Here is a 191,788-nt window from a genome sequence, read left to right as displayed (position 1 = left end):
CCCCCAGCACCGCCGAGGGCGGCCCGGGTTGGCGGGGCGCCTGCTTGGGCGGTTGGCCCGTGCGGGTGGGTCAGCGGCGGGGGAGGTCGGTGGCGCGGACGTGGGTGCGGAGCCAGTCGACCAGCGGGGCGAAGTCGCGCCAGGAACGCCGGACGCGCTCCAGCACCTCGGGCGTGTGGACCCACGGCTCGGGGTCGTGGCGGCGGCCGGCGTACAGGGACTTGTGACGCAGCAGGTCGATGCGGGGATGGTCGGCCGGGTAGTCGCGGGGCCGGGTCTTGAGCCGGTCGCCGGCGACCTCGTAGCCACCGGCCCGGAGGGTCTCCACGACGGTCTCGAGCGGCTTGCCCGACAGCGGCTCGGCGACGGCGGCGCGGTAGCGGGCGAGCTGGTCGGCGGCCTGGGAGTAGATGCCACCGGCGACGAAGAGCCCGGCGGCGCTGATCTCGACGTAGAGCCCGATGGCGGGCATCAGGTCGACGAAGGCGCCCTGATGCGTCTTGTAGGGCGTCTTGTCCTTGGCGAACCGGACATCACGGTAGGGCCGGAACAGGTGCGCCTCGCCGAACTCGGGCCCCAGCTCCTCCACCAGGGCCAGCATCGGCGCCCGCACGGCCTCGTCGTAGAGCGCCTTGTGCCTGGTGAAGTATGTCTTCGAATTGTCCGCCTCAAGCCCCTCGTAGAAGACGAACGCCTCGTCGGGGAAACCCGTGAAACCCATGTAGCCCAGCCTGCCATGCCGCACCGACATGTTCACCGCCGCCGTAGCTGCTCGTACCTTCTGCCGGGCCGTAGCCGGTCGCCGTACAGCTCGGTCACCGTCACGAACGAGTAGCCGCGGTGGCCGAGCGTGTCCAGCAGCCTGGGCACCGCCTTGACCGTCGTCGGGTGGATGTCGTGCATCAGCACGATGGACCCGGGCCGCACCTGGGCGCCGCGTTTGGCGACGAGGGCGGGCACCCGGTCACGCCAGTCGAAGGTGTCGACGTTCCACAGGATCTGCGCCAGCCCGCGCCGCCGGGTCTGCTCGGCCACGGCGCGGTCGGTGGCGCCGTACGGCGGCCGCATCACCCGCATCCGCACTCCGGTGAGCCGTCGCACCAGGTCGCCGGTGTGCCCGATCTCGTAGGCGAGCCGCTGCCCGGACAGCCCGGTGAGCATCGGGTGGCTCCAGGAGTGGTTGCCGAGTTCGTGCCCCTCCGCCACGATCCGGCGTACGGTCGCGGCCCCGTGCGCGGCGGCGACCATCTGCCCCACGACGAAGAACGTGGCCTTGGCGCCCTTCTCCCGCAGCATGTCGAGCAGCTTGCCGGTGTGGTCGCCGGGCCCGTCGTCGAAGGTGAGGGCCACGCACTTGGCCTGCCCGCAGTCGGGCTCCCGGGGCCAGGCGGGCTGCATCGCCTCCAGCCGCTTGACCAGTGCTTCGGGGGCCACCACCGGCGACGGCGGCGCGGGGACGATCTGCCCGGCAGGGGGGACGGCATCGCATCCCGCGCCCGCCGGAAGAGCCAACAAGGCCAGCAAAACCACGCAAGCCCGCATACGTCCCCCCGAAACCCCCGGAACGGAGGGTTACGGATATTCCTGGGCCGGATCCCCCCGCAAGTCCTTGGCCAGGTCGTCCCACCAGGATGGGATATCAGCCTGAAGTTCCTGGTAGCGACGCGCCACCCTTATGGCACATCCAGCCGGATCGGTGCCCAGATGGCGACGTTTCACCGCTCCTTCCTGCCAGCGGTAAAACCCATCTCTATAGCGCACGACCAATCCGATCCACACAGAGATGGTCGAGTCATCCCCGACGTCGTAGGCGTTGGCCACGCCCAGGCCCTGCAGCTCCGCCTGAAGCTTCTCGGTCGCCGCACGGGACTCACTCACGCGCCACCCCCTGCCGACGATCCGCCGCACACCATGAGGTGTACCCAGCAACACGCTTCAGCCGTCATCAAGGACATGGAGCAATCTTGACTGCTCACCTCCCCGCAGGGAGGCGATTCCGGCTACGCCGCCGATCGGCGGAGCCGGCGGTCACTGGTCGCCCATCTCCCGGGGTTCGGCCACGACCATGACGAACCTGAGCTCCCGATCACCCTGGTTGGCGTAGCGATGGGCGCGGTCGGCGGTGAAGAGCACCGCGCCGTCGGCTCCGATCACGTGGCTGCGGCCGTGGACGGTCAGCGTCAGCTCGCCGTCGAGCACGGTCAGCATCTCGCGGGTGCCCGCCGGGTGCGCGTCGCCGTCGTGGTGCTCGCCGGGCGCCAGCCGCCAGTCCCACAGCTCCAGGATCATCGGCGAGTCGGCGCCCACGAGCAGCTTGGCCCGCACGTCGCCCTGATGGAAGGTGACCACGTCGGCCGGGTCGACGACCCGGACCACCGGCACGTCGCTCACCTCGACCAGCCTGGCCACGGTCACGCCCAGCGCCGAGGCGATCCGGGTCAGCGTGGACACGCTCGGGTTGGTCCGGCCCTGCTCGACCTGGACGAGCATGCCCCGGCTGACGCCGGACCTGGCGGCGAGCGCGTCGAGCGTGAGCCCCCGGTGGGTGCGCTGGGCGCGCACGTTGGTGGCGATCGCCTGGTTGATCATCGCGGGATCCTGCACGAGTGCAGTGTAGTGGAAAGGATTTGCACTCTGGTGCACCCTATGTGTTGTACTGGGCGTCCACTCCATTGAACTATCCGGGAGGCATGACGTGACCGCGGTGATCCTGGCGACCGCCTGCGCGATGGTGTACGGCACGGCCGACTTCTTCGGCGGGCTCGCCACGCGGCGCTCGCGCGTGCTGTCCGTCGTCGCACTCTCCCAGCTCGCGGGCCTGGCGCTCATCCTCGCGCTGCTGCCGGTCCTGCCCGGCCTGCTCAGCGGCGGCGCGCTGGCCTGGGGACTGGCCGCGGGACTGTCGGGGGCGGCGGGCCTGGTCCTGTTCTACCGCGCGCTGGCCACCGGCGTGATGTCCGTGGTGGCGCCCACGACCGCGGTCACCTCCGCGGCCCTGCCCGTGGCGTTCGGGTTCGCCCGAGGTGAGCGTCCGGAGGTCCTGGCGCTGGTGGGGGTGGTGCTGGGGCTCGGCTCGGTGCTGCTCGTCAGCCAGGACCGGACGGCGGGCAGGCCCGCCTCGACCGCTTCGGTGCCTACCGCGCTGGCGGCCGGCGCCGGGTTCGGCGGGTTCTTCATCCTGCTGGCCATGGCCCCGGACGAGGCCGGGCTCTGGCCGCTGGTGGGCGCCCGGGCGTCGTCGATCTCGCTGGTGGTCCTGCTCGCCCTGGCGATGAGGCGGACGCTGCGGCCCTCCGCCGGTTCGCTGCCCGTCATCGCCGCCGCCGGGGTGCTCGACATGGCGGCCAACGTGCTCTACCTGCTGGCCAAGCAGCACGGCCTGCTCAGCCTGGTGGCGGTGCTCGTCTCGCTCTACCCGGCGAGCACGCTCCTGCTGGCCAGACAGGTGCTCGGGGAGCGATTGCACGCGGTCCAGGTGGCCGGCGTCGCATGCGCGCTGGGTGCGGTCGCGCTCATAGCCGTTGCGTAGGAGCCAAGCGCTTGTTACGTTTCGGCCGTGCCTCCCGACCGGGCCCCCTCCTCCGGTGAGCCGTCGCAGCACGTGGCAGTGCCGTACGGCTCCGATGAGGGTTTCCTCGATCTGGCCGTGCCGCGCATCCGGCGGGCACTGGCCGACGGCAGGCGGGTGCTGGTCGTCACCCGGCCCGCGCGGCTGTCCCTGCTGGCCGAGGCGCTGGACGGCGAGCTGCGCGACGTCGACTGCCGCGACTCCGGCTCCTGGTACGACCATCCGCAGCGCACGCTGGCCACCTGCTACGACTACGCGCACGGCAGGCGCACGCTGCTGGTGGGCGAACCGGTCTGGACGGGACTCGGCGAGATCGAGACCCGCGAGTGGATCCGCTACGAGTCGGTGTTCAACACCGCGCTGTCGGGCGTCACGACCGACGCGCTGTGCTTCTACGACGTGCGTACGGTGCCGGCGAACGTGATGCGTTACGCGGCGATGACCCACCCTCTGGTCTTCGGCCCGAACGGCGAGCGGCCCAGCCCGCACTTCGTCAGCCCGGACGAGCTGGTGCTGAACGGCGACCGCGGCCCGCTCCCGGAGCCCACCGGCCGGGTGCGCACGGTGCGCTTCACCGCCGACCGGCTCACCGAGCTCAGGCGCACGGTGGCCGGCTACGCCGAAGCCGCCGGCATGGACCGCGACCTGACCGCCTCACTGGTGCTGAGCGTGTCGGAGATCGCCGCGAACAGCATCGAGCACGGCCCCGGCCACGGCCTGGTCAGGATGTGGACGAGCGGCGAGGGCGTCGTCTGCGAGATCAGCGACCCCGGCGGGCCCCTGGAGGACCCGTTGCCCGGCTACATACCACCAGAGCCCGAATCCCTGCGGGGATACGGGCTCTGGATCAGTCGTCAGCTCTGCGACCTCGTCGAACTCCGGGCCGACGACGGCATGCTCCGGGTCCGCCTGCACATGCGCCTGCGGGCCTGACCGTCAGGCCGCGCGCTGGGCCGGCAGCCGGACGGCGCCTTCCTCGCGCACGTAGTCCTCGAGCATCCCCCGGAGCTGGCGGCGGCCCCGGTGCAGCCTGGACATGACGGTGCCGATGGGCGTGCCCATCCGGTCGGCGATCTCCTTGTACGGGAATCCCTCGACGTCGGCCAGGTAGACGGCCATCCGGAAGTCCTCCGGCAGCGAACGCAGCGCGTTCATCACGACGTTGTCGGGCAGCCGGTCGAGCGCCTCGTTCTCGGCCGAGCGCAGCCCGGTCGAGGTGTGCGACTCGGCGGCGTGCAGCTGCCAGTCCTCGATGTCCTCGGCGGCCGACAGCTTGGGAGAGCGCTGCTTCTTGCGGTAGTCGTTGATGAAGTTGTTGGTCAGGATCCGGTGCAGCCAGGCCTTGAGGTTGGTGCCTTCGCGGAACTGGTGGTAGGAGGTGTAGGCCTTGGCCACGGTCTCCTGCACGAGGTCCTCGGCGTCGGCGGTGTTGCGGGTCAGGCGCATGGCGGAGGCGAACAGCTGCGACGTCACGGGCACGACGTCGCGCTCGAACCAGTCCTGACGCTGCTCATCGGTCATGGTGATCAATTCATTCCCCCTTGCGCTATCCCCCGTCGGCATCAGCCGTCTGACAGCGATTCCATGCTCGCAGGCCCCCCGTAAGGGCCGCGTTAGGGCTTCCGCACTGGTCAGCGGGGTGAACAGTCCATCTGCTCGCGGCGTGCGTCATCACGTCCACGGCCGGACAGATTTCATAATCATAACACTATCCCCTCAATTTTCAGCAAAGTGTGGTCAGCCTCACATGGGATAGCGTATGGACCATGGAATTTCTGGACCGGCATGACTCGGGGACGCGGTCGTGGGTGGCGGAGGCCATCCGCAGGGTGGAGGCCGACGCCAACCGTAGTTGCGATACTCACCTGCACGTCTTTCCGCTGCCCTCGCACTGGGGGGTAAACCTCTACCTGAAAGACGAGTCGGTGCACCCCACCGGTTCACTGAAGCACCGCCTGGCTCGCTCGCTCTTCCTCTACGGCCTGGCGAACGGCTGGATCGGCCCCCGCACCACGGTCGTCGAGGCGTCCAGCGGCTCCACGGCGGTGAGCGAGGCGTACTTCGCGAGGCTGCTCGGCCTGCCGTTCATCGCGGTCATGCCGGCGTCCACGTCGCCGGAGAAGATCCACCTGATCGAGTTCTACGGCGGCAAGTGCCACCTCGTCACCGACCCTGGAACGATCTACGACGAGTCCCACCGGCTGGCGGCCGAGACCGGCGGCCACTTCATGGACCAGTTCACCTACGCCGAACGGGCCACCGACTGGCGCGGCAACAACAACATCGCCGAATCGATCTACAACCAGATGGCCATGGAGCCGCACCCGGAGCCGGCCTGGATCGTGGTGGGCGCGGGCACCGGCGGCACCTCCTCGACCATCGGCCGCTACATCCGCTACCGATGTCACGCCACCCGCCTGGCGGTCGTCGACCCCGAGGGCTCGGCGTTCTACCCGAGCTGGGTGTCGGGCGACGACTCGGTCACCGCGCCGGGCTCGCGCATCGAGGGCATCGGACGCCCGCGCGTCGAGCCGTCGTTCCAGCCGACGGTGATCGACCGGATGGTCGCCGTGCCCGACGCCCGCTCGATCGCCGCCATGCACTGGGTGCGCGAGGTCACCGGCCGCGACGTCGGCGGCTCCACCGGCACCAACGTGGCGGCCTGCGTGGAGCTCATCAGGGAGATGCGCGAGGCCGGCGAGCGGGGCAGCGTCGTCACCCTCATCTGCGACAGCGGCGACCGCTACCGGGGCACCTACGGCGACCCGGGGTGGCTGGCCGGCCAGGGCCTGGACATCGAGCCCCACCTGGCCGACCTGCGGGCATTCCTGCCGATCTGATCAAGCGTGCCGTTCAGGCCGTTCAGGCCGCTCAGGCCTTGGCCGGATCCACGCCGAAGAACCCGGCCACGTCGTTGAGCATCGAGTGGGCGCCCTGGATGCCCACGGCGCTCATCCACGTCAGGTCGCTGACCTCGTGCTTCTCGCCCTTGAGCTTGCCCCACAGCGGGTTGCCGGTGAACTTGGCCTTGGGGCCGTCGGCCGACGGGTCCGGGTAGGTGGCGACGAAGATGCGGTCGGCGTCCACGTCCGCGATCCGCTCCTCGCTGATCTCCACCATGATCGTCTCCGTGGTGCTGGGCTGACCCTCCGGGCGGGGGAAGCCGATGTCCTTCAGGACCAGGCCGGAGTAGGAGTTCTCCACGTAGAGCCGGGCGGTGGGCTCACCGGCGAACCGCACGACCGAGACCGTCGGCAGCTCGCCCTCCTTCTTCTTGATCGAGGCGCCGATCGTGCCGGCGCGGTCCTCGTACTCCTTGATCCTGGCGTCGGCGAGGTCCTCCTTGCCGAGCGCCTGGCCCATGAGGCGGAGGTTGTCCTTCCAGATGGCGCCGGTCGTCTCGCTGAAGACGGTGGGGGCGATCTTGGACAGCTTGTCGTACAGGGCCTCGTGGCGGACCTTGGCCGAGACGATCAGGTCGGGCTTGAGCGCCATGACCTTCTCCAGGCTCGGCTGCTCCAGCGTGCCGACCGAGGTGGCCTCCTTGCCGTACTGCACGAGGACCGGGCCCAGGTAGTCGGGCAGCTTGTCGTCGATGGCCCGGTAGGTGGTGTAGCCGACCACGGGCGTCTCCAGCGTGAGCACCGCGTCGACGAAGCTCTGGTCGAGCGCGACGACCCGCTTGGGCTGGGCAGGGATGACGGTCTCGCCCATCGCGTGCTTGATGGTGCGGAACGGCGCGGCGGCCTTCTCCGCGGTGGTCCCGGGCCCGCTCTGCGTGGTGGCCGCAGGCTCGCTCGAACCGCAGGCGGCCAGCCCGGCCACCAGTACGGCGCCCACCAACACGCGCAACGATCTCATCGGAACCCTTTCGACGATCAAGTAAGGCCACCCTTAATTAGGTTAGCCCTGCCTAAGCTGGCATACTTCTGCAGGTTCGGGCAAATTCGGAGGAGGACGGTTGAGTGCGACCGCCGTGGCGCCGCGCCTGCACGGCATCCGTCACCGGCGTCTCGTCGTCCTCGGCACCCTGCTGGCCGCCCTGGTCGCGGGCGTGGTGCTGAGCATCACGATCGGCTCCAAGGCCGTGCCGCCGCTCGACGCCTGGCACGCGCTCACCGCCCCGACCGGCACCGAGAGCGACATCATCATCCGCTCCCTGCGCATCCCCAGGACCGCGCTCGGCGTGCTGTCCGGGCTGGCGCTCGGCGTCGCCGGCGCGCTCATGCAGGGCCACACCCGCAACCCGCTGGCCGACCCCGGCCTGCTCGGCGTCACCCAGGGCGCGGCGTTCGCGATGGTCGCCTCGATCATGTGGCTGGGCGCCTCCAGCCTGCTCGCCTTCATCTGGTTCGGCCTGGCCGGTGCGCTCGTCGCCAGCGTCGGCGTGTTCGCGCTCGGCATGGTCGGCGGCCGGGGCGGCCCGACCCCCGTGACGCTCGCCCTGGCGGGCACCGCCGTCAGCGCCTTCCTGTACGCCCTCACCTCGGCCCTGGTGCTGCTGGACGAGCAGGCGATGGACGTCTTCCGGTTCTGGCAGGCGGGCTCGATCGCCGCGCGCGGCCCCGACGTGGTGTGGCAGGTGCTGCCGTTCATCGCGGCCGGGCTGGTGCTGGCCATGGTCAACGCGCCCGGCCTGAACGCGCTGTCGCTCGGCGAGGACGTCGCCCGCAGCCTCGGCCAGAACATCGCCCTGACCCGCACGGTCGGCGTCGCCGCCGTCACGCTGCTGTCCGGCGCCTCCGTGGCGGCCTGCGGGGCGCTCGCCTTCGTCGGCCTCATCGTGCCGCACCTGGCCAGACCGCTGTCGGGCACCGACCACCGCTGGCTGCTGCCGTACTCGGGGCTGATCGGGGCGGCGCTGGTGCTGATCGCCGACGTGATCGGCCGGGTCGTCGCGCCGCCCGGCGAACTGGAGGTCGGCGTGGTGCTCGCGCTGATCGGCGCCCCCTTCTTCGTCGCGCTGGTCCGGCGCAGGAAGCCGGTGCGCCTGTGACGACCGTCCCCCTGCGTCTCGGCCGCCTGTCGTGGCAGGTCAGGCTGCGCGGCGTGGCCGTGACGGTCACGGGCTCGGCGCTGCTCGTCCTGCTCATGGCCCTCAGCATGCGCATCGGCGACATCGAGATGACCGTCGCCCAGGTGCTCGCCGCCACCTTCGACCCGGCAGACGCCGGCCACTTCGTCATCATGGAACTGCGCCTGCCCCGCGCGCTGACGGGGGCGCTGGTCGGCGCCGCGCTCGCGCTGTCCGGCGCGATCATCCAGTCGATCGCGCGCAACCCGCTGGCCAGCCCGGAGATCCTCGGCGTCACCAACGGCGCGTCCGTACTGGTCGTGGCCGGGGTGGTGGCCAGCGGCAGCGCCTATGGCGGCACCAGCGGCCTGCTCGCCACCCTCGGCGTCCCCGCGCTCGCCCTGCTCGGCGGCCTGATCGGCGCCGTGATCGTGTACGGGCTCGCCTGGCGGCGCGGGCTGGACGGCTACCGCCTGGTCCTGGTCGGCATCGGCGTCACCGCCGTGTTCACCAACGTGAAGTTCTGGCTGCTCACCGTCGGCGACGTCAACGACACCAGCCGCGCCATGGTGTGGATCAGCGGCTCCCTCCACGGCCGGGGCTGGGAGCACGTCCAGCCCGTGGCCATCGCCCTGGCCCTGCTCGTGCCGCTGGCGCTGACCGGCACCCGGTCGCTGAACGCGCTGCGGTTCGGCGACGACACGGTGACCGCGCTCGGCGTACGCACGAACCGGGCCCGCGCCGCCATGATCCTGGCCGCCGTGCTGCTCGCCGCCGTGGCCACCGCCTCGGCCGGGCCCATCGCGTTCGTGGCGCTGGCCGCCCCGCAGATCGCACTGCGCCTGACCAGGTCGGCCCAGCCGCCGCTGTTGTCGTCGGCGGCCGTGGGCGCGGTGCTCATCACCGCCGCCGACCTGCTCGCCCGTACGCTGTTCGCGCCGGTCGAACTGCCCGTCGGCGTCGTCACCGCCGTCCTCGGCGCCCCGTATCTGATCCACCTCATCTGGAGGTCCAGGAAATGAGGCTCCAGGCCGCCGCCGTCAAGCTCGGCTACGGTGACCGCACCATCGTCGACGGCCTCGACCTCGGCGTCGAGCCGGGCACCGTGACCACGATCATCGGGCCCAACGGGTGCGGCAAGTCCACGCTGCTGCGCGCCCTCGGCCGGCTGCTCAAACCGCAGGGCGGCGAGGTGCTGCTGGACGGCAAGCGCATCGACCGCATCCCCACCCGCGAGGTGGCCAAGGTCCTCGGCGTGCTCCCCCAGGCCCCGACCGCGCCCGAAGGGCTGACCGTCGCCGACCTGGTCGCCCGGGGCAGGCACCCGCACCAGACCTGGTACCGCCAGTGGTCGTCGGACGACGAGTCGGCCGTGGCCGAGGCGCTGGCCATGACCGGCCTGGCCGACCTGGCCGAACGGCCGCTGGACGAGCTGTCGGGCGGGCAGCGGCAGCGGGCGTGGATCTCCATGGCGCTGGCCCAGGGCACCGACCTGCTGCTGCTCGACGAGCCGACGACCTTCCTGGACCTGGCCCACCAGGTGGAGGTGCTGGAGCTGGTCCGGCAACTGCATCACGCGGCCGGGCGGACGATCGTCATGGTCCTGCACGACCTCAACCTGGCCGCCCGCTACGCCGACCGGCTGGTGGCGATGCGCGACGGCCGGGTGATCTCCGCCGGCGCCCCGCACGAGGTGCTCACGGAGGAGCTGCTGCGCGAGGTGTTCGAGCTGGACGCCAAGGTCATCCCGGACCCGGTGGCGGGCACCCCGCTCGTCGTCCCCATCGGCACCCACCGCCGGTCCTGAACCGCGCCCAGCGCCGCTCCTGTGAACATCACCCTTCGGCCAGCGCCCGCGCGATGTCCTCGTCGTCCGGGGCCAGTTCCATGGCCCTGAGCAGGTCCTGTCTGGCCTGCCCGGCCTGGCCCGCCGCCCGGCGCGCCACCGCCCTGTTGAACAGCAGCTCGGCCGTCTCACCGAGCTTCAGCGCCCGGGTCAGGTCGGCGATCGCCCGATGGTGGTCGCCGCGCTCGAAGGCCACCTCGCCGCGCCCCGCCCAGGCGGCCGCCAGTTCGGGATCCGCCTCCAGCGCCGCGTCGTAGGCCGCCAGCGCCTCGGCCGGCCTGCCCTGCGCCGCCTCCACCTGACCCAGCACGGCCAGCAGGTGCGCGTTGCGCGGGTCCGCCGCCAGCCCGCGTTCCGCGTCCGCCCGCGCGGCCTCGTACTCCCCCAGCCCCGCCAGGATCCCGGACCGGTTCACGTACGCCGCCCCGAACCCCGGATCGAGCTCCACCGCCCGGTCCAGGTCGGCACGCGCCCCGTCGAGGTCGCCGGCGGCGAAGCGGATCTCCGCCCGGTTGTAGTACGGCTCGGGGAACGGCGGCCCGAGCCGCATCGCGCTCTCGTAGTCGGCGAGCGCCTCGGCCGTCCGGCCCAGCTTGTGCAGCAGGTTGCCGCGATCCAGGTAGTAGTCCGGGTAGCCGGGATCCATCGCGATCGCCGTGCCGTAGCCGATCAGCGCCTCGTCCGTGCGGCCCGCCTGCGCCATGAGCTGCGCCCGGTTGGCGTGCAGCACCAGCCGGTGGATCGGGTGGGCCGGCGCGAGCTCCCGCTCCCCGAGCGCCACGGCCTCCTCCACCAGCGCCAGCGCCGCCTCGAAGCGGCCCAGCCGCACCTCTACCAGCGCCTTGCCGTTCAGGTCGAAGCCCAGGTGGAAGGCGCGCTCGCGGGGATCGGTGAGGCTGCCCGCCAGCGCGACCGCCCGGTCGATCCACTCCATCGCCTCGCCCGGGTCACGCTTGGCCGGGTCATGGTGCCTGACCAGCAGCATCGCGGTGGCGTACGCGGCGGTGGCGAGGTTCTTCGGGTCGTCGCCCACCCGGCGCGCGAGGTCGAGCAGGTCACGCGCCTCGTCCTCGCGTTCGAGCGCGGCCAGCGCGGTGGTGGTCCGGTGCAGCAGCGTCCACCACTGCGCGCCGCCCTGCGGCAGCGTGGGCAGCAGCGCCGCCCCGGCCTCGGCCATCGCGTGGTGGAAGCCCTCGTTCCGGTAGCGGTCGAGCTCGGGGCCCGGCGTGTAGTGCGGGCCCGGATGCGGCGGTCCCGACTCCTCGCGGACCACGGTGAGCGCCGGCACCCGCCGCTCCAGCACCGTCAGCAACTCGATATCGGTCGGGTCCGCTTCGGCGGTGTTGACCACCCGCAGCTCCAGCGCCCCCGCCGTGTCCAGATGATCGCGTACGAAGTCCGCCAGGCCGTTCGCCAGCCGGAGCGTACGCAGGAGCGCGGGGATGAGGATCCGCTCCTGCTGCGGCAGCCGATCGGCCAGCGTCGAGCGCCTGACCGGCACGTTCAGGGCGGGAGCCACCGCCCTGAGCTCTATGTCGTGCGCGGCGACCAATTCCGGCGCCGCGCCGGGAACCAGCGCCGCGGCCAGCCCGGCCGCCATCGTGTAGGGGCCTTGCAGGCCGCGGTGCGCGTCAAGCGTGATCTTATGCAATTTCCCGTTCCGCCAAGAGAACGGGCCGGCGCATCCACCGCATGCGCCGGCCCTCTGCCATGGAGGAGGTTAGGCCGCGTGCTTCGGAGTCGCCGCTCCGGTCAGCTTGACGGTGCCCGGCTTGTGAACCACAACCTTCTTCATGTGCACTCATTCCAGGTCAAACGAAAAGGACCGCTCAATATCAACACGAAAGCGGTCAAACAACAAGGGATGGCCTGGTAAGCCATATTTCCTAGGGGTGGGGAACTGCTGCTGATTGAGTTCCCAAGAAGCGTCAGCAGTGAAGGGGCCTAAGCGCCACAATCAAGTCGCCCATATCCAGCGCCTGGCAGCCGAGGCGCGCACCCTGACGCACCGCCTGCCCCTCCCCCTCGGCGGTTAGGGCTACCGCTGTGCGGGTGAGTGGTTTCACAAATCCCGCCGCTTGGCGGCGCTGACGAGCCGGCTGGAGCGGGCCTGGCGGTCGTGGCCGTCGACCCGGTCTACGCCTCTCCATGGAGGGCGCAGTACTGGCGACAGCCCCTGACCACGCCCTCCCGCACGCTCCCCGGCATGATGCGGCCAGCATCGCGATCGGGCGACGCGCCCTCGGACACCCCGCCCGGCGACGGACGACACACCTCGTGCACACCGGAGCGATGAGCACGAGCGTCGGACCGACCAGCGCACCCGATGCCGTTCGGATGCGCGCAGTGGCAGGCCCCGGGCCCTTCCTACCTCCCTGACCGGGAACGGCTCAAGGATCAATCGCCCAGGATGGCGTCCACGAATACCTCGGGGTCGAACGGGGCCAGGTCGTCCGGCCCCTCGCCCAGCCCCACCAGCTTGACCGGGACGCCCAGCTCACGCTGGACGGAGATGACGATGCCGCCCTTGGCCGTGCCGTCGAGCTTGGTCAGCGCGATGCCGGTGATGTTGACCACCTCGGCGAACACCTGCGCCTGGCGCATGCCGTTCTGGCCGGTGGTGGCGTCGAGGACGAGCAGCACCTCGTCGACCGTGGCCTTCTTCTCGATGACCCGCTTGACCTTGCCCAGCTCGTCCATCAGGCCGGTCTTGGTGTGCAGGCGGCCGGCCGTGTCGACGATGACCACGTCGGCCTGCTCCTCGATGCCCCGGGCGGTGGCGTCGAAGGCCACCGAGGCGGGGTCGCCGCCCTCGGGGCCGCGCACCACGTCGGCGCCCACCCGGTCGCCCCACGTCTGGAGCTGGTCGGCGGCGGCCGCGCGGAAGGTGTCGGCCGCGCCCAGCACGACGGACTTGCCGTCGCCGACGAGCGAGCGGGCGAGCTTGCCCGTGGTGGTGGTCTTGCCGGTGCCGTTGACGCCCACGACCAGCACCACGGCCGGTCGCTCGCCGTGCTTGGCCACGTGGAGGGTGCGGTCGAGGTCGGGGTTGACCTGGATGAGGAGCTGCTCGCGCAGCAGCGCGCGCACCTCCTGCGGCGTGCGGCTGCCGAGCACCTTGACCTTGGTGCGCAGCTCCTCGACCATGACCTGGGTCGGCGCGACGCCGACGTCGGCCGTGATCAGGCTCTCCTCGATCTCGTCCCAGACCTCGTCGTCGAGCCGGTCGCGTGACAGCAGCTCCAGCAGGCCGCGGCCGAGCGCGCTCTGCGACTTGGCCAGCCGCGAGCGCAGCCGCACCATGCGGCCCTCGGACGGCGGCGGCACCTCGACGGGCGGCGCCACGACGGCGGGCTCGGCGGGCTTGGCCGGTGGCGGCAGCGTGGTGGTGGCGCCTTCGGCCTCGCCGGTGCCGGCGGGCCGCTCCTCCTTCTCCTCGGGAAGCGGCGGCGCCTCCGGAGGCTGGACGGGCGGGGCCGCCTTGCCGCCCGGCCGGAAGAGCAGGAAGAGGCCGCCTGCCGCCACGAGGGCGACAAGCACCACGATCACGATGACGCCGAGGTAACCATCCACAAGATGTCAGTTTTCCAGATCGTCCGGCATGCTCATGCCCAAGGCCACGCCAATCACGCCGTTTCGCGTTCGCGAAGCCGCTGGCTGACGACCTGCGTGACGCCGTCGCCGCGCATCGACACGCCGTAGAGGGCGTCGGCGATCTCCATGGTGCGCTTGTTGTGCGTGATGACGATCAGCTGCGAGCTCTGCCGCAGCTCCTCGAACAGCGTCAGCAGCCGCTGCGTGTTGGTGTCGTCGAGCGCGGCCTCGACCTCGTCCATGACGTAGAACGGCGACGGCCGCGCCTTGAAGATGGAGATCAGGAACGCCACCGCCGTCAGCGACCGCTCGCCGCCCGACAGCAGCGACAGCCGCTTGACCTTCTTGCCCGGCGGGCGCGCCTCCACCTCGATGCCGGTGGTCAGCATGTCGTCGGGGTCGGTCAGCACGAGCCGTCCGTCGCCGCCGGGGAACACCCGGCCGAAGATCTGCTCGAACTCGCGCGCCACGTCCTCGTACGCCGACGAGAACATCAGCTGCACCCGGTCGTCGACCTCCTTGACCACGGTGAGCAGGTCGCGCCGGGTCTTCTTCAGGTCTTCGAGCTGCGACGTCAGGAACGCGTGCCGCTCCTCCAGCGCCGCGAACTCCTCCAGCGCCAGCGGGTTGACCTTGCCGAGCTGGGTCATCTGCCGCTCGGCCGCGCGGGCCCGCTTCTCCTGCTCCTCGCGCACGTACGGGGTCGGCGGGTCGCCCGGCACCGGGGCCTCCGGGCCGTATTCGGCGATCAGCGTCTCGGCCTCGACGCCGAACTCGTCCATGGCCCGCTGCTCCAGTTGCTCCAGCCGGAGCCGCTGCTCGGTGCGGGCCACCTCGCTGCCGTGCACGCGGTTGACCAGTTTGTCCAGCTCCTGGCTGAGCTCGCGGACGTGCAGGCGCACCTGCTTGAGCTCGGCGTCGACGGCGACCCTGGCCAGGTCGGCCTCGTCGCGTTCTCTGGCGGCGAGCTGGACGGACGCGGCCAGGGTCGTCAGGACGCGTTTGGCGCCCTCGGCGACCGCCTGGGCCAGGGCTGCCTGTTCGCGGCGCCGGGCCCGCTGAGCGGCGGCCTGGGCACGTTCCTGGCGCTCGCGGGCGGCGGCGCGGATCAGGCCGTCGGCGCGGCCCTCGACGCCCTTGACCCGCTCTTCGGCGGTGCGCACCCGCAGCCGGGTCTCGACCTCGCGCTGCCGGGCGCTCTCGCAGACGGCGGCCAGCTCGTCGCGTGCCTCGGTGGTGGGCTCGGTCTCCAGCTCCTGGGAGTATTCGGCCTCGGCCAGCCGGACGTCCAGCTCGGCCAGCTCCTCCAGGCCGTCGCTGCGGGCTTCCCGGGCGGCGGTGACGCTCTCGCCGAGCCGCGCCGCCTCGGCATGCGCCGCCTCGGCGGCTGCCTCCAGCTGCGCCAGCCGCTTGGCGGCGGCGGCGTCGCGCTGGTCGGCCTCCCGCTGGCGGGACCTGACCTGGTCGAGTGTGCCCTGGGCGGCGCTGACGCCGGCCTGCGCGGAGCTGACGGCGCTCTGCGTCTCGGCGACGTGCGCCTGCGCGGCCTCGAAGGCGGCTTGGGCCTCCTGTTCGGCGGCGATCGCCTCGTCCAGCCCGGCGGCGGTCTCTTCCGCCCTGGTCCCGGCGTCGTCGAGGTCGGCGATCGCGTCGTCGAGCGCGGCGCGCACCTGCAGCACGGACGTGCCGCCTTCGGAGCCGCCGCTGGCGACGTGCGCGCCGATCAGGTCGCCTCCTACGGTGACGGCGCGCAGCCCGGGATTCTCCACGACCATCCGGCGCGCCGTTTCGAGGTCGTCGACCACGACGACCCCGCCCAGCACCTGGTCGAGCGACGCGCGCAGCCGCTCCGGGACGCTGACCAGGGCCGTGGCCCACCGCCCGCCACCGGGCGCGCCGCCCGGCGACGAGACCTCCGGCCGCCCCTGAAGGCCGTCCGGGGAGCCTGCCACCAGGAGGGTCGCCTGGCCCGCTTCCTTGACGCGCAGCAGCTCCAGCGCCTCGACGGCGGTGCCGACGGACGTGACGGCGACGGCCTCGGCGATCGGGCCGAGCACGGCCGCGACGGCCACCTCGGCGCCCGGCGTCACCTGCATGGACGCCGCGAGCGGACCCAGCACCCCGGCGAGGTCGGCCTCCAGCAGCGCCGCGCCGCCGTCGCCCTTGGCCAGGCCGAGCTCCAGCGCGTCGCGCCGGGCCTGGAGTGCGGCGACGGCCCGCTGCGCGTCCTGGTCGGCGGCCCTGGCCGTGCCGACCCCGGACTTGGCCGCCTGGAGGCCCGCGCGGGGCGCGTCGAGCGCCGCCTTGGCCTCCTCGACGGCCGCGCGCGCCGCGTCGGCGGCCAGCTTGGCCTCCTCGACCAGTGCCTGCGCGGTCGCCAGTTCCTCGGCCAGCGCGCGGGCGAGCGCGGGCTCGTCGAGCCGCTGCGCCTCCAGGTCCTCGCGGGCCCGCCGCTCGCGCTCGACGGCGTCGGCGACCGCCCGCTCCAGGCGGCCGATCTCCTCCTCGGCGGCACGGGACCGGCTTCGTACGGAATCGACCTGGCCGCGGAGTTTCGCCAGCCCTTCGCGGCGGTCGGCGGCGGCCCGGGCGGCCATCGCCAGCCGGCGCTCCTCGGCCGCCAGCTCGGCCTCGGCGGCGGAGCGGCGCTCGACGGCGTCCTCCAGCAGCTCCCGGGCCTGCTCCAGCTCGGCCTGAAGGATCAGTTCCTGCTCGCGCGCCTCGGCGGCCTCGCGCTCCAGCTCCTCGGGGTCGCGCCCGCGTCGTTCGATGGAGGCGGCGTCGACGGCGTGCCGGTGACGCTCGGCGGCCAGCTGGGCCAGGCCGGTGATGCGCTCACGCAGTGACGACAGCCGGAAGTAGGTCTCCTGGGCGGCGGTCAGCCGGGGCTGGGCCTCGGCCTCGGCGGCCTCCAGCAGCGCCTCGCGTTGCTGTCCTTCGGCGAGCCCGGCCTCCACCTCGGCCCGCCTGGCCAGGACCGCCGCCTCGTCGGCGGCCTCGCGCTTGAGCGTGGCGCGCAGGATGCCGACGTCGTCGGCCAGCAGCCGCAGCCGGGCGTCACGCAGGTCGGCCTGGATGACGGCGGCCTTGCGGGCGATCTCCGCCTGGCGGCCGAGCGGCTTGAGCTGGCGGCGCAGCTCGGTGGCGAGGTCCTGGACGCGGGTCAGGTTGGCCTGCATCGCGTCGAGCTTGCGCAGCGCCTTCTCCTTGCGCTTGCGGTGCTTGAGGACCCCCGCGGCCTCCTCGATGAAGGCGCGCCGGTCTTCGGGCCCCGCGTGCAGGACGGCGTCGAGCTGGCCCTGGCCGACGATGACGTGCATCTCCCTGCCGATGCCGGAGTCGGACAGCAGCTCCTGGATGTCGAGCAGCCGGCAGGTGTCGCCGTTGATGGCGTATTCGCTCTGGCCGGACCGGAACATCAGCCGGCTGATCGTGACCTCGGTGTAGTCGATGGGCAGCGCGCCGTCGCTGTTGTCGATGGTCAGCGTCACCTCGGCGCGGCCGAGCGGCGGCCGGGAGGAGGTGCCGGCGAAGATGACGTCCTCCATCTTGCCGCCGCGCAGCGACTTGGCGCTGTGCTCGCCCATGACCCAGGCCAGGGCGTCGACGACGTTGGACTTGCCCGAGCCGTTGGGCCCGACGACGCAGGTGATGCCCGGCTCGAAGCGCAGGGCGGTCGCCGAGGCGAAGGACTTGAAACCGCGCAGGGTGAGGGTCTTCAGGTACAAAGCGCGGACCCCTCTCCTGGACGGAACTCCGGGAAAGCCTACTGGCCCTGGCTGCCCCTCGCTGGCGGGCGCATACCGGAGGTGAGAAGGGTCTTACGCAAATAACAAGGGACGCCTCAAAGAGACGTCCCTGGATCTTGCGCTCCGATCACTCTCAGGTGAGTGCCGGCTCGCGCTCCTGCATGCGGCTGATTGCCTCATCGCGGGTTTGCGCCGCAAGAGCGTCATTCTGGGCCTGGAGTCGGATGAGTTCTGCCTCCAGGTCACGGATCCGCTGCTGCAAGCGCCGCATCTCCGAGACCATTCGAGGGTCAGGACCGCCGACGTGGCCGAGTAGAGCCTTCGCCATGGTAAAGGGTCCTCCACGCTGAGTGACCAGACTGGTTCGCGCACTTCTGTTCCGCGGGAGGGGTGCGCGTGGTACCTAACAAGAGTCGCACCGGCCGTGTGGGCGGTCAAGTCGAACGCACCGCTCTGCCCTACCGACAGGCACTCCCGACATATAACTATACCCTATTTGAGCCGTTTGACGAAACGGGCTACCGCTCCACAAATCCGCCCAAGCTACCTCGGATTTCGCTCCACCGTTCCACTACTCCATCCACCCTGCCCGGCGTGTCGCAACCTCTGAGCAGGTCGAGCAGCTTGACGCACGACTCGCGCGCCCCCTCGGCGACGACCTCGACCCGGCCGTCGTCGGTGTTCCTGGCCCAGCCGACCAGGCCAAGCTCCAGCGCTCTGGCCCTGGTCCACCAGCGGAACCCCACTCCCTGCACCCTGCCCCGCACCCAGGCGGTCAGTCGTGCGTTCTCCATGATTCCTCCGGACGATCTCACGCGGCCCTGAGCCCGACCTTCCGCGCGTGCCCGGCCGCCGCCTCGGCGAACGCCCGGATCGCCGCGCTCTCCGCCGCTTTGACCCAGGCCAGGCCGAGGACCGACGGGGGCAGCCCGGTGACGGGGACGAAGCGCACGTCGGGGCGGCTGTGGTGGGCCGCCGTCGGGGTGCAGAACAGCATGCCGCCCCGGCCGAGCGCCACCTGGGTCAGGCCCTCCTGGTTCGTGGCCACCGTACCCGCCAGGGGAATCGGCTGTCCGGAAGGGGTCACGGAGGGTGCGACCCGTTCCCGCCACAGGCGCGGCGCCGGGCCGTCCAGCCCGATCAGGGGCACGCCGGCCAGTTCCTCGGCGCCGATGCCCGCCCGCCCGGCCAGCGGATGACGGACGGAGACGCCGAGCTGGTAGGGGACGCAGTTCAGGCCCTCGCCCGTCGCCAGGTCGGGCTCGTCCACCGGCAGCAGCGTGAACGCGACGTCCACCTGGCCGGCCCGCAACCTGCCGAACGGGTCGGACAGCGGGATCTCCACCAGCTCCACCTCCGAGCCGGGATGGCGGCTCTCGAAGGCCAGGACGCTGCCCGTGACCACCTCGGTCGGCGTGGCCAGGAACCCGACCCTGAGCACGCCCGTCACCTCGCGGGCGGCGGCCTTCGCGCGGTGCACCGCTTCCGCCAGCCCGGCGTAGGCCGGCCGCAGGTCGGCCAGGAACCGCTCGCCGAGGGGCGTGAGCCGCACCCGCCTGCTGGTGCGTTCGAAGAGCCGGCCGCCGATCCGGGTCTCCAGGGCGCGCATGAGCTGGCTCACCCGCCCGGGCGACAGGTAGAGGCGCTCGGCCGTGCGCGCGAAGTGCAGCTCCTCGCTCAGCACGACGAAGCACTCCAGCTCCCTGAACTCCATCTCCGCCTCCACATCGCTTAGCCTGCCTAAACCAAGGCTTCGCCGTTCGTCATTGTTCCCGGGCACGGCCGCCGCGAGGCTGAGCGGCATGACGATGACTGACGCACCCGCCGACGCCCCGGCGCGCTGGCTCGCCGTGACCGCGGTCGCGGTGGGCACCTTCACCCTGGTGACCAGCGAGATGCTGCCCGTCGGCCTGCTGACCTCGATCGCCGCCACGCTCGGCGTGTCGGACGGCACGGCGGGGCTGATGATGTCGGCTCCCGGACTGGTGGCCGCCGTCTCGGCGCCCCTGCTGGCGTTCACCACGCGGCGGCTGGACCGGCGGCTCATGCTGCTGGGGCTGATGGCGTTGCTGGCGGCGGCCAACCTGATGGGCGCCCTGGCCCCGAACTATCCGGTCATGCTGGCGGCCCGGGTGCTGACCGGGGTGAGCATCGGCGGGTTCTGGGCCATCGCGGCGGGGCTGGGCCCGCGCCTGGTGCCTGACCGGTCCGTCGGGCGGGCCACGTCGATCATCCTGTCCGGGGTGGCGGTGGCGTCGGTGCTGGGGGTGCCCGCGGCGACGTTCGCCTCGTCGTTCGCGGGATGGCGCACGGCGTTCGCCGCCATGGGCGTCGGCGCGCCCGCCCTGGTGGCCCTGCTGGCCGCCACGCTGCCGCCGCTGCCGGGGACCGAGCAGCCCCGGGGTGCGCGGTCGGGGACGTTCTCCGGCCCGCTCAAACTCGTCCTCGTGCTGACCGTTCTGATCATCTCCGGCCACTTCGCGGCCTACACGTACGTGCGGCCGTTCATGGAGCAGGTCTCGCACGCCGGTCCCGTGCTGGTCGGCACCGCGCTCCTGCTGTACGGCGCGGCGGGCGTGGCGGGCAACTTCGCCGCCGGCGCGCGCGCCGCCAGGAACCCCGCGGCGGTCCTGATCACGCTGGTCGCGCTCATGGCCGCCGGCATGGCGGCGCTGCCGCTGATCGGCCAGCCCCTGGCCGTGCTCGTGATCTGGGGGCTGGGCTACGGCGGCGTCGGCGTGACCCTGCAGCTGTGGATCATGCGGGCGGGCGGCGGCGAGCTGGGCACGGCGCTGTTCGTCGGCGCCTTCAACGTCTCCATCGCGCTCGGCGCCTTCGCCGGCGGCCGGGTGGCCGACGGCGTCTCGGTGACCGCCGTGATGTGGCTGGGCACGGCGCTCACCGTGCTGGCCGGGGCCCTCATCGCCGTCCGCGGCTCACGGGCGCAGCGGGCGGCCGTGACGCCCGCCGGTGAACACGCCTGACTCGACCACCACCCGGCCCTCCAGCAGGACGTGGACGATGCCGGTCGGCTGCGCGGACGGCGCGGCGTAGGTGCCCGCGTGCCCGACGGTAGCCGGGTCGAGGACGCAGACGTCCGCGTACGCGCCCGCCACCAGGCTCCCCCGCCCGCGCAGCCCGAACTGGGCGGCGTTGGCCGAGGTCATCTTGCGTACGGCCTCCGCCCAGCCCACCACCCCGCGTTCCCGTACATAGACACCGAGGAAGCGCGGGAAGCACCCCCACGTGCGGGGATGCTCCAGGCCGGTCGGGGTGCCGTTGTCCGACCCGATGCCGATCAGCGGGTCGGCCATGATCTCGGCCACGTCGGCCTCGGCCATCAGCTCCACGACCATCTCCGCGGCCGGGTCGCAGGACACCAGGTCGCACAGCGTCTCCCAGGCGTCGCGGGTCCCGGCCACGTCCGCCAGGGTGCGGCCGGCGTACCCGGGATCGGTGTGGGAGGTGATCAGGACGCCCGCCGGGACGGCGTCCCGCCACAGCCCGGAGCCGGCGCCACCCGCCTCGGCGCGGGCGCGCAGCCGGGTCCGCTCGGCGGGTGACGCGAGCGTGTCGCCCACGCCCCCGCCCGCGAGCGCGGACGGCGGCAGCAGCGCCGCCAGGACGGTGGACCCGGCCGTGTAGGGGTACTGGTCGCCCCGGACGTCCACGCCGGAGGCGCGGGCCTCGCGGAGCTTGCCGAGCAGCATCCCGGCCTGCCCGTGGTTGGCGCGGCCGGCGATCTTGCAGTGCGACACCTGCAGGCGCACCCGCGCCCGCCTGGCGATCTCGACGGCCTCGTCCAGCGCCTGCGCCAGCGCCGAGCCCTCGTCGCGCAGATGCGTGGTGTACGGGACGCCGTAGCGGTGCGCGACCCTGGCCAGGGTCACCAGCTCGCCGGTGTCGCCGTAGCTGCCCGGCGGGTAGATGAGGCCGCTCGACAGCCCGCAGGCGCCCGCCTCGAACGCCTCGGCGGCCAGCTCGCACATCCGCTCCAGGTCGCCGGGCCGCAGCTCCGGCTCGAAGCCCGCCACGGCGCCGCGCAGCGTCGAGTGGCCGACCAGGGTGGCCACGTGGTTCGTCGGCCCGGCGTCGGCCACGGCCTTCAGGTACGCGGCGAACGTCCAGTCGGGCACCCCGGCCCCGGTCAGTTCCTCCAGCCGAGAGGCGTCGGGCGCGTAGGAGAAGCCGCAGTTGCCGTTGATCTCCGTCGTCACGCCCTGGAGCAGCTTGAACGGCTGCGGCTCCGGCATGAGCGGCACCAGGTCGGAGTGCGCGTGGGGGTCCACGAATCCCGGCATGACCGCCAGCCCGGTCACGTCCAGCACCCGGCGGGCGGCGCCGAGGTCACGCCCGACGGCCACCACCCGGCCGGCCTCGACGGCCACGTCCGCCGTTACGGCCGGAGATCCCAGCCCGTCGTACACCGAACCACCACGCAGCACCAGATCCACCATGCAACCCAGCCAACACCGGAAAACCGGGATTTGCTTGGTGTCAGCCACCTAATCCGGGGCCCGCCGTTGGTTCGACGCGACGACACGCCGCGTGCTCAGCGCGGCCGCCGCTGGCACTTCGGGCAGTAGTAGGACGACCGGTTCATGAACGGCTCACGCCTGATCGGGGTGCCGCAGCGCGAGCAGGGCAGCTCCCGCCTGCCGTACACCTCCAGCGAACGGTCGAAGTAGCCGCTCTCGCCGTTGACGTTCACGTACAGGCTGTCGAAGGACGTGCCGCCCTGCTGGAGCGCGGCGCCCATGACCTCACGCACGGCGGCGACCAGCTCGGCGATCTTGGGCCGGGTGAGCGTCTGCGTGGGACGCGCCCAGTGCAGCCTGGCCAGCCAGAGCGCCTCGTCGGCGTAGATGTTGCCGACGCCGCTGATCAGCGACTGGTCGAGCAGCGCCCGCTTGATCTCGGTCTTCTTGGCGCGCAGCGCGGTGGCGAAGCGGACCTCGTCGAAGGAGCCCTCGAACGGGTCGGGCGCGATGTGCGCGATCGGCTCGGGCACGCCGCCGGCCAGCCTGGTCAGCATCACGTGCCCGAACGTACGCTGGTCGACGAAGCGCAGGTCGGGGCCGCCGTCGGCGAACCGGAGGCGCACCCGCAGATGCTTCTCCGGCGGCGCGGCGGGATCGACCACCAGCAACTGGCCGCTCATCCCCAGATGCGCCAGCAGCGCCTCCTCGGGGCCGGACAGCGGCAGCCACAGGTATTTGCCGCGCCGCTCGGCCGACTTCACCAGCCGGCCGCGCAGCCGCGCGGCGAACTCGTGGGCGCCCGGCAGATGACGCCTGATGGCACGCGGGTGCAGCACCTCCGCGGAGGCGATCTCGCGGCCGGTCACCCACTCCGCCAGACCGCGGCGGACGACCTCGACCTCCGGCAGCTCAGGCAACCTAGCCCGCCGGCTGGCTCTCGCGCTGCTCGCGGCGGGCCCTGATGCGGGTCCAGGCCGCCTCGGCCGCCTGCTGCTCGGCCTCCTTCTTGCTGCGGCCGCTGCCCGAGCCGTAGGGCTCGCCGCCCACCCGCACCACGGCGGTGAACGACTTGGCGTGGTCGGGGCCGCTCTCCTCGACGTGGTACTCGGGCACGCCGAGCGCCTCGGAGGCGGTGAGTTCCTGCAGCGAGGTCTTCCAGTCGAGGCCCGCGCCCAGCGACGCCGAGCGCACGATCAGCGGGTCGAACAGCACGTGCACGACCCGGAACGCCTCGTCGAGACCCTTGTCGACGTAGACGGCGCCGATCAGCGCCTCCAGCGTGTCGGCCAGGATCGAGGACTTGTCACGGCCGCCCGTGCCCTCCTCGCCCCGGCCCAGCCGCAGGAACCGGCCCAGGCCGAGCCCGCGCGCCACGTCGGCCAGCGCCCGCATGTTGACCACGGCCGCCCGCAGCTTGGCCAGCTGGCCCTCGGGCAGATCGGGATGATTGCGGTAGAGCGTGTCGGTGACCACCAGGCCCAGCACCGAGTCGCCGAGGAACTCCAGGCGCTCGTTGGTGGGCAGGCCACCGTTCTCGTACGCGTAGGAGCGGTGCGTCAGCGCCCGCTCCAGGATGTCAAGGTCGAGGCCGACCGCCAGGACCCGCTCCAGCTCGTCTCTGGCGACCTCCACGGCCACCGGCTTAGGACCTGCGCCCACGTGCTTTCCTCCTCGGAACATCTTCACTGGCGCGACGGCTGCGGAAGATGCCCGAAAACGTGGTGGGCGTCGGGGGAGAACAGGCCCCGGCGTCCACCACGACCGCGGGCGAAACCGTAACCGCACGCATCTGAGACGGTAACGCCGACCGGGGCACAATGGCACCCGGTCGGCATCACGTCAACTCAGCGAGATCAGGCAGACGGCTCGATGACCTGACGACGGTTGTAGGTGCCGCAGGTGGGGCACGCGATGTGCGGCTGCTTGGGCGAACGGCACTGCGGGCAGCTCACCAGGGCGACAGCAGTCGTCTTCCACTGGGAGCGACGGGCGCGGGTGTTGCTCCGCGACATCTTTCGCTTCGGGACGGCCACGTCACTTCTCCTGATCGTTATCGTTCTCGGTAACCAGACCTTGCAACGACGCCCAGCGGACGTCGATCTTCTCGTGCCGGTGATCGTCGCCGGCCTCGGCCAGCTTGATCCCGCACTCCGTGCAGAGTCCCGGGCAGTCTTCACGGCAGACGGGGCTCAGCGGCAGTGCGAGCACCACCGCGTCACGGAACGTCGGCTCGAGGTCGAGCAGCTCTCCGTCGAGCAGTGAGTCGTCCTCCGAGGCGTCCTCGTCGGAGTAGAAGAACAGCTCCTGCAGGTCGACCTCGATCTCCGAGGTCAACGGGTCAAGGCACCGCGCGCACTCCCCGCCGAGCGGGGCCTGCGCCGTGCCCGAGACGAGCACGCCTTCCATCACTGCTTCGAGCCGGAGATCCAGCTCGACTTCGGCGTCCTTGGGAACGCCGATCATGTCGACGCCGAGATCCGCCGGAGCCGGGAGGGACAGGGTGATCTCACGCATCGTGCCCGGCCGCTTTCCCAGGTCGTGAGTGGATATCACCCAAGGGGAGCGGGGGTTGAGGTGCTGAGTCATCCTGCTCTCGCTAGGCATGGCGATAACGCCGTCGTACAAGGCCGAAATGAAAGGATACCAGGTCGCCGTCAGCCTCTGAGCCGCTCGATGAGCAGCTTGTGCACCAGATCCGGCACCAGGCCCGACACGTCTCCACCATAGCGGGCGATCTCCTTCACCCGGCTCGACGACAGGAACGAGTATTCCGGGTTCGTCGGCATGAACAACGTCTCCACGCCCGAGAGCCGGTAGTTGAGCTGGGCCATCTGCAACTCGTAGTCGAAGTCGCTGACCACCCTGATCCCCTTGACGATCGCGGGGATGTCGTTCTGCTTGCAGAAGTCGACGAGCAGGCCGTGGAACTTCCTGACCTTGACGTTGGAGTATTCCTTGGTCACCGTCTGCAGGATGTCGATCCGCTCGTCGACCGTGAACAGGCTGCTCTTCTCGACATTGATCAGTACGGCCACCGTCACCTCGTCGTACAGCCGGGCGGCCCGGCCGATGATGTCGAGATGACCGTTGGTGATGGGGTCGAACGACCCCGGGCAGACAACGCGGCGCAACACGCCTCCCAGGTCTACGGGTGGTCTACGGTTTCCCCGGCGGCGCGACCGTACCAAACGGACGCTTCGCCGTATCGACGGACCCTCTCCTCAACGTACCCGTCAGGCCACACCAGGCCCTTCCCCCTGCTTTCCCTCTCGAAAGCCACCAAAGCCCCCGGGACCAGCCACCCGTTGTCCCGCAATGCCGCCAGCACCCGGCCCACCTCGTCATCGGACACCGCGTAGGGCGGATCGGCGAACACGATGTCGAACGGCTCCTCCCCCGGCCTGCCCAGCATCCGCTCCACCCGGTCCGCCACCACCCTGGCCCCGCCGAACCCCAGCGCCGCGACGTTCGCCCTGATGGCACGCACCGCCCTCGGATCCGACTCGACCAGCACCGCCTCCGCCGCCCCGCGCGACAGCGCCTCCAGCCCCACCGCCCCGGACCCCGCGTACAGATCCATCACCCGGGCCCCGGCGAGCCCATGGAGGGAGTCGAGCGTCAAGAAGATCCCTTCCCTGGCCCTGTCGCTGGTCGGCCTCGTCCCGCGCCCCGGCGGCGTCTCCAACCGGCGCCCACCCGCGCTCCCCGCGATGATCCGAGTCATGCGGCCCATTGTTCCGCATGTTCGCGCAGGTCAAGAGTGGACAAGTGTCGGCCTCGACTGCGCAAGGGTGATTCACATTGCCCGGCCCAGTGAGCAAGATGAGTTCTGCGGCCTTCGAGGTGACCCAGATGAAGGCCGACCGGCGTGATCGTGAGCCCTTCCGCACGCCGGTTCCCTCGGCACCTGACCCGAGGGTGGGCCCAGCCGGGGACGGCATTCGGGGGGAGGCCGTCCCCGCGGCTGGGCCTTTTACATTCTTCTCCGGCGCTCACCTCTTCCGCCCCTCCCCGGCGCCCCCGGCCCTTGGGACGGTGGGGAGGCGGCCCCGGCGGTGGGACGGGGGGTCAGGTTTTTTCCAGGTATTCCGCTCGTTCGTCCGCCAGGAGCCGCTCGATCTCCGAGCGGAGGCCGGCGTGGGACGACAGGTCGGGGTCGGCGGCCAGCAGGGCGGCGGCCTCGTCGCGGGCCGTGGCGATGACCTCCTCGTCCCGCAGGAGCTGCAGCATCTTGAGCGACGACCGCTTGCCGGACTGGGCCGCTCCCAGCACGTCGCCCTCGCGCCGCTGCTCCAGGTCCACCCGTGACAGCTCGAACCCGTCGAGCGTGGCCGCCACCGCGTCGAGACGGGCCCGGGCCGGCGTGTTCTCCGGGAAGTCGGACACCAGCAGGCACAGCCCCGGCAGCCCTCCTCGGCCGACCCGCCCGCGCAGCTGGTGGAGCTGGGAGACCCCGAACCGGTCGGCGTCCATGATGATCATCACCGACGAGTTGGGCACGTCCACGCCCACCTCGATCACCGTGGTCGCCACCAGGATGTCGATCTCGCCCCGGCCGAACGAGCGCATGATCGCGTCTTTCTCCTCCGGCGGCAGCTTGCCGTGCAGCACAGCCACCCGCAGGTCGTGGAAGGGCCCCTCGGACAGCATCTCGGCCACCTCCAGGACGGCCAGCGGCGGCCGGCGCTCCTCGTCGGCGGAGGCCGCCAGGTCTCCCTCGTCTCCCTCCAGGTCGCCGATGCGGGGGCAGACGATGTACGCCTGACGGCCCAGCCCCACCTCCTCGCGCACCCGTGCCCAGGTGCGCTCCAGGTAGTGCGGCTTCTCGGCGGCCGGGACGACGTGCGTGGTGATGGGCGCCCGCCCGGAGGGGAGCTGCGAGAGCGTGGACACCTCCAGGTCGCCGAAGACCGTCATGGCGACGGTGCGCGGGATCGGCGTCGCCGTCATCACCAGGACGTGCGGCCGGGCGTCACCGGCCTTCTCGCGCAGCGCGTCACGCTGCTCGACGCCGAAGCGGTGCTGCTCGTCGACCACCACCAGGCCGAGATCGGCGAACTGGACGTGCTCCTGCAGCAGCGCGTGCGTGCCCACGACGATCCCGGCGGTGCCCGAGGCGGCGTCGAGCAGCGCCGACCGCCGGGCCGCGGCCCCCATCGAGCCGGTGAGCAGCGTGACGGCGGTGCCCCCGAACATGCCGCCCTGCGCCAGGTCGCCCAGCATGCCGCTGATCGAGCGATGGTGCTGCTGGGCGAGCACCTCGGTCGGGGCGAGCAGCACGGCCTGGCCGCCCGCGTCGACCACCTGCAGCATGGCCCGCAGCGCGACGACGGTCTTGCCCGCGCCCACCTCGCCCTGCAGCAGCCGGTGCATCGGGTGCTCCAGCGCCAGGTCGGCGGCGATCTCCTCGCCGACGGCCGCCTGGCCCTCGGTGAGCGAGAACGGCAGCCGCGCGTCGAAGTCGGACAGCATCCCGCCGTCGCGGCGGGGACGCGGCCTGGCCGGCCACGCGGTCGCCGCCTGCCTGCGCTGCAGCAGCACGGCCTGCAGCAGGAACGCCTCGTCGAACTTCAGCCGCTTGCGCGCCCGCTGCACGTCACCGAAGTCTTTGGGCCGGTGCACGGCCGACAGCGCGTCGTCGAGGCCCGGCAGGGCGTGCCGGGCGCGCAGGTCCGCGGGCAGCGGGTCGTCGAGCGGGCCCAGCGTGTCGAGCACCATGCCGATCGCCCGCCTGATCGCCCACGGCGTGAGGTCCTTGCCCGCCGGATAGATGGGCACCGGCGCCGCCGCGAACTCCTCGGCGCTCGCCTCGCCCTCCTCGAACAGCTCGAACTCGGGGTGCGCGAGCTGCCAGCGCGGCTTGCCGCGCGAGCCGAACAGCCCCACCTTGCCGGCGAACATGCCGCGCCGCCCCGGCTTGAGCCGCGACTCGGCCACGTGGGAGCCCTTGCCGAAGAACGACAGGTAGATCCTGCTGCCGCTGCCGTCGACGACCTCGACCTCCAGCCAGGTGCCGCCGCGGTTGCGCATGGGTTTGCGCATCAGCCGCGTGACCTCGCCCACCACGGTGACGTGCTCGTCGACCTCCAGCGCGTCGAGCGAGGTCAGCTCGCCGCGCTCGGCATAGCGCCGGGGGTAGTGGCGTAGCAGGTCGCCGACCGTCTCCAGGCCGAGCACGGTGTGCAGCAGCTTGGCGGTCTTCGGGTCGAGCGCCTTCGTCAGAGGCTCGTCGAAACGGCTCACGCCACCTAGTTCTACCGCTTGTGGCCGACAGGAATCACTCGACGCCGATGAGCAGTGGATAACCGCCCTGCTCCCCCTGGTAGACGACGAGGTCCACGTCGGGCCTGACGCGGCCGAGGTGCCCGGCCACGTGCTCGGCGAGCCGTACCGGGGCGTGGGCGCCCGTGACCAGGGTCACCAGCTCGCCGCCGCCCGCCACCATCCGGTCCACGACCAGCGTGGCCACGCTGTCGAGCGTGTCGCCGATCACCGCCACGTCGCCGTCGATCAGCCCGAGCACGTCGCCGGGGCGGCACAGGCCGGCGCTGGTGACCGCCTCCTGGTCGGCCAGTACGAGGTGGCCGTGGCGGGTGTGGCCGGCCGCGTCGGTCATCGCCACCACGTCGTCGTCGAAGCGCCGCAGCGGGTCGTGCACGGCCAGCGCGGCCAGGCCCTGCACCGTCGCCCTCGTCGGCAGCACGCTCACCATGACGCCGTCCTCGCGGGCGATCTCCCCGGCGGCGGCGGCCACGGCGCCCGCGGCCTCGTCGTTGGGCAGCACGACGACCTCGTCACCGGCCCGCCGGATGGCGGCGAGCATGGCGGGCAGGGCCGGCCGGCCGCCTGGCTCGCGCCGGACGACGACCGCGCCGCACTCCTCGAACAGGGCGGCGATCCCGTCACCCGCGGCGACGGCCACCACTCCCCTGCCCGGACCGGCGCGGTGCGTGCGCTCGGCCAGGTAGGTGATCCTGATGCGGTGCGGCCGGCCGGCCCGCATCCCCGCCTCGACCGCCGGGCCCGCCTCGCCGACGTGCACGTGCACGTTCCACAGCCCGTCGCCGCCCACCACGACGAGCGAGTCGCCCATGGCGTCGAGCTCGCCGCGCAGCCGCGCGACCGCCTCCTCCTCCGCGTCGAGCAGGTACATCACCTCGTAGCCCGCGCCCACCTCGGTCATCGGCGACACCCGCGCGGTCGGCCCGGGCACCTCGTAGCGCTCGCGGTGGACACCGGTGATGACCGCCGCGAGCGATTCGAGCACGATCGCCAGCCCGGCCCCGCCCGCGTCCACGACGCCGCTGCGGGCCAGCACGTCGAGCTGGTCGGGGGTACGGCGCAGCGCCGCGCGGGCGGCCTCGGCGGCCAGGCGCGCCACCTCGCCCGGCCCGCTCTCCACGTCTTGTACGGCCTGCGCGGCGGCGCCCAGCACGCTCAGCACCGTGCCGTCGACGGGCCTGGCGACGCTCTGCCTGGCGAGCGCGGCCGCCCTGGCGAGCCCGGCCCGCAGGTCGGAGCCGTCCTTCAGCACCTCGGCCAGCCCGCGCAGGGCCTGGCTGACGATGACCCCGGAATTGCCGCGCGCCCCGACCAGCGCCCCGTAGGAGAGCGTCTGCCACACGACCTCGCCGCCGACGTCGTCGGGCAGCGACTCGACGGCCTCGGCCGCCGACAGCATGGTCAGATGCAGGTTGGTGCCGGTGTCGCCGTCGGCGACCGGGAACACGTTGAGCGCGTCGATGTCGCCCCTGGCCCTGCCGAGCGCGTCGGCGGCCAGGCGGGCCCAGCGCCGCACCGCGGGCGGGTCGAGAACCTCCATGTGCGCGCTCCGACCTCCCCGCGTGCGCTACCGTTAATCGAGGAGAATATCGCCGCGTCTGGCGCAGTCCAGTGGTGATCGAGTTCGCCCCGGTGGTGCGGATCGGATATTCTCGTCTGGCTGGCCGGTTGTCCCGGCATGCCCTCCGCCCGACGAAACATCAGCGGACCGGGCTACATCGACTGTTTTAAGGAGCGATACCGTGGCTTCCGTCTGCGATGTCTGCCGCAAGGGGCCGACCTTCGGCAACAACGTGTCCCACTCCCACCGCCGCACCCGCCGTCGTTGGAACCCCAACATCCAGACGGTTCGCGCGGTCATCGGCGGCACGCCGAAGAAGCTGAACGTGTGCACCTCGTGCATCAAGGCGGGCAAGGTCACCCGCTGACCCACGCTTTCCCGGAGGCCCGCCGCTCATCCCGAGCGGCGGGCCTCCGGCGTGCCCGGGCCCGTCAGCGCTGCCGCCAGCCGTGGTCCACGGGGCCGATGCCCGCGCCGAGGGGGAAGCCGTGGGCGATCGCGCCCGTCACGTACGCCTTGGCCTTGGCGACCGCGCCCGGCACGTCCTCGCCCAGGGCCAGGTGTGAGGCGATGGCGGAGGCGAGGGTGCAGCCGGTGCCGTGGGTGTGGCGGTTGTCGAGGCGTTCGGCGGTGAAGCGGTGCTCGGTGGTGCCGTCGGTGAGGAGGTCGACGGGCTCGCCCGGCAGGTGGCCGCCCTTCACCAGCGCCCAGGTGGGGCCGAGCCGCAGGATGGCGTCGGCGGCCCGCCGCAGGTCGTTCTCGTCCTCGACCTTGACGTCGGTGAGCTGCTCCACCTCCCACAGGTTGGGCGTGACGACGGTGGCCACAGGCAGCAGGCGCGTCCTGAGCGTCTCGACGGCCTCGGGGGCGAGCAGCGAGTCGCCGTGCTTGGACACCCCCACCGGATCCACCACCAGCGGCGCGGCGTAGCCGTCCAGCGCCTCGGCCACCAGCTCGACCAGCGCGGGCGACGCCAGCATGCCGGTCTTGACGGCCTGGGCGCCGATGTCGCCGAGCACCGAGTCGAGCTGGGCGCGCACCGCCTCCGGCGGCAGTTCCCAGTAGCCCTGGACGCCTACGGAGTTCTGGGCGGTGACCGCGGCGATCACACTCATGCCGTGCACGCCCAGAGCCAGCATGGTCTTCAGATCGGCCTGGATGCCCGCGCCGCCGCCGGAGTCGGATCCGGCGACGGTCAGCACGCGTGGGGGAGTCGAAACCGTCATATCCCCCATCCAACCACTTAGCTGACGGAGCACTCCCCGCCGACCATGCCGCAGCTGCGCGGCTGACCGGCCCTGCCGAGGGCCTTGATGGTGATCTCGCTGGAGCCGCCGGTCGCGATCGTCGTGGACAGGTCCACGATCAGCAGGTTCCCGTCCTGGGTCCAGCCGGCGCCGTCGACGTCCGTGACGCGGCCGCGTACGGGCAGCGACAGCGTGAGGGCCTTCAGTGGCCCGGCGGAGGAGTTGCGGACGTTCAGCGCGGCGGTGTAGCCGGTCAGGCCCTGCTTGACCACGTCGAAGTCGACCTGCACCGAGCTGCCGCCCGCGGCCATCTGGGTGGTGGCCGTGGCGGTCGCCTGGGGCGCGGTGTCCTGCGTGGGCCGGCCCTGGGCGTCGCCCAGCGTCGAGATCGCCTCGCTGGGCGTCTCCGTCGGGGCTTCCTCGATGATGTCCTCGACCGGCTCCTCGACCGGCTCCTGGGCCTGCTTGGACTTGGTCTTGGTGGGCTTGGGGCTCGGGGTGGGGGTGCGGCGCGGCTGGACCGGGGTGTCGGTGACCCTCGGCTCGGGGGTGTCGGCCGGCTCGCTCTCCTTCTCCGTCGGCTCCTCCTCCAGCGGATCCTCGGCCGGGTCCGCCACCGGCTCGGAGCCCTCGGGCTCGGACACCGCGGGGGCGGGCTGGTTGCTCGCCTGGACGGCGGCGCAGTTGCCGCCGGGGCAGTCCGACGAGCCGCCGGAGCTCATCATCTTGACGCCCGCGACGGTGCCGCCGAGCACGATGGCCACCGCGGCCACGGAGAGCAGGGCCAGCTTGCCCCTGCCGCCGGACGGGGCGTCGTAGGGGTCCTTGGGCGGTTTGCGGCGGCCGCGCCGTGAGCTCGGCTCCGGTTCCGCGGGCTGCTCGCCGTCCGACGACCAGCCCGAGCCCAGGAAGCCCGATTCCGCCTCGGCCCACGCCGGGGTCGGCGCTGCCATCGTCGGCTCGCCGTACACCTTGACGTCGCCCGGCTCGGGCGGGCCGCCGGCGGGCGGGTCGAACCTGGCCGTACGGTCGCCGGGGAAGGGGTCGTACGCGCCGGTCCGCTCCGCCGGGCCCTCGTCGAACGCCTCGTCGCCGGCGAACGCGCCGGGACGCGCGTACGGGTTGGGATGATCGGCGCCCGCCCGGTCGAACGAGCCCGTCCGCGGGCCCTGGTCGAACGGATCCGCCTGGCGTCCCTGATCGAACGTGCCCGGCGGGGGGCCCTGATCGAACGTGCCCGGCGGGGGCCCCTGGTCGAACGTGCCCGGCGGGGGGCCGTAGACGGCCGTGCGGTCGCGGGGGGCCGGGTCGAAGACGCTGGGCGGCCTGGGCGGGTCCTGCGGCGGCCGGACGGCGTCGGGCGCGTCGGGGACGCCGGGGACGTCGTCCCAGGAGGCGGGGCGCACGAAGGCGCCCGTGGTCTCGAAGGGCTGCTCAGGCGACGGGAACGGGCGGCCGGGCTCGGGACGGGGCGGCGTCGCGAAGGCGCCGGTGACCTCGAACGGGTCGGACTGCGGCACGGCGGTGGACGGGTTCTCGTCCCGCTGGGGCATGGGAGCCCACTGGCCCGTCACCTCGACCTGGTCAGGCAGCGACGGCCAGCCCGGCTCGGACGGCTGCTCCTTGCCCCAGAAGGACTCGGGCTGCTCGTCTTGCGAACCCCAAAAGGCGCTGGTTTCCCCCTGTTCATCCCCATCTTCGGATCCACCTGTGCCGTGGCGGCCCATGACAGCCCTCTCTGCCGGTTACAGTTGGCCGCCAATCTTCATAACACCTTTACTACGCCTTTGTCCCAGCATTCCCCGCAGTCACGGCCTAAATTCGGAAAATACTACGCAAATCGGGCTATGCGGTCACCTAAAGTGATCCCATCCGCCGGGCCCCGTCTCACGCCCGGTGACCCCGACGCCCTCCCCCGCGACCACGTGCCCCACGACCTGCCAGGACGCCGGAAGCCGTACCTCCGGAGGGAAGGTCGCGGCCAGCGCGTGATCCTCGCCGCCGGTGAGCACCCAGTCGAGCGGGTCGGCGCCCAGCTCCTTGGCCGCCGCCGCCACCGGCTCCGCCAGCGGGAGCGCCCGCGGGTCCAGCTCGACGCGTACGCCGCTGGCCACGGCGATGTGCCCGAGGTCCTGCAGCAGCCCGTCGCTGACGTCCAGCATGGCGCTCGCGCCCAGGCGCGCCGCCTCCGGCCCGCATTCGTACGGAGGGCACGGCCGCCGGTGCCGCGCCACCGCCTCCCCCCAGACCCGCTCCCCCTCGGCGTGATCCTGACCGTTGACCCTGCCCGCCTCCAGCAGGGACAGCCCGGCCGCCGAGTAGCCGAGCCGCCCGGCCACCGCCACCACATGACCGGGCCGGGCGGCGGCGCGGGTCACCGGCGGCCGGCCCTGGAGGTCGCCCAGCGCCGTGACCCCGATGACCACCAGGTCGCACCGGGTGACGTCACCCCCCGCGACACCGGCCCCCACCAGGGCGCACTCGTCGCGGAAGCCGTCGGTGAGCGCGTCGAGCCAGTCGACCGGCAGCGAGGACGGGATGCCGAGCCCGACGACGATCGACGTCGGCACGGCGCCCATGGCGGCCACGTCGGCGAGATTCTGGGCCGCGGCCTTGCGGCCCACGTCGTAGCCGCTGGACCAATGGCGGCGGAAGTGCCTACCCTCGATCAGTAGATCCGTAGAGACCACGACGCGCCCGTCCGGCGCGCCGACCATCGCGGCGTCGTCGCCCGGCCCAAGCAAAACCGCGGCGCCCTGTGGCAGGCGCCCGGTGATACGGGCCACAACTCCGAACTCGCCGAGTTCACCGACTGTGATGACGCACCTCCTGACGCTCACAGGGTACGGTGGCCCTTCGGCGTGATCCAATCGCCTGGGAGGACGTAATGGTGCAGGCCTACATCCTTATTCAGACCGAGGTCGGCAAGGCGGCGGCGGTGGCCCACGAGATCTCCGGCATCGCCGGGGTGACTCAGGCGGAAGACGTGACCGGCCCCTATGACGTGATCGTGCGCGCCGAGGCCCGCAACGTCGACGAGCTGGGCAAGCTCGTCGTGGCCCAGATCCAGGCCGTGGAGGGCATCACGCGTACCCTTACGTGTCCGATTGTCCATATCTAAGGTAGATCTTTCCATGCGTACGGCCGCCGTCCTGTTTGTCCTGTTCGCACTGGCCGGCTGCGGTGGCGCCGTCCAGGTGGAGCCGCCGGTGCCCGAGGGCGAGGCGGTGGCGGCCTGCGACCGGCTGGCCGGGATGCTGCCCGACAAGATCGGGCCCGACGGCCGCACCGAGTCCACGCCCGCCTCCCCGTACGTCGCCGTGTGGGGGCCGGGCACGGTCGCGCTGCGCTGCGGCGTGCCCAGGCCGGCCCGGATGGCGCCCACCGACCAGCTCCAGGAGATCAACGGGGTGGGCTGGTTCGCCGATCCCGAAAGGCCCACCCTGTTCACCGCCGTCGCCGCGCCGCTCTACGTGGAGGTCACGGTCGGCGGCTCACACGTGGCCGCCGAGGTGCTCGCCGAGCTGTCGGACCCGATCGGCCAGGTGTCAGCGCAGCCCCGGTGACCGGTTGAGCGCGAGCTGGACGAGCCGGTCGACCAGCGCCGGGTAGGGCAGCCCGGAGGCGGCCCAGAGCTGCGGCGCCACCGAGAGCGAGGTGAAGCCCGGCATGGTGTTGATCTCGTTGAGCACCAGCCTGCCCTCGGGCGTGTAGAAGAAGTCGACCCGCGCCAGCCCCTCGCACTCCAGCGCCTCGAACGCGCGCACCGCCATCGCCCGCAGCTCCTCGGCGGCCTCGGCCGGGATGCCGGCCGGCACGGTGAGCGACATCTGGTCGGGGTAGTACTTGGCCTCGAAGTCGAAGAACTCCTGACCGCCCTCCACCCTGACCTCGCCGGGCGCCGACGCGGCGGGCGGGTCGTCGCCGAGCGACTCCAGCACCGCGCACTCGACCTCGCGGCCGGTCATGGCCTCCTCGATGAGCACCTTCGGATCGTGCCGCCTGGCGAACTCGACGGCCTGCTCCAGCCCCGCCCGGTCGTGCGCCTTGGAGATGCCCTGCGAGGACCCGGCCCTGGCCGGCTTGACGAACACCGGCCAGCCGAGCTGCTCCTCGGCCTCCTTCAGCACCCGGTCGCGGTCGAGCCGCCAGTCGCGGTCGCGGACCACCACGTAGCGGCCGATCGGCAGCCCGGCGGCGGCCAGGACCGTCTTCATGTGGCCCTTGTCCATGCCGACCGCGCTGGCCAGCACTCCGGAGCCGACGTAGCGGACCCCGGCCATCTCCAGCAGCCCCTGGATGGTGCCGTCCTCGGCGAACGGCCCGTGCATCACCGGGAACACCACGTCGACCGAGCCCAGCTCGACCGGGATGCTGCCCGGGTCGTAGGCCACGAGGGAACCGCCGCCGGAAGGCAGTGCGAGCGCCGCACCGGTGGTGTCGACGGCGGGCAGCTCGCCTTCCTCGATCTGGAACCGCTGACCGGCCGAGGCCAGCACCCACCTGCCGTCCTGGGCGATCCCGATGGGGATCACCTCGTACTTGCTCCTGTCGATCGCCTCCAGCACGCTGCCCGCCCCCATCAGGGACACGGCATGCTCGGAATTGCGACCTCCGAAAACGACGGCGACGCGTGGCTTGCTCATGAGGTCCGAATCTACCGGCGTGCCCCGGCAACAGCGAGTCGAGCACGCGTGTTTCGGGACATCAGACGCCGTAACGCTCTGGTTTGGGTGAGCGGGACATGAGCAGCATCCCCGCCTCGGTAGGCGACATGCCGTCGTGCACGACGCCGACGACCACCTCGGTGATGGGCATCTCCACGTCGTGCTTCCTGGCCAGCTCCAGCACCGATTCGCAGGATTTGACGCCCTCGGCGGTCTGCCGGGTGGCCGCGACGACCTCCTCCAGCGTCATGCCGCGCCCCAGGTTCTCGCCGAAGGTGCGGTTGCGTGACAGCGGCGAGGTGCAGGTGGCCACCAGATCGCCCATGCCGGCCAGCCCGGCGAAGGTGTGCGGGTCGGCGCCGAGCGCGGCGCCCAGGCGGGAGATCTCGGCCAGGCCCCTGGTCATGAGCAGGGCGCCGACGTTGTCGCCCATGCCCATGCCCGCCGCCACGCCGACGGCCAGCGCGATCACGTTCTTCACGGCACCGCCGAGCTCCACGCCGACGACGTCGGTGTTGGTGTAGGGGCGGAACCACGGCGGCAGGTGGCAGGCCTTCTGCAGCCGGCCGGCGACGCCCTCGTCGGCACAGGCGACGACCGCGGCGGCGGGCTGGCGCTGGGCGATCTCCTTGGCCAGGTTGGGCCCGGAGACCACCGCGACCCGCTCCCGCGGCACCCCGGCGACCTCGCGGATCACCTCGCTCATCCGCTTGGTGGTGCCGAGCTCGATGCCCTTCATCAGGCTCACCAGCACCGCGTCGCGCGGGATGTGCTCGCGCCAGGCCGTCAGGTTGGCCCGCAGCGTCTGCGACGGCACGGCCAGCACCACGAAGTCGGCCCCGTCGAGCGCCTCGGCCACGTCGGTGGTGGCGCGCAGCGAGGTGGGCAGCGCGACGCCGGGCAGGTAGTCGGTGTTCATGTGCGTACGGTCGATCGACTCGACCACCTCGCGGCGGCGCCCGTACAGGATGGTCCTGTTGCCCGCCTCGGCGAGGATCATCGCGAACGTGGTCCCCCAGGAGCCGGTGCCGAACACGGCGGCCTTGGTCATCTCGTCACCGTCCGGCGGGATCGTAGGGAGTCTCGGGCGCCTTCTCGCCGCGCAGCTCGGCGAGCTGGGCGGTGACCGCGGCCATGATGTCGGCGGTGGCGTCGCGCAGCACGTCGGCGTGCGGCGGCAGGCCGGCGTACCTGGACAGGTCGACCGGCGGCCCGACCAGCACGCGGAAGGTCTTGCGTGGGAACAGCCTGGGCCGCTTCTCGCCGTAGGGCAGCAGCTCGTGGGCGCCCCAGTGGGCGACCGGGATCACCTGCGTGCCGCTCTCCAGGGCCAGCCGGGCGGCGCCGGTCTTGCCGACCATCGGCCACAGCCGGGGATCGCGGGTGCAGGTGCCCTCGGGGTAGAACAGGATCGCGCCGCCGTCCCTGAGCCGCTGCGCCGACTCCTGCAGCGACCTGGCGGCGTCGGCGCTGCCCCGGTAGACCGGGATGGCGCACAGCGAGCGCACCGCGTGGCCCAGGAACGGCACCTTGAACAGCGCCGCCTTCGCCAGGATGATCGGCCAGCGGCCGTTGTTGTAGAGGAAGTGCGACAGCAGCACCGGATCGGCCCACGACAGGTGGTTGGCCGCGATGATCAAGCCTCCCGTGCGCGGGAGCCGGTCGCCGCGCCGCCAGTCTCTCTTGACCAGGAGCCACGAGAGCGGTTTCACGATCACGACGGCCAGGGTTTCCCAGAAACGCGACGGTCGCGTGACGCGGCTCATGGTCTCCTCCAACACCTCTCGTATGCGCACAAGTCTCCCGGTTGGCCGCCGGGGATGTCGAGGCGCGATGCTTAGCCTATGAGCATCCGCTGGTCGCTGGTCATTCCGGTGAAGACGCTGGTAGCGGCGAAGACGAGGCTGGCCGCCGCCACCGGGCCGCACCGCACGCGGCTGGCCGTCGCGGTCGCCTGCGACACCGTCACAGCCGCTCTCGCCTGCCCGGCGGTGGCCAGGGTAGTCGTGGTGACGGCCGACCCGGCCGCCGCGGGACCGCTGTCCGCGCTCGGCGCCGACGTGGTGCACGACCCCGACCGGGGGCTCAACACGGCGCTGCGCACGGGCGCCGCGCACGCGGTGCGGGTGGCGCCCGGCGACCCGGTGGGCGCGCTCCAGGCCGACCTGCCGGCGCTGCGCCCGGCCGAGCTGGCGACCGCGCTGGCCGCCGCGGCCGAGTTCGACCAGGCGTTCGTGCCCGACGCGCTCGACGTAGGCACCACCTTCTACGGGGTACGGCCGGGCATGCCCTTCACCCCGCGGTTCGGCGGCGAGTCGCGGGCCAAGCACCTGGCGGGCGGGGCCAAGGAGCTGTGCCTGGAGGGCGTCGACTCGCTGCGCCGCGACGTGGACACCCCGGACGACCTGCGCGCCGCCGTCGAGCTCGGGCTGGGCAGGCACACGGCGGCGGTGGTCGCCGAGCTGTGGCCCACCGGCGGTGATCGGGTCTAGGCTGGAAGGCGTGCAGGGGACGGTGCGCAGTTTCGACGAGGCGACCCGGTCCGGCTCGGTCTTCCTCGACGACGGGACCGTGCTGGCCTTCCCCGCCCATGCCTTCGACGCCGGGCCGCTGCTGCTGTTGCGCACCGGCCAGCGGGTCAGCTTCACGATGTCCGGCGGCGAGATCGGCTACATCACGCTGTCGACTTTTCCGCTGCCGTGAAAAGGCCCGGGCCCCCGAAAAGGGAGCCCGGGCCTTTCACGGCGACGATGTCACTTCTTCTTCGCGGCCTTCTTGCCGCCCTCGTTCACCAGATCCTTGAAATCCGAACCGGGACGGAACTTGGGCGCCCAGCTCTCCGCCACCTTGATCTCGGCCCCGGTCGATGGGTTCCTGGCCGTCCTGGCCGGCTTGTGCACCATCTCGAATGCGCCGAAGCCCGTGATCGAGACCTTGTCCCCGGTCGCCACTGCCTTCTGGACGGCATCGATGATCGCGTTGACGGCCTCGGTCGCCGTCTTCCTGTCGCCGACGCGGTCTGCGATGGCGTCGACGAGTTCCCGCTTGTTCATGAAAGTTTCTGCTCCCCCAGTTACGGCTCGGGGTTCCAGCTCACGAGTCGACGTAGAAACCCCTTACGCGCTCGAAAGTAGGCGGGATTGCGGGCGAACTCAATCACCCGGCGTGTTTTCGTCCTCGCGTGGCGTGTCGGCGGCCTCGTCGAGAGCGGCCAGGAAGTTGTCCAGCCGGACGGCCGCGCGACCCGGATCGAGCTTGGCCTGGTCGCAGATGGACAGGTAGTGGCGCGCCAGCCGTTCGCGGCCGGCGGGGTCGGTCAGGTGCAGCATGCGGACGCGGCGGTGCGCTTCGCGCAACCGCCGCGCCAGGTCGTCGTCTTCTAGACGGTCGTCGGCAGCCATGGCTGCCGACCATTCTCGTACGTGGTGATGTCGTCGGCGTGACGCAGGGTCAGCCCGATGTCGTCCAGGCCCTCCATGAGGCGCCAGCGGGTGTAGTCGTCGATCTCGAAGGCGACGCTCTCGCCGGCCCAGCGGACCTCGCGCCGCTCCAGGTCGACGGTCACCTCCAGGCCGGGGTCGGCCTCGACGGCGTCCTGCAGCGCCTCGACCTGGGCGTCGGGCAGGACGACCGGCAGCAGCCCCATCTTGGTGGAGTTGTTGCGGAAGATGTCGCCGAACCGGGCGGCGATCACGACGCGGAACCCGTACTGCTGCAGGGCCCACACGGCGTGCTCGCGCGAGGAGCCGGTGCCGAAGTCGGGGCCGGACACCAGGACGGAGGCGCCCGAGTAGGAGGCGTCGTTGAGCACGAAGGACGGGTCCTCGCGCCAGGCGGCGAACAGGCCCCTCTCGAACCCGGTGCGGCTGACCTGCTTGAGCCAGACGGCCGGGATGATCTGGTCGGTGTCGACGTTGCTGCGGCGCAGCGGCACCGCCGTACCGGTGTGGGTGGTGAAGGCGTCCATCGGTGGGTCTCCTAGAGGTCGGCGGGGGCGGTCAGGCGGCCGGTGACGGCGGTCGCGGCGGCGACCTGCGGCGAGACCAGGTGGGTGCGGCCACCCTTGCCCTGGCGGCCCTCGAAGTTGCGGTTGGAGGTGGAGGCGCTGCGCTCGCCGGGCTGCAGGGTGTCGGGGTTCATACCCAGGCACATGGAGCAGCCGGCCTCGCGCCACTCGGCGCCGGCGGCCTTGAACACCTCGTGCAGGCCCTCCTGCTCGGCCTGGAGCTTGACCAGCATCGAGCCGGGGACGATGAGCGTGCGCGTCTTGACCCGGCGGCCGCGCAGGATCTCGGCGGCCGAGCGCAGGTCCTCGATGCGGCCGTTGGTGCACGAGCCGACGAAGACGGTGTCGACCTCGATGTCGCGCAGCGGGGTGCCGGCGGTCAGGCCCATGTAGTCGAGCGCGCGCTCGGCGGCCGAGCGGGCGACCGGGTCGGCGAAGCTCTCCGGCGTGGGCACGCTGGCGCCCAGCGGCAGGCCCTGGCCGGGGTTCGTGCCCCAGGTGACGTACGGGGTCAGCGTCGAGGCGTCGATCTCGACGACCTTGTCGAACACGGCGTCGTCGTCGGTCTTCAGCGTCTTCCAGTAGGCGACGGCCTGGTCCCACGCCTCGCCGGAGGGCGCGTGCGGGCGGCCTTCGAGGTAGGCGAACGTCGTCTCGTCGGGGGCGATCAGGCCGGCCCTGGCGCCCGCCTCGATGGACATGTTGCACACCGTCATGCGGCCCTCCATGGAGAGCTTGCGCACCGCCTCGCCGCGGTACTCGACGATGTAGCCCTGGCCGCCGCCGGTGCCGATCTTGGCGATGATGGCCAGGATCAGGTCCTTGGCCGTGACGCCGACGGGCAGCTCGCCGGAGACCTCGATGGCCATCGTCCTGGGCCGGTAGGCGGGCAGCGTCTGGGTGGCCAGCACGTGCTCGACCTCGGAGGTGCCGATGCCGAACGCGATGCCGCCGAACGCGCCGTGGGTCGAGGTGTGGGAGTCGCCGCAGACGATCGTCATGCCGGGCTGGGTCAGGCCGAACTGCGGGCCGATGATGTGCACCACGCCCTGCCCGGCATCGCCCATCGGGTGCAGCCGCAGGCCGAACTCGGCGGCGTTCTTGCGCAGGGTCTCGACCTGCGTCTTGGACACCGGGTCGGAGATCGGGCCGAGCACGGTCGGCACGTTGTGGTCCTCGGTGGCGATGGTGAGATCGGGCCTTCGCACGGGCCGGCCGGCGAGACGGAGACCGTCGAACGCCTGCGGGCTGGTCACCTCGTGGATGAGGTGCAGGTCGATGTAGAGCAGGTCGGGCTCGCCGTCGGCGCGGCGCACGACGTGCTGCTCCCAGACCTTCTCGGCCAGTGTGCGGCCCATGGGATCTCCTCCTTGAGACAGACCTCCGACTTGCCTTCTCATATGTCGAGACGGCAGTATCGGTGTATGGACAACTCTAGCGGAGTCGGAGTACTGGACAAGGCCGTTCTGGTGCTCAATGCCCTCGAAGCCGGACCGGCCTCCCTGGCACAGCTCGTCCAGGCCACCGGCCTGGCACGCCCCACGGCCCACCGGCTGGCCGTCGCTCTTGAGCACCACCGCATCGTGACCCGTGACACGCAGGGCAGGTTCGTGCTCGGCCCCAGGCTTTCCGAGTTGTCCACGGCCGCCGGCGAGGACCGCCTGCTCGCGGTGGCCGCGCCCGTGCTGATGCAGTTGAGGGACTTGACGGGCGAGAGCGCGCAACTCTACCGGCGCCAGGGTGACGAACGGGTGTGCGTGGCCGCCGCCGAGCGGTCCAGCGGCCTGCGCGACACCGTGCCCGTCGGGTCGGCGCTGCCGATGACCGCCGGCTCGGCCGCGCAGATCCTGCTGGCCTGGGAGGAGCCCGACCGGCTGCACCGGGGGCTGCGCGGCGCCAAGTTCACCGCGGCCACCCTCGCCTCCGTGCGGCGCAGGGGGTGGGCGCACAGCGTGGGAGAGCGTGAGCAGGGTGTGGCCAGCGTCTCGGCCGCCATAAGGGGCAGCGGCGGCAAGGTGATCGCGGCGGTCAGCGTGTCGGGCCCCATCGAGCGCCTGACCCGCGCTCCGGGGCGGCTGCACGCGGTGCCGGTGATGGCCGCGGCCGAGCGGATCACCGAAGCCATGCGACGCACGTCATGATCCGCCAAAGCCGGTATTTAGGGAGCCGAGTGCGTCGCTGGCACACTAGCCTGAGTGCGTGACAGATCGCATCGAGGTAGCCGCCACTGAGCTGCGACCCCTGCTCGAAGAGTTCATCATGTGGGCGCGGACGAACGCGCCCGACAGCGACCCCGAGCTCGTCGGGCCCGCCGCACTGTGGCACCGTCTCGCCTTCTCGCAGGATCTCGGCACGTGGAAGCGCGCCGACCTGCGTAACCTGCTGCTCGATCGGATGCCGAAGGTCATCGACGACCCCGACGCCGCCGCCGACGGCATGCTGCCCGCCGTCGACGCCTATCTGACCTTCCTGTCGAGCACCGGCAGGCTGGCCAAGGGCTCCGACACCCTCGCCGATCTGCAGGCAGAGCTCGACGACGTGGAGGACGACTTCGTCGAGCTGATGGAGGACCTCATCGAGGACGTCGAGGACGATGACGAGACGGGCGACCTCGGCGACTTCGAGGCGTTCGCCGACGACCTGGCCGAGCTGCCCACGATCAGGCTGCGGCCCGACGCCGAGCTGGCCGCCGCCGCGCGCGCGGTGCCGCTCATCGCCAAGGCCCGCGACCTGGCGCTGTGGGTGGGCTCGGGCCGCCGGGTGGGCGAGGACACCCTGCTCTCCGACACCGAGGTCGAGGAGGCGCTGGCCGCCGTCGGGCTGCCCAGGCCGGAGACCGAGGGGGCGCTCGCCGAGGCGGTGCCCGACCTGTGGAACCTGTGGAACCTGGCCGTCGACCTGGAGTTCCTGGAGCCGGGCGAGGGCGGCACGGTGGCCGTGCAGGACGACACCGCCGAGTGGCCGTTCGACGACGACGAGGACGTGCTCGACGCCTGGATGCTCGGCCTGCACTCGGTCGACTACGGCGACCCCGAGCTGGCCGACGAGGACCTCACCATGGCCCTGGCCGGCCTGACCCGCGGCATGCTGGTCAGGCTGCTGCTCGCGGGCGGCTCGCGTGACCTGGCCGGGCTCCGGCGCGAGCTGGCCGAGGCCGCCGCCGAGATCGACGAGCTGGGCGCGCAGGCCTGGCACGAGGCGGGCGACCCGCTCGCCCCGGCGCTCGAATGGCTGGCGGGCTACGGCATGACGGAGGTCTCCGGCGACACCGTCAGCCTCACGCCGCTCGGCACCGAAGGCGTCGTCCACCTGCTCGACGACTCCGACATCGAGATCGACGCCCGGCCGGCCATCGAGTCGATGAGCGCGCACGAGCTGCTGGTGCTCAGCGCCGAGCTGCCGGAGGAGGAGGCCGACGCGGAGTTCGCCGCCTGGATGCGGCTGCGCGAGCCGGCCCGGGCGGCCGAGGAGCTGCTGGAGGCCGCGGCCAAGGACGGCGACGACGCGCTGATCCGGGTGCAGGCGGCCAGCGTGGTCGGCACGCTCGGCGAGGCCGCCGTCCCGGCCTGGCAGGCGGCGCTCGACGAGGTGTCGCTGCGCCCCTACGCGGCCACCCACCTGAGCCAGCTCGGCGTGGAGGGCGCGCCCGAGCCCACGCCCGACGACACCAACTGGCTGATCCTCGACATGTGGACCATCTCCGCCGGGCTGGGCCGTCAGGAGTTCGTGGGCAGCCTGCGCGACATCGGGCCGGAGCTGCTCAACAACCTGCTGGACGTGGTCTGGAAGATTCCGCACGCGCACGTGGAGGAGCTGCTCGACCTGATCTCCCAGGTGCATCCGGACAAGCAGATCGCCAAGACGGCCCGCCGGGCGCTGTTCAAGGCCCGGTCCGCCGCGCAGTGAAGCACCACGAGAGCGCGCCTCCGTACGGTCTGCCGTCCGGGGGCGCGCTTCTTCGTGCCCGGCAGGGGCCGGAGGGGGTGCGTCATGCCAGGCGCCGGCGGTGTCCAGGACGGCCCCGCTCAGGGCGCGCCGAGGCCGGTGGCGCTGCCGGCCCGGCTTGACCGCCGTCGTGCCTCTGGGGGCCGCGGTGGCGGTCCTGCCGGGGCGCTCGGCGCTCGGTGCTCGCTGAGAACCGCAGGCGGGTGCCGGAAAGCACGAAGACCCGGCCGAGGGCCGGGTCTTACGGTGAAGGTGTAGTCCCGACCGGATTCGAACCGGCGCTACCGCCTTGAGAGGGCGGCGTCCTGGGCCACTAGACGACGGGACCTTCGCGAGCTTGTGACAGTGGTAGTCCCGACCGGATTCGAACCGGCGCTACCGCCTTGAGAGGGCGGCGTCCTGGGCCACTAGACGACGGGACCCTGTCAACAAGCTGATGCCGGGCCTCCCCGGCAACGGACGTAACTCTACCGCACCGCGAGGAGCACAACCAAACCGCTATCGGGCCATCAGATCGGGTCTGTGCCGCCGTACCAGGTCACCCATGGGGCCGCGCTCCCACAGCGGGTCGAGCGCGCCGAGCGGGATGCCGAGCCACTGCAGCCCCGACCCGGGATGGACGGGCACCCGGGCCAGGTGGTCGCGCATCCAGCGCGGGACCCGGGTCGGCAGGACCCTCGATCCCCAGCCGACCAGCCCGACGCTCCGCATCGCCCCGGCGCGCACCCGGACGCCGCCGGGGCGGCCGACGGCGCGCGGACCGGCCATCCGGCTCTCCACCACGTCGATCCGCTCGATGTCGGCCCACGCCAGGCGCAGCCGGAAGCCGTACGTGTCGGACAGCTCGACGCCCTGCGGGGAGAAGCGCACGACAGTGCCCTCGACCATGCGCCGGTACTTGACCACGAGCACCCCGGCGAGGGCGGCCGTGCAGGCGGCGCCGGCGAGGACGCCCCCGAGGGTGCTCCCCGTGAAGATCGCGCCCAGCCCCAGGCACACCGCGAAGAAGAGCAGGAGCGGCATCAGGAAGGGGGCGGTGAACGCGAGGAAGGACCCTCGGCGCATCCGGAACTCGGTCATGAAAACAAGAAAGCGGATGCTTCTGTGTGAAGCATCCGCACCGTGCTGGGGTACCAGGACTCGAACCTAGACTAACTGAACCAGAATCAGTCGTGCTGCCAATTACACCATACCCCACCGCTGACGAACCCCTGCGGGGCGCGCTTGGCGACGTCCGAAAGAATAGCCCAGCTCGGGGGGTAAGACCAAAACGAATACCCGGCGGCGTCCGGCATCGGCCATGACGTGCCAAGCTGAGGGGGACAAACCACCACGTGGAGGAGCCCCAGCGTTGGCCGAGAACCCGTTCTTCGCCCCGAGCAGCCTGCCCTATCAGCTGCCCCCCTTCGAGGAGATCCGCGAGGAGCACTACCTGCCCGCGTTCGAACGCGGGATGGCGGAGCAACTGGCCGAGGTGGCGGCCATCGCGTCGGCCGGGGAGCCGCCCACGTTCGCCAACACCGTGGCGGCGCTGGAGAGGTCCGGGCGCGTCCTGGGCCGGGTGGCCACGGTCTTCTACTCGATGGCGGCCTCCAACACCTCCGACACGCTGATGGAGATCGAGAAGCGGATCTCTCCGGAGCTGACCAGGCACAGCGACGCGATCCAGCTCGACCGCGCGCTCTGGGCCCGCGTCAAGCAGGTGACGACGGACGACCCGGAGGAGGCGTGGCTGCTGGAGAAGTACCGGGACGACTTCGTCCGGGCGGGCGCAGACCTGTCGGAGCCGGAGCAGGAGCGGCTGCGGGCGCTGAACGAGGAGCTGTCGACGCTGTCGACGGAGTTCTCGCAGAACCTGCTCAAGGCCTCGTCGGAGTCGGCTCTGGTGGTGACCGAGGCCAAGGAGCTCGACGGTCTGGACGAGGCCACGATCCGGTCGATGCGCAAGGACGACCGCTATGTGCTGCCGCTGCTCAACTTCACCAACCAGCCGGCCCTGACGCAGCTCACCGACCGTGACGTGCGCCGCCGGCTCTACGAGCTGAGCGTGGAGCGGGCGCCCGGCAACCGCGCGCTGGCGATCCGCATCGCGAGCCTGCGCGCCGAGCGGGCCGCACTGCTCGGCTTCCCGAACCACGCCGCGTACGTGGTCGCCAACCAGACGGCCAAGACCGTGGAGGCGGTCGAGGAGATGCTCGGCCAGCTCGTCGGCCCGGCCGTGCGCAACGCCCGCGAGGAGGCCGAGGCGCTGGCGGAGCAGGCCGGGTTCGCGATCGAGCCGTGGGACTGGTCCTACTACGCCGAGAAGGTGCGCCGGGCCCGCTACGACTTCGACGCCGACGCCATGCGCCCCTACTTCGAGCTGGGCCGCGTCTACCGTGACGGGATCTTCAAGGCGGCGGAGCTGCTCTACGGGCTCAGCTTCGCCGAGCGCACCGACCTGACCGGCTACCACGAGGACGTGCGGGTCTTCGAGGTGTCCGGCGACGACGGCGACACGCTCGGGCTGTTCCTGCTCGACCCGTACGCCAGGGCCAACAAGCGCGGCGGCGCGTGGATGAACAACCTGGTCGACCAGTCGTTCCTGTTCGGCGAGAAGCCGGTGGTGATGAACAACCTGAACGTCACCAAGCCCGCCGAGGGGCCCACGCTGCTGTCGTACGAGGAGGTCAACACGGCCTTCCACGAGTTCGGGCACGCGTTGCACGGACTGTTCTCGCAGGTGCGCTATCCGCGGGTGTCGGGCACCAGGGTGCCGCGCGACTTCGTGGAATACCCGTCGCAGGTCAACGAGATGTGGGTGACCTGGCCGGAGATCCTGGCGAGCTACGCCCGCCACCACGAGACCGGCGAGCCGATGCCCGAGGAGCTGGTGGCCAAGCTGAAGGCTGCCGAGCGGTTCAACCAGGGCTTCCTGACGGTGGAGTATCTGGCCGCGACGCTGCTCGACTGGGCCTGGCACAAGCTGGCCCCGGGCGAGGAGGTGGCCGACGCCGAGGCGTTCGAGGCGGCGGCGCTGGAGGCGGCCGGCATCGCGTTCCCGCTGGTGCGGCCGCGTTACCGGACCAACTACTTCGCGCACGTCTTCGCCGGCGGCTACAGCGCCGGCTACTACTCCTACATCTGGAGCGAGGTGCTCGACGCCGAGAGCGTGGAGTGGTTCAAGGAGAACGGCGGGCTCAAGCGGGCCAACGGCGACCACTTCCGCCGGGAGTTGCTGTCGAAGGGCGGCAGCCTCGACGCGCTGACCGCCTTCCGCAACTTCCGTGGCCGCGAGCCGGGCATCCGCCCGCTGCTGGAGCGCCGCGGCCTGGTCTGACCCTGCCGGAACGCCCCCCGCGGCGGGAGCTACCGGGGGGCGTCGAGTTCCGCGAGGCGCTCGCGCAGCCATTCCCGTTCGGCCTGGCTGGACGCGCGGGCGACGATCAGCATGCCGCGGCGGTACGGGTCGGGCTCGTCCTTGATCTTGACGGGCGCGCCGCGGTCGTAGAAGAAGCTCGCCGGGGCCTCCAGGAACGCCAGCCTGCGGCGGAGCACCTCGGCCCGCTCGGCCGGGTCCGGGAGCGCTGACAGGAACGTCAGGATGGCGAAGAACCGGGTCTGGTCACTGATGTCGAGGTCGCCGGGATCGCGCAGGCGCCTCAGCAGCTCCTCGCGGCCCGCCGGGGTGAGCGTCAGGACCTGGCGGCGGGCGGCGTGGGTGCCGGCCTCCTCGTGCCGCTCGACCAGGCCCTTGGACTCCAGCCTGGCGATCGCCGGGTAGAGGGCGCCGTCGCTGATGGGACGCAGGTGGCCGGTCAGCGCGCTGAGCCTGGCTTTGAGCTCGTAGCCGTGCATGGGGCGCTCGCCGAGGAATCCCAGGATGGTGAGGGTCAGGTCGCCGCCGCTTGCCATGGGGTGCATCGTAACGCTATACCTCTAATCGAGATACTACGATTCGAGGTATGCACGTGTTCAGGCTGGCGATGCCGATCTATGTGGAGCTGCTGACGGCCGTGGTGGCGGTGGGGCTGATCGACCTGCTGTGGGTGTCGGGGCTGGGCGAGGCGGCCATCGCCACGGTGACGGTGGCGACGACGGCCGAGACGCTGGCCTACGGGCTCTTCCTGGCCGTGCCGACGGGCGTGACCGTGCTCGTCGGGCGGCGGGACGGGCACGCGCCGCTGGCCCCGGTGGTCAGGACCGGGTGGGTGCTGTGGGCGGGGCTCTCGGCGCCGATCACGGTGGCGGGGGCGGCGCTGGCCTGGGTGGCGGGCGGTGAGGCGTATTTCCTGATCGCGTTCGCCGGGTGGCCCGTCTACTTCGCCCAGACGGTCGTGGACGGGGTGCTCAAGGGCCGGGGCGACACGAGGCGGCCGATGCGGCACGCGCTGCTGTGCAACGCGCTGGTGATCGGGCTGGACCCGCTGCTCATCTACGGGCTCGGCCTGGGCGTCGAGGGTGCGGCGGTGGCCACGGTGCTCGCGCGGGCGATCACGCTGGCCGTGTCGGTCCGTGCGCTCCGCGAGCGCGACTCGGGGGCCGGGCTGCTCGTGGGGCCGGTGCTGCGGACCGGGCTTCCCATGTCCGGAGATTTCCTGGCACGGGCGCTCGTGGGCATGGTGCTCGTCGACCTCGTCGCCGGGTTCGGGACGGCGGAGCTGGCCGGGTACGGGGTCGGGCAGAAGGTGATGCTGGCCGGGGTGATGGTGTTCTACGCGCTCCGCCAGGCCGCCATGATCCGTACCGCGCGGGCCGAGGGCACCGGGTCGCCACTACGGGCCGGGCTGCTGGCGGGGGCGGTGGTGGCGGGCGTGCTGAACGTGGCCGCCTCGCCGGTCGCCGGGCTGTTCGCCGCCGATCCCGGGCCGGCCGTGGGGTTCCTGCGCTGGATGACGCTCTATCTGGTGCCGTTCGGCGGGCTGATCGCCGTCGGCGGGGTGCTGCAGGCCGACGGAAGGGGCGGCCGCCTGCTCGCCGCCACGCTGGCGGGCTTCGCGGTGCAGCTGCCCCTCGCCTACGTGCTGAGCGAACGGCTCGGGGTCACGGGCGTGTGGCTGTCGATGGCCGCCGGGGCGACACTCAGCCTCGCGGCCGCACTGGCCCGCCGAGCCCCGGCGCCGGCCCGTACGCCCGCGCCTCCGCACTGACGCGCGCGAACCCACCCCCGGCACGGGTCTCCGGCCGAGGGTGGGTTCGCGGGGTTGTTCAGGCGTCGAGGCGGGTCAGGGCCGCGCGGATGCGCTCCTTGGCGCGCTCACGGCCGAGGACCTCGATCGACTCGAACAGCGGCAGCCCGACCGTGCGGCCGGTGACCGCGACGCGGACCGGCGCCTGCGCCTTGCCGAGCTTGAGCCCGTGGGCGGCGCCGACCTCCTCCAGCGCCTCCTTGAGCGACTCGGGGTCCCAGCTGACGGTGTCGAGCCGCTCCAGGTAGCCGGTGAGGATCTCCCGAGGGGAGTTCTTCATCGCCTTGTCCCAGGACGCCTGGTCGAAGACGGGCTCCGGCAGGAACAGGAAGTCGACGTTCTGCCGGATCTCCGACAGCACCCCGATGCGCGTCTGCGCCAGCGCGGCGACCTTGCTGAACCGCTCGCGGTCCCAGGACGGGTCGAGGTAGGGCTGACACCGCTCCTCGAACGTCTCGATCGGCAGCGCCCGGATGTACTCGCCGTTGAAGGCGCGCAGCTTCTTCTCGTCGAAGAAGGCGCTGGAGGAGTTGACGTCCGCCAGCCGGAACAGCGGCGCCATCTCCGACCACGGCATGATCTCGCGGTCGTCGCCGGGCCCCCAGCCGAGCAGCATGAGGTAGTTGACCATGGCCTCGGCCAGGTAGCCCTCGGCCCGGTAGTCCTCGAGCGCGACCTTGTCGCGGCGCTTGGACAGCTTCTTGCGCTGCTCGTTGACGATCACCGGCAGGTGCGCCCACACCGGCGCAACCGCGCCCAGCGCCGGCCACAGCAGCTCCTGCTTGGCGGCGTTGCCCAGGTGCTCCTCGCCGCGCACCACGTGGGTGATGCCCTGGGTGATGTCGTCGACCGCGTTGGCCAGCACGTAGAGCGGCGAGCCGTCGGTGCGGGCGATGACGAAGTCTTCCTGGGCGTCGTTGGGGAACTCGACCCGGCCGCGGACCAGGTCCTCGACAACGGTGACGCCCTCGTCGGGGGTGCGGAAGCGGACCGCGCCCTCGCTCAGCCCGCGCTCGCGGCAGTGGCCGTCGTAGCCCTTGTGCTCGGACCCGGTGCGGGCGACGAGCTGCTCGCGGGTGCAGTCGCAGTGGTAGGCGGCGCCGCCGGCTAGCAGCTTGGCCACGGCCTCGCGGTGCTGCGGCTCGTAGGCCGACTGGAAGTAGGGGCCCTCGAAGACCGGGTTGGTGCCGTTGATGCCGATCCAGTCGAGGGCCGAGATGATGCCCTCGGTCCACTCCGGCCGGTTTCTGGTGGCGTCGGTGTCCTCGATGCGCAGCACGAAGCGGCCGCCCGACTGCTCGGCCAGCGCCCAGTTGAACAGCGCCGTGCGGGCGCCGCCGACGTGGAACATGCCGGTTGGGGACGGGGCGAAGCGCACCCGTAGATCAGTCACGAGAGACCACCTTGTTCGTCAGAGTGCCGATGCCTTCGATCCCGACGCTGACCTCGTCGCCGATCTCCAGCGGGCCGACTCCGGCCGGGGTGCCGGTCAGGATCACGTCGCCGGGGATCAGCGTCATGACCGCGCTGACGTAGGCGACGAGGGCGGGGATGTCGTGGATGAGCTGGCTGGTGCGGCCGCTCTGCCGCATCTCGCCGTTGACCGTCGTGGTGAGCGCCAGGTCGGCGGCGTCCAGGTCGGTCTGGATCCACGGGCCGATCGGGCAGAACGTGTCGAAGCCCTTGGCCCGGGTGAACTGCACGTCCTTCTTCTGCAGGTCGCGCGCGGTGACGTCGTTGGCGCAGGTGTAGCCGAAGATGACGTCCTTGACCCGCTCGGCGGGCACCTCGCGGCAGAGCCGCCCGATGACCACGGCCAGCTCGCCCTCGAAGTCGACGCGGTGCGAGAGCGTGGTCGGGTAGGCGATCGACTCGCCGTGACCGATCACCGAGGTGGACGGCTTCATGAAGATGAGCGGCTCCGGCGGGACCTCGTTGCCCATCTCCCTGGCGTGCTCGGCGTAGTTGCGGCCGATGGCGATCACCTTGCTCGGCAGCATCGGGGCGAGCAGCCGCACCTGGGAGAGCGGGAACCGTTCGCCGGTGAACTGCACCTGGCCGAACGGGTGACCGGAGATCGCGGAGACGAACTCCTCGCCCGGACCCCCTTCGACCACGCCGAACGAGACGCCTTCACCTGTGGAGAACCTCGCTATACGCACCTGACAAGGCTATCGCCGCCACCGGTGCGGGTCCGCCCGGTATCGGGGCGGGGCGTGGTTTCCTAGGTGGACAACCTTGCCGAGGAGCTGACATGCCTTCCGTCGTGAAGATCAACGTGTTGACCGTGCCCGCCGAGATGCGGGAGCAGTTGGAGCAGCGGTTCGCCAACCGGGCCGGGATGGTCGAGTCGGCCGACGGGTTCGAGTGGTTCGAGCTGCTGCGGCCGGTCGACGGGACCGACCGCTATCTGGTCTACACCCGCTGGCGCAGCGAGGAGGACTTCCAGCGCTGGCAGGAGAGCCAGGCGTTCCAGCGCGGCCACGCCCAGGCCGCCCAGGAGCGGGCCGGCGACCGGGGCGAGGCGCCGCCCCAGAGCCAGGGGCACGGTCATGGGCAGGGCCCGGCCGCGTCGGGGTCTGAGGTGTGGTCGTTCGAGGTCATCCAGAGCGCCACTCCCAAGTCCTGAAATTTCACCTGTCCAGGGGGTTCGCGGCGATGCGCTGGACGATGCCCGCCCGCACGAACCCGCCGGCGATGCTGTCCGGCTTGCGCGTGCCCTGGTCACTGATGCAGGCCGCGAACTCCCCGGCGATGTCGAGCCGGGGATGGCGCTCCAGCACCTCCTGCCGCACGGCGGCGGGGATCTCCTCGGTGCTCCGGCCGGAGATGTCCATGCCCGTCGACAGCTCCAGCAGGTGCCCCTCGGGGTCGTCCTCGACCGGCACCTCGGCCCACATGTGCCGGATGATCACCTCGGCGGCGCGCGTCCTGCGCTCCGCCGGCCAGCCGGCGCCGGCGCAGAAGGCCCAGGCCACGTGCCCCCCGGCCTCCTCGTACGGCACCGTGTGGCTGTCGAACTCCGCCGCCAGCCCGATGTCGTGCAGCATCGCCGACACGTACAGCAGCTCCGCGTCGAACGCGATGCCGTGGCCCGGCGCGTACGCGGCGGCCCACAGGTAGGCGCGGATCGAGTGGTTGAGCAGCGACGGCGTGTGGTAGCGGGTGGCCACCTCCAGCGCGGCACGGCAGACGGGCGAGTCGGGGATCACCAGGTCGTCGTATCTCATGACAGAAGCATGGCGCATCGACCCGCTAACGATCCCGGCGGCCAACTTGACCTTGAGTTCGCGATTCGGACAGCATGTTGCGCCCCCCGTCTTTTCGGTCCGGAAGGAATCTGGCGTGCGCCGCCTCGCGATCCCCCTTGCCCTCACGCTCCTGCTCGGCGGGACGGTGAGCCCGGCGCGGGCCGACTCCCCGGTCAAGCGGACCGCCCCCTGCCAGGGTGACTGGCTGCCGGGCACGCCGACCGCGGGCGAGGTGATGGGCGGCGAGATCTCCCTGGTCGGCCTGCCCGCCTTCAAGCTCGGCAAGAAGATCAACTGGAGCGCGAGCCCGTTCAAGAACCGCTCCTGGGAGTACGTGTTCCAGTCGCTGCGGTGGATGGGCACGCTCGTCGTCGAGTACGAGAGGACCGGCGAGGAGCGCTACCTGCGGCGCGCCGAGGAGATCACCAAGGACTGGGTCGCGCACAACAGGCGCGGCGCGCGCGGCACCAAGGCGTACGTGTGGAAGGACCACCCGGTGTCGCTGCGCACGCAGCCGCTGGTGTGCCTGAGCATGCACGTCAAGGACGCCTGGCTGAAGGAGAGCCTGGCCGACCACGCCAGGCTGCTGTCCGACGCGCGGCTGTACAAGAAGGGCCACAACCACGGCATCGACCAGGACATCGCGCTGCTGGCCATCGGCTGCCGCTACAACCGCGCCGACTGGTCCGACCTGGCCGTCCGGCGGCTGAGGGGCACGGTCAGGCTCGACGTCGACTCGCAGGGCGCGCTCATGGAGCAGGCGCCGCGCTACGCCGTCTACGTCCACAACCGGCTGCGGGTCGCGATGGACGGCATGCGCTCGTGCGGCCGCAAGGTGCCGGGCGACATCAGTGAGCGGACCGAGGCGCTGAAGGACTTCATCGCCCACTCCACCCAGCCCAACGGTTACATGGTGCCGATCGGCGACGGCAGCGCCGAGACCGAGCCCAAGATGGACGCGGGCACGCCCGAACAGGAAGTCAGGACCTACAAGGCGGGTTACGTGTTCGGCCGGACCGACTGGGGCAAGCCCGAGTCGGCGTTCTACTCGATCCGGTTCGGTCCCGGCATGAAGTGGCACGGCCACGAGGACCACCTGGGCGTCACCTATTACGCGCACGGCCGCGACATCCTCGTCGACGCCGGATTCCACTCCTACGAGAAGAACTCCTACCGTTACTGGACGCTCTCCCCGCAGGCGCACAACGTCCCGACCGTGGTGGGCGAGCGTTTCCGCCCGCGCACGGCCAGCAAACTCACCAAGACGAAGTACGGCGCGGACCGCCAGTCGTTCCGCCTTTCCGACAAGGCCTATGGCGTCACCCGCACCCGTTCGGTCCTGGTCAACCACGGCGACGACCTGATGGCGGTGCTCGACGAGGCGGCGGGCGGCGAGAAGGTGCAGAGCCTGTGGCGTTTCGACGACTCGCTCAAGCTGGTGTCCAAGCGCGCCGGCCGGGTCGTGCTGAGTGACGGCAAGTTCAAGGTGACGCTGGTGCAGCTGGCCTCGTGCAAGCCGATCGGCGGGCAGAAGGTGCAGCGCGGCGGCAAGCTCGGCTGGATGTCGCCGTCCTATCTGGCCAAGCAGCCCACCAACGTGGTGATCTCTCCCGCCGCCAGGTCGCTGCTGACGATCGTGGTGCCGGGCACCGACTCGCCCAAGGTGACGTGCTCGGGCGGCAAGGTCACCGTCGACGGCGTGAGCTTCTCCGCCGGCCTCTTCTGACGGAACAATGTTTCGTTATTAATTTCATCGCGAATATCCAGGTCACGACAGTTCCCGGCGTCCGGCGGACGCCGGGAATTGACATTTCAACGACCGCACTACACCCTGTGTAGAACTGCGCCAATGGGGTCGCGAAAAACTTTACTCACCGGTTTTCCTATTTCCTGTATTCACCGCAGGTGCGGCATACGGAAGGTGATCCCATGCACCCCCTCGACCGGTTCTCCCAGCCCATGCTCGCGCTCTTCCGCATCGTCACCGGATTCCTCTTCAGCATTCACGGCGTGACGTCGCTGTTCGGCGTGATGGGCGGCAATCGCGGCACCGGCCAGGCCGTCGCGTTCGCGACCTGGCCGAGCTGGTGGGCGGCGCTCATCGAGCTCGTCTGCGGCCTGCTCGTGCTGAGCGGCCTGTTCACCCGCGTCGCCGCCACGCTGGCCTCCGGCACGATGGCGTACGCGTACTTCATGGTCCACCAGCCCGCCCACCTGCTCCCGTTGCGCAACGGCGGCGAGCTGGCGGCGATGTACTGCTGGGCGTTCCTGCTGATCGCCGTGCTGGGCCCGGGAGCCTGGGCCCTCGACGGCCTGCTCGGCCGCCGCCGCTCGCAACTGGTCGCCGTGCGGTCCTAGGCGGTCTCGTGGCCGGCCCTGAGCAGGCCGTAGGTGACCGCCTGCTCCAGGGCCTGCCAGGAGGCGTCGATGATGTTCTCGGCCACGCCGACCGTCGCCCACTCGGAGGTGTCGTCGCTGGAGGTGATGAGCACGCGGGTGATGGCGCCGGTGCCGTGGGTGCCCTCGAGGATGCGCACCTTGTAGTCGACCAGCTCCAGCCTGGCCAGCTCGGGGTAGAGCTTCTCCAGCGCCTGCCGGACGGCCTTGTCCAGGGCGTTGACCGGGCCGTTGCCCTCGCCGGTGGCGACGATCCGCTCGCCCTTGGCGTGCAGCTTGACCGTGGCCTCGCTGACCAGCTCGCCGCCCTTGGTGCGCTCGACGATCACCCGCCAGGACTCGACCTCGAAGTGACGCCGGCGCTCGCCGTGGACGGTGTCGCGCAGCAGCAGCTCGAAGGAGGCGTCGGCGGCCTCGAACGTGAACCCCCTGGACTCCAGGTCCTTGACCCGCTCGACGAGCTTCTTGGTGTCGTCGGCGCCGAGCTCGTAGCCCAGCTCGCGGCCCTTGAGCTCGACCGAGGCGCGGCCGGCCATGTCGGAGACCAGCATCCGCATGTCGTTGCCCACCTGGGCGGGGTCGATGTGCTGGTAGAGGTTGGGGTCGACCTTGATGGCACTGGCGTGCAGCCCGGCCTTGTGCGCGAAGGCGGAGGCGCCGACGTACGGGGCGTGGGAGTTGGGCGTGACGTTGGTGACCTCGGTGATCGCGTGCGCGATGCGGGTCATGTCGGCGAGCGCCTGCTGCGGCACCAGGTCGAAGCCCCGCTTGAGCTGGAGGTTGGCGACGACGGTGAACAGGTTGGCGTTGCCGGAGCGCTCGCCGTAGCCGTTGGCGCAGCCCTGCACGTGGGTGGCGCCGGCCCGGACGGCGGCCAGCGTGTTGGCGACCGCGCAGCCGGTGTCGTCGTGGCAGTGGATGCCGACGCGGGCGCTGGTCTGCACGGCCGCGTGCACGACCTCGGCCAGTTCGTCGGGGAGCATGCCGCCGTTGGTGTCACACAGGGCGATGACGTCGGCGCCCGCCTCGGCGGCGGTGCGGATGACCTCCAGCGCGTAGGCTGGATTGGACGCGTAACCGTCGAAGAAGTGCTCGGCGTCGAGGAAGACTCGCTGTCCCTCCGCACGAAGGTGAGAGACCGTGTCGCGGATCATCGCGAGGTTCTCCTGGAGAGTCGTGCGGAGGGCCAGCTCCACGTGCCGGTCGTGGCTCTTGGCGACAAGGGTCACGACCGGCGCGCCGGATTCGCGCAAAGCGGCCACCAATGGGTCGTCGGCTGCCTTCACACCGGCCCGGCGGGTCGCACCGAACGCGGCGAGTTGCGCGTGCTTCAGGTCGAGCTCTGTTCGAGCCCGCCTGAAGAACTCTGTGTCCTTGGGGTTGGCGCCCGGCCAGCCCCCTTCGATGAAGCCGACGCCGAGCCCGTCCAGGTGACGCGCGATAGCGATCTTGTCGGCGACGCTGAGGTTGAGCCCCTCCTGCTGTGCGCCGTCACGCAGCGTCGTGTCGTAGACGTGGAAGCGGTCGTCGGCCATGGTTCTTCTTTCTGACGGAGGTCTGGAAAACAAAAAGACCCCTCACGGACGTGAGAGGTCTGCGCGCTGGCGGTGTCCCTGCGTTAGCCAGCGCGCCTGCCGATAATGAGCAGACCGTAGAACATGGTGCTTGCGAGTCTGCCACACCCACTCACCATCTGGCACATCGGTCTCACCCTCTGGGACGGTGTCGTCAGACGGTCACCCCGGCGCCGCCGGTGATGGCCTGCTCCAGCGCGGCCGGGTCGAACGCCTCGTCGCCCAGCACGCGGCCGTTCAGCACCACGGTGGGCGTGCCCTCGATCCGGATCTTCGCGCTCTCGGCCACGTGCGACTCGGCGTACGCCTGGGAGGTCACACACTCGCCCGCCCCCTGCGCCCCGGCCCTGCTCGCCGCCCCGGCCAGCTCCTGCACGGTGAACCCGGACGCGATGCCGTGCGGGGCCGGCTGCATCGCGTACAGCTCGTCGCGGAAGGCCAGCCAGTTCGCCTCGGGCAGGCAGCGGGCTGCCGCGGCGGCCCTGATGGAGTTGGAGCGCATCGGCTCCTCGCGGAAGATCGTCACCGGGTGGAAGACGACCTTGACCCTGCCCTCCCTGGCCAGCCGCTGGATGGTGGCGTCCACCCGGGTGTGCAGCTCCTTGCAGACGGGGCAGTCGAAGTCCTCGTACAGGTCGAGCACGGGGGCGTCGCCGCCCTTGTCGGCCAGCACCATGGAGCCGTCGGGCTGGCGCATCAGCCGCACCTCGCCGGACGACGACCGACCGGGCCCGGAGAACGTCACCACGGCGATCACGACCAGCGCCACGCAGGCGATCCCCACCGCCGCCACCCTCTTCATCATCTGGCAGACCCTATCCGACCCGGCTGTGAACACCGTCAGGTGGTAAACAAGATCCATGAAGGCATACGTCCTGACCGCGTCCGTCGCGCGGTACATCCTCGACCACTCCACGCCGCCCGACCCGCTCCTGCTGGAGCTGGCGGCCGAGACCGCGAGGCTGACCGGCGACGACGCGGAGATGCAGATCTCCGCCGACCAGGGCACGTTCCTGACGATGATCACCCAGCTGGTCGCGCCCCGGGTGGCGGTCGAGGTGGGGACGTTCACCGGCTATTCGTCGGTGTGCATCGCGCGTGGCCTGGCGGGCGGGCGGCTGCACTGTTTCGACGTGAGCGAGGAGTGGACCGCCGTCGCCCGCCGCTACTGGGAGAAGGCCGGGGTGGCGGATCGGGTGACGCTCACGCTGGGCCCCGCGCTGGAGACGCTGGGCGGCTTCGGCGAGCCCATCGACCTGGCGTTCCTCGACGCCGACAAGCAGAACTATCCGGGCTACTACGAGCTGCTGGTCTCCCGGCTGCGGCAGGGCGGCCTGCTGATGGTGGACAACACGCTGCGCCGGGGGCAGGTGGCCGACCCCGGGCACGACGACGGCGCGACAGCGCTGATGCGCGAGTTCAACGACCTGGTCCGGGAGGATCCCCGGGTGAGCGTGGTCATGCTGCCGCTCGCCGACGGCCTCACGCTGGTGCGCAAGCTCTGACGCAGGGCGGCTTGGTCATGATGATGTACGAGGTGGCCGCCACGAGCAGGCCAAGCCCCCAGACGGTGTAGCCGGGGATCACGGTCAGCGTCCACCACAGCGGCTGACCGGTGCCCTCGGTCACCATGAGCGTGAGTCCCGCTATCCCGAAATATCCGGCCAGGCCGCCGCCGACCAGGAACGCGGGCACCAGCACGACCCATCGCGGCACCGCCCGCCCGGCCACCACCGGCACCCAGCCCGGCCAGATCCGCCCCCACCGGTGCACCAGCGCCAGAGGCAGCAACGTCCCGGCGAGTGCGTAGAGCGCCAGGAAGATCGGCCCCGCCGGGTCGCCCGTCCCCCACGGCCACTCGCCGAGCTGCGCCGCGATCCGCGCGACCGCGCCGGTCACGGCCACGTACGCCGCCGCGAACGCCCAGCGCGGGGACGGCTCCGTACGGGACTCCGGGCTGCGGCCGTGCAGCCGCCCGCACCTCGGGCAGGCGCCGGCGACGCGACGGCGGGCGGCCACCGCGCACAGCACGGTCAGCACCCCGCCCGCCACGCCCGCGCCCCGGATGAGGAAACCGGCCACGTCGAGCGCATTGCCGAACAGCAGGCCCACGATGTCCAGCGCGAACATGAAGCTGTAGCCGATCAGCCCCACCCCGGCCGCCCAGCCGAGCGTCACGGCCGCCCGGCTCACGGGGAGCAGGCAGGCCGTCGCGGCCAGCGCCGCCAGGACGACCGGCGGCCACTCCCCCGGGATGAACGACTCCCCGAACGACCCGAACGCGGGTGCCCCGGCCACCGCCCACCACACGTGCACCGCACCGTAGGCGGCGGTCCACGCCGCCGCGAGCCGCTTCGTCATGCCGCCGAGTCTGCGCCCCCGGGCCCGGCGCGGCCTCCCCCGGCGCGGGGAGCCGCCTCCCCCGCGCCGGGGACCCGTCAGCCTCCGAAGGCCGTACGCGTGGCGCACGTTCGCCGCGCCGGCGCCCTGCGGTGTACGTCCGCCGACGGTGCCGGGGACCGGGTGAAGTTCGTCCTGGACTACGAGGACTGACGGGTCACACGTCGAGCAGCTTGCCGGTGTCGAGGGTGTGGTCCCACGGCGCGGGCAGGTGGAGGGCCACGCCGACCGGCTCCACCGTCACCTGCGTGTAGCCGCTCACCTCGGGCCCGCCGTGCAGCTTGACCATCCGCTGGAACGGGTCGATCACCAGGTAGAGCGGCACCCCGGCCGGGGCGTAGCTCATCGGCTTGACGACGTGGTCGTCGTAGGCGTTGCCGGCGGCCACCACGTCGACGAGCAGCACCGTGCTGCGGCCGTGTACGGCCTCGTCGGTCTCCATGACCGGGTTCTGCGGCACCACCGTCAGGTCCGGCACGTAGCGGTCGGCCTCCGCGCCGATGAAGACGCTGATGTTGGGCCAGATCTCCCAGCCGCGCTCGGCCACGACCGGCACCAGCTGGAAGAGCACCTGGGCGATGATCGTGTTGTGTTGCCAGGTGCCGGGCTCGTTCACCACGATGCGGCCGCCCACCATCTCGATTCGCAGCTCGGGGAACAGGTCGCGGACCGTGCGGTAGCGCTCTTCGACAGGCCTGATCATGCCACTGCCCTCACCTGAGTGTGATCGGTTCATGGCCGAGCGTATTCCCCCCGGGCCGGGCAGTCATGGGAACGGCGAAGAACGCCTCACTCCCGGGCGGACACGGCGTCGCCGGCCCGGTGACCAGGAACATCCGGGCAGCGATCACCGGAATCGGCGCCACGATCATCAGCCCGGCGTGATCTCATCATGAACCGGACATTGAGTCTCCAGCAGGGGGAGGCGCGAAGGTGGGGGTCATGGACGGCACGCTCTACTCGATCGGTGATCTCGCCCGGCGGACCGGGCTCACGGTCAAGACCATCAGGTTCTACTCCGACCAGGGGATCGTGCCGCCCTCCGACCGCAGCCCGGCGGGTTACCGCCGCTACGACGCCGCGGCCGTCGCACGCCTCGATCTCGTACGGACCCTGCGCGAGCTGGGGCTGGGCCTGGTCACGATCCGCAGGGTCGTGGACCGGGAGGTCTCGCTCGCCGAGGTCGCGGCGGCCCACGCCGACGCGCTGGCCGTGCAGATCCGCACGCTCAGGCAGCGGCGGGCGGTGCTCACGGCGGTGGCCCGGCAGGGCTCGACCCCTGAGGAGATGGATCTCATGCACAAGCTGGCCAGGTTGTCCGAGGACGAGCGCCGGGAGCTGATCGGCGGTTTCCTGGACGCGGTGTTCGGCGGGCTGGAGTTCGAGGGCGTCCGGCGCTCGATGACGCCCGAACTGCCCGACGACCCCACGGCCGAGCAGGTCGAGGCATGGGTACGGCTCGCCGAGCTGTCCCGGGACCCGGACTTCCGCGCCTCGATGCGGCGGATGGCGCAGGACACCCGGGACGACGGCCTCGGGCTGCGCCCCGGCCCGGTCGCCCTGGTCCGCTCCCGGGCCGCCGCCCCTGCCCCGACCGCCGCCCCGGCGGCGTCGCGGCAGGCCGGTGCGGACGTGGCGGCGGTCGCGGCGGAGTACGCGCGGGCGCTCGGGGTGCCGGACGACGCCGGGCTGCGGCGGCGGCTGCTCGCCCGGCTGGAGGCGGCCGCTGACCCCCGCCGCCAGCTCTACCTGGAGCTGCTCGCCGTGATCAACGGCTGGCCCGCCCCGGAACCGCTCGGGCCCGCGCTCGACCGGTTCATCGAGGCGCTGCGCTCCGCCTGAGGGGCTTACGCCGACCGTTCACGCAGGATGGCGACGCCCTCGCCGCCGAGCTCGGCGAAGTACGGCTCGCGGCCGGTCATGGCCATCGTCAACGCCAACGTGGTCCCGGTCACCAGCGGCCCCTCCCCCGCCGCGAAGGGCCCGTCGGTCGCCACGAGGCGCAGTCCGGCCACACGCTCCTTCGCGGGCACGACAAGCCCGGACCCCCGGTAGTACCCGGCCAGTCGGTTGATCGTCCGGATCGGGTAGTCGCGCCGGATCCCCAGCGGACGCCGGATGTCCTCACCGTGCACGACCACCTCGCCGAGCATCGCGATCACCGGCAGGGGCGGCTTGGTGGTGCTCGCGACGACCCGCCGGAACCTGGCCAGCGACTCGGCCGGGGACCCGCCGAGCTGTTCGGCCAGCCGCATGGCCACCTGCTTGTCGAAGTCGAACCGGCAGCGGATGACGCCGAGCATCCACCGTACGGGAGTGAGGCTCGCGCCGGCGGTCATGTGCGCGAGCACCTCACGCACCGTCAGCCCGGCGCACAGGGACGGCGTGGCCCACCCGTCCTCGCCGAGGCCGGCCAGATCGGCTGCCAGTGCCTCGCGTTCGGCGTGAACCAGTGCCCAGAGGGCGGCCTTCGACTCCGGGCCGGTCATGTCGGGGTGTCTCCTGTCTTGGTGCTCACTCATCACGGAGGATCGACTTGCGCCGTGGGCCGAACTCATCGCCGCCTACGGGAACCCCATCTGCCGTACGTGACAGGATTCCAGGGTGAGGATCCCATATGTCCTGTTCGCGGTGGTGCTCGGACTGGCCGGGTGCGGCACGCGGACGTCGGGCGCGCTCCAGCCCCCGCCCACGCCGGCCCCGTCCTCGCACCTCGCCCGGCCCACCCCGATCCCGTCCGTGCACGTCGGGCGGCCCGCGCCGGGTGAGGCCCGCTGTCCCCGTTCGGGGATGCGGCTCACCGCGGAGGAGACGAGCGCGGCGATGGGGCTGCGGGCGCAGGGGATGATCCTCACCAACTGCGGCAAGCGGGTGCGGCGCGTCACCGGCTATCCGGCGGTCAGCCTGCTGGACGAGGACGGCGGCCGCCTGAAGGTGAGCGTCGACCGGGGCGCGCGGCAGGTCACCACGGCCGTCGAGGCCCCCGGGCCCCGGACGCTGACATTGCGGCCCGGCAGGTCGGCCCGCTTCGGGCTGGTGTGGCGGAACACCTACGACGACCCGAGCCGGCCGCCCGTGAACGGGGCCACGCTGGTCGTCAGCGTGGCCGGCGCCCGCCTGAGCGTCGACACCCCGGTGGATCTCGGCTCGACGGGCCGGCTCGGCGTCACCGCGTGGGCGTATCGCCAGGCCGGCCCCTGTCCGTCGCGCCGGGCCCACCGGATCGCGTGTGTCAGCCCACGGCTTTGACGGTCCAGCCGGTGCCGATCCGGTAGCGGGCGCCGAAGCGGCCGTCGCCCTTGCCGGGGTAGATCCACAGGTCGCCGTCGCCGTCGATGGCGACCAGGTCGGCCTTGCCGTCATGGCTCAGGTCCATGGCCGCGACCTTCATCCTGCTCCAGCCGGTGCCGGATTGGGTGCGGCCGGCAAGGGTGACTCCGTTCTGGTTCGTGTTGGCGTAGAACCAGAGGTCGCCCGAGGTGTCGATGGCCATGACGTCGGCGCGGTCGTCGCTGTCGAAGTCGGCGGGGAAGATGCGGTAACCGGTCCAGCCGCTGTTACCGATCTTGGTCTTGCCGCCCCCGTCGGGGTAGTAGTACAGCTCGCCGTCGCTGCTCTTGATGCCGTACAGGTCGGCGTGCGGGGTGCTGTTGGCGTTGCCGGCGGCGTGGACGTACTTGTCCCAGCCGGTGCCGATCTTCTGCCTGTCGGCGCTGGACAGCCTTCCGTTCTGGTTGGGATACATCCACAGGTCACCGTCCGAGCCGGACATGACCACGTCGGCCAGGCCGTCGGCGTTCCAGTCGGTGACGATCCATCTCAGGGAGCCCCACCCACTGCCGATCTTGACCCGGTTCCTGCCGCTGAGCGTGTTCAGTCCCGATCCGCCCTGGCTCGGATACATCCACAGGTCACCGGCTCCGTCGGTGATGATGACGTCGTTGCGGCCGTCCCCGTCGAAGTCGTGGTCGTTGCGCTCGGGCGTGAGCGAGAGCCCGTTCCAGGTCCGGACGGTGGACAGGACGCCGCCGAAGTGGCCGCCGAGGCCCGCGCCGCTCTTGTGCGCGCCCACGCGCAGTGCGCCGCCGGCCTTCCACTTCTCGGTGTGGCGGACGCCGGCGACGTTCCGTCCGTCGACCCAGAGGATCGCCACGCCGGTGGCCGCCTTGTACGTCACGGCGACGTGTGACCAGGCGCCTGCCGGAGCGCTGCCCGCGGGCGCGACCGCGGTGTCCCAAGCCGGACTGGCGACGTCGGACCGGCTCATGGCGAAGCGCCACGACCCGTTCTCGGCCCAGAGCCTGAATCCGGCGGTGTTGGCGCCGTCCTGGGACAGGACGGTGCCGCCGCCGGCGGTGGGCTTGGCCCGGACGCTGAGGCTGAAGTCGGCGTCGGTGACGACGGCGGGGCCACCGGTCGCAAGGGACCCGGTGGCGCCGTCGAGCTCGACCGCCGGGCTGAAGGAGTCGCCGGTCTTCCACGTCGCGCCGGCGGTGGCCGTCAGCGGGAGGCCGGTACCGGTGAAGGCGCTGTCGGCGCCGGCCGTGACAGCGGTGCCCGACGTGGCCGCAGCGGGCAGGTCGGCCAGCGGCCAGTTGTGGTCCGCCGTGGAGGTGACGAGGGCGTCGACCCAGGTCGCGAGATCGTCAGCACGGGCGGCGGTGAGCGCGCCGTCGCTCCCCGCGCTGCCGGGGCAGCCGGCCTGGCCCGCCTGGCTGAGCACGGCGACGACCTTGCCGCCGTCCAGGACGGGCGCCCCAGCCATCCCGCTGCACACGACCGGGCCGGATCCGGCGGTCAGCGCCGTGGCCGTGGCGGCGGTGAAGGTGACCTGCGCACTGCGCTGCTGGTCGCTGGTCCAGTCGGTGTCCGTCATGCCGGCGCGGCTGTAGCCGACGACGGACAGCTCGGCACCCGTGGGGGCGGCGGTGGCCGGCGCGATCGGGGTGATCCCGTCGACCGGGGCGGCCAGCCGGGCGAGGACCACGTCGCGGCCGGGGCGCGGGCTCAGCCAGTCGACCTTGGTGGCGGCCTTTCCTGGGAACACGACGTGGGTCTCGGCGGCCGGCGCGCCCTCGGGCAACTGAGGCTGGGCCGGGTCGGCGGCCACGCAGCTCGCGGCGCCGAGCGCCCAGCGTGGCGCGACCAGCGTCACGGTGCACTCCCGGCCCTCTGCGGCCAGCTTGCCGACCGCGGCCTGCGCGCCGCTGACCGGTGCGGGGCCGGTGCCGGCACGCAGTTGCAGCAACATGGTCGGCGACGCCTCCGGGTCCGCGCCCAGGCCCACCTGAGTGCTGCCGTCCGGATCCACCTCCACGGTGAGCTCCTCGCCGTCGTCGGCGCGCAGCTCCGCGGTCACCTCGTGACCGGTGCCCGCGCGCTGGCCGTCGCCGCGGATCTCGTACACGCCCGGCACTTCGAGGTTCAGCACGCCGGAGGGCGCCGTCACCTTGAAGCAGACCCGGCCGATTCCGTCGGAGCCGATGGCTTCGTCGGTGGTCCAGATCTTCAGCAGGCCGATGTCGCCCTGCGCCGGTGTGGCGCAGTCGGCCAGCACGATGTGGCCGTCGCCCGAGATCAGCCTGACGTTGTGGGCTTCCAGGATCTCCGCCGCACCCGGGTACGGGTGGACGCCGTTGTCCACCAGTGAGGGAAGCGAGATCGGGGACGCGCCGGCCGGTGCCGGGCCGAGAGCCGCCGACAAGGACGCTGCCATCGCCGCGGCAACTCCCAGCGTCGCCCAGCGTGGTGGTGCATTCATGTTCACAGACCTCTGGTGGTTTCTGTCGCGGACCGTGTCGTCATGCGGCCAGGGCGGCCATCGGGGCGTTGACCGGCATGCACTGGGACTCGTCGGTGATCACCCGAGGCGTCTTGGTGGTGAGGTCAATTGCGGTGATCTTGGTGACGTTGGGGTTTCTCAGGAGTTCCTTGCACTCTTGTCTCATCCAGACGCTCTGCTCGCGCACGTCTCTCCCGAGAATCACCTTGACCTCGCCCGAGGCGCCCCGGGCATAAGCCAGGGAAATCCGGTCCCACGCGTCATTGACCTGCTGCTGGATCTCGTCCCACGGCATCTCGGCGGGGTCCCAGTCGCCGGGCCTGCCGGACGCCTGCGGGATTCCGCGGCTGTCCATGAGGCGTTCGAGCGTGGTGCCGTCATTGTTCCTCGCGAGTTCACCGGCTTCGTCAGGTCCGGCATATCGGTACTTATCGGGCTCTATCTCGGTACGGCCGGACCAGAAGTAGGCCGTGTTCTTGACGCTGGAGTACTCGCCGACCAGCATGGCCCGGACTTCCGCGAGGACCAGCTGGTGCCTGTTGCGGATCAGTCCTATCCGGATCTCCGAGAGCGCACTCGAACTCGTTCTGGCAGCCGTGAAGGCGTTCTTGAGTGCCCGGAAGCCGACGCTGATTATCTTGCCGATCCCGTAGAAGACCAGCTCCTGGAGAGCGATCGTGCCGATATTGAGCAGCGTCCTGCTCAGTGATTGGTCGCCGTTGGCGAGGCGGTAGATCTCCAGGCCGACCTCGGTGATGGTGAGCGCCGCGCCGCAGACCAGAGTGACGGCACAGCCGATGATCGCGGGCGCGAAACCGATCCCGATCCAGGCGCCCCCGTACCGGAGCGCCTGCAGGGTCAGCGCGAGTTGCTGGGTGCCTTCGAACGCGGGGTCCAGGACGGAGTTGACGCAGTTCTCGTAGTCCTGGCTGTCCTGCGGATACAGATCGCAGAAGGCGGAGTTGGCGTACGCCCGGGTGGCCAGGTCCTCCGGGGACCCCAGGATGTTGTAGACGCAGTTCTTGTAATACTCACCCTCCTCGCTGTAGGCATCCTCCAGCCGGGTGTACTGATCACTGGTGTACTGGAAATGGCATTCGGCGATTTTCACGCCGGCGGCATACATGAGGGCGTCGGAAGATTTCCTGGCCGCTTCGACGGCGACCTCGGCGTCATGGCCGGCGATGATGGCGTCCCTGTAGGCCATGCGGGCCGCCTTGGTGGCCCGGTTGGCGGCGTCGACGGCCTTCTGGTGAGAGGTGATCGCCCAGGTGGCCGACCGGACGGCGCTGCGAGCTGAGGCCCTGGCCTTGGTCGCCGCCTCGCGGGCGGTCTTGACCGCCGTCGCCGCCCTGGTCGCCGAGGCGGCGGCCTGGCCTGCGTAGTCGCCGGCCTGCTGGGCATACCCGTCGGCCCGCTTCGCCGATTCGATCGCCTGCTGGGCGTAGGAGGCGGCCTGCCCGGCGTCGTCGCGGGCGCGGGCGGCCACGCTCTGCGCTTCCAGCGCGTCCTCCAGAGCCCTCTCGGCGACCTCGTTGATCCTCTTGAGCAGACCGGCCGTCACAGCGAGGTGGATCGCGCTTTCGTGGTCCCGCTCGGCCGCGGTGTGCTGGCCGGTGTCGAGGAACTGCCGCAGCCCCGGAGCGGGTCCGTCCAAGGCGATCTGCGCGGCCGCCTTCAGCTCCGGTCCGCTGTCCGGGTCGGCCAGGATCTGGTTGACCAGCACCCGTTCACCGGTGACCGCCGCGGTGTACTGGCCGGTGTCGAGGAAGTCCCGCAGCGCCTGCAGCGTGTCGGCGTCGAGGGCCTGCTGCGCCCGCTCCGCCAGCACGACGTCGCCGGCCGCCTTGGCCGTGGTCAGGATCTGGTTGACCTTCAGCCGGTCCGCGCTGTAGCGGCCGGGGTAGTTCTGCGTGCGCAGGAAGGTCGCGACCGTCTGGTCACTGCCGGCCAGCGCGTTCTTGGCCGCTGTGGCCAGAGCGGCGTTCTCGGTCACGCCCAGGTTCGTCACCGCGAGGCGGTTGTCCTGCGCCACCGCGCGGGAGAGGCCGGTGCGGACGAAGTCCAGCACGAGATCGTCGGCGCTGCCCAGCGCCGACAGCGCCGCCTCCTTGGTCCAGGCTCCCTGGCCGCCTGCCAGGTTCAGCGCGACCTTGCGGGCCGCCGCCACCGCCGCGGCACGTTCGGTGGCCGGGTTCACCGCCACGGTGATGAGCCGGTTGGTCTCCGCGTCGCGTTTGGCGGCTTGGTCGACGTCCCAGTCGGCGATGCGTTGCTGCGCCTCGTACTCGGCGTTGGCGGCCCGGGCGGTCTCCAGCCCCTCGTCCCGGGCCACCGCCAGGCGCTCGGCGTCGGCGGTACGCGCCGCTTCGTACACCGCGGCTGCCTGGTTCACGGTCTCCAGTGCCTGCTGCGCGGCGTCGATGGCGGCGTTGGCATGCTCGGTGGCCCGTTTCGCCGCCTCTGCGGCCTCGCCGGCGTGCTCCGCGGCGTCGAGGGCCGCGGCCGCCGCGGCCTGGGCGTTGGCCGCTGCCCGGTTGGCGGCGTCTCGTGCCTTGTACGCGGCGTCGATGGCCACCCGGAGATACTTCTCGGCCGCGCGTGCCGCCCGGACGGCCCGCTCGGCGTTGGCCCGCGCCCTCGCCGCCGCGGCGACCGCATCCTGGGCCTCCGCGCCGGCCGCGTTGGCATACCGGACCGCCTCGTCATTGGCGACCGCTGCCGCCAGCGCGTGCTCGGCCGCGGACGTGGCGGAATCGATGGCCTTCTGGCCGTTCTCCAGCGCCTTGGCTGCCGAATCCGCATTGATGGCGATTTCTCGCGTCTCCTGGGCGATCGCGTTCGCTGCCTGCGCCGCCTGGCGGGCGACACTCGCCCTGTTGGCGTCCACGGACGCCTCGGCAGCCGCCCGGTAGGCTTCGGCGGCCTTCTGGTTGGCCTTCGACGCCATCTGCGCCGCCCGTGCCGCCGCGGTGGCGGCGGCGCGGGCCGCCCGGTTCGCCGCCGCGGCGGCCTGAACGGCCACCTGCGCCGCCGCGGCCGCCTTCTGCGCCGCCTTCGCCGCCCGCTTGGCCTGCGCCTTCGCTTCAGCCATGTTGTCGCGCGCGGCCTCGGTCGCGGCAGCGGCCTCAGCCGCGGACTTGCGCGCCGCCGCTGCGGCGTCCTCGGCGCGGTCGGCCTCGCCGGTGGCGTTCGCGGTCTCCTGCGCCGCCACCTTCCCGGCCGCCTCCGCCTGGCCCAGCAGGTCTTCCAGCGTCGCGGTCTCGTCGTCGCGCGCCGACGCCACCGCCCAGCCGTAGGAGAGGAAAGCCTCCAGCGCTTCCGGCGTTTCCGCGTCCAGCGCCTGCTGGCCCGCGGCGCGGACGTTCGGGCCGCCGGTGGCGATGGCCTGGTTGATCCGCAGCCGCTGGTCGGAGTTCCACTGCGTCTGCCAGCCGGCCTCCAGGAACTCCCGCAGCTTCGCACTGTCCCCGGAGTCCAGTACGGCCTGCGCCGCCTGCTTGACCTCTTCGCCGCCGGCGCTCATCAGCTGGTTCACCGACACCCGCGCGTCGATGTCCGACGGGCCCTGCCATCCGCTCTCCAGGAACGCGCTGATCGCGCTCTGATCGCCTGCCGCGTCGGCGTCCAGGGCGGCCTGAGCCTTCGCGCGTAACGCGGGACCACCCTCGCTGATGACGCTCGCGAGCTGGTCCCGCTCGTCGAGACGCTGGGCCCGGCGCCACCCTTCGGCCAGGAACGCGCTGACCTGCTCGTCCGAGCCCAGCAGCGCCGCCTCGGCCGCCGCCCGGACCAGCGGGCCGCCCTCCTGCCAGGCCGACACCACGTGGGAGCGATCAGGGACGACCGGCGCCTCGGCATGTGCCGGCGTCGCCCGCAGCAGGCTGCCCAGCAGAACCAGGACCTCGAATACCGCGATCGTCGCCTGCCGGCGCACCGCGAAAGGACGCGCCGATCCATTCATCGCCGGCATCCACGCACGCACTTTCAGCCGCACGGCAGCCTCCGTCACCGCTCGAATTCGCACACCGGAAGCGCTGAACAGGCGAAGCCGATCACCATTCATCCAGCATCGCGGAGTATCACACGACGCTCGAACAACGGGCAACCCCGAGCGCGATCAATCAAATGTGCGGCAACGGCTCCCGTCGAGCCAGAATGGCGGCGCGAAATGTGGCAGTGCGCCGCTGGAGCGCTTCTGAGCTGCGTGAACACCCGACATACCGGCAACATACCGGGCTCGGCTAATCTGGCCTCGTCGCACACCCATTCCCTGGTCGGCATGCCGGACGACAACGCTCAACACGGATTCGCTTTTCCTCGCGGGCCGAGAAAAGAATCGGCCTGCCGATTTCAGCGGGCCTGCAATTCGACGCACGGGAAAACTCGGCGAAACGTTGCGCCTCCAGTGCCATGCCCAGGTCGCCGCCGATCCCGGCATCTCCCGATTGGGCTCATCCGGCGCCTCGGCCAGGTGGGACCGGAACGCGGTGTTCAGGCCGCGCCCCACCGGTGTTGCCGGCCAGTTCGCCCCGGGTCGAGTTCGGGAGAGGCGGGCTCGCGTGGCGTCGCCCATCACGGCCATCGCGTCGGCCCGAGCGTACAAGCGGTCGACGACCGGGCGACCGAGCGCGCCCGATGCGGCAGAGACCGCGATCATGGCATGGCGAAGCTGCGCCCAGGGGACGACCGGGGCGCAGCGAAGACCTGGACGACTAAAGGATCTTGTGGATCCAGTTGTGCGTGTCCGGACGGGACCCGTACTGGATGCCCACCAGTTCCTCGCGGATCCGCATGGTCACCGCGCCCGGCGTTCCGTCTCCCACGGTCCAGGCCCGGTCGGCGCCCTTGACGGACCCCACGGGCGTGACGACCGCCGCCGTGCCGCACGCGAACACCTCGGTGAGCTCCCCGGACTCGCACCCGGCCTGCCACTCGTCGGTGCTGATCAGCCGCTCCTCCGCCTCCAGCCCCAGTTCCTCGGCCAGCCCCAGGATGGAGTCCCGGGTGATGCCGGGCAGCAGCGTCCCGGTCAGGGCCGGGGTGACCAGCTTGTTCCCGAACACGAAGAACAGGTTCATCCCCCCCATCTCCTCCACGTACCGGTGCTCATGCGCGTCCAGCCACACGACCTGGTCGCAGCCCTGCGCCACGGCCTCCCGCTGGGCCACGAACGCCGCCGCGTAGTTCCCCCCGCACTTCGCGAACCCCGTCCCGCCGGGGGCGGCGCGCGTGTACTCGGTGGACAGCCACACCGAGACCGGCTTGATCCCGCCGGTGAAGTACGAAGCCGCCGGCGAGGCGATCACCAGGTACTTGTACGTCTTGGACGGATAGTTCACCCCAAGCCCCACCTGGGTGGCGATGATGAAGGGCCGCAGGTAGAGGCTGTGCCCCTCGGTCGTGGGCACCCACTCCCGGTCGGTCTGCACCAGCAGCTCCAGCGACTCGACGAACGCCTCCTCGGGCAGCTCGGGCATCGCCATCCGCAACGCGGACCGGTTGAACCTGGAGGCATTGGCATAAGGCCGGAACGTCACCACGGACCCGTTGACCTGCCGGTACGCCTTGAGGCCCTCGAACAGCTCCTGCGCGTAGTGGAAGACGGACGTGGCCGGGTCCAGGCTGAGCGGCCCGTACGGCTGCAGGCGGGCGTCGTGCCAGCCCTCGCCCTCGGTGTAGTCGATGGAGATCATGTGGTCGGTGAAGACCTGGCCGAAGCCCGGGTTCGCCAGTACCTGCTCGCGCTCGGCCGCGGTGCGAGCGTGGTCGGATAGCTGCACGTCGAAGCTGAGCTTCTGAGCGATGGTCATGACGCGGGTCCTTCTCTCTGCGATTCGTGCGGGTGCTGCCGCGGAACGGCAGTCCGTACTTCTTATTGTCTCGCTATTTGGGATGGCAAGGGATAGATGCCCGTTTGGACATGAAAAAGCGCCTGGCGGGTCCTCGGTGCGGACCGCCAGGCGCTGCTGAGCAGGGGCGGCCCCTAGCTCGATACTCGCGCGGTGATGTCGTCGCCGATCTCGTGGGTGGTGCGGCCGGACCAGCCGGCCAGGCGCTCGACGATGTCGTCGGCGACGGCCTGCTCGACCTTGGCCGCCTCGGCGCCGAGGCCGAGGTGCTCCAGGAGCATGGCGACGGACAGGATCGTGGCGGTGGGGTCGGCCTTGCCCTGCCCGGCGATGTCGGGCGCGCTGCCGTGCACCGGCTCGAACATGCTGGGCGCGGTGCGCTCGGGGTTGATGTTGCCGCTGGCGGCCAGGCCGATGCCGCCGGCGATGGCGGCGCCCAGGTCGGTGATGATGTCGCCGAACAGGTTGTCGGTGACGATGACGTCGAACCGCTCGGGCTGGCTGACGAAGAACATCGAGGCCGCGTCGATGTGGCTGTAGTCGGTGGTGACGTCGGGGTATTCCTCGGCCACCTGGTTGACGGTGCGCTGCCAGAGGTCGCCGGCGAAGGTGAGCACGTTGGTCTTGTGGACCAGCGTGAGCTTCTTGCGCGGGCGCGAGCGCGCCTTCTCGAACGCGTAACGCACCACGCGCTCGACGCCGTGGGCGGTGTTGAGCGACTCCTGGGTGGCGATCTCGTACGGGGTGCCGCGCCGCATGGTGCCGCCGGTGCCGGCGTAGAGGCCCTCGGTGCCCTCGCGGATCACGATCATGTCGATGTCCTCCGCCGGGGTGTCGGCGAGGGGCGTCTCGATGCCGGGGAAGAGCTTGACCGGGCGCAGGTTGACGTAGTGGTCGAACTCGAAGCGGAGGCGCAGCAGCAGGTCGCGCTCCAGGATGCCGGGGGGCACGCTGGGGTCGCCGACGGCGCCGAGCAGGATCGCGTCGTAGCCGCGAAGCTCCTGCAGCACCGGGTCGGGCAGGGTCTCGCCGGTGCGGTGGTAGCGGGCGGCGCCCAGGTCGTAATGGGTGGCTTCGACCTTGGTCCCGACCGCTTCGAGGACCTTGAGACCTTCGGCCACGACCTCGGTGCCGATGCCGTCACCAGGGATGACTGCCAGACGAATGTTGCGCGACTCCATGGGCGTACCTTACCGGCTCGTCTCGGCTGACGAACACTTGATCTCAGCGGCTGGGATGAGGCGCGCCGCCGTTGTCGCGGCGGTCCAGAGCGGTCTGCAGGGCCTCGGCGGCCTCGTTCTCGTGCTCGTCGGCGCCGTTCCAGGCATACATCTCGTACATGTGACTCATCTCGTTTCGCGAGGCGTCGGGAATGGGAAGTCGGATCCCGGTCGCGAACCCGACCGGGCCTGAATTCGCGGTCCGGGTCACGGACCGGCGAAGGGGACTTACCGGCCGACGAACGCCACTCACCGCGGCGAGTCGTCGACCTGCCCTAACAGGCCCCGCCGCGGCAGGTAATGAGTACGAGAACCTGGCGCATTACCCGCCACACTACCAGCGACGTCTCGTTGGATGTCCTACTATCTCGCATCCTGAGACGACCTGAGACAAGGAAAGAGGGGCTGCCGGCGCGGCAGCCCCTCTTCGGGAAGGCGTCAGAGATCGACCGAGCGGCCGCTGTCGGCGCCGATCTCGGAGCCGATCTGCTCCAGCACGTCGGACGGGATCGCGGTGTCGACGGTCAGCGCGATGAGCGCCTTGCCGCCCTTGACGTCGCGGGCCACCTGCATCGAGGCGATGTTGATGCCCTGCTCGCCGAGGAGGCGGCCGACCACGCCGACCACGCCGGGCCGGTCGGTGTAGGTGAAGAACGACAGGTGCTCGGTCGGCTCGATCTCCATCTGGTAGCCGTTGACCTCGACGATCTTGGTGATCTGCCTGGGGCCGGAGAGCGTGCCGGAGACCGAGACGTGGCGGCCGTCGGCCAGCACGCCGCGGACGGTGACCACGTTGCGCCAGTCGGGGCTCTCGGAGCTGGTGACCAGCTCCACGGTGATGCCCCGGTCCTTGGCCAGCAGCGGCGCGTTGACGTACGTGACCTGCTCCTCGATGACGTCGGCGAAGACGCCCTTGAGGGCGGCGAGCTCGATCACCCGCACGTCCTGGGAGGCGATCTCGCCGCGGACCTCGATGTCGAGCTTGGTGGCCACCTCGCCGGCCAGCGCGGTGAAGACGCGGCCCAGCTTCTCGGCGAGCGGCAGGCCCGGCTTGACGTCCTCGGCGACGGCGCCGCCCTGGACGTTGACCGCGTCGGGCACGAACTCGCCCGCCAGGGCCAGCTTGACGCTGCGCGCGACCTGGGTGCCGGCCTTCTCCTGGGCCTCGTGCGTGGAGGCGCCCAGGTGCGGCGTGACGACGACCTGGTCGAGCTCGAACAGCGGGCTGTCGGTGCACGGCTCCTTGGCGAACACGTCGAGGCCGGCGCCGGCGACGCGGCCCTCCTTGATCGCCGAGTAGAGGGCGGCCTCGTCGACGATGCCGCCGCGCGCCACGTTGATGATCCGCACCGACGGCTTGACCTCGTGCAGCTCCCGGTCGCCGATGAGACCGAGGGTCTCCTTGGACTTGGGCAGGTGCACGGTGATGAAGTCGGCCTGCTTGAGCACCTCGTCGAGGCTGAGCAGCTTGACGCCCATCTGCGCGGCGCGGGCCGGCGGCAGGTAGGGGTCGTAGGCGATCAGCTCGACGCCGAACGGCTGCAGCCGCTGGGCCACGAGCTGGCCGATCTTGCCGAGGCCGAGGATGGCGACGACCTTCTCGTCGAGCTCGACACCGGTGTACTTGGACCGCTTCCACTCGCCGTTCTTCAGCGCGGCGTGGGCCTGCGCGGTGTTGCGGGCGCTGGCCAGGATGAGCGCGACGGTCTGCTCGGCGGCGCTGGTGATGTTGGAGGTGGGCGCGTTGACCACCATCACGCCGGCCTTGGTGGCCGCCGCGACGTCCACGTTGTCGAGGCCGACGCCGGCGCGGGCGACCACGCGCAGCTTGGGCGCGGCGGCGATGGCCTCAGCGTCGACCTGGGTGGCGGAGCGGACGATGAGCGCGTCCACGTCGGCCAGGGCGGGCAACAGCTGGGAACGGTCGGCGCCGTCGGTGTGGCGGACCTCGAAATCGGCGCCGAGCACGGCGAGGCCGGCCTCGGACAGCTCCTCTGCGACCAGAACGACGGGCTTGTTCACGGGTGTTGGATCCTTAGGCGAGCGGCGGGCGGGAGGGACACGTCCATGGGTCCCTCGGATCCCTCAGAGTGTATCCACCGCTTGTGAACGCGTTCACGAGAGACCCAGCATTCGAGACGCCCGGCCGGTACCCAGCGGCCGGAAACTCATCCACACTGCACCCATCTTTGTCTTGATCGGGAGATTTATTCGGCATTAGCCTGATAAGCCGTGGCCAACTACCTATGGTTCGTCATATGAGCATCGGGAATCCTGCGCTTGCCGACGTGCTCGCCCAGCATGGTGGTCCGCACCGTCTGCTGGCGGCTCTCGCTGACTGTGGAGTCCTGGTGGCCGTGCGACCAGATCGATCCGTCGTCCTCGGGACGACCCAGGCCGGTGACCGGGTCCTGCTCGGCTACACCAGCGCGGTGACCTATGCCCGGCACCGCGGCGGCCATTCCCTGTCGGCCTGCGACGCCGACACCATCCTCGACATCCAGCGCGTCACCGGCGTGCGGGAGATCGTGATCGACGCCGCCGGTCCCGCGGCCGCCGCCGTCCCGATCGACGACCTGCAGCGCTTCCTCACCTCCACCCGTACGGGCCCGACGCCGGTCCTGTCGGGGGCCGCGCCGGCCGCGTACGCGACGGGCGCGATGGCCACGGTGTCGCGCGGGACGGTGATGGCGCAGGCGGCTCCCCCGTCGCCCGAGGCGCCGCCGATGCCGTGGATCCCGGCGCCGCGCCCGCACCTGTCGGGCCCGATGCAGCAGGTCGACCCCGGTTACCGGCGCTGCACGCACCCGATCCTGCCCGCGTTGCGCCAGGCGATCGCCCAGTTGCTCCAGGACTTCCCGCTGGTGCACCACGTGTGGATCTCCGAGGCGCGGACGGCCTCGGGCGCCCCGGGGATCATGCTGCACGTCAAGGTGCACATGTCGGCCGCCGAGGACGTCGTACGCGACCTGCACCGGGGCGCCAGGGCCCGGCTGCCGCAGTTCGCGGCCAGCGGGGCGCCGATCCTCATGGCGCGCGTCGCGGACTCGCGCAGCGAACGCCGGATGATCGAGATCGGGGCGCACGTCGTTTGCGCGAACGTGAACGAATAGTGCATTAGGCCTTACCGGCCGGGCCTCTGCTCCGCTTCAATGAGGCCATGATCGCGCCCACGGTCTCCAGAGGGGTGCGCCTGGGCTACGGCGTGGGGTCGTTCTGCACCGCGACCTTCAGCTCCGTACCCGGGCTGCTGCTGCTGTTCTACATGACCAACTTCCTGGCGGTGCCCGCGTGGCTGGCCGGAGTGGTGGTGACGGCGCCGAAGGTCTGGGACCTGGTGGTCAACCCGCTGGTCGGCCGCTGGTCCGACCGGACCACCTCGCGGCTCGGCCCCCGCCGCCCGTGGCTGCTGGCGGGCGCGTGCACGCTGCCGGTCGCCTTCTTCCTGGTGTTCGCCGGTCCGCCGCTGACCGGCGTCCCGGCCGCGCTGTACGTGGGCGCCTGCTTCCTGGCGGCGGCCACGGCCTACGCCCTGTTCGAGGTGCCGTACAAGGCGATGCCCGCCGAGATGACCGACGACTACCACGAGCGGACCTCGCTGCTGCAGTGGCGGATGGTGTTCGTCGGCGCGGGCACCGCGATCGCCGGCATCGCGGCCCCGGCCATCGTCAACAGCCAGGGCAACGGCACGCTGGACAGCTACCGCCTGATGGGCATGGTCATCGCGGTCGTGCTGCTCGCCGCCATGCTGGGCTCCTTCTTCGGTACGGCCCGCGCCCCCATGACGGGCGCGCCCGAGCCGGACGGCGGCACCCTGATCAAGCAGTTCGCCGTGGTCAGGGGCAACCCGTCGTTCCTGTGGCTGACGGCGCTGAGCTGCACCCAGCAGCTCGCGGTGGCCATCATGCTGGCGGCGGCGCCGTACTTCGCCGCCTACACGATCGGCGACCCGAAGGCCACGACCACGCTGTTCGCGGCGCTGGTGGGGCCGATGATGCTGACCATGCCGCTGTGGTCGTGGCTGTCCAGGCGGCTGGACAAGCGGGGCGCGATGATCCTGGCCGCGCTGACCTTCGCCACCGGCACGGCGCTGGCGCTGGCCACGCCGGTCTTCGGCGGCTGGTACGCGCACGTGATGATCCTGCTGGTCGGCACCGGTGTGGCGGGCGTGACGCTGCTGCAGTTCTCGATGCTGGCGGACGTGATCGCCAAGGACGCGGCCGACACCGGCAAGCGGCGCGCGGGCGTGTTCACCGGGCTGTGGACGGCGATCGAGAGCGGCGTGAGCGCCTTCGGGGCACTGGTCTTCGGCGTGATCCTGTCGATCGGCGGGTTCCTGTCCTCGGAGCCGAGCAGGCCGGTCGAGCAGCCGGACAGCGCGGTGACCGCGGTGCTCATCGGGCAGACCGCGGTCCCCGCGCTGATCATCCTGCTGTCGGTGGCGATGACGCTCGGCTACCGGATCAAGGACCCTAACCGAGCCGCCGTGCCGGTGCCGGACGCCCCCGCGTGACGAGCCCGGCCACCACCGCGGCCACCACCGGCAGCCCGAGCACGATCGCGGCGCAGAACAGCCAGGGCACCGCGATCGTGGGCAGGCCGAGGCCGAACAGGAACTCACCCGGAGCGCCGGTCCACGCGCCACGTGTCCTCGTCAGCGCCCACGCCGCCGCGACGCCCATGACCGCACCCGCGACGACGCCGACCAGCGCGCCGAGCCCGGCGATGTAGCCGGCCTGGGCCGCCACGATGAGCCTGCGCACCCGTGGCGGCGCGCCCACGGCGGACACGGTGTCGAGGTCACGCCGCATGTCGGCCGCCGCGAGCCCGGTGGCGGCGAACGTGCCGCCGAGCACCAGCACCACGGCGAGCCCCAGTCCCAGCCACAGCGCCCGCGCGGGATAGTGGTCGTCCCAGCCGTTCTCCACCCGGGCGTACGCGTCGACGTTGGCCGCCCTGACGCGCTGCTGGAGCCCCTCCAGGTCGGCCGGCTGGTGCGCCGCGTACAGCTTGCGCTCGGCGACCTTCAGCCCGGCCTCGCGCAGCGCGGCCCCCGGGATCAGGGCGCCGACCTGGCGGGGGTCCGCCGGGCGCGCCTGGACCGCCGGGAGTTCGAGGTCGTCGGCGTTCTCGACGGACAGCCCCAGCCGCACCTTGCCGTCGCGCACCTGCCCGGGCTGGAACACGACCACCTTGCCCTCGGCCAGGGCGGCGGCGGCGACCGGATCCGCCCTGCCCTGCAGGAGAGCGAGCAGCCGGGCGTCACCCACGGGCAGATCATGGGCCCGGTAGCACGAGCGCTCACAGCCTCCCGACTGCCAGATCATGTAGGGCACCACCTGCTCGCCCTTGCCGGTGAACGCCCCCTGCCCGGTCACGAGCGGCACTCCCGGCAGCGCCTCCTCGGCGGCGGCGCGCACCCGCGCCCACTCCTGGTCGTCCAGGCCGTTGCCGCTGATCGAGAGCGTGCCCATCGGCTCGACGCTGCGTGTGTCTTCCTTGACGGCGGTGAACTGGCTCTCGGCCCCGATGCCGAGCGTGATCGCCCCCATGGTGGCCGCCATGACCGCCGCCGCCGCGGAGGCCGTACGGACCCGGTGGCGGGAGGCGTCACGCACGGACAGGCGGAGCGGGAGCGGCAGCCGCGCGGCGAGCCGCCCGGTGGCGCGCACCAGCCACGGCATGATCGCGACCAGCCCCAGCACGACCGGGACCGCACCGATCACGAGCCAGCGCCGCTGGTCCGCGAGCCCGAGCACGCACGTGCCCAGCCCCGCCACGACGAGCAGCAGGCCGAGCATCGGCCGGCCGGCGCGGTCGCGGGCGACGACCCGCGCCTCCCGCCCCGCCAGGACCTGGGCCGGGCTCTGCCGGGCGGCCTGGACGGCGGGGACCAGGGCGGCGATCAGCCCGGTGACCGTCCCCAGCAGGACGACGCCGAGGATTTGGAGCCAGGGCACGTCGGGCGGGCCGTAGCCGCCGATCAGGTCGCGCACCAGCGGGGCCGAGGCGATGGCGGCGATCACGCCGAGCGCCGCCCCGGCCAGCGTCGCTGTCCCGCCGAGCACCAGCCCGTCGGCCAGCACGATCATCCGCAGGTGGGCGCCGGAGCCGCCGTGCGCGGCGATCACGGCCAGCTCCCGGCGCCGCCGCCGCAGCCCCACGGCGAAGGCGGGCCCGGCCAGCAGGACGGTCTCCAGGACGACGAGCACGACGCCGACGGCGGAGGCGATCACCAGATCGGTCTGGAACACCGAGTTGGACGGGAAGACGGGCTCGATCGCCGGCGGGTCCTCGGTCACGGCACGGGAGGCGACGTGGAGCCCCGACCGGTTCAGCGCGCGCACCTGCTCCCAGCCGACCGGGGCGGGCGCGTCGGCCAGCCAGCCGGTGCCGTGGCCGTCCTGCTTGTCCAGCAGCAGCGTGCCCCGCAGGCTCACGACCTCGGCGAACTTCACGTTGTAGGGGTACTCGACGACGCCGACCACCTGTACCTGCCGCTCCTCGGCCCGCACGCGCATCGGTTCGCCGAGGCGCACCCCCGGGCCGAGCATCGCGGGCGTCACCGCCACCTCGTCCGGCGCGGCGGGGAAGCGGCCCTGGAGCAGCGGCCGCATCCCGCGCGTCATCGGGTCGCGCAGATCCACTTCCAGGACGCCCACCACGTCGTCGCCGTTCGGCCGGTGCACCATCACCGAACCCTGGTCACACGGGATGAGCCGGGCGTCGAGCAGCGCGCCGACCTCGGCCGCCGCCCACGGCCGCGTGGACCGCGGCCCCCCGGCCGTGTAGGAACCGGCGGGGTCCTGCTTGATCGGCCCGCGCATCTGGGTCGTCGTCAGGCGGGCGTCGGCCGCGCCCATGGTGATCGTCAGCTTCTCCCGCGCGGACACCTCACCGGTGGCCAGCCCCGTCAGCAGCGCGGCGATGACCAGCACCGGCAGGCCGATCATCACCATGATCAGGGCGCTGCGGCCCTTGGCGCGCAGGGCGTCCCTGCGCGAAAGCCTCAAGGCCGCCAGGAAGGCGCTCATCGGGCGCTCTCCAGCCGCACCGCCGTGGCGTCCGCGATCACGCCGTCACGCAGGTAGACGACCCGGTCGGCCCAGGCGGCGTAGCGGGGCTCGTGGGTGACGAGCAGCACGGCGGCGCCCGCGTCGCAGCGCTCGCGCAGCAGCCTCAAGATGCCGTCGCCGGTGGCCGTGTCGAGCGCGCCGGTGGGCTCGTCGGCCAGCAGCAGCCGCCGCTCGCCGGTCAGCGCCCTGGCGATCGCCACCCGCTGACGCTGGCCGCCGGACAGCTCCTCGGGGAAGCGGCCGGCGACCTGCCCGGCGCCCACCTCCTCCAGGGCGGCCTCCGCCTCCTCGCGGGCCTGGCCGGCGCGGACGCCGTCGAGCTCGCGCGGCAGCATCACGTTCTCGGCCGCCGTCAGCGACGGGATCAGGTTCAGGTCCTGGAACACGTACCCGACGCTCCTGCGCCGTAAGGCGGCCAGGTCCTTCACGGCGGCCAGGTCAGCGCCCTCGATCACGACGCTGCCGGAGGTCGGCCGGTCGAGGCCGCCCGCCAGGTTGAGCAGGGTGGACTTGCCGGAGCCCGACGGGCCCATCACCGCGACCAGCTCGCCGCGTGCGACGTCCAGGCTCACCCCCTTCAGCGCGTGCACCTCCCCGTGCTGCCGGGCCACGTCACGCAGGCTCACCACAGTCATGCGCTCTTCTCCTTGAGTACGGCCTCGCAGTGGTCCAGCCAGCGCTGTTCCGCCTCGGCCTTGAAGATCATCGAGTCGATCACGAGCCGTTGCGCCGCCCCTTCGGACCCGGCGCGCTTGGCCCTGGTCAGCTCCTGCAACGTGCGCATGGTGGCCATGCGCTGGGCCAGGATCACCGCCGCCACGTCCACATCCTGGGCGGCCACGGCCATGGCGACCTTGATGACCAGCTCGTCGCGTGGCCGGTCGGCCTGGCCCACGGGGGTGGCGTACCACTCCGTCAGCTCCCGCCGACCGGCGTCGGTTATCTCGTAGACCGCGCGACCCTGCTCGTCGTCGCCGCCGGGCGTGACGAGGCCGTCACGCTCCATGCGGGAGAGCGTCGTGTAGACCTGGCCGATGTTCAGCGGCCAGGTCGCCCCCGTCGACGCCTCGAACTCCACCCTGAGCTGGTAGCCGTAACGCGGCCCGCTGCTCAGCAACGCGAGCAGTCCGTGTCTGATCGACATGGATACCGAGTATGCATACTGAGTATGCTCCCCGCAACAGATCCGCGTATTCTGGACAGCGAACGCCGTTCAGGCCGATACTCGGGGAATGAGCTCGACGCACCCACCGTTCCGCGCATCCGACGGTGAGCGTGACCGCGCGATCGGCGAGCTCCGGGACCGCGCGGTCGAAGGACGGATCTCCCACGACACCTTCGTGGGCCGCGTCGACCAGGCGCTGCGCGCGCGCAACCAGGAAGAGCTCGACGCGCTCGTCGCCGACCTGCCACGACGCCCGACGTTCCGCGGGCGGGTGACCGGCCTGCTGACCCGGATGGTCGGCGCCACCTCCGACTTCACCACCAGCCTGCAGTCCGCCTGGCGACGGCCCCGGCTGCCCCGGCTGGCGCTGCCCGACGACGAACGGGTGCGCTACGTGGTCGGCCGAGGATCGGCGTGCGACCTGGTGCTGTCGGACCTGACGGTGTCGCGCGTCCACGCGGAGCTGCGGCGCGACAGCGAGGGCGGGTGGACGCTGATCGACCTGGGCTCGCTCAACGGCACCCGGCTGAACGGCTGGCGCCTGGTGGGCCCGGCCCGCGTACGGTCGGGCGACGAGATCTCGTTCGGCGACTGCGGCTTCCTGGTGAGCTCCGCCCTCCCGTAGCGCCCCCGCCCCGAAAGACCCCAGCCTCCGTAAAGATACGGATATTTGCGGATTACAGGCCGCGTGCGCTGATCCATGATCCCAGGGCGAGACCCCCAAGTCGCAGCCCCTTTGGAGACCCCCATGCGGCGCACCTCAGCATCCCTCGTCGCGGGCGCGCTCGTCGCGACCCTGGCGTGGGCGTCAGGCCCCTCCTCCCCCGCGATCGCCCTCGAACCATCCCCCGGCGTGGCCGACCTGGCCCAGGACCTCAACCAGATCCTCGGCGACTCCCGGCTGACCATCGCCCAGGCGGGCGTGCTCGTCAAGAGCGCCACCACCGGCGAGGAGCTGTACGCGACCGACGCCGGCAAGCTGCTGCTCCCGGCGTCCAACACCAAGCTGTTCACCTCGGCGGCGGCGGCCGAGACGCTCGGCCTCGACTACCGCTTCCCCACCACCGTGCTGAACGGCGGCCGCAAGGCCGGCTCGGTGCTCCGCGGCGACCTGGTGCTGCGCGGCACCGGCGACCCGACGATGCTCGCCGAGGACTACGACGCGCTGGCCGCCGAGGTGGCCAAGGCCGGCATCAAGGTCGTCACCGGCAAGCTGGTGGCCGACGACACCTGGTTCGACGGCGTACGGCTCGGCACGGACTGGGCGTGGGACGACGAGACGGCCTACTACGCCGCGCCGATCTCCGCCCTGACCACCTCGCCCGACCGCGACTACGACGCCGGCTCGGTGATCGTCGGGGTGGCGGCGGACGGCGGCCGGGTCAAGGTGACGACCACCCCCGAGACGGACTACCTCAAGATCGTCAACAAGGCCACGGTCGGCGCCGAGACCGACGTGCTGATCCAGCGTCTGCACGGCACCCGTACCGTGGAGATCACCGGCACCGTGGCCGGCTCCTACCAGGAGTGGGTGTCCGTCGACGACCCCACCGCCTACACCGCCTCCCTGTTCCGCGACGCGCTGCGCGAGCACGGCGTACGGGTGCTCGGCAAGACCGTGGCCGGCGCCGCGCCGGACGGCGCCGGCGAGCTGGCCAGGCACGAGTCGATGCCGCTGAGCGAGCTGCTGGTGCCGTTCATGAAGCTGAGCAACAACATCCACGCCGAGATCCTCACCAAGGCCATGGGCCGCAAGGTCGCGAACGAGGGCAGCTGGGCCGCCGGGCTCAAGGTCAGCACGGACTTCGCCAAGGCCAACGGCGTCCAGGTGCTGAACATGCGTGACGGGTCCGGGCTGTCGCGGCGCGACGGGTTCACGGCCGCCTCGATCGTGCAGCTGCTGACCGCCGTGCGGGGCAAGCCGTGGTTCGAGACCTGGTACGACTCGCTGCCGATCGCCGGCAACCCGGACCGCTTCGTCGGCGGCACGCTGCGCAGCCGGATGCGCGGCACGGCCGCGGCGGACAACGTGCGGGCCAAGACCGGCTCGCTCACCGGCGTGACCGCGCTGTCGGGCTACGTCACCAGCGCCGACGGCGAGCCGCTGGTCTTCTCCATCATGCTCAACCAGTACCTGTCGGGCTCGCCCAAGGACATCGAGGACAAGATCGCGGTCCGGCTGGCCCAGTTCAAGCGCGGCGCGGCGGTGGACGGCGCGCCGGCCCAGCTCCGCACCGCGACCGAGACGGCCGGTGACCTGGAGTGCTCCTGGCTCAAGCCGGTGATGTGCTGACGGTTCTCCCTCCCTGGTGCACCGTGCGGTTCGCCGCGCGGTGCACCAGAGAGGGAGACATACCGCCGTCATACCGGCGCTCCCTATTCTGCGGGACCGTCCCGGAGCCCGCCGCGGCCCAGGCGAGCGGGCTGAGCCCGTATGACCAACTGGTCCTCTCGCACGAACCGGCGGCCTACTGGCGGCTGTCCCACCCGTCGGCCGGCACGGAAGGACGAGGTCGTCGTCAAGCCCAGGCCCGGCGCGGCTCCCGTCCGGTTGGGCACCCGCAACTTCAACTCCTACTCCAAGGGGGGCGATCGGGAAGTTCGCGATGTACGACCGCGCGCTCACGGCGGCCGAACTCCGCTCGCACTACGCGGTGATGACCGGCGCGAACCAGGACTTCAACCGCGACGGGGTCGGTGACCTCTTCTCGACCGCCACGGGGACCCTGACCATCTGGAACGGCAAGGGCGCCAACAAGTTCGGGATCGCCCAGTCCCGCGGGTCCGGCTGGGCCGGGTACTTCGAGACGTCGCGCCACCACCGAAGGCCGCCCCTTGCCCCGGGTTTTGCCGGGGCAAGGGAGACGGACGTTACGATTGGGTCACATGGAGCTCCAGGTATAGCGACGATTTTCGGGACATAGCCGACTTGGGGCCAGCAGAATGCGGGATCGACGCACCATCTCACCCCATGGAGGATGCGATGCGCAGACAGCTCCAGGCACTCGCCTGCCTGGGAACCCTGGCGGCGTTGAGCTCCGTCCCAGCGACACCGGCCGCCGCTGAGCAAACGTCCCAGCAGGTGTCCCAGCAGGCGTGCCGGGTGGTGGCCGCCAAGCCGGTGGCCGACGCGGCCGGCGTGATCCGGGGCACCGCCCGGCGCACCGGCTGCGACGACCGGGCCCGGCTCAGGGTGCGGATCAAGCAGGCCGTCCCCGGCCCCGACCGCACGCTCAAGAGCGGCTCCCAGATCGTCGCCAACGGCCGGATCACCGCCAAGCTGCGCTGCTCCGCCACCCCGCGCCGCTTCTACGTCGAGGCCCTGGACCACCGGGGCGGGAAGAGCACGTCAGGCAGCGTGCTGCTGTCGTGCGAGGGCAGGCCCGCCGCCGGCGGCGCCTCCAGCGCCGAGAGCGAGGTCGTGCGGCTGACCAACCGGGCCAGGACCGCGGGCGGCTGCCGCCCGCTCACCCACGACCCCAAGCTCCGCCTCGCCGCCGACCGGCACTCGGCGGACATGGCCGCCCGGCGCTACTTCGACCACACCTCACCCGGCGGCCGTTCGGCCGGCGACCGCATCAGGTCGGCGGGCTTCGCCCCGGTCCGGACCTGGGGCGAGAACATCGCCATGGGCCAGCGCACGGCGGCCCAGGTGGTGCGGGGCTGGCTCGACAGCCCGGGGCACCGGCGCAACATCATGAACTGCTCCTTCACCCACATCGGCGTCGGCCACCACGCGAAGGGCCCGCACTGGACCCAGGTGTTCGCCGCCCACTGAGCACCACCCCCCGGGCCAGGGAGCGCCGGGCGACACCGGCCCCACCCGTGCCGGTTCCCACCGCACGCCCGCAGCGCTCCCCTCCGGCGGGCCCGGCCGCGACTCCCCCCGCATCGGACCGCGGCCGGGCCCGCATCACCCGGCTCAGCGGGTGTCGGAGAAGCGCGCCAGGACGAGCGACTCGACGACGCCCACCGCCGCGTACGCCACGATCGACACGGCGGTGACGACCACGATGTCGGCCCACACCTCGTCGTAGCGGAAGCCGCCGATCGCCCGCAGGATCTCGGCCCCGATCCCCTGCCCGGTGGCCAGCCACTCGGCGATGAGCGCGCCGATGATCGACGACGGCACGGAGATGCGGGCCGAGGCGAACACCGACGGCATGGCGGTGGGCACCGCGACCTTGCGCAGCACGGTCAGCCGCGTCCCGCCGTAGGCCATGACCAGGTCGGTCGCCTGCGGTGACGCCGAGCGCAGCCCGAACGCGATGTTCACCAGCGCCGGGAAGAACACCACGATCCCGCCGATGACGGCGACACCGAGCAGGTCGCGGCCGAACACGAGCGTGATCAGCGGGGTCATGACGACCAGCGGCACCGACCGCAGCAGCATCGCGACCGGCATGAACGTCTGCTCGACCGTACGGAACAGCACGAACGTCATGGCGACGACCACGGCCGCCACCATCCCGGTCGTGAAGCCGATGGCGGCGTCCCTGATCGTGATGCCGAGCGCGCCGAACACGGCGTCGCGGTGCGCGGCCGCCTCCGGCGCCGTGAACAGGTACTCCCACACCTGGTGGGGCCGCTTGCCGACGAGCGGGCTGATGCCGAACGCCTCCAGGAACAGCCACCAGGCGGCCACCACGATCACCACGGAGGGCAGCAGCGGGCCGACGACCCGCAGCACGGTACGGCCGATCACAGCGCGGACCCCGTTTCGGCTCTGCCGGTGGACCAGGGCGTCACCAGCCGGGCGACGAGCGCGACGAGGCCGTACCCGAGACCGGCGATCAGCCCGGCGACGAGGGCCAGCCCCCACGTGCGCGGCACCTGGAACTGCTGCTGGGAGATCATCAGGGAGACGCCGAGCCCCTGGTCGTTGCTGCCGAGGTACTCACCGATGATGGCGCCGAGCAGCGCGGACGGGGCGGAGATCTTCAACCCGGCGAACGTGCTGGGCAACGCCGAGATGATCTGCACGTGACGCAGCTTGGCCAGCTTGCCGCCCCCGTACACGGCGATGAGGTCGAGGCTGGCCCGGTCCGCCGAGCGGAGGCCGAGCAGGGCGCCGATGAGGGTGGTGAAGAACACCGAGATCGCCGCCAGGAACACGACGGTCGCCTCGCCGCCGAACACGACCAGGATGATCGGCCCGATCGCGAGCAGCGGGATGCAGTAACTGATCACCGCGAGCTGGGTGGCGACGGCTTCGAGCCTGGGGATGAGCAGCACGAGCACCGCGACGCCGATCGCCAGCCCGTTGCCCCACAGGAACCCCTGCAGCGCCGCCGACAGCGTGGCCGACACGTTCGGCCCGTAGAAGCCCCAGCCGTCGCCGGCCATCCCGGCGAGCACCGCCCACGGGGTGGGCACGGCGCCGTCGCCGGCGAACACCGTGACGGCGAGCAGCCACCAGAGCCCGACCAGGGCGGCGACGCCGAGCAGGCCGTGCACCCGTCTCATGAGCCGTGCCCGAACAGCAGGTCGCTGAGGTGGTCGTGGTAGGCGTGGAACTCGGGGGTGCGCATCATGTCGGGCGTGCGCGGGCGCGGCAGCTCGATCGGGACCAGCTCGACCACCCGGCCGGGCCGCGGGCTCATCACGGCGACCACGTCCGACAGGAACACCGCCTCGCCGATGCCGTGCGTGACCATGAGCGTCGTGGCGGGCTTCTCGGTCCAGATGCGCAGCAGCTCCAGGTTGAGCCGCTGCCTGGTCATGTCGTCGAGCGCGCCGAACGGCTCGTCGAGCAGCAGCACGCTGGGCTTGACGACGAGCGCGCGGGCGATGGACACGCGCTGGCGCATGCCGCCCGACAGCTCGGCGGGCCGGGCCTTCTCGAAGCCCTCCAGGCCGACGAGCTTGATCAGGTCCTCGATCACGCCGGGCTCGGGCTTGAGCCCGGCCACCTCCAGCGGCAGCCGGATGTTGGCGTGGACGCTGCGCCACGGCAGCAGCGCCGAGTCCTGGAAGGCGATGCCCAGGTGGTGGCTGCGGCGCAGCTCCTCGGGCGACTCGCCGTTGACCCGGATCTCGCCGGACGTCGGCTCCTCCAGCCCGGCCAGGATGCGCAGCACCGTCGACTTGCCGCAGCCCGACGGGCCGAGCAGCGACAGGAACGAGCCCTTGGGCGTCTCCAGGTCGACGCCCTCGACGGCCGTCACGCCCTTGCCGAAGGTCTTGCTCAGACCGGTGATCGAGATGCCGCTCATGCGAGCTTCAGGCTCGGGTCGGCCTGGTAGACCTCGTCCAGGACCGACAGGTCGAAGATCTGCTCGGCCTTGACGACGAGGCCGGCCTTGCCCAGCGACTCGATGTTCTGCGCGATCAGCTCGGGCGTCATCGTGAACAGCCCGTTGGCCCTGGCGTCCGGGGTGACGACGAGCTCGTTCTGCATCTTGGCCTCCTCGGTCTGCTCCTTGACGTCGAGGTTCAGGTCCTTGCCGTACGTGTTCGCGGCCATCTCGGCGGACTTGGCCGGATCGGCGACGGCGTCCTTCCAGCCCTTGATCTCGGCGGTGAGGAACGCCTTGAGCTTGTCGCGCTCGTTGTCGATCGTCTCCTGCCGCACCGTGAACGTCTCGGCGACCAGCGGCAGGCCGTGGTCGGCGAAGAGCAGGTGGGTGGCGTCCACGCCCTGCATCTTCAGGCGGACCGGGCCGCTGGTGACGAAGCCGACATAGCCATCGAGCTGGCCGGAGGTCAGCATGGACGGGTCCGACTGGAACGGCACCCGCGTCACGCTCGCCGGGTCGATCTCGTTGGCCTTGAGCAGCGCGTTCCACACCAGCTCGTTGGAGTCCTGGACGCCGATCCGCTTGCCGGCCAGGGCCTTGGGGTCCTCGATGGGGTTCTTGCCCAGGGAGATGATGGCGAACGGGTTCTTCTGGAACGTCGCGCCGACGATCTTGAGCTGGGCGCCCTGGAGGACGGCCGGCGCGGTGATCGTGGGTGCCGACAGGCCGATCCAGCAGCGGCCGGTGGCCAGGCCCGACTCGACCGAGGTGCCGGAGCCGCCGCCGGACAGCAACTCGACCTGGGAGAACCCGGCGGCCTTGAAGTAGCCCTTGCTGTCGGCGAAGTACTCGCCGGCGAACTCGACGTTCTTCTTCCACGACAGCTGCAGCTTCACGGCGCCGAACCCGCCCTCACCGCCGCCGCCGGTGGACGTGCCGCCGTCGCCGCAGGCGGCCAGTCCGAGCGCCAGCCCGGCCAGACCAGACGCCCGCAGGAACGCACGACGGTCGAGGGAAGCCATAATTCTCCTTGGGCTGAGCGGTGAACGTGCAGGTCAGGAAGCTATACATCGATTATTACCATCGTGTGACAGAGTTTCGGCCACTCGGTCCCGCCCAGCGCCGGTTTCCGCGTACGCAGGCAAAACGCGAGGCCGTGCCTGTAGTTCCCTACGAGAGTGCCGCGCGAGGTCCGTAGATCCCTCCAGGCCAGGAGCGGTTCCGGTAACGTCGGGTGCGATGAGACTGGACGGAATCCCTCTTTGGGACGGCACTGAACCACGCGGCCCGGTCGACCTCACCTGGGAGCCCGACCGGATCACCGGCCTGTCCCCGGCGCGGCCGCGCGGCGACGACCTGTGCGTCATCCCCGGCCTCGTGGACACCCACGTCCACCTGGTCGGCTACGCGGGCGCCGGCTCGGCCGACTTCGCCACCTGGCCGCTGGTCACCAACCGTGACGAGCAGGTGCTGCACGGCGCCGCGCACGCCCAGCGCGCCATGCGGCACGGCGTCACGACGGTGCGCGACCTGGCCGGCGACGAGGCGCAGATCGCGCTGCGCCGGGCGTTCGACGCGGGCATCCTGCCGGGGCCGCGCGTCCAGGTGCACGGCGTGGTCGGGATGACCGCCGGGCACAACGACCTGTTCGTGCCGCCCGCGTCCCCGCAGCGCAAGCCCACCGCCGACGGCCCCGACGAGTGCCGCAAGCTGGTGCGCATCTGGGCCCGCGCCGGCATGGACGGCATCAAGATCACCACCAGCGGCGGCGTGCTGTCGATCGGCGACAAGAACATCTGGCGCAACTACACGCGCGAGGAGATCCGTGCCATCGTCGACGAGGCGCACGCGCTCGGCATGCTCGTCGCCTCGCACGCCCACTCCGAGGACGGCATCCGGATCGCCGTCGAGGAGGGCGTCGACTCCATCGAGCACGGCACGCTGATGACCCGGGACCTGGCCGAGACGCTCGCCGCCCGGCGCACCCCGGTCGCGCCGACCCTGCTGATCAACGAGGCCATCGCCGAAGGCCGCGTCCCGGTCACCGAGGAGGCCAGGGCCAAGGCCGCCGAGCTGGTGACCCGGCGCGACGTGCTGCTCGCGGAGGCGGTCCGGCTGGGCGTGCGGTTCGTGCTGGGCACCGACGCCAACGGGCACCACGTGCAGTTCGGCGACCAGCTCGCCGAAGTCGTGTACATGACCCGGGTGCTCGGCATGGACGCGGGCGCGGCACTGCGCGCGGCCACCTCCGACGCCGCCGACGCGATCGGCATGCCGGTCGGCCGCATCGCCCCGGGCCTCGGCGCCGACCTGGTCGTGCTGCGCGGCCGCCCGTGGGAGCGCATCGAGGACCTGGCCGTGGACAACATCGTGGCCGTGGTGTCACGGGGCCACGTCGTCGCCGGCCGCCTGCCCCGGCCTGAGCTGCCCTGACCTGAGCTGCCCCGACCTGAGCGCCAGATACAGGTCCGTACGGTCCCGCATCGACGACATGCGCCGGCCGGTCAGCTCCTCGACCCGCTGCATCCGGTAGCGCAACGTGTTGACGTGCACGTACAGCTCGTCGGCGGCACGCTGCCAGGAGCCGCAGGTCTCCAGGAACACGTCGAGCGTGCGCAGCAGCTCGGAGCCGTGCCGCGCGTCGTACTCCTCGACCGGCCCGAGCAGGTGGTCGCGGAACGACCTGCGCACGCCGAGCGGCAGCGCGGCGAGCAGCAGGTCGTAACTGTCGATGTCGGCCACCGACATGATCGACACCGGCCCCTCGCCGTCGCGGGCCGACTCCATGCCCCGGCGCGCGCTCTCCAGCGCCTCGCCGAGCTGTGACACACTCGCCGTCGCGTCGCTGATGCCCACGGCGAGCCGCAGGCCGGGCCGGTCCGCCGCCAGGCCGCGCAGCTCCTCGCTCAGCGCCTTGCGCGTCGCCTTGCCGTTGACCAGCGCGATCGCCTCGTCAGCCCGGCCGCCGACGATCAGGTGGCGGCCCTTCCTGGACAGTGCCTCGTGCAGCATCGCCGGCAGGTCGTGCCCGCCCTGCCCGCTCACCACGATCGCGGTCGTCGGCAGGCCGGGATCGGCGCCGAGCAGCCGCAGGTGCGCCGAGACCTCACCGGGGGCGATCTGCTGGGAGCCGAGCACGTCGAGCAGCGTCTGGGCGCGGCCCCGCTCGGCCCTGCGCCGCTCGGCGGCGAACGCCTCCTCGATGACCGCCTCGGTGATCGCGCCGAACGACTGGTCCGGCGCGGCCAGGATCAGCGGCAGCCTGCGCCGCTCGCACGCCGCCACCAGCGCCGGCGGCAGCTCCCCCAGCACGATCAGGCCCACCACCAGCCCCGCGACGTCGGCCGCCCACAGCGCGTCGGCGAACCTCTCGCAGTCGGCCGGCTCGCCGTACCAGACCCCGCTGGTGAGCACCAGGTCGCCGGGCCGCAGGTAGCGCCGGGGATCGGGCAGGTCCGTCGGGTACGCGCGGCGTACCTCCCGGTCGAGCGTCCCGGTGCCGGTGACGAGCGTCAGCCGGAGGTCGTCACGCGCCAACAGCTCCGCCAACCTCATGAAATCTCATGTTATGCCAGGTCAAACAGCGAAGGTTCGGAGGTTCGCACGATACCCCGGCCGTTCATGGTCGGGTTTACTCGATCCATGCGCGCCAAAGCGGAACTCCACCTGCACATCGAAGGCACCCTCGAACCGGAGCTCGTCGTCGAACTGGCCCGGCGCAACGGGATCGCGCTGCCGACCTTCGACGTGAACGCCATCCGGGCGCGTTACGACTTCGCCGACCTGCAGTCGTTCCTGGACGTCTACTACGAGAACATGGCCGTCCTGCGCACCGACCGCGACTTCTACGACCTGACGGCCGCCTACCTGCGGCGGGCCGAGGCGCAGGGCGTGCGGCACGCCGAGATCTTCTTCGACCCGCAGGCGCACCTGTCGCGCGGGGTGCCGCTGGACGCCGTGTTCGCCGGGCTGACCGGCGCGATCAAGGACGGGCCGATCTCCGCCGCGCTGATCCTGTGCTTCCTGCGCGACCAGGGTCCCGACGAGGCCGAGCGGGTGCTGCGGGCGGCGCTGCCGTTCCGGGACCAGTTCATCGGGGTCGGGCTGGACTCGGCCGAGGTCGGGCATCCGCCGTCGCTGTTCCGGCGGGTCTTCGACCTGGCCGCCGCCGAGGGGCTGCGCCGGGTGGCGCACGCCGGCGAGGAGGGCGGGCCCGACTACGTGTGGGAGGCGCTGGACATCCTGCGCGTGGAGCGGATCGACCACGGCATCCGCGCCATGGAGGACCCCGAGCTGGTGGCGCGCCTGCGCGACGAGCGCATCCCGCTGACCGTGTGCCCGCTGTCGAACGTGCGGCTGCGCGCGGTGCCGTCGCTGCGTGACCACATCCTGCCCGCGATGCTGGACGAGGGCCTGGTGGTGACGGTGAACTCCGACGACCCCGCCTACTTCGGCGGCTACGTCGAGGACAACTACCGCGCCCTGCGCGACGAGCTCGGCCTGACCGAGGAGCAGCTGGACCGCATCGCCCGCGACTCGTTCGACGCCTCGTTCGCCTACGAAGGCTGAGAAGCCGTCCACGAAGGCTGAGAAACGGCGACGGGGCCCGCCTCCGAGGGAGGCGGGCCCCGTCAACAGCGCTTGGGACGGCTAGTCCTTCGCGGTCAGGATGTCGGAGAGGACCTGGTTCAGGATGTCCAGGTCAAGGACGTCGTCGTCCGAGCCGTTGTTGTTCCACTGCCCCTCGACCTCGTCGTCGTTGTCCTCGCCGAAGTTGTTCCGCTCGCCGTACGCGCGGATGTCGTTGTCGTTGTTGTCGTCGTCCCCATGCGTGGGCCACGCGACCACCGAGGCGGTGTTCATCGCGTAACCTTCGGCGAGCGCGGGACCGCCGCCCAGCATGACCATCCCGCCGACTAGACCGGCCAGGATGAGCCCCGTCTTGTACATACGAATCCCCTTTGTTACCTATCGACTACTCTCCGTCGGTAGCGGGAGGAGATCTGCCCTGTGATCGTCAGCGGCAAACGCGGCTAATCTGGTTTTGACGTGCGTAAACGGTCCTTTTGCCGAAGCCGGGGATTACCCGGTCACCCCTTACTGATCATTGACGGAGCCCGGAGCGTGTCCTGCTCCGCAGGTCTTGCGATGGCGTCCGGAGCCTCTCCACGCGCGCACACTCGTCAGGCCGTGTGGGAGAGGCAGCAGGGAGATCGAGGAGCCACACATCGGTCATACCGGTCCCGTTCGTGAGAGGTCACGTCAACGGCGGCAAGTAGGGGGATGGCGGGCGCGTACCGGGGCATCTGCGGCCCTGCGCCGAGCAAGAGGGGGGCGAGTCGGTCCGGTGGGGACGGGAGAACGCCCCCACCGGTGCCGGAACTAGGCCTTGAGCCAGCTCATCATCGGGCGCAGCTTGGCGCCCGTCTTCTCGATCGGGTCCTCGGCCAGCTCCTCGCGGTGACGGGCGAACTCCTTCTGGCCGCCGTCGAACTCCTCGACGAGCTGGCGGGCGAAGGTGCCGTCCTTGATCTCACCGAGGATGCGGCGCATCTCCTCACGGGTCTCCTCCGTGACGACGCGCGGGCCGCGGGTGTAGCCGCCGTACTCGGCGGTGTCGGACACCGACCAGTACATCTTCGAGATGCCGCCCTCGTACATGAGGTCGACGATGAGCTTCATCTCGTGCAGGCACTCGAAGTAGGCCACCTCCGGCTGGTAACCGGCCTCGATGAGGGTCTCGAAGCCCGCCTTGATCAGCTCGGAGACGCCGCCGCACAGCACGGCCTGCTCGCCGAACAGGTCGGTCTCGGTCTCCTCGGTGAAGGTGGTCCTCAGCGCGCCGGCGCGGGTGCCGCCGATGCCCTTGGCGTACGAGAGCGCCAGGTCGAGAGCCTTGCCGGTGGCGTCCTTCTCGACCGCGACCAGGCACGGCACGCCGCGCCCGGCCTCGAACTGGCGGCGGACGAGGTGGCCGGGGCCCTTGGGGGCGACCATGCACACGTCGACGCCCTCGGGCGCCTCGATGAGGCCGTAGCGGATGTTGAGGCCGTGGCCGAAGAAGAGCGCGTCGCCCTCCTTGAGGTTCGGCGCGACGTGCTCGGCGTAGAGGTGGCGCTGGATGTGGTCCGGCGCCAGGATCATGGTGACGTCGGCCTCCTTCACCGCCTCCGCGGGCGTGAGCACGCGCAGGCCGTCGTTCTCGGCCTTCTCCCGGCTCTTGGAGCCCTCCGGCAGGCCGACGCGCACGTCGACACCGGAGTCACGCAGGGAGAGCGCGTGGGCGTGGCCCTGGCTGCCGTACCCCAGCACGGCCACACGGCGTCCCTGGATGATCGACAGGTCGGCCTGGTCGTCGTAGAAAATCTCGGTCACTTGCGAAAAACCTTTCAGGCGGTACGGTCCAGTGCCCTGAGGGACCGGTCAGTGATGGAACGGGCGCCGCGGCCGATGGCCACCATGCCCGACTGGACGAGCTCTTTGATCCCGAACGGCTCCAGGACCTTGACGAAGGCCTCGAGCTTGTCCGGGGTGCCGGTGACCTCGATGGTCACGGCGTCGGCCGCCACGTCCACGCAGCGGGCACGGAAGAGCTGGACGAGCTCCAGCACGTGCGAGCGGCTGTCGGCGTCGGCCTTGACCTTGATCAGCATGAGCTCGCGCTGGACGGCTTGCGAGGTGTCCAGCTCCACGATCTTCAGCACGTTCACCAGCTTGTTGAGCTGTTTGGTGACCTGCTCCAGCGGCAGCTCCTCGACGCTGACCACGATCGTCATGCGGGAGATGTCGTCGTGCTCGGTGGGCCCGACGGCCAGCGAGTCGATGTTGAAGCCCCGCCTGCTGAACAGCGCGGACACCCGGGCGAGCACACCCGGCTTGTTCTCCACGAGCACAGAAAGCGTGTGTCTACTCATCGTCGCTCTCCCACTTCGGCGCCATGTCACGGGCGATCTTGATGTCGTCGTTGCTCGTGCCGGCCGCGACCATGGGCCAGACCATCGCGTCCTGGTGGACGACGAAGTCGACGACCACGGGCACGTCGTTGATCTCCATGGCCTTCTTGATGGTCGCGTCGACGTCTTCGGGACGCTCGCACCGCAGGCCAACACAACCATAGGCCTCCGCCAGCTTGACGAAGTCGGGGATGCGGCGAGTCGCCTGCAGGTCGGTGTTGGAGTAGCGCTGGTCGTAGAAGAGGGTCTGCCACTGGCGGACCATGCCCAGGTTGCCGTTGTTGATGACGGCGATCTTGACGGGCACGCCTTCCAGGGCGCAGGTGGCGAGCTCCTGGTTGGTCATCTGGAAGCAGCCGTCGCCGTCGATGGCCCACACGACCGCGTCGGGGCGGCCCATCTTGGCGCCCATCGCGGCCGGCACGGCGAAACCCATCGTGCCGGCGCCGCCGGAGTTGATGAACGTGCCCGGCTGCTCGTACTGGACGAACTGCGAGGCCCACATCTGGTGCTGGCCGACGCCCGCCACGTAGTAGGCGTCGGGGCCGACGATGGCGCTCAGCCGCTCCATGACGTACTGGGGGGCCAGCGAGCCGTCCTCGAACTCCTCGTAGCCCAGCGGGTAGGTCTGCTTGTAGCCGTTGAGGACCGTCCACCAGTCGTCGTAGTCGCCCTGCAGGCCGGCGGCCTCGACGGCGGCGATCAGGTCGCCGATGACCTCCTTGCAGTCACCCACGATCGGCACGTCGGCGTGGCGGTTCTTGGAGATCTCCGCCGGGTCGATGTCCGCGTGCACGATCTTGGCGTGCGGGGCGAACGTGGACAGCTGACCGGTGACGCGGTCGTCGAAGCGGACGCCTAGGCCGATGAGCAGGTCGGCCTGCTGCAGCGCGCCGACGGCCGAGACGCTGCCGTGCATGCCGGGCATGCCCATGTGCTGCGGGTGGCTGTCGGGGAAGGTGCCGCGCGCCATCAGCGTCGTGACGACCGGGATCCGGGTCAGTTCGGCCAGCCGGATGAGCTCGGCCGACGCGCGGGCCTTGTGCACGCCGCCGCCGACGTAGAGCACCGGGCGGCGGGCCTCGGCGATCAGCTTGGCGGCCTCCCGGATCTGCTTGGAGTGCGGCCGGGTCACCGGCCGGTAGCCGGGCAGCTGCATGGTCGGCGGCCAGCTGAACGTGGTCTCGGCCTGCAGCGCGTCCTTGGCGATGTCCACCAGCACGGGACCGGGACGGCCGGTGGAGGCGATGTGGAACGCCTCCATGATCGTGCGCGCGATGTCGGCCGGGTCGGTGATCAGGAAGTTGTGCTTGGTGATCGGCATGGTGATGCCGGAGATGTCGGCTTCCTGGAAGGCGTCCGTGCCGATCGACTTGCTCGCCACCTGACCGGTGATCGCCACGATCGGCACCGAGTCCATGTAGGCGTCGGCGATGGGCGTCACAAGGTTGGTCGCCCCCGGGCCGCTGGTCGCCATGCACACCCCGACCTTGCCGGTGGCCTGCGCGTAACCCTCGGCCGCGTGCCCGGCGCCCTGCTCGTGCCGTACGAGCACGTGCCGGACCTTGGCCGAGTCGTACAGGGGATCGTAGGCCGGGAGGATGGCGCCGCCCGGGATCCCGAACACGGTGTCGACTCCCACGTGCTCCAGCGCCCTGACCAGGGCCTGTGCACCTGTCATCCGTTCGCTCATCGGCTCGTTCCTTGCGTGGTCACACGTTCAGGACATAAAAAATGCCCCTCCCCGCCGGGAAAGGCGGGACTGGGGCGGCGCGCAGGTCGGAGTGCTTCGCTAACGGCCTGCGCGCCGGCGAAGTACTACGAGAATCCCACTGCGAAGCATGGCTATCACCATAGCTGGTCGGAAGCACTCGGTGTCAACTTGGTGAGAAACACATCTCAAACGGTGAGACTCGTGCGCATCAGCGAGTCGACGCCCCTGGCCGCCATGGGGCGCGCGACCAGGAAGCCCTGGCCCTTCATGCAGCCCATCTCCCGCAGCAGCTCCAGTTGCTCGGGGCGTTCGATGCCCTCGGCGACCACGGTGAGCCCCAGGTCGTGACCGAGACGCACGATCGTGCGGGTGAGCAGCGTGAGCGTGTCGTCGCGGCCCAGCCCGGACACGAACGACGGGTCGATCTTGATCATGTCGACCGGGAGCTGCCGGAGGAAGGCCAGCGAGGCGTAGCCGGTGCCGAAGTCGTCGATGGCCAGCCGCACGCCCAGCGCGCGCAGCTCCGACAGCCGCTTGACGGTCTCCTCGGCGTCCTCGACCAGCATCTCCTCGATGACTTCGAGGGTGAGCGCGGAGGCGGGCAGCCCGCTCTCCTCCAGCGCCTCCTGCACGGTCTCGACGAACCGGGGGGCGGTGATCTGCCGGGCCGACAGGTTGAGCGACAGCCCGATGTCCCAGGACGAGGCCCGCCAGGCGGCCACCTCGCGGCACGCCTCGCGCAGGATCCACTCGCCGAGCGGCACGATGAGGCCGGTGTCCTCGGCCGGGCCGAGGAACTGGTCGGGCGGCACGAACACCGAGCCGCGCCACCAGCGCACCAGCGCCTCGACGGCGGTCACCCGCGACGTCGCCAGGTCGACCACCGGCTGATATTCGATCGCGAACTGCTGCTCGATCAGCGCCCGCTGCAGGTCGGCCGCCAGCTCCAGGCGGCGCAGCACGTCGGCGTGCATCTGCGCGGCGAACACCTCGACCCGTCGCCCGCCCAGCTCCTTGGCGCGCGCCATGGCCACGTCGGCGTTGCGGATCAGGTCGCCGGCGGGCAGGTCGTCCTCGGCGAAGGCCACGCCGACGCTGGCGGTGAGCGCCACGTCGCGGTCGGCCACCCGGAACGGCTCCTGCGAGACCGCCCGCACCAGCCGCTCGGCCAGCTCGGCGGCGAGCTGCGCCTCCCCGCCGGTCTCCAGCAGCACGGCGAACTCGTCGCCGCCCCACCGGGCGAGCGTGTCGTCGTGCCGCACCGCGCCCCGCAGCCGGCGCGCGGCCTGCCCGAGCAGGTAGTCGCCGCTGGCGTGGCCCACCGAGTCGTTGACGGAGGTGAACCCGTCGAGGTCGAGGAAGATGACCGCGACGTGCCCGGCGCTGCGGCCGGGCAGCACCTCGCGGGTGCGCTCCTCGAAGTAGGAGCGGTTGGGCAGGCCGGTGATGCCGTCGTGGAAGGTCAGGTGCGCGACCTGGTTGCGCAGGGCCTCCTCGTCGCTGATGTCGCGGGTGGTGACCAGGAGCTGGTCCTCGCCGCCGGCGTGGCGGGTGGCGACGGACTCGGTGGGCCGCCAGGTGCCGTCGGCGGCCCGCACCCGGCAGGAGATCAGGCAGGCGCCGGGGCCGGCCTCCTCCTCGTCGCCGTCGGGGCCCATCGCGTGCAGCGCGGCCTGGATGTGCGGGACGTCCTCGGGGTGGATGTAGTCGAAGATCGAACCGCCGACCAGGTCTTCAGGACGGTAGCCGTAGGTCACCTCGACCCCGTCGCCGATCTCGTGCACCATGCCGTCGTAGTCGCAGATGAACACCACGTCGCCGGTGCTCTCGGCCAGCTCGCGCAGCTGGGTGTCGCCGAGCGAGACCAGCGTGCGCAGCCGCGCGTTGGCCCCCGACAGCACGAACACCCGCAGCAGCAGGAGCAGCACCACCGACGCGGCGACCGCCACGACGCCGGTGACGGGCGCCTGGCGGGCGCTCCCGGCCAGGTGCGCGAGCAGCGTGACGGTGGCGATGGCGACCAGGGCCAGCGGCACCGCGGCCACCAGGTTGCCGGGTGTCGGCGAGGCCGTCGCCGGGCGCGCCCGCACCCAGGGCACGGCGGCCAGGAGCAAGAAGGCCATCGGCGCGATCACCACGCTCCACACGGGCGGCGCGCCGCCGTCGAGCCGGGCCACGGCGGTCGACAGGCCGGCCACGGTCGTGGTGGCGAGCACGCCCACGCCGGCCAGGCCGAGCGGCCACGCGGCGGACCTGACGGCGGCCGCGGAGGGCAGCACGGCGAAGGTGGCCACCAGCGCGAGCATCGGCGGCAGCATGGCGAAGGAGAACAGCGCGGCGTCGGCCGTGTCGGCGTAGACGTGGCGCAGCACCACCACCCAGCCGATCAGGAACAGCGAGGCGGCGCACAGATAGGCGTCGATGAGCTGCCGTAACACCAGAGCGGCAGGCGGCCTGCGCCCGGCCGCGACGAGCGCGCCGCCTCCGGTCAGCACGGTGCCGAGCAGCACGAGCAACTCGGCGAAGCTCACCATGAAGGTGGAGCTGTCGGTGAACGGCCGCAGCGCCACGCCGGCGGCCCAGATGGCGGCGCCGCCGCCCATCCACCGGATGCCGAGGGCCATCGAGGGATGCTCGACCGGCCGCACCGAGGCGGCCAGCAGCGACACGGTGGCGAGCAGCGCGGCCAGGCAACCCGCTACGGCGCCGATGACGAGGGCCGGGCCGCCCGCAAGGAGCGCAGCCGCGAACCCCGCGGCACCGATCGCCGCCGCGGCGGTCAGCGGTGCCCGTGGATCACGCCAGCGGATCACAGTCGTCGCCCATCCCGTCTCGAACCTTGCTCCCGTGACCGCCGGTCGGCGGTGCACATCGCCAGTGTGTGCGGTCGCTGGTGCGCGGGTGGTGACAACGCCGATGTCGTCACCGATCTGATAACCACACGGACCTGATTGCCGCCAAGATTTCCTTGACAGGCAGTCAGGAACTCTTGGTTAGACGCAACCGTACGCACCCCAGGTCACGGACCAGCCACGGTCCGGAATCCTCTCAATACGCTTCGGTGATGACGTTGTCGAGCGGCTCGCCGCCGAGATAGCGCAGCAATTGCGCCCGCATGAGCCGGAGCATGCGCCGGCCGGAGGCGGGGGTGCTGCCCGCGACGTGCGGCGTGACGAACACGCCCGGTGCGCTCCACAGAGGGTGGTCCCCCGGCAGCGGCTCCGGCGCGGTGACGTCGAGCGCGGCCCGCAGCCTGCCGCTCTTCAGCTCGGCGACCAGCGCGTCGGTGTCGACGACCCCGCCGCGCGCCGCGTTGACGAGCAGCGCGCCGTCCTTCATCCGCGACAGGAACGCGGCGTCGGCCATGCCCGCGGTGTCCGGGGTGGCGGGCACGAGCAGCACCACGACGTCGGCGGCGGGCAGCAGGGCGGGCAGCTCGGCCATGCCGTGGACGCCGTCGCGGGCGGTCCTGGCCACCCGCACGACGTCGACCTCGAAGCCGTCGAGGCGGCGTTCGAGCGCCTGGCCGATGGAGCCGTAGCCGACGATCAGCACGGTGGAGTCGGCCAGCACGCCGGTGTGGTGGTAGGTCCACTCGCCCCTGCGCTGCGCGTCGGTGAACCCGGGGAACTCGCGCAGCACCGCGATCATCGCGCCGACGGCCCACTCGGCGGTGCCCGCGTCGTGCACGCCGCGCGCGTTGCACAGCACCGCGCCCTCGGGCAGGTGCGGCCGGTAGGCGTCCACGCCGGCGGTGACGGTCTGGACGAGCCGCAGCGACCGCATCCGCGCCAGCGTCCCCGGCACGTCGGGCACCGTGACCAGCGGCGGGATCCACACCTCGACGTCCTCGATCCCGTCGGGCTCCGGTCCGATCCCGTCGTGGACCGAGCACTGCACTCCCGGCAGATCGGACAGGACTTCGGCGACGGACTCGTACGGGACCCAGATCTTCATGCGGGAAACTTTATGGCTCGGGGGCAAGTATGGGAGACATGAGGACACTCTGGCTGATCATGCTCGTGGTGACGCTCGCCGCTTGTTCCGCCGCCGGCGGGGTGACCCCGGCCGCCTCAGCACCGGCCTCGGGGCCGGCCGTGCCGTCGCCCGGTGAGCCGCGTGCGGTGGCGCGCGACCTCGCCGTGCCGTGGGCGATCGCGTTCCTGCCGGGCGGCGACGCGCTGGTGACCGAGCGCGACACGGCCAGGCTGCTGCGGATCAGCGGGTCGGGCCAGGTCAAGGAACTGGCCACGATCGAGGGCGTGGTGCCCGACGGCGAGGGCGGCCTGATGGGCGTGGCGGTCAAGGACGAGCAGCTGTTCGTCTACTACACGGCCGCCTCCGACAACCGGATCGTCCGCTACCGGTTCACCGGCGACACGCTGTCGGAGCCGAAGGTGATCGTCCAGGGCATCCCGAAGGGCGGCATCCACAACGGCGGGCGGCTGGCGTTCGGCCCCGACGGGCACCTGTACGCCACCACCGGCGAGACCGGCGACCGGCCCATCGCCCAGGACCCCGGCTCGCTCGGCGGCAAGATCCTGCGCATGACGACCGACGGGCAGCCCGCCGGCGGCAACCCGTTCGGCACGCTCGTCTACAGCCTGGGCCACCGCAACGTGCAGGGCCTGGCCTGGGACGGCTCGGGCAGGCTGTACGCCTCCGAGTTCGGCGCGAGCGCCTACGACGAGCTCAACCTGATCGAGGCGGGCGGCAACTACGGCTGGCCGGAGGTGGAGGGCCGGGGCGACGACCCGAAGTTCAGGAACCCGATCGTCACCTGGGACACCTCCGAGGCGTCGCCGTCGGGCCTGGCCTTCGCGGCCGGCTCGCTGTGGATGGGCGCGCTGCGCGGCGAGCGGCTGTGGCAGATCCCGCTGGCCGCCGACGGCTCGCCCGGCACCCCGGTCGGGCACTACGGCGGCACGTACGGCAGGCTCCGCGCGGTGAGCGCCGCCCCCGACGGCACACTCTGGGCAGGCACCAGCAACAAGGACGGCAGGGGCAGGGTACGCGAGGGCGACGACAAGATCCTGGCCGTCACCCCCTAGGAGCTTGAGGCGCCCATCGCCGCGCCTAGTTGGCGCCCGTGCACACCACCTGGGCCTGGGGGCGGTACTTGGTGGTCACCTTCTCGTCGCGTTTGATCTCTTCGCCGTCCCGGATGAAGACGCGGGTGACGTCCACGGTGAAGCCCTGCTGGCCGACCGTGGGCCGGCAGGTGGCGGAGTCGCTGGTCTCGCGGCGGAACGGGGTGAACTCCCGCCGGTCGGACTCGACCGCCTTGATCTCGTCGTAGCGCTTGGTGCTCCACAGCACGACCGACACCGACGTGGCGGTGGACGACGCCTTGATCAGCACTCCGTGGTCGGAGTCGTTGCGCCACTTCAGGTCCAGGTCGGGGTGGAGCAGCGCGGCGTCGCGGCCCGCCGGGTAACGGGCGGAGTGGTAGTCCATCGGCGTGTGCTCGACGTCCTCGTAGCCGGCGTAGTACGCGGCGTTGTAGAGCGCGGTGGCGAACTGGGAGGCGCCGCCGCCCATGATGGTGAGCAGCCGCCCGCCGACGATCTGGTCGGCCATCACGTAGCCGCCCTCGGCGGTGCGCTCCCCCACCAGCTCGTTGAGCGAGAACGTCTCGCCGGGCTTGACCAGGACGCCGTCGACCTGCTCGGCCATCCGGCGGATGTTGGTCACGCGCGGCTGGCAGCAGTCGAAGGTCGTGGTGAACGACGACACCGTCTCCTTGATGCCGAGGTCTGCGACCTGTTCGGTGGTGACCTCGGGCGGGGCGTCGGCCAGCGTCACGGGGACGACCCGGTCGCCGCCGTTGCGGACGAGCCTGGCCACGTCACGGGCGAGCGCCTTGGCGTTGACGCCCGTCCCCTCGCGCGAGGGGACGAGGACCGGCTTGCCGTTCACGATCTGGTACGTCGCGTCGCGCGGCACCTGGGTGGCGTCCACCAGGCTGCTCTCGACCGTGGCGAGCACCGCCTCGGCGTCGAACTCGGGCCGCAGCGCTCCTTCGCCGTCGGGGACGAAGGCGAGGTTGGCGGCGATGGTGGCCGGGGCGATCTGCGCCTGCTTGCCGTCGATGGTCAGCGTGATCGGCGCGGACACCGCCCGCCTGGCCTGCGCGGCGGCCCTCTGGACGGCGCGGGCGGTGGTCGTGGGCTCGGCGGGCTGGAGGCTGACGATCGCGGTGCCGCTGCCGCGCAGGAAGGCGTCGGTGATCACGCGGACCGCGTCGCTCCTGTCGAGCAGCGCGCCCGAGCGCGGCTGGGTCGCGACCGGCCGCAGGCCCTTGAACACGACGCGGCCCTCGTGCGGCGGCCGGTCGACGGTCTCGGCCATCGCCTCGACGGTCCTGGTGAGCTGGGAGGCGTCCACGGTGACCTTGGGCTCGATGTCGGTCGTGGCGGTGAGCGCCCGCCACACCTCGACCGGGCTGGGGAAGCCGCTGGGCGCCTGGCCGATCGTGGCCACGACGTCGAGTTCGAGCCCGGCCTCGTCGGGCTGGATGGTGTCCTTGCGCCCGCCGATGTCGACGACGACGGGCTTGTTGAGCTTGACGGCGAGCTCGCCGCGCAGCTTGTCGGCCGCCTGGGTGACGGTCAGGCCGCCGATGTCGACACCGGCCACGCGGGTCCCGCGCAGCACCGCGTCGGACATGAGCACGGCCGGGACCAGGTAGGCCAGGGCGACGGCGATGAGCAGGAGCACGGCGATGCCGGGCAGCAGGCGGCGCTTGCGGGGCGGCTCGCCGCCGTCCAGGGAGGGAGGACGGTCCAGCGACGTCCGCATGCCGAACGGCGGCGGCTCGGGGTCCGCGCCGTTGACCGGCCAGGGCTGTGACGTGGTCGCCACCGGGGGCATCGCGCCGTTCTTGGGCGGTTCCTGCGGGCGCGGCTCGGGCGGCGGCTGCTCGTGCGCGCCGAAGATGTCGCGGGAGACGCCCGGGGGCAGGCCCTCGATCTTCGGCTTCCTGCTGGTGCCGCGTGTGGGCAGAGGCACCGAGGCGAACGGGTCGGTCGGTGATTCGATCGGTCCGGCGTTACGCACGCCTGAATCTCCTCCCGTTCCGCGGCCAAGTCTCAGGCAACAGTAAGGCACGAGGGTCCGCATATGTCACGAGAAAAGACTACGGAACTGTGTCAGCCGAGCCAGCGATATCGGTGTTCCGGACGCCCGGCCGTACCGTAACGGGGCCGCAACTCCGCGCGCCCGCCGGCGCACAGGTGCTCCAGGTAGCGGCGGGCGCTGACCCGTGACAGGCCCGCGAGCTGGGCCGTCTCGGCGGCCGACAGATCGCGGCCGGCGTCGCGCAGGGTGTCGGCGACCAGCGCGCAGGTCGCCGGCGACAATCCCTTGGGCAGCGGCGCGGCGGCGGCCGGCGTGCCGAACAGGCGGTCGACGTCGTCCTGGCGGGCCTCCGGCCCGATGGCGGTGAGCCGCCGCCGGGTGTCGGCGTAGTGCCCGAGCCGCTCGGTCAGCGCGTCGGCGGTGAACGGCTTGATCAGGTAGTTGATCGCGCCGCCGCGCATGGCGGCGCGGACCGTGGGCACGTCGCGGGCGGCGCTGATCACCAGCACGTCGACGCCGCTCAGCGCCTGCAGCACCGCCAGCCCCGACATGTCGGGCAGGTAGATGTCGAGCAGCACCAGGTCGGGCCGGTGCTCGCTCACGGCGGCGAGCGCCCCGGCCCCGTTGCCCACCGTCGCGACGACCTCGAAGCCGGGCACCCGGGCCACGTAGGCGCTGTGCACGCGCGCCACCATGAAGTCGTCGTCCACCACCAGCACCCGGATGCTCACACCGTCACCGCCTCGGCCGGCAGATGGGCGGTGAACACCGCGCCGCCCGAGTTGCGCACCTTGACCCAGCCGCCCCTGCGCAGGCACGCCTGCCGGGTCAGCGCCAGCCCGAGCCCGCGCGGCCCGGAGTGCGCCGCCTTGGTGGTGAACCCCTCCCGGAAGACCTCCTCCACCAGGTCGGGCATGATGCCCGGCCCCGAGTCGCCGACGCGCACGCGCAGCCCGCCCGCGTCGGCCACGACCGACACCTCGACGGTCCCGGCCGCGCCGTCGAGCGCGTCGATCGCGTTGGCGACCAGGTTGCCGACGACCAGCACCGCGTCCTGCGGGTCGCCGAGCACGTCCGCCGGCACCCGGGAGTCGTCGGCGAGCACCAGGCGGGCGCCCCGCTCGGCGGCCTCGGCCGACTTGGCCAGCAGCAACGCGGCCAGCGTCGGGTCCTCGACCCGTTCGCGCAGGTCGCCGGCGTAGGCGGCGGGGGTGCCGCTGGTGATGAACGCGATGGCCGCCTCGTACTCGCCCAGTTCCAGCAGCCCGACGACGGTGTGCATGCGGTTGGCGAACTCGTGCGCCTGGGCCCGCAGCGCGCCGGTGGCGCTGCTGGTGTCGTCCAGCTCTCGCGCCAGCCGTACCAGCTCGGTGCGGTCGCGCAGCGTGACCACCCACCCGCGGTGCTGGCCGCGCACGGACACCGGGGTGCGGTTGAGCACCAGCACCCGGTCGCCGTGCAGGACGATCCGGTCCTCGCCCGGGTCGGCGCCGCCGAGCACGTCGCGCATCCGGCCGGAGACGGGCATCCGGGTCAGGTCGTCGCCGACGTCGCCGAGCAGTTCGCGGGCGGCGTCGTTGACCAGCGTCACCCGGCCTTCCAGGTCGAGCGCGAGCACGCCCTCCTTGACGCCGTGCAGCACGCCCTCGCGCTGCTCCAGCAGGGCGGCGATCTCGCCCGGCTCCAGCCCGAACGTCTGCCTGCGCACCCGCGCGGTGATCAGCGCGGCGGCCGCGAGCCCGGCGAGCAGCACCGCCGTCGCGGTCCACAGCAGCGGCGGCAGCGCCCCGGCGACCTCGCCGGTGACGGTGGTCTCCAGCACGCCGACCGAGACCAGGCCGATGACGTCGCCGTACTCGTCCAGGACCGGCGTCTTGCCGCGCACGGTGACGCCGATCGTGCCCTTCTCGGTGCCGACCCAGTCGCGGCCGGTGGTGAGCACGTAGGTGCCGTCGGTGGACAGCTGCTTGCGGATGAGGGAGGCGTTGGGGTGCGCGTAGCGGATCTGGTCGTCGTTGGCGATCACCACGTAGTCGGCGCCGGTGGTCTGCTGGACGCTCAGCGCCAGCGGCTGCAGCACGGTCTCGGGCCGCCGCAGCTCGAAGGCGTCGCGCACCTGGGGCAGCCCGGCCACGGACTGCGCGATGGCCAGCGCCCGCTGCTGGTAGCGGCCGTCGAGCTGGCTGCGCGTGTGCTGCGCCCACACGCCGGCGGTGCTCCCCACGGCGAGCAGCACGATCGTCATCTGGAGCACGAACAGCTGGGTGCCGAGGGAGGCGTCACGGACCCACTTCACGGACCACATGCAAACACCCCGAGGTCACGGCGGAGTTGCGACCAATACGACCATTACGACGGCTACCTGCAAAGGCTCGACTCCACCGGGGTACGGGCTCACCATGCGGTTTCCAAGAAGGTGAAATCCCCCCTTGGAGTGATCAATGCGTTTGCGCATACTCGCCGCCCTCGCGGCGCTCTCCGTCGCCGCGCTGACCGGCTGCGGCGACACCGGCGGCAGCGGCGGCGGCACCAGCGCGCTGCGGATCATGGCGCCGGCCGCGCCCGGCGGCGGCTGGGACCAGACCTCCCGGACGGCCGAGCAGGCGATCAAGGCCGCCGTGCCGGACCGCCAGGTGGAGGTGTTCAACGTGCCCGGCGCGGGCGGCACCATCGGCCTGGCCCAGCTCGCCGGCGAGAAGGGCAACGGCAACCTGCTGATGACGATGGGCCTGGTCATGGTCGGCGCCATCGAGCAGAACAAGTCCCAGGTCACGCTGACCGAGACCACGCCGATCGCCAAGCTGACCGAGGAGTACGAGATCATCGTGGTCCCGGCCGAATCGCCGCTGAAGTCGCTGGCCGACCTGGTCGCGGCCTGGAAGGCGGACCCGGCCAAGGTCTCGGTCGCGGGCGGCTCGGCCGGCGGCACCGACCACATCGTGGCCGGCCTCATGGCCAAGGCCGCGGGCGTCGACCCCAAGCAGGTCAACTACATCGCCCACTCCGGCGGCGGCGAGGCGCTCAACGCGCTGCTCGGCAACAAGGTGACGATCGGCGTCTCGGGCGTCGGCGAGTTCGCCGAGCACGTGAAGTCCGGCAAGCTGCGCGCGCTCGGCGTGACCTCCGGTGAGCGGCTGCCCGGGCTGGACGCCCCCACGCTCAAGGAGGGCGGCCTGGACGTGGAGCTGGCCAACTGGCGGGGCATGGTGGCCCCCGGCGGGCTCAGCGACGCCGACAAGAAGGCGCTGACCGACCTGGTCACCAAGATGCACGACTCCCAGCCGTGGAAGGACGCGGTGGCCAAGAACGGCTGGATCGACTCCTTCCAGACCGGCCAGGAGTTCGCCGACTACCTCGCCGCCGAGCAGACCCGGGTGAAGGCGATCATCGCCGAGCTGGGCGTCGTCTCCTGATGTCCTCCGCCGAATCCGGCAAGCGCCCACGCCTGTGGCGGCCCGAGCTCGGGCTTGCGCTGGTGGTGCTGGGCCTGGGCGTGTTCGTCGTCGTGGGCACGCTGGACGTGTCCGCGGCGGCCTCGCAGCTCGGCCTCGGCCCCCGGTTCTTCCCCATGCTCGTGGGCGGCGCCATGGTCGTGATCGGCCTGTTCTACGTGGCCGACGTGCTGCGCGGCGGGCGCGGCGACCCGGAGGAGAGCGAGGACGTGGACCCCGACGCGCCCGCCGACTGGCGCAGCGTCGGCCTGGTGAGCGGTGTCTTCCTGGGCTTCGCCGCGGTGCTGGAGCTGCTCGGCTGGATCATCTCCGCGAGCCTGCTGTTCTTCGGCCTGTCGGTGGTGCTCGGCGCCACCCACCGGCTGCGCGCCGCGGGCATCGCGGTGGTCCTGGGAGTGGCCACGTACCTGCTGTTCGTCAAGGGGCTGGGCGTCACGCTGCCCGCCGGGGTGCTGCGGGGGGTGATCTGAGTGGAGTCGGTGCAACTCCTGCTCGACGGGTTCACCGCCGCGCTCACCCCGGTCAACCTCATGTACGCGCTCATCGGCGTCACCCTCGGCACCCTGGTCGGCGTGCTGCCGGGCATCGGGCCGGCGATGACCGTGGCGCTGCTGCTGCCGATCACCTTCACGGTGCCGCCGGCCAGCGCGTTCATCATGTTCGCCGGCATCTACTACGGCGGCATGTACGGCGGCTCGACCACCTCCATCCTGCTGAACACGCCGGGCGAGTCGTCGTCGATGATCACGGCGCTGGAGGGCAACAAGATGGCCCGGCGCGGCCGGGCGGCGCAGGCGCTGGCCACGGCGGCCATCGGCTCGTTCGTGGCCGGCACCATCGCCACCGCGCTGCTCGTCGTGGCCGCGCCGGCCGTGGTGAGCTTCGCGATCTCGTTCGGGCCCGCGGACTACTTCGCGCTGGCGATCCTGGCGTTCACCGCCGTGTCGTCGGTGCTGTCACGCTCGGTGGTGCGCGGCCTGGCCTCGCTCGGGCTCGGCCTGGTGATCGGGCTCATCGGCATCGACCAGCAGACCGGTCAGGCGCGGCTCACGCTGGGCATCCGGCAGCTCCTCGACGGCGTCGACGTGGTGATCGTGGCCGTCGGGCTGTTCGCGCTCGGCGAGGCGCTCTACGTGGCGTCCCGGCTGCGGCACGCGGCGCCCGAGGTGGTGCCCGTCGGCCGGGCCTGGATGGGCCGCGCCGACTGGGGCCGCTCGTGGCGGCCGTGGCTGCGCGGGACCGCGCTCGGCTTCCCGTTCGGCGCGCTGCCCGGCGGCGGCGCCGAGATCCCCACATTCCTGTCGTACGCCGCCGAGAAGCGCCTGGCGCGCGGCGTCGCCCGTGAGGAGTACGGCAAGGGCGCCATCGAGGGCGTCGCCGGGCCGGAGGCGGCCAACAACGCCTCGGCGGCCGGCACCCTCGTCCCGCTGCTGACGCTGGGCCTGCCCACGTCCGCGACCGCCGCCATCATGCTCGCCGCCTTCCAGCAGTACGGCCTGCAGCCCGGACCGCAGCTGTTCGACCACAACCCCGCGCTGGTGTGGGGCATGATCGCGTCACTGTTCATCGGCAACGCGATGCTGCTCGTGCTCAACCTGCCGCTGGCGCCGGTGTGGGCGAGGCTGCTGCTCATCCCGCGCCCGTACCTGTATGCCGGGATCGTGCTGTTCGCCGCGCTCGGCGTCTACGCGCTGAAGGCCAGCGTGGTGGACCTGGTGGTGCTGTTCGTGCTCGGGCTGCTGGGGTTCGCGATGCGGCGCTTCGGGCTGCCGATCGCGCCGGCGGTGATCGGGATGATCCTGGGGCCGATGGCGGAGATCCAGCTCCGCCGGGCCCTGGCCATCGGCGCGGGCGACGTGACGGTGCTGGTGGAGAGCTGGGTGTCGGTGGTGCTGCTGGTCCTGTCGGCCCTGGCGCTGCTGACACCGCTGTTCAGGAAGCTGGTGGCCCGCCGCGGCTGACACCCCGGGCCCGGGACCGTCCCCGGGCCCGCGGGTCACACCGGCGCGGCGGTCTGCCCGGCCGGAGCGCGTACGGCGGAAGGCACCGCGCGGCGCGCGATCGCCAGGCCCGCCAGCGCCATCACCAGCGTGGCCGCGAACACCGCCCAGTAGCCGGAGCCGGCGACGGTGAACAGCGCGCTGGTGACGGCGACCGCCACCACCGAGAACACCGACTCCCCCACCTGCAGCGACGAGCTGTTCACGCCTTCCTCGCCCGGCGCCGACAGCTCCAGCGTGAGCACCGACAGCGTCGGGTAGATCAGCCCCATGCCGAACCCGGCCAGGATCCACGAGGGGTAGGCCACCGCGACCGGCACCCCGTCGAACGTCACCGCCCCCATGAGCAGGATGCCGCCCGCCAGCGCCACCGAGCCGAGCACCAGGTTCGTCAGCCGGCCGAACACCTCACGCCCCTGCAACCACGAGGCGAACGACCAGGTCACCGCACCGCCGGTGATCGCGATCCCGGCCAGGAACGGCGACAGCCCGCGCTCCTGCACCAGCATGAGCGGCACGATCACCTCGGCCGCGAAGAGCGCCCCGGCGGCCAGCCCGCGCAGCCCGACCACCGCGGGCAGCCCCCGGGCGGCCCGCAGCGTCCCGGCGGGCAGCAGCCTGGGCAGCGCCACGACGAGGATGACCAGCCCGGCGACCAGCATGACGGGCGACCCGTCGCTGCCGTACTGCATGAGCCCGGCCGCCACCGCCGTCACCGCCGCCCAGGCGACCTTCACGAGCAGCCCCGGCGCGGGCGTGCCCTGGCCGCCACGCACCGGCTGCCCGGCCACCCCCCGGGCCAGCACCAGCCCGCTCACCACGGTCAGGAACGGCACCAGCAGGAACACCCACCGCCAGCCCAGCGTGTCGACCACCAGCCCGACGATCGCCGGGCCCACCATCGACGGCACCACCCAGGCGGTCGCGAACAAGGAGAAGATCTTCGGGTGCGACTCCTCCGGGTAGGCCCGCGCGACCACCACGTAGAGCGCCACGCTCACCAGCGCCCCGCCGAAACCCTGCACGAGCCGCCCGGCGATCAGCACCTCCATGGTGGGCGCCAGCCCCGCCAGCAGCAGCCCGCCGATGAACGCGGCCACCCCTGTCCACAACGGCGCCAGCGGCCCCCGCAGGTCGGCCCACCGCCCGCCGAGCACGGTGCCCACCACGGCGGCCGCCATCGCCCCGCTGAACGCCAGGCCGTACAGCCCGACTCCGTCCAGGTCGGCCGCGACCACGGGCATGGCCACCGCGACCGCGACATATTCGAAGGCCACCAGGGACACCATCGCCACCAGCCCGGCTGTCAGCGCAGTTCGTCTCATGGCACCCGACGTTAGGCGGTCGCGCGCGCGGGCGCCTCCCGCCGAAGACCTAGGCCCAGCCGGTCAGATGGACCTAGGCCCGGCACTGCGTGGCGGGCTCTGCCGGTCGGATACGGCACGTGGTCCGCCGTCCACGACCGGTTCCGGCTGTGGGCGACGGCGGAGGTCCTCGGGCGGCTGATGGATCGCCGGCCGCGCTTGGGCGAATCGCAGCAGGTTGCCGGAGGGATCGAGGAAGGCGCAGTCGCGGACGCCGTCGGGCTGGGTGATCGGTTCCTGCATCACTTCGGCGCCCGCCGCCTCCAGGCGCTCGAAGGTGGCGTCGCAGTCGTCAGTCCGGAAGATCAGACGGCTCAGCGGGCCTTCGGCGATCAGATCGTCGACGGCCTGCCGATCGCCCGGCGAGGCCCTCGGGTCCGCGCCGGACGGCCGGAACCAGATCCGCACATCCGGCTGCGAGGGCGGGCCGGCGCTCACCCACCGCGTTCCCTCGCGTTCGACGTCGTCGCGTACGGCGAAGCCGAGCACGTCCCGGTAGAAGCCGAGCGCCTCGTCGAAGTCGTGGACGGTGAGGGTGCAGGAGGTCAGTTCGAGACTCATGCCCGCCCCGCGACGAGCCGGTCGGGAATGCCGCCTCATCGCCGCTCCGTGTTGCCGGTGGCGAGAAGGACGATGTCGTGGCGGCGGACCCGGTCGGGGTCGGCGTCGACGGCGATGTGGGTGATCTTCCCGTCGCTGATGGTGAAGGCGAAGACGGCCTTCGTCCGGCCGCGGTGCGCCCAGACGGCCGCGGGGACGCCGTCGACCAGAGCGAGCCGGGCGGCCTCAGCCCGGCCGGAGAAGAAGGAGGCCACCGCGTGGGGGCCGCGGAGCTCGACGGCCACGACGTCCGGATCGAGCAGTTCGAGCAGGGCGTCGAAGTCCCCGTTGCGGGAGGCGGCGAGGAACGCCTCGACGATGTCCCGCTCGGCCGATTGCGCGGCGTCGGAGGCTTCGGCCGCTCCTTGCACCCGGCGTCTGGCTCGGCTGGCCAGTTGCCGGGCCGCCGCCGGGGAACGGTCGATGACGGGACCGATCTCGGCGAAGGACACGGCGAAGACGTCGTGCAGGACGAACGCGAGCCGTTCGGCGGGGGTCAGCTTGTCCAGCACCACCATCAGCGCGACACCGACCGAATCGGCGAGCAGTGCCTCATCCTCGGGTCCGGCCTGGCCGTTCGGGTGAATGCCGGGCTGCGGTGCGGCCGGTTCGGGCGGTAGCGCCCCGGCCGTGTCCTCCCGCCGGGCCCGGCGCGCCTCGAGCATGTTCAGGCAGACCCGGGCGACGATCGTGGTCAGCCATCCTCCCGGGTTCTCCACCTGGCTGGTGTCGGCGCGGCCGACCCGCAGCCATGCCTCCTGCACCGCGTCCTCGGCCTCGCCGGATGAGCCGAGCATCCGGTAGGCCACCGCGTGCAGGCGATCCTGGTGCTCGGCGAACCGCTCGCTCAGCCAGTCCTGCTCGATCATCTGTCACATTCCTCCGTTTCGGCCTGTCATCCCTCATGACCGGCGAACACCCGCCGATGTGACAGTCGGCGTAGTCCTGCCGGTTCAGACAGCACGTACACCTCGACACGTACACCTCGAACGGAGATCAGACATGACAGCGCACGTGATCCCGACCCTGCTCGGCGTCCGGGACCTGGAGGCCGCCAAGCGGTTCTACACCGACGGGCTCGGCTGGAAGATCAAGAACGACCACGGCATCTCGGTGTTCTTCGAGGCCGGCGGCGCCTCGTCCATCGGCCTTTACGGCCGCGAGGGTCTGGCCAAGCTGGTGGGCACGAGCCCGGAGGGCGGTGGTTTCAGCGGGGTGGTCCTCACCTGCGAGGTCAGCAGCGAGGCCCGGGTCGACAAGGTGATGGCGGAGGCCGAGGAGGCAGGCGCCACGATCCTCAAGGCCCCCGCCGCGCTGCCGTGGGGCGGGTACGGCGGCACCTTCGCCGACCCGGACGGCTACGTCTGGCGTGTCGGCCACAGCGCCCAGGGCGAGGATCAGTCCTCCTCGGAGTAGCCGCGGAGGAAGGCGAGAAGGAGTAGAGCGTGCAGTTCGGCACCCTCGCCGAGTCGCCCGGAGTGATGGGGCACTCGGCGGGGGCGGCCCCGGCCGAGGTCGCCGGCATCGGTGTCCGGCCGGACGCGCCCGGTGTCCGGGACCCCGCCGCGTGCGGCCGGCGGGGTCCCTCGCGAAGGGCTACGCGGAGACGCCCAGCTTCTCCAGGATCAGCTCCCGGGCCCGGCCCGCGTCGGCCTTGCCCCGGCTGGCCTTCATCACGCCGCCCACCAGCGCCCCGACCGCCGCGATCTTGCCGGAGCGCACCTTGTCGGCCGCGTCGGCGTTGGCCGCCAGCACCTCGTCGATCATCGCCGACAGCTCGCCCTCGTCGTTGACGATCTTGAGGCCGCGCTTCTCCACGACGTCGTCCGGAGTGCCCTCGCCGGCCAGCACGCCCTCCAGCACCTCACGGGCCAGCTTGTCGTTGAGCGACCCGGACGCCACCAGCTCGGTGACGCGGGCGATCTGCTCGGGCGTGATCGGCAGGTCGGCCAGCGGCGTCGCCGTCTCGTTGGCGCGGCGGGCCAGCTCGCCCATCCACCACTTGCGCGCGTCGGCGCCGGGCGCCCCCGCCGCGACCGTGGCCTCGACCAGGTCGATCGCGTCGGCGTTGTGCATGGCCTGCATGTCGAGGTCGGACAGCCCCCACTCGGCCTGCAGCCGCTTGCGCTTGACCGACGGCAGCTCCGGCAGCGCCGCCTTCAGCTCCGCCACCCACGCCGGGTCCGGCGCGATCGGCACCAGGTCCGGCTCGGGGAAGTAGCGGTAGTCCTGCGCCTCCTCCTTGGACCTGCCGGACGTGGTGGTGCCGGTGTCCTCGTGGAAGTGCCGGGTCTCCTGCACGATCCGGCCGCCGCCGGCCAGGACGCCCGCCTGCCGCTCGATCTCGCTGCGCACCGCCCGCTCGACGCTGCGCAGCGAGTTGACGTTCTTGGTCTCCGTACGGGTGCCCCACTCGGAGTCGCCGCGCGGCATGAGCGAGACGTTCACGTCGCAGCGCAGCGAGCCCTCCTCCATGCGCACGTCGGAGACGCCCAGCGAGCGCATGATCTCGCGCAGCTCGGTCACGTACGCCTTGGCCACCTCCGGCGCCAGCCGGTCGGTGCCCGGGATCGGCTTGGTCACGATCTCGACCAGCGGGATGCCCGCCCGGTTGTAGTCGACGATCGAGTAGTCGGCCCCGTGGATGCGGCCCGTCGCGCCGCCCACGTGGGTGGACTTGCCGGTGTCCTCCTCCAGGTGCACCCGCTCGATCTCGATCCGCACGGTCTCGCCGTCGACCTCGACGTCGAGGTAGCCGTCGAAGCAGAGCGGCTCGTCGTACTGGGAGATCTGGTAGTTCTTCGGCATGTCCGGGTAGAAGTAGTTCTTCCTGGCCATGCGGCACCACTCGGCGATCGAGCAGTTGAGCGCCAGCCCGATCCGGATCGTCGACTCGATCGCGGCGGCGTTGGCCACCGGCAGCGCGCCGGGCAGCGCCAGGCAGGTCGGGCACACCTGCGTGTTGGCCGGCGCCCCGAAGGCGGTGCGGCAGCCGCAGAACATCTTCGAGTTCGTGCCCAGCTCGACGTGCGTCTCCAGCCCGAGCACCGGCTCGAACCTGTCGAGCGCTTCGTCGTACGGCATGAGCGTGTCAGTGCTCACAGGTAACCAAGTCCCTTCAGTGCGCTCTCCGTCTCAGCCACCCAGGCCGCGTAGGCGGGTACCTGTGCCAAGACGTCAAGATCGACGTTTCTGCCTATGAATTCGAAATAGTCGCGAACGTGCTGGTTCTGCCGAGGCACCACCCGGTCCAGGACGTGCTTCGGGTCGGCGATCTTCTCCACGTCACGCGGATTCGCCGGAAGTAACCGGAGATCGCTGCCCTTGAACCTCCTCCACGCCTTCCGGTCGGCCAGCAGCCACGCCTCGGTCTCCCGCACCGGCACCACGCCGACCACCGGGAGACTCGTCGCCTGCCGCACCGCTTCCACCTTGCGGCGCTCGCGGTGATCGTTGTGGACGAAAAGCAGATGACACTCACCGGCGAGGTCCCCCAGCGCCTCGGCCACCCGATCCTCATCACGGATCGAACGGCAGGACGCGATCTCGGCCGGCGCCACGTTCACCGCGCACCGAGCGGAAGCCCAGGTGAGCCGCTGGAGCTGACGGAAGATCAGGATGCCTAGGAAGATCTCGTCGGTCTCTCCTTCAGCGATCAGACCAGGAACCAGGGGGCGACTCATACCGGAGCCTCCACGGTGCTGAGATAGCGCCGAACCTGCCGCGGCGACACGAACGTGCCCGGCTCCCCTTCCGCTCGGACAGGCTTGGCCACGGTGACCCGCGACATGAGCGCACGCTCGGGGTCGACCCGAACCGCGCTGTCCAGGAAGACGAGAGACTGGGGCTGCAGCCGGTAAAGCTCCGAAACGACCACGGGCGAGTGGGTGGTGATGATCACCTGCCGAAGCGGCCTGAGTAGGGCGGCGGGATCGTTCAGATCCGTCACCAGTCGCCGGATCCGGCGGAGCAGCTCCGCCAGTCTGCTGGGATGCAGGCCGTTCTCGATCTCCTCGATGAGGAGCACCCCCGCGTGCACCGGATCATGAAGAGCCGCGAGGAGCCCCAGGACGCGCAGCGTGCCGTCGGACAGCAACGCGCTGGACACCTGGCCCTGCCCGTCGATCACCAGGTCGAAGGACCACTCCTGTCGTCGCGCGTCGAGGTAGGGCACGAGTCCTGCGATGTCGGGGATGAGCGCGGCCAGGTCCAGGACGAGCGGATCGAGCGCCCCGGCCTCGTGGAGTCTGCCGAGGACAGCGGCCAGGTTCGCGCCGTCCGAGCTGAGCGGCCGGCGATCCGCGGCCGACGCCACGGCCCGCATGGCCCGCGGGTCCGGCTCGTACCAGCGCCAGTCCACCGCGGACACGGGGTCCATGAAGATCAGGTCGGTGTCCTCGTCCTCCTCATCGGCCAGAATCTCTCCGATCTCGAACCGGCAGTGCGCCTGCACCGCCCGGGGGAGACGGTCGAGCTCCTCCTTGTCCCAGGCGTAGGTGTCGAACTGCTCGACGACAGGTTCCGCCGGATCGCTCGCCCTGGTGTCCAGATGGATCGGCCACAGCCCCGAGCCGTCTTCCGAAAGCATCGTCAACCGAATCTCGAACGCGGAAACCCCGCCACCTTCGACCATCTGGTGGAACAGCTGATGGGCGCGGCCACGCTTGGCGGTCAGCAGAGCTTCCTGACCTGATCGCGCCGTGGCCGCCACGAAGTCGAGCGCGTCCAGCAGGTTGGACTTCCCGCTGGAGTTCGGCCCGACCAGGGCGAGGAACGGCGGCACGTCGAGCTCGAAGTCCAGGAAGGACTTGAACCCGTCGATCTCGATACGTGTGAGCATGCCGCCGTCCCCTCCTGGCCTACAGCGCCGGGGCCTTGGCCAGCAGGCTGCCGCCCCAGCGGCTCTCCAGGGCCTTCTCGACGGCGGCGCCGACCCGGTAGCAGCGGTCGTCGCCCAGGACCGGGGCCATGATCTGCAGGCCGACCGGCAGGCCGTCCTCGTCCGCCAGGCCGCACGGCACCGAGATGGCCGCGTTGCCCGTCAGGTTGGACGGGATGGTGTAGAGGTCGGCCAGGTACATGGCCATCGGGTCGTCGGCGCGCTCGCCGATCGGGAACGCCGTGGTCGGCGTCGTGGGCGAGATCAGCACGTCGACCTGGTGGTAGGCGGCCTCGAACTCGCGGGCGATGACCGTGCGGACCTTCTGCGCCTGGCCGTAGTAGGCGTCGTAGTAGCCGCTCGACAGGGCGTAGGTGCCGAGCATGATGCGCCGCTTGACCTCGGGGCCGAAGCCGGCCGCCCGGGTCAGCGCCATGACCTCCTCGGCGCTGCGGGTGCCGTCGTCGCCGACGCGCAGGCCGTAGCGCATGGCGTCGAAGCGGGCCAGGTTGGAGGAGCACTCCGACGGCGCGATCAGGTAGTAGGCCGGCAGCGCGCTGGCGAACGACGGGCAGGAGACCTCGACGACCTTGGCGCCGAGCGACTCCAGGAGCTCGACGGCCTCGTTGAAGCGGGCCAGCACGCCCGGCTGGGCGCCCTCGCCGCCGGCGAACTCCCTGACGACGCCGATCCGCATGCCGGCGACGTCGCCGTTGCGGGCGGCCTCGACGACGGACGGGACCGGGGCGTCGATGGAGGTCGAGTCCATCGGGTCGTGCCCGGAGAACGCCTCCTGCAGCAGCGCGGCGTCGAGCACGTTACGGGCGAACGGGCCCGGGGTGTCGAGCGAGCTGGCGAAGGCGATCAGGCCGTAACGGGACGAGCCACCGTAGGTCGGCTTCATGCCCACGATGCCGGTCACGGAGGCCGGCTGGCGGATCGAGCCGCCCGTGTCGGTGCCCGTCGACAGCGGCGCCTCGTAGGCGGCCACGGCCGCGCTGGAGCCGCCGGACGAGCCGCCGGGCACCCTGGTCAGGTCCCAGGGGTTGTGCGTGAGCTGGTAGGCGGAGTTTTCCGTGGAGGAGCCCATGGCGAACTCGTCCAGGTTGGTCTTGCCCAGGATGACCAGCCCGGCCTCGCGCAGCCGGCGCGTCACTGTCGCGTCGTACGGCGGGTGCCAGCCCTGGAGGATCTTGGACGCGGCCGTGGTCGGCATGTCACGGGTGGTGAAGATGTCCTTGTGCGCGATGGGCACCCCGGCCAGCGGCCCGAGCTTCTCCCCCGCCCTGAGCCGGTCGTCGACGGCCCTGGCCTGCTCCAGCGTGGTCTCACGGTCGATGTGCAGGAACGCCTTGACCTTGGGCTCGACCTCGGCCATCCGGTCGAGGTGCGCCTCGGCCACCTCGGCGGCCGACACCTCGCCGGCGGCGATCAGCGCGCCCAGCTCGGCGGCCGTCTTGCGGATCAGGCTCATGCCTCCTCCCCGAGGATGCGCGGCACCCGGAAGCGGTCGTCCTCGACGGCGGGAGCGCCCGAAAGGGCCTGCTCGGGCGTCAGGGACTGTCGCACCTCGTCGGGACGGAAAACGTTGGTCAGCGGGAGAGCGTGCGACGATGGCGGCACGTCTTCGGCGGCGACCTCTGCCACCTTCGCGACCGACTCGATGATGGCATCGAGTTGCGTGGCGTAGTGGTCGAGCTCGTCGTCGGTGAGCGCCAGCCTGGACAACCGGGCCAGATGCGCGACCTCGTCGCGGGTTATGGCGGACATGAGTCGTTGAACCCGTTTCGTGGATGGAGTTTGGACACTCACATCCTAGGGGCGTACACCGAACGCCTCCGAACCATTACCCACCTGGAAACACGCGCCCGTACGGACCGGTCAGGCGGTCTGGGTGACCTCGGGGCGGTAGCCGTACTCGGCCTCGGCGCGGTGCAGCAGCCAGGCCGTGGCTTCGGCGGCGGGCATGGGCTGGCCGAACAGCCAGCCCTGGCCGTCGTCGCAGCCCATCTCGGCCAGGCGCAGCGCGACCTCGTCCGACTCGACGCCCTCGGCCACCGAGCGCAGGCCCAGCGAGCGGACCAGGTCGACGATGGAGCGCACGATGCGGTCGTCGTCCTCGGACTCGGCGATGCGGCGCACGAAGGACGCGTCGATCTTCACCTCGGAGACCGCCAGCCGCTGGAGCCGGATGAGGGAGGAGTAGCCGGTGCCGAAGTCGTCGAGCGCCAGGGGGACGCCGAGCGTGGCCAGGGCCTTGATGGTCTCGTGGGTGTAGGCCTGCTGACCGGTCAGGATGCGCTCGGTGACCTCCAACTGGATGGCCGCGGGCGGCAGCCGGAGCTTGGCCAGGCCGGCTTCGAGCTGCTCGGGCAGCGCGGAGTCGAGCAGGTCGCGGGCGGAGATGTTGACCGAGATCGGGATGCGCAGGCCGGTGTGCCACCAGCGGGCCGCCTGTTCGAGCGCCTCGTGGATGACGTACTCGGTGAGCTGGCGCATGAGGTAGGACTGCTCGGCGAGCGGGATGAAGTCGGACGGCGGGATCGGCCCGTGCACGGGGTGGTGCCAGCGCAGCAGCGCCTCGACGCCGTGCACGTCGCCGCCGGTGAGCCCGACCTTCGGCTGGTAGTGGAGCTTGAGGTCGGCGTTGTCGATGGCGCGGCGCAGGTCGCCGAGCAGGTTGAGCCGTTCGGGCGAGTTGCGGTCCTTGTCGGGCTGGTAGAGCTCCACCCCGGTACGGCCTTCCTTCGCCAGGTACATGGCCACGTCGGCGCGCTGGAGCAGCAGCTCGAAGTCGGGCGCGTGGTCGGGATAGAGCGCGATGCCGACGGAGCCGTCGAGGTCGAAGGACATGCCCTCCAGCCGGACCGGCTCGGTCAGCGCGGCCCGCAGCCTGGCGGCGACCTCGCGGGCCGCGTGCGCGTCGCGGATCGACGGCAGCAGCACGGCGAACTCGTCGCCGCCCAGCCTGGCCACCACGTCGCCGGGCCGTACGGAATGGGTGAGGCGGTGGGCGACCATCTGCAGCAGCCGGTCGCCGACCGGGTGCCCCATCGTGTCGTTGACCTCCTTGAACCTGTCGAGGTCGAGGAGGAACAGGCCGACCCGCTCGTCGTGGCGGGCCTCGGCGAGTGCCTCCTCGGTGCTCACGATGAGCATCTTGCGGTTCGGCAGACCGGTCAGCTCGTCGTGCAGCGCCTGGTGGTCGCGGCGCATGGAGAGCGTGGCGGTGAAGTAGACGGCGGCCAGCGGCGCCACGAACAGCGGCACCAGCCCCGGGGAATGGCTCATGACGACGACGACCAGCGGCGCCAGGCCGAGGAGGGCGGCGTACACGAGGCTCTGCGGCCCGGCGGTGACCCTCAGGACGCGCACGATCGAGCGGCGCTCGTGCAGCGCGACGGCGCCGCTGACGAGCGTGGCGCGGGCGGCGAAGTAGGCGACGCCGGACAGCGCGATGGCGAGCAGGTCGGGCCCCGAGGGCACCCACGGCAGGGCGGCGCTGGGCACGATCCCGAAGACGCCGAGCACCACGGCCGCGGCCGTCAGCGCGAGCGTCGACTGCGCGGTGTTGAACATCACCCGGTGCCCCGCCTTGCGGGTGGCCACCCCGTTGACCACGACGGCGACGGCCTGCATGAGCACGGCCACCGGCAGCCCGTAGTGCAGCAGCACGGCGAAGGTGAACATCGTCGACGGGTAGGTGCCGCCCACGGCAGTGGCCGAGGACACCATGACGGGCCGCAGCTCGCCGAGGACGACCAGGACCGCGAGCACCCAGAACAGGGGTGTGCGGACGAGCTCGGCGAACTCGGCGGTGTCCAGCCGGAGCAGGGCCACGACGAGCGCGGTGAAGCCGATCACGGTGACGCCCGCGAGGAACGCCCACAGGGGCGTGCCGACGCGCGGTCCTGTGTCGCGGGTGTCGGTTGGGTCAGTCATCGGTAACAGAACCCCCATTAGGTCACTATGGGAGGGTACGACCTTAACCCCACTTCGCGAAACCAAGCGCGTACGTTCCGTCACGGCGCCTTCCCGGCATATACCCACCCAGCGTGCTACTAGCTCAACGCTACGTAGGCGGGGATTCTTCCGTGTAGGCCAGCTCGGCCGCCGCTTCCGGACCTCGGTCGAGCAGCGCCCGGAAGCCCTCGGCGTCCAGGATCGGCACCTTCAGCGCGACCGCCTTGTCGTACTTGGAACCCGCGCTCTCCCCCGCCACCAGGAACGACGTCTTCTTCGACACCGAGCCCGCCACCTTGCCGCCACGCGCGGCGATGGCCGCGCCCGCCTGGTCGCGGGTGTGGTCGGGCAGCGTGCCCGTCACCACGAACGTGAGCCCGTCGAGCGTCTGCGGCACCTCCTCGACGTCGGCGGGCGGCTCGTCGCGCATGCGCACGCCCGCGGCCCGCCAGCGGGTCACGATCTCGCGATGCCAGTCGACCTGGAACCACTCCCGGATCGTGGCCGCCACGCGCGGCCCGATGTCGGGCACCTCGGCCAGCTCCTCCTCCGAGGCGTTCATGACGGCCTCGATCGACCCCATCGCGGAGGCCAGCGCCTGGGCGGTGGGCGGGCCGACGTGCCGGATCGACAGCGCGACCAGGACCCGCCAGAGCGGCGCCTCCTTGGCCCGGGCGAGCTCGTCCATGAGCAGGTGGGCGTTCTGGCTGGGCCGGCCGTCGAGGTTGGAGAAGAACGAGACGACCTTCTCCTCGCCGGTCTTCTCGTCGAGCTTGGGCAGGCCGGAGTCCTTGTCGCGCACCACGGACCTGATGGGGACGAGCTGCTCCAGCGTGAGGTCGAACAGGTCGGCCTCGGTGCGCACCACCGGCTCCTGCGAGGGGATCGGCTGGGTGAGCGCGGTGGCCGCGACGTACCCGAGACCGCGGATGTCGAGCGCGGAACGCCGGGAGGCGAAGAACAGCCGCTCGCGGATCTGCGCGGGGCAGCCGCGCGCGTTGGGGCAGCGCAGGTCGGCGTCGCCCTCGCGCTCGTAGGCCAGCTGGGTGCCGCACTCGGGGCAGCGGGACGGCATCTCGAAGGCCTGCTCGGTGCCGTCGCGCAGCGCCGCGACTGGGCCGATGATCTCCGGGATCACGTCGCCCGCCTTGCGCAGCACCACCGTGTCACCGATGAGCACGCCCTTCTTGGCCACGACCGCCGCGTTGTGCAGCGTGGCCCGCTCCACCGTCGACCCGGACACCACGATCGGCTCCATCACGGCGAACGGGGTGATGCGCCCGGTTCGCCCGACGCCGACCTGGATGTCCAGGAGCTTGGTGTTGACCTCCTGCGGCGGGTACTTGTACGCGATCGCCCAGCGCGGCGCCCGTGAGGTGGAGCCCAGCTCGCGCTGGATCCGGAACCGGTCGACCTTGACCACCACGCCGTCGATCTCGTACGCCGGGTCGTGGCGGTGCTCGCGGTAGTGCTCGATGTAGGCGTCGACCCCGGCCAGGTCGCCGACCACCTTGTACAGGTCGCTGACGGGCAGCCCGAACTCGCGCAGCCGGTCGTAGACCCGCGACTGGGCCTGCGGCTCGGCCGCGCCCTCCCAGACGCCGACGCCGTGCACGAGCATGCGCAGCGGCCGCTGCGCGGTGACGCGCGGGTCCTTCTGCCGCAGGGTCCCCGCGGCCGCGTTGCGCGGATTGGCGAACGGCGCGACGCCCTGCTCGACGAGCTGCTCGTTGAGAATTCTGAAGTCCTCGACCGGGATGTAGACCTCGCCGCGAACCTCGACCAGGCTCGGCACGCCGTCACCCGTGAGCCGGTGCGGGATGCCCTTGATCGTGCGCACGTTGGCCGTGACGTCGTCGCCGGTGCGCCCGTCACCCCGGGTGGCGGCCCGCTCCAGCCTGCCGTCGCGGTAGACCAGCGCGATGGCCAGCCCGTCGATCTTCAGCTCGCACAGGTAGGGGCCGGGGTCGTGCTCGGCCAGCCGTTCGGCCCTGGCCGTCCAGTCGGCCATGCCCTCGGCGTTGAAGACGTTGTCCAGGCTCTCCATCCTGGCCAGGTGGTCGACCTTGGCGAAGTCGCCCGAGGCCGGGGCGCCGACCTTCTGCGTGGGCGAGTCGGGCGTCTGCAGCTCCGGATGCGCCCGCTCCAGCTCCAGCAGCTCGTTGAACCACGCGTCGAACTGGGCGTCGCTGACCGTCGGCTGGTCCTTGACGTAGTAGCGGTAGCGCGCGTCCTCGACCAGCTCGCTCAGCTCGGCGTGCCGCTCCAGCGCGGTCACGGGCACGCCCCCTGCCTGCTCGCTCACCCCGTGCACTCCCTCCATGACCGGTGAATCCTATTCACTCGCAGGATCCTCCCTCAGCACCTGCGCGGCCTTCCGGCACGCCGGCAGCGCCGCCTTCGCGTACGCGGGCGAGGCCCCGGCCAGCCCGCACGCGGGAGTCAGCACGACCTGCCCGGCCAGCCGCTCCGGCGCGAACCCGAGCCGCCGCCACAGCTCCAGCGCCGGCTTGGCCACCACACCCACGTCGGGCAACCGCGAGTCCCGGCCCGGCAGCACACCGAGGAACAGCCCGACCCCCGCCTCGACCAGCTCGCCGACGGCCTCCTCGGCCCGCCGCCCGATCAGGGAGGCGTCCACCGAGACCGCCCGTACGCCGGCCGTACGCAACAGGGTGAACGGCACGGACGGCGCGCAGCAGTGCACCACCGGGTCGGGGAAGGAGCGCAGCGACTCCTCGACCCGCCACCCCTCGACCGCCGCCAGCCGCCCGAACCCGGACGCCGTCGGCACCGTGCCCGCCAGCACGCCGGGCAGCCCCGGCTCGTCGAGCTGCAGCACGATCTCGGTGACGCCCGGCAGCCGCCGCCGCACCTCCGCGCAGTGGTCGGCGACCCCCTGCGCCAGCGAGGCGATCAGATCCCGGACGGCTCCCGGGTCGGACAGAGCCTTGTCGCCGTGGCGCAGCTCGACGGCGCCGGCCAGCGTCCACGGCCCGCACACCTGCAGCTTGAGCGGCCCGGCGTAGTCGTGACCGATCTCCTCCAGGCCGTCGAGGTCGCGCCGGAGATGGTCGACCGCCCGCTGGTGGTCGCGGCCCGGCCGGTCGGCGATCCGCCACCCGGACGGCTGGACCTCGACGGGCAGGTCGACGAGCAGCGCCGCCGTCCGGCCCACCAGGTCGGCCCCGACGCCCCGCGCCGGCAGCTCCGGCAGGTAGGGCAGCCCCGGCACCTCCCCGAACACGACGCGCAGCGCCTCAAGATGATCCTCGCCCGGATGCGACCCGACTCCGGTGGCTTCCCACGTCAGCATGGGACCAGCGTAGGCTCTCGGAGATGAAGCTCACGAAGTACGGGCACGCCTGCGTGCGGCTGGAGAAGGACGGCAAGGTCCTGGTGGTCGACCCCGGCACTTTCACCGCCGACCCGGTGCTCGACGGCGCCGACGCGGTGCTGGTCACGCACGAGCACGCCGACCACCTCGACATCGACCGCCTGGCCGCCGCCGCCTCCCCCGGCCTGGAGGTCTGGACGTGCGAAAGCGTCGCCGCCGAGCTGTCCGACGTGCCGGTCAGGGTCCAGGTCGTCGAGCACGAGGACGAGTTCCAGGCGGCCGGTTTCTCGATCAAGGTGTTCGGCGAGTGGCACGCCAAGAACCATCCGGACATGCGGGTCGTCAGCAATGTCGGTTTCCTGGTGGACGACGAGGTCTTCTACCCCGGTGACGCGCTGACGGTGCCCGGCGTCGAGGTGCCCACGCTGCTGGTGCCCACCAACGCGCCGTGGATGAAGCTGTCGGAGATGGTCGACTACCTGCGCACCGTCCGGCCCGCCCGGGCGTTCTCCACCCATGACGGGCTGCTCAACGACTTCGGGCTGGGGCTGGTCGACAACTACCTGCGGCTGGAGTCGGACGTGCAGAAGGCCGACATGCGGCGGCTGAAGGTCGGCGAGTCGGTCACGCTCTAGGCGGCGGAGGCGATGGTGGCGGAGCCGATCACCGTGTCGCCCGAGTAGAGGACCGCCGCCTGGCCGGCCGCCACGCCGGTGGCGGGCCGGTCGAGGTCGATGAGCAGGCCGCCGTCGCGCTCCTCGAAGCGGCACCCGTAGACCTCGCCGTGTGCCCTGAGCTGGACCGTCAGGTCGCCGTCCGCGGCCGAGCCGTTCCACACCGGGCGGTCGCAGGAGATCGAGGTGACCTCCAGGGCCGAACGGGGGCCGACGGTCACGGTGTTGGACACCGGCTCGATCGACAGCACGTAACGCGGCCGGCCGTCGGGCGCCGGGCGGTCGATGCGCAGGCCCTTGCGCTGGCCGACGGTGAACCCGTGGGCGCCGTGGTGGCTGCCGACGACCTCGCCGCCCTCGTCGACGATCGGGCCTTCGGCCGAGCCGAGGCGCTTGGCCAGGAAGCCGCGCGTGTCGCCGTCGGCGATGAAGCAGATGTCGTGGCTGTCGGGCTTGTCGGCGACGGTCAGGCCGCGCCGGGCGGCCTCGGCGCGCACCTCGGTCTTGGTCGAGCCGCCCAGCGGGAAGATCGCGTGGCGGAGCTGCTCACGGGTGAGCACGCCCAGCACGTACGACTGGTCCTTGCCCGCGTCGACGCTGCGTGACAGCACGCCGTCGACCAGCCGGGCGTGATGGCCGGTGGCGACGGCGTCGAAGCCGAGCGCCAGCGCCCGGTCGAGCACCGCCGCGAACTTGATCTTCTCGTTGCAGCGCAGGCACGGGTTGGGGGTGCGCCCCGCCGCGTATTCGGCGACGAAGTCGTCGACCACGTCACGCTGGAAGCGCTCGGCCATGTCCCAGATGTAGAAGGGGATGCCGATCACGTCAGCGGCGCGGCGCGCGTCGCGTGAATCCTCTACGGTGCAGCAGCCCCGGGCGCCCGTGCGATGCGATTGCGGGTTGGCCGACAGGGCGAGATGCACACCGGTGACGTCGTGACCGGCCTCGGCGATCCGGGCGGCGGCCACGGCGGAGTCGACGCCGCCCGACATGGCGGCAAGCACACGCATTCCCATGACCAACCCAGCCTACTTGCTGTGCGACCCACAGCCGCCGTCTGGGAGTATCTACGACATGCGACTGTTCGGGCGCAAGAACGGCGAGGACGATTCCGCCGAGCGCATCGCGGAGTTCTGGCGGTGGTGGGAGGGCGCCCGGCCGGGGCTCGACGCGAAGGTGGCCGCCGGCGGCCGTGACTCCCTCGCCTCACTCGCCGAGACGCTGGCGCCCGCCGTCAGCGCGCTGCACTCCGGCCTGGTCTGCGAGGTCGCGCCGGGCCGCAACGCCGCGCACGCGCTGGTCGTGACCGCGGCGGGCGACGCCGAGCTGCGGTCGCTGGCCCACCGCTGGGCGCTCGCGGCGCCGCCGGCCGACCTGGTGTGGGAGTTCCATCCCTCGCGCCAGGCCAACCCGCAGGCGGCCGACCTCACGCTGCGGGCGGGCGACTACGAGTTCGGGGTGGGCAAGCTGGTGCTCGGGCTGCGGGTGCCCCGGGGCGCGCCCCGGGTGGACGTGTCGGCCTATCACCCGATCTTCTCCGAGCTCGACGACGACACCCGGCTCGACGCCGCGCTGCTGGCACTCGACTCGGTGCTCGGCGAGGACGACGTGGCCCGCTGGGTGGGCGAGATCACCGCCGTGACGTTCCAGCCGATCGACGCGGTGCCCGCCGTCCACCTGCCCGCCGTCGTCGCCGACCTGGCCTCGGAGTTCGACGGGGAGCAGTGGGTGGCGCTGGAGGGCAAGACCGCCCGGGGCAGGCCGCTCATCGCGGCGGCCCGCTTCCCGCTGCGTCCCGTCGACCATCCGCTTTACGACCAGCACCTCGCCGTCACCCTGCCGTACGCCGGCCGCGACGGCGACAAGCTGCCCACCGGCGCCTCCGTGGAGGCGCTGCGCGACTTCGAGGAGCGGCTGACCCGTGTGGCCGGCGACTGGGTGCTGGCCGCCCACCTGAGCGCCGAGGGGCACCGGATCTTCCACCTCTACGCCGACCCGGCGGGCGAGGTGCGCCGTCAGGTCGAGGAGCTGGCCGCGACCTGGGGCGAGGGCAAGGCCCGCGTCGACGTCGCCGGCGACCCGGCCTGGAGCGCGGTGGCGGCGTTCATCAGCTGAGGCCGGCTCGGCGGGCGCGCTCGACGGCCGCCGGGAGGACCTCGACCAGGCGGTCGACGTCGGCCCTGGTCGAGGTGTGCCCCAGGGTGAAGCGCAGGGAACCGCGGGCCGCCGCCGCGTCGGCGCCCATCGCCAGCAGCACGTGCGAGGGCTGGGCCACCCCGGCCGAGCAGGCCGAGCCGGTCGAGCACTCCACCCCCCGGGCGTCGAGCAGCATGAGCAGCGCGTCGCCCTCGCAGCCGGGGAAGGAGAAGTGCGCGTTGCCGGGCAGCCGGTCGCCGGGGTCGCCGTTGAGCACGACGCCGGGGACGGCCTGCCGTACGCGCTCGATGAGCTCGTCGCGCAGGGCGGTGAGGCGGCGCTGCTGCTCGGCCTGCTCCTTGACGGCGGTGCGGACGGCGGCGGCGAGGCCGGCGATGGCGGGCGCGTCGAGGGTGCCGGAGCGCACGTCGCGCTCCTGGCCGCCGCCGTGCTGGACGGAGACCGGGGTGAGGCCCCTGGCCAGCAGCAGCGCGCCCACGCCCATCGGGCCGCCGATCTTGTGGCCGGTGAGGGTGAGCGCGTCGGCGCCGGAGTCGGCGAACGACACCGGGAGCTGGCCGATGGCCTGGACCGCGTCGGTGTGGAACGGGATGCCGTGGTCGCGCGCGATGGCGGCCAGCACGTGCACCGGCTGGACGGTGCCGACCTCGTTGTTGGCCCACATGACGCTGATCATGGCGACGTCGCCGGGGTCGCGTTCGACGGCGGCGCGCAGCGTGTCGGGATGGACGCGGCCGTGCTCGTCGACCTCCAGCAGCTCGACCCGGGCGGCCTGGCTGTCGGCCAGCCACTGGGCCGGGTCGAGGGCGGCATGGTGCTCGACGGAGCTGATCAGCAGGCGCTGCCTGGGGCGGCGGGCCCAGTAGAGGCCCTTGATGGCGAGGTTGTCGGCCTCGGTGCCGCCGGAGGTGAACACGACCTCGCTGGGCCGGGCGCCGAGCGCGTCGGCGATGGTCTCGCGTGACTCCTCGACGACCCTGCGGACCTCGCGGCCTGCCGCGTGGAGGGAGGAGGCGTTGCCGACCCTGCCCAATTGCTCCGTCATGGCCTCGATCGCCTCGGGAAGCATGGGCGTGGTCGCCGCGTGATCAAGATAGGCCGACGGTCTGCTCACCCGGTAAGGGTATCTCGTTTGCTACTGTACCGTCCGGACGGTACAGTAGTCGGCATGAGAAGGGACGAGCTGCTGGACGCCGCGGAGGATCTGCTCTGCGACCAGGGCTCGGCCGCGCTGACCCTGTCCGCCGTCGCCGATCGCGCCGGCGTGAGCAAGGGCGGCCTCCTCTATCATTTCGCGACCAAGGAAGCCCTGATCAAGGGCATGGTCGAGCGGCTGATCCAGGAGTTCGACGAGCTCCTGGCCGCCCAGGACGACGCGACCTACACCGAGCGCTACGTCGGCGCCACGCTGGCCGCCGTCCGCCAGGGCAAACTGCGACGATGGGCCGTCGTCACCGGCGCCTCGGGCAACATCTTCCTGCTCGCGCCGCTGCGCGAGGCGATGACCCGATGGCACCGCGAGGAGCTCGCCGACGAGCCCGACCCGCTGGCTTCGCAGGTCGTGCGGCTGGCGTGTGAAGGGCTCTGGGACGTGGCCAGCCACGACCCGGAGCTCAACAGCGAGAGCGACCTGCGGGCCCTGGAGGCCCGCCTGCGGTCCATGCTCTGACTTTTCCCTTCATCCCTGTTTTCCTGCCCGGCTGGGTTCAGCCGGGCTTTCTGTGAGGTGTGCCTTATGACGCGCGACCTGAGGATGGCCCGGTACGGGGCGGTCCTCACCTTCGTCCTTGCCGGCCTGATGGTGGGCACGATGACCGTGCGTATCCCCGCGCTGACCGACAAACTCGATCTGTCGGAGTCCATGGTCGGCACGGTCCTGCTCGTGTGGGGGCTGGGCGCGCTGGTGACCATGCAGTCGATGCGCCGGGTCATGGCCCGCATGGGCAGCAGGACGGTGTTGCGCGTCGGCGGCCCGCTCACCGCGCTCAGCCTGGTGGGACTGGCGTTCGCGCCGAACCTGCCGGTGCTGCTCGGCGCGGTGGCGTTCTTCGGGATGGCGTTCGGCATGGTCGACATCGCGATGAACGCCCAGGGCTCCACCGTCGAGCGCGCCTACGGCCGGCCGCTGATGAACGGCATGCACGCCGGCTGGTGCGTCGGCGCGATCGCGGCCGGCGGCGTCGGCAGCCTGTCGATCGCGCTGGGGCTGTCGTTCACCGCCAACGTGGCGCTGGTCGGCCTGATCTCACTGCCCGTGATGATCGCCCTCGGCCGGACGTACCTGCCCGAGGCCCCCGTCGCGGAGGGCACGACGGCGGCGCGCCGCCGCATGCCGCCGGTGGTCTACCTGCTGGGCGCGCTGATGTTCTTCGCGTTCATGGTCGAGGGCACGGTCGCCGACTGGAACGGCCTGTACATGCGCGACACGCTGGGCGCGCCGGAGGCGCTGGCCGCGCTCGGCTACCCGATCTTCGAGCTGGGCATGCTGATCGCCCGGCTGACCGGTGACCGGCTGCGCTCCCGCTACGGCGTACGCGGCATGCTGACCGTCTCGGGGCTGGCCACGGCCGGGTTCTTCGCGGTCGTGCTGGCGGCGCCCGTCGCGGTGGTGGCCCTCGGCGCGGTGTTCTTCGTGGGCCTCGGCGTGGCGACGATCTCGCCGCTGACGCTCTCGCTGGCGGGCACCGCCACGGCCACGCCCGGCCCGGCGATCGCCCAGGCCGGCGCGATGGGCTACGCGGGGCTGCTGCTGGGCCCGGTGGTGATCGGCTTCCTGTCGGACGCCACGTCGTTGCGCACGGCCCTCGGCCTCGCCGTCGTGCTGGGCCTGCTGATCGCGGGCGCCGCACGGTTCCTGCCCCGCCGGGAGCCGGCCGAGATCACGCCCCTGCCCACGAGGACCGAGCAGGCAGCGGCGGCATGACAAATGTCACCGGCTGACCCCGCGAACTTCCCGGCTCATCGCTGAGATCGCACACTGCCGGGCGGGCCCGTCCGCCCGGCAGAGTGAGGCACGTGAACACGACAGCGATCGAGGTGCGGGATCTGCACCGTAAGTACGGCGACTTCGAGGCGGTCAGGGGGATCGGCTTCGAGGTCGGCCGCGGCGAGCTGTACGCGCTGCTCGGCACCAACGGGGCCGGCAAGACGACCACCCTCGACGTGCTGGCCGGCTACGCCCCGCCGACCGGCGGCCGGGTGCGCGTGCTCGGCCACGACCCGATCGGCGAGCGGGCCCAGGTACGCCACCGGATGGGCATCGTCCTCCAGGAGGCGGGCTTCTACAAGGACCTCACCGTCGCCGAGACCGTGGACGCCTGGCGCCGCTGGACCCCGCACTCCCTCGACCGGCGCGAGGTCCTGGAGCGGGTCGGGCTCTCCCAGCGGGAGCGGGTCCGCGTGTCGCAGCTCTCCGGCGGCGAGAAGCGGCGGCTCGACCTGGCCCTGGCCGTGCTCGGCCGGCCGGAGCTGCTCTTCCTCGACGAGCCCACGACCGGGCTGGACCCCGAGGCGCGGCGCAACGTGTGGGAACTGATCCGCGAGATGGTCGCCGAGGGCACCACCGTCCTGCTCACCACCCACTACCTGGACGAGGCCGAGCAGCTCGCGCAGCGGCTGGCCATCATGCACGCCGGCCGGATCGTCACCGAGGGGACGCTGGCCGACGTGCTCGGCGGACGCGGCACCCGCGTGACCTTCCGGCTCCCCGGCGTCCTGCCCGGCGACCTGCCGTACGAGCCGGGCACGGCCGGGCGTTCGGTGACGCTGAGCGGCGAGTCGTACTCGGTCGAGACCGACCGGCCGCAGGAGGACCTGCGGATCCTGCTGAGCTGGGCGCACCGGCACGGCAGGGAGCTGGACGGCCTGGAGGTCCGCAGGCCGACGCTCGAAGAGATCTTTCTTGAGGTGGCGGCGACGGAGAGGGTGGCGGCGTGAACTGGTTGTCGATGGTGTGGGCGCAGGCGCGGCTCAACCAGACGGTCCTGCTGCGGCAGCGCGGCATGGCGTTCACCGTCCTGCTGCTGCCGCTGTTCCTGGCGTTCGTCTACACGAGCGGCCCGCAGTCGGCCGGTTCCGTGAACGGCGTGCCGGGCGCGGCGTTCGCGGCGGTGGGCGCGATCGCGGTGGTGCTGCCGTTCTCGTACATGACGATCGCCACCGCCGTGGTGGTGCGGCGCGAGGAGCGCGTCTACAAGCGGCTGCGCGGCAGCGCGCTGCCCACCAGCGCGATCTTCGCCGGTGACATCGTGCACGCGACCATACTCGGAGCGGTGCAGGCGGTGGTCATCCTGGTGTACGCGATCGGCGTGGCCGGCGCGCCGATGCCGAGCAACCTCCCGCTGCTGCTGCTCGCGTTCCTGCTGGGCGCCGCCATGTTCGCCGCGCTGGCGATCGGCACGGCCGGGCTGATCCCCAACTACGAGGTGGCCCAGCTCATCGCGCTGCCCGTGCTGTTCCTGAGCATGTTCGGCGCCGGGCTCATGTTCCCGGTGAGCGTGCTGCCCGAGTGGGGGCAGCGGGTCGCCGACGTGCTGCCGCTGTCGCCGATCGTGGCGATGATGCGCACCGCGATCCTGGGCCGCGACTTCGCCGCCGAGGCCGCCCCCGTCGTCGGCTTTCTGGAGTCGTTCCAGGTGTCGGCCGCCGCGATCGGGATCGGGCTGCTGTGGATCGGCGCCGGCCTCTGGTTCACCCGCCGCTACTTCCGGTGGGACCCGCGCCGCGCATGATGGCGATAATGCGTCATGTGAGCGCACCGGTCGTCAGCACCAGGGTCATCTCCGGCGTGGCGGTGGCCCTGTTCGCCGGTCCCATGCTGTTCGCGCTGGGCGTCGGGGTCGTCACCTTCGCCAGCGACCGGTGGTGGCCGCTGGCTCTGGCGCTCCTGCTCACGACGATGCTCACGGTCAGCTACGCGCGGGTGCTCTGGGCGGCCTTCCTGCGCCGGCTGACGTGGCGGCACTCCCTCGACGTGGCCGTGATCGGGCTGGTCGCGTACGGTGTGCCGCTCTTCGCCGGGCCCGCGTGGATCGGGCTGCCGATGGCGTTCATCTCGGTGGCGGCCGTGGCGTTCGCCCGTCCCGCCGTGACCTGGGCGGTCACGCTGACCGCGATCGCCGTGACGCCGGCGCTGATCCTCTTCGCGGGGCTGCCGATGTCCGTCGCGCTGCTGTACGGGCTGCTGGCGATGCCGACGATCGCGCCGATGACGTACGGGGTGGCCTGGCTCTGCCACCTGATCGACGACCTGCGCGAGGCGCGGGCCGAGCTGGCGCGGCGGGCCGTGGACGAGGAGCGGCTGCGCTTCTCCCGCGACCTGCACGACACGCTCGGCCACACCCTGCACGCCATCGCGCTCCGCGCCGAGCTGGGCGAGCGGCTGGTCACGGCCAGCCCGGAGCGGGCAGGCGCGGAGCTGGCCGAGATCCAGCGGATCGCCCGCACCTCCGTGCACGACGTGCGCGAGCTGGTGCGCGGTTACCGGGCCACGTCGCTGGCGACCGAGCTGGACGGCGTCGCCGCCGTGCTCGGCGCCGCCGGCATCCGCTGCGACAAGCCCGAGCTGCCCGCCGGCCTGCCCGGCCACGTGCACGTGCCGCTCGGCTGGGTGGCGCGCGAGGCCGTCACGAACGTCCTGCGCCACAGCGCCGCCACCTGGTGCGAGGTCACCGTCCACACCGAGGAGGGCCGGGTGCACCTGGAGATCGTCAACGACGGCGGCCCGACCGGCGGCCGCTTCACCCTCGGCAACGGCCTGACCGGCCTGACCGAGCGGATGCGGGCGACCGGCGGCGCGCTGGAGGCCGAGTGCGGCGGCGGCCGGTTCCGGATCACCGCGTCGGTGCCGCTGTGATCAAACTGCTCCTCGCCGAGGACCACCACCTGGTACGGGGCGCGTTCGTGGCGCTGCTGGGCACCGAGCCCGGCATCGAGGTGGTCGCCGAGACCGGACGCGGCGACGAGGCCGTGCGCCTGGCCGTGGAGCTGCGTCCCGACGTGGCCATGCTGGACATCGACATGCCCGGCCTCGACGGCCTCGCCGCCGCCGAGCTGATCGGCGCGCAGGTGCCCGGCTGCCGGATCGTCATCGTCACCGGCCACGGGCGCCCCGGCTATCTGCGCCGGGCGATGGCGGCGGGCGTGCGCGGTTTCGTCGGCAAGGACAACCCGGCCGCCATGCTGGCCAAGGTGATCAGGCAGGTGCACGACGGCGGCCGCTACATCGACCCCGAGCTGGCCGCCGACGCCCTGTCCGCCCAGGAGTGCCCGCTGACCCCCCGCGAGCTCGACACGCTGCGCGCCGCGGCGGGCGGCGCCCCGGTGTCGCGAGTCGCCCGCGAGCTGGGCCTGTCGGAAGGCACCGTGCGCAACCACCTGTCGTCGGCGGTGACCAAGCTGGCCGTCGAGAACCGGCACACAGCCGTCCGGCGCGCCCGCGACCTGGGATGGCTTTAATGTGATCATGGAGAGAAACGTCCGGTTCGACGTCGACGCCTACGTGGCGCGCGTCCGGTCCACGCCGTGCTTCATCTGCGCCATCGTCGCCGGCGACCCGGCGTACGACCTGGAGGAGATCGTCTACGAGGACGACCGGCACCTGGCGTTCCTGGCCCGCTACCCGACGTTGCCCGGCTACGTCCTGGTGAGCCCCAAGGCGCACGTCGAACACGCGGTGCGCGACCTGGACGAGGACGCCTACCTCGCCCTGATGCGCCTGGTCAGGAAGGTGGCGCTGGCCGTGGAGGCGGTCGTGCCGTCGGAACGCACCTACCTGCTGTCGCTGGGCAGCCAGCAGGGCAACTCCCACCTGCACTGGCACATCGCGCCGCTCCCCCCGGGCACCCCGTACGAGCAGCAGCAGTTCTACGCGCTCATGTCGGAGAACGGCCTCATTCCCTGGACGCCGGAACAGGCCGCCGACCTGGCGGCGCGGCTCAGAGAGCGGCTGTGACGCGGACCGGCGGGCCTCCCTTCCGGGGGGCCCGCCGGGTCCGGCTACTTGCGCTTGTCCACCTCTTCGGTGAGCTGCGGGACGATCTGGTGCAGGTCGCCCACGATGCCGTAGTCGGCCAGCTCAAAGATCGGCGCTTCCGGGTCCTTGTTGATCGCGATGATGGTCTTCGCGGTCTGCATGCCGGCCCGGTGCTGGATCGCGCCCGAGATGCCCGCGGCGATGTAGAGCTGCGGGGACACGGTCTTGCCCGTCTGGCCCACCTGGAACTGGTGGGGGTACCAGCCGGCGTCCGTGGCGGCGCGGGAGGCGCCCACGGCCGCGCCCAGGGCGTCGGCCAGGCCCTCGATGACCGAGAAGTTCTCCGCCGAGCCGACCCCACGGCCGCCGGAGACCACGATCGCGGCCTCGGTGAGCTCGGGGCGGGCGCCCTTCTCCTGCTTGACGCGCTCGACGATGCGGGCGGACTTGGCGGCGTCGGACAGCGTGACCGACACCTCCTCATCGGCCCCGGCCCCGGCGGCGGCCACGGGGGCCGTCGAGTTGGGGCGCACGGCGACGATCGGGGTGCCCTTGGCCACCTTCGACCGGACGTTCACGCCGCCACCGAAGATCGACTGCTCGGCCACGAAGCCCTCGCCGAGGCCGACGGCGTCGGTGATGACGCCCGAGTCGGTCTTGACGGCCAGCCGGCCCGCGATCTCCTTGCCCTCGGCCGTGGCGGCGACCAGGACGGCGGCCGGCGACTGGGCGGAGACGAGCTGGGCGAGCAGCTCGGCCTTGGGCGCGACCACGTAGCCGACGATCTCCTCGGCGCCGGCCACGTAGATCTTGTCCGCGCCGTATTCGGCCAGCTTGGCCTTGGCCTCGGCGGTGACGCCGGGACCGGCCCAGACGGCGGACGGCGAGCCGAGGGAGCGGGCCAGGGTCAGGAGTTCGAGCGTGACCTTCTTGACCTCGCCGTCGACCTGCTCGACGAGAACGAGAATCTCCGACATATCAGTAAAACCCCCGTTCTCAGATGAACTTCTTGGACGCCAGGAAGTCGGCGACCTTCGCGCCGCCGTCGCCCTCGTCCTTGACGATCGTGCCGGCCGCGCGCGGCGGGGCGGCGGCGAAGTCGACGACCTGCGACCAGGCGGCGCCGAGGCCCACCTGGGCGGCGTCGATCTCGGCGTCGGCCACGGCCAGCGTCTCGACCGGCTTCTTCTTGGCCGCCATGATGCCCTTGAAGGACGGGTAGCGCGGCTCGTTGATCTTCTCGACCACCGACACGACGGCGGGCAGCGTGGCCTCGACCTTGTCGTAGCCGTAGTCGGTCAGCCGCTGGACACTGATCGAGGTGCCGTCGACGTCGACCTTGTTGGCCAGCGTGAGCTGCGGCGTGCCGAGGCGCTCGGCCAGCATCGCAGGCAGCACGCCGGTGCGCGCGTCGGTGGACTCGGAGCCGAGGATGACCAGGTCGAACCCGATCTTCTTCAGCGCCTGCGCCATCGCGTAGGAGGTCGACAGCGCGTCGGAGCCGTGCAGCGCGTCGTCGAAGAGGTGGACCGCCTTGTCGGCACCCATCGCGAGGGCCTTGCGGATGGTCTCGGTGGCCTTGCCCGGCCCCATGGTGAGGACCGTCACCTCACCGCCGTGGGCTTCCTTGAGCTTCAGAGCCTCCTCGACGGCATACTCGTCAAGCTCGTTCACCACGCCGTCGACCGCGTCACGGTCGAGCGTCTTGTCATCGGACCGCAGCTTGCGCTCGGTCGCCGTATCGGGGACCTGCTTCACGCAGACGACGATGTTCATGGCCGGTGGCCGACCTCCCGTGTTCGCGTGCGCCACCGCGTCGCTGCGGTGGCGCCGGATGCATGCTGTCCAGACTGCCAGGTGCCCTGTGATGTTGTGACATCGGGGCTCCCGCGGTCATGTTACCCATCAGTAGCTTGCGTGCAAACGCCAGCGCCTCTCACCATACCGAACTTTATTCGGTCACGCGGAGAGCAGGAACACGACCCCCACCACCAAAGCCGTCCCCGCGAACAGCGCCAGCACCGGCGTGCTGAACAACGTGCTCAACGCCACCGACAGCCCCAGCGCCCCCGCGATGCCCGCGAAGTCGGCGACGATCCGGCCCTTCCTGAACGGCCCGCGCGCGTACAGCCCGAAGCCCGCGTCGATGACCACCACCAGCGTGAACGCCGCCAGCAGGAACAGCGCCACCTCCGGCAGCGGCTCACGCGCGGCGGCCGCCAGCAGCGACACGAACAGCCCCGAGCCGATCAGCCAGCGCCTGCGCACCCGCTCGCGGTGCCTGGCCCTGGCGACCTCCGCCGGCTCCTTGGCCGGCAGCCGCATCTCGCGGGTGGACAGGTGATGCACGTCACGTGCCGCACGCCGCCGGGAGAAGCGCGGTCTGGGCGGCGCCTCCACCCCCAGCCGCTCGCAGATCCGCGCGGCCGTCGGGCGCGCCGCCGGGTCGACGGCGAGACATTCGCGCAGCAGCGGCTCCAGCCAGCCGGGCGCGCCGTCCAGATCGGGCTCGTGGTGGACGACCCGATAGGCGACCGCCGACGCCGGCCCCTGACCGTACGGCTGCCGCCCGGTGGCGGCGTAGGCCAGCGTCGCGCCGAAGGAGAACACGTCCGCCTCCGGCCCCGCGTCACCGCCCTCCAGCACCTCGGGAGCTAAGTAGCCGGGAGTGCCGACCACCGCGCCGGAGGCGGTGACCGACAGGGAGTCGAGCGCGCTGGCGATGCCGAAGTCGATGACGACGGGCACGCCGTCGGCCATCATCACGTTGGCCGGCTTGAGGTCGCGGTGCACCACCCCGGCCTCGTGCATGGCCAGCAGCGCGTCGGCCAGCCCGGTCGCCAGCGGCCGCACGTCGGCCACCGGCACCGGGACGGCGCTGAGCGGCCTGCCCTGGACGTAGCGGGTGACCAGGTAGGGGCGCGCCACGTCGAGCGAGGCGTCGAGCACCTCCGCGACGTGCGGGCCGCCCACCCGGCGCATGGTCTCCACCTCGCGCGACAGCCGGGCCAGCGCCCCGCCGTCGGCCACCACGTGCGGATGCAGCACCTTGACCGCGACCGTCCGCCCGTCGGGGTCGAGCGCCAGGTGCACTTCGCCGAACCCGCCCGAGCCCAGCCGCGAGAGCAACTGGTAGGGGCCGAGGTGCTCGCTCATACCCCCTACTTTCCCCCCGGCCGGTCCCGGAGACACTCACGACCAGGGTGACAGGAAGCCCAGCCCCAGATCCTTCAGCAGATCGTTGATCAACCCCGTGATGAGGCTCATCGCACTGTCCTGGGCGCGGTCGGTCAGCTCCCTGATCACCGTCTCGGGCGCCCGCCACGGCTCCCATGAGGGGTCCTGGCCCAGCGCGAACATCACCGCGAACAGCGCCAGCGTGCCCACGGCCACGGTCGCGACCAGGGCGGCGCCCGGCGAGCGCAGGGTCGCGGTCAGCGTACGGGTGACCGCCTTGCGCGGCGCCCCGCCGCCCGGCAGCAGGAACAGCCCGGCGGTGAACGCCCCGGCGGCGTAGGCGGCGGCCTCGTTGACGCCCATCCCGCCGCCCCAGCGCAGCACCCCCCACACGCACACGCCGAACAGGATCGACAACGGCACCTGCGCCACGCTCACCAGCGCGGCCTTGACCAGTGCCCACGGCGTGCCGACCAGCACCAGCAGCGGGTCGGCCGCGCTGCTGCCGCGCACCTGGCGGCGCTTGACCATGTCGCCGAACAGGTATTCGCCCATCCGGAACACCAGCGCCAGCACGATCGCCACCATGCTCACGACGACCGGCATCATCACGGCCAGCGCGACCAGCGAGACCATCAGCAGCAGCCCGACGAACTGGCTGCCGACGAGATAGCGCTTGCGCTCGGCCGGTCTCGGCTGCGGCGGCGGCGTGTAGGGCCTGGCCTGCGGCTGGGCCGACGGCCGGGTCTGCGGCGGCGCGGGATAACCCGCGACCCGCTGGTCGGGCCGGGGCGCGGCCGGCGGCCTGGCCGTCATCGGTGCCGGGACGTAGGGCGGCGGCTTCTCCTCGCGCGCCGGCCGCGGCGCCTCACGCGCGGGCGGGCGGCGGTCGTAGTCGACCGGCGGCAGCAGGTCGGAGAAGGACTCCATGACGCGTGTGCGGTTGAACAGCCGCTTGCTGCGGCTCGGCGCCTCGGGCGGCGTCTCGTGGAACGTCGTCACCGACGGGTCCAGCGCCTTGGCCATCTTGAGCAGCTCGCGGGCGTCGGGCCTGGCCTCCGGCTCCACCTGGAGCGCCCGGCTCAGCCAGCCACGCAGCCACGCGGGCGCCTTGTCGAGCTGCGCCCGGCCTTCCATGATGTTGAAGCAGACCGCCTCGAACGTGCCCGTGCCGAACGGCGGCCCGCCGACCGCCGCGAAGAACACCGTCGAGGCCAGCGAGTGCACGTCGGCCTTCTGGGTGATCTCGGAGTCGCGGATGATCTCCGGCGCCAGGTAGCCCGGCGTGCCGACGAACATCCCGGTCTGCGTCAGCCGGGTGGCGTTGACCAGGTGGGCGATGCCGAAGTCGATCACCAGCGGCTCGTCGCCGACCAGCATGACGTTGGACGGCTTGAAGTCGCGGTGGATCACGTCGGCGGCGTGGATGGCCACCAGCGCCTGGCACAGGCCCTGGGCCAGCTTGATGATCTGACGCGCCTCCAGCGCGCCCTCGGCCAGCACGGTCTCCTCCAGCGTGCGGCCCGGGGCGAACCGGGTGACCACGTACGGCTGGCCGCCGACGAGCTCGGCGTCGAGCACCTCGGCCACGTACGGGCTGCGCACCCGGCGCATCGTCTCGACCTCGCGGGTCAGCCGGTCGCGGGCCTTGAGGTCGGCGGCCACGTGCGGATGCAGGACCTTGACGGCGACCTCGCGGCCGTCGGTGTCGAGGCCGAGGTGGACAACCCCCATGCCGCCCTCGCCGATCCTCCTGACCAGCCGGTAGGGGCCGAGCCGCTCTGGCGTCTGGGTGTTGCCCGTGCTCATCGCCACCTTCCCCGCGTCATCCGTCGTCGTCCCCCTTCAGCTTGTCGAGCAGTGTCACCGCGGACTCGACGTCGACCGGCCCCCATATGGCCTCCCTAGCGTCGTTCCCGTATGTGCCGTAAGCGAGGATGAGGGAGAGCGCGGCCCCTGCCGCGAGAACTCCTGCCATCACCATCGCCGCTGTCCTCGAGGGTACGAGCGAAGAGAGCGTCCTGCGCATCTGCCTGCCGGGGCCCTCCACCCCGGGGCCGGCGCAGACGGTCCACAGCGCCACTGCCGCCCCCCAGGCCAGCGCGTTGTTCGGATCCATCTTGACTACCACGGTGAGCAGGAGCGTAACGGGCAACCCGAGAATGAGAGCGTAAAGAACCAGCGCGAGCGTGATGCCCACCGACTTGGCCAGCGCCTGCGGGAAGGCGAACACCCGGATCACGTCGAGCGCCGCCGCGCTGCTCGGGCGGCGCACGGTCAGCGACGGCTGGGCCAGGTCGGCGGCGCGCAGCAGCACCACGATCGGCACCGCCACCACGGCCACCAGCACCGGCGCCAGCGCGGCCAGCACGATCATGATGACCAGCAGCATCGCGCCCGCCACGGCGTAGGCGGCCGACTGCTTGAGCGGCTGCCCCGGGATCGCGCCCGGGATGAACGGCTCGCGCCTGGTCTGCGGCTCGGGCGGGAACTGGCCCTGCGCCGGGATGTAGGGCGGCGGCGGCACCGGGGCGCCGCGGCCGTAGTCGGGCGCCTCGGGACGCACCCGCCGGGTCGGCACCTCGCCCTCGGACGGCTGGGCCGCCGGGGCCTGGCTCCACGGCAGGCTCTGCCGGCCCGCCTCGCGCTGCATCTGCCGCAGCTCCTCCGGGCTCACCCGGCGGGTCGGCCACGGGTCGCCCTGCCCGGGCAGCAGCGACACGTACTGCTGGTCGGTGCCCTGCGGCGGGACGGGCGGCGGGCGGCCGTCGACGAGGTGGCGCGGCGTCATGGGCGGCGTGGCAGCCTCCCACGGCTGCCTGTCGCCCGCCACCGGCACGTCCTGCCGGTCCTGGGGACGCCGCTCCTGCCCGTGGGCGGCCACGTCGTTCCCGTACGGGCGCGCGTCCTGCGGCCCCGTCCCGTACGGCGGCCCGGTCGGCACCCCCTGCGGCCCCGTCCCGTACGGCGGCCCGGCGGGCACCCCCTGCGGCCCCGTCCCGTACGGCGGTGCCGCCGGCTTGTCCTGGTGGCCGGTGCCGTGAAGGGGGCGGTCGGCGAACGGCGGGGTGAGGGACGGGTCGCGCGGCGGCAGGTGCTCGCCGGTCTGCGGCGGCCCGTCGGGGCGCGGCACGGTGGAGATCTGGTCGGGCGCGCCGCCGGCCGGTTTGGGCATCATGCGCGCGGTCTGCTCGGCCAGCTCGGCGGCCTTGGGCCGCTTGGCGGGATTGCGCTGGAAGGCGGCCTTGAGCAGCGGCTGGATCGCCTTCGGGGCGGCGCTGACGTCGGCCTTGCCCGCGGTGATGTTGTAGAAGACCATCTCCAGCGTGCCCTTGCCGAAGGGCGGCTGGCCGGTGCCGGCGTAGAGCAGGGTGCCGGCCCAGGCGTGGATGTCGACCTCGGGCCCGGCCTCCTGGCCCTCGATGATCTCCGGCGCCAGGTAGCCGGGCGTGCCGATGAACATGCCCGTCTGGGTCAGCCGGGTCGCGTCGACCGCCTGCGCGATGCCGAAGTCGATCAGCACCGGCTCACCGTCGAGGATCAGCACGTTGCCCGGCTTGAGGTCGCGGTGGATGACGCCCACCGAGTGCACGGCGGCCAGCGCGGCGGCCACCCCGTAGCCGATCTTGAGCAGCGCGGGCAGGTCGAGCGGCCCGTCGTTCTTGACGATCTCGTCGAGCGGACGGCCGGGCACGTAGCGCGTGACGATGTACGGCCGGTGGCCGGTCACGTCGGCGTCGAGCACCTCGGCGATGTAGGAGCTGCGCACCCGGCGCATCGTCTCGACCTCGCGCGCGAGCCGTCGCCTGGCGACCTCGTCACCGGCGACCTCCGAGCGCAGGACTTTGACCGCCACCTGTCGCCCCTGAGGGTCGGTGGCGAGGTGGACCACGCCCATTCCGCCCTCGCCGAGCCGCCTGAGCAGCCGGTAAGGGCCGAGTCGGTCATCGTTCATGGCATGAAGCACCATACCGGCTTAATCCCCGCCCACGAGATGAACCATGAGGCCACATTCCCACTCGTACAACGTCCAGAAAGGCCCCATCGGTTTCCCAATCAACGGTCTCGAATTGGCTACGGTGCCCTGTCAGCCGGCCAGCGGGAGCACTTCGGCGTGCTTGAGCCCGGTCAGGGCGGTTCCGGAGACGGCGAGCTTGGCCCCCCTGACGCCCGCGCCGATGACCACCCGGGGGTGCTCGGCCACGTTGACGTCCACCAGGATCGGCCAGCCGTCGGGCAGTCCGAGCGGGGTGATGCCGCCGTACTCCATCCCGGTGAGCTCCACCGCCTCGGCCATCGGGGCGAAGCTCGCCTTTCGCGCGTCGAGGTGCTTGCGCACCACGCCGTTCACGTCCACCCGCATCGTCGCGAGCACCATGCACGCCGCGTAGCGGACCTCACCGCCGCGTTTGGCGGCGACCACCACGCAGTTGGCCGACTCGTCCAGCGTGACGCCGTAGCGTTCGCAGAACGCCGCGGTGTCGGCCAGCTCCGGGTCGATCTCGGCCACCAGCACCCCGCCGACCTCCGCCGCGGCCCGCGCGACCGGCTCGGCCAGCAGGTCGGGCCGGTCGGCGGCAGGCACCCAGTGCAACGTCATCCCCAACTCCTCGCCTCGCTCTCCCAGGACCTTACGCCGGTCCGGGGAGTAGCACGCGACGTCACGGTGACCGCAACACCCGTTGGTGCAGTTGCGTGACGGCGCCGCGGGCCGACTCCATGGCCCCCGCCTGCCAGGCGATCAGCCGGGTGAGCCAGTCGCCCGCGAAGTACACCCTTCCGGCGGGGCGTTGCAGAAGAGTGAAGGACGAATCAAAGTCGGGCCAGCGCACCCAGCCGCCCTGGATGTGCTCCTGGCGTTCCCAGGCGATGGAGACGCTGGAGAGCACGCCGGTGCGGTACTTCTCGCCGTGGATCTTCTTGCCCTGGGTGAGCGCGCGGCGCCTGCGGTCCTCCGGCGTGAGCGCGCCGTAGAGCTCGGCGTGCTGGTCGGTGTTGTAGTAGCCGACCACGATGCCGCGCTCGGCGTGGTAGTCGTGCGACGGGTACCAGATGTGGGTGATGTCCAGGTCGGTCTCGGTGACACCGCCGTAGATCCGGTCGTCCGTCTCCCACCAGCGGCTGCCGTACTCCAGGCCGATCTTGCCGGCGGCCACCGGGACGGGCCGCCTGAGCGCGGCGGTGACGGGCTCGCCGAGGTTGTGCGGGATCTTGGCCAGCAGGTGCGGCGGGAGGGTGGCGACGCAGTAGTCGGCCTTGATCCGGCCGCCGTCCCAGCTGACCTCGACGCCGTCGGCCTGGTCGGTGATGCCGGTGACGCGGGCGCCGGTGGTGATGCGGTCCGCGCCGACGGCCTCGACGAGCCGGTTCACGATGGCGTCCATGCCGCCGACCGGCTGGAACATGGGGGTGGCCTGGTCGTAGCCGAAGTCGTTGGTGATGGCCCGGCCGGTGCCGGCGGCGAGGACCTGGTGCAGGGTGCCGGGCGGGGTGAGGGGGGTGCCGGCGTCGAGCGTCGGATATTTCACGAAACCGCGCCTGCCGGAGCCTTCGTACTCCAGCCGCGGTCCCAGATCGCCGAACCGCCGCAGGAAGTCGAGCAGCACCTCCTGGTCGCCCTTGGTCACCTTCCGGTTGAGCGCCCCGGCATTCGTGGCTTTGGCGAGCAGTTCGGCGATATATCCGTACATGTCGGCTCGGGCGGTGCCGGACCGCATCGTCCGCCCGTTGGTGTGCACGTACGCCTGCGCGCTGCGGTTGACGAACGTCTCGATCGGGATGCCCAGCTCGCGGCAGTAGTCCAGGGTGACCATCCACGGCGCGATCCGGGCGGGCCCGGCGTTGAAGTAACTCCCCTGGCCGAACGTCACCGCCTGGGCGGGCCCGTTCAGCTCGGTCAGCCGGTCGCCGCCCCTGAGCGTCAGGTTCCGGCCGCCCGCCTCGGCCCTGGCCTCCAGCAGCGTGCAGTCGTAGCCGGCCTTCCCCAGCTCGTACGCGGCCACCAGCCCGGCGACGCCCGCGCCCAGGATCACCACCTTGGCCGCGGCCCGGCCCTGGAGCGAGAAGTCCCCCTTGCGGGGCGGCGTGAACGCCTTGTCCTGCTCCCCGGGCGCCAGGCCCAGCGCCCCCATCGCCGCGTACATGGCCCCGGCGCCGCCGGCCGCCCCGATCCCGACCAGCAGCCCGCGCCTGGTCAGCCTCGCGCCGTCCATCTCACCTCGCCCTCACCACGCCGCCACTTCCCGCCTTCGTCCCGTCGTCCCCGCGATCAGCCGTACGGGCCGCTGCCGCAGGCGACCTGGCCGCCGATGGTGGCCAAAATGCCGAACAGGGCCATGATCTGGGTGAAGTCGTCCGTGGTGAACTCCGTGTGCCTCGGCCCCACGGTCTTCACCCCGGGAACCAGCGCCACGGCCGCCGCGATGGCGGTGGAGTTCCACTCCACCCCCAGCGTGTACGGCGCCGCCATGCTGTAGGGCGTGAAGTCGGTCAACCGGTTGAGCGCCCTGACCGTCGCCTCACGGATGCGCTGCTGGGCAACGCTCGGCGGCAGCAACTCGGCCGAGAACTTCCCGATCCCCTTCTTGACCGCCACCGTCTCCACGTCGCCGAGCAGTTCGCGCGCCTCCTCGCCCACGGCCTCGTCACCGGTCACCAGCACGACCGGGACGCCGTGATAGCCGGCGCACGCCGCCACCACCCGGGTCTCGCCGCACACCTCGCCGTTGAGGTACACGTTCTGGATCTCCTTGCCCATCCACGTGTGGTTGAGCACGCCGTCCGCCACCCCGGCCCGCGCGTGGTAGCCCACGAAGCAGGCGGCGCCGAACGAGCCGTCCAGGCCCTGGGCCATGCGCTGCGCCTTCCCCGGGCCCCGGATCAGGCTGGCCCTCGGGTCGAGCAGGTCGATCCGCAGGTTCTTGGTGGACCCGTGCGCGTCGTTGACCAGCACGCTCCCCGCCCCGGCGGCGAACGCCCCGTCGATCGCCGCGTTGGCGTCGGCGGTCATCAGCTCGCAGCCGCGCTCGTAGCCGCGCTCGCCGGCGTGCATCTCCTCCGGGTCGGTCAGCCCGGTCACGCCCTCCATGTCGACGGACAGGTATACCTTCACGCGCTGCGTTCCTCTCTCAGTTCCACACCGAATCCCGGCCGGTGCCGCGTCCGCTCCTGCTGGAGGCCGGGGGCGGCCCGGGTCAGGCGCCCCATGATTCCACCCGCCGCGATTCGGCCTCGGTCATGAGGCCGACGTGGGCCGTCATGAAGTCGGCCGTCCGGGCGCGCCACGGCTCCGGGATCTCGTCCAGGGCCGGCGGGTAGCAGTGGTCGAGCCAGCCCGTCGACTCCTCGGTGGCCTCGAAGTGCTCCAGGGCCCCGGCGAACATGGTGTGCTCGATGCCGGGGATGCGGGCCAGGCCGTACTCGATCATCTCCTGGCCGCCGTAGGGCGGCGGCCGGAGCCACTTCCTGGCCTTGGCGCTGGTCGCGGGGACCGGGGTGTCGAGGGGGCGGCGCTCGACGGCGGCCTGGATGATCTCCTTGTACAGGCACTTGGCGCAGTTGCGGCAGGGCCCGTCGGTGCCGATGAGGCACCAGCGCACGTGTTCCTTGAGTTCGGAGTTCAGGGCCAGGCGCATGGTGACGGCCTCGCTCACACCGCCGACCGGGAGGACGATGTGCACACCGGCGGCGGCGAACAACCGGCCCCACGCGCCGTGCGGGGCCCACATGGGGTTGTCGGGCGTGTAGCGCAACAGGTAGCGGTCGCCGCCGAGCCAGCGTGAACCGAGTTCATACCCGAAGGCCAGCCCACCGAGGTCGAGCCGGTCTGCCAGCAGCAGGGCGCCGGCCGCGACCGCGTGGTGCTCGGGATAACCGGGCCTCGGCTCGGCGAGGGTGAACTCCAGGTCGGAGGCGACGGTGGTGAGCTCGCGGCCGGTCCGCGCGGCCAGCTTGGCGAGCACGTCGGAGCGGTAGTGCGGCCAGCGGTTCGGCACCCGGGGGTGCGAGACCCGGCGGAAGTGCACGAACGGCGCGTCCGGGTAGATCGCGGCCGCGGCCACGGAGTCGGCGCCGCCGCTGTAGGAGATCGCGAGGGTCCGTCCCGTACGGCGCGGCTCGGCGGCGACGGGACCGGCGTCGATCCCCCAGCCGTCGTGCAGCGCCTCGGCCAGCTCGGCGGAGACGGCCCGGTCGAAGGTGATCCGGCGGCGCGTCCACGGGGCGACGATGCTCCAGGTGGCGACCGCGAACAGGTCGGGGTGGGCGTCGCCGGGCACGCCGGCGATCGTGCACGTGTTGGTGGCCAGCTTGACCGGGTGCTCGTCGGCGGCCCTGCCGGTGATCTCGTCCTCGGGGTCCAGGCGGAACGTGAGCCGCCCGTCCGACCAGCTCACACGCACGGCCGTACCTCCGTCGCACGCTCCCGGGCCGCGCCGGCGTCCGCCGGGCGGCCCGCCGCGGGCCTGCCGGAGCGGAGCTCGTCGACGGCCTGCCAGAGGAGAACCTCGTTCTGCAGGAGCCCGTCGAGCGCCTGCGCGGTCTCCTGGGCCAGGCGCCGGGTGTCGGCGTCCGGCGCGGGAGGCGGGGCGTCCGTGAGGCGCCTGACCTGGCCGCGCAGGGCGTTCAGCTCGCCTTTCAGGGTGGTCAGTTCGTCGCGCAGGTCCTGGACCTGCCGGAGGGCGTCCTTGAGGTCCCGGCGGTGGTCGGCGATCGGGAGATAGCGGGCGTCGAACCAGGCACGCGCGCGCGCACGCAGCCGGGAGGGGACCAGGACGCGCATCATGACACGCCACCATAGTGGCAAAAGGCCCCCCAAACCCGCCCACCCTGACAAGACCGGCATACGGGCGCGATCACGGGACGGGCGGCCGGGGAATCCACCGGCGAGGTGTTGACGCGGGGACTACGGGCGCTTACGTTTCCGGCCATCGGCGAAATATATCGCCATGAATCCGAAACTTTCGGAGGCGCCATGTTACGAGCCGTTGTCGCGGTCGGCCTGCTCGGCTTCGCCGCCGTCAACCCGGCCCGGCCCGCCGGTCCCCCTGGCATCACCGTCCGGGAACACGTCCGCCACCAGGAGATCGACGGGTTCGGGCTGTCGCAGGCGTTCCGGCGCAACGAGCTGCTGCGCGCACTGTCCGAGGAGCGGCAGCGGGAGATCCTCGACCTGTGGTTCGACCGTGGCACGGGGGCGGGCCTGAGCATCCTGCGCCTCGGCATCGGCTCCTCGCCGGCCGGCAGCCCGTACGACCACATGGTCTCCATCCAGCCGGAGGACCCGGGCGGGCCGGACGCCCCGCCGCGATACACGTGGGACGGCGAGGACAACAGCCAGGTCTGGGTGGCCAAGGAGGCCCAGAGGTACGGCGTGCGGCGCTTCTTCGCCGACGCCTGGAGCGCCCCCGGCTACATGAAGGACAACGGCGACGACAAGAACGGCGGCACGCTGAAGCCGGAGTGGCGCGAGGCGTACGCCCGCTACCTGGTGCGCTACACGAAGTTCTACGCCCGGGAGGGCATCAGGATCACCGATCTCGGCTTCACGAACGAACCCGACTACACGGCTCCGTACGCCTCGATGCGGTTCACCCCCCAGCAGGCGGCGGAGTTCGTCAAGGTGCTGGGCCCGATCGCCCGGGGTGTCAAGATCGCCTGCTGCGACTCCTTCGGCTGGACCGAGTCGAAGGCGTACACGGCGGCGATCGAGGCCGACCCCGAGGCGCGCCGCTGGGTCAGGACGCACACCGGCCACACCTACGCCAGCCCGGTCGACGGCCCGCTGCCGACGAAGCGGAAGACCTGGATGTCGGAGTGGAACCCCGGCGGCGACACCTGGAACGAGAACTGGGACGACGGCAGCGGCTACGACGGCCTCACGGTCGCGCGGGCCGTCCACGACGCGCTCACGCTCGGCGGGGTGAGCGGCTACGTCTACTGGTTCGGCGCCTCGCGCGGCGCGACCAGGGCGCTGATGCAGATCGACGAGACGGCGGGGACCTACCGGGTGTCCAAGCGGCTGTGGGCGCTGGCCGCCTACAGCAGGTTCATCCGCCCGGGCGCGATCCGGATCGGGGCGGAGGCGGCGGACCCGGCGCTGAAAGTTTCGGCGTTCCGCAACCCCGACGGCTCAAAGGTGATCGAAGTGCTCAACACCGGCGCCGAGGCCGTCACCTGGCGGGGCGTGCCCGGCCGGGCCACCTCCCGTCTCACCGCCTATCTCACCGACGGCGCGCACTCGCTCGCGCCCGCACCCGTCGCCGGCCGGGCCGTGACGCTCCAGCCGCGCGCCCTCACCACGATCGTGATCGGAGATCATCGATGAGAGCACTCGCCCTCGCCCTGGTCCTGCTCCTGGCCCTGCCGGGCACGGCGTACGCCCAGGGCGGGCACCACCCCCGCGACCTGCGTGACCTGGCGCGCAAGCACGGCATCAGGATCGGCACCGCCGTGGACGTGGCGGCGCTGCGCGCCGAGCCGGACTACCGGGCCAGGCTCAACCGCGAGTTCAACCACGTCACCGCCGAGAACGCGATGAAGTGGGAGTCGGTCGAGCCGGAACGCGGTGTCCACACCTGGGACGACGCCGACGCGGTGGTGCGCAACGCCCGCCGCCAGGGCCAGAAGGTGCGCGGTCACACGCTCGTGTGGCACAACCAACTGCCCGCCTGGCTGACCACGGGCGTCGAGGACGGCTCGATCGACGCGGCCGAACTGCGCGAGATCCTCCGCGAGCACGTCACCACGCAGGCCCGCCGCTACCGGGGCCAGATCCGCGCCTGGGACGTGGTCAACGAGGCGTTCGAGGACGACGGCACGATGCGGCAGACCATCTGGCTCAAGCACCTGGGCCCCGGCTACATCGCCGACGCCTTCCGCTGGGCGCACCGCGCCGACCCGCACGCCAAGCTCTACCTCAACGACTACAACGTGGAGTGGAGCGTCCCCAAGATCGAGGCCACGCTGGCGCTGGTCAAGGAGCTGCGGGCGCAGCGGGTGCCGATCCACGGCATGGGCTTCCAGGGCCACCTGGGCATCCAGTACGGCTACCCGGGCGACTGGGCCAACGTGATGGGCCGCTTCGCCGAACTCGGCCTGGAGATCGCGATCACCGAGCTGGACGTGCGGATGGAGCTGCCGGTGACGCCGGAGAAGCTCGCCACCCAGGCCGAGTACTACACCCGCGCGCTCACCGACTGCCTGAGCGTGCGGGCGTGCGAGGAGGTGACCGTGTGGGGCTTCACCGACCGGCACTCATGGGTCCCCGGCTGGTTCGACGGCGAGGGCGCCGCGTGCCTGCTGGACGAGAACCTCGCCGCGAAGCCCGCCTACGACGCCCTCCTGGCCGTAAGGCCGGAGCGCCGGTAGGTCAGCGGCCGGTGAACTTGGGGGTGGACTTCTCGGCGAAGGCCGTCATGCCGATCTTGGCGTCGTCGGTCGCGAACAGCCCGGAGAACTGCAGCCGCTCGATCTCCAGGCCCGTGTCGAGGTCGACCTCCAGCCCCTGGTCCACGGCCTGCTTGGCGGCCCGCAGCGCGACCGTGGGGCCGCCGGTGAAGGTCGCGGCCCACTCGCGGGCGGCCCGGTAGACCTCGGCGTCGGGCACGACCCGGTCGACCAGGCCGAGGGCCAGCGCTTCGGCGGCCGGGACGTGCCGGCCGCTGAAGATGAGGTCCTTGGCGCGGGCCGGGCCGACCAGGCGTGGCAGCCGCTGGGTGCCGCCCGCGCCGGGGATGATGCCGAGCTGGATCTCCGGCTGGCCGAGCTTGGCCGACTCGCCCGCGACCCGGAAGTCGGCGCACAGCGCCAGCTCGCAGCCGCCGCCGAGCGCGTAGCCGGTGATGGCGGCGATGACGGGCTTGCCGATGCGGGCCACGGCGGTGAAGCAGTCCTGCAGCGTGCGGGAGTGGGCGGCCATGTCGGCGTAGGACATGCCGGCCATCTCCTTGATGTCGGCCCCCGCCGCGAACACCCGCTCGCCCCCGTAGAGGATGACGGCGTGCGCCTCCGGGTCGGCGTCGGCGATCCGGGCGGCCTCGGCGATCTCGCGCTGGACCTGGCCGTTGAGCGCGTTCATCTTGGGACGGTCAAGCGTGATCGTGGCGATCTGGTCGGCCACCTCGACACTCACGAACTCAGCCATGCGCCGACCCTACTAGTTAACGTCTGAAAAATTCCTTCGCAAAACTCTCGCCGGAGAAGGAAAATGTTGAGACGCTGACTGCGTCACAGCACCCCCCAGTCAAGGAGCGGTACATGCGCAGAGCGCTGGCGATCGCCGCGGTCGCCATTCTGCCCTTAGTCAACACCACCGGCGCGCGGGCCGCCGCCGAGCCCGACGACCGGCAGGCCGCATTCGCGGCCGCCGCCGAGGAGTTCAAGGTCCCGCAGAGCGTCCTGCTGGGCGTCTCCTACCTGGAGTCACGCTGGGACGCGCACGCCGGCCAGCCCAGCAACGACGCCGGATTCGGTCCCATGCACCTCACCGACGCGGCGGCGTACACCGGGTCGAACCACCACGACGAGGGCACCGAGGACCCCCGCGGCGACGAGAGCAGGCCGTCGGCCGTCCCCGAGCAGCAGGCGGCGCCGGTGGAGATCCCCGCGTCGCTGCGCACCATGGAGAAGGCCGCGCAGCTCACCGGCGAGAGCCACGAGCGGCTGCGCACCGACCCCGCCGCCAACATCCGGGGCGGCGCGGCGCTGCTGGCCGACTACCAGAAGGCGCTCGGCGCGCCACTCAGCGACGAACCCGGCGACTGGTACGGCGCGGTCGCCCGGTATTCGGGCGCCGAGGAGTCCGAGGCGGCCAAGTTCTTCGCCGACGAGGTGTTCGCCACCATCGAGCAGGGCGAGCAGCGGGTCACCGACGACGGCCACCGGGTCACGCTCGACCCGGTCCCCGGCCTGGGCAAGGTCGAGAAGTGGCTGGAGAAGCTCGGCCTGCGCCCGCCGCGCCGCGACGGCGTGGAGTGCCCGCCGACGATCTCCTGCGAGTGGATCCCGGCCGGCTACGCCGAACTGCCCAACAACAACTACGGCAACCACGACCTGTCGAACCGGCCGCACAACCAGAAGGTCGACTACATCGTCATCCACGACATGGAGGGCTACTTCCGCCCGTCCATCGGCCTCGTGGAGAACCCGGCCAACCGGGCGAGCTGGCACTACTCGCTGCGCTCCACCGACGGGCACATCGCCCAGCACCTCAAGACCAAGGACGTCGGCTGGCAGGCCGGCAACTGGTACATCAACGCCAAGTCGATCGGCCTGGAGCACGAGGGATTCCTCGCCGAGGGCAGCACCTGGTACACCGAGGCGATGTACCGCACGTCCGCCAAGCTCGTGCGCTACCTGGCCTTCAGGCACGGCGTGCCGCTCGACCGCGCGCACATCATCGGCCACGACAACGTGCCCGGCACGCTGCCGACCACGGTCCGCGGCATGCACGAGGACCCGGGGCCGTTCTGGGACTGGGCGCACTACTTCAAGCTGCTCGGCAAGCCGCTGCACCCGTTCGGCGGCCCCAAGGCGGGCAGCGTCATGATCAGGCCCGACTTCGCCACGAACAAGCCGTACTTCTACGGCTGCGACCGCAAGAACCCGGAGGCGGCCTGCCCGCCGCTGCCCGCCGGCACCGTCTGGCTGCGCACCGAGCCGCGCGAGGACGCGCCCCTGATCAAGGACATCGGCAAGCACCCGACCGGCGAGTCGCTCTACAGCGTCTACGACCACAGCGCGCGGGCCAGCACCGGCCAGCGCTTCGCCGTGGCCGAGCGGCAGGGCGACTGGACGGCCATCTGGTACCTCGGCCAGAAGGCGTGGTTCCACAACCCGGCCGCCGCGCCGACCGCCATCCCGTCCATGGGCCTCGTCGTGACGCCCAAGCCTGGCCTGGCCACGGTCCCGGTGTACGGCAGGGCGTACCCGGAGCAGGAGGCCTACCCCGAGGGCATCCCGTACCAGGCGGTCACGCCGCTGCAGTACACGTTCTCGGCCGGCGAGAAGTACACGCTGTCGGGCACGGCGGCCACCGAGTACTACCGGGCCGTCACCTTCGACGCGTCAGGCCACACGGTGGTCCGGGGCAAGACGAAGTATCTGCAGATCCAGTTCGGGCACCGGGTGATGTTCGTCAAGGCTGACGACGTGCGGGTGACGCTCGCCTGGTGAACTCCGCGACGGCGCGCCTGGTGCTCGTGAGAGCCTCCTGTGAGGAGTCGAACGTGCGCTGGGCGACGCCGACGAACACGCAGTCGACGACGAGGAGCTGACTGATCCGGCTGGCCAGCGCGCCGGGCCGGAACTCCGTCTCGCGCCCCGCCGAGATCAGCACGTGCTCGGCCAGCTCCGCGATGGACGAGCGGGGGTTGTTGGTGATCGCGACCGTGGTCGCGCCCGCCTCCCCCGCCCTCGTCAGCGGCTCGATCACGTCGGGCGTCTCGCCCGAGGTGCTGATGCCGATCGCCACGTCGCCTTCCTTCAGCAGCACCGCGCTGGTCAGCGCCAGGTGGGCGTCCTGGAAGGCATGGCTCGACAGGCCGATGCGCAGCAGCTTCTGCGCCACGTCCCCGGCGACCAGGCCGGAGGCGCCCACCCCGTAGGCGTCGACCCGGCGGGCGCCGGCGATGGCGTCGACCACCAAACCGAGCCGCTCGGAGGTGAGCTGCGCGACCGTGTCGTTGATCGCCTCGGACTCGGCCCGCGCCACCTTCTGGATGACCTCCGACAGCGGGTCGTCGGGCGCCAGGTCACCGGGCACCAGCCGGTCGGGCTGGGCGGCGGCCGCGGCCAGCGCGAGACGGAGCTGCGGGTAGCCGGCGAAGCCGAGCAGCCGGGCGGTGCGCACGATCGTGGCCTCGCTGGTGCCGGAGGCGGCCGACAGCTCGGTGATCGTGCTGCGCGCGACCGTCGCCGGGTCTTCCAGGATCAGCCGGGCGACGGTGCGCGCGGCCGGGGTCAGGGACGGCAGCACGCCGCGGACCGTCGCCACCAGTGTGTCTGCCCGCAGGCCGTTCCCGCTGTCGTCCACAGTGCAGATTATGCCGCTGGTTCAGCACATTTCCACCGGGAGCCGCCCTACCGCAACGTCCCGTTCGTCATCCCGGCGGGCTCCTCCGGAACCGCGACCAGACCCAGCTCCGCGCTGGCGGCCACCAGCGGATGGTGCGGGACCACGCGCACGGTGTAGCCGAACGCGCCGGTGCGGTCGAGCGGGACCACGCCGGCGTAGTGCGCCCGGCCGTCGTCGTCGACGCCGTCGGCGGAGAGCGCCAGGTAGGCGGGGTGCAGCAGCTCGTCGTGCGGGCCGACCCTGCCGTAGGCGGCCTCCACGCGCACGTCGCCGGGCTCCAGGTCGCCCAGCGCCACCGTGGCGCGCAGCTCCAGCGACGCGCCGACCTCCGGCGTGTCGCCCACGCCGGACGCCTCCACGTGTTCCACCCGCACCCCCGGCCAGCCCTTGGTGACCTTGAGCCGCCAGGCCGCGAACGCCTTGGCCGGCGCGTACTGGCCGGCGGACAGCTCACGGGCGGCCCGCGCGGCCGGCGTGTAGAGGCCCACCACGTAGTCGCGCAGCATCCGCCCGGCCAGCACCTTGGGACCGAGCGAGGTCAGCGTGTGCTTGACCATCTCCATCCACCGGCGCGGCAGCCCGTCGCCCGCCCGGTCGTAGAACCGGTCGGACACCTCGTGCTCGATCAGGTCGTAGAGCGCCGCCGCCTCCAGCTCGTCGCGCCGGTCGGGGTCGCTGACGCCGTCGGCCGTGGGAATCGCCCAGCCGTTGGTGCCGTCGTACCACTCGTCCCACCAGCCGTCGCGGATCGACAGGTTGAGCCCGCCGTTGAGCGCCGACTTCATGCCGGACGTGCCGGACGCCTCCAGCGGGCGCAGCGGGTTGTTCAGCCACACGTCGCAGCCCTGGGTCAGGAGCTGGCCCAGCGCCATGTCGTAGTCGGGCAGGAACACGATGCGGTGGCGCACCTCGGGCCGGTCGGCGAACTTGACGATCTGCTGGATCAGCTTCTTGCCGCCCTCGTCGGCCGGGTGCGCCTTGCCGGCGATCACGATCTGCACCGGCTTGTCCGGGTCGAGCAGCAGCTCGGTGAGCCGCTCGGGGTCGCGCAGCATGAGCGTGAGCCGCTTGTAGGACGGCACCCGGCGGGCGAACCCGATCGTCAGCACGTCGGGGTCGAGCACGTCGTCGATCCAGCCGAGCTCGGCCGGCGAGGCGCCGCGGTCGCGCCACGAGGCGCGCAGGCGGGCCCGCGCGCCCTCGACCAGGCGGCGGCGGAGGGTGCCGCGGATGTGCCAGATCTCCGCGTCGGAGATCTTCTGCACGCCCTCCCAGCCGCGCGCCCGCTCCAGCAGCGACGGCAGCTCGCGCCCGGCCAGCTCCATGAACTCGCGGCCCACCCAGGTGGGCGCGTGCACCCCGTTGGTGATCGAGCCGATCGGCACCTCGTCCAGGTCGAAGCCCGGCCAGAGGTTCTTGAACATCTCCCGGCTGACCTCGCCGTGCAGCTCGGAGACGCCGTTGACGCGCTGGGCCAGCCGCATGCCCATGACGGCCATGTTGAACCGGCTCGGGTCGGCCTCGGCGCCGAGCGCCAGGATGCGCTCGACCGGCACGGTCGGCCAGGCGTTGTCGCCGCCGAAGTTGCGGGCGATCATGTCGACGGGGAACCGGTCGATGCCGGCCGGGACGGGCGTGTGCGTGGTGAACACCGTGCCGGCCCGCACCGCCTCCAGCGCCTCGTCGAACGTGAGCCGCGCCTCGGTCAGCTCGCGGATGCGCTCCAGGCCGAGGAAACCGGCGTGGCCCTCGTTGGTGTGGAACACCTCCGGGTCGGCGTGGCCGGTGAGCCGGCAGTAGGCGCGGATGGCCCGCACGCCGCCCACGCCCAGCAGCAGCTCCTGCATGAGGCGGTGGTCGGTGCCGCCGCCGTAGAGGCGGTCGGTGGTGTCGCGGGCCGCGCTGTCGTTGTCGGCCACGTCGGAGTCGAGCAGCAGCAGCGGCACCCGGCCCACCTGCGCCACCCAGACCTGCGCGTGCAGCACCCGGCCGGCGGGCAGCCCGACGCGGACCTTGACCGGCGTGCCGTCCGCCTCCTTGAGCTGGCTCAGCGGCAGCCCGCCCGCGTCGAGCGACGGGTAGTGCTCCAGCTGCCAGCCCTCGGGCGAGAGCGACTGGGTGAAGTAACCGTGGCGGTAGAGCAACCCGACGGCCAGGATCGGCACGCCCAGGTCGCTGGCCGCCTTGAGGTGGTCGCCGGCCAGGATGCCGAGGCCGCCGGAGTATTGCGGCAGGGCGGCGGCGATGCCGTATTCGGGCGAGAAGTAGGCGATGGCGCGCGCGGCGTCCGGCAGCGTCTGGTACCAGCGCGGCGCGGTCATGTATTCGCGCAGGTCGTCGGCGGCGTCGGCGAGCCGGCGCTGGAAGCGGCGGTCGGCGGCCAGCTCGGCCAGCCGTCCGTGGCCGACGGCGCCGAGCAGGGCGACCGGGTCGTGGCCGACCTGCTCCCAGAGGTCCGCGTCGACCTCGGCGAAGAGGTCCATCGTCTCGGGGTGCCACGACCAGCGCAGGTTGTGCACGAGCTCGCCGAGTGCGGCCAGCTCCGCGGGCAGGACGGTCCGGACGGTGAACCGGCGGATAGCTCTCACAATTTCGAACCCTATGGGCTAGGAGGGACGTCTGAGTCCTTCACCGGAGGGGAGGACCTTCAAACCCCTTCCAGGAGGAAGCATGAAGAGGGACGATTGGGGCAACTTCTTCCAATGTCAGTTCTCCCGGTGACACTCGGGGGTTCTATCCACTGCTGCCCGCAATTTACATGCAAGGATCGTTCCTGCCACGGAAAGCCTCCGGCGGTACCGAGTGTGCCGTCGCAACCTTTGAATGCGATGATCGGACGAATTCCCATCACGGACATCTCCCCCGTCGTCGACTGCGGGCAGTGGCCCGCCAAGGCGGTCGCCGGAGAGACCTTCGAGGTCTCGGCGACCGTGTTCAGGGAAGGCCATGACGCCGTGGCCGCCGGGGTGGTGCTCACCTCGCCCGACGGCCGCCGCGAGCGGCTGAGACGGATGCGCGAGCTCGCGCCGGGCACCGACCGGTGGACGGTGGACGTCTGCCTGCCCGCCGAAGGTGAGTGGCTGTTCCGCGTGGAGGCGTGGAGCGATCCCATCGCCACGTGGCTGCACGACGCGGAGATCAAGATCCCGCGCGGCATGGACGCCGACCTGATGTGCGAGGAGGGCGCCCGGCTCTTCGAGCGGGCCGCCAAGGCCGTGCGCCAGGCCGACTGCCCCGGCCCCAACGGCACGGGCCACCCGGCGATCCAGGGCCGCGCGGCCGCCCACGCCGCCGGGAGCGCCGCGAACGGCAAGCCCGCCGGAGCGAACGGCCGCAACGGGACCAACGGCCGCAACGGAGCCAACGGCGGCAGTGGAGCCAACGGCGGTAACGGCGGCAACGGCGACGGGGCCTGCGGGCACCGGGCGGCGCTGCTGGCGATCGCCTCGACGCTGCGTGACGAGGAGCTGGACCCGCGGGCGCGGCTGTCGATCGCGCAGTTGCCGGAGACGGCGGCGCTGCTGACCGCGCACCCGCTTCGCGAGCTGGTGACCAGGGCCAAGCAGCAGCGGATCAGGGTGGACCGGCGCCGGGCCCTGTACGGGTCCTGGTACGAGTTCTTCCCGCGTTCCGAGGGCGCCGTGGTGAGCGACTCCGGCATCACCAAGTCCGGAAATTTCCAGACAGCCGCCAAGCGCCTGCCCGCCATCGCCAAGATGGGCTTCGACGTCGTCTACCTGCCGCCGATCCACCCGATCGGCCACACGTTCCGCAAGGGCCGCAACAACACGCTCAGCCCGGAGCCCGACGAGCCCGGCTCGCCGTGGGCGATCGGCTCCGAGGACGGCGGACACGACGCGATCCACCCCGACCTGGGCACCATCGGCGATTTCGACGCTTTCGTGGCCAGAGCCCGCGAACTGGGCATGGAGATCGCGCTCGACTTCGCCCTGCAGTGCTCCCCGGACCACCCGTGGGTCAAGGAGCATCCGGAGTGGTTCACGATCCGGGCGGACGGCACGATCGCCTACGCGGAGAACCCTCCGAAGAAGTACCAGGACATCTACCCGCTGAACTTCGACAAGGACCCCGAAGGCGTCTACATCGAGGTCAAACGGGTGCTCCGGCACTGGATGGACCACGGGGTGCGGATCTTCCGGGTCGACAACCCGCACACCAAGCCGGTGGCTTTCTGGGAGCGGCTGATGGCCGACGTGCACGCCACCGACCCCGACGTGCTCTTCCTGGCCGAGGCGTTCACCCGGCCGGCGATGCTGCAGACGCTGGCCAAGGCGGGCTTCCACCAGTCCTACACGTACTACACCTGGAAGAACTCCAAGCCGGACGTCGAGGCGTACCTGTCGGAGCTGGCGCACGAGACCTCGCGCTTCCTGCGGCCCAACCTGTTCGTCAACACGCCGGACATCCTGCACGAGTATCTGCAGCACGGCGGGCTGCCCGCCTTCAAGATCCGGGCGGTGCTGGCGGCGCTGGCCTCGCCGACGTGGGGGGTTTACTCCGGGTACGAACTCACGGAAAATGTCCCAGTACGACCGGGTAGCGAGGAATATCTGGATAGTGAGAAATATCAATACAAACCGCGCGACTGGGTCACCGCGGAACGCGAGGGCCGCAGCCTCGCGCCGTTCATCACTCAGCTGAATTTGTTCCGAAGAGCCCATCCGGCGCTCCAGGAATTGCGTAATCTACGGTTCCACATGGTCGACCAACCGGACATCATCTGCTTTTCCAAACGACTCCCGGGCGCCTATGACACGGCCACACGAAGGCACGGGCTGGGCGACGTCGTTCTGGCGGTGATCAACCTGGACCCGCACCACACCCATGAGGCCACGGTCGAACTCGACCTGCCCGCGATCGGTCTCGACTGGAACGCCGAGTTCGTCGTCGACGACGATCTGTCGGGCGAGTCGTACCGATGGCGGCAGCGCAACTACGTGCGCCTCGACCCTCACATCCAGCCTGCCCACATTCTGACCGTACGGGCCTCGCCACGGTAGAACTGAATTCAGCGGGGAGTCTTCAACGTGTGTGAAAGCGCCTCCCTCATGAGCCCCCGAGGGGGCAGCTCATGAGCTCCACACCTATTCCCAACTCCTTCGACGAGGAGAAGCCGCGCGATCCGCAATGGTACAAGCGCGCGGTGTTCTATGAGGTGCTGATCAGGGGTTTCGCCGATTCCAACGGCGACGGCACCGGTGACATCAAGGGCCTGATCGGCAAGCTCGACTATCTCCAGTGGCTCGGCGTCGACTGCCTCTGGCTGCTGCCGCTGTACGAGTCGCCGCTGCGCGACGGCGGTTACGACATCGCGGACTTCATGAAGATCCTGCCCGAGTTCGGGGATCTGGGAGACTTCGTGAAGCTCGTCGACGAAGCCCACAAACGCGGCATGCGGGTCGTCGCGGACCTGGTGATGAACCACACCAGCGACGCCCACCCGTGGTTCCAGGCGTCCCGGCACGACCCGGAGGGCCCGTACGGCGACTTCTACGTCTGGTCCGACTCCGACAGCGCCTATTCCGACGCCCGGATCATCTTCATCGACACCGAGACCTCCAACTGGACCTACGACCCGGTCCGCGGCCAGTACTACTGGCACCGCTTCTTCCACCACCAGCCGGACCTCAACTACGAGAACCCGGACGTGCAGGACGCGATGCTGGAGGTGCTGCGCTTCTGGCTCGACCTGGGCATCGACGGCTTCCGGCTGGACGCGGTGCCGTACCTGTTCGAAGAAGAGGGCACCAACTGCGAGAACCTGCCGCGCACGCACGAGTACCTCAAGCGGATCCGCACCGAGGTGGACCGGCTATACCCGGACCGGGTGCTGCTGGCCGAGGCCAACCAGTGGCCGTCGGACGTGGTCGAGTACTTCGGCGACCCGGTGGGCGGCGGCGACGAGTGCCACATGGCCTTCCACTTCCCGCTGATGCCGCGCATCTTCATGGCCGTGCGCCGGGAGTCCCGCTACCCCATCTCCGAGATCCTGGCCCAGACGCCGAAGATCCCGGAGAACTGCCAATGGGGGATCTTCCTCCGGAACCACGACGAGCTGACCCTCGAAATGGTGACCGACGAGGAACGCGACTACATGTACACCGAGTACGCCAAGGACCCCCGCATGCGGGCCAACGTCGGCATCCGCCGCCGCCTGGCGCCCCTGCTGGAGAACGACCGCAACCAGATCGAGCTGTTCACCGCCCTGCTCCTGTCGCTGCCCGGCTCCCCCGTGCTCTACTACGGCGACGAGATCGGCATGGGCGACAACATCTGGCTCGGTGACCGCGACGGCGTCCGCACGCCCATGCAGTGGGACCCCGACCGCAACGCCGGGTTCTCCGACTGCGACCCCGGCCGCCTCTACCTGCCGGTCATCATGGACCCGATCTACGGCTACCAGGGGCTCAACGTCGAGGCTCAGCAGAAGAACGCGGGCTCGCTGCTCCACTGGACCAGGCGCATGATCGAGATCCGCAAACGCCACCCGGTCTTCGGCCTGGGCGAGTTCGCCGAGCTCAACTCCTCCAACCCGAGCGTGCTGGCCTTCGTCCGGGAACTGGGCGACGACCGCATGCTCTGCGTGAACAACCTGTCCCGCTTCCCGCAGCCGGTGGAACTGGACCTGCGCAGGTTCGTCGGAGTCTCCCCCGTGGAGACGATGGGCGGGGTGCCATTCCCGGCAATTGGCGAACTTCCGTATCTTTTGACGCTTCCTGGGCATGGGTTCTACTGGTTCACCCTCCCGCCGGCCGTAACCCAGGAGGAGTAAGACGTGCTTGACGAGCTCCTTGCCGCATGGATCAGCAGACAGCGCTGGTTCGGTGGCAAGGGGCGCCCGATCGACTCCCTGTCGATCGACTCGGACGTCGTCGTCCAGGCGGGCGACCCCTGCCTGCGCCACCTGATCGCCTCGGTGTGGCAGGACGGCTCCCGCGAGCGCTACCAGCTCCTGCTCGGGCTGCGCACCGAGCTCCCCGACACGCTCACCCACGCCCTCATCGGGCCGTACGCGACCGGCGGCGTCGAATGGTCGGCGTACGACGCGGTCCACGACAACGAGCTGACCCACTGGATGCTGGAGTCGATGGCGGACGGCTCCGGCCAGGACGGCGTGCGGTTCCGGCACCTGCCCGGCGTCGAGATCGACACCTCGCCGCGCAGCCTCGTGCTGGGGGCCGAGCAGTCCAACACCTCGCTGGTGTTCGGGGACGCGTACATCTGCAAGCTGTTCCGGCGGCTCATCCCGGGTGTGAACCCCGAACTGGAGGTCGTCACCGCGCTGGCCGAACGCGATGCGCCGCACATCGCCCAGCCGTACGGGTGGATCGAGACCGACCTGGACGGCACTCCGACGACGCTGGCGATCATGCAGGAGTTCCTGTCGAACTCCACCGACGGCTGGGACCTGGCCCTCACCAGCGTGCGGGACCTGTACAACTCGCTGTCCGGAATATCGGCCGCCGAGGCGGGCGGCGACTTCGCGGCCGAGGCGACCAGGCTCGGCGCGGCCACCGCGACCGTCCACCGGGAGCTGGCCGCCGCCTTCCCCACCGGCGTGGTCGAGATGCACGAGGTCAAGCGGATGGCCGAGGGGTTCCGGCGCAGGCTGGGCCGGGCCGTCGCCGAGGTGCCCGAGCTGCGCCCGCACGTCGGCGTCCTGGAGTCCGCCTACCACCAGGTGGAGGAGCTCACCACCGAGGTGCCCGTGCAGCGCGTGCACGGCGACTACCACCTCGGCCAGGTGATGCGCACCACCAGCGACTGGGTGGTGCTCGACTTCGAGGGCGAGCCCGGCCAGCCGCTGGCCGAGCGCCGGGCCTTGTCCTCGCCGCTGCGGGACGTGGCCGGGATGCTGCGCTCGTTCGACTACGCGGCCCGGCACCTGCTGGCCGGTCACGCCGAGGCGGAGAAGCTGGAGCCCAAGGCCGACGAGTGGGCCGCCCGCAACCGGGCGGCGTTCCTCGACGGCTACCTGCAGGGCGGCGGCGTGATCACACCGGGCGACGCGGCTCTGCTGCGCGCGTTCGAGCTGTCGAAGGCCGTCTACGAGGTCGTCTACGAGGCCCGCAACCGCCCGGCCTGGGTGTCGATCCCCCTGGCCGCCTTCCGTCATACCGCAGTATGCTTGCCTGATGGCAGACACGACCCGCATCACCGTGACGTTGCCGAATGACCAGGTCGCCGAGCTCAGGAAGCTCACCGACAACGTCTCCAGCTATGTCGCCGAGGCGGTGGCACGCCAGCTGCGGCACCAGCTCCTCGCCGCCGACCTGCTTCGCCACCAGGAGGAGCACGGCGAGTTCAGCGAGGAGGAGCTGGCCCGGGCACACGCCAGGATCTTCGGCGGGACAGAACCCGGCGGCTCGGCGCACGTCGCGTGATCAAACATGTCGAAACCGTCGTCCTGGACTCTCAGGGAGTCTCCGCCTGGCTGGCGGAGGACCGTGAGCTCCTCGCGATGTTCCAGGTGTTCCATACCATGGGCGCCGATTTCGTCATCGGCGCCAACACCATCGTGGAAGTCAGCCACGCGAGGGCGAACCTGCCCCGCCTGCAATGGGTGCTTTCCCGGGTCAGGGTCGAGCCGGTGACCGAGCGTACGGCGAAGGCGTCCGCGAGGCTGCTCAAGGCCGCGGGCCTGCATGGTCACAAGTACGCGATCGACGCGACGGTCGCCGAGATGGCACTACGTCAGCCCGGCCCGGTGGTCATGCTGACCTCCGACGTCGACGACATGGCCCGGCTGTGCGGCGGCCGGGTCCAGTTCGTCGGCATCTGAGGCGACAGGCGGCGGGCGGACGTCAGTCGCGGGCCGGCACGGGAGTGTCCGCTCGTCCGGCGGCGGCGAGCGCCGGGACACGCCGCAGGGTGGTCGCGGCGAGGGCCGCGGCGACCAGGAGGGTGAACGCGCCGGTCGCGGCGGCGGTGGCCAGACCGTCGCCGAAGGCGGCGCGGGCCGTGTCGAGAAGCGCGCCCGCGATGGGCGAGGGGTGCTGCGCCGCGACCGCCGGCGCGCCGCCGAGCGTGTCGGCGGCCGCCTCTGCCGCCTCCGGGGAGACGCCTCGCGGTACGGCGAGCCGCGCGGTGTAGACGGCGGCCGCGATGCTGCCGAAGATCGCCAGGCCGAGCGCGCCGCCGAACTCCTGGGCCGTCTCCGACAGCGCCGCCGCCGAGCCCGACCGCTCCGGCGGGGCGGAGCCGACGACCATGTCGGTGCCCAGCACCAGCAGCGGCGACGCGCCGAGGAAGAACAGCGTCTGACCGGCCACCAGCGGCCCGAGTCCGGGCTGGGTGATCAGCAGCAGACCGCCCGCGCCCAGCACGAGCCCCGCGGCGGACACGTACCCGGGCCTGATGCGGCGGGCCAGCAGCGGCGCCACCACGAAGCCGGCGATGACGGCCGCGGTGGACGGCAGCGTCCACAGACCGGCCTCCAGCGGCGACAGCCCGGCGACGAGCTGCATGTACTGCCCGGCGAGCAGGCCGATGCCGGGGCCGACCAGGATGACGAGCATCAGGCTGGCGAGCGAGCCGCTGAAACGACGCTCGGCGAACAGCTTGAGGTCCAGCAGCGGGTCGGCGATCGTGCGCTGCCGCCGGATGAAGACGACGGCCAGCACCAGGCCGGTGACCAGGGCGGCGACGGCGAGAGGGCCGGGCTCGCCGGCGGCCAGCTCCTTGACGCCGTAGGTGGCGGTGAGGGCGGCCACGACCGACAGCACGACGCTGACCAGGTCGAGCCGGCCGGGGTCGGGAGCGCGGTATTCAGGCAGCAGCAGCGGACCGGCCACGAGCAGCACCGCCATCACCGGCACGCCCAGCAGGAACGCCGACCCCCACCAGAAGTTCTCCAGCAGGGCGCCGCCCACCAGCGGGCCGATCACCATGCCGCCGGTGAACCCGACCATCCACAGGCTGATGGCCGTGGTCCGCTGGGCGGGATCGTGGAACATGTTGCGGATCAACGCCAGCGTGGACGGCATCAGCGTCGCCCCGGCGATGCCCAGCAGCGCCCGCGCCGCGATGAGCACCTCGGCGCTCGGCGCGTAGGCGGCCAGCGCGGAGGCCACGGCGAAGGCCGCCGCGCCGATCAGCAGCAGCCGCCTGCGCCCGACGCGGTCGCCGATCGTGCCCATGGTGATCAGGAATCCGGCGATGAGGAAGCCGTAGATGTCGTTGATCCACAACAACTGCGCCCCGGTCGGCCGCAGGTCCTCGCTCAGCGCCGGCGCGGCCAGGTGCAGCACGCTCACGTCAATGGAAAGCAGCAGCGTCGGCAGGATGAGGACGGCCAGGCCGATCCACTCCCGCCTGCCAGCACGTTCTATGTTCATGCATGGAACGCTAGGAACTCAATTGCGCTTGAGGTCAAGGACTTCCCGATAAACCCAAGATTCCGCACTTTCGGTGATTGTCTCGGTGAAAGCGGGCAGTGGCTGGGTTGGACGGTCGTCGTAGGGCAGGGTTGGGAGCATGCCGATGAGGACAGAGCTCGACCGCCTCGCGGGCGGGGCGCACCATGATCCGCACTCGGTGCTGGGGGCGCACCCCGTCGCGGGTGGAGTCACCTTCCGGGCGCTGCGCCCGCTCGCCGAACGGGTCCGGGTGGTGCTGGACGACGGCACCACCCACGACCTCAAGCACCAGGCCCACGGCGTGTTCGAGACCACGGTGCAGGGGCTGGACAAGGTGCCCGGCTACACGCTGAGCGTCCAGTACCCCGGGGGCGAGCCGCACGAGACGCGCGACCCGTACCGGCACTGGCCGACGCTGGGCGAGGTGGACCTGCACCTGATCGGCGAGGGGCGGCACGAGCGGCTGTGGGAGGTGCTCGGCGCCCGCGTGATGGAGCACCAGGACGTGCACGGCACCGCGTTCGCCGTCTGGGCGCCCAACGCGCGCGGCATCCGGGTCGTCGGCGACTTCAACCACTGGGACGGCACCGCCTACCCGATGCGGTCGCTGGGCCGTTCGGGCGTGTGGGAGCTGTTCGTCCCCGGTCTGGAGGCGGGCGAGCGGTACAAGTACCAGATCCTGGGCGCCGACGGCGTGTGGCGGGACAAGGCCGACCCGATGGCGCGCCGGACGGAGGTGCCGCCGCAGACCGCCTCGGTCGTGGAGGAGTCGCTCTACACCTGGGAGGACGACGCGTGGATGGCCGCGCGCCGCGACAAGCAGGCGCAGCGCGGGCCGATGAGCATCTACGAGGTGCACCTGGGCTCGTGGCGGCCCGGCCTGTCCTACCTGGAGCTCGCCGAGCAGCTCTCGGAGTACGTGGCCGACATGGGGTTCACGCACGTGGAGCTGCTGCCGGTGGCCGAGCACCCGTTCGGCGGCTCGTGGGGCTACCAGGTGACCTCCTACTACGCGCCGACGGCCCGCTTCGGCACGCCCGACGAGTTCCGCCGGTTCGTCGACCGGATGCACCAGCGCGGCATCGGCGTGCTGCTCGACTGGGTGCCGGCGCACTTCCCGATGGACGACTGGGCGCTGGCCCGCTTCGACGGCACCCCGCTGTACGAGCACGCCGACCCGGCCAGGGGCGAGCACCCCGACTGGGGGACGTACGTGTTCGACTTCGGCCGCAGGGAGGTGCGCAACTTCCTGGTCGCCAACGCGGTCTACTGGCTGAAGGAGTTCCACGTCGACGGGCTGCGGGTGGACGCGGTGGCGTCGATGCTCTACCTGGACTACTCGCGGCGCGAGGGCGAGTGGACCCCCAACGTCTACGGCGGGCGCGAGAACCTGGACGCCGTCGAGTTCATCAAGGAGATGAACGCGGTCTGCTACCGGGAGGCGCCGGGCATCACCACCGTGGCCGAGGAGTCGACGGCGTGGCCGGGCGTGTCACGACCGGCGCACCTGGGCGGGCTCGGGTTCGGGTTCAAGTGGAACATGGGCTGGATGCACGACACGCTGGAATATCTCCGGCATGAGCCGGTCTTCCGGCAGTACCACCACCATCAGATGACGTTCTCGCTGATCTACGCCTATTCGGAGAACTACGTGCTGCCGCTGTCTCATGACGAGGTGGTGCACGGCAAGGGCTCGCTGATGGGCAAGATGCCCGGCGACGAGTGGCAGCGCTTCGCCCAGTTGCGGGCGCTGCTGGCGTTCATGTGGGCGCATCCGGGCAAGCAGCTGCTGTTCATGGGCGGGGAGTTCGGCCAGGGCTCGGAGTGGTCGGAGGAGCGCGGGCTCGACTGGTGGGTGCTGGAGTTCGACGGCCACCAGGGCGTGCAGCGGCTGGTGCGCGACCTGAACCGGCTCTACCGCGACACCCCGGCGATGTGGGAGCAGGACTCGACGCCTGACGGGTTCCGGTGGATCGACGCCGACGACGCCCCGGGCAACACGCTGTCGTTCCTGCGTTACGCGGCCGACGGGTCCGCGGTGGCGTGCGTGGTCAACTTCAGCGGCGGGCCGCACGAGAGCTACCGGCTGGGCCTGCCGTACGGCGGGGAGTGGACGGAGGCGGTCAACACCGACGCCTACGAGTACTGGGGCAGCGGCGTCGGGAACATGGGCGTGATCGAGGCAGTCGAGGAGCCGTGTCATGGGCTGCCCTATTCGACGACGCTGCGGGTGCCGCCGCTGGGAGCTGTCTGGTTGACGAAGGGTGCCTGAAAGTCTGGTGAGAAAGGGGCTTCAGCCCTGTTTCTGAGGGACAAATCGCCCTAAACTCCGAGATCATCCCTTCTCGGAGGACGCCGGTGCGATTTCGCCCCCTGATCGTGTGCTCGCTCGTGCTCGCGCTGCTGCCCTCGGCGCCCGCCCTCGCCGCCGATCCGACGGCCGCACCCGTCCCGACCGCCACCCCGGCCCCGACACCCACACCGACGCCCACTCCCTCAACCCCCGAGGAGAAGGTCGAGGAAGGGTTAGGCGTCGACGGCGGCACCGTGCGGGCCATCGTGGAGCTGACCGAGCCGATACCGGCCGCGGTGTCCGAGATCGGCAAGGCCGAGGTGCTGCTGCAGCCGCAGAGCCAGCCGTTCGTCGTCGTCGAGGGCACCGCCGAGGAACTGGCGGCGCTCGCCGAGGACCCGAAGGTGACCTCCATCCACCGCGACCGCGCCTACCCGCCGTCGCTGATCTCCAGCATCCCGCAGATCGGCGCCGACAAGGCGCACGCCGCCGGCTTCACCGGGACCGGGCAGAACATCGTCGTCCTGGACACCGGCATCGACCGCGACCACCCGTTCTTCGCCGGCCGGATCACCGACGAAGCCTGCTTCTCGGCCGTCGACCAGGGCGTCGAATCCCTCTGCCCGAACAAGCAGACCAGCCAGACCGGCCCCGGCGCGGCCGACGCCGTCACCCCCATGTGCCTGGCCGGCGGCACGAACCTGTGCGACCACGGCACCCACGTGGCGGGCATCGCCGCGGGCACCGGCGGCGTCGCGCCCGGCGCCGGGATCATCGCCATCCAGGTGTTCAGCCGGGTCGACGACGTGGACGTGTGCGGCGAACCGGTCTGCCTGCTGGCCTTCGAGTCGTCGCTGCGGCTGGCCATGGACCACGTGGCGTCGCTGACCGCCCCGATCGCCGCGGTGAACCTGAGCCTGGGCGGCATGCCGTCCGACACCTCCTGCGACACCAGCGAGGAGGGCCAGGTACTCAAGCCGAAGATCGACGCCCTGCTGGCCAAGGGCATCGCGACCGTGGTCGCCGCCGGCAACGAGTACTTCGAGGGCGCGTCCTACCCGGCCTGCATCACCTCCGCCGTGGCCGTGGGCGCGAACGACGACGGCGACGCCATCGCCGACTTCTCCAACCGGGGCGCGCTGCTCGACCTGTTCGCGCCGGGCGTGGACATCGAGTCGTCGGTGCCGGACAACCAGATGACCGTCTACAGCGGCACCTCGATGGCGACCCCGCACGTGGCCGGGGCGCTGGCCCTGATGAAGGCCGCCGCACCGCAGACGCCGATGCCGGAGCTGATCGACAAGCTCAAGACGACCGGCAGGCCGTACGTCTATCAGGCCAACGGCGTCCAGGTGCGCACGCCGCGCCTGGACCTGGCGGCCGCGCTGGCCGGCGCGGCGCCGCAGCCGGATATCAGCCAGAGCCCGCCCACCCTGCCGGACTTCCCGGGCGACGACTCCGACCCCGGCACGGACCCCGAGCCGGAGCCGACGGACAGCGGCCCCACGCCCGAGCCCGATGACCCGGCGGATCCGGACCCGACGCCGGTCCCGCTGCCGACCGTCACCGTCACGGTGACGGTCACCGCCACCGCCGCCCCCACCGCCAAGGCCGCCGCCGTCTGCACACGCGGCACGACGGGCAAGCGGATGACCACCAAGCAGTGGGCCGTGGAGATCTACCGGGGCACCGGCTCGATCGACGACGCGACCCTGACCTGCTATCTCAAGCTCGCGCACAAGGCCAGCAAGGTCTTCCCCGAGCTGACCAAGGCCTCGTCGCTGGGCAAGGCGTACCGAGTGCTCAAGGCGGGCAAGACGGGCAAGCAGCGGCTCGACAGCGCCCTGCTCACCGGCTGGCTCAACTGGGCGCACGGGATGAACAACACCAAGGTCCTCAACGCCTCAGAAAAGGTGCGTCTCACCGCTAAGCCCACGAGCGCGGCACTCAAGAAGGCAGCCGCGAACGTTCTCAAAACTCGTTAATCACTCAGGAAACCCGGACATCAGGCGCACCACGTGCGGGCATCTGTCCGACCGTGAGACGCATGCTCCTGGTGGCCCTGGCCACGACCTCGACCGTCCTCGCCGCGACGGCCGCCGGGCAGGCCGACGCCGGTGACCCGGTGATCAGCCCGGCCCTGATCGCCCAGATCGACGCGCGCCAGAAGGTGCGCTCGATCATCGAGGTCAAGCCCGGCCAGAGCGTCAGCGCCGTGGCCGGCGACGTCGAGAAGGGCTCCTCCTCCGCCAGGGTGCTGGAGGCCACCGAGTCGCCGACGTTCTTCGTCGCCGAGATCGACGCCGCCGCGCTGGCGCACCTCAAGAAGGACTCGCGGGTCAAGGCCGTGTACGAGGACGGGCTGAGCAAGCCGTTCCTGGCCGAGACCACCAAGGTGATCGGCGCGGACAAGGCGCACGCGGCAGGCTGGACCGGCAAGGGCACCACCGTCGCCGTGCTCGACACCGGCATCGACCGCGACCACCCGTTCCTGGCCGGCCGGATCGTGGACGAGGCCTGCTTCTCCACCTCCGACGCGGCCGGCGAGGCCGTCTCACTGTGCCCGAACGGCCAGTCCAACCAGACCGGGCCCGGAGCCGCCGACGCCGAGACCCAGCAGTGCCTGGCCGGCGGCGCCAACCACTGCGACCACGGCACCCACGTGGCCGGCATCGCCGCGGGCAAGATGGCCACCGGCGCCCCCGCCGACGGCGTCGCCCCGGAGGCGGGCATCCTGCCCATCCAGGTCTTCACCCGCATCAACAGCACCGCCACCTGCGGCGCGCAGACGCCGTGCCTCCTGAGCTACACCTCCGACCAGAAGCTGGCGCTGGAGTACCTCGCGAAAGTCGCCAAGGAACGCAACGTGGCCGCCGTCAACATGAGCCTCGGCGGCGGCGGGCCGCACCGGCAGCACTGCGACGCCGACCCGGGCGCGGGCGCCCTCAAGCCGCAGTTCGACCAGTTGCTGGCGCTCGGCACCACCCCGGTCGTCGCGGCCGGCAACGACGGATGGACCGACGCCGTCGCCTCCCCCGCCTGCGTATCCAGCGCCGTCACCGTCGGCGCCACCGACGACACCAACCGGATCGCCACGTTCTCCAACCGGGGGACACTGCTCGACCTGCTCGCGCCCGGCGTGGACGTCAACGCCTCGGTGCCGGACGACGCGTACGGGCTGATGAGCGGCACGTCGATGGCCGCCCCGCACGTGGCGGGCAGCTTTGCGCTGCTGAAGCAGGCCTTCCCGAACCTGACCGCCACGCAGGCGCTGCAGCGGCTGCAGACCACGGGCCTGCGCATCGAATACACCTCCGTCGCCACCGCCCGCATCGACCTGGGCGCAGCCACCGCGGGCACGCCCCAGGTCTGACCCGCACGTCCGGCTCCTGCCGCTTAGGGTGGCTTCATGGACGCAGGCAAAGCGATCATCGAAACCGTCGGCAAGCTCCGTCAGCGGCGCACCGCGCCCCTGGTGCTGGAACTGGACCTCACCGAAGGGGTGATCGAGGGCCCGCCCGCCGACCCGCTCGCCGCCGTGCTCTCCATGCGCAAGCCGCGCCTGTCCGACGTGCTGGCCGGGCTCAAGCGCGCCAGGCAGGACTCCCGGGTCAAGGCGCTCATCGTGAAGATCGGCGGCAATCCGCTGGGCCTGGCCACCGTCCAGGAGCTGCGCCAGGCCGTGGTGCACTTCCGCGCCTCGGGCAAGCTGACCGTGGCCTTCGGCGAGACGTTCGGCGAGTTCGGCAGCGGCACCGTGCCCTACTACCTGGCCAGCGCCTTCGAACGCGTCTACCTGCAGCCCAGCGGCGACGTCGGGCTGACCGGCATCGCCATGGAGCAGCGCTTCGTCAAGGGCGCGCTGACCAAGCTCGGCGTCGGCTACGAGATGGGCCAGCGGCACGAGTACAAGACCGCCGCCAACACCTTCACCCACGACCACATGACCGAGCCGCACCGCGAGTCGATCAGCCGGATCGTCGAGTCCGTCACCGGCCAGCTCACCGCCGGCATCGCCGACGGCCGCCGGCTCGACCCGGCCAAGGTCCGCGAGCTGTTCGACCAGGGCCCGTTCATCGGCCCCGAGGCGCTCCAGGCCGGGCTGGTCGACGGCCTGGCCTACCGCGACGAGGTGTACGACGAGGTCAAGCGTGCCGCCGGCGACGAGGCGCACCTGCTCTACGTCTCCCGCTACGCCAAGGCCGCCGCCGTGCGCAAGATGCCCAACCCGACCGCCGACGGCATCGCGCTCGTCCACGGCATGGGCCAGATCCGCAGCGGCCGCTCCGGCCGCAGCCCGCTCGGCGGCAGCGGCGCCATGGGCTCCGACACGGTCAGCGCCGCGCTGCGGGCGGCCCGGCGCGACGAGCACGTCAAGGCCGTCGTGTTCCGCGTCGACAGCCCCGGCGGCTCGTACGTCGCCTCCGACACCGTCTGGCGCGAGGTCGTGCTCACCCGCAAGGTCAAGCCGATCATCGTGTCCATGGGCGACCTGGCCGCGTCCGGCGGCTACTTCGTCTCCATGGCCGCCGACGTGATCGTCGCCCAGCCGGGCACGCTGACCGGCTCCATCGGCGTGTTCGGCGGCAAGCCCGTGCTGTCGGAGCTGCTGGAGCGGATCGGCGTCACCTCCGAGATGGTGGCCGAGGGCGCCAACGCCGGCATGTTCTCCACCGCGCGCGGCTTCTCCCCCGAGCAGTGGGCCCGGGTCAACGCCTGGCTCGACCGCATCTACGACGACTTCGTGGGCAAGGTCGCCGAAGGCCGCTCCCTGACCCGCGAACGGGCCCACGAGCTGGCCAGGGGCCGCGTCTGGACCGGCGCCGACGCCCGCGACGGCGGGCTGGTGGACGAGCTCGGCGGCCTGGAGGACGCGCTCGCCCTGGCCAGGAAGCGGGCCGGGCTGTCCGACGACGCGCCGGTGCGCACCTTCCCGCGGCTCAACCCGCTGGAGCGGCTGCGCGGGCCCGACTCCAGCGAGGACCGGGCGGCGGCGCTGGCCCGGGTCCGGCTCGACGCCTGGGGGCCGCTGGCACGGCTGTCGGCCGAGCTGGGGCTGCCCGCGGCCGGGCCCCTCTCCCTGCCCGCCTGGTACGTCATCCGCTGAACGGCGAGGGCCGCCCCGGGGGGCGCGCTTCGCGCGTGGATCGTCAGGGCACGGCAACCGCACATTCCGTCAGCGGTGCCCGCCCACTGGCGCCGCTCGCCGAGATCGGCGTACCAGCGGATGCGCGAGGGCCCTCAGACCATCGACCGGTCAGATCTGGCCGGTCGCAGGAGGGGAGGAGGAGCGATGAGCGGCGGACATGCCACGGGGGCGGACGTCAGGTCACCCGTCCATCGCCCGATACCGCCCGCGGAGCCGTACCAGCGGCTGGAGTGACGGGGTCACGTACGAGACGGCGAGCACCTGGGCGATGAACAGCGTGTGGTCCCCCGCCGGCACCACCTGCGACGTCTCCACCTCAAGGGCGGCGACGCCGTCCTCCAGCACCAGCGCGCCCGAATGGGGGCCGCGGTGGTGGGGGGCGCCGGCGACGAGGTGGCGGGCGCTGGGCCGGCCGGGCGCGGCGAAGCGGCTGGCCATGGCCGCCTGGCCGGAGGAGAGCAGGGAGCACGCCCAGCGGTCCTGGCGGCACAGCACCTCGCTGAGGTAGCCGCCGCTGGACAGGCTGACCAGGACGAGCGGCGGCGCCAGGGAGACCGACAGCAGGGCCGAGACCGTGACGCCGAGGTCGTCGCGGCCGTCGCGGACGGTGACGACCGCCACGCCGCCCGCGAGCTGTGCCATGGCCTCGGTGAACTCGCTCACGGCGAGGGCCTCACGGATGAGGCCCCCGCCGGGCGGGTCAGCCGAGGCCGTTCGCGGTCAGCCATTCCTTGGCCACCGTGGCGGGCTCGTCCTTGTTGACGGCGATCTTCTGCATCATGTCGAGCAGCGAATCGGTCGTCAGCTTGGCGGAGATCTCGTTGAGGGTCGTGCGCACCGCGTCGGTGGCCCCGGCCTTGTTCAGGAGCGGGGTCACGTTCTGGGCGGGGAAGATGTTCTTGGTGTCCTCGAGCGGCACCAGGTTGTTGGCGGTGATCTTCGGGTCGGTGGAGAAGACGTTGCCGACCTGGATGGAGCCGTCCTTGATGGCGTCGGCCGTGGCCGGGCCGGTGGGCTTCCACTGCTTGAACTCGATGCCGTAGACCTCCTTGAAGGGGGCCTCCCAGCGCTTCTTGAACTCCGGCGGGCCGCCCACGATCATGTCCTTCGACACCTTGGCCAGGTCTTCCATCGTGGTGATCGACTGCTTGGCCTGGGTGTCCTTGCTGATCGACAGGGTGTCCTTGTCCTCGGCCGGGGAGGAGTCGAGCACTTCGAGCTCCGCGGGGAGCTTCTCCTTCAAGGCGGCGTTGACCTCTTCGGTGGTCGCGGCCTTGTTCTGCTGGTCGATGAAGGCCAGCAGGTTGCCGTTGTACTCGGGCACGAGCGTGAGCCCGCCGCTCTTGACCTGGTCGTAGACGACCTCGCGGCTGCCGATGCGGGGCTTCTCCTCGACCGTCACGCCCTTGGCCTCAAGCGCCTGGGCGTAGATCGAGCCGAGCAGCACGCTCTCGTCGAAGTCGAACGAGCCGATCACGACGGTTCCCCCGCCACTGGAGGCGGAGCCCGTGGGCGCCGCGCTCGTGGTGTCGAGCGGGTTGCCCCCACCGCCGCCGCCACCGCAGGCGGTCAGCGTGAGCGCCGCGGACAGGACCACCGCCGCGGTGCTGAATATGCGTCTCATCAAAATGTCCCCTTCTTGCGGGAGGTAGTCAAAATGCCCCCTTCTTACGGGAGGTCGTACGAAAAATCAGCGAATCTTCAGGCGTTGGCTCACCCCCGGGGAGACCGTCACCCTCTGCGCGAAGGTGAACGCGATCTGCACCACGAGCGCGAACAGCACAATCAACACTGAACCCCCGACGACGCTCGCGTAATCCTTCGTCGCGAACCCGTCGATCACGAAGCGGCCCAGCCCGCCCAGCCCGGTGTAGGCCGCGACGGTCGTGGTCGCGACCACCTGGATGGCCGAGAGCCTGAGCCCGAGCAGGATGAGCGGCAGCGCGACGGGCACCAGCACCCGCCCGAGCACCTGCCCGCCGCGCAGCCCCATCCCGTACGCCGCGTCGCGCAGGTCGGGATCCACTCCCCTGATGCCCTCGAACGTGTTGACCAGGATCGGAGGCACGGCCAGCAGCACCAGCGGAATGATCACCGGCCAGATCGACGCGGTGCCGAGCAGCAGCACGAACAGCACCAGCAGGCCGAGCGTCGGCAGCGCCCTGGCCAGGTTGGCCGTGACGACCACGAGCACCCCGCCCCGGCCGGTGTGGCCGATGAGCAGCCCGAGCGGCACCGCGATCAGCATGGCCAGGACGAGCGCCAGGGCGGAGAACTCCAGGTGTTCCAGCAGCCGGGCGGGGATGCCGTCGGGCCCCGACCACCGGGCGGGGTCGCCGAAGAAGTCGATCAGCCAGTTCACGACGCCCCCCTCGCCCGCACCCACGGGGTGAGCAGCCGCTGAGCCAGGAGCAGCAGCCCGTCGGCGACCAGGGCCAGCACCACGATGAGCACGATGCCGACGACGACCGGCGGCAGGAACGGGTTCTGGTAGGCCCTGGTGAACAGCATGCCGAGCCCGCCCTGCCCGATCAGCGCGCCCACGCTGACCAGGCTGATGCTGGAGACCGCGACCACCCGCAGACCGGCGATCACCACGGGCGCGGCGATGGGCAGCTCGACCTGGACCAGGCGGCGCAGCGGCGTGAAGCCCATGGCCACCGCCGACTGGCGGACGTGGGCCGGCACCGAGCCGATCCCGTCGACCACGGCCGGGATGAGCACGGCCATCGCGTAGAAGGTGAGCGGGATGATCACGGTCATCGGCGACAGCCCGGTGACCGAGATCAGCAGCATGAACAGCGGCAGCGACGGCAGCGCGTAGATCACGTTGAACACGCCGGCGGTCGGCTGGTAGAGCCACCGCCACCGCACGCTGGCCAGGCCCAGCGGCAGGGCCAGCACCAGGCCGAGCACGATCGGGACGAGCGACATGAGCAGGTGGTCGCCGAGCAGGTCCCTGATGCTGCCGACCCGCCCGGTGTCCCAGTTGCGCGCGATCCACTCCCAGAGTGTGGGCGGCCCGTCACCCATGCGCGGCCTCCGCCAGCGCCTCGTCGAGCGCCTCCCTGGTGGCCACGCCGACGACCTCGCCCCGCTCGTCCACGGCCACCGCGCTGCCCGTGGGCGACAGCAGCGCCGCGTCGAGCGCGGTCCGCAGGGAGTCCTTGCCGTGCAGGTAGGTGCCCGCCCCCTCGGGGGCCGGCAGGTCGGTACGGAGCCGCAGGCCCTCGGTGGAGACGAACTGCAGGCGGCGGATGCCCCGGTCGCGGCCCAGGAACTCACGGACGAAGTCGTCGGCCGGCTCCGACAGCAGAGTCTTGGGGTCGGCGAGCTGCGCCAGCTTGCCGCCCACGCGCAGCACCGCCACCCGGTCGCCGAGCTTGATGGCCTCGTCGATGTCGTGGGTGACGAACACGATCGTCTTGTTCAGCTCCGCCTGGAGCCGCAGCAGCTCGTCCTGCAGGCTGGTGCGGACCACCGGGTCGACGGCGCTGAACGGCTCGTCCATCAGCAGCACCGGCGGATCGGCGGCCAGCGCCCTGGCCACGCCCACCCGCTGTTGCTGCCCGCCGGAGAGCTGGAACGGGTAGCGCCCGGCCAGCGCCGGGTCGAGCCCGACGCGCTCCAGCAGCTCCATGGCTCGGTCGCGGGCCTTCCCGCGATCCCAGCCGAGCAGGTAGGGCACCGTGGCGACGTTGTCCAGGATCTTCCGGTGCGGGAAGAGACCGGCCTGCTGGATCACGTACCCGATGCCGCGCCGCAGCGTCGGCGGGTCGATGTTCTGGACCGGCTCCCCGTCGAGCAGGATGCGCCCTTCGGTGGCGTCGATCATCCGGTTGATCATCCGCAGTGACGTCGTCTTCCCGCAGCCCGAAGGGCCGACGAACACGGTGATCTCACCCGTGGGCGCCTCCAGGCTGAGGCGGTCCACGGCTACCGTTCCGTCTGGGTAGCGTTTGGTGACAGCGTCGAATGTGATCACGCGCGACCTTCCGCTTCGTGGCAGGGCCGAGGCCCCCCTGCCACGACCGCCGCATGATCTAACGGCAACCACCCTACGGCGATTGGGCGTGGTCTGTCCCATCGGGCCGAGGTTAAGCGGTTCACTGACCTGCGATTCCGTACGAATTCGTGATCTGGTAGTGCGCCGGCCTGGGTGGAGTTGGCATGATTGCCTCCACATACTCTGACGCCGCACCCTCACCCCGCAGCGTCCGCTTTTCCAGTAAGAGGATCCGGTCACGTGACACACTCGCTCACCGGTCAGCACTCGCGTCCCGAGCTGATCGCAGAGCTCTACGACCGTCACGCCGCCGGGCTGTTCGCGTACTGCGCGGACCAGCTCGGCGACCCGGGCTCCGCGGCAGACGTCCTGGCGACCGTGCTCGCCGGCGTGCCGTCGCAGCCGCCCCCGCGTGCCGCCCTGTACGCCTACGCCCGTCGCGAGATCTTCCGCCGCGACGTCGTCTACGCGCCACCCGTCGTCGATCCGCTCATCGACCCCGCCTCGGCGCTGGTCGAGCGGACGCTGCGCGAGCTGCGCCCGCAACAGCGCGAGGTGCTCGTGCTGTGCCAGGTGTGCGGACTGAACCGGGAGGAGCTCGCCTGGGTGCTCGACGTGGCGCCCGACACCGCCGAGGAGCTGGCGGTCAGCGTGGCGCACCGATTCACCCAGGCGCTCGGGCTGGCGCTGGCCGGCACCGGCGGGCGCGTGTCCAAGCCGGTCGCCGACGTCTACGGCGCGCTGTCGGTCGCGCCGCTGCGCGACGTGCTGGGCCGCCTGCCGTGGCCCACGCCGCCGGCGGCGCTGCGTGTCCACTTCGCGGGATCCCGTACGGCGGAGCCCGCGCCGATGTTCGTCAAGCCGCGCTGGCCCGTGCCGCCCACCTGGCCGCTGCCGCTGGGGCAGGCCGACCCGGCGAGCACCACCGGCATCTTCCCCGCCGAACTGCTCACCCCGCCGTCGCCGTCGCGCGTCCCCGACCACGACGCCACCACGGCGCCGATGCCCAAGCTGCGCGACCCGTTGGCGCCCTCCCCGGAGCGCACCGGCCGGCCGTCGTCGTTCCGCGCCTTCGAGGCCGCCCCGGCCACCCCGTTCGCCGCCTTCGAGCCCAGGCGCAGGGCGGCCGCCGACACCCCCGCGCCACCACCCGCACCCGCACCCGCGCGCGATCCCGAGCCGCGTCTGGAGCGGCCCTTCATCATGCCCGCGCCGGTCCCGGCGGACGTGCTGGACGACGAGCCGGTGACCCAGGAGCTGCCCGCCGTCGGCGACATCCGGAGCCTGCGCGACCCCGGGCCCCTGTTCACGCCCCGCACGCAGGCCAAGGAGCCGGTCTACCGGATGCCCCTGCCACCGGAGCCGTCCCCCGTGCCCGCGTCCCGCGAGGCCCCGGAGGCGGCGCTCCCGGACGGCGACGTCACCGGACCGGCGGACGCGCCCGAGAAGACCCTTCTGAGGACGGAGACGTCCGGGACGGACGCTCTAGCGGCGAGCGTCCCGGAGGCTCGGACCAGGCCCGCGCGGCAGACACCGGCCCCCCGGAAGGCGCCGGGCCCGCGCAAGGCCGGCGCGCGGCCCAAGGGCAAGGCCGGGAAGAAGCGCCGCAGGCACCATGACTGGGCCTGGGAGGTCACCGGGTTCCTGATCTGCGTGGTGATCGCGATGATCGTCTTCTTCTCGGTCCCGATGATCGTCAGCCCATGACGGCCGTCACATGGTGTTGACGATCAGCCCGATGTGCGTGAAGTAGTTCAACGCCCCGAACAGCGTGAACACCACCCCGGCGACCAGCCAGCACCCCCCGTCACCGTCGCTGCGGGCCCGCCCCGGGCCCGCAGCGCGAACGGGAAGAGCACCGCCCCCACGCCCACCAGCACGTACAGCCCGGAGATGAACGTCGCCTCCAGCATCGGCAGGTCCGCGAACGCCCCGGAGATCGGCTCCTGCGGCGGCGCGGCGAACAGCGTGTACGTCCACCCGGCGGCGGCGATGCCGAAGCAGGCCAGCCCCATCCCGAAGGCGAACACCGAGACCGGCCCCGCCACCCGCGCCACGACCTCGCGCCGGTCGGCCGCGGCCGGCGGCGGTGCCCAGCGCTTCCACAGGTAGAGGGCGGCCGCGAGCAGCATCACGCCGAACGCGAGCGACGGCTCGCCGAAGATGATGTTGTCGAACGGGAACCCCTGCCCGGCCAGCGGCCAGGTGAGCGTCATGTGCAGCCCGGTGGCGGTCAGGATCGCGCCGAGCACGCCGAACGCCAGCGCCCACCCCTCCACGTGCTCCATCGGCTCGCCGCGCAGCAGCTTCCTGCCGAAGCCGACCACGAGCACCAGCCCCACGCCCGCCGCGACGGCCATGATCGTGTTGTACGTGGGCATCTTGGTCCAGTCGATCTTCAGCTCCGGCTGGACCAGCAGATATCCGATCATGTACGCATGGCTACCCACAGTGATCAATTCGACACGCCGGACAGGATCAGCCCGCTGGTAGGCACCCCGGTGCCCGCGGTCACCAGCACGTTCCGCACCCCGCTCACCTGGTTGGCGGCCGTCCCGCGGAGCTGGCGCACGGCCTCGGCGATGCCGTTCATGCCGTGGATGTACGCCTCGCCGAGCTGCCCGCCGTGCGGGTTCACCGGCAGCCGCCCGCCGAGCTCGATGCCGCCGTCGCGCACGTACCCGGCGGCCTCGCCGCGCCCGCAGAACCCCAGCTCCTCCAGCTGCGTCAGCACGAACGGGGTGAAGTGGTCGTACAGGATCGCGGTCTGGATGTCAGCGGGCGTCAGCCCGGACATCTCCCACAACCTGCTGCCGACCACTGACATCTCCGGCAGGCCGGTCATGTCATCGCGGTAGTAGCTCGTCATCATCATCTGCCCGGCGCCGGAGCCCTGGGCGGCGGCGGTCACGACGGCCGGGGTGCGGCGCAGGTCGCGGGCGCGCCCGGTGGTGGTGACGACGAGCGCCACCGCGCCGTCGCTCTCCTGGCAGCAGTCGAGCAGCCGCAGCGGCTCGGCGATCCACCGCGACGCCTGGTGATCGGCCAGCGTGATCGGCCGCCCGTGGAACCAGGCCGCCGGGTTCGTCGCCGCGTGCCGGCGCATGGCGACCGCCACCCGGCCGAGGTCCTCGGACGTCGCGCCGTAGGTGTGCAGGTAGCGGCGGGCGAACATGGCCACCCAGGCGGCGGGCGTCACCAGCCCGTACGGCACGTGCCAGCTCATCTCCATGCCCTGCGAGGACGGCTGCCCGCCGAGCCCGGCGTCCGGCTGGCCGAACCGGCGCCCGGAGCGCTCGTTGAAGGCCCGGTAGCAGACGACCGCGCGGGCCGCCCCGGTCGTCACGGCCATGGCCGCGTGCGCCACGGTCGCGCACGCCGCGCCGCCGCCGTAGTCGACCCGCGAGAAGAAACGCAGGTCACCGATGCCCACCTCGCGGGCGACGGCGATCTCCTGGTTGGCGTCCTGGGTGAAGGTGACCATGCCGTCGACCTCGGCCGGGGACAGCCCGGCGTCGTCGAGCGCGGCGAGCACCGCCTCGGCCGCCAGCCGCAGCTCCGAGCGGCCCGAGTCCTTGCTGAAGTCCGTCGCGCCGATGCCGGCGACGGCCGCGTCGAGCCCCGTCATGGCTGCCCGGCCGGCAGGACGAGGGTGACGGTGCCGGTGGCGTGGTCGCCGAGGCTGACCATGCCCCTGACCTCGACGGTGACCTCGCCCTCCGCGTGGGCGGCGACGCTGCCCCGCAAGCTCAGCCGGTCACCCGCGTAGGCGGGGACGCCCAGCTTGACGTTGATCCGCCTGATGACGGCCGCCGGTCCGGCCCAGTCGGTGACGTACCGCTCGATCAGCCCCATCGTGGTCAGGATGTTGAGGAAGATGTCCTTGGACCCCTGTGCCCTGGCGATCTCGACGTCGTGGTGCACGGGGGTGAAGTCCATCGTGGCGAGTGCGGTGGAGACGACCACCGTGGGCGTGAGGTCGAGGGACAGCTCGGGCAGCACCGAGCCCACCTCGACCTGCTCTTGCGTCAGCGTCCGCATCATGACTCCCGGGGCGTCCACACGGGCAGGACCAGTTCGTCATCCATCGGGCGGTACGTCACGCGCACCGGCATCCCGACATCCACCGATTCCGGCGGGCAGCCGACGACGTTGCCCACGATCCGCACCCCTTCCGGAAGCTCCACGACCGCCACGACGAACGGCGTCTCGCGCCCCGGCACCGGCGGATGGTGGTGCACCACGTAGCTGTAGACGACGCCCTCGCCGCCCGCCACCACGTGGGCGCGGTTCACCGAGTGGCATCGGGGGCACATCGGGCCGGGCGGGTGGCGCAGCTCGCCGCAGTCGGCGCAGCTCTGGACCCGCAGCTCGCCCCGGCGCACCCCCTCCCAGAAGAACGCGGTGTCCCGGTTCACGGCGGGCCGGAGCGGGTACGGCTCGGCCCGCTTCTCCGGCGGCCGGAACTTCAGCACCCTGAACAGCATCTCGGCCACCGGCTCCCCGGCGTCGGCGTACCAGGTGATGACCCAGGTGGCGAAGAACCCCACGCCGAGCGCCGTCCGCTTGGGTCCGGCCAGGTCGGTGAAACGGGTGGCGGGGGTGAGCAGCTCGCCGACCCGCGCGTAACGGTGGTAGGTCTGCTCGCAGTTGGTCGCCACCACGCCGGTGTAGCCGGCCGCGTCCAGCGCGGTCATCATGACGTTCACCGGCGAGCGGTCGCCGGACACCGGCGCCTGCATGGTCCACACCTGCGCCATCGCCGGCGGGGCCACTCCCGTGTCCAGGTAGACCGGGTTGGCGTCGCCCATCGCGGACAGCCAGTGCCTGATCATCGGCACGTTGACCGGGTCGGCCGCCGGGGCGCCCGCCACCTCGCCCAGCGCGGCCTGTTTGGCGGCCAGCTCGCGCAGTTCGCCGTCGCCCGTCATCGCGGCGGCCTGGGCAGGCTCAGGCCGAGCATGGCGATCAGCTCCCGCTGCACCTCGTTGACGCCGCCGCCGAACGTCAGCACCACCGCCCCCTTGACCGCCTGGTCGGTCCGCGCGATGAGCTCGGCGGTCTCGGGGTCGGCCGGGTCGCCGTACCTGGCCAGGATGCCGCCGAGCAGCCGCCCCGCGTCCTGCATGCGCTCGGAGCCGTAGACCTTGGTGGCCGACGCGTCGGGGGCGCCGAGCCAGCCCAGGTCCATGTTGGCGGCGACCTGCCAGTTCAGCAGCTCGTTGGTGCGGAACCAGGCCCGTACGGCGCCGAGCGCGCGCCGTACTTCCGGCTCGTCGGCCAGCCCCGTGCGGCGGGCCCAGGCGAGGAAGCGGTCGTAGGTCTGGCCGAGGTTCCCGGCCGGGCCGAGCGTGACGCGCTCGTGGTTGAGCTGGTTGACGATCAGGTCCCAGCCCTTGTCCACCTCGCCCACGACCATGTCGGCGGGGACGCGCACGTCGGCGTAGTAGGTGGAGTTGGTGTGGTGGCGGCCGTCCATGGTGACGATCGGCGTCCAGGAGAAGCCGGGGTCGTCCGTCGAGGCGATCATCATGGTGATGCCCTTGTGCTTCTTGGCCTCCGGGTTCGTGCGGGTGGCCAGCCAGATGTACTGGGCGTGGTGGGCGCCGCTGGTGAAGATCTTCTGGCCGTTGACGACGTAGTGGTCGCCGTCGAGCACCGCCGACGTGCGCAGCGAGGCCAGGTCGGTGCCCGCCTCGGGCTCGCTGTAGCCGATGGCGAAGTGGCACTCCCCGGCCAGGATGCTCGGCAGGAACCGCTCCTTCTGCTCGGCCGTGCCGTACTGCATGAGGGTCGGGCCGACCGTCTGGAGCGTGATGATCGGGTACGGGACGCCGGCTCGGGCGATCTCGTTGGCGAAGATCTGCTGTTCGAGCGGGCCGTGGCCGCCTCCGCCGTACTCCTTCGGCCAGCCGAGCCCCAGCTTGCCGTCCCGGCCGAGGCGGCGGCAGTGCGCCATGTACGCCTCGCCGAACGGGTCCTCGGCGAGCTTGGCGCGGTCGTCGGGGGTGAGGCAGGCGGCGAAGTACTCGCGCAGCTCGTCGCGGAGCCGGCGCTGCTCGGGGGTCAGGTCGATGAGCATCAGGCGAGCCCTCCGATCAGGTCGAGCTGGGCCTCGGCGCCGCCGAGCAGGTGGGTCAGGTGCTTGGCCTGCGCGAAGTAGCGGTGCAGCGGGTAGGTGACGTCCAGGCCGAGGCCGCCGTGCAGGTGCTGGCAGGTGTGCAGCGCCCGGGCCGCCTCCTCGGCGTGCAGCGCGGCCACGGCCAGGTCCTCCTCGGCCGGCAGGCCGGCGCCCAGGCGCCAGGCGCCGGACCACATGGCCACGTCCAGCGCCCGCCCGGCGATGTAGACGTCGGCGATCTGCATGGTGACGGCCTGGAACTCGGCCAGCGCGCGGCCGAACTGCTTCCTGGTCCTGATGTAGGAGGTGGTCAGCTCCAGCGCGCCGGCCAGCACGCCGCTCGCCTGGGCCGTGACCGCCGCCGTGAACAGCCGCCGCACGTCTCCGGCCGCCTCCGGCCCGCCGACCCGCTCGGCGGGGAAGCGCTCCAGCGTGATCGTGGCGGCGGGCTCGCCGGTTGAGGTGAACTCGGGGGTGGCGGGCGGCTCGTGGACCAGGAACAGTCCCTGGTCGGCGGTGACCAGCACGTCCCCGCCGGAGTGGGCGACCCCGCACTTGCGGCCCGTCAGGAACCAGCCGGCGGCCAGATCGGCCGGCGCCCGCTCGGCGATGGTCGCCGGCGGGGCGGTCAGGGCGCGGCCCGGCTCCCTGAGCGCCACCGTGGAGGGGGTCTCGCCGGCCAGGCGGCGCTGCTGCTCGGGGCTGCCGTGCCTGCTCGCGGCCAGCGTGCTCACCAGCGTCTCGCGCAACGGCCCGGGGGCGGCCCCGGCGCCGAGCTCGCGCAGCACGACCGCCATCTCGACCGGCCCCAGTCCTGCGCCCCCCGCGTGCTCGGGGACGCAGATCGCCGTCAGGCCCGCCTCGCGCAGCGCCTCCCACAGCCGTGTCCCGTCCTGTTTCTCCTCCCTGGCCAGCAACTCCGCGGTGAGGGTACGCAGGTCCCGCTGGGTCTCGTCGAGGTTGAAGTCCATGCACCACCACCAAGCGCTCGGTCGGTAGAACCGCAAACTAGAACAGATTCTAATATCTGTCCAGAGGTCGCTTTTATTGATAAGTCCAGATTTAGCCGTGTAACGCCAAAGACATGCATCTATACGGCTTGTTAGTGACTGGCGAGTAACAAGCCGGGTTATCGAGAAATCAGATAACGTGTTCTCATGCGCACTCCGCAGGCGGCCGTCGCCACGCCCCCCGCCGACCCTGAGGGGCCCATGGAGCACCACCCCGCGCCCGGCGGCAACAGCGTCCGTTCGCGCAGCCAGCACCAGCGGCGCAAGCGCATCGTCCAGGCCGCCGCGGCGCTCGCCTCCCGGGGCGGCGTCGAGGCGATGCAGATGCGCACGGTCGCCGAGCGGGCCGGCGTCGCCCTCGGCACCCTCTACCGCTACTTCCCCTCCAAGATGGACCTGGTCGTGGCCGTCGTCGGCGAGGAGATCGACCTCCTCGAAAGCAGCATCCAGCGCCGCCCGCCGAGCTCCCCGACCGCCTCCGGCCGCGCCGTCGACGTCCTGATGCGCGCCACCCGCGGCCTCATGCGCGAGCCCGAGCTGGCCGACGCCCTGATCAGGTCGCTCATCCTCGCCGAGGTCGAGACCCCGTTCGGTGACCGCATGACCGGCCTGCTGCTCCGCGTCTCGGCCGACGGCCTCGACCCCGCCCGGGCCTCGGAGGAGCAGCTCGCCCTGGCCGGCTCCCTGTCGAGCATCTGGGTCCAGGAGCTCCTCGAGATGCTCCGCGGCCGCCGCACCTACGACCAGATCCAGCGGCGCATCGAGATCGCCTCCGACCGGCTGCTGAGCGACCTCTGACCGAGCCCTCAAGGGCCGACGTGCACGTATGAGGCCCAGAAGACGGGGAAGCCGGGCCGCCGGGCGCGCAGGGCGCGGATCGCGACGTGCAGCGCCGTGGCCGCCGCCGCCGGGTCCGGATCGCGGGTGCCCCCCGCCGTCAGCACCGCGTACACCTCGGCCGCGACGGCGGGGGCGTGCAGGTCGCTGATCGGCCACAGGGCGCCGATCACGTGCGGGAAGCCGGCGAGCTGCACCGCGGTGGCGATGGCGACGGCCTCGTCGGTCAGCACGGCGCCCCCGCGCGAGGTCTCGCAGCCGCTGAGGAAGGCGAGCTCGGCCCGGGGAAGGTGACGCACCGACAGCTCCCGCACGGTCAGCGGCCGGTCGTACAGCAGCAGCCGGGCACTGGAGGGATCGGTGGGGTCCTGCACGGCATGGCAGGCGAAGTGCACCACGGCGCTGTCGTCGAGCTCCGCCAGCACCCGCTCGTGGGTGGCGGCGTCGCCGTACAGCTCCACCCGCTGCGGCAGGCGCGGGCGCACGGCCTCCAGCTCCAGGTCCACGCCCTTCAGCACGACCTCCCCGGCGACCGAGGGGACGCCGACGACCATCGCCGGGCGATCCGCGACCGGTCCGGCCTGGTCTCGGGCGTGCTTCAGGGCTCGCAGCGTCGGCGTGTAGCTGGAGATCACCCGTTCCGGCGCCTCACCGGCGGCGTGGATCGGCAGGAGCGACAGCGGGCCTGTGGGGCACCACCAGACCCTGGTCACCGGGCCCAGCGCCGCCAGCACCGGCCCGGTGACGTGGTCCCAGAGCCAGCCGAGGCAGGCGACGATCTCGTCGTTGTCCCTGTCCTCCACCGCGCGGGCGAACCCGGCCGCCCGCTCCTGTGCCCGGCCGGAGGTGATGGCGAGCGGCAGGGCCCGGATCTCGTCGGAGGTCACGAGCAGGGCGTCGCAGCCGTAGCGGCTGACGTTCAGGACGGCGACGGGACCGTCGGCGGCGACCCGCAGCAGGCTCTCGCGGCGCGGCGGCCCCAGGAAGTCCGCGAACCCGGGCAGCGCCCGGATCTCCGCGATGATCTCCTCTCGGCGCCGTCGCAGGGCGGGCCGCTGGTCCAGTTGCCGCGCACGGTCGGCGGCCGGGTCGTCGGACAGGTCGTCGGACAGGTCCATGCGTTCGGCGAAGGCCAGGGCGTCCTGCACCTCCCCGAGCGCGTCCGCGAGCGGGGGCACGGCGGCGTGCAGCAAGGCCCGGGAGGTGCGGTGGTCGATGACCTGGGTGAGCATGACGCCACGGCCCTCCTCCAGCAGTTCGAGGGCGGCCCCGGGGTCGCCCGCCCGGATCGCCGCGGCCGCCGCGTCGCGGGCCAGCCCCTCGTAGGCCCGCAGCACCCGCTCCTGGTCGTCGCGGCCGAGCCCGCGCCAGGCCGCCTCGTGCAGCGCGGAGACGGCCGCCGCGAAGCCCTCGGCCGCCTCCTGGGCGAGATCCGCCTCCATGGCGAACTCGCCCCACCGCCGCCCGACCTCGACCCGCCAGTCGGCCGCCGCGGTCTCCACCTGGCTCGCCTGCCGGTAGCGCGTGACGGCCTCGTCGCGGGGAGCCGGGGAGCCCGTCATCCGCCACTGGTCGGTGAGTGTCTCGGCGAGGAAGTACAGCGAGGTCGAGGCGCCCGGGTCGGCCGGCGGGCAGGTGTCCACCGCCGCCCGCATCATGCGGACCGCCCGCCTGAGGTCCCTGGCCCTGCCGGTCACCTGGAACCGCTTGCGCAGCGCGCCGCCGAGGTGGGCGTACGCGGCCGTCCCGCCCGACGGTTCGGCCCTGATGGCCTCGTTGAGCAGCGCGATGGCCTCCTCCAGGTCCGGCTGGTCGGCGTCGGCGGCCTCGGGCGTCCACTCGCCCAGCGCCTGCGCGATCATCGTCCGCAGGTTCGCCGCCGTCAGCCCCGGCGACAGGGCCCTGACCAGCAGGGCGCCGCCCAGGTTGACCGTCGTCCTGGTGTGCAGCGCGGTGCCGGGCACGGCCGCCGCCCTGGCGTCGCGGAAGGCGTCGATCGCCTCGTCGAGGTCCTCGCCTGTCTGCAGGAGCACCGTGCCGAGGTTGTTGAGGACGCCGGGCCGCTGGTCGTTGCCGGGGTGCACGGTGAGGACGGCCTCGCGGGCCCGCTCCACGGCCTCCCGCAGCGCCGCCGTCTGGCCGGTGAACCGGTAGCGCTCCAGCAGCACGGAGGCCAGGTTCCCGAGATATCCCGGGCGGTACGGGCTGCTGTCCGGCGTGGCGGCCACCGCGTCGCGCATCACCCGGGCGGCCTCGTCGGTGTCCTCCCCCCGGCGGGTCCGCTCGTAGCGCTGTTCCAGCGTGGCGCCCAGGTTGGCCAGGTACAGCGCGTAGTTCTGGTGGTCCGGCCCGGTCAGGGTGACGGCGGCCCGATGGCTGTCGACTGATTCGTCGAGCTCGTCCAGGTTCCCGGTGAGCTCGTACCTGTAGGAGAGGGCGGAGCCGAGGCCGGTCAGCGCCATCGCGCGCTCGGCGTGCTGCGGCGACTCGGCCAGGGCTCGCCGGTAGGAGCGGACGGCCTCGTCGAGGACCCGCCGGCCACCGCCCCGGTGGAACTTCAGCATCAGCGCGTTGGCCAGGTCCGACCGGTACATCCCCACGTGCTCGTCCTGCGGATCGGCGGCGGCCACTCCCCGGCGCAACGCGTCGATCATCTCGTCCAGGTCGCCCGTCGTGCCGCTGAACTCCATGCGCAGCCCCAGCACCGCGCCGAGCCCGATCAGCAACTGCGCCGTCTCGGGGTGTCCGGGCGGCGCCTGCGCCACCGCCTGGCGGAACAGTTCCACCGCCTGGTCGGCCCGATCCAGCCGGCCGGAGCTCCGGACGTCCTCGATGAGCATGCCGCCCAGACCGGCGAGGTAGCGCGACCTGCCGCCGGGCCCCATGAACTGCTCGGTCGGCAGCGTACGGAACCGCTTCAGCATCTCGGGGGTGATGACCGGGATCTCGTCGACCGCCATCAGCGCTCCCAGCAGGAGCTGAATCTCCTGTTTGACCGGCTCGGACGCCTCGCCGTACCGCGCCCGCACCTCCTCCATCGCCGCCTTCAGCTCCCGCGCGTTCGCCGGCTCGTCGGCGACCAGCACCAGGGAGCTGGCGAGCTTGGCGAGCCGCCACAGATAGCGGTCGCCCGCCCGGTCCGTGCGGCGCACCGACTCGCGTAAGGCTTCGATGCCACGGAGCAGGTCGGCGCGGTCGAGGGTCGCCTCGTGCCGGAGCATGAGGGCCATCCCGTAGTTGGCCAGCACCAGCGCCCGGTCCTCGAGCTCGCCGCCGAGAGCGGCCGCGTACAGCTCCAGCGCCTCCTCCAACCGGCCGGGAACCGTTCCGCGCTGGTTGCCCAGCACCGTCGCCAGCCCGGCCCGGGCGTCCGCCAGCCCGGGCCGCGCCGCCAGCCCCGCCACGGCCCGGCGGTGCAGGCCGATCGCCTCCTCCAGGTCGGCCTCCACGCGCAGCACGCCGTAGCGCATGCTCATGGCGTTGCCCAGGCCGGCGAGCAGCGCCGGGTCCTCGTCGCGCCGCAGGGCCCGCCGATAGCCGGCGATCCCGGCCTCCAGGGCCTCGACGTCCCCCGTCCGCATGAACCGCTCGATGTGCTCTTCCGGTCTCAACGGCCCCTCCGCCTCTTGCCGAATCCGAACCTGACCACGCCGAACCCGGTCAGCCCGAGCGCCGTCACGGCCAGCCCCGCCACGATCACCGGCTTGACCGGCTCGGGCACCGGGACGCGGTAGCCCAGCGCCTGCACCGCCGTCAGCATCATGATCAGCGCGCCCACCACGGAGGTGCTCAGGACGCCGAACCGCTCCCACCGGCGCCCGCTCTCCTCAGCCCGGCTCTGCATCCGCTCGGCCAGCACCTGGTCCGCGATGGCGGCGATCTCGCGGGCCCGCTCGCGGCTCGCCTCGGCGTACGCGAGCTCGTCGTCCATCCGCGTCAGGAACCAGTCGGTCAGCGTCAGATCGTCGTCGAGGGCCTGCGCGCGCATGTTGTGCCGGGCGATCTCCACGCTCCGCCGCATCTCGCGCAGCCGCGTCACGACCCAGATCAGCCCGGCCCCGGCGATCTGCCGCTCGGCCAGCTCCCGCCGGGCCGACGGCAGCCCGTCGCCGTCCAGCATCCTCAGGAGCTCGTCGACCTGCTCGTCCACCCGGGCCCGCGCCGCCCGTACGCTCTCACCGCCCGCGTAGAGCCGCAGGTGATGGCGGACCTTCGCGGCGTGCATCAGATAGCGGGCGAACGGCGCGAGCCGCCCGTCACCGCCGGTCCACGCCCACGCGTCGACCCGGGCCTCCAGCTCGCGTGGGGCCAGCATCGCGAACGTCCGCCGGCTCCGGGCGGCCTCCTCCCCGCCGACCTCCCACAGCACGACCCCGTCCCGGGCCGTCATCCGGCCGGCCGTCGCCGGCTCGGGCAACAGGGACAGCATCCTGCTCGTACGGTCCGCGTCCGGCGGGGTGGGACCGTAGGCCACGAACAGCCTGCACTCGCCCAGGACCCAGGCGCCGAGCTCCCCGCCCGCGCACCCGGCCCAGAGATCGGCCAGTTCCTTCCACGAGCCGCCCGTGAGCGTCACCGTCAGGCAGCGCACGTCGTGCTCCACCCGCAGCACCGCCTCGCGCAGCGGCTCGCCAGGGGCGGACCGCACCTCGACCGGCCCCCGCGTCCTGACGGCCATCCCCAGCCGGTCGCCGAGGGAGTCCCAGATCTCGCGGACCCGCTGCTCACCCCGCGCCGCCTCCGGCCCCGTGGCCGCCGCGAACACGTGGACGACCAGCCCGGGGTCCGCCGGGTCATCCTTGTTCATCGGCCCCGTCCGCGACGGGGACGGACAGGCTGTGGATCAGCTCGTTGACCCGCTCGCGGATCTGCTCCGGCATCGGCGTCACCGGCCGGTCGGGGAAGCGGGAGGCGATCCGCATCGGCCCGGCCAGCTCCAGGTGCCCGAGGTCCGCCGACACGTCCGGCGAGGCCGCGAGCCTGTCCACGGCCGCGCCCACGTCCGGCCACCACGGCTCGGGAAGCTCCCAGTCGAGCGCCTCGCGCAGCCGCGCCACCGCCTCGTCGTGCATGCCGATCCTCCCTGGGGACATCACTCGCTCCGGAGCACGCGGCTTCAGTGTGCGCGCCACCGGGCACCTCCGCCAGAAGCCGGCCGAAACCGGCCTCCTACCAGGGGAAAGAGGCGATCTGTCGGTCGCGTCGTCTATACAGGAAGGTATGACCGACAAGCCGTCAAACGAGGATTTCCTCCGGCAGGCTGACCCGATGCGCCGGGAGCTGCTCGCGCACTGCTATCGCATGACGGGGTCGGTGCACGACGCGGAGGACCTGGTCCAGGAGACCTATCTGCGTGCCTGGCGCGCCTATGACGGGTTCGAGGGGCGTTCGTCCCTGCGGACGTGGCTCTACCGCATCGCCACCACCCAGTGCCTGACCGCGCTCGACAACCGGGGGCGCCGGCCGCTGCCCACGGGTCTGGGCGCGCCGGCGACCGAGCCGGCCGCGCCGCTGGTCGAGCGCAGGGAGGTGCCGTGGCTGGAGCCGGTCCCCGACGGGATGGTGGGCGCCGGGGGCGACGACCCGGCCGCGATCGTCACCTCGCGCGAGAGCATCCGGCTCGCGCTCGTGGCCGCCCTGCAGCACCTGCCGCCGAGGCAGCGCGCGGTCCTGATCCTGCGTGAGGTGCTCAAGTGGCGGGCGGCGGAGGTCGCCGAGGCGCTCGACACCACGACGGCCGCCGTCAACAGCATTCTGCAGCGGGCCCGGGCTCAGCTGGAGCAGGTGGCGCCCAGCCTCGACGACCGGCCGGAGCCGCTGACGCGGGAGCAGAGCGAGCTGCTCGACCGCTACGTCAAGGCGTTCGAGAGCTACGACATCCAGACCATCGTCGACCTGTTCACCAAGGAGGCCGTCTGGGAGATGCCGCCCTTCGAGGGGTGGTACCAGGGGCCCGACGCCATCGCCGAGCTGGTCGAGACCCGATGCCCGGCCCAGGCTCCCGGCGACCTTCGGCTGGTGCCGACGGGGGCCAACGGCCAGCCGGCGTTCGCCCTGTATTTCCGCGACGGCGACGGCTACCGGCGGTTCTCGCTGGTGGTGATCGACTTCGACGGTCCGTTGATCAGCCATGTCGCGATGTTCTTCGACCTGCGGCTGTTCGACGTGTTCGGGCTGCCGCAGAGCCTGCCCGCCGGGGCTTTCGCCGGAAAGTAGAACCAGTTACAGTCGCCACCAGAGCATCGTTCTGGAGGTGGCTGTGGGGACACCCGTGATCGTCGAGGCCGTACGCACCCCGATCGGCAAGCGCGGCGGGCAGCTGGCCGGTCTAAAGCCGCAACAGGTGCTGGCCACGGCGCTGAACGGCCTGATGACGCGCACCGGCCTCGATCCCGCCGTGGTCGAGCAGGTGTTCGCCGGGTGCGTGACCCAGGCCGGTGAGCAGGGCGGGCACGTCGGCCGGCACGCCTGGCTCTACGCGGGCCTGCCCTACCAGGCGGGCGTCACCACCGTCGACGCGCAGTGCGGATCCTCTCAGCAGGCGGTGCACCTGGCGGCGGCGATGATCCGGGCCGGGGTGATCGACGCGGGCGTGGGCTGCGGGGTCGAGGTGATGAGCCGGGCGCCGCTCGGCAGCAACGTGTTACCGGCCCAGCCCCGGCCCGACGACTGGAGCATCGACCTGCCCGACCAGTTCACCGCCGCCGAGCGGATCGCCCGGCGGCGCGGGCTCACCCGGGAGCGGCTCGACTGGTTCGGCGCGCGGTCGCAGCGGCTCGCGGCGAAGGCCTGGGCCGACGGCCGGTTCGCGCGGGAGGTCGTGCCCGTCGGGGACGTCACCCGCGACCAGGGGCTGCGCGACACCACCGTCGAGGGTCTGGCCGCGCTCAGGCCGGTCCAGGGCGAGGGCACCCTGCACACCGCCGGGACCTCGTCGCAGATCTCCGACGGGGCCGCCGCCGTGCTGGTGATGAGCGAGGAGGCGGCGGTCAGGCACGGGCTGCGCCCGAGAGCGCGGATCCTGGCCCAGGCGCTCGTCGGCTCGGAGCCGTACTTCCATCTGGACGGGCCGGTGGACGCGACGGCGCGGGTGCTCGCGGCGGCCGGCATGTCGGTGGGCGACATCGACAGGTTCGAGGTGAACGAGGCGTTCGCGTCGGTGGTGCTGTCGTGGGCGAGCGTGCACCAGCCGGACTTCGACCGCGTCAACGTCAACGGCGGCGCGATCGCGCTCGGCCACCCGGTCGGCGCGACCGGCGCGCGGCTGATCACCACCGCGCTGCACGAGCTGGAACGCTCGGACTCCTCGACGGCCCTGGTCACGATGTGCGCGGGCGGCGCACTGGCCACGGCCACGATCCTCGAGCGCGTCGCGTGAGGGGACGAATCCTGAAAAGCCATTCCCATCCTCCCGCCCCCGCACCCACACTCGACCCAGGACACGCACGCACGACGGGGGCCACTCGATGACACGAACGCGGCGCAGGCCGTATGCCGAACAGCGCACGCGGGACCTCGGCGGCGGGGTGTGGAGCGTGCCCGTGCCGATCCCCGGCAACCCGCTCGGCTACACGCTCGTGTACGCCGTCGAGTCCGCCAACGGCCCCTTGCTCGTCGACGCGGGCTGGAACCACCCGGACGCCTGGGCGGCGCTGCGGGACGGCCTGGCCGTCGCCGGCATGGACGTGGCCGACGTCAGCGGCGTGGTCGTCACCCACTTCCACCCCGACCACGCCGGGCTCGCCGGACAGGTCCGGCAGGAGTCGGGCGCCTGGATCGCGATGCACGAGGCCGACGCGGCGCTGGTCGCGATGATGCACGGGCTGGCCCAGGACGAGCACCGGGACTTCCAGGCGGAGATGCTGAAGCGGGCCGGCGCGGACCCGGAGGAGGTGGCGGCCGTGTCCGGCAACCGGGGCGAGCCGCCCGCGCGGCCGGACCGGGAACTGCGCGACGGCGACCTCATCGACCTGCCGGGCCGGAAGCTGCGGGCCGTGCACACGCCCGGCCACACGCCCGGCCACGTCTGCCTGCACCTGGAGGACGCCGACCGCCTGTTCACCGGCGACCACGTCCTCCCCGACATCACTCCCCACATCGGGATCTATCCCTATGACAGGGATGACGTCGATCCCTTGGGTGATTTCCTGGACTCCCTGCATCGCGTCGGCGAGCTCGGTCCCCTCGACGCCCTGCCCGCCCATGAGTGGACTTTTCCTGATGTGGCGGCACGGGCGGCCCAGATCCGCGACCATCACGAGGAGAAGCTCGAAGGGCTCCACACCCAGCTCCGCGACCGGGCCGAGCCACTGACCATCTGGGAGAGCGCCGCCATGATGACCTGGAACCGGCCCTGGGCCGACCTGCCGCCGATGCTGCGCGGCATGGCCGCCGGCGAGGCCGCCGCACACCTGCGCACCTTGGAGGCCCGCGGCGCGATCCGCCGCGTCACGGGCGGCGGCGCCGTACGGTTCCAGGCCCTAGACTCCTAGACATCCGATGTCTAGGGGGAAGATCGTGGCGGTCACCGACGCGGCCATCGACAAGATCAAGCAGATGATCCTCTCCGGCGAGCTGGCCCCCGGCGACAGGCTGCCCAAGGAGTCCGACCTGGCCGAGCGCCTCGGCCTGTCACGCAACTCGCTGCGCGAGGCCGTGCGCGCCCTCGCCCTGATCAACGTCCTGGACGTCCGGCAGGGCGACGGCACCTACGTCACGAGCCTGGAGCCCCGGCTGCTCCTCGACACCATGTCGTTCGTGCTCGACCTGCACCGCGACGACACCGTCATCCAGTTCTTCGAGGTGCGCCGCATCCTCGAACCCGCCGCCACCGCCATGGCCACCGAGCTGATGACCGACGAGGAGATCGACGAGCTGCGCGCCATCCTGGAGTCGCTGCCCGCCGACCCGACGATCGAGGAGCTCGTCGCCAACGACCTGGAGTTCCACCAGCGGATCGCGCGCGGGTCGGGCAACAGCGTGCTGTGCTCGTTCATCGAGAGCCTGTCCGGGCCCACCACCCGGGCCCGGATCTGGCGCGGCCTCACCCAGGAAGGCGCCATGGACAAGACGCGCGAGCAGCATACGGCCATCTACGAGGCCATCGCCGCCCGCCAGGCCGACGTGGCCCGGTCCTGGGCCACCGTCCACATAGCGGGCGTCGAATCCTGGCTGCGCAAGGCCCTGGACTAGTGCCTTCCCTTGCCCCGGAGGCTCAGGCCCTTCGGGAAGCTCGGCACCTTGCCCACTTCGTCGTGGTCGATGACCTCCTCGGCCGACGGCAGCGGGATCGTCTGCAGGCGGCCCCACTCGGAGAAGCGGGTGTCGACGCTCTTCAGCCACGCGCCCTTGGCTGAGATGTCGGTGGTCATGAAGCGCTGGATCCGGCCGGAGGAGTCGGTCCAGAGCTTCCACGCGACCTTGGCCTTGGCCTTCGCCTTCGAGTTGACGCCGTTCACGTCGATGGCGTAGGTGCCGCCCGCGGCCTTGCTCAGCTCGGCGTACGTCACGTCGCCCCGGAAGTAGTAGCCGCCCGAGACGGCCTTGCCCTTGGCGCCCTTCAGCGTGACCTTGAGGCTCGCCGGGTCGAACACGTCGATCGTCTGCTGGGTGGTCCAGAACTCCGGCCTGACCTGGCCCTCGGGATACCGGTAGACGACCCAGTTCTTGTCCTTGGGCAGCGCGACGTCCGTCGTCGTGTAGAGGGCGTCGCCGCCGGCGACGGCCCGCGTCTCGTCCTCCGGTGCGCTGACTCCGACGTCACGCACGCTCAGGTACGTGGCGACGGGGCCACCGGGGCCGAACGCGATCCCGCCCTGCCGCCGGGAGCGCGTCTCGGCGCCGAGCAGGCGCGCGACCTCGGTGAAGTCGACACCCCGCTCCGCGCGGAACTGCCTCTTCATCGCCTGCACCGGGTCGGGTGCGGCACTCTGCGCCGCGGCGGCGGCGTTCGGGGCCAGCGCGAACAGCGCGGCGGCCGCCACGACGATCCATCGTCTCATCGGAGTCTTCATCCTCATCTGGAAGTACGGAACGGGGTGAGATCGAAGCTGGACAGGTCGAGAGGGCGGTCGAGGAATTCGCCCCAGTCCATGACCTCGTCGGCGGGCGGCGGCGTGATGATCATCCGCTGCCCCCAGCCGGAGTAGCGCGTGTCGGCGCCCTCGTCGAACGGGCCCTTCTCATTGCTCATCAGGCGCTTGACCAGGCCCTGCCTGTCCGTCCAGAGGCGCCAGGAGATCTTCCGCCCGGCTAGCTCGCCGAGGGAGCCCTTGCCGAACCTCATGGCGTAATAGCTCGTGGACGCCCGGTAGAGCTCGGCGTAGGTCACGACGCCCTGGTAGAGGTGCCCTCCCGGCACACTCTTGACCTTCGAGCCCTTGAGGACCGCCTTCAGGACGGCCGGATCGAGCACGTTGATGGTCTGACCGCTGAGTACGAGGCCGGGCAGCGGGATGATCTCGACGCCCTTCGGAGCCTTGAAGCCGAGCCACCGCTTGCCGGAAGGCAGCTCCAGCCCGTCCGCACCCATGAAGATCTGACCCGGGGTGATGATCATTTGGACATCGTCCAACAGCTCCCCGTGCTTCTGCGGGACACCGGAGAAGGTCACGTACGAGGCGACGGGCCCGTCAGTCCCGAACTGGATCCCGCCCTTGACGCGGGTCCTGCTCGTCGAACCGCCGCGGAAGGTCACGCGTGACACCTCGGCGACATCGACGCCGCGTTCGGCGCGGAGCTGTTTCTTCAACGCCTGTACGGGATCCGGCGGGGCGGGCTGCGCGGCGGCGGCGTTCGGGGCCAGCGCGACCAGCGCGGCAACCGTCAGGACGATCCAGCGTCTCATGGCACGTCTACATCCTCATCGGGGGGAAATGCGGATAGATCATCCTTGCAGAGCCATAACCGGGTAGGAGCCATTTGTGGCCGACAAACTTCACAAATACCGAAGCAAACGTGACGCCCGCCGGACCCCCGAACCCGTCCCCCAGGACGCGCCACAGCCGCAGGGCGGCGACGCGTTCGTCATCCAGGAGCACCACGCCCGCTCCCTGCACTGGGACCTGCGCCTGGAACGCGACGGCGTGCTCGTCTCCTGGGCCGTCCCCAAGGGCCTGCCTGCCGACCCCCGCACCAACCACCTGGCCGTGCACACCGAGGACCACCCGATGGAGTACCTCACCTTCCACGGCGAGATCCCCCAGGGCGAGTACGGCGGCGGCACGATGACGATCTGGGACCGGGGCACGTACGAGACGGAGAAATGGTCGGACCGCGAGGTCAAGATCGTGCTGCACGGCGGCCGGGCCGAGGGCAGGTTCGTGCTGTTCCGGACGAACGGCAAGAACTGGATGATCCACCGCATGGACCCGCCGGTCACCGACCCGTTCCCCGACGTGGCGCCGATGCTGCCCGTGCCGCGCAGGTCCGCGCCGCGCGACGCCGCCGCGTACGCCTTCGAGTTCGCCTGGGGCGGGCGCCGGCTGCTCGTCCCCGTCCGGGGCGGGCGCACCGACGCCGCCAGGGAGCACCCGTGGCTGCGCCCGCTGGCGGAGTCGTTCGGCAGCCGCACGGCGGTGCTCGACGGCGAGCTGACCACGCTCGCGGGCGCCGAGGTGCTGGTCTTCTACGACCTCCTGTACGACGACGGGCACGCGCTGGTGGATCGCCCGTACCGCGACCGGCGGGCGGCGCTGGAGGCGCTCGGCCTGTCGACCTCCCGGTGGCAGACCGCGCCCTCCTGGCCGGGCGAGGCCGGCACGGTCCGGCAGGCGGCCCGCGAGCAGGGACTGCCGGGGATCGTCGCCAAGCGCCTCGACTCCCCCTACGAGCCCGGCGAGTCGGCGTCCTGGCTGTTCCTGCCATCCTGACGCCGTACCCGGCCGACGGCCTTGTCGGCGGCCTTGCCGGCGGCCTTGCCGGTGGCCTTGTCGGTCGCCAGGACGGTGGTCAGGACGGTGAAGGCGAGGGCGACCAGGAGGGCGCTCACCCACAGGGGCGAGCGGAACCCGTAGCCGGCGTCGATGGCCAGGCCGCCCAGCCAGGGGCCGAGCGCCGCGCCGACGTTGAACGCCGCCGTGGCGTACGCGCCTGCCAGCAGCGGTGCGCCCGCCGCCGCGTACAGCGCCTGGGAGATGAGCGTCGAGCCGACGGCGAACGCCAGCGCGCCCTGTGCGAGCACGAGCGCGATCGCCGCCACCGGGCTCCCGGCGGCCAGCGCGAACACCACCCACCCGGCCAGCAGGCACGCCCCACCGGCCACCAGCACCCGCGCGGGCCGCCTGTCGGCCAGCCGGCCGGCGGCGGTCACGCCCGCGAACGACCCGGCGCCGAAGAGCGCCAGCACCACCGGCACCCACGCCGCGCCCAGGCCCGCGACCTCGGTGACCACCGGCGCCAGGTACGTGTAGGCACAGAAGGTCGCCCCGTTGACCAGCGCGCCGAGCAGCAGCGTCACCCGGAGCCGCCCGTCACGCAAAGCCCGCAACTCCCCCCGAACCCCCGCCCCTCCAC

169 protein-coding genes, 3 tRNA genes and 1 pseudogene are annotated in these 191,788 nt (G+C 71.7%); 63 read left to right on the top strand and 110 right to left on the bottom strand.

All coding sequences use genetic code 11. The features are described 5' to 3' along the window. Window positions 1-70: 70 nt before the first annotated feature. The 4 genes from ADY59_RS02325 to ADY59_RS02310 all read right to left on the bottom strand — a co-directional run bounded on the left by ADY59_RS02325 (window position 71) and on the right by ADY59_RS02310 (window position 2,604). On the bottom strand, window positions 71-721 hold the full coding sequence (locus ADY59_RS02325) for a DUF2461 domain-containing protein (protein WP_049557021.1): 651 nt from the start codon (window positions 719-721) through the stop codon (window positions 71-73). A 32-nt stretch (window positions 722-753) separates the two neighbouring features. Next, window positions 754-1,512 (bottom strand): polysaccharide deacetylase family protein, encoded by a 759-nt coding sequence (locus ADY59_RS02320; protein WP_231618497.1) that lies wholly within the window; start codon window positions 1,510-1,512, stop codon window positions 754-756. Window positions 1,513-1,572: 60 nt separating this feature from the next. Next, on the bottom strand, window positions 1,573-1,878 hold the full coding sequence (locus ADY59_RS02315) for a hypothetical protein (protein ID WP_049557019.1): 306 nt from the start codon (window positions 1,876-1,878) through the stop codon (window positions 1,573-1,575). A gap of 150 nt (window positions 1,879-2,028) precedes the next feature. Beyond that, window positions 2,029-2,604: a helix-turn-helix domain-containing protein gene (locus ADY59_RS02310; protein WP_049556976.1), complete on the bottom strand. Its 576-nt coding sequence runs from the start codon at window positions 2,602-2,604 to the stop codon at window positions 2,029-2,031. A 91-nt stretch (window positions 2,605-2,695) separates the two neighbouring features. On the opposite strand from ADY59_RS02310, the gene ADY59_RS02305 reads away from it, so the two are divergent. Further along, complete coding sequence (locus ADY59_RS02305; RefSeq protein ID WP_049556974.1) at window positions 2,696-3,529, top strand: DMT family transporter; 834 nt, start codon at window positions 2,696-2,698, stop codon at window positions 3,527-3,529. Window positions 3,530-3,556: 27 nt separating this feature from the next. Next, complete coding sequence (locus tag ADY59_RS02300) at window positions 3,557-4,501, top strand: sensor histidine kinase (protein ID WP_082309786.1); 945 nt, start codon at window positions 3,557-3,559, stop codon at window positions 4,499-4,501. 3 nt (window positions 4,502-4,504) lie between these two features. On the opposite strand, the gene ADY59_RS02295 is transcribed toward ADY59_RS02300, so the two are convergent. Then, window positions 4,505-5,089 carry a sigma-70 family RNA polymerase sigma factor gene (locus ADY59_RS02295; RefSeq protein WP_231618496.1) on the bottom strand — a complete coding sequence of 195 codons (585 nt, stop codon included), beginning with the start codon at window positions 5,087-5,089 and terminating at the stop codon, window positions 4,505-4,507. Window positions 5,090-5,334: 245 nt separating this feature from the next. Between ADY59_RS02295 and ADY59_RS02290 the strand changes: the two genes are divergently transcribed. Then, on the top strand, window positions 5,335-6,408 hold the full coding sequence (locus ADY59_RS02290) for a PLP-dependent cysteine synthase family protein (RefSeq protein ID WP_049556968.1): 1,074 nt from the start codon (window positions 5,335-5,337) through the stop codon (window positions 6,406-6,408). Between the two features lie 31 nt (window positions 6,409-6,439). On the opposite strand, the gene ADY59_RS02285 is transcribed toward ADY59_RS02290, so the two are convergent. Then, on the bottom strand, window positions 6,440-7,429 hold the full coding sequence (locus ADY59_RS02285) for an ABC transporter substrate-binding protein (RefSeq protein ID WP_049556966.1): 990 nt from the start codon (window positions 7,427-7,429) through the stop codon (window positions 6,440-6,442). 100 nt (window positions 7,430-7,529) lie between these two features. Between ADY59_RS02285 and ADY59_RS02280 the strand changes: the two genes are divergently transcribed. Genes ADY59_RS02280 through ADY59_RS02270 form a run of 3 tightly spaced genes read left to right on the top strand, consistent with a single transcriptional unit; the run spans window position 7,530 to window position 10,389 of the window. Further along, window positions 7,530-8,564 carry a FecCD family ABC transporter permease gene (locus ADY59_RS02280; RefSeq protein WP_049556965.1) on the top strand — a complete coding sequence of 345 codons (1,035 nt, stop codon included), beginning with the start codon at window positions 7,530-7,532 and terminating at the stop codon, window positions 8,562-8,564. Continuing rightward, window positions 8,561-9,604 (top strand): FecCD family ABC transporter permease, encoded by a 1,044-nt coding sequence (locus ADY59_RS02275; protein ID WP_049556963.1) that lies wholly within the window; start codon window positions 8,561-8,563, stop codon window positions 9,602-9,604. The genes ADY59_RS02280 and ADY59_RS02275 overlap by 4 nt, the downstream gene beginning before the upstream one ends. Beyond that, complete coding sequence (locus ADY59_RS02270) at window positions 9,601-10,389, top strand: ABC transporter ATP-binding protein (RefSeq protein WP_049556961.1); 789 nt, start codon at window positions 9,601-9,603, stop codon at window positions 10,387-10,389. Before ADY59_RS02275 ends, ADY59_RS02270 begins: the two co-directional genes overlap by 4 nt. Window positions 10,390-10,417: 28 nt before the next feature. Here the strand turns inward: ADY59_RS02270 and ADY59_RS02265 are convergent, their stop codons facing one another. From ADY59_RS02265 to ADY59_RS02240, 6 genes are all read right to left on the bottom strand, one after another. Then, window positions 10,418-12,079 (bottom strand): tetratricopeptide repeat protein, encoded by a 1,662-nt coding sequence (locus tag ADY59_RS02265; protein WP_049556958.1) that lies wholly within the window; start codon window positions 12,077-12,079, stop codon window positions 10,418-10,420. A gap of 746 nt (window positions 12,080-12,825) precedes the next feature. Next, window positions 12,826-14,001, bottom strand: coding sequence for a signal recognition particle-docking protein FtsY (gene ftsY / locus ADY59_RS02260; protein ID WP_049556956.1), 1,176 nt, complete (start codon window positions 13,999-14,001; stop codon window positions 12,826-12,828). 53 nt (window positions 14,002-14,054) lie between these two features. Next, window positions 14,055-17,750 carry a chromosome segregation protein SMC gene (gene smc, locus ADY59_RS02255; protein WP_049556954.1) on the bottom strand — a complete coding sequence of 1,232 codons (3,696 nt, stop codon included), beginning with the start codon at window positions 17,748-17,750 and terminating at the stop codon, window positions 14,055-14,057. A gap of 154 nt (window positions 17,751-17,904) precedes the next feature. Then, a complete protein-coding gene (locus tag ADY59_RS02250; RefSeq protein ID WP_049556952.1) occupies window positions 17,905-18,099 on the bottom strand; it encodes a hypothetical protein in 195 nt (64 codons plus the stop codon). Between the two features lie 190 nt (window positions 18,100-18,289). Then, window positions 18,290-18,565 (bottom strand): acylphosphatase, encoded by a 276-nt coding sequence (locus tag ADY59_RS02245; protein ID WP_049556951.1) that lies wholly within the window; start codon window positions 18,563-18,565, stop codon window positions 18,290-18,292. A 17-nt stretch (window positions 18,566-18,582) separates the two neighbouring features. Continuing rightward, window positions 18,583-19,485, bottom strand: coding sequence for a LysR family transcriptional regulator (locus ADY59_RS02240; RefSeq protein ID WP_049557017.1), 903 nt, complete (start codon window positions 19,483-19,485; stop codon window positions 18,583-18,585). Between the two features lie 88 nt (window positions 19,486-19,573). Between ADY59_RS02240 and ADY59_RS02235 the strand changes: the two genes are divergently transcribed. After that, on the top strand, window positions 19,574-20,755 hold the full coding sequence (locus ADY59_RS02235; RefSeq protein ID WP_049556949.1) for an MFS transporter: 1,182 nt from the start codon (window positions 19,574-19,576) through the stop codon (window positions 20,753-20,755). Here the strand turns inward: ADY59_RS02235 and ADY59_RS02230 are convergent. From ADY59_RS02230 to ADY59_RS02195, 9 genes are all read right to left on the bottom strand, one after another. Beyond that, complete coding sequence (locus ADY59_RS02230; RefSeq protein ID WP_049556947.1) at window positions 20,708-22,228, bottom strand: N-acyl-D-amino-acid deacylase family protein; 1,521 nt, start codon at window positions 22,226-22,228, stop codon at window positions 20,708-20,710. The two genes, ADY59_RS02235 and ADY59_RS02230, sit on opposite strands and share 48 nt — an antisense overlap. A 95-nt stretch (window positions 22,229-22,323) precedes the next feature. After that, window positions 22,324-23,169, bottom strand: a complete 846-nt coding sequence (gene mutM, locus ADY59_RS02225) for a bifunctional DNA-formamidopyrimidine glycosylase/DNA-(apurinic or apyrimidinic site) lyase (protein WP_049556945.1) — start codon at window positions 23,167-23,169, stop codon at window positions 22,324-22,326. A gap of 1 nt (window position 23,170) precedes the next feature. Then, window positions 23,171-23,890, bottom strand: coding sequence for a ribonuclease III (rnc, locus tag ADY59_RS02220; protein WP_049556944.1), 720 nt, complete (start codon window positions 23,888-23,890; stop codon window positions 23,171-23,173). A 215-nt stretch (window positions 23,891-24,105) separates the two neighbouring features. Further along, window positions 24,106-24,285 carry a 50S ribosomal protein L32 gene (gene rpmF / locus ADY59_RS48255; protein WP_033409409.1) on the bottom strand — a complete coding sequence of 60 codons (180 nt, stop codon included), beginning with the start codon at window positions 24,283-24,285 and terminating at the stop codon, window positions 24,106-24,108. 1 nt (window position 24,286) lies between these two features. After that, a complete protein-coding gene (locus ADY59_RS02215; protein ID WP_053174388.1) occupies window positions 24,287-24,856 on the bottom strand; it encodes a YceD family protein in 570 nt (189 codons plus the stop codon). 50 nt (window positions 24,857-24,906) lie between these two features. Further along, on the bottom strand, window positions 24,907-25,383 hold the full coding sequence (coaD, locus tag ADY59_RS02210; protein WP_049556942.1) for a pantetheine-phosphate adenylyltransferase: 477 nt from the start codon (window positions 25,381-25,383) through the stop codon (window positions 24,907-24,909). Window positions 25,384-25,397: 14 nt separating this feature from the next. Then, window positions 25,398-25,976: a 16S rRNA (guanine(966)-N(2))-methyltransferase RsmD gene (rsmD, locus tag ADY59_RS02205; RefSeq protein WP_049557014.1), complete on the bottom strand. Its 579-nt coding sequence runs from the start codon at window positions 25,974-25,976 to the stop codon at window positions 25,398-25,400. A gap of 344 nt (window positions 25,977-26,320) precedes the next feature. Further along, window positions 26,321-28,495 (bottom strand): ATP-dependent DNA helicase RecG, encoded by a 2,175-nt coding sequence (gene recG, locus ADY59_RS02200; RefSeq protein ID WP_049556940.1) that lies wholly within the window; start codon window positions 28,493-28,495, stop codon window positions 26,321-26,323. Between the two features lie 34 nt (window positions 28,496-28,529). Next, complete coding sequence (locus ADY59_RS02195) at window positions 28,530-30,074, bottom strand: DAK2 domain-containing protein (RefSeq protein WP_049556938.1); 1,545 nt, start codon at window positions 30,072-30,074, stop codon at window positions 28,530-28,532. 202 nt (window positions 30,075-30,276) lie between these two features. On the opposite strand from ADY59_RS02195, the gene rpmB reads away from it, so the two are divergent. Further along, complete coding sequence (gene rpmB, locus ADY59_RS02190) at window positions 30,277-30,462, top strand: 50S ribosomal protein L28 (protein ID WP_049556934.1); 186 nt, start codon at window positions 30,277-30,279, stop codon at window positions 30,460-30,462. Window positions 30,463-30,526: 64 nt separating this feature from the next. On the opposite strand, the gene thiD is transcribed toward rpmB, so the two are convergent. The 3 genes from thiD to ADY59_RS02175 form a co-directional block, all read right to left on the bottom strand. After that, window positions 30,527-31,330 carry a bifunctional hydroxymethylpyrimidine kinase/phosphomethylpyrimidine kinase gene (gene thiD, locus ADY59_RS02185; RefSeq protein ID WP_156325246.1) on the bottom strand — a complete coding sequence of 268 codons (804 nt, stop codon included), beginning with the start codon at window positions 31,328-31,330 and terminating at the stop codon, window positions 30,527-30,529. Between the two features lie 8 nt (window positions 31,331-31,338). Beyond that, a complete protein-coding gene (locus ADY59_RS02180) occupies window positions 31,339-32,895 on the bottom strand; it encodes a cellulose binding domain-containing protein (protein ID WP_049556930.1) in 1,557 nt (518 codons plus the stop codon). 300 nt (window positions 32,896-33,195) lie between these two features. Further along, window positions 33,196-34,161, bottom strand: coding sequence for a thiamine-phosphate kinase (locus tag ADY59_RS02175; protein ID WP_442937666.1), 966 nt, complete (start codon window positions 34,159-34,161; stop codon window positions 33,196-33,198). A 68-nt stretch (window positions 34,162-34,229) separates the two neighbouring features. Here ADY59_RS02175 and ADY59_RS02170 point away from each other — a divergent pair, with 68 nt between their 5' ends. Continuing rightward, complete coding sequence (locus ADY59_RS02170) at window positions 34,230-34,463, top strand: Lrp/AsnC family transcriptional regulator (RefSeq protein WP_049556926.1); 234 nt, start codon at window positions 34,230-34,232, stop codon at window positions 34,461-34,463. Window positions 34,464-34,476: 13 nt separating this feature from the next. Further along, a complete protein-coding gene (locus tag ADY59_RS02165; protein WP_049556924.1) occupies window positions 34,477-34,908 on the top strand; it encodes a DUF3515 domain-containing protein in 432 nt (143 codons plus the stop codon). On the opposite strand, the gene ADY59_RS02160 is transcribed toward ADY59_RS02165, so the two are convergent. The 3 genes from ADY59_RS02160 to ADY59_RS02150 form a co-directional block, all read right to left on the bottom strand. Continuing rightward, complete coding sequence (locus tag ADY59_RS02160) at window positions 34,891-35,988, bottom strand: D-alanine--D-alanine ligase family protein (protein WP_049556922.1); 1,098 nt, start codon at window positions 35,986-35,988, stop codon at window positions 34,891-34,893. The genes ADY59_RS02165 and ADY59_RS02160 overlap by 18 nt on opposite strands. Window positions 35,989-36,049: 61 nt before the next feature. Further along, window positions 36,050-37,060, bottom strand: coding sequence for an NAD(P)H-dependent glycerol-3-phosphate dehydrogenase (locus ADY59_RS02155; RefSeq protein ID WP_049556918.1), 1,011 nt, complete (start codon window positions 37,058-37,060; stop codon window positions 36,050-36,052). Between the two features lie 4 nt (window positions 37,061-37,064). Next, a complete protein-coding gene (locus ADY59_RS02150) occupies window positions 37,065-37,775 on the bottom strand; it encodes a lysophospholipid acyltransferase family protein (RefSeq protein ID WP_049556916.1) in 711 nt (236 codons plus the stop codon). Window positions 37,776-37,853: 78 nt separating this feature from the next. Here ADY59_RS02150 and cofC point away from each other — a divergent pair, with 78 nt between their 5' ends. Both cofC and ADY59_RS02140 read left to right on the top strand, forming a co-directional pair. Continuing rightward, window positions 37,854-38,501, top strand: coding sequence for a 2-phospho-L-lactate guanylyltransferase (gene cofC, locus ADY59_RS02145; RefSeq protein ID WP_049556914.1), 648 nt, complete (start codon window positions 37,854-37,856; stop codon window positions 38,499-38,501). Between the two features lie 10 nt (window positions 38,502-38,511). Then, on the top strand, window positions 38,512-38,712 hold the full coding sequence (locus ADY59_RS02140; protein ID WP_049556912.1) for a hypothetical protein: 201 nt from the start codon (window positions 38,512-38,514) through the stop codon (window positions 38,710-38,712). Window positions 38,713-38,762: 50 nt separating this feature from the next. Here ADY59_RS02140 and ADY59_RS02135 read toward each other — a convergent pair whose 3' ends face one another. From ADY59_RS02135 to leuC, 4 genes are all read right to left on the bottom strand, one after another. Beyond that, window positions 38,763-39,062, bottom strand: a complete 300-nt coding sequence (locus ADY59_RS02135; protein WP_049556910.1) for an HU family DNA-binding protein — start codon at window positions 39,060-39,062, stop codon at window positions 38,763-38,765. Between the two features lie 99 nt (window positions 39,063-39,161). Then, window positions 39,162-39,410, bottom strand: coding sequence for a hypothetical protein (locus ADY59_RS02130; protein WP_156325245.1), 249 nt, complete (start codon window positions 39,408-39,410; stop codon window positions 39,162-39,164). Beyond that, on the bottom strand, window positions 39,389-39,976 hold the full coding sequence (gene leuD / locus ADY59_RS02125) for a 3-isopropylmalate dehydratase small subunit (protein ID WP_049556906.1): 588 nt from the start codon (window positions 39,974-39,976) through the stop codon (window positions 39,389-39,391). Before leuD ends, ADY59_RS02130 begins: the two co-directional genes overlap by 22 nt. Window positions 39,977-39,987: 11 nt before the next feature. Then, complete coding sequence (leuC, locus tag ADY59_RS02120; protein ID WP_049556904.1) at window positions 39,988-41,373, bottom strand: 3-isopropylmalate dehydratase large subunit; 1,386 nt, start codon at window positions 41,371-41,373, stop codon at window positions 39,988-39,990. A 66-nt stretch (window positions 41,374-41,439) separates the two neighbouring features. Here leuC and ADY59_RS02115 point away from each other — a divergent pair, with 66 nt between their 5' ends. Together ADY59_RS02115 and ADY59_RS02110 are read left to right on the top strand one after the other, a co-directional pair. Beyond that, window positions 41,440-42,156 (top strand): IclR family transcriptional regulator, encoded by a 717-nt coding sequence (locus tag ADY59_RS02115; RefSeq protein WP_049556902.1) that lies wholly within the window; start codon window positions 41,440-41,442, stop codon window positions 42,154-42,156. Window positions 42,157-42,214: 58 nt separating this feature from the next. Then, window positions 42,215-43,921 carry a hypothetical protein gene (locus tag ADY59_RS02110; RefSeq protein WP_049556901.1) on the top strand — a complete coding sequence of 569 codons (1,707 nt, stop codon included), beginning with the start codon at window positions 42,215-42,217 and terminating at the stop codon, window positions 43,919-43,921. A gap of 294 nt (window positions 43,922-44,215) precedes the next feature. Here the strand turns inward: ADY59_RS02110 and ADY59_RS02105 are convergent. The 4 genes from ADY59_RS02105 to ADY59_RS02090 form a co-directional block, all read right to left on the bottom strand. Further along, window positions 44,216-44,288 (bottom strand) — tRNA-Glu (locus ADY59_RS02105). 18 nt (window positions 44,289-44,306) lie between these two features. Continuing rightward, window positions 44,307-44,382: transfer RNA gene (locus ADY59_RS02100), tRNA-Glu, on the bottom strand. Between the two features lie 76 nt (window positions 44,383-44,458). Then, on the bottom strand, window positions 44,459-45,040 hold the full coding sequence (locus ADY59_RS02095) for a hypothetical protein (RefSeq protein ID WP_049556899.1): 582 nt from the start codon (window positions 45,038-45,040) through the stop codon (window positions 44,459-44,461). 45 nt (window positions 45,041-45,085) lie between these two features. Then, window positions 45,086-45,157: transfer RNA gene (locus tag ADY59_RS02090), tRNA-Gln, on the bottom strand. A 154-nt stretch (window positions 45,158-45,311) separates the two neighbouring features. Between ADY59_RS02090 and ADY59_RS02085 the strand changes: the two genes are divergently transcribed. After that, window positions 45,312-47,279: a M3 family metallopeptidase gene (locus ADY59_RS02085; protein ID WP_082309785.1), complete on the top strand. Its 1,968-nt coding sequence runs from the start codon at window positions 45,312-45,314 to the stop codon at window positions 47,277-47,279. Between the two features lie 29 nt (window positions 47,280-47,308). Here ADY59_RS02085 and ADY59_RS02080 read toward each other — a convergent pair whose 3' ends face one another. After that, on the bottom strand, window positions 47,309-47,854 hold the full coding sequence (locus ADY59_RS02080; protein ID WP_049556896.1) for a PadR family transcriptional regulator: 546 nt from the start codon (window positions 47,852-47,854) through the stop codon (window positions 47,309-47,311). Between the two features lie 50 nt (window positions 47,855-47,904). On the opposite strand from ADY59_RS02080, the gene ADY59_RS02075 reads away from it, so the two are divergent. Continuing rightward, window positions 47,905-49,089, top strand: a complete 1,185-nt coding sequence (locus tag ADY59_RS02075; protein ID WP_049556894.1) for an MATE family efflux transporter — start codon at window positions 47,905-47,907, stop codon at window positions 49,087-49,089. A gap of 58 nt (window positions 49,090-49,147) precedes the next feature. Here the strand turns inward: ADY59_RS02075 and gltX are convergent, their stop codons facing one another. After that, entirely contained in the window at window positions 49,148-50,521 is a 1,374-nt protein-coding gene (gltX, locus tag ADY59_RS02070) for a glutamate--tRNA ligase (RefSeq protein WP_082309784.1), read from the bottom strand. Further along, window positions 50,514-51,290, bottom strand: coding sequence for a fumarylacetoacetate hydrolase family protein (locus ADY59_RS02065; protein ID WP_049556891.1), 777 nt, complete (start codon window positions 51,288-51,290; stop codon window positions 50,514-50,516). Before ADY59_RS02065 ends, gltX begins: the two co-directional genes overlap by 8 nt. 92 nt (window positions 51,291-51,382) lie before the next feature. Between ADY59_RS02065 and ADY59_RS02060 the strand changes: the two genes are divergently transcribed. Then, window positions 51,383-51,757: an antibiotic biosynthesis monooxygenase family protein gene (locus ADY59_RS02060; protein WP_049556889.1), complete on the top strand. Its 375-nt coding sequence runs from the start codon at window positions 51,383-51,385 to the stop codon at window positions 51,755-51,757. Between the two features lie 4 nt (window positions 51,758-51,761). On the opposite strand, the gene ADY59_RS02055 is transcribed toward ADY59_RS02060, so the two are convergent. Further along, window positions 51,762-52,358: an HD domain-containing protein gene (locus tag ADY59_RS02055; RefSeq protein ID WP_049556887.1), complete on the bottom strand. Its 597-nt coding sequence runs from the start codon at window positions 52,356-52,358 to the stop codon at window positions 51,762-51,764. Between the two features lie 115 nt (window positions 52,359-52,473). Between ADY59_RS02055 and ADY59_RS02050 the strand changes: the two genes are divergently transcribed. Then, window positions 52,474-54,105 (top strand): heparinase II/III family protein, encoded by a 1,632-nt coding sequence (locus ADY59_RS02050; protein WP_231618494.1) that lies wholly within the window; start codon window positions 52,474-52,476, stop codon window positions 54,103-54,105. A 203-nt stretch (window positions 54,106-54,308) separates the two neighbouring features. Beyond that, entirely contained in the window at window positions 54,309-54,737 is a 429-nt protein-coding gene (locus ADY59_RS02045; RefSeq protein WP_049556885.1) for a DoxX family protein, read from the top strand. On the opposite strand, the gene cimA is transcribed toward ADY59_RS02045, so the two are convergent. Both cimA and ADY59_RS02035 read right to left on the bottom strand, forming a co-directional pair. Next, entirely contained in the window at window positions 54,734-56,311 is a 1,578-nt protein-coding gene (cimA, locus tag ADY59_RS02040) for a citramalate synthase (protein ID WP_049556883.1), read from the bottom strand. The genes ADY59_RS02045 and cimA overlap by 4 nt on opposite strands. A gap of 193 nt (window positions 56,312-56,504) precedes the next feature. After that, on the bottom strand, window positions 56,505-57,155 hold the full coding sequence (locus tag ADY59_RS02035; protein WP_197093394.1) for a DsbA family protein: 651 nt from the start codon (window positions 57,153-57,155) through the stop codon (window positions 56,505-56,507). A gap of 55 nt (window positions 57,156-57,210) precedes the next feature. Between ADY59_RS02035 and ADY59_RS02030 the strand changes: the two genes are divergently transcribed. Further along, the gene (locus ADY59_RS02030) at window positions 57,211-57,855 is read left to right on the top strand and encodes an O-methyltransferase (RefSeq protein WP_049556876.1); all 645 of its coding nucleotides are present in this window, start codon (window positions 57,211-57,213) and stop codon (window positions 57,853-57,855) included. Here ADY59_RS02030 and ADY59_RS02025 read toward each other — a convergent pair. Together ADY59_RS02025 and ADY59_RS02020 are read right to left on the bottom strand one after the other, a co-directional pair. Further along, on the bottom strand, window positions 57,833-58,711 hold the full coding sequence (locus ADY59_RS02025) for a hypothetical protein (RefSeq protein ID WP_049556875.1): 879 nt from the start codon (window positions 58,709-58,711) through the stop codon (window positions 57,833-57,835). The genes ADY59_RS02030 and ADY59_RS02025 overlap by 23 nt on opposite strands. Before the next feature lie 196 nt (window positions 58,712-58,907). Then, on the bottom strand, window positions 58,908-59,453 hold the full coding sequence (locus tag ADY59_RS02020; protein WP_049556873.1) for a Uma2 family endonuclease: 546 nt from the start codon (window positions 59,451-59,453) through the stop codon (window positions 58,908-58,910). Between the two features lie 239 nt (window positions 59,454-59,692). On the opposite strand from ADY59_RS02020, the gene ADY59_RS02015 reads away from it, so the two are divergent. Next, window positions 59,693-60,592: a MerR family transcriptional regulator gene (locus ADY59_RS02015; protein ID WP_049556870.1), complete on the top strand. Its 900-nt coding sequence runs from the start codon at window positions 59,693-59,695 to the stop codon at window positions 60,590-60,592. Between the two features lie 5 nt (window positions 60,593-60,597). Here the strand turns inward: ADY59_RS02015 and ADY59_RS02010 are convergent, their stop codons facing one another. Next, the gene (locus ADY59_RS02010; protein ID WP_442937663.1) at window positions 60,598-61,272 is read right to left on the bottom strand and encodes a maleylpyruvate isomerase family mycothiol-dependent enzyme; all 675 of its coding nucleotides are present in this window, start codon (window positions 61,270-61,272) and stop codon (window positions 60,598-60,600) included. 82 nt (window positions 61,273-61,354) lie between these two features. Between ADY59_RS02010 and ADY59_RS02005 the strand changes: the two genes are divergently transcribed. Then, entirely contained in the window at window positions 61,355-61,999 is a 645-nt protein-coding gene (locus tag ADY59_RS02005; RefSeq protein WP_049556866.1) for a DUF4232 domain-containing protein, read from the top strand. Here the strand turns inward: ADY59_RS02005 and ADY59_RS47385 are convergent. From ADY59_RS47385 to serA, 5 genes are all read right to left on the bottom strand, one after another. Then, entirely contained in the window at window positions 61,983-64,466 is a 2,484-nt protein-coding gene (locus tag ADY59_RS47385; protein ID WP_197093393.1) for an FG-GAP-like repeat-containing protein, read from the bottom strand. The genes ADY59_RS02005 and ADY59_RS47385 overlap by 17 nt on opposite strands. Before the next feature lie 85 nt (window positions 64,467-64,551). Beyond that, a complete protein-coding gene (locus tag ADY59_RS01995) occupies window positions 64,552-68,496 on the bottom strand; it encodes an ALF repeat-containing protein (RefSeq protein WP_197093392.1) in 3,945 nt (1,314 codons plus the stop codon). 751 nt (window positions 68,497-69,247) lie between these two features. Then, window positions 69,248-70,345: a branched-chain amino acid aminotransferase gene (locus ADY59_RS01990; RefSeq protein ID WP_049556864.1), complete on the bottom strand. Its 1,098-nt coding sequence runs from the start codon at window positions 70,343-70,345 to the stop codon at window positions 69,248-69,250. Window positions 70,346-70,518: 173 nt separating this feature from the next. After that, entirely contained in the window at window positions 70,519-71,565 is a 1,047-nt protein-coding gene (locus tag ADY59_RS01985; RefSeq protein WP_049556863.1) for a 3-isopropylmalate dehydrogenase, read from the bottom strand. Window positions 71,566-72,042: 477 nt separating this feature from the next. Next, a complete protein-coding gene (serA, locus tag ADY59_RS01980) occupies window positions 72,043-73,626 on the bottom strand; it encodes a phosphoglycerate dehydrogenase (protein WP_049556861.1) in 1,584 nt (527 codons plus the stop codon). A 236-nt stretch (window positions 73,627-73,862) separates the two neighbouring features. Here serA and ADY59_RS01975 point away from each other — a divergent pair, with 236 nt between their 5' ends. Continuing rightward, complete coding sequence (locus ADY59_RS01975; protein ID WP_049556859.1) at window positions 73,863-74,717, top strand: hypothetical protein; 855 nt, start codon at window positions 73,863-73,865, stop codon at window positions 74,715-74,717. A 47-nt stretch (window positions 74,718-74,764) separates the two neighbouring features. Then, window positions 74,765-76,117, top strand: a complete 1,353-nt coding sequence (locus ADY59_RS01970; RefSeq protein WP_049556857.1) for an MFS transporter — start codon at window positions 74,765-74,767, stop codon at window positions 76,115-76,117. Here the strand turns inward: ADY59_RS01970 and ADY59_RS01965 are convergent. Genes ADY59_RS01965 through ADY59_RS01955 form a run of 3 tightly spaced genes read right to left on the bottom strand, consistent with a single transcriptional unit; the run spans window position 76,077 to window position 79,824 of the window. Beyond that, complete coding sequence (locus tag ADY59_RS01965; RefSeq protein ID WP_049556855.1) at window positions 76,077-78,638, bottom strand: ABC transporter permease; 2,562 nt, start codon at window positions 78,636-78,638, stop codon at window positions 76,077-76,079. The genes ADY59_RS01970 and ADY59_RS01965 overlap by 41 nt on opposite strands. After that, a complete protein-coding gene (locus ADY59_RS01960; protein WP_049556853.1) occupies window positions 78,635-79,315 on the bottom strand; it encodes an ABC transporter ATP-binding protein in 681 nt (226 codons plus the stop codon). Before ADY59_RS01960 ends, ADY59_RS01965 begins: the two co-directional genes overlap by 4 nt. After that, window positions 79,312-79,824, bottom strand: coding sequence for a PadR family transcriptional regulator (locus ADY59_RS01955; RefSeq protein WP_049556851.1), 513 nt, complete (start codon window positions 79,822-79,824; stop codon window positions 79,312-79,314). Before ADY59_RS01955 ends, ADY59_RS01960 begins: the two co-directional genes overlap by 4 nt. A gap of 88 nt (window positions 79,825-79,912) precedes the next feature. On the opposite strand from ADY59_RS01955, the gene ADY59_RS01950 reads away from it, so the two are divergent. From ADY59_RS01950 to ADY59_RS53195, 4 genes are all read left to right on the top strand, one after another. Next, window positions 79,913-80,470: a DUF1707 and FHA domain-containing protein gene (locus ADY59_RS01950; protein ID WP_049556849.1), complete on the top strand. Its 558-nt coding sequence runs from the start codon at window positions 79,913-79,915 to the stop codon at window positions 80,468-80,470. A 123-nt stretch (window positions 80,471-80,593) separates the two neighbouring features. Further along, the gene (gene dacB / locus ADY59_RS01945; protein ID WP_049557006.1) at window positions 80,594-82,138 is read left to right on the top strand and encodes a D-alanyl-D-alanine carboxypeptidase/D-alanyl-D-alanine endopeptidase; all 1,545 of its coding nucleotides are present in this window, start codon (window positions 80,594-80,596) and stop codon (window positions 82,136-82,138) included. Between the two features lie 313 nt (window positions 82,139-82,451). Further along, window positions 82,452-82,769, top strand: coding sequence for a hypothetical protein (locus ADY59_RS01940; RefSeq protein WP_049556847.1), 318 nt, complete (start codon window positions 82,452-82,454; stop codon window positions 82,767-82,769). A gap of 59 nt (window positions 82,770-82,828) precedes the next feature. Beyond that, the gene (locus ADY59_RS53195) at window positions 82,829-83,623 is read left to right on the top strand and encodes a CAP domain-containing protein (protein ID WP_197093391.1); all 795 of its coding nucleotides are present in this window, start codon (window positions 82,829-82,831) and stop codon (window positions 83,621-83,623) included. A gap of 144 nt (window positions 83,624-83,767) precedes the next feature. Here the strand turns inward: ADY59_RS53195 and ADY59_RS01930 are convergent, their stop codons facing one another. From ADY59_RS01930 to ADY59_RS01915, 4 genes are read right to left on the bottom strand one after another with little or no spacing between them, the layout of a single operon-like run. Continuing rightward, a complete protein-coding gene (locus ADY59_RS01930) occupies window positions 83,768-84,550 on the bottom strand; it encodes an ABC transporter permease (protein ID WP_156325242.1) in 783 nt (260 codons plus the stop codon). Next, window positions 84,547-85,311, bottom strand: coding sequence for an ABC transporter permease (locus ADY59_RS01925; protein ID WP_049556844.1), 765 nt, complete (start codon window positions 85,309-85,311; stop codon window positions 84,547-84,549). The genes ADY59_RS01930 and ADY59_RS01925 overlap by 4 nt, the downstream gene beginning before the upstream one ends. Then, window positions 85,308-86,060 carry an ABC transporter ATP-binding protein gene (locus tag ADY59_RS01920; protein WP_049556842.1) on the bottom strand — a complete coding sequence of 251 codons (753 nt, stop codon included), beginning with the start codon at window positions 86,058-86,060 and terminating at the stop codon, window positions 85,308-85,310. Before ADY59_RS01920 ends, ADY59_RS01925 begins: the two co-directional genes overlap by 4 nt. Further along, complete coding sequence (locus ADY59_RS01915) at window positions 86,057-87,106, bottom strand: ABC transporter substrate-binding protein (RefSeq protein WP_049556840.1); 1,050 nt, start codon at window positions 87,104-87,106, stop codon at window positions 86,057-86,059. The genes ADY59_RS01920 and ADY59_RS01915 overlap by 4 nt, the downstream gene beginning before the upstream one ends. Before the next feature lie 217 nt (window positions 87,107-87,323). Here ADY59_RS01915 and ADY59_RS01910 point away from each other — a divergent pair, with 217 nt between their 5' ends. Continuing rightward, the gene (locus ADY59_RS01910; protein WP_049556839.1) at window positions 87,324-88,517 is read left to right on the top strand and encodes a metal-dependent hydrolase family protein; all 1,194 of its coding nucleotides are present in this window, start codon (window positions 87,324-87,326) and stop codon (window positions 88,515-88,517) included. Here the strand turns inward: ADY59_RS01910 and ADY59_RS01905 are convergent. Then, window positions 88,467-89,639, bottom strand: coding sequence for a PucR family transcriptional regulator (locus tag ADY59_RS01905; protein ID WP_049556836.1), 1,173 nt, complete (start codon window positions 89,637-89,639; stop codon window positions 88,467-88,469). The two genes, ADY59_RS01910 and ADY59_RS01905, sit on opposite strands and share 51 nt — an antisense overlap. Window positions 89,640-89,726: 87 nt before the next feature. Between ADY59_RS01905 and ADY59_RS01900 the strand changes: the two genes are divergently transcribed. Next, complete coding sequence (locus tag ADY59_RS01900; protein ID WP_049556834.1) at window positions 89,727-90,653, top strand: adenosine deaminase; 927 nt, start codon at window positions 89,727-89,729, stop codon at window positions 90,651-90,653. Window positions 90,654-90,734: 81 nt separating this feature from the next. Here ADY59_RS01900 and ADY59_RS01895 read toward each other — a convergent pair whose 3' ends face one another. The 6 genes from ADY59_RS01895 to ADY59_RS01870 all read right to left on the bottom strand — a co-directional run bounded on the left by ADY59_RS01895 (window position 90,735) and on the right by ADY59_RS01870 (window position 98,708). After that, window positions 90,735-91,034 carry a hypothetical protein gene (locus ADY59_RS01895; RefSeq protein WP_049556833.1) on the bottom strand — a complete coding sequence of 100 codons (300 nt, stop codon included), beginning with the start codon at window positions 91,032-91,034 and terminating at the stop codon, window positions 90,735-90,737. Window positions 91,035-91,466: 432 nt separating this feature from the next. Then, complete coding sequence (ilvC, locus tag ADY59_RS01890) at window positions 91,467-92,450, bottom strand: ketol-acid reductoisomerase (protein ID WP_049557000.1); 984 nt, start codon at window positions 92,448-92,450, stop codon at window positions 91,467-91,469. A gap of 23 nt (window positions 92,451-92,473) precedes the next feature. Beyond that, a complete protein-coding gene (ilvN, locus tag ADY59_RS01885; RefSeq protein WP_049556830.1) occupies window positions 92,474-92,998 on the bottom strand; it encodes an acetolactate synthase small subunit in 525 nt (174 codons plus the stop codon). Continuing rightward, window positions 92,991-94,730: an acetolactate synthase large subunit gene (locus ADY59_RS01880; protein ID WP_049556828.1), complete on the bottom strand. Its 1,740-nt coding sequence runs from the start codon at window positions 94,728-94,730 to the stop codon at window positions 92,991-92,993. Before ADY59_RS01880 ends, ilvN begins: the two co-directional genes overlap by 8 nt. Before the next feature lie 206 nt (window positions 94,731-94,936). After that, the gene (locus ADY59_RS01875; protein WP_231618493.1) at window positions 94,937-97,564 is read right to left on the bottom strand and encodes a putative bifunctional diguanylate cyclase/phosphodiesterase; all 2,628 of its coding nucleotides are present in this window, start codon (window positions 97,562-97,564) and stop codon (window positions 94,937-94,939) included. A 235-nt stretch (window positions 97,565-97,799) separates the two neighbouring features. Further along, window positions 97,800-98,708 carry a 2-hydroxyacid dehydrogenase gene (locus tag ADY59_RS01870; RefSeq protein ID WP_049556826.1) on the bottom strand — a complete coding sequence of 303 codons (909 nt, stop codon included), beginning with the start codon at window positions 98,706-98,708 and terminating at the stop codon, window positions 97,800-97,802. Between the two features lie 38 nt (window positions 98,709-98,746). On the opposite strand from ADY59_RS01870, the gene ADY59_RS01865 reads away from it, so the two are divergent. Then, window positions 98,747-99,802 carry a PQQ-dependent sugar dehydrogenase gene (locus ADY59_RS01865; RefSeq protein WP_156325241.1) on the top strand — a complete coding sequence of 352 codons (1,056 nt, stop codon included), beginning with the start codon at window positions 98,747-98,749 and terminating at the stop codon, window positions 99,800-99,802. Window positions 99,803-99,827: 25 nt separating this feature from the next. Here ADY59_RS01865 and ADY59_RS01860 read toward each other — a convergent pair whose 3' ends face one another. From ADY59_RS01860 to ADY59_RS01850, 3 genes are all read right to left on the bottom strand, one after another. After that, window positions 99,828-101,810 carry a VanW family protein gene (locus ADY59_RS01860; protein ID WP_049556822.1) on the bottom strand — a complete coding sequence of 661 codons (1,983 nt, stop codon included), beginning with the start codon at window positions 101,808-101,810 and terminating at the stop codon, window positions 99,828-99,830. 92 nt (window positions 101,811-101,902) lie between these two features. After that, on the bottom strand, window positions 101,903-102,526 hold the full coding sequence (locus ADY59_RS01855; RefSeq protein ID WP_049556997.1) for a response regulator: 624 nt from the start codon (window positions 102,524-102,526) through the stop codon (window positions 101,903-101,905). 32 nt (window positions 102,527-102,558) lie between these two features. Beyond that, entirely contained in the window at window positions 102,559-104,127 is a 1,569-nt protein-coding gene (locus tag ADY59_RS01850) for an ATP-binding protein (protein WP_442937661.1), read from the bottom strand. Between the two features lie 145 nt (window positions 104,128-104,272). On the opposite strand from ADY59_RS01850, the gene ADY59_RS01845 reads away from it, so the two are divergent. The 3 genes from ADY59_RS01845 to ADY59_RS01835 are packed head-to-tail and all read left to right on the top strand — an operon-like array spanning window position 104,273 to window position 107,244. Beyond that, window positions 104,273-105,244: a Bug family tripartite tricarboxylate transporter substrate binding protein gene (locus tag ADY59_RS01845; protein WP_156325240.1), complete on the top strand. Its 972-nt coding sequence runs from the start codon at window positions 104,273-104,275 to the stop codon at window positions 105,242-105,244. Continuing rightward, window positions 105,244-105,753: a tripartite tricarboxylate transporter TctB family protein gene (locus tag ADY59_RS01840; RefSeq protein WP_049556817.1), complete on the top strand. Its 510-nt coding sequence runs from the start codon at window positions 105,244-105,246 to the stop codon at window positions 105,751-105,753. The genes ADY59_RS01845 and ADY59_RS01840 overlap by 1 nt, the downstream gene beginning before the upstream one ends. Next, entirely contained in the window at window positions 105,754-107,244 is a 1,491-nt protein-coding gene (locus ADY59_RS01835; RefSeq protein ID WP_049556815.1) for a tripartite tricarboxylate transporter permease, read from the top strand. It begins immediately after the preceding gene. 35 nt (window positions 107,245-107,279) lie between these two features. Here ADY59_RS01835 and ADY59_RS01830 read toward each other — a convergent pair whose 3' ends face one another. From ADY59_RS01830 to ADY59_RS01820, 3 genes are all read right to left on the bottom strand, one after another. Next, window positions 107,280-108,608, bottom strand: coding sequence for an MFS transporter (locus ADY59_RS01830; protein ID WP_063780528.1), 1,329 nt, complete (start codon window positions 108,606-108,608; stop codon window positions 107,280-107,282). Between the two features lie 63 nt (window positions 108,609-108,671). After that, entirely contained in the window at window positions 108,672-109,208 is a 537-nt protein-coding gene (locus tag ADY59_RS01825; RefSeq protein ID WP_063780527.1) for a VOC family protein, read from the bottom strand. A 35-nt stretch (window positions 109,209-109,243) separates the two neighbouring features. Continuing rightward, entirely contained in the window at window positions 109,244-110,116 is an 873-nt protein-coding gene (locus ADY59_RS01820) for a sigma-70 family RNA polymerase sigma factor (protein ID WP_049556812.1), read from the bottom strand. Window positions 110,117-110,249: 133 nt separating this feature from the next. Here ADY59_RS01820 and ADY59_RS01815 point away from each other — a divergent pair, with 133 nt between their 5' ends. Beyond that, entirely contained in the window at window positions 110,250-110,663 is a 414-nt protein-coding gene (locus tag ADY59_RS01815; protein ID WP_049556811.1) for a VOC family protein, read from the top strand. A gap of 180 nt (window positions 110,664-110,843) precedes the next feature. Here the strand turns inward: ADY59_RS01815 and gatB are convergent, their stop codons facing one another. From gatB to ADY59_RS01775, 8 genes are all read right to left on the bottom strand, one after another. Next, entirely contained in the window at window positions 110,844-112,331 is a 1,488-nt protein-coding gene (gatB, locus tag ADY59_RS01810) for an Asp-tRNA(Asn)/Glu-tRNA(Gln) amidotransferase subunit GatB (protein WP_049556809.1), read from the bottom strand. Between the two features lie 14 nt (window positions 112,332-112,345). Next, on the bottom strand, window positions 112,346-112,930 hold the full coding sequence (locus ADY59_RS01805; RefSeq protein WP_049556807.1) for a DUF4276 family protein: 585 nt from the start codon (window positions 112,928-112,930) through the stop codon (window positions 112,346-112,348). Further along, entirely contained in the window at window positions 112,927-114,087 is a 1,161-nt protein-coding gene (locus ADY59_RS01800) for an AAA family ATPase (RefSeq protein WP_049556805.1), read from the bottom strand. The genes ADY59_RS01805 and ADY59_RS01800 overlap by 4 nt, the downstream gene beginning before the upstream one ends. A 19-nt stretch (window positions 114,088-114,106) precedes the next feature. Continuing rightward, window positions 114,107-115,600, bottom strand: coding sequence for an Asp-tRNA(Asn)/Glu-tRNA(Gln) amidotransferase subunit GatA (gene gatA, locus ADY59_RS01795; protein WP_049556803.1), 1,494 nt, complete (start codon window positions 115,598-115,600; stop codon window positions 114,107-114,109). After that, window positions 115,597-115,896 carry an Asp-tRNA(Asn)/Glu-tRNA(Gln) amidotransferase subunit GatC gene (gene gatC / locus ADY59_RS01790; protein WP_049556801.1) on the bottom strand — a complete coding sequence of 100 codons (300 nt, stop codon included), beginning with the start codon at window positions 115,894-115,896 and terminating at the stop codon, window positions 115,597-115,599. Before gatC ends, gatA begins: the two co-directional genes overlap by 4 nt. A gap of 111 nt (window positions 115,897-116,007) precedes the next feature. Continuing rightward, window positions 116,008-118,068, bottom strand: a complete 2,061-nt coding sequence (locus ADY59_RS01785; RefSeq protein WP_049556800.1) for a putative bifunctional diguanylate cyclase/phosphodiesterase — start codon at window positions 118,066-118,068, stop codon at window positions 116,008-116,010. A gap of 130 nt (window positions 118,069-118,198) precedes the next feature. Then, window positions 118,199-120,412 (bottom strand): NAD-dependent DNA ligase LigA, encoded by a 2,214-nt coding sequence (gene ligA, locus ADY59_RS01780; RefSeq protein WP_049556798.1) that lies wholly within the window; start codon window positions 120,410-120,412, stop codon window positions 118,199-118,201. Window positions 120,413-120,424: 12 nt separating this feature from the next. Beyond that, on the bottom strand, window positions 120,425-121,405 hold the full coding sequence (locus ADY59_RS01775; protein ID WP_049556796.1) for a methionine synthase: 981 nt from the start codon (window positions 121,403-121,405) through the stop codon (window positions 120,425-120,427). A 23-nt stretch (window positions 121,406-121,428) separates the two neighbouring features. Between ADY59_RS01775 and ADY59_RS01770 the strand changes: the two genes are divergently transcribed. Beyond that, complete coding sequence (locus tag ADY59_RS01770; protein WP_049556794.1) at window positions 121,429-122,061, top strand: MBL fold metallo-hydrolase; 633 nt, start codon at window positions 121,429-121,431, stop codon at window positions 122,059-122,061. Here ADY59_RS01770 and mnmA read toward each other — a convergent pair. After that, a complete protein-coding gene (gene mnmA / locus ADY59_RS01765; RefSeq protein WP_082309776.1) occupies window positions 122,058-123,116 on the bottom strand; it encodes a tRNA 2-thiouridine(34) synthase MnmA in 1,059 nt (352 codons plus the stop codon). The two genes, ADY59_RS01770 and mnmA, sit on opposite strands and share 4 nt — an antisense overlap. A 58-nt stretch (window positions 123,117-123,174) precedes the next feature. Here mnmA and ADY59_RS01760 point away from each other — a divergent pair, with 58 nt between their 5' ends. After that, complete coding sequence (locus ADY59_RS01760) at window positions 123,175-124,215, top strand: DUF695 domain-containing protein (protein WP_049556790.1); 1,041 nt, start codon at window positions 123,175-123,177, stop codon at window positions 124,213-124,215. Here the strand turns inward: ADY59_RS01760 and ADY59_RS01755 are convergent. Then, window positions 124,208-125,371, bottom strand: a complete 1,164-nt coding sequence (locus ADY59_RS01755) for a cysteine desulfurase family protein (RefSeq protein WP_082309775.1) — start codon at window positions 125,369-125,371, stop codon at window positions 124,208-124,210. The two genes, ADY59_RS01760 and ADY59_RS01755, sit on opposite strands and share 8 nt — an antisense overlap. 54 nt (window positions 125,372-125,425) lie before the next feature. Between ADY59_RS01755 and ADY59_RS01750 the strand changes: the two genes are divergently transcribed. The 7 genes from ADY59_RS01750 (at window position 125,426) to ADY59_RS01720 (ending at window position 131,209) form a co-directional block, all read left to right on the top strand. Next, window positions 125,426-125,926, top strand: a complete 501-nt coding sequence (locus tag ADY59_RS01750) for a TetR/AcrR family transcriptional regulator (protein WP_049556786.1) — start codon at window positions 125,426-125,428, stop codon at window positions 125,924-125,926. Between the two features lie 66 nt (window positions 125,927-125,992). Further along, window positions 125,993-127,180 carry an MFS transporter gene (locus ADY59_RS01745; RefSeq protein ID WP_049556785.1) on the top strand — a complete coding sequence of 396 codons (1,188 nt, stop codon included), beginning with the start codon at window positions 125,993-125,995 and terminating at the stop codon, window positions 127,178-127,180. A gap of 92 nt (window positions 127,181-127,272) precedes the next feature. Then, entirely contained in the window at window positions 127,273-128,193 is a 921-nt protein-coding gene (locus ADY59_RS01740) for an ABC transporter ATP-binding protein (RefSeq protein ID WP_049556783.1), read from the top strand. Next, entirely contained in the window at window positions 128,190-128,987 is a 798-nt protein-coding gene (locus ADY59_RS01735; RefSeq protein WP_049556782.1) for an ABC transporter permease, read from the top strand. The genes ADY59_RS01740 and ADY59_RS01735 overlap by 4 nt, the downstream gene beginning before the upstream one ends. A gap of 17 nt (window positions 128,988-129,004) precedes the next feature. Next, window positions 129,005-130,111 carry a sensor histidine kinase gene (locus ADY59_RS01730; RefSeq protein WP_197093389.1) on the top strand — a complete coding sequence of 369 codons (1,107 nt, stop codon included), beginning with the start codon at window positions 129,005-129,007 and terminating at the stop codon, window positions 130,109-130,111. Next, window positions 130,108-130,713 carry a response regulator transcription factor gene (locus tag ADY59_RS01725; protein WP_197093388.1) on the top strand — a complete coding sequence of 202 codons (606 nt, stop codon included), beginning with the start codon at window positions 130,108-130,110 and terminating at the stop codon, window positions 130,711-130,713. The genes ADY59_RS01730 and ADY59_RS01725 overlap by 4 nt, the downstream gene beginning before the upstream one ends. 7 nt (window positions 130,714-130,720) lie before the next feature. Continuing rightward, window positions 130,721-131,209, top strand: coding sequence for an HIT family protein (locus ADY59_RS01720; RefSeq protein ID WP_049556992.1), 489 nt, complete (start codon window positions 130,721-130,723; stop codon window positions 131,207-131,209). A gap of 44 nt (window positions 131,210-131,253) precedes the next feature. Here ADY59_RS01720 and ADY59_RS01715 read toward each other — a convergent pair whose 3' ends face one another. The 10 genes from ADY59_RS01715 to ADY59_RS01670 all read right to left on the bottom strand — a co-directional run bounded on the left by ADY59_RS01715 (window position 131,254) and on the right by ADY59_RS01670 (window position 143,189). Next, entirely contained in the window at window positions 131,254-132,207 is a 954-nt protein-coding gene (locus ADY59_RS01715; RefSeq protein ID WP_049556779.1) for an electron transfer flavoprotein subunit alpha/FixB family protein, read from the bottom strand. Window positions 132,208-132,226: 19 nt separating this feature from the next. Further along, entirely contained in the window at window positions 132,227-133,006 is a 780-nt protein-coding gene (locus ADY59_RS01710; RefSeq protein ID WP_049556777.1) for an electron transfer flavoprotein subunit beta/FixA family protein, read from the bottom strand. Between the two features lie 183 nt (window positions 133,007-133,189). Continuing rightward, entirely contained in the window at window positions 133,190-134,386 is a 1,197-nt protein-coding gene (locus ADY59_RS01705; RefSeq protein ID WP_049556775.1) for a serine/threonine-protein kinase, read from the bottom strand. Between the two features lie 36 nt (window positions 134,387-134,422). Continuing rightward, a complete protein-coding gene (locus tag ADY59_RS01700) occupies window positions 134,423-136,216 on the bottom strand; it encodes a serine/threonine-protein kinase (RefSeq protein ID WP_049556771.1) in 1,794 nt (597 codons plus the stop codon). A 16-nt stretch (window positions 136,217-136,232) separates the two neighbouring features. Next, a complete protein-coding gene (locus tag ADY59_RS47380) occupies window positions 136,233-138,362 on the bottom strand; it encodes a serine/threonine-protein kinase (protein WP_053174368.1) in 2,130 nt (709 codons plus the stop codon). 132 nt (window positions 138,363-138,494) lie between these two features. After that, on the bottom strand, window positions 138,495-139,007 hold the full coding sequence (locus tag ADY59_RS01690; protein ID WP_049556769.1) for a YbaK/EbsC family protein: 513 nt from the start codon (window positions 139,005-139,007) through the stop codon (window positions 138,495-138,497). Window positions 139,008-139,068: 61 nt separating this feature from the next. Further along, window positions 139,069-140,619 (bottom strand): flavin monoamine oxidase family protein, encoded by a 1,551-nt coding sequence (locus tag ADY59_RS01685; RefSeq protein WP_049556768.1) that lies wholly within the window; start codon window positions 140,617-140,619, stop codon window positions 139,069-139,071. Between the two features lie 56 nt (window positions 140,620-140,675). After that, window positions 140,676-141,518 carry a M55 family metallopeptidase gene (locus ADY59_RS01680; protein WP_049556766.1) on the bottom strand — a complete coding sequence of 281 codons (843 nt, stop codon included), beginning with the start codon at window positions 141,516-141,518 and terminating at the stop codon, window positions 140,676-140,678. Window positions 141,519-141,600: 82 nt separating this feature from the next. Further along, window positions 141,601-142,806 (bottom strand): DUF6395 domain-containing protein, encoded by a 1,206-nt coding sequence (locus ADY59_RS01675; RefSeq protein WP_049556764.1) that lies wholly within the window; start codon window positions 142,804-142,806, stop codon window positions 141,601-141,603. Further along, window positions 142,797-143,189 carry a hypothetical protein gene (locus tag ADY59_RS01670; protein WP_063780526.1) on the bottom strand — a complete coding sequence of 131 codons (393 nt, stop codon included), beginning with the start codon at window positions 143,187-143,189 and terminating at the stop codon, window positions 142,797-142,799. Before ADY59_RS01670 ends, ADY59_RS01675 begins: the two co-directional genes overlap by 10 nt. Before the next feature lie 189 nt (window positions 143,190-143,378). Between ADY59_RS01670 and ADY59_RS01665 the strand changes: the two genes are divergently transcribed. Both ADY59_RS01665 and ADY59_RS01660 read left to right on the top strand, forming a co-directional pair. Further along, window positions 143,379-144,731 carry a glycoside hydrolase family 30 protein gene (locus ADY59_RS01665; protein WP_049556763.1) on the top strand — a complete coding sequence of 451 codons (1,353 nt, stop codon included), beginning with the start codon at window positions 143,379-143,381 and terminating at the stop codon, window positions 144,729-144,731. After that, on the top strand, window positions 144,728-145,774 hold the full coding sequence (locus ADY59_RS01660; RefSeq protein WP_049556761.1) for an endo-1,4-beta-xylanase: 1,047 nt from the start codon (window positions 144,728-144,730) through the stop codon (window positions 145,772-145,774). Before ADY59_RS01665 ends, ADY59_RS01660 begins: the two co-directional genes overlap by 4 nt. 1 nt (window position 145,775) lies before the next feature. Here the strand turns inward: ADY59_RS01660 and ADY59_RS01655 are convergent, their stop codons facing one another. Then, window positions 145,776-146,549 (bottom strand): enoyl-CoA hydratase/isomerase family protein, encoded by a 774-nt coding sequence (locus tag ADY59_RS01655; protein ID WP_049556759.1) that lies wholly within the window; start codon window positions 146,547-146,549, stop codon window positions 145,776-145,778. Window positions 146,550-146,662: 113 nt separating this feature from the next. Here ADY59_RS01655 and ADY59_RS01650 point away from each other — a divergent pair, with 113 nt between their 5' ends. Further along, a complete protein-coding gene (locus tag ADY59_RS01650; RefSeq protein ID WP_049556757.1) occupies window positions 146,663-148,579 on the top strand; it encodes an N-acetylmuramoyl-L-alanine amidase in 1,917 nt (638 codons plus the stop codon). Here ADY59_RS01650 and ADY59_RS01645 read toward each other — a convergent pair. Together ADY59_RS01645 and glgP are read right to left on the bottom strand one after the other, a co-directional pair. Then, window positions 148,542-149,438 (bottom strand): MurR/RpiR family transcriptional regulator, encoded by an 897-nt coding sequence (locus tag ADY59_RS01645; protein ID WP_049556756.1) that lies wholly within the window; start codon window positions 149,436-149,438, stop codon window positions 148,542-148,544. The two genes, ADY59_RS01650 and ADY59_RS01645, sit on opposite strands and share 38 nt — an antisense overlap. 47 nt (window positions 149,439-149,485) lie before the next feature. Further along, window positions 149,486-152,068 carry an alpha-glucan family phosphorylase gene (gene glgP, locus ADY59_RS01640; RefSeq protein WP_049556754.1) on the bottom strand — a complete coding sequence of 861 codons (2,583 nt, stop codon included), beginning with the start codon at window positions 152,066-152,068 and terminating at the stop codon, window positions 149,486-149,488. Between the two features lie 240 nt (window positions 152,069-152,308). On the opposite strand from glgP, the gene ADY59_RS01635 reads away from it, so the two are divergent. From ADY59_RS01635 to ADY59_RS01615, 5 genes are all read left to right on the top strand, one after another. Further along, the gene (locus tag ADY59_RS01635; RefSeq protein WP_049556752.1) at window positions 152,309-154,501 is read left to right on the top strand and encodes an alpha-1,4-glucan--maltose-1-phosphate maltosyltransferase; all 2,193 of its coding nucleotides are present in this window, start codon (window positions 152,309-152,311) and stop codon (window positions 154,499-154,501) included. Window positions 154,502-154,572: 71 nt separating this feature from the next. Further along, the gene (treS, locus tag ADY59_RS01630; RefSeq protein WP_049556749.1) at window positions 154,573-156,273 is read left to right on the top strand and encodes a maltose alpha-D-glucosyltransferase; all 1,701 of its coding nucleotides are present in this window, start codon (window positions 154,573-154,575) and stop codon (window positions 156,271-156,273) included. A gap of 3 nt (window positions 156,274-156,276) precedes the next feature. Beyond that, window positions 156,277-157,677, top strand: coding sequence for a maltokinase N-terminal cap-like domain-containing protein (locus ADY59_RS01625; protein WP_049556747.1), 1,401 nt, complete (start codon window positions 156,277-156,279; stop codon window positions 157,675-157,677). Then, window positions 157,637-157,885, top strand: coding sequence for a hypothetical protein (locus tag ADY59_RS01620; RefSeq protein WP_049556745.1), 249 nt, complete (start codon window positions 157,637-157,639; stop codon window positions 157,883-157,885). The genes ADY59_RS01625 and ADY59_RS01620 overlap by 41 nt, the downstream gene beginning before the upstream one ends. Before the next feature lie 77 nt (window positions 157,886-157,962). After that, entirely contained in the window at window positions 157,963-158,283 is a 321-nt protein-coding gene (locus tag ADY59_RS01615) for a DNA-binding protein (RefSeq protein WP_231618492.1), read from the top strand. A 22-nt stretch (window positions 158,284-158,305) separates the two neighbouring features. Here ADY59_RS01615 and ADY59_RS01610 read toward each other — a convergent pair whose 3' ends face one another. Further along, entirely contained in the window at window positions 158,306-159,838 is a 1,533-nt protein-coding gene (locus ADY59_RS01610) for an MFS transporter (RefSeq protein WP_049556741.1), read from the bottom strand. A 145-nt stretch (window positions 159,839-159,983) separates the two neighbouring features. Between ADY59_RS01610 and glgB the strand changes: the two genes are divergently transcribed. From glgB to sppA, 4 genes are all read left to right on the top strand, one after another. Beyond that, window positions 159,984-162,131, top strand: coding sequence for a 1,4-alpha-glucan branching protein GlgB (gene glgB, locus ADY59_RS01605; protein WP_082309772.1), 2,148 nt, complete (start codon window positions 159,984-159,986; stop codon window positions 162,129-162,131). An 86-nt stretch (window positions 162,132-162,217) separates the two neighbouring features. Continuing rightward, complete coding sequence (locus ADY59_RS01600) at window positions 162,218-164,137, top strand: S8 family peptidase (RefSeq protein ID WP_156325239.1); 1,920 nt, start codon at window positions 162,218-162,220, stop codon at window positions 164,135-164,137. Between the two features lie 62 nt (window positions 164,138-164,199). Further along, entirely contained in the window at window positions 164,200-165,525 is a 1,326-nt protein-coding gene (locus tag ADY59_RS01595) for a S8 family peptidase (protein ID WP_053174365.1), read from the top strand. A gap of 36 nt (window positions 165,526-165,561) precedes the next feature. Further along, window positions 165,562-167,259, top strand: a complete 1,698-nt coding sequence (gene sppA / locus ADY59_RS01590) for a signal peptide peptidase SppA (protein ID WP_049556736.1) — start codon at window positions 165,562-165,564, stop codon at window positions 167,257-167,259. Window positions 167,260-167,481: 222 nt separating this feature from the next. On the opposite strand, the gene ADY59_RS01585 is transcribed toward sppA, so the two are convergent. The 5 genes from ADY59_RS01585 to ADY59_RS01565 all read right to left on the bottom strand — a co-directional run bounded on the left by ADY59_RS01585 (window position 167,482) and on the right by ADY59_RS01565 (window position 171,286). After that, entirely contained in the window at window positions 167,482-167,964 is a 483-nt protein-coding gene (locus ADY59_RS01585) for a flavin reductase family protein (RefSeq protein WP_049556734.1), read from the bottom strand. Window positions 167,965-168,001: 37 nt separating this feature from the next. Then, on the bottom strand, window positions 168,002-168,925 hold the full coding sequence (locus ADY59_RS01580) for an ABC transporter substrate-binding protein (protein ID WP_049556732.1): 924 nt from the start codon (window positions 168,923-168,925) through the stop codon (window positions 168,002-168,004). A 66-nt stretch (window positions 168,926-168,991) separates the two neighbouring features. Beyond that, window positions 168,992-169,663: an ABC transporter permease gene (locus ADY59_RS01575; protein ID WP_049556730.1), complete on the bottom strand. Its 672-nt coding sequence runs from the start codon at window positions 169,661-169,663 to the stop codon at window positions 168,992-168,994. Next, window positions 169,660-170,334: an ABC transporter permease gene (locus tag ADY59_RS01570; protein ID WP_049556728.1), complete on the bottom strand. Its 675-nt coding sequence runs from the start codon at window positions 170,332-170,334 to the stop codon at window positions 169,660-169,662. The genes ADY59_RS01575 and ADY59_RS01570 overlap by 4 nt, the downstream gene beginning before the upstream one ends. Beyond that, the gene (locus ADY59_RS01565; RefSeq protein ID WP_049556727.1) at window positions 170,327-171,286 is read right to left on the bottom strand and encodes an ABC transporter ATP-binding protein; all 960 of its coding nucleotides are present in this window, start codon (window positions 171,284-171,286) and stop codon (window positions 170,327-170,329) included. The genes ADY59_RS01570 and ADY59_RS01565 overlap by 8 nt, the downstream gene beginning before the upstream one ends. 261 nt (window positions 171,287-171,547) lie before the next feature. Between ADY59_RS01565 and ADY59_RS01560 the strand changes: the two genes are divergently transcribed. Then, window positions 171,548-173,014, top strand: coding sequence for a sigma-70 family RNA polymerase sigma factor (locus tag ADY59_RS01560; protein ID WP_049556725.1), 1,467 nt, complete (start codon window positions 171,548-171,550; stop codon window positions 173,012-173,014). 47 nt (window positions 173,015-173,061) lie between these two features. Here the strand turns inward: ADY59_RS01560 and ADY59_RS01555 are convergent, their stop codons facing one another. Genes ADY59_RS01555 through ADY59_RS01530 form a run of 6 tightly spaced genes read right to left on the bottom strand, consistent with a single transcriptional unit; the run spans window position 173,062 to window position 178,399 of the window. Then, on the bottom strand, window positions 173,062-173,739 hold the full coding sequence (locus tag ADY59_RS01555; protein ID WP_231618491.1) for a DUF981 family protein: 678 nt from the start codon (window positions 173,737-173,739) through the stop codon (window positions 173,062-173,064). 23 nt (window positions 173,740-173,762) lie between these two features. Beyond that, complete coding sequence (locus ADY59_RS01550; RefSeq protein ID WP_049556723.1) at window positions 173,763-174,935, bottom strand: lipid-transfer protein; 1,173 nt, start codon at window positions 174,933-174,935, stop codon at window positions 173,763-173,765. Next, window positions 174,932-175,351: a MaoC/PaaZ C-terminal domain-containing protein gene (locus ADY59_RS01545; protein ID WP_049556983.1), complete on the bottom strand. Its 420-nt coding sequence runs from the start codon at window positions 175,349-175,351 to the stop codon at window positions 174,932-174,934. The genes ADY59_RS01550 and ADY59_RS01545 overlap by 4 nt, the downstream gene beginning before the upstream one ends. Continuing rightward, the gene (locus tag ADY59_RS01540) at window positions 175,348-176,238 is read right to left on the bottom strand and encodes a bifunctional MaoC family dehydratase N-terminal/OB-fold nucleic acid binding domain-containing protein (protein WP_049556721.1); all 891 of its coding nucleotides are present in this window, start codon (window positions 176,236-176,238) and stop codon (window positions 175,348-175,350) included. The genes ADY59_RS01545 and ADY59_RS01540 overlap by 4 nt, the downstream gene beginning before the upstream one ends. Further along, the gene (locus tag ADY59_RS01535) at window positions 176,235-177,389 is read right to left on the bottom strand and encodes an acyl-CoA dehydrogenase family protein (protein ID WP_049556719.1); all 1,155 of its coding nucleotides are present in this window, start codon (window positions 177,387-177,389) and stop codon (window positions 176,235-176,237) included. The genes ADY59_RS01540 and ADY59_RS01535 overlap by 4 nt, the downstream gene beginning before the upstream one ends. Then, window positions 177,389-178,399, bottom strand: coding sequence for an acyl-CoA dehydrogenase family protein (locus ADY59_RS01530; RefSeq protein WP_049556717.1), 1,011 nt, complete (start codon window positions 178,397-178,399; stop codon window positions 177,389-177,391). The genes ADY59_RS01535 and ADY59_RS01530 overlap by 1 nt, the downstream gene beginning before the upstream one ends. A 186-nt stretch (window positions 178,400-178,585) precedes the next feature. Between ADY59_RS01530 and ADY59_RS01525 the strand changes: the two genes are divergently transcribed. Further along, window positions 178,586-179,236, top strand: coding sequence for a TetR family transcriptional regulator (locus ADY59_RS01525; protein ID WP_082309771.1), 651 nt, complete (start codon window positions 178,586-178,588; stop codon window positions 179,234-179,236). An 8-nt stretch (window positions 179,237-179,244) separates the two neighbouring features. Here ADY59_RS01525 and ADY59_RS01520 read toward each other — a convergent pair whose 3' ends face one another. From ADY59_RS01520 to ADY59_RS01510, 3 genes are read right to left on the bottom strand one after another with little or no spacing between them, the layout of a single operon-like run. After that, the gene (locus ADY59_RS01520) at window positions 179,245-182,886 is read right to left on the bottom strand and encodes a CHAT domain-containing protein (RefSeq protein ID WP_049556713.1); all 3,642 of its coding nucleotides are present in this window, start codon (window positions 182,884-182,886) and stop codon (window positions 179,245-179,247) included. Continuing rightward, a complete protein-coding gene (locus ADY59_RS01515) occupies window positions 182,883-184,082 on the bottom strand; it encodes a CATRA conflict system CASPASE/TPR repeat-associated protein (protein ID WP_049556712.1) in 1,200 nt (399 codons plus the stop codon). The genes ADY59_RS01520 and ADY59_RS01515 overlap by 4 nt, the downstream gene beginning before the upstream one ends. Then, window positions 184,069-184,347 carry a CATRA system-associated protein gene (locus tag ADY59_RS01510; protein ID WP_049556709.1) on the bottom strand — a complete coding sequence of 93 codons (279 nt, stop codon included), beginning with the start codon at window positions 184,345-184,347 and terminating at the stop codon, window positions 184,069-184,071. The genes ADY59_RS01515 and ADY59_RS01510 overlap by 14 nt, the downstream gene beginning before the upstream one ends. 148 nt (window positions 184,348-184,495) lie before the next feature. Here ADY59_RS01510 and ADY59_RS01505 point away from each other — a divergent pair, with 148 nt between their 5' ends. The 4 genes from ADY59_RS01505 to ADY59_RS01490 all read left to right on the top strand — a co-directional run bounded on the left by ADY59_RS01505 (window position 184,496) and on the right by ADY59_RS01490 (window position 188,467). Next, window positions 184,496-185,491 carry a sigma-70 family RNA polymerase sigma factor gene (locus ADY59_RS01505; protein WP_049556707.1) on the top strand — a complete coding sequence of 332 codons (996 nt, stop codon included), beginning with the start codon at window positions 184,496-184,498 and terminating at the stop codon, window positions 185,489-185,491. Between the two features lie 43 nt (window positions 185,492-185,534). Next, window positions 185,535-186,653: a steroid 3-ketoacyl-CoA thiolase gene (locus tag ADY59_RS01500; RefSeq protein WP_049556705.1), complete on the top strand. Its 1,119-nt coding sequence runs from the start codon at window positions 185,535-185,537 to the stop codon at window positions 186,651-186,653. Between the two features lie 88 nt (window positions 186,654-186,741). Continuing rightward, window positions 186,742-187,767 (top strand): MBL fold metallo-hydrolase, encoded by a 1,026-nt coding sequence (locus ADY59_RS01495; protein WP_049556703.1) that lies wholly within the window; start codon window positions 186,742-186,744, stop codon window positions 187,765-187,767. Between the two features lie 7 nt (window positions 187,768-187,774). Beyond that, a complete protein-coding gene (locus ADY59_RS01490; protein WP_231618490.1) occupies window positions 187,775-188,467 on the top strand; it encodes a FadR/GntR family transcriptional regulator in 693 nt (230 codons plus the stop codon). Here ADY59_RS01490 and ADY59_RS01485 read toward each other — a convergent pair. Then, the gene (locus ADY59_RS01485) at window positions 188,464-189,276 is read right to left on the bottom strand and encodes a hypothetical protein (protein ID WP_049556699.1); all 813 of its coding nucleotides are present in this window, start codon (window positions 189,274-189,276) and stop codon (window positions 188,464-188,466) included. The genes ADY59_RS01490 and ADY59_RS01485 overlap by 4 nt on opposite strands. Window positions 189,277-189,290: 14 nt before the next feature. Further along, window positions 189,291-190,121 (bottom strand): hypothetical protein, encoded by an 831-nt coding sequence (locus ADY59_RS01480; protein ID WP_049556697.1) that lies wholly within the window; start codon window positions 190,119-190,121, stop codon window positions 189,291-189,293. Between the two features lie 76 nt (window positions 190,122-190,197). Between ADY59_RS01480 and ADY59_RS01475 the strand changes: the two genes are divergently transcribed. After that, on the top strand, window positions 190,198-191,145 hold the full coding sequence (locus ADY59_RS01475; RefSeq protein ID WP_049556695.1) for a DNA polymerase ligase N-terminal domain-containing protein: 948 nt from the start codon (window positions 190,198-190,200) through the stop codon (window positions 191,143-191,145). Here ADY59_RS01475 and ADY59_RS01470 read toward each other — a convergent pair. Then, window positions 191,100-191,788 (bottom strand): annotated as a pseudogene (locus tag ADY59_RS01470) (MFS transporter); the annotation flags it as partial. The gene ADY59_RS01475 and the pseudogene ADY59_RS01470 overlap by 46 nt on opposite strands.

Origin of the sequence: Nonomuraea sp. SBT364, assembly GCF_001083785.1 — a bacterium.
Classification (GTDB): Bacteria; Actinomycetota; Actinomycetes; order Streptosporangiales; family Streptosporangiaceae; genus Nonomuraea.
Note: the sequence above shows the minus strand (reverse complement) of the source record. Positions and strands in the feature narration are given on the sequence as shown.

Coding starts and splice junctions, on each gene's coding strand:
- ADY59_RS02015 (WP_049556870.1), top strand. CDS start 59,693: ATGGACGGCACGCTCTACTCGATCGGTGATCTCGCCCGGCGGACCGGG.
- ADY59_RS02150 (WP_049556916.1), bottom strand. CDS start 37,775: ATGAGCCGCGTCACGCGACCGTCGCGTTTCTGGGAAACCCTGGCCGTC.
- ADY59_RS01865 (WP_156325241.1), top strand. CDS start 98,747: ATGAGGACACTCTGGCTGATCATGCTCGTGGTGACGCTCGCCGCTTGT.
- ADY59_RS02325 (WP_049557021.1), bottom strand. CDS start 721: ATGGGTTTCACGGGTTTCCCCGACGAGGCGTTCGTCTTCTACGAGGGG.
- ADY59_RS01910 (WP_049556839.1), top strand. CDS start 87,324: ATGAGACTGGACGGAATCCCTCTTTGGGACGGCACTGAACCACGCGGC.
- ADY59_RS02075 (WP_049556894.1), top strand. CDS start 47,905: ATGCACGTGTTCAGGCTGGCGATGCCGATCTATGTGGAGCTGCTGACG.
- ADY59_RS01595 (WP_053174365.1), top strand. CDS start 164,200: ATGCTCCTGGTGGCCCTGGCCACGACCTCGACCGTCCTCGCCGCGACG.
- ADY59_RS01635 (WP_049556752.1), top strand. CDS start 152,309: ATGATCGGACGAATTCCCATCACGGACATCTCCCCCGTCGTCGACTGC.
- ADY59_RS02215 (WP_053174388.1), bottom strand. CDS start 24,856: ATGCCTAGCGAGAGCAGGATGACTCAGCACCTCAACCCCCGCTCCCCT.
- ADY59_RS01665 (WP_049556763.1), top strand. CDS start 143,379: ATGTTACGAGCCGTTGTCGCGGTCGGCCTGCTCGGCTTCGCCGCCGTC.
- ADY59_RS01815 (WP_049556811.1), top strand. CDS start 110,250: ATGACAGCGCACGTGATCCCGACCCTGCTCGGCGTCCGGGACCTGGAG.
- ADY59_RS01950 (WP_049556849.1), top strand. CDS start 79,913: ATGAGCTCGACGCACCCACCGTTCCGCGCATCCGACGGTGAGCGTGAC.
- ADY59_RS01515 (WP_049556712.1), bottom strand. CDS start 184,082: ATGAACAAGGATGACCCGGCGGACCCCGGGCTGGTCGTCCACGTGTTC.
- ADY59_RS02165 (WP_049556924.1), top strand. CDS start 34,477: ATGCGTACGGCCGCCGTCCTGTTTGTCCTGTTCGCACTGGCCGGCTGC.
- ADY59_RS01715 (WP_049556779.1), bottom strand. CDS start 132,207: ATGTCGGAGATTCTCGTTCTCGTCGAGCAGGTCGACGGCGAGGTCAAG.
- mnmA (WP_082309776.1), bottom strand. CDS start 123,116: ATGGGAATGCGTGTGCTTGCCGCCATGTCGGGCGGCGTCGACTCCGCC.
- ADY59_RS02250 (WP_049556952.1), bottom strand. CDS start 18,099: ATGGCGAAGGCTCTACTCGGCCACGTCGGCGGTCCTGACCCTCGAATG.
- cimA (WP_049556883.1), bottom strand. CDS start 56,311: ATGGCCGACGACCGCTTCCACGTCTACGACACGACGCTGCGTGACGGC.
- ADY59_RS02290 (WP_049556968.1), top strand. CDS start 5,335: ATGGAATTTCTGGACCGGCATGACTCGGGGACGCGGTCGTGGGTGGCG.
- ADY59_RS47380 (WP_053174368.1), bottom strand. CDS start 138,362: ATGAACGATGACCGACTCGGCCCTTACCGGCTGCTCAGGCGGCTCGGC.
- ADY59_RS02270 (WP_049556961.1), top strand. CDS start 9,601: ATGAGGCTCCAGGCCGCCGCCGTCAAGCTCGGCTACGGTGACCGCACC.
- ADY59_RS01970 (WP_049556857.1), top strand. CDS start 74,765: ATGATCGCGCCCACGGTCTCCAGAGGGGTGCGCCTGGGCTACGGCGTG.
- ADY59_RS01995 (WP_197093392.1), bottom strand. CDS start 68,496: ATGAATGGATCGGCGCGTCCTTTCGCGGTGCGCCGGCAGGCGACGATC.
- sppA (WP_049556736.1), top strand. CDS start 165,562: ATGGACGCAGGCAAAGCGATCATCGAAACCGTCGGCAAGCTCCGTCAG.
- ADY59_RS01845 (WP_156325240.1), top strand. CDS start 104,273: ATGCGTTTGCGCATACTCGCCGCCCTCGCGGCGCTCTCCGTCGCCGCG.
- ADY59_RS01690 (WP_049556769.1), bottom strand. CDS start 139,007: ATGACGTTGCACTGGGTGCCTGCCGCCGACCGGCCCGACCTGCTGGCC.
- gatC (WP_049556801.1), bottom strand. CDS start 115,896: ATGTCCGCCATAACCCGCGACGAGGTCGCGCATCTGGCCCGGTTGTCC.
- ADY59_RS02235 (WP_049556949.1), top strand. CDS start 19,574: ATGACGATGACTGACGCACCCGCCGACGCCCCGGCGCGCTGGCTCGCC.
- ADY59_RS01530 (WP_049556717.1), bottom strand. CDS start 178,399: ATGGACTTCAACCTCGACGAGACCCAGCGGGACCTGCGTACCCTCACC.
- treS (WP_049556749.1), top strand. CDS start 154,573: ATGAGCTCCACACCTATTCCCAACTCCTTCGACGAGGAGAAGCCGCGC.
- cofC (WP_049556914.1), top strand. CDS start 37,854: ATGAGCATCCGCTGGTCGCTGGTCATTCCGGTGAAGACGCTGGTAGCG.
- ADY59_RS02245 (WP_049556951.1), bottom strand. CDS start 18,565: ATGGAGAACGCACGACTGACCGCCTGGGTGCGGGGCAGGGTGCAGGGA.
- ADY59_RS02025 (WP_049556875.1), bottom strand. CDS start 58,711: ATGACGAAGCGGCTCGCGGCGGCGTGGACCGCCGCCTACGGTGCGGTG.
- ADY59_RS01480 (WP_049556697.1), bottom strand. CDS start 190,121: ATGAGACGCTGGATCGTCCTGACGGTTGCCGCGCTGGTCGCGCTGGCC.
- ADY59_RS02055 (WP_049556887.1), bottom strand. CDS start 52,358: ATGAGATACGACGACCTGGTGATCCCCGACTCGCCCGTCTGCCGTGCC.
- ADY59_RS02130 (WP_156325245.1), bottom strand. CDS start 39,410: ATGGCTGCCGACGACCGTCTAGAAGACGACGACCTGGCGCGGCGGTTG.
- ADY59_RS02240 (WP_049557017.1), bottom strand. CDS start 19,485: ATGGAGTTCAGGGAGCTGGAGTGCTTCGTCGTGCTGAGCGAGGAGCTG.
- ADY59_RS01555 (WP_231618491.1), bottom strand. CDS start 173,739: ATGATCGGATATCTGCTGGTCCAGCCGGAGCTGAAGATCGACTGGACC.
- ilvN (WP_049556830.1), bottom strand. CDS start 92,998: ATGAGTAGACACACGCTTTCTGTGCTCGTGGAGAACAAGCCGGGTGTG.
- ADY59_RS01900 (WP_049556834.1), top strand. CDS start 89,727: ATGCGCGCCAAAGCGGAACTCCACCTGCACATCGAAGGCACCCTCGAA.
- ADY59_RS02135 (WP_049556910.1), bottom strand. CDS start 39,062: ATGAACAAGCGGGAACTCGTCGACGCCATCGCAGACCGCGTCGGCGAC.
- ADY59_RS01955 (WP_049556851.1), bottom strand. CDS start 79,824: ATGTCGATCAGACACGGACTGCTCGCGTTGCTGAGCAGCGGGCCGCGT.
- ADY59_RS01485 (WP_049556699.1), bottom strand. CDS start 189,276: ATGAGACGATGGATCGTCGTGGCGGCCGCCGCGCTGTTCGCGCTGGCC.
- ADY59_RS01610 (WP_049556741.1), bottom strand. CDS start 159,838: ATGAACATAGAACGTGCTGGCAGGCGGGAGTGGATCGGCCTGGCCGTC.
- ADY59_RS01990 (WP_049556864.1), bottom strand. CDS start 70,345: ATGACCATCGCTCAGAAGCTCAGCTTCGACGTGCAGCTATCCGACCAC.
- ADY59_RS02010 (WP_442937663.1), bottom strand. CDS start 61,272: ATGAGTGAGCACCAAGACAGGAGACACCCCGACATGACCGGCCCGGAG.
- leuC (WP_049556904.1), bottom strand. CDS start 41,373: ATGGGCCGCACACTGGCCGAGAAGGTCTGGGAGCAGCACGTCGTGCGC.
- ADY59_RS01705 (WP_049556775.1), bottom strand. CDS start 134,386: ATGAGCGAGCACCTCGGCCCCTACCAGTTGCTCTCGCGGCTGGGCTCG.
- ADY59_RS53195 (WP_197093391.1), top strand. CDS start 82,829: ATGCGCAGACAGCTCCAGGCACTCGCCTGCCTGGGAACCCTGGCGGCG.
- ADY59_RS01925 (WP_049556844.1), bottom strand. CDS start 85,311: ATGAGACGGGTGCACGGCCTGCTCGGCGTCGCCGCCCTGGTCGGGCTC.
- ADY59_RS01840 (WP_049556817.1), top strand. CDS start 105,244: ATGTCCTCCGCCGAATCCGGCAAGCGCCCACGCCTGTGGCGGCCCGAG.
- ADY59_RS01670 (WP_063780526.1), bottom strand. CDS start 143,189: ATGATGCGCGTCCTGGTCCCCTCCCGGCTGCGTGCGCGCGCGCGTGCC.
- ADY59_RS01745 (WP_049556785.1), top strand. CDS start 125,993: ATGACGCGCGACCTGAGGATGGCCCGGTACGGGGCGGTCCTCACCTTC.
- ADY59_RS02155 (WP_049556918.1), bottom strand. CDS start 37,060: ATGACCAAGGCCGCCGTGTTCGGCACCGGCTCCTGGGGGACCACGTTC.
- ADY59_RS01750 (WP_049556786.1), top strand. CDS start 125,426: ATGAGAAGGGACGAGCTGCTGGACGCCGCGGAGGATCTGCTCTGCGAC.
- glgB (WP_082309772.1), top strand. CDS start 159,984: ATGAGGACAGAGCTCGACCGCCTCGCGGGCGGGGCGCACCATGATCCG.
- ADY59_RS01550 (WP_049556723.1), bottom strand. CDS start 174,935: ATGACGGGGCTCGACGCGGCCGTCGCCGGCATCGGCGCGACGGACTTC.
- ADY59_RS02180 (WP_049556930.1), bottom strand. CDS start 32,895: ATGCCCCAGCGGGACGAGAACCCGTCCACCGCCGTGCCGCAGTCCGAC.
- ADY59_RS01505 (WP_049556707.1), top strand. CDS start 184,496: ATGACCGACAAGCCGTCAAACGAGGATTTCCTCCGGCAGGCTGACCCG.
- ADY59_RS02285 (WP_049556966.1), bottom strand. CDS start 7,429: ATGAGATCGTTGCGCGTGTTGGTGGGCGCCGTACTGGTGGCCGGGCTG.
- ADY59_RS01660 (WP_049556761.1), top strand. CDS start 144,728: ATGAGAGCACTCGCCCTCGCCCTGGTCCTGCTCCTGGCCCTGCCGGGC.
- ADY59_RS01985 (WP_049556863.1), bottom strand. CDS start 71,565: ATGGAGTCGCGCAACATTCGTCTGGCAGTCATCCCTGGTGACGGCATC.
- ADY59_RS01615 (WP_231618492.1), top strand. CDS start 157,963: ATGTTCCAGGTGTTCCATACCATGGGCGCCGATTTCGTCATCGGCGCC.
- ADY59_RS02045 (WP_049556885.1), top strand. CDS start 54,309: ATGCACCCCCTCGACCGGTTCTCCCAGCCCATGCTCGCGCTCTTCCGC.
- ligA (WP_049556798.1), bottom strand. CDS start 120,412: ATGGAGGGAGTGCACGGGGTGAGCGAGCAGGCAGGGGGCGTGCCCGTG.
- ADY59_RS01805 (WP_049556807.1), bottom strand. CDS start 112,930: ATGAGTCGCCCCCTGGTTCCTGGTCTGATCGCTGAAGGAGAGACCGAC.
- ADY59_RS01545 (WP_049556983.1), bottom strand. CDS start 175,351: ATGATGCGGACGCTGACGCAAGAGCAGGTCGAGGTGGGCTCGGTGCTG.
- ADY59_RS01760 (WP_049556790.1), top strand. CDS start 123,175: ATGCGACTGTTCGGGCGCAAGAACGGCGAGGACGATTCCGCCGAGCGC.
- ADY59_RS01895 (WP_049556833.1), bottom strand. CDS start 91,034: ATGTACAAGACGGGGCTCATCCTGGCCGGTCTAGTCGGCGGGATGGTC.
- ADY59_RS01785 (WP_049556800.1), bottom strand. CDS start 118,068: ATGACTGACCCAACCGACACCCGCGACACAGGACCGCGCGTCGGCACG.
- ADY59_RS02035 (WP_197093394.1), bottom strand. CDS start 57,155: ATGATGAAGAGGGTGGCGGCGGTGGGGATCGCCTGCGTGGCGCTGGTC.
- ADY59_RS01495 (WP_049556703.1), top strand. CDS start 186,742: ATGACACGAACGCGGCGCAGGCCGTATGCCGAACAGCGCACGCGGGAC.
- ADY59_RS01905 (WP_049556836.1), bottom strand. CDS start 89,639: ATGAGGTTGGCGGAGCTGTTGGCGCGTGACGACCTCCGGCTGACGCTC.
- ADY59_RS02060 (WP_049556889.1), top strand. CDS start 51,383: ATGCCTTCCGTCGTGAAGATCAACGTGTTGACCGTGCCCGCCGAGATG.
- ADY59_RS01580 (WP_049556732.1), bottom strand. CDS start 168,925: ATGAGACGCATATTCAGCACCGCGGCGGTGGTCCTGTCCGCGGCGCTC.
- ADY59_RS01960 (WP_049556853.1), bottom strand. CDS start 79,315: ATGACTGTGGTGAGCCTGCGTGACGTGGCCCGGCAGCACGGGGAGGTG.
- ADY59_RS01915 (WP_049556840.1), bottom strand. CDS start 87,106: ATGGCTTCCCTCGACCGTCGTGCGTTCCTGCGGGCGTCTGGTCTGGCC.
- ADY59_RS02295 (WP_231618496.1), bottom strand. CDS start 5,089: ATGACCGATGAGCAGCGTCAGGACTGGTTCGAGCGCGACGTCGTGCCC.
- ADY59_RS47385 (WP_197093393.1), bottom strand. CDS start 64,466: ATGGCAGCGTCCTTGTCGGCGGCTCTCGGCCCGGCACCGGCCGGCGCG.
- ADY59_RS01830 (WP_063780528.1), bottom strand. CDS start 108,608: ATGAGACGAACTGCGCTGACAGCCGGGCTGGTGGCGATGGTGTCCCTG.
- ADY59_RS01775 (WP_049556796.1), bottom strand. CDS start 121,405: ATGCTGACGTGGGAAGCCACCGGAGTCGGGTCGCATCCGGGCGAGGAT.
- leuD (WP_049556906.1), bottom strand. CDS start 39,976: ATGGACGCCTTCACCACCCACACCGGTACGGCGGTGCCGCTGCGCCGC.
- ADY59_RS01870 (WP_049556826.1), bottom strand. CDS start 98,708: ATGAAGATCTGGGTCCCGTACGAGTCCGTCGCCGAAGTCCTGTCCGAT.
- thiD (WP_156325246.1), bottom strand. CDS start 31,330: ATGGGGGATATGACGGTTTCGACTCCCCCACGCGTGCTGACCGTCGCC.
- ADY59_RS01920 (WP_049556842.1), bottom strand. CDS start 86,060: ATGAGCGGCATCTCGATCACCGGTCTGAGCAAGACCTTCGGCAAGGGC.
- ADY59_RS02195 (WP_049556938.1), bottom strand. CDS start 30,074: ATGGAGGTTCTCGACCCGCCCGCGGTGCGGCGCTGGGCCCGCCTGGCC.
- ADY59_RS02170 (WP_049556926.1), top strand. CDS start 34,230: ATGGTGCAGGCCTACATCCTTATTCAGACCGAGGTCGGCAAGGCGGCG.
- ADY59_RS01525 (WP_082309771.1), top strand. CDS start 178,586: ATGCGCACTCCGCAGGCGGCCGTCGCCACGCCCCCCGCCGACCCTGAG.
- ADY59_RS01490 (WP_231618490.1), top strand. CDS start 187,775: ATGTCTAGGGGGAAGATCGTGGCGGTCACCGACGCGGCCATCGACAAG.
- ADY59_RS02230 (WP_049556947.1), bottom strand. CDS start 22,228: ATGGTGGATCTGGTGCTGCGTGGTGGTTCGGTGTACGACGGGCTGGGA.
- ADY59_RS01855 (WP_049556997.1), bottom strand. CDS start 102,526: ATGGTGGCGCGCGTGCACAGCGCCTACGTGGCCCGGGTGCCCGGCTTC.
- ADY59_RS01825 (WP_063780527.1), bottom strand. CDS start 109,208: ATGAGTCTCGAACTGACCTCCTGCACCCTCACCGTCCACGACTTCGAC.
- rsmD (WP_049557014.1), bottom strand. CDS start 25,976: ATGACTCGGATCATCGCGGGGAGCGCGGGTGGGCGCCGGTTGGAGACG.
- ADY59_RS02095 (WP_049556899.1), bottom strand. CDS start 45,040: ATGACCGAGTTCCGGATGCGCCGAGGGTCCTTCCTCGCGTTCACCGCC.
- ADY59_RS01620 (WP_049556745.1), top strand. CDS start 157,637: ATGGCAGACACGACCCGCATCACCGTGACGTTGCCGAATGACCAGGTC.
- ADY59_RS01650 (WP_049556757.1), top strand. CDS start 146,663: ATGCGCAGAGCGCTGGCGATCGCCGCGGTCGCCATTCTGCCCTTAGTC.
- ADY59_RS01800 (WP_049556805.1), bottom strand. CDS start 114,087: ATGCTCACACGTATCGAGATCGACGGGTTCAAGTCCTTCCTGGACTTC.
- ADY59_RS02030 (WP_049556876.1), top strand. CDS start 57,211: ATGAAGGCATACGTCCTGACCGCGTCCGTCGCGCGGTACATCCTCGAC.
- ADY59_RS01770 (WP_049556794.1), top strand. CDS start 121,429: ATGAAGCTCACGAAGTACGGGCACGCCTGCGTGCGGCTGGAGAAGGAC.
- gatB (WP_049556809.1), bottom strand. CDS start 112,331: ATGCCGTACGACGAAGCGCTCGACAGGTTCGAGCCGGTGCTCGGGCTG.
- ADY59_RS01570 (WP_049556728.1), bottom strand. CDS start 170,334: ATGGGTGACGGGCCGCCCACACTCTGGGAGTGGATCGCGCGCAACTGG.
- ADY59_RS01540 (WP_049556721.1), bottom strand. CDS start 176,238: ATGACGGGCGACGGCGAACTGCGCGAGCTGGCCGCCAAACAGGCCGCG.
- ADY59_RS01655 (WP_049556759.1), bottom strand. CDS start 146,549: ATGGCTGAGTTCGTGAGTGTCGAGGTGGCCGACCAGATCGCCACGATC.
- ADY59_RS01685 (WP_049556768.1), bottom strand. CDS start 140,619: ATGGACGGCGCGAGGCTGACCAGGCGCGGGCTGCTGGTCGGGATCGGG.
- gatA (WP_049556803.1), bottom strand. CDS start 115,600: ATGAGCCTGATCCGCAAGACGGCCGCCGAGCTGGGCGCGCTGATCGCC.
- ADY59_RS02020 (WP_049556873.1), bottom strand. CDS start 59,453: ATGATCAGGCCTGTCGAAGAGCGCTACCGCACGGTCCGCGACCTGTTC.
- ADY59_RS01720 (WP_049556992.1), top strand. CDS start 130,721: ATGGAGAGAAACGTCCGGTTCGACGTCGACGCCTACGTGGCGCGCGTC.
- ADY59_RS01710 (WP_049556777.1), bottom strand. CDS start 133,006: ATGAACATCGTCGTCTGCGTGAAGCAGGTCCCCGATACGGCGACCGAG.
- ADY59_RS01880 (WP_049556828.1), bottom strand. CDS start 94,730: ATGAGCGAACGGATGACAGGTGCACAGGCCCTGGTCAGGGCGCTGGAG.
- ADY59_RS01535 (WP_049556719.1), bottom strand. CDS start 177,389: ATGCTCATCGACCTGACCCCCGAGCAGCGCCGGCTCCGCGACGAGCTG.
- dacB (WP_049557006.1), top strand. CDS start 80,594: ATGCGGCGCACCTCAGCATCCCTCGTCGCGGGCGCGCTCGTCGCGACC.
- ADY59_RS02160 (WP_049556922.1), bottom strand. CDS start 35,988: ATGAGCAAGCCACGCGTCGCCGTCGTTTTCGGAGGTCGCAATTCCGAG.
- ADY59_RS01975 (WP_049556859.1), top strand. CDS start 73,863: ATGAGCATCGGGAATCCTGCGCTTGCCGACGTGCTCGCCCAGCATGGT.
- ADY59_RS01965 (WP_049556855.1), bottom strand. CDS start 78,638: ATGAGCGCCTTCCTGGCGGCCTTGAGGCTTTCGCGCAGGGACGCCCTG.
- ADY59_RS01820 (WP_049556812.1), bottom strand. CDS start 110,116: ATGATCGAGCAGGACTGGCTGAGCGAGCGGTTCGCCGAGCACCAGGAT.
- ADY59_RS02080 (WP_049556896.1), bottom strand. CDS start 47,854: ATGGCAAGCGGCGGCGACCTGACCCTCACCATCCTGGGATTCCTCGGC.
- ADY59_RS02115 (WP_049556902.1), top strand. CDS start 41,440: ATGGACAACTCTAGCGGAGTCGGAGTACTGGACAAGGCCGTTCTGGTG.
- ADY59_RS01510 (WP_049556709.1), bottom strand. CDS start 184,347: ATGCACGACGAGGCGGTGGCGCGGCTGCGCGAGGCGCTCGACTGGGAG.
- ADY59_RS01700 (WP_049556771.1), bottom strand. CDS start 136,216: ATGAGCACGGGCAACACCCAGACGCCAGAGCGGCTCGGCCCCTACCGG.
- ADY59_RS01940 (WP_049556847.1), top strand. CDS start 82,452: ATGTACGACCGCGCGCTCACGGCGGCCGAACTCCGCTCGCACTACGCG.